Source organism: Dyadobacter sp. HNCC25DJ186 (assembly GCF_056895235.1).
In genome coordinates this window covers 230,686-450,965 of the sequence record NZ_JBXHAS010000005.1, presented here as the reverse complement: position 1 = coordinate 450,965, position 220,280 = coordinate 230,686, and the positions used below count along the sequence as shown (strand labels likewise).

At 40.7% G+C, this 220,280-nt stretch carries 191 protein-coding genes, 1 tRNA gene, 2 pseudogenes and 2 riboswitches (1 of these 196 running past the window's edge); of the genes and pseudogenes, 83 read left to right on the top strand and 111 right to left on the bottom strand.

From position 1 onward, the window contains the following. Positions 1-47 precede the first annotated feature (47 nt). Positions 48-254: a hypothetical protein gene (locus AC1XUO_RS17985; protein WP_090337142.1), complete on the bottom strand. Its 207-nt coding sequence runs from the start codon at positions 252-254 to the stop codon at positions 48-50. A gap of 103 nt (positions 255-357) precedes the next feature. Between AC1XUO_RS17985 and AC1XUO_RS17980 the strand changes: the two genes are divergently transcribed. From AC1XUO_RS17980 to AC1XUO_RS17970, 3 genes are all read left to right on the top strand, one after another. Further along, on the top strand, positions 358-1,749 hold the full coding sequence (locus tag AC1XUO_RS17980) for a BatD family protein (RefSeq protein ID WP_483331154.1): 1,392 nt from the start codon (positions 358-360) through the stop codon (positions 1,747-1,749). A gap of 7 nt (positions 1,750-1,756) precedes the next feature. Continuing rightward, positions 1,757-2,836 carry a chorismate synthase gene (gene aroC / locus AC1XUO_RS17975; protein ID WP_483331153.1) on the top strand — a complete coding sequence of 360 codons (1,080 nt, stop codon included), beginning with the start codon at positions 1,757-1,759 and terminating at the stop codon, positions 2,834-2,836. A gap of 330 nt (positions 2,837-3,166) precedes the next feature. After that, positions 3,167-4,051, top strand: coding sequence for an FAD:protein FMN transferase (locus tag AC1XUO_RS17970; RefSeq protein ID WP_483331152.1), 885 nt, complete (start codon positions 3,167-3,169; stop codon positions 4,049-4,051). A 63-nt stretch (positions 4,052-4,114) separates the two neighbouring features. Here AC1XUO_RS17970 and AC1XUO_RS17965 read toward each other — a convergent pair whose 3' ends face one another. Then, positions 4,115-5,458, bottom strand: a complete 1,344-nt coding sequence (locus AC1XUO_RS17965; RefSeq protein ID WP_483331151.1) for a Gfo/Idh/MocA family protein — start codon at positions 5,456-5,458, stop codon at positions 4,115-4,117. Positions 5,459-5,485: 27 nt separating this feature from the next. Further along, on the bottom strand, positions 5,486-6,472 hold the full coding sequence (locus AC1XUO_RS17960; RefSeq protein WP_483331150.1) for a formylglycine-generating enzyme family protein: 987 nt from the start codon (positions 6,470-6,472) through the stop codon (positions 5,486-5,488). Positions 6,473-6,614: 142 nt separating this feature from the next. On the opposite strand from AC1XUO_RS17960, the gene AC1XUO_RS17955 reads away from it, so the two are divergent. The 4 genes from AC1XUO_RS17955 to AC1XUO_RS17940 are packed head-to-tail and all read left to right on the top strand — an operon-like array spanning position 6,615 to position 9,664. Beyond that, a complete protein-coding gene (locus AC1XUO_RS17955; RefSeq protein ID WP_483331149.1) occupies positions 6,615-8,498 on the top strand; it encodes an ABC-F family ATP-binding cassette domain-containing protein in 1,884 nt (627 codons plus the stop codon). A gap of 26 nt (positions 8,499-8,524) precedes the next feature. Beyond that, positions 8,525-8,842, top strand: coding sequence for a nucleotidyltransferase domain-containing protein (locus tag AC1XUO_RS17950; protein WP_483331148.1), 318 nt, complete (start codon positions 8,525-8,527; stop codon positions 8,840-8,842). An 18-nt stretch (positions 8,843-8,860) separates the two neighbouring features. After that, a complete protein-coding gene (locus AC1XUO_RS17945) occupies positions 8,861-9,019 on the top strand; it encodes a hypothetical protein (RefSeq protein WP_483331147.1) in 159 nt (52 codons plus the stop codon). A 9-nt stretch (positions 9,020-9,028) separates the two neighbouring features. After that, on the top strand, positions 9,029-9,664 hold the full coding sequence (locus tag AC1XUO_RS17940) for a DedA family protein (protein ID WP_483331146.1): 636 nt from the start codon (positions 9,029-9,031) through the stop codon (positions 9,662-9,664). A 23-nt stretch (positions 9,665-9,687) separates the two neighbouring features. On the opposite strand, the gene AC1XUO_RS17935 is transcribed toward AC1XUO_RS17940, so the two are convergent. Beyond that, positions 9,688-10,206, bottom strand: coding sequence for a gamma carbonic anhydrase family protein (locus AC1XUO_RS17935; protein ID WP_483331145.1), 519 nt, complete (start codon positions 10,204-10,206; stop codon positions 9,688-9,690). Between the two features lie 133 nt (positions 10,207-10,339). Here AC1XUO_RS17935 and AC1XUO_RS17930 point away from each other — a divergent pair, with 133 nt between their 5' ends. Then, positions 10,340-10,900: a YqgE/AlgH family protein gene (locus tag AC1XUO_RS17930; protein ID WP_483331144.1), complete on the top strand. Its 561-nt coding sequence runs from the start codon at positions 10,340-10,342 to the stop codon at positions 10,898-10,900. A 12-nt stretch (positions 10,901-10,912) separates the two neighbouring features. Here the strand turns inward: AC1XUO_RS17930 and AC1XUO_RS17925 are convergent, their stop codons facing one another. Then, the gene (locus AC1XUO_RS17925; RefSeq protein WP_483331143.1) at positions 10,913-11,131 is read right to left on the bottom strand and encodes a hypothetical protein; all 219 of its coding nucleotides are present in this window, start codon (positions 11,129-11,131) and stop codon (positions 10,913-10,915) included. Between the two features lie 178 nt (positions 11,132-11,309). Between AC1XUO_RS17925 and AC1XUO_RS17920 the strand changes: the two genes are divergently transcribed. The 4 genes from AC1XUO_RS17920 to AC1XUO_RS17905 all read left to right on the top strand — a co-directional run bounded on the left by AC1XUO_RS17920 (position 11,310) and on the right by AC1XUO_RS17905 (position 17,435). Further along, positions 11,310-12,572 (top strand): metallophosphoesterase, encoded by a 1,263-nt coding sequence (locus AC1XUO_RS17920; RefSeq protein WP_483331142.1) that lies wholly within the window; start codon positions 11,310-11,312, stop codon positions 12,570-12,572. A 107-nt stretch (positions 12,573-12,679) separates the two neighbouring features. Continuing rightward, entirely contained in the window at positions 12,680-12,886 is a 207-nt protein-coding gene (locus tag AC1XUO_RS17915; protein WP_483331141.1) for a hypothetical protein, read from the top strand. A 129-nt stretch (positions 12,887-13,015) separates the two neighbouring features. Then, positions 13,016-15,904 carry an aminomethyl-transferring glycine dehydrogenase gene (gene gcvP, locus AC1XUO_RS17910; protein WP_483331140.1) on the top strand — a complete coding sequence of 963 codons (2,889 nt, stop codon included), beginning with the start codon at positions 13,016-13,018 and terminating at the stop codon, positions 15,902-15,904. 196 nt (positions 15,905-16,100) lie between these two features. Then, positions 16,101-17,435: a Fic family protein gene (locus AC1XUO_RS17905; protein WP_483331139.1), complete on the top strand. Its 1,335-nt coding sequence runs from the start codon at positions 16,101-16,103 to the stop codon at positions 17,433-17,435. A gap of 65 nt (positions 17,436-17,500) precedes the next feature. On the opposite strand, the gene AC1XUO_RS17900 is transcribed toward AC1XUO_RS17905, so the two are convergent. The 17 genes from AC1XUO_RS17900 to AC1XUO_RS17820 all read right to left on the bottom strand — a co-directional run bounded on the left by AC1XUO_RS17900 (position 17,501) and on the right by AC1XUO_RS17820 (position 37,292). Beyond that, positions 17,501-18,019 carry an NADH-quinone oxidoreductase subunit J family protein gene (locus tag AC1XUO_RS17900; protein WP_235152265.1) on the bottom strand — a complete coding sequence of 173 codons (519 nt, stop codon included), beginning with the start codon at positions 18,017-18,019 and terminating at the stop codon, positions 17,501-17,503. A gap of 31 nt (positions 18,020-18,050) precedes the next feature. After that, on the bottom strand, positions 18,051-18,644 hold the full coding sequence (locus AC1XUO_RS17895; protein WP_483331138.1) for a NuoI/complex I 23 kDa subunit family protein: 594 nt from the start codon (positions 18,642-18,644) through the stop codon (positions 18,051-18,053). Between the two features lie 22 nt (positions 18,645-18,666). Beyond that, positions 18,667-19,746 (bottom strand): NADH-quinone oxidoreductase subunit NuoH, encoded by a 1,080-nt coding sequence (gene nuoH / locus AC1XUO_RS17890; protein ID WP_483331137.1) that lies wholly within the window; start codon positions 19,744-19,746, stop codon positions 18,667-18,669. 35 nt (positions 19,747-19,781) lie between these two features. Beyond that, on the bottom strand, positions 19,782-20,900 hold the full coding sequence (locus AC1XUO_RS17885) for an NADH-quinone oxidoreductase subunit G (protein ID WP_483331136.1): 1,119 nt from the start codon (positions 20,898-20,900) through the stop codon (positions 19,782-19,784). Between the two features lie 26 nt (positions 20,901-20,926). After that, entirely contained in the window at positions 20,927-22,360 is a 1,434-nt protein-coding gene (locus AC1XUO_RS17880; protein ID WP_483331135.1) for a hypothetical protein, read from the bottom strand. Between the two features lie 196 nt (positions 22,361-22,556). Continuing rightward, positions 22,557-23,894 carry an NADH-quinone oxidoreductase subunit NuoF gene (gene nuoF, locus AC1XUO_RS17875; protein WP_483331134.1) on the bottom strand — a complete coding sequence of 446 codons (1,338 nt, stop codon included), beginning with the start codon at positions 23,892-23,894 and terminating at the stop codon, positions 22,557-22,559. A 24-nt stretch (positions 23,895-23,918) separates the two neighbouring features. Next, positions 23,919-24,416, bottom strand: a complete 498-nt coding sequence (locus tag AC1XUO_RS17870) for an NADH-quinone oxidoreductase subunit NuoE family protein (protein WP_483331133.1) — start codon at positions 24,414-24,416, stop codon at positions 23,919-23,921. Between the two features lie 44 nt (positions 24,417-24,460). Next, entirely contained in the window at positions 24,461-25,687 is a 1,227-nt protein-coding gene (gene nuoD, locus AC1XUO_RS17865; protein ID WP_235152271.1) for an NADH dehydrogenase (quinone) subunit D, read from the bottom strand. 23 nt (positions 25,688-25,710) lie between these two features. Continuing rightward, on the bottom strand, positions 25,711-26,211 hold the full coding sequence (locus tag AC1XUO_RS17860; RefSeq protein WP_235152272.1) for an NADH-quinone oxidoreductase subunit C: 501 nt from the start codon (positions 26,209-26,211) through the stop codon (positions 25,711-25,713). Positions 26,212-26,218: 7 nt separating this feature from the next. Then, entirely contained in the window at positions 26,219-26,761 is a 543-nt protein-coding gene (locus tag AC1XUO_RS17855) for an NADH-quinone oxidoreductase subunit B (RefSeq protein ID WP_235152273.1), read from the bottom strand. A gap of 28 nt (positions 26,762-26,789) precedes the next feature. Then, positions 26,790-27,164 (bottom strand): NADH-quinone oxidoreductase subunit A, encoded by a 375-nt coding sequence (locus AC1XUO_RS17850; protein ID WP_090337190.1) that lies wholly within the window; start codon positions 27,162-27,164, stop codon positions 26,790-26,792. 196 nt (positions 27,165-27,360) lie between these two features. Then, positions 27,361-29,487 carry a T9SS type A sorting domain-containing protein gene (locus AC1XUO_RS17845; RefSeq protein WP_483331132.1) on the bottom strand — a complete coding sequence of 709 codons (2,127 nt, stop codon included), beginning with the start codon at positions 29,485-29,487 and terminating at the stop codon, positions 27,361-27,363. A 170-nt stretch (positions 29,488-29,657) separates the two neighbouring features. After that, on the bottom strand, positions 29,658-31,292 hold the full coding sequence (locus AC1XUO_RS17840; protein WP_483331131.1) for a hypothetical protein: 1,635 nt from the start codon (positions 31,290-31,292) through the stop codon (positions 29,658-29,660). Between the two features lie 69 nt (positions 31,293-31,361). Further along, complete coding sequence (locus tag AC1XUO_RS17835) at positions 31,362-34,526, bottom strand: T9SS type A sorting domain-containing protein (protein WP_483331130.1); 3,165 nt, start codon at positions 34,524-34,526, stop codon at positions 31,362-31,364. 113 nt (positions 34,527-34,639) lie between these two features. Further along, complete coding sequence (obgE, locus tag AC1XUO_RS17830; protein ID WP_483331129.1) at positions 34,640-35,647, bottom strand: GTPase ObgE; 1,008 nt, start codon at positions 35,645-35,647, stop codon at positions 34,640-34,642. A 127-nt stretch (positions 35,648-35,774) separates the two neighbouring features. Continuing rightward, positions 35,775-36,347 carry an adenylate kinase gene (locus tag AC1XUO_RS17825; RefSeq protein WP_235152279.1) on the bottom strand — a complete coding sequence of 191 codons (573 nt, stop codon included), beginning with the start codon at positions 36,345-36,347 and terminating at the stop codon, positions 35,775-35,777. Between the two features lie 156 nt (positions 36,348-36,503). Further along, positions 36,504-37,292, bottom strand: a complete 789-nt coding sequence (locus AC1XUO_RS17820) for a T9SS type A sorting domain-containing protein (protein ID WP_483331128.1) — start codon at positions 37,290-37,292, stop codon at positions 36,504-36,506. A gap of 182 nt (positions 37,293-37,474) precedes the next feature. Between AC1XUO_RS17820 and AC1XUO_RS17815 the strand changes: the two genes are divergently transcribed. From AC1XUO_RS17815 to AC1XUO_RS17795, 5 genes are all read left to right on the top strand, one after another. Beyond that, the gene (locus tag AC1XUO_RS17815) at positions 37,475-39,301 is read left to right on the top strand and encodes a sensor histidine kinase (RefSeq protein ID WP_483331127.1); all 1,827 of its coding nucleotides are present in this window, start codon (positions 37,475-37,477) and stop codon (positions 39,299-39,301) included. A gap of 118 nt (positions 39,302-39,419) precedes the next feature. Next, positions 39,420-42,050, top strand: a complete 2,631-nt coding sequence (locus AC1XUO_RS17810; RefSeq protein WP_483331126.1) for a valine--tRNA ligase — start codon at positions 39,420-39,422, stop codon at positions 42,048-42,050. A 395-nt stretch (positions 42,051-42,445) separates the two neighbouring features. Further along, the gene (fbp, locus tag AC1XUO_RS17805) at positions 42,446-43,441 is read left to right on the top strand and encodes a class 1 fructose-bisphosphatase (RefSeq protein ID WP_483331125.1); all 996 of its coding nucleotides are present in this window, start codon (positions 42,446-42,448) and stop codon (positions 43,439-43,441) included. A gap of 38 nt (positions 43,442-43,479) precedes the next feature. Further along, positions 43,480-44,823, top strand: coding sequence for a DEAD/DEAH box helicase (locus tag AC1XUO_RS17800; RefSeq protein WP_483331124.1), 1,344 nt, complete (start codon positions 43,480-43,482; stop codon positions 44,821-44,823). A 69-nt stretch (positions 44,824-44,892) separates the two neighbouring features. After that, complete coding sequence (locus tag AC1XUO_RS17795; RefSeq protein WP_483331123.1) at positions 44,893-45,633, top strand: tetratricopeptide repeat protein; 741 nt, start codon at positions 44,893-44,895, stop codon at positions 45,631-45,633. Positions 45,634-45,722: 89 nt separating this feature from the next. Here the strand turns inward: AC1XUO_RS17795 and AC1XUO_RS17790 are convergent, their stop codons facing one another. Further along, positions 45,723-46,793: a DUF5074 domain-containing protein gene (locus AC1XUO_RS17790; RefSeq protein WP_483331122.1), complete on the bottom strand. Its 1,071-nt coding sequence runs from the start codon at positions 46,791-46,793 to the stop codon at positions 45,723-45,725. Positions 46,794-46,864: 71 nt separating this feature from the next. After that, positions 46,865-48,790, bottom strand: a complete 1,926-nt coding sequence (locus AC1XUO_RS17785) for a TonB-dependent receptor plug domain-containing protein (protein WP_483331121.1) — start codon at positions 48,788-48,790, stop codon at positions 46,865-46,867. Between the two features lie 58 nt (positions 48,791-48,848). Beyond that, positions 48,849-49,051: riboswitch (cobalamin riboswitch) on the bottom strand. Between the two features lie 93 nt (positions 49,052-49,144). Here AC1XUO_RS17785 and AC1XUO_RS17780 point away from each other — a divergent pair. After that, positions 49,145-50,107, top strand: coding sequence for a DMT family transporter (locus AC1XUO_RS17780; protein ID WP_483331120.1), 963 nt, complete (start codon positions 49,145-49,147; stop codon positions 50,105-50,107). A gap of 34 nt (positions 50,108-50,141) precedes the next feature. On the opposite strand, the gene AC1XUO_RS17775 is transcribed toward AC1XUO_RS17780, so the two are convergent. Then, a complete protein-coding gene (locus tag AC1XUO_RS17775) occupies positions 50,142-50,504 on the bottom strand; it encodes a glyoxalase superfamily protein (RefSeq protein ID WP_483331119.1) in 363 nt (120 codons plus the stop codon). 136 nt (positions 50,505-50,640) lie between these two features. Between AC1XUO_RS17775 and AC1XUO_RS17770 the strand changes: the two genes are divergently transcribed. Beyond that, a complete protein-coding gene (locus AC1XUO_RS17770; RefSeq protein WP_483331118.1) occupies positions 50,641-51,201 on the top strand; it encodes a thioredoxin family protein in 561 nt (186 codons plus the stop codon). A gap of 216 nt (positions 51,202-51,417) precedes the next feature. Here the strand turns inward: AC1XUO_RS17770 and prfA are convergent, their stop codons facing one another. Then, positions 51,418-52,491: a peptide chain release factor 1 gene (gene prfA / locus AC1XUO_RS17765; protein WP_235152291.1), complete on the bottom strand. Its 1,074-nt coding sequence runs from the start codon at positions 52,489-52,491 to the stop codon at positions 51,418-51,420. Between the two features lie 203 nt (positions 52,492-52,694). Here prfA and AC1XUO_RS17760 point away from each other — a divergent pair, with 203 nt between their 5' ends. Together AC1XUO_RS17760 and AC1XUO_RS17755 are read left to right on the top strand one after the other, a co-directional pair. Next, entirely contained in the window at positions 52,695-53,267 is a 573-nt protein-coding gene (locus tag AC1XUO_RS17760) for a hypothetical protein (RefSeq protein ID WP_483331117.1), read from the top strand. 48 nt (positions 53,268-53,315) lie between these two features. Next, entirely contained in the window at positions 53,316-53,921 is a 606-nt protein-coding gene (locus tag AC1XUO_RS17755; protein ID WP_483331116.1) for a hypothetical protein, read from the top strand. On the opposite strand, the gene AC1XUO_RS17750 is transcribed toward AC1XUO_RS17755, so the two are convergent. Then, positions 53,916-55,436 carry a GH3 family acyl-acid amido synthetase gene (locus AC1XUO_RS17750; protein ID WP_483331115.1) on the bottom strand — a complete coding sequence of 507 codons (1,521 nt, stop codon included), beginning with the start codon at positions 55,434-55,436 and terminating at the stop codon, positions 53,916-53,918. The two genes, AC1XUO_RS17755 and AC1XUO_RS17750, sit on opposite strands and share 6 nt — an antisense overlap. A gap of 137 nt (positions 55,437-55,573) precedes the next feature. Here AC1XUO_RS17750 and AC1XUO_RS17745 point away from each other — a divergent pair, with 137 nt between their 5' ends. Then, positions 55,574-56,506 carry an SAM hydrolase/SAM-dependent halogenase family protein gene (locus AC1XUO_RS17745; RefSeq protein WP_483331114.1) on the top strand — a complete coding sequence of 311 codons (933 nt, stop codon included), beginning with the start codon at positions 55,574-55,576 and terminating at the stop codon, positions 56,504-56,506. A 72-nt stretch (positions 56,507-56,578) separates the two neighbouring features. On the opposite strand, the gene AC1XUO_RS17740 is transcribed toward AC1XUO_RS17745, so the two are convergent. Beyond that, positions 56,579-56,860: a hypothetical protein gene (locus AC1XUO_RS17740; protein WP_483331113.1), complete on the bottom strand. Its 282-nt coding sequence runs from the start codon at positions 56,858-56,860 to the stop codon at positions 56,579-56,581. Positions 56,861-56,988: 128 nt separating this feature from the next. Here AC1XUO_RS17740 and AC1XUO_RS17735 point away from each other — a divergent pair, with 128 nt between their 5' ends. Next, the gene (locus tag AC1XUO_RS17735) at positions 56,989-57,402 is read left to right on the top strand and encodes a hypothetical protein (protein WP_483331112.1); all 414 of its coding nucleotides are present in this window, start codon (positions 56,989-56,991) and stop codon (positions 57,400-57,402) included. Between the two features lie 3 nt (positions 57,403-57,405). Here the strand turns inward: AC1XUO_RS17735 and AC1XUO_RS17730 are convergent, their stop codons facing one another. From AC1XUO_RS17730 to AC1XUO_RS17720, 3 genes are all read right to left on the bottom strand, one after another. After that, positions 57,406-58,293: an aldo/keto reductase gene (locus AC1XUO_RS17730; RefSeq protein WP_483331111.1), complete on the bottom strand. Its 888-nt coding sequence runs from the start codon at positions 58,291-58,293 to the stop codon at positions 57,406-57,408. A 180-nt stretch (positions 58,294-58,473) separates the two neighbouring features. Next, a complete protein-coding gene (locus AC1XUO_RS17725) occupies positions 58,474-59,616 on the bottom strand; it encodes a T9SS type A sorting domain-containing protein (protein WP_483331110.1) in 1,143 nt (380 codons plus the stop codon). 256 nt (positions 59,617-59,872) lie between these two features. Further along, entirely contained in the window at positions 59,873-61,354 is a 1,482-nt protein-coding gene (locus tag AC1XUO_RS17720; RefSeq protein ID WP_483331108.1) for a xylulokinase, read from the bottom strand. Between the two features lie 315 nt (positions 61,355-61,669). Here AC1XUO_RS17720 and AC1XUO_RS17715 point away from each other — a divergent pair, with 315 nt between their 5' ends. Continuing rightward, a complete protein-coding gene (locus AC1XUO_RS17715; RefSeq protein WP_483331107.1) occupies positions 61,670-63,139 on the top strand; it encodes a M20/M25/M40 family metallo-hydrolase in 1,470 nt (489 codons plus the stop codon). Between the two features lie 26 nt (positions 63,140-63,165). Here AC1XUO_RS17715 and AC1XUO_RS17710 read toward each other — a convergent pair whose 3' ends face one another. Both AC1XUO_RS17710 and AC1XUO_RS17705 read right to left on the bottom strand, forming a co-directional pair. Beyond that, complete coding sequence (locus AC1XUO_RS17710) at positions 63,166-63,483, bottom strand: DMT family transporter (RefSeq protein ID WP_483331156.1); 318 nt, start codon at positions 63,481-63,483, stop codon at positions 63,166-63,168. Between the two features lie 115 nt (positions 63,484-63,598). Beyond that, positions 63,599-64,162, bottom strand: coding sequence for a Crp/Fnr family transcriptional regulator (locus tag AC1XUO_RS17705; RefSeq protein WP_483331106.1), 564 nt, complete (start codon positions 64,160-64,162; stop codon positions 63,599-63,601). Positions 64,163-64,284: 122 nt separating this feature from the next. Here AC1XUO_RS17705 and ispE point away from each other — a divergent pair, with 122 nt between their 5' ends. Beyond that, the gene (gene ispE / locus AC1XUO_RS17700) at positions 64,285-65,094 is read left to right on the top strand and encodes a 4-(cytidine 5'-diphospho)-2-C-methyl-D-erythritol kinase (RefSeq protein WP_483331105.1); all 810 of its coding nucleotides are present in this window, start codon (positions 64,285-64,287) and stop codon (positions 65,092-65,094) included. 100 nt (positions 65,095-65,194) lie between these two features. Further along, positions 65,195-65,821, top strand: a complete 627-nt coding sequence (locus AC1XUO_RS17695) for a cytochrome c oxidase subunit 3 (RefSeq protein WP_483331104.1) — start codon at positions 65,195-65,197, stop codon at positions 65,819-65,821. Here AC1XUO_RS17695 and AC1XUO_RS17690 read toward each other — a convergent pair. The 7 genes from AC1XUO_RS17690 to ettA all read right to left on the bottom strand — a co-directional run bounded on the left by AC1XUO_RS17690 (position 65,818) and on the right by ettA (position 76,029). After that, entirely contained in the window at positions 65,818-67,029 is a 1,212-nt protein-coding gene (locus tag AC1XUO_RS17690; protein ID WP_483331103.1) for a TCR/Tet family MFS transporter, read from the bottom strand. The two genes, AC1XUO_RS17695 and AC1XUO_RS17690, sit on opposite strands and share 4 nt — an antisense overlap. Before the next feature lie 102 nt (positions 67,030-67,131). Next, the gene (locus AC1XUO_RS17685) at positions 67,132-67,926 is read right to left on the bottom strand and encodes a Fic family protein (RefSeq protein ID WP_483331102.1); all 795 of its coding nucleotides are present in this window, start codon (positions 67,924-67,926) and stop codon (positions 67,132-67,134) included. A gap of 36 nt (positions 67,927-67,962) precedes the next feature. Further along, positions 67,963-69,540, bottom strand: a complete 1,578-nt coding sequence (locus AC1XUO_RS17680; RefSeq protein WP_483331101.1) for an OmpA family protein — start codon at positions 69,538-69,540, stop codon at positions 67,963-67,965. 45 nt (positions 69,541-69,585) lie between these two features. Continuing rightward, complete coding sequence (locus tag AC1XUO_RS17675) at positions 69,586-70,188, bottom strand: LOG family protein (protein ID WP_483331100.1); 603 nt, start codon at positions 70,186-70,188, stop codon at positions 69,586-69,588. 39 nt (positions 70,189-70,227) lie between these two features. Further along, a complete protein-coding gene (locus tag AC1XUO_RS17670) occupies positions 70,228-71,610 on the bottom strand; it encodes a UDP-N-acetylmuramate--L-alanine ligase (protein ID WP_483331099.1) in 1,383 nt (460 codons plus the stop codon). Between the two features lie 132 nt (positions 71,611-71,742). Next, a complete protein-coding gene (locus AC1XUO_RS17665) occupies positions 71,743-74,004 on the bottom strand; it encodes a T9SS type A sorting domain-containing protein (RefSeq protein ID WP_483331098.1) in 2,262 nt (753 codons plus the stop codon). Between the two features lie 357 nt (positions 74,005-74,361). Beyond that, on the bottom strand, positions 74,362-76,029 hold the full coding sequence (gene ettA / locus AC1XUO_RS17660) for an energy-dependent translational throttle protein EttA (protein ID WP_483331097.1): 1,668 nt from the start codon (positions 76,027-76,029) through the stop codon (positions 74,362-74,364). Positions 76,030-76,100: 71 nt separating this feature from the next. Between ettA and AC1XUO_RS17655 the strand changes: the two genes are divergently transcribed. Next, the gene (locus tag AC1XUO_RS17655) at positions 76,101-77,381 is read left to right on the top strand and encodes a DUF349 domain-containing protein (protein ID WP_483331096.1); all 1,281 of its coding nucleotides are present in this window, start codon (positions 76,101-76,103) and stop codon (positions 77,379-77,381) included. Here AC1XUO_RS17655 and AC1XUO_RS17650 read toward each other — a convergent pair. Further along, a complete protein-coding gene (locus tag AC1XUO_RS17650; protein WP_483331095.1) occupies positions 77,367-78,401 on the bottom strand; it encodes a LacI family DNA-binding transcriptional regulator in 1,035 nt (344 codons plus the stop codon). The genes AC1XUO_RS17655 and AC1XUO_RS17650 overlap by 15 nt on opposite strands. A gap of 283 nt (positions 78,402-78,684) precedes the next feature. Between AC1XUO_RS17650 and AC1XUO_RS17645 the strand changes: the two genes are divergently transcribed. The 5 genes from AC1XUO_RS17645 (at position 78,685) to AC1XUO_RS17625 (ending at position 84,226) form a co-directional block, all read left to right on the top strand. Further along, positions 78,685-79,296: an RNA polymerase sigma-70 factor gene (locus tag AC1XUO_RS17645; protein WP_235152314.1), complete on the top strand. Its 612-nt coding sequence runs from the start codon at positions 78,685-78,687 to the stop codon at positions 79,294-79,296. A gap of 237 nt (positions 79,297-79,533) precedes the next feature. Next, positions 79,534-80,724 carry a mannonate dehydratase gene (gene uxuA, locus AC1XUO_RS17640; protein ID WP_483331094.1) on the top strand — a complete coding sequence of 397 codons (1,191 nt, stop codon included), beginning with the start codon at positions 79,534-79,536 and terminating at the stop codon, positions 80,722-80,724. Positions 80,725-80,778: 54 nt separating this feature from the next. Then, entirely contained in the window at positions 80,779-82,206 is a 1,428-nt protein-coding gene (gene uxaC, locus AC1XUO_RS17635) for a glucuronate isomerase (RefSeq protein WP_483331093.1), read from the top strand. Positions 82,207-82,368: 162 nt separating this feature from the next. Then, complete coding sequence (locus tag AC1XUO_RS17630; protein WP_483331092.1) at positions 82,369-83,364, top strand: PfkB family carbohydrate kinase; 996 nt, start codon at positions 82,369-82,371, stop codon at positions 83,362-83,364. Between the two features lie 187 nt (positions 83,365-83,551). Beyond that, positions 83,552-84,226 carry a bifunctional 4-hydroxy-2-oxoglutarate aldolase/2-dehydro-3-deoxy-phosphogluconate aldolase gene (locus AC1XUO_RS17625; protein ID WP_483331091.1) on the top strand — a complete coding sequence of 225 codons (675 nt, stop codon included), beginning with the start codon at positions 83,552-83,554 and terminating at the stop codon, positions 84,224-84,226. Between the two features lie 83 nt (positions 84,227-84,309). Here AC1XUO_RS17625 and AC1XUO_RS17620 read toward each other — a convergent pair whose 3' ends face one another. Together AC1XUO_RS17620 and AC1XUO_RS17615 are read right to left on the bottom strand one after the other, a co-directional pair. Then, positions 84,310-84,891, bottom strand: a complete 582-nt coding sequence (locus tag AC1XUO_RS17620; protein ID WP_483331090.1) for a Uma2 family endonuclease — start codon at positions 84,889-84,891, stop codon at positions 84,310-84,312. 57 nt (positions 84,892-84,948) lie between these two features. After that, positions 84,949-87,390, bottom strand: a complete 2,442-nt coding sequence (locus tag AC1XUO_RS17615; RefSeq protein ID WP_483331089.1) for a helix-turn-helix domain-containing protein — start codon at positions 87,388-87,390, stop codon at positions 84,949-84,951. 167 nt (positions 87,391-87,557) lie between these two features. Here AC1XUO_RS17615 and AC1XUO_RS17610 point away from each other — a divergent pair, with 167 nt between their 5' ends. The 3 genes from AC1XUO_RS17610 (at position 87,558) to AC1XUO_RS17600 (ending at position 89,997) form a co-directional block, all read left to right on the top strand. Next, positions 87,558-88,958 carry an alpha/beta hydrolase family protein gene (locus AC1XUO_RS17610; protein ID WP_483331087.1) on the top strand — a complete coding sequence of 467 codons (1,401 nt, stop codon included), beginning with the start codon at positions 87,558-87,560 and terminating at the stop codon, positions 88,956-88,958. Positions 88,959-89,069: 111 nt separating this feature from the next. After that, positions 89,070-89,789, top strand: coding sequence for a DUF3784 domain-containing protein (locus AC1XUO_RS17605; protein ID WP_483331086.1), 720 nt, complete (start codon positions 89,070-89,072; stop codon positions 89,787-89,789). A gap of 76 nt (positions 89,790-89,865) precedes the next feature. Beyond that, positions 89,866-89,997, top strand: coding sequence for a hypothetical protein (locus AC1XUO_RS17600; protein ID WP_483331085.1), 132 nt, complete (start codon positions 89,866-89,868; stop codon positions 89,995-89,997). Positions 89,998-90,232: 235 nt separating this feature from the next. Here the strand turns inward: AC1XUO_RS17600 and AC1XUO_RS17595 are convergent, their stop codons facing one another. From AC1XUO_RS17595 to AC1XUO_RS17560, 8 genes are all read right to left on the bottom strand, one after another. Next, a complete protein-coding gene (locus AC1XUO_RS17595) occupies positions 90,233-91,723 on the bottom strand; it encodes a tagaturonate reductase (RefSeq protein WP_483331084.1) in 1,491 nt (496 codons plus the stop codon). A gap of 127 nt (positions 91,724-91,850) precedes the next feature. Then, positions 91,851-94,328, bottom strand: a complete 2,478-nt coding sequence (lon, locus tag AC1XUO_RS17590) for an endopeptidase La (protein ID WP_483331083.1) — start codon at positions 94,326-94,328, stop codon at positions 91,851-91,853. Between the two features lie 169 nt (positions 94,329-94,497). Beyond that, positions 94,498-94,947 (bottom strand): DUF6702 family protein, encoded by a 450-nt coding sequence (locus AC1XUO_RS17585; RefSeq protein WP_483331082.1) that lies wholly within the window; start codon positions 94,945-94,947, stop codon positions 94,498-94,500. A gap of 115 nt (positions 94,948-95,062) precedes the next feature. After that, entirely contained in the window at positions 95,063-96,379 is a 1,317-nt protein-coding gene (gene rseP, locus AC1XUO_RS17580; protein ID WP_483331081.1) for an RIP metalloprotease RseP, read from the bottom strand. 203 nt (positions 96,380-96,582) lie between these two features. Continuing rightward, the gene (locus AC1XUO_RS17575; protein WP_483331080.1) at positions 96,583-98,388 is read right to left on the bottom strand and encodes a MutS-related protein; all 1,806 of its coding nucleotides are present in this window, start codon (positions 98,386-98,388) and stop codon (positions 96,583-96,585) included. Then, positions 98,388-100,205: an ABC transporter ATP-binding protein gene (locus AC1XUO_RS17570; protein WP_483331079.1), complete on the bottom strand. Its 1,818-nt coding sequence runs from the start codon at positions 100,203-100,205 to the stop codon at positions 98,388-98,390. The genes AC1XUO_RS17575 and AC1XUO_RS17570 overlap by 1 nt, the downstream gene beginning before the upstream one ends. 186 nt (positions 100,206-100,391) lie before the next feature. After that, a complete protein-coding gene (locus tag AC1XUO_RS17565; RefSeq protein ID WP_483331078.1) occupies positions 100,392-100,706 on the bottom strand; it encodes a nucleotidyltransferase domain-containing protein in 315 nt (104 codons plus the stop codon). A gap of 1 nt (position 100,707) precedes the next feature. Beyond that, positions 100,708-101,118, bottom strand: a complete 411-nt coding sequence (locus AC1XUO_RS17560; RefSeq protein ID WP_483331077.1) for a nucleotidyltransferase substrate binding protein — start codon at positions 101,116-101,118, stop codon at positions 100,708-100,710. A 217-nt stretch (positions 101,119-101,335) separates the two neighbouring features. Between AC1XUO_RS17560 and AC1XUO_RS17555 the strand changes: the two genes are divergently transcribed. From AC1XUO_RS17555 to AC1XUO_RS17535, 5 genes are all read left to right on the top strand, one after another. Continuing rightward, positions 101,336-101,905: an RNA polymerase sigma factor gene (locus AC1XUO_RS17555; RefSeq protein ID WP_483331076.1), complete on the top strand. Its 570-nt coding sequence runs from the start codon at positions 101,336-101,338 to the stop codon at positions 101,903-101,905. Then, complete coding sequence (locus tag AC1XUO_RS17550) at positions 101,886-103,415, top strand: porin family protein (protein WP_483331075.1); 1,530 nt, start codon at positions 101,886-101,888, stop codon at positions 103,413-103,415. The genes AC1XUO_RS17555 and AC1XUO_RS17550 overlap by 20 nt, the downstream gene beginning before the upstream one ends. Positions 103,416-103,506: 91 nt before the next feature. Beyond that, positions 103,507-104,025: a QcrA and Rieske domain-containing protein gene (locus AC1XUO_RS17545; RefSeq protein WP_483331074.1), complete on the top strand. Its 519-nt coding sequence runs from the start codon at positions 103,507-103,509 to the stop codon at positions 104,023-104,025. 11 nt (positions 104,026-104,036) lie between these two features. Then, positions 104,037-104,936 carry a DUF5777 family beta-barrel protein gene (locus AC1XUO_RS17540; RefSeq protein WP_483331073.1) on the top strand — a complete coding sequence of 300 codons (900 nt, stop codon included), beginning with the start codon at positions 104,037-104,039 and terminating at the stop codon, positions 104,934-104,936. Positions 104,937-104,951: 15 nt separating this feature from the next. After that, positions 104,952-105,518, top strand: coding sequence for a YceI family protein (locus tag AC1XUO_RS17535; protein ID WP_483331072.1), 567 nt, complete (start codon positions 104,952-104,954; stop codon positions 105,516-105,518). A gap of 19 nt (positions 105,519-105,537) precedes the next feature. Here AC1XUO_RS17535 and lacZ read toward each other — a convergent pair whose 3' ends face one another. Then, a complete protein-coding gene (lacZ, locus tag AC1XUO_RS17530) occupies positions 105,538-108,978 on the bottom strand; it encodes a beta-galactosidase, LacZ type (RefSeq protein WP_483331071.1) in 3,441 nt (1,146 codons plus the stop codon). Between the two features lie 183 nt (positions 108,979-109,161). Here lacZ and AC1XUO_RS17525 point away from each other — a divergent pair, with 183 nt between their 5' ends. Further along, positions 109,162-109,932 (top strand): type III pantothenate kinase, encoded by a 771-nt coding sequence (locus AC1XUO_RS17525; protein ID WP_483331070.1) that lies wholly within the window; start codon positions 109,162-109,164, stop codon positions 109,930-109,932. A 20-nt stretch (positions 109,933-109,952) separates the two neighbouring features. Here the strand turns inward: AC1XUO_RS17525 and AC1XUO_RS17520 are convergent, their stop codons facing one another. Beyond that, a complete protein-coding gene (locus AC1XUO_RS17520) occupies positions 109,953-110,360 on the bottom strand; it encodes a gamma-glutamylcyclotransferase family protein (RefSeq protein ID WP_483331069.1) in 408 nt (135 codons plus the stop codon). A 149-nt stretch (positions 110,361-110,509) separates the two neighbouring features. On the opposite strand from AC1XUO_RS17520, the gene AC1XUO_RS17515 reads away from it, so the two are divergent. Together AC1XUO_RS17515 and AC1XUO_RS17510 are read left to right on the top strand one after the other, a co-directional pair. Next, a complete protein-coding gene (locus AC1XUO_RS17515) occupies positions 110,510-111,970 on the top strand; it encodes a TonB-dependent receptor (protein ID WP_483331068.1) in 1,461 nt (486 codons plus the stop codon). Positions 111,971-112,255: 285 nt separating this feature from the next. After that, positions 112,256-113,566: a Gfo/Idh/MocA family protein gene (locus AC1XUO_RS17510; protein WP_483331067.1), complete on the top strand. Its 1,311-nt coding sequence runs from the start codon at positions 112,256-112,258 to the stop codon at positions 113,564-113,566. 107 nt (positions 113,567-113,673) lie between these two features. Here AC1XUO_RS17510 and AC1XUO_RS17505 read toward each other — a convergent pair whose 3' ends face one another. From AC1XUO_RS17505 to AC1XUO_RS17450, 12 genes are all read right to left on the bottom strand, one after another. Next, on the bottom strand, positions 113,674-114,345 hold the full coding sequence (locus tag AC1XUO_RS17505; RefSeq protein ID WP_483331066.1) for a hypothetical protein: 672 nt from the start codon (positions 114,343-114,345) through the stop codon (positions 113,674-113,676). A 24-nt stretch (positions 114,346-114,369) separates the two neighbouring features. Then, positions 114,370-114,966 carry a Uma2 family endonuclease gene (locus AC1XUO_RS17500; RefSeq protein ID WP_483331065.1) on the bottom strand — a complete coding sequence of 199 codons (597 nt, stop codon included), beginning with the start codon at positions 114,964-114,966 and terminating at the stop codon, positions 114,370-114,372. Positions 114,967-115,152: 186 nt separating this feature from the next. Further along, a complete protein-coding gene (locus AC1XUO_RS17495) occupies positions 115,153-115,749 on the bottom strand; it encodes a Uma2 family endonuclease (RefSeq protein WP_483331064.1) in 597 nt (198 codons plus the stop codon). 150 nt (positions 115,750-115,899) lie between these two features. After that, positions 115,900-117,243 carry an acetyl-CoA carboxylase biotin carboxylase subunit gene (gene accC / locus AC1XUO_RS17490; protein ID WP_483331063.1) on the bottom strand — a complete coding sequence of 448 codons (1,344 nt, stop codon included), beginning with the start codon at positions 117,241-117,243 and terminating at the stop codon, positions 115,900-115,902. A 37-nt stretch (positions 117,244-117,280) separates the two neighbouring features. Further along, the gene (gene accB, locus AC1XUO_RS17485; protein ID WP_483331062.1) at positions 117,281-117,766 is read right to left on the bottom strand and encodes an acetyl-CoA carboxylase biotin carboxyl carrier protein; all 486 of its coding nucleotides are present in this window, start codon (positions 117,764-117,766) and stop codon (positions 117,281-117,283) included. Positions 117,767-117,800: 34 nt separating this feature from the next. Continuing rightward, entirely contained in the window at positions 117,801-118,367 is a 567-nt protein-coding gene (gene efp / locus AC1XUO_RS17480) for an elongation factor P (protein ID WP_483331061.1), read from the bottom strand. Positions 118,368-118,451: 84 nt separating this feature from the next. Beyond that, positions 118,452-119,441, bottom strand: a complete 990-nt coding sequence (locus tag AC1XUO_RS17475; RefSeq protein ID WP_483331060.1) for a beta-ketoacyl-ACP synthase III — start codon at positions 119,439-119,441, stop codon at positions 118,452-118,454. Between the two features lie 87 nt (positions 119,442-119,528). After that, positions 119,529-120,467: a phosphate acyltransferase PlsX gene (gene plsX / locus AC1XUO_RS17470; RefSeq protein ID WP_483331058.1), complete on the bottom strand. Its 939-nt coding sequence runs from the start codon at positions 120,465-120,467 to the stop codon at positions 119,529-119,531. Between the two features lie 131 nt (positions 120,468-120,598). Continuing rightward, positions 120,599-120,793 carry a 50S ribosomal protein L32 gene (gene rpmF, locus AC1XUO_RS17465; RefSeq protein ID WP_090337350.1) on the bottom strand — a complete coding sequence of 65 codons (195 nt, stop codon included), beginning with the start codon at positions 120,791-120,793 and terminating at the stop codon, positions 120,599-120,601. Between the two features lie 61 nt (positions 120,794-120,854). Next, positions 120,855-121,418 carry a YceD family protein gene (locus AC1XUO_RS17460; protein ID WP_483331057.1) on the bottom strand — a complete coding sequence of 188 codons (564 nt, stop codon included), beginning with the start codon at positions 121,416-121,418 and terminating at the stop codon, positions 120,855-120,857. A 143-nt stretch (positions 121,419-121,561) separates the two neighbouring features. Next, positions 121,562-122,194, bottom strand: a complete 633-nt coding sequence (locus AC1XUO_RS17455; RefSeq protein ID WP_483331056.1) for an acetyltransferase — start codon at positions 122,192-122,194, stop codon at positions 121,562-121,564. Positions 122,195-122,348: 154 nt separating this feature from the next. Further along, positions 122,349-123,008 carry a porin family protein gene (locus tag AC1XUO_RS17450; protein WP_483331055.1) on the bottom strand — a complete coding sequence of 220 codons (660 nt, stop codon included), beginning with the start codon at positions 123,006-123,008 and terminating at the stop codon, positions 122,349-122,351. Positions 123,009-123,118: 110 nt separating this feature from the next. On the opposite strand from AC1XUO_RS17450, the gene AC1XUO_RS17445 reads away from it, so the two are divergent. Further along, on the top strand, positions 123,119-124,591 hold the full coding sequence (locus AC1XUO_RS17445; RefSeq protein WP_483331054.1) for a M61 family metallopeptidase: 1,473 nt from the start codon (positions 123,119-123,121) through the stop codon (positions 124,589-124,591). A 130-nt stretch (positions 124,592-124,721) separates the two neighbouring features. Here AC1XUO_RS17445 and AC1XUO_RS17440 read toward each other — a convergent pair whose 3' ends face one another. Further along, the gene (locus tag AC1XUO_RS17440) at positions 124,722-125,636 is read right to left on the bottom strand and encodes a TIGR01777 family oxidoreductase (protein WP_483331053.1); all 915 of its coding nucleotides are present in this window, start codon (positions 125,634-125,636) and stop codon (positions 124,722-124,724) included. Positions 125,637-125,694: 58 nt separating this feature from the next. Next, the gene (locus tag AC1XUO_RS17435; RefSeq protein WP_483331052.1) at positions 125,695-126,507 is read right to left on the bottom strand and encodes a lysophospholipid acyltransferase family protein; all 813 of its coding nucleotides are present in this window, start codon (positions 126,505-126,507) and stop codon (positions 125,695-125,697) included. Between the two features lie 262 nt (positions 126,508-126,769). Here AC1XUO_RS17435 and AC1XUO_RS17430 point away from each other — a divergent pair, with 262 nt between their 5' ends. The 3 genes from AC1XUO_RS17430 (at position 126,770) to AC1XUO_RS17420 (ending at position 129,575) form a co-directional block, all read left to right on the top strand. Then, positions 126,770-128,227, top strand: coding sequence for a M48 family metalloprotease (locus AC1XUO_RS17430; RefSeq protein ID WP_483331051.1), 1,458 nt, complete (start codon positions 126,770-126,772; stop codon positions 128,225-128,227). A gap of 111 nt (positions 128,228-128,338) precedes the next feature. Continuing rightward, complete coding sequence (locus AC1XUO_RS17425) at positions 128,339-129,316, top strand: RpnC/YadD family protein (RefSeq protein WP_483331050.1); 978 nt, start codon at positions 128,339-128,341, stop codon at positions 129,314-129,316. Between the two features lie 43 nt (positions 129,317-129,359). Continuing rightward, positions 129,360-129,575 (top strand): hypothetical protein, encoded by a 216-nt coding sequence (locus AC1XUO_RS17420; RefSeq protein WP_483331049.1) that lies wholly within the window; start codon positions 129,360-129,362, stop codon positions 129,573-129,575. A gap of 42 nt (positions 129,576-129,617) precedes the next feature. Here the strand turns inward: AC1XUO_RS17420 and AC1XUO_RS17415 are convergent, their stop codons facing one another. Continuing rightward, the gene (locus AC1XUO_RS17415; protein ID WP_483331048.1) at positions 129,618-132,101 is read right to left on the bottom strand and encodes a glutaminase family protein; all 2,484 of its coding nucleotides are present in this window, start codon (positions 132,099-132,101) and stop codon (positions 129,618-129,620) included. Positions 132,102-132,304: 203 nt separating this feature from the next. Then, entirely contained in the window at positions 132,305-134,398 is a 2,094-nt protein-coding gene (locus AC1XUO_RS17410) for a protein-disulfide reductase DsbD family protein (protein WP_483331047.1), read from the bottom strand. Between the two features lie 320 nt (positions 134,399-134,718). Between AC1XUO_RS17410 and argB the strand changes: the two genes are divergently transcribed. From argB to AC1XUO_RS17395, 3 genes are all read left to right on the top strand, one after another. Beyond that, entirely contained in the window at positions 134,719-135,507 is a 789-nt protein-coding gene (argB, locus tag AC1XUO_RS17405; RefSeq protein WP_483331046.1) for an acetylglutamate kinase, read from the top strand. 347 nt (positions 135,508-135,854) lie between these two features. Continuing rightward, positions 135,855-139,151 (top strand): SusC/RagA family TonB-linked outer membrane protein, encoded by a 3,297-nt coding sequence (locus tag AC1XUO_RS17400; protein ID WP_483331045.1) that lies wholly within the window; start codon positions 135,855-135,857, stop codon positions 139,149-139,151. A 20-nt stretch (positions 139,152-139,171) separates the two neighbouring features. Next, positions 139,172-140,767 (top strand): SusD/RagB family nutrient-binding outer membrane lipoprotein, encoded by a 1,596-nt coding sequence (locus tag AC1XUO_RS17395; protein ID WP_483331044.1) that lies wholly within the window; start codon positions 139,172-139,174, stop codon positions 140,765-140,767. Positions 140,768-140,885: 118 nt separating this feature from the next. Here the strand turns inward: AC1XUO_RS17395 and AC1XUO_RS17390 are convergent, their stop codons facing one another. The 4 genes from AC1XUO_RS17390 to AC1XUO_RS17375 all read right to left on the bottom strand — a co-directional run bounded on the left by AC1XUO_RS17390 (position 140,886) and on the right by AC1XUO_RS17375 (position 144,878). After that, entirely contained in the window at positions 140,886-141,008 is a 123-nt protein-coding gene (locus AC1XUO_RS17390) for a hypothetical protein (protein WP_483331043.1), read from the bottom strand. Positions 141,009-141,056: 48 nt separating this feature from the next. Continuing rightward, complete coding sequence (locus AC1XUO_RS17385) at positions 141,057-142,622, bottom strand: FG-GAP repeat domain-containing protein (protein ID WP_483331042.1); 1,566 nt, start codon at positions 142,620-142,622, stop codon at positions 141,057-141,059. Positions 142,623-142,721: 99 nt separating this feature from the next. Continuing rightward, complete coding sequence (gene argH / locus AC1XUO_RS17380; protein WP_483331041.1) at positions 142,722-144,059, bottom strand: argininosuccinate lyase; 1,338 nt, start codon at positions 144,057-144,059, stop codon at positions 142,722-142,724. A gap of 312 nt (positions 144,060-144,371) precedes the next feature. Next, on the bottom strand, positions 144,372-144,878 hold the full coding sequence (locus AC1XUO_RS17375; RefSeq protein WP_483331040.1) for a C40 family peptidase: 507 nt from the start codon (positions 144,876-144,878) through the stop codon (positions 144,372-144,374). 280 nt (positions 144,879-145,158) lie between these two features. Between AC1XUO_RS17375 and AC1XUO_RS17370 the strand changes: the two genes are divergently transcribed. Next, the gene (locus AC1XUO_RS17370) at positions 145,159-146,331 is read left to right on the top strand and encodes an AIR synthase related protein (RefSeq protein ID WP_483331039.1); all 1,173 of its coding nucleotides are present in this window, start codon (positions 145,159-145,161) and stop codon (positions 146,329-146,331) included. A gap of 312 nt (positions 146,332-146,643) precedes the next feature. After that, positions 146,644-147,084 carry a hypothetical protein gene (locus AC1XUO_RS17365; RefSeq protein ID WP_483331038.1) on the top strand — a complete coding sequence of 147 codons (441 nt, stop codon included), beginning with the start codon at positions 146,644-146,646 and terminating at the stop codon, positions 147,082-147,084. A 164-nt stretch (positions 147,085-147,248) separates the two neighbouring features. Here the strand turns inward: AC1XUO_RS17365 and AC1XUO_RS17360 are convergent, their stop codons facing one another. Both AC1XUO_RS17360 and AC1XUO_RS17355 read right to left on the bottom strand, forming a co-directional pair. Next, positions 147,249-148,214 (bottom strand): glycosyltransferase family 9 protein, encoded by a 966-nt coding sequence (locus AC1XUO_RS17360; protein WP_483331037.1) that lies wholly within the window; start codon positions 148,212-148,214, stop codon positions 147,249-147,251. 263 nt (positions 148,215-148,477) lie between these two features. Beyond that, on the bottom strand, positions 148,478-150,025 hold the full coding sequence (locus tag AC1XUO_RS17355; protein WP_483331036.1) for a M81 family metallopeptidase: 1,548 nt from the start codon (positions 150,023-150,025) through the stop codon (positions 148,478-148,480). A gap of 253 nt (positions 150,026-150,278) precedes the next feature. Between AC1XUO_RS17355 and AC1XUO_RS17350 the strand changes: the two genes are divergently transcribed. The 3 genes from AC1XUO_RS17350 (at position 150,279) to AC1XUO_RS17340 (ending at position 153,110) form a co-directional block, all read left to right on the top strand. Beyond that, a complete protein-coding gene (locus AC1XUO_RS17350; protein ID WP_483331035.1) occupies positions 150,279-150,998 on the top strand; it encodes an alpha/beta hydrolase in 720 nt (239 codons plus the stop codon). Positions 150,999-151,340: 342 nt separating this feature from the next. Beyond that, complete coding sequence (locus AC1XUO_RS17345) at positions 151,341-151,754, top strand: type II toxin-antitoxin system HicB family antitoxin (protein WP_483331034.1); 414 nt, start codon at positions 151,341-151,343, stop codon at positions 151,752-151,754. Between the two features lie 42 nt (positions 151,755-151,796). Beyond that, positions 151,797-153,110 carry a WG repeat-containing protein gene (locus AC1XUO_RS17340; protein ID WP_483331033.1) on the top strand — a complete coding sequence of 438 codons (1,314 nt, stop codon included), beginning with the start codon at positions 151,797-151,799 and terminating at the stop codon, positions 153,108-153,110. Between the two features lie 93 nt (positions 153,111-153,203). Here AC1XUO_RS17340 and AC1XUO_RS17335 read toward each other — a convergent pair whose 3' ends face one another. Continuing rightward, positions 153,204-153,587, bottom strand: a complete 384-nt coding sequence (locus AC1XUO_RS17335; RefSeq protein ID WP_483331032.1) for a winged helix-turn-helix transcriptional regulator — start codon at positions 153,585-153,587, stop codon at positions 153,204-153,206. Positions 153,588-153,720: 133 nt separating this feature from the next. Between AC1XUO_RS17335 and AC1XUO_RS17330 the strand changes: the two genes are divergently transcribed. Then, positions 153,721-154,602 carry an SDR family oxidoreductase gene (locus tag AC1XUO_RS17330; protein WP_483331031.1) on the top strand — a complete coding sequence of 294 codons (882 nt, stop codon included), beginning with the start codon at positions 153,721-153,723 and terminating at the stop codon, positions 154,600-154,602. Positions 154,603-154,645: 43 nt separating this feature from the next. Here AC1XUO_RS17330 and AC1XUO_RS17325 read toward each other — a convergent pair whose 3' ends face one another. Further along, complete coding sequence (locus AC1XUO_RS17325; protein ID WP_483331030.1) at positions 154,646-155,002, bottom strand: bleomycin resistance protein; 357 nt, start codon at positions 155,000-155,002, stop codon at positions 154,646-154,648. Positions 155,003-155,066: 64 nt separating this feature from the next. Here AC1XUO_RS17325 and tpx point away from each other — a divergent pair, with 64 nt between their 5' ends. Beyond that, complete coding sequence (gene tpx, locus AC1XUO_RS17320) at positions 155,067-155,660, top strand: thiol peroxidase (RefSeq protein WP_483331029.1); 594 nt, start codon at positions 155,067-155,069, stop codon at positions 155,658-155,660. Between the two features lie 86 nt (positions 155,661-155,746). Here the strand turns inward: tpx and AC1XUO_RS17315 are convergent, their stop codons facing one another. Then, complete coding sequence (locus AC1XUO_RS17315) at positions 155,747-156,568, bottom strand: alpha/beta fold hydrolase (RefSeq protein ID WP_483331028.1); 822 nt, start codon at positions 156,566-156,568, stop codon at positions 155,747-155,749. 132 nt (positions 156,569-156,700) lie between these two features. Between AC1XUO_RS17315 and AC1XUO_RS17310 the strand changes: the two genes are divergently transcribed. From AC1XUO_RS17310 to AC1XUO_RS17295, 4 genes and pseudogenes are all read left to right on the top strand, one after another. Then, on the top strand, positions 156,701-156,922 hold the full coding sequence (locus AC1XUO_RS17310) for a hypothetical protein (RefSeq protein ID WP_483331027.1): 222 nt from the start codon (positions 156,701-156,703) through the stop codon (positions 156,920-156,922). A gap of 15 nt (positions 156,923-156,937) precedes the next feature. Continuing rightward, positions 156,938-157,615 (top strand): annotated as a pseudogene (locus AC1XUO_RS17305) (phospholipase A); the annotation flags it as partial. A gap of 543 nt (positions 157,616-158,158) precedes the next feature. Further along, complete coding sequence (locus AC1XUO_RS17300; RefSeq protein ID WP_483331026.1) at positions 158,159-160,111, top strand: AAA family ATPase; 1,953 nt, start codon at positions 158,159-158,161, stop codon at positions 160,109-160,111. After that, on the top strand, positions 160,108-161,268 hold the full coding sequence (locus AC1XUO_RS17295) for an HNH endonuclease (protein ID WP_483331025.1): 1,161 nt from the start codon (positions 160,108-160,110) through the stop codon (positions 161,266-161,268). Before AC1XUO_RS17300 ends, AC1XUO_RS17295 begins: the two co-directional genes overlap by 4 nt. 36 nt (positions 161,269-161,304) lie before the next feature. On the opposite strand, the gene AC1XUO_RS17290 is transcribed toward AC1XUO_RS17295, so the two are convergent. The 6 genes from AC1XUO_RS17290 to AC1XUO_RS17265 all read right to left on the bottom strand — a co-directional run bounded on the left by AC1XUO_RS17290 (position 161,305) and on the right by AC1XUO_RS17265 (position 169,602). Then, positions 161,305-162,492, bottom strand: a complete 1,188-nt coding sequence (locus tag AC1XUO_RS17290; protein WP_483331024.1) for an AlbA family DNA-binding domain-containing protein — start codon at positions 162,490-162,492, stop codon at positions 161,305-161,307. A gap of 155 nt (positions 162,493-162,647) precedes the next feature. Beyond that, positions 162,648-162,721, bottom strand: a tRNA-Pro gene (locus AC1XUO_RS17285). A gap of 174 nt (positions 162,722-162,895) precedes the next feature. Then, positions 162,896-166,327, bottom strand: coding sequence for an efflux RND transporter permease subunit (locus AC1XUO_RS17280; RefSeq protein WP_483331023.1), 3,432 nt, complete (start codon positions 166,325-166,327; stop codon positions 162,896-162,898). 24 nt (positions 166,328-166,351) lie between these two features. Continuing rightward, the gene (locus AC1XUO_RS17275) at positions 166,352-167,485 is read right to left on the bottom strand and encodes an efflux RND transporter periplasmic adaptor subunit (protein WP_483331022.1); all 1,134 of its coding nucleotides are present in this window, start codon (positions 167,483-167,485) and stop codon (positions 166,352-166,354) included. Between the two features lie 136 nt (positions 167,486-167,621). Then, positions 167,622-168,986 carry a TolC family protein gene (locus AC1XUO_RS17270; RefSeq protein WP_483331021.1) on the bottom strand — a complete coding sequence of 455 codons (1,365 nt, stop codon included), beginning with the start codon at positions 168,984-168,986 and terminating at the stop codon, positions 167,622-167,624. Continuing rightward, complete coding sequence (locus tag AC1XUO_RS17265) at positions 168,976-169,602, bottom strand: TetR/AcrR family transcriptional regulator (RefSeq protein WP_483331020.1); 627 nt, start codon at positions 169,600-169,602, stop codon at positions 168,976-168,978. Before AC1XUO_RS17265 ends, AC1XUO_RS17270 begins: the two co-directional genes overlap by 11 nt. Positions 169,603-170,211: 609 nt before the next feature. Here AC1XUO_RS17265 and AC1XUO_RS17260 point away from each other — a divergent pair. After that, positions 170,212-171,684, top strand: coding sequence for a type III PLP-dependent enzyme domain-containing protein (locus tag AC1XUO_RS17260; RefSeq protein WP_483331019.1), 1,473 nt, complete (start codon positions 170,212-170,214; stop codon positions 171,682-171,684). Between the two features lie 103 nt (positions 171,685-171,787). Beyond that, positions 171,788-171,919 carry a hypothetical protein gene (locus AC1XUO_RS17255; protein ID WP_483331018.1) on the top strand — a complete coding sequence of 44 codons (132 nt, stop codon included), beginning with the start codon at positions 171,788-171,790 and terminating at the stop codon, positions 171,917-171,919. Here AC1XUO_RS17255 and AC1XUO_RS17250 read toward each other — a convergent pair. Together AC1XUO_RS17250 and hemE are read right to left on the bottom strand one after the other, a co-directional pair. Further along, positions 171,916-172,437 carry a D-glycero-alpha-D-manno-heptose-1,7-bisphosphate 7-phosphatase gene (locus AC1XUO_RS17250; RefSeq protein WP_483331017.1) on the bottom strand — a complete coding sequence of 174 codons (522 nt, stop codon included), beginning with the start codon at positions 172,435-172,437 and terminating at the stop codon, positions 171,916-171,918. The genes AC1XUO_RS17255 and AC1XUO_RS17250 overlap by 4 nt on opposite strands. A 140-nt stretch (positions 172,438-172,577) precedes the next feature. Further along, positions 172,578-173,606, bottom strand: coding sequence for a uroporphyrinogen decarboxylase (hemE, locus tag AC1XUO_RS17245; protein ID WP_483331016.1), 1,029 nt, complete (start codon positions 173,604-173,606; stop codon positions 172,578-172,580). Between the two features lie 164 nt (positions 173,607-173,770). Between hemE and AC1XUO_RS17240 the strand changes: the two genes are divergently transcribed. From AC1XUO_RS17240 to AC1XUO_RS17230, 3 genes are all read left to right on the top strand, one after another. Next, the gene (locus AC1XUO_RS17240; RefSeq protein ID WP_483331015.1) at positions 173,771-174,718 is read left to right on the top strand and encodes a YncE family protein; all 948 of its coding nucleotides are present in this window, start codon (positions 173,771-173,773) and stop codon (positions 174,716-174,718) included. Positions 174,719-174,888: 170 nt separating this feature from the next. Continuing rightward, positions 174,889-175,869 carry a hypothetical protein gene (locus AC1XUO_RS17235; RefSeq protein ID WP_483331014.1) on the top strand — a complete coding sequence of 327 codons (981 nt, stop codon included), beginning with the start codon at positions 174,889-174,891 and terminating at the stop codon, positions 175,867-175,869. Further along, complete coding sequence (locus AC1XUO_RS17230; RefSeq protein ID WP_483331013.1) at positions 175,866-176,150, top strand: hypothetical protein; 285 nt, start codon at positions 175,866-175,868, stop codon at positions 176,148-176,150. Before AC1XUO_RS17235 ends, AC1XUO_RS17230 begins: the two co-directional genes overlap by 4 nt. A 524-nt stretch (positions 176,151-176,674) precedes the next feature. Here the strand turns inward: AC1XUO_RS17230 and AC1XUO_RS17225 are convergent. The 7 genes from AC1XUO_RS17225 to AC1XUO_RS17195 form a co-directional block, all read right to left on the bottom strand. Further along, positions 176,675-179,134, bottom strand: coding sequence for a TonB-dependent receptor (locus tag AC1XUO_RS17225; RefSeq protein ID WP_483331012.1), 2,460 nt, complete (start codon positions 179,132-179,134; stop codon positions 176,675-176,677). A 115-nt stretch (positions 179,135-179,249) separates the two neighbouring features. Further along, a riboswitch (TPP riboswitch) is annotated at positions 179,250-179,345 on the bottom strand. 121 nt (positions 179,346-179,466) lie between these two features. Further along, positions 179,467-179,802, bottom strand: coding sequence for a DUF5615 family PIN-like protein (locus AC1XUO_RS17220; protein WP_483331011.1), 336 nt, complete (start codon positions 179,800-179,802; stop codon positions 179,467-179,469). Beyond that, entirely contained in the window at positions 179,786-180,025 is a 240-nt protein-coding gene (locus AC1XUO_RS17215; protein WP_483331010.1) for a DUF433 domain-containing protein, read from the bottom strand. The genes AC1XUO_RS17220 and AC1XUO_RS17215 overlap by 17 nt, the downstream gene beginning before the upstream one ends. 75 nt (positions 180,026-180,100) lie before the next feature. Continuing rightward, positions 180,101-180,892: a DUF1801 domain-containing protein gene (locus AC1XUO_RS17210; RefSeq protein ID WP_483331009.1), complete on the bottom strand. Its 792-nt coding sequence runs from the start codon at positions 180,890-180,892 to the stop codon at positions 180,101-180,103. Between the two features lie 126 nt (positions 180,893-181,018). After that, positions 181,019-181,723: a hypothetical protein gene (locus tag AC1XUO_RS17205; RefSeq protein WP_483331008.1), complete on the bottom strand. Its 705-nt coding sequence runs from the start codon at positions 181,721-181,723 to the stop codon at positions 181,019-181,021. Further along, positions 181,720-182,703, bottom strand: coding sequence for a glycosyl hydrolase family 18 protein (locus tag AC1XUO_RS17200; RefSeq protein ID WP_483331007.1), 984 nt, complete (start codon positions 182,701-182,703; stop codon positions 181,720-181,722). Before AC1XUO_RS17200 ends, AC1XUO_RS17205 begins: the two co-directional genes overlap by 4 nt. Positions 182,704-182,721: 18 nt before the next feature. Further along, entirely contained in the window at positions 182,722-183,213 is a 492-nt protein-coding gene (locus AC1XUO_RS17195) for a GNAT family N-acetyltransferase (protein WP_483331006.1), read from the bottom strand. 149 nt (positions 183,214-183,362) lie between these two features. Here AC1XUO_RS17195 and rocD point away from each other — a divergent pair, with 149 nt between their 5' ends. The 10 genes from rocD (at position 183,363) to AC1XUO_RS17145 (ending at position 195,807) form a co-directional block, all read left to right on the top strand. Continuing rightward, positions 183,363-184,616, top strand: coding sequence for an ornithine--oxo-acid transaminase (rocD, locus tag AC1XUO_RS17190; RefSeq protein WP_483331005.1), 1,254 nt, complete (start codon positions 183,363-183,365; stop codon positions 184,614-184,616). 9 nt (positions 184,617-184,625) lie between these two features. Beyond that, positions 184,626-186,017 carry a S41 family peptidase gene (locus AC1XUO_RS17185; protein WP_483331004.1) on the top strand — a complete coding sequence of 464 codons (1,392 nt, stop codon included), beginning with the start codon at positions 184,626-184,628 and terminating at the stop codon, positions 186,015-186,017. 169 nt (positions 186,018-186,186) lie between these two features. After that, complete coding sequence (locus AC1XUO_RS17180; protein WP_483331003.1) at positions 186,187-186,441, top strand: GlsB/YeaQ/YmgE family stress response membrane protein; 255 nt, start codon at positions 186,187-186,189, stop codon at positions 186,439-186,441. Positions 186,442-186,552: 111 nt separating this feature from the next. Continuing rightward, a complete protein-coding gene (locus AC1XUO_RS17175; RefSeq protein ID WP_483331001.1) occupies positions 186,553-188,109 on the top strand; it encodes a GH3 auxin-responsive promoter family protein in 1,557 nt (518 codons plus the stop codon). Positions 188,110-188,168: 59 nt separating this feature from the next. Next, positions 188,169-191,267 carry an SbcC/MukB-like Walker B domain-containing protein gene (locus AC1XUO_RS17170; protein ID WP_483331000.1) on the top strand — a complete coding sequence of 1,033 codons (3,099 nt, stop codon included), beginning with the start codon at positions 188,169-188,171 and terminating at the stop codon, positions 191,265-191,267. A 59-nt stretch (positions 191,268-191,326) separates the two neighbouring features. Beyond that, on the top strand, positions 191,327-192,526 hold the full coding sequence (locus AC1XUO_RS17165; protein WP_483330999.1) for a hypothetical protein: 1,200 nt from the start codon (positions 191,327-191,329) through the stop codon (positions 192,524-192,526). A gap of 138 nt (positions 192,527-192,664) precedes the next feature. Continuing rightward, entirely contained in the window at positions 192,665-193,054 is a 390-nt protein-coding gene (locus tag AC1XUO_RS17160) for a sugar 3,4-ketoisomerase (protein ID WP_483330998.1), read from the top strand. Beyond that, complete coding sequence (locus AC1XUO_RS17155; protein WP_483330997.1) at positions 193,051-194,142, top strand: DegT/DnrJ/EryC1/StrS family aminotransferase; 1,092 nt, start codon at positions 193,051-193,053, stop codon at positions 194,140-194,142. Before AC1XUO_RS17160 ends, AC1XUO_RS17155 begins: the two co-directional genes overlap by 4 nt. Beyond that, positions 194,139-195,056: a glycosyltransferase family 2 protein gene (locus tag AC1XUO_RS17150; RefSeq protein WP_483330996.1), complete on the top strand. Its 918-nt coding sequence runs from the start codon at positions 194,139-194,141 to the stop codon at positions 195,054-195,056. The genes AC1XUO_RS17155 and AC1XUO_RS17150 overlap by 4 nt, the downstream gene beginning before the upstream one ends. Further along, on the top strand, positions 195,049-195,807 hold the full coding sequence (locus AC1XUO_RS17145) for a class I SAM-dependent methyltransferase (protein WP_483330995.1): 759 nt from the start codon (positions 195,049-195,051) through the stop codon (positions 195,805-195,807). The genes AC1XUO_RS17150 and AC1XUO_RS17145 overlap by 8 nt, the downstream gene beginning before the upstream one ends. Here the strand turns inward: AC1XUO_RS17145 and AC1XUO_RS17140 are convergent. Further along, complete coding sequence (locus tag AC1XUO_RS17140; RefSeq protein WP_483330994.1) at positions 195,791-197,191, bottom strand: high affinity choline transporter 1; 1,401 nt, start codon at positions 197,189-197,191, stop codon at positions 195,791-195,793. The genes AC1XUO_RS17145 and AC1XUO_RS17140 overlap by 17 nt on opposite strands. 149 nt (positions 197,192-197,340) lie before the next feature. Here AC1XUO_RS17140 and AC1XUO_RS17135 point away from each other — a divergent pair, with 149 nt between their 5' ends. Then, positions 197,341-198,696 (top strand): alpha-L-fucosidase, encoded by a 1,356-nt coding sequence (locus AC1XUO_RS17135; RefSeq protein WP_483330993.1) that lies wholly within the window; start codon positions 197,341-197,343, stop codon positions 198,694-198,696. Positions 198,697-198,772: 76 nt separating this feature from the next. Here the strand turns inward: AC1XUO_RS17135 and AC1XUO_RS17130 are convergent, their stop codons facing one another. The 7 genes from AC1XUO_RS17130 to AC1XUO_RS17100 form a co-directional block, all read right to left on the bottom strand. Further along, on the bottom strand, positions 198,773-199,060 hold the full coding sequence (locus tag AC1XUO_RS17130) for a hypothetical protein (protein WP_483330992.1): 288 nt from the start codon (positions 199,058-199,060) through the stop codon (positions 198,773-198,775). 227 nt (positions 199,061-199,287) lie between these two features. After that, positions 199,288-199,587 carry a Dabb family protein gene (locus AC1XUO_RS17125; RefSeq protein WP_235152411.1) on the bottom strand — a complete coding sequence of 100 codons (300 nt, stop codon included), beginning with the start codon at positions 199,585-199,587 and terminating at the stop codon, positions 199,288-199,290. 27 nt (positions 199,588-199,614) lie between these two features. After that, a complete protein-coding gene (locus AC1XUO_RS17120) occupies positions 199,615-200,703 on the bottom strand; it encodes a sensor histidine kinase (protein WP_483330990.1) in 1,089 nt (362 codons plus the stop codon). Positions 200,704-200,911: 208 nt separating this feature from the next. Beyond that, a complete protein-coding gene (locus AC1XUO_RS17115) occupies positions 200,912-202,186 on the bottom strand; it encodes a Glu/Leu/Phe/Val family dehydrogenase (RefSeq protein ID WP_483330989.1) in 1,275 nt (424 codons plus the stop codon). A 304-nt stretch (positions 202,187-202,490) separates the two neighbouring features. Then, positions 202,491-204,305 carry a translational GTPase TypA gene (gene typA, locus AC1XUO_RS17110; protein WP_483330988.1) on the bottom strand — a complete coding sequence of 605 codons (1,815 nt, stop codon included), beginning with the start codon at positions 204,303-204,305 and terminating at the stop codon, positions 202,491-202,493. Positions 204,306-204,595: 290 nt separating this feature from the next. After that, complete coding sequence (locus AC1XUO_RS17105; RefSeq protein WP_483330987.1) at positions 204,596-205,069, bottom strand: hypothetical protein; 474 nt, start codon at positions 205,067-205,069, stop codon at positions 204,596-204,598. After that, on the bottom strand, positions 205,069-205,458 hold the full coding sequence (locus AC1XUO_RS17100) for a hypothetical protein (protein WP_483330986.1): 390 nt from the start codon (positions 205,456-205,458) through the stop codon (positions 205,069-205,071). Before AC1XUO_RS17100 ends, AC1XUO_RS17105 begins: the two co-directional genes overlap by 1 nt. A gap of 167 nt (positions 205,459-205,625) precedes the next feature. Here AC1XUO_RS17100 and AC1XUO_RS17095 point away from each other — a divergent pair, with 167 nt between their 5' ends. From AC1XUO_RS17095 to AC1XUO_RS17085, 3 genes and pseudogenes are all read left to right on the top strand, one after another. Continuing rightward, positions 205,626-207,218, top strand: coding sequence for a M28 family peptidase (locus tag AC1XUO_RS17095; RefSeq protein WP_483330985.1), 1,593 nt, complete (start codon positions 205,626-205,628; stop codon positions 207,216-207,218). Between the two features lie 98 nt (positions 207,219-207,316). Then, entirely contained in the window at positions 207,317-208,183 is an 867-nt protein-coding gene (locus AC1XUO_RS17090; protein WP_483330984.1) for a TraB/GumN family protein, read from the top strand. Positions 208,184-208,361: 178 nt separating this feature from the next. After that, a pseudogene (locus AC1XUO_RS17085) lies at positions 208,362-208,703 on the top strand (DUF6934 family protein); the annotation flags it as partial. Positions 208,704-208,893: 190 nt separating this feature from the next. Here AC1XUO_RS17085 and AC1XUO_RS17080 read toward each other — a convergent pair. Then, entirely contained in the window at positions 208,894-210,351 is a 1,458-nt protein-coding gene (locus tag AC1XUO_RS17080) for an NADH-quinone oxidoreductase subunit N (RefSeq protein WP_483330983.1), read from the bottom strand. 103 nt (positions 210,352-210,454) lie between these two features. On the opposite strand from AC1XUO_RS17080, the gene AC1XUO_RS17075 reads away from it, so the two are divergent. Further along, positions 210,455-211,090 (top strand): hypothetical protein, encoded by a 636-nt coding sequence (locus AC1XUO_RS17075; protein ID WP_483330982.1) that lies wholly within the window; start codon positions 210,455-210,457, stop codon positions 211,088-211,090. A gap of 70 nt (positions 211,091-211,160) precedes the next feature. On the opposite strand, the gene AC1XUO_RS17070 is transcribed toward AC1XUO_RS17075, so the two are convergent. The 6 genes from AC1XUO_RS17070 to AC1XUO_RS17045 all read right to left on the bottom strand — a co-directional run bounded on the left by AC1XUO_RS17070 (position 211,161) and on the right by AC1XUO_RS17045 (position 215,232). Continuing rightward, positions 211,161-211,649, bottom strand: coding sequence for a hypothetical protein (locus AC1XUO_RS17070; RefSeq protein WP_483330981.1), 489 nt, complete (start codon positions 211,647-211,649; stop codon positions 211,161-211,163). A gap of 47 nt (positions 211,650-211,696) precedes the next feature. Then, positions 211,697-213,019 (bottom strand): signal recognition particle protein, encoded by a 1,323-nt coding sequence (ffh, locus tag AC1XUO_RS17065; protein WP_483330980.1) that lies wholly within the window; start codon positions 213,017-213,019, stop codon positions 211,697-211,699. 132 nt (positions 213,020-213,151) lie between these two features. Next, the gene (locus AC1XUO_RS17060) at positions 213,152-213,433 is read right to left on the bottom strand and encodes a hypothetical protein (protein WP_483330979.1); all 282 of its coding nucleotides are present in this window, start codon (positions 213,431-213,433) and stop codon (positions 213,152-213,154) included. Then, positions 213,322-213,963, bottom strand: a complete 642-nt coding sequence (locus tag AC1XUO_RS17055) for a mechanosensitive ion channel family protein (protein ID WP_483330978.1) — start codon at positions 213,961-213,963, stop codon at positions 213,322-213,324. The genes AC1XUO_RS17060 and AC1XUO_RS17055 overlap by 112 nt, the downstream gene beginning before the upstream one ends. 139 nt (positions 213,964-214,102) lie before the next feature. Next, on the bottom strand, positions 214,103-214,753 hold the full coding sequence (locus AC1XUO_RS17050; RefSeq protein ID WP_483330977.1) for a hypothetical protein: 651 nt from the start codon (positions 214,751-214,753) through the stop codon (positions 214,103-214,105). Beyond that, positions 214,750-215,232 carry a hypothetical protein gene (locus tag AC1XUO_RS17045; protein WP_483330976.1) on the bottom strand — a complete coding sequence of 161 codons (483 nt, stop codon included), beginning with the start codon at positions 215,230-215,232 and terminating at the stop codon, positions 214,750-214,752. The genes AC1XUO_RS17050 and AC1XUO_RS17045 overlap by 4 nt, the downstream gene beginning before the upstream one ends. A gap of 413 nt (positions 215,233-215,645) precedes the next feature. On the opposite strand from AC1XUO_RS17045, the gene AC1XUO_RS17040 reads away from it, so the two are divergent. Continuing rightward, a complete protein-coding gene (locus tag AC1XUO_RS17040; RefSeq protein ID WP_483330975.1) occupies positions 215,646-216,326 on the top strand; it encodes a MotA/TolQ/ExbB proton channel family protein in 681 nt (226 codons plus the stop codon). 83 nt (positions 216,327-216,409) lie between these two features. Continuing rightward, the gene (locus AC1XUO_RS17035; RefSeq protein ID WP_235152428.1) at positions 216,410-216,802 is read left to right on the top strand and encodes an ExbD/TolR family protein; all 393 of its coding nucleotides are present in this window, start codon (positions 216,410-216,412) and stop codon (positions 216,800-216,802) included. Positions 216,803-216,873: 71 nt separating this feature from the next. On the opposite strand, the gene AC1XUO_RS17030 is transcribed toward AC1XUO_RS17035, so the two are convergent. From AC1XUO_RS17030 to AC1XUO_RS17020, 3 genes are all read right to left on the bottom strand, one after another. Continuing rightward, the gene (locus AC1XUO_RS17030) at positions 216,874-217,896 is read right to left on the bottom strand and encodes a Gfo/Idh/MocA family protein (RefSeq protein ID WP_483330974.1); all 1,023 of its coding nucleotides are present in this window, start codon (positions 217,894-217,896) and stop codon (positions 216,874-216,876) included. Positions 217,897-218,023: 127 nt separating this feature from the next. Then, complete coding sequence (locus AC1XUO_RS17025; RefSeq protein ID WP_483330973.1) at positions 218,024-219,883, bottom strand: TonB family protein; 1,860 nt, start codon at positions 219,881-219,883, stop codon at positions 218,024-218,026. A gap of 5 nt (positions 219,884-219,888) precedes the next feature. After that, positions 219,889-220,280, bottom strand: the final stretch of a protein-coding gene (locus tag AC1XUO_RS17020; RefSeq protein WP_483330972.1) for a TonB family protein. The gene runs 1,570 nt beyond the window's last position; the window shows 392 of its 1,962 coding nt (coding positions 1,571-1,962); its start codon lies beyond the right edge, outside the window — the gene reads right to left on this strand; its stop codon occupies positions 219,889-219,891.

The following is a 220,280-nucleotide window of genomic DNA, read 5'->3' as shown; positions in this document are numbered from 1 at the left end:
TTTTTCGTTTTATACTGGTAATAAATTAATTCTGTTATTCCAATAGATCAGCCAAGTGTAGATGGCAGCGGAAAGCAATTATTAAGTACAGTTAAATGTACGGCACCGTAATTCTCATAGCACCAATTCCTTAAACGTTTTACTTCAGCGGGCATTAACATGCGGATTGCTTTTCTCAATTCTTTTTCAAACAACCTGCGGTCGAAACTAACCTTTTGCAGAATAATTTTAATGTATTCAAGCATAGAGGCCATAGTATTATGTAGTTTTGTGGTTTAGGTAAAAACAGAACATTAGTAAAAGCCTGAGGGAATATTGTCCCACCACAGTCACCAATATGTGTAACGAATATTTCTCATGAAATTATATGTAATTTTAAGCATAATTTTGTGTTTTTCTTGCACTATTCTAGCGCAAAGTTTAAATAATGATCCAACAATTGAATTTGGGCCTAAAAACCTCAAAATGGACGAGCCATTTACAATTTCAGTGATCATTCCGGATGAAGAAAATCGTCCGTCCGTGACTTTCCCCGAAATTCCAGGACTAGAAAAGCGCAGTAAGTCTGCTACCAGTGCTATCAACACTGTGGGCGGTAAAAAGATTGTTGTGCAGACCATAAGCCAGCAATATTTTGCATTAAAAGTTGGCAAATACGATATTGAACCTTTTACAATAACAGTAAACGGGTCAAAAATAAAATCCGGGGAAACAACTGTTGAATACAGCGCTGGTACATTGGCCAATAATAATTTTATAGGTCCGGAAGAATTTGAATTGGTACCGGAATCTGAGAATAATGGAGAGGATATATTTCTCTCTGTAGGGACGAATAAAAAAAGTGTGTTCATCCGCGAAGGATTTGCCGTGGGAATTTCCCTATACGTTGCTGAAAATGCTCCGGTTCAAATGGATTTTTATCAGGTCGGCACTCAGTTACAAGCAATACTCAAAAAGTTACGTCCGGTTGGGTGTTGGGAGGAAAACGTAGGAATTGAAGAAATCATCAAGCGACGTGTTACGATTGGCGGGCGAAAATACACGGAATACATTTTATATCAGGCTCATTTTTTTCCTATGACCTTACAGGATATTGTATTTCCATCGGTAACTTTGGAGATGCTGGTTGCCGGAGCAGAAAAAGTCGAGAAGGGGTTAAAACAATTTCAATCGAAAGTCATTAAAATTAAAGTAAGACCTCTTCCTCCGCATCCGATGAAAGACCAGATCGCGGTTGGTGAGTACAAATTGGTAGAACGCCTGTCCAGTAAGCTGGTTTATCCGGGAGAGAGTATCAGATACCTTTTCCGAATTGAAGGTAAGGGGAATATTGCTGCAATACCTGCGCCGGAAATTACGAATAACTCAACTTTTGATTTCTATCCGCCCGACGTTAGCAGGGTAATTAAAAGAAGCAGTCAGCAAATTACAGGAGAAGAAAGTTTTGATTATTTTGTTGTACCAAGGCAGGACGGTACATTTCCGTTGGGCCGTTATTTTCAGTGGATTTATTTTAATCCTAAGACAGCTAAATACGATACTTTAATTTCTAAGCAGACATTGCAGGTCAAAGGGGAAGATTACAAGTTAGGTAATCTATCCTTATATGGATCTGCTGGTTTATATGATAATCTCGAACGGCTGGATAGCAGCAAGGAACATTTTGATTTTAAACAAATACTAAAAGAAATAACGAATGCGGTCGTAATCTTACTTTTGATCACGATGCTTTGGATATTTAGAAAATAATCTTACAATGGGTAGTACATACGGTAAAATATTTAAGATTTCCACGTTTGGAGAATCGCACGGAGTTGGGATAGGTGTTGTGATAGAAGGATGTCCAGCGGGAGTGAATTTCGATACGGATTTTATTCAAAGTGAATTAACACGTCGTAAACCTGGGCAGTCTCGGATAACAACACAGCGCAAGGAAGCGGACGAATTTGAAGTTTTGTCGGGCGTTTTTGAGGGAAAAACAACAGGAACACCCATCGCCCTGATTATCCGTAATGAGGATCAGCGAAGCAAAGATTATTCCCACATTTCAGCCCAATATCGCCCATCTCACGCTGATTATACCTATCAGGTGAAATACGGTGTTCGTGATTACCGTGGTGGTGGAAGGAGCTCTGCAAGAGAAACTGCCGCGCGCGTTGCTGCGGGAGCATTAGCGAAACTACTTTTGGCTAATTTTGGGGTGAACATTCAAGCGTATGTTTCTCAGGTTGGTGGAATGAAACTGGATAAATCTTATACTGAGCTTGATTTAACGCAAACAGAAAACAATGCAGTACGATGCCCGGATCCGGAAATGGCTGAACAGATGTTTGCCTACATTGACGATGTCCGTAAGAAAGGCGATTCCATTGGCGGGGTTGTGAATTGTGTCATAAAGGGAGCACCTGCTGGTTGGGGTGAACCCGTTTTTGACAAACTTCATGCAGAACTTGGCAAAGCCATGCTGAGCATCAATGCGGTTAAAGGTTTTGAATATGGAAGTGGTTTTGATGGGGTAGCCATGCTGGGCTCGGAACACAATGATGCTTTTTTTATTGATGAAAAGGGTGACGTCCATACAAGATCCAACCATTCAGGCGGTATTCAGGGTGGAATTTCAAACGGAGAAGATATTTATTTCCGAGTGGCTTTTAAGCCTGTCGCTACCATTATGCAGGATCAGGAAAGTGTAGATGAGAAAGGTGATATTGCCATTGTTCAAGGCAAGGGCCGTCATGATCCTTGTGTGGTTCCTCGTGCGGTTCCGATCGTTGAGGCAATGGCCGCGTTGGTTTTGGCAGACTTTTATTTAAGAAATAAAGCCAGTAAACTTTAACTTTTTTTACGTCTATGGTTCAGACTTAAGACGAGCCAGATGGTTCCTAAAAATTCAATAGCAAGACCGCTTAACATGGTGGGATTGCTATATTGAATATGGCTTGGCTTTATGAAGGCACCCGTAGCAATGACAAGCAGACCTGCCGATAAAATGATAATAGCGTTTAATAAATTTAGTTTCACCCGATTACATCGTTCGTTCCACAATATAAAAAACTCTTATTCAAAGCTTTACTGTATTTCGAATTTAACGATTCTATTTCTGTTTTGCTATTTTCCTTCTCAATTATTTGCTCAGGACAAGCGCTACACATTTGAAAAAGGTTTAATGGGATCACCTTTCCGGCTGATTATTTATGCTGATAATGATTCCTTGGCGAACAATTCTGCCAGGGCTGCTTTTAAGCGTATTGAGGATTTAAACGCGTCGTTAAGCGATTACCGTGATGATAGTGAAATTAATGCGGTTTCGGCGCAATCTGGTACCGAAAAATGGATTCCGGTAAGCCGGGATCTATTCGACATTCTTTTTGTCTCTGACGATATCAGTAAAAAAACAGGTGGCACTTTCGACGCGACACTTGGTCCGATTGTGCAGGAATGGCGCCGTGCTACGCGTAAAGGATATTTTCCTGACAAAAAATTAATAGCTGAGGCATTAAGCAGGACAGGATATAAGAAAGTCAAATTCGAAAGTTCCTCACAAAGTATCCAGCTCAGGGATAAAGGTATGCGACTTGATATTGGTGGGTTAGGGAAGGGTTATGCAGCAGACGAGGCCGTGAAAATTTTAAAATCTTTTGGGATAAAATCCGCTATGATCGATGCTGGCGGCAAGTTAGCTTTAATGGATCCGCCTCCGGGGGAAAAGGGCTGGAAAATTGTTATTTCTTCCGGAAGAGATTCGATAGAGACGATTGAATATTCCAATGTCGGAATCGCTACTTCCGGGCCAACCTACCGTTATCTCGAATATAATGGAAAAAAATATTCTCATATCGTAAACCCGAAAACCGGCATAGGGCTGGAACACCACGTCAGAACAACGGTCATTTCCCCAAATGCTACGGAGGCAGATGCATTGGCAACGGCTTTCAGTGTTTCGGGAATAAAGGAGGGGAAGAAATATTTAAAAAATTTTCCAAATAACAAGGTCTGGTTGGTAGAAACCAAAGGAGAAAAAATCAAAACCTGGAATACGATTTTGAAGTAGATCATAACGAATAAAAGCTGCGATTGATAGGTCGCAGCTTTTATTTTCTATACAAAACGTAATTTAAATAACGATTGTTTTACCTGGGACAGCCACCGGATATAGTCCGTCTGGTCCTGGCATAATCTTAGGATTTGCATCCCATGCTAATTTATCCGGGAACAAGTTGATATCAGAATTTAAAGCTTCATCCCACTTGATCATTTTACCTGAATAAGTTGCCATACGACCCATAATGGCCGTCATCGTACTCTTTGCACCATTTTCTGCATCTGCAAATTTATATTCACCTTTGGCAACGGCAGCAAATAAGTCGTCATGTTCAACCTGATACGGATTAATATCACCCTTATCATCGTGCTGATATATTACGCCTCCTTTATAGTCTTTCAGGATTGTTTTCTTTCCATCAAAACTATCAATGCGTCCCTTTGTACCTACGAATGCTTCGTCAACTTTATTCCAGGTACCTTCAAACTGACGGCACTGGCTTGAAATAGTTGTTCCGTCCGCATAAACAAGGTCAAGCGTATGGTGATCGAAAATTTCACCGTATTGCTTACCAGTACGGACCTCGCGTCCACCAGTTCCCTGAATCTGCACCGGATATGAATTCTTCACCCAGTTCGCTACGTCAATATTATGCACGTGTTGCTCATTGATGTGGTCACCGCAAAGCCAGTTAAAATAATACCAGTTTCTCATTTGGTATTCCATTTCCGTCTGGTTTGGCTGGCGTTCTTTCATCCATGGGCTGCTTCCGACCCAGTAAACTTGTCCGCCAACGATATCTCCCAAAGCACCATCATGAATTCTTTTGATTGCTTCAAGGTAATTGCGCTGGTAATGGCGCTGAAGTCCTACAACAACGTTCAGTTTTTTCTTCTTAGCTTCTTCTGCAAGAGCCAGAACTTTACGGATACCAGGTGCGTCGGTAGCAACCGGCTTTTCCATAAAGATATGCTTGTCATTTTTTACGGCCTCTTCAAAATGAGAAGGACGGAACCCCGGAGGCGTTGCAAGGATAACAACATCCACATCTTTTAAAGCAATAGCCTTTTTGAAAGCGTCGAATCCAACAAATTTACGATCGTCAGGAACGTCAACTTTTGTTTTGATATCTACAACAGTACCTGCCGCATTTTTGTATTTTTTGGCAGTAAGGTTTTTGTACGATTCATCAAGTCTGTCTTTGAAAGCGTCAGCCATTGCTACAATCTGAACATTCTGGCTTGTACTCAACGCCTGCGCAGCAGCACCCGTTCCGCGTCCACCGCAACCAATCAGAGCCACCTTGATGGTGTCGCCAACTGCGCTGTTGTATCCGTAACCCGCAAGAGGGCTAAGGATAACACCGCCGGCAATCAGACCAGAGGCTTTAAGGAATTCGCGTCTGTTGTTTTCCATTTAAGTTTTGTATTAAGAGTTTATATATCAGTAATCTTCTATTAATGCAGGACTGTAATATTTAGCAATTTCTTCAGCAGATGGAGTTTTTACTGGTCTTACCAGTCTAAAACCTACAAATGAAGCGCTGGTCATCCACCATTCACTTTTTGGTAATTGCGGATCCAGTACTTTCCATTCAGGCTTTGAAGGGGTACGTGCCGCACTTCTCAAATCTGTTGGTTCATCGTCCCATGATCCTCCGCGAACCGCTGTTGGATAAAGTTCTTTAACCGGAGCAAATTTTTCTCCGGCCGGTTGTTTTGCGTAATAATCAGGAATATACTGGTCAAGCGTCCATTCCATTACGTTGCCGTGCATGTCGTGTAATCCCCAGGCATTCGGCTTTTTTGTTCCAATTTTTTTATACGCTGAGTTGCTGTTTTTACGGTACCAGGCATACTCATCAATTTTTGAAGCGTCGTCTCCAAATGAGTAAGCAGTTTTAGATCCTGCACGGCATGCATATTCCCACTCCGCTTCTGTTGGCAAACGGTAGAATACACCGGTTTTCTCGTAAATCCATTTGCAAAAAAGAATCGCAGCATATTGGGTCATGTTAATTGCCGGATATCCGGCGCGGCCCATGCCAAACGACATATCCACATAAGGAGGACTTGGTCGGGTACTGGCATCTGTTTTGGCTACACTTTTCTCAGGATCAGGATTACGCAAAGCCATTTCCTTTTCCATATTTTTGAAGGCGTACAGATCATAAATATCCCATACTACTTCATGTTTTCCCATCCAGAATGGTTCAATTTTAACCTTATGCTGAGGGCCTTCATCTTCTCTTCTTCCTTTTTCAGAAGCTGGACTTCCCATTAGAAACTCGCCGCCAGGAATGGCGACCATGTCATAAACTTGTGCACTTCCGCCGATTTTTTGAGTGTAACTTTTGAAATTACTGTCTTGGGCTGAAGCATTTAAACAAAGAAAAATTACAGGGATTAGGTTTAAGATTTTTTTGTACATAATTTTTAAAAATGTGTTCGCATTGAACCATATAACAAAGAATAAGTAGCAATATTATGGTATTTACCCTATGAAAACGAATTTTTTCTTTCTTCTCTAATATCTATCCTACCTTTGTAGTTATAGAATCCAAATTTTACCTATGAATTACCTTTCAGCAGAGAATATTGCGAAGTCTTTTGGAGACCAATGGCTTTTTAAAAATATCAATTTCGGGATCAGTCGTGGTGATAAAGTGGCACTTATTGGCACTAACGGGACCGGAAAAACAACTTTCCTTAATATCCTGACAGGTAAAATTCCCCCTCAGGAAGGGTCTGTTAGTATCCGTAAAGATATCCGTGTTGGTTATCTGGATCAAAGCCCTTCCTTTGATGTAACATTGCCGGTTTTGGAAGTTATTTTCTCTTCAAATAATCCCGTTGCCATAGCTGTTAAAAAGTATGAACACGCGATCGAAACCGACAATCATGATGCCCTGGCTACCGCTATGGAGGATATGGATACCTACAAGGCCTGGGATTTTGAATATAAAGTGAAAGAAGTTTTGGGGCGTTTGGGAATTCACGATACAGAAAATCTATACGGTAATCTTTCGGGTGGACAGAAAAAACGCGTCGCTCTGGCCAAGATACTTTTGGAAGATCCGGAATTGCTGATCCTCGATGAACCGACCAACCATTTGGATCTTGATACGGTTGAATGGCTTGAAAAATACCTGAATACACAAAATACTACACTTCTGGTTGTAACCCACGATAGATATTTCCTTGACACGGTTTGTAATCAGGTACTGGAACTTGATCATGGTTCGGCTTATTCTTACAAAGGAAATTATTCCTATTTCCTTGAAAAGAAAGCGGAACGGGAAGAATCAGAAGCTGCCGGAATTGATAAGGCTAGAAACCTTATGCGTAAGGAACTTGACTGGATCAGAAAACAGCCGAAAGCGCGCGGTACCAAAGCAAAATACCGTGTAGATGCTTTTGAAGAATTAAAAGAAAGAGCCAGTCAGAAAAAATTCGATACCCAGATGGAGCTTAACGTCCGCACAGCGCGTTTGGGAAGCAAGATCATTGAAATGGAAAATGTAAGCAAAGGATTTGGTGATCGTCAGTTGATCAAAAACTTTGAATATACTTTCCGTAAAGGTGACCGGATCGGAATCGTAGGTCAGAATGGTATGGGGAAATCTACCTTGCTGAATATGATCACCGGCGAACTGGAACCGGATAGCGGGAAAATTGTAAAAGGAGAAACGGTTCAGTTTGGTTATTACAAACAAACAGATCTGGTTTTTGACGAAACGCAACGTGTTATTGACATCGTTAAGGATGTTGCCGAAGTCGTTCAGTTAGGAACGGGCGAAACGGTGACCGTTGGGCATTTGTTACAGGCATTTTTGTTCTCGCCATCGAAACAATATGATTTTATATCAAAATTGAGCGGAGGAGAAAAAAGAAGATTGCAGCTTCTTCTAATTCTGATTAAGCAGCCAAACTTCCTGATTCTCGATGAACCTACGAATGATCTGGATATTGCGAGCCTGAACGTTCTGGAAGATTTTTTGATGAATTTCCCGGGTTGTATCATGATCGTATCCCACGATAGATACTTTCTTGATCGTTTGGTTGAACATATTTTTGTGTTTGAAGGAGAAGGTAAGATCAGCGATTTTCCCGGAAACTATACTGAACTTCGTGATTATCAGGATGAGGTTGAAGCTGAGAAAAAAAATGTAGCTTCTGGAAAAAGTCCGCAGATTGCTGCACCAGCGCCCGTTAAGGAAGTTGTAGTACCGCCGGCAGCTCCAAAGAAAAAGTTAAGTTTTAAGGAACAACGCGAGTTCGAAATGCTTGAGGGTGAAATGGCGGCGTTGGAAAAGAAAAAAGCGCAGTTGCTTGAAAAACTTGAAAATGGTGGCTCCCATGTTGAGGTAACATCCTGGGCACTACAAATTGAAGAAATTACGCAGGCGCAGTCGGACAAAGAAATGCGGTGGTTGGAACTGTCAGAAAATGCTTAGTTTTGAAAAGATAATCGGCGATTGATATGAATATCAAAACGGTTTCAAAAGAATTTAAAGACGAAATGATAAGCTTGTATGGTGACGCACTTTACAAGGTAATTTTATTCGGTTCTTTTGCCCGTAATGATTTTCGTGATGATTCTGATGTAGACTTTTTAGTAGTATTAAATAAGGATGATATTCGTCCATTTACTGAGATTACAAGAATTTCCCCTGTTTTAGGAGACTTTTTAAGTCTCTATCACAAGGTGTTTAGCGTTGTTCCAACTAGTCGTAAGAAATATGAGGTTAGCACATTGCCACTTTATAGAAATATTCGAGCAGAGGGAATTGAGATATGAGTGATATCAACTCAATTTATGAATACCATTTTAGCAGCGACATTTAATCAACGACAAATGGGTGATTATGATATTGATTCTGAAATCGTTTATGAAGAAGCAGTAGAAACTCTTGAAAAAGCCCGCCTATTCGTTAATACCGTCATTCATTATTTAAAGAATAATGGATATTTATAGTAAATCAATATGAATTCTATTGTCGAGTTTTTTCAGTATTTGCTCAATTCCGAAGAACTAATCCGCACGGGTGGTTTACTGGTGATCACCTTTATCATTTTTGCAGAAAACGGACTTTTCTTTGCGTTTTTTCTCCCTGGTGATTATTTGGTGTTCCTGGCCGGTGTTTTCTGCGGGACAGGAATTTTACAGGTTCCGATAGGTATTTTATTGTTGTGCATGTTTGCTGCTGCGGTACTGGGTTCGTTAACGGGTTATATATTTGGGAAATATTTTGGTGATATGTTCGAGAACCGTCCGGACTCCTTCTTTTTTAAGAAAAAGCATTTGGCGACAACCCGCAAATATTTCGACAAATATGGTAGCAGGACATTGATTGTCAGCAGGTTCCTTCCTATTGTCCGCACTTTTGCACCGATACTCGCTGGCGTAGCAAAAATGCCTTTTCCTTCCTTTTTATTAAATAATGTTGTGGGAGGAGCTATATGGATCGGCGCACTGACGGGTGGTGGCTTCCTTTTCGGAGAAAGATTTCCCTGGATTGTAGATTACGTCCATTACATCATTTTATTTTTCCTGGCTATCACAACGTTTACGGTAATCAAAGGATACTTCAACGCAAGAAAAGGAATGGTCGAGGAATAGGCTTTGATAGCAGGAATATAATTTTATTCCTCATCCTTGAACCAGCCCGAATACGTGATATAATTATTTGCAGTCCTGTCTATTGCAGCATTGAGATCCGGTGAAACATCTTTCAGATATTTTGCCGGATTTCCTGCATATATGGTTCCTGGCGGTACTTTGGTATTTTGCGTTACGATTGCTCCTGCTGCTACAATAGCTCCTGTGCCAATAACCGCTCCATCCATTACAATCGAACCCATACCTATCAACACATGATCTTCAATGGTACAACCGTGGACGATGGCGTTGTGGGCAATGGAAACATAGTCGCCGATATAAGTACCGTTTTTTTGATAAGTACAATGTATCACAGCGCCATCCTGGACATTTGAATATTTTCCTATCCTGATACTGTTAACATCTCCGCGAACAACGGCGTTAAACCAGACTGTGCAATGCTCTCCCATTACAACGTCTCCTACAACAGTTGCGTTTTCTGCCAGCCAGCAATTTTCACCGAATTGAGGGTGGTTTCCCCGAACAGACCTGATAAGTGCCATATTTAATTGAGTATATCTTGTATTTCTAAAATAATTTTTACTTTTTTCGTTTAATAACGAAATGTATAAAATTCAGGTAATGTTACTGAAAAATAAATATATTTCGTTTCTTGAATATTAAATCTGCCTCGTTATGCCACTTTCCGGAAATTTGTCAAAAGGAGCTTTACTGATCGCTAAACCATTTTTGGGTGACCCGAATTTCGAGCGGGGCGTCATTCTGCTTTGTGAGTATACCGATCTGGGAAGTTTCGGTTTTGTACTTAATCAGGTAACTGACTTATTTTTAGGAGATGTTTTGGAAGACACAATTTATCAGGATATTCCTTTACATCTGGGCGGGCCGGTTGAGAAAAATACGTTACATTTCATTCACCGTCGTCCGGATATGATTGCCGGCGGAGCAGAAATTATGCCGAATGTTTTTTGGGGCGGAGATTTTGAACAGGTTCGTACACTTCTAAACATCAACAGCCTGACGGCCGATGATGTACGGTTTTTTATAGGATATTCAGGATGGGGCGGGGGACAATTAGAGAACGAAATGAAAGAAGGTTCCTGGATTATTTCACAAACGAAATCAAACTTCCTCTTTACTACGCCAGCAAAGGATTTTTGGAGAGAAATTCTGAAAAATATGGGTGGAGAATATCGCTCAATCGCCCATTATCCGACGGATCCAAGTTTAAACTAATTTTACTTGATATCAGTTTGGATTATTAAGTCCGCGAATAGAGTCGTAATCGGATTTTACCCGGGCTACCTCTTTTACTAAAAATTTTTGCAGCTGGGCATTAAAATCAGCTTTGTCTCCTTCCGGTAAAGCTGCATACATATCTTTCAACTCCTGATTAATGGCGGCCCGTTCTTCATCGGTGGCATTCATCGATCGGATATGGAATCGCTTAAAGTCAAATTCTGGCATTTTTGTATTATCTGGTTTTTAAGCAAAAATAGAGAAATAAACCTTTCATGAGAATAACTTGACCGTTCAGGTGGGAAATTTTCCCATTAAATCGTTTTTATACGCTTTTTGCCACGAGCTCACGAACGAGAAAAACAATCGCGATGTTAACCCCTGATATAAATACATTTTAACTGGAATGAACCGCACTCTGATTTTTATATTACTTACCGTCGTATTATTTGGTATTGACTGGTATGTCTGGCAGGCGTTACGATTTGTAATCAGAAATTTTTCCCAGCCAACTCAGAAATGGATAACCTTGGGATATTGGGGCTTCACTTCGCTGACATTGTTTGCCTACGTGATGATGCAGTTTCTTCCCGCCGACTTTTTTAACCGTATGACAAGGACATTTATTATCGCCGGAATAGCGATTCCTTATCTTTCGAAATTGCTGGTTGTCTTATTTTTGTTGATTGATGATGCTCGCCGTTTGCTGCAATGGATAATCAGCTATTTTGTCCCATCTGTTGCGCCGGCCATAGATCCCGCCAATCCGTCGGAAACTAAAATTCCAAGGTCAGAATTTTTGGAAACGACTGCTCTTATTGCCGGCTCAGCTTTGATGGGGACTTTTGCCTTCGGTATATTATCCGGTGCGCACGATTACCGTATCAGAAGAGTAAAGGTTGCGTTGAAAAATTTGCCAAAAGCCTTTCATGGAATGAAGATAGCCCAACTTTCGGATATTCATTCAGGTAGTTTTTTTAATAAAACGGCTGTTAAAGGAGGTGTGGAAATGTTGATGAAAGAAAAACCGGATATCGCATTTTTTACCGGTGATCTGGTAAACGACCGTGCGTTGGAGGTAAAGGATTACATCAATATTTTTGATAAAGTTAAGGCGCCGCTTGGTGTACACTCAACTTTGGGGAACCATGATTATGGAGATTATTTTCAGTGGGGATCTCAGCAGGAGAAAAACCAGAATTTGGCTGATCTGAAAAAAGCGCATCACTTACTTGGCTGGAATCTGATGCTGGACGAAAATCGTGCAATCCGAGTTGACAATGACGAGATCGGTTTAATTGGTATTCAGAATTGGGGTGCAGGAAATTTTGCGAAATATGGCAATCTGGAAAAGGCATATCAAGGAACGGACCAATATCCGGTGAAGATATTATTATCTCATGATCCCAGCCATTGGCGTGCTCAGGTGCTTCCAAAATATAATGATATCGATCTGGCTTTTGCAGGGCATACCCACGGAATGCAGTTCGGTGTAGAACTTGCAGGCATCAAATGGAGCCCGGTGCAATATCGGTATAAAGAATGGGGTGGATTATATAAGGAAAATGATCAATATCTTTATGTTAACCGTGGTTTTGGTTATCTGGGTTATCCGGGTCGTGTTGGTATTCTTCCGGAAATTACGATCATTGAATTGGTTAGCGCCTAGCGGATTTAATCATTGTAATTACGAGTTATTAAATTGTTTAAGATATACTTAGAGCCGGAGTCGGGACGTTTGATATTTATACTTCTGCGGTTTTAAACACAATAGTTATGAAAAAATTTGTTGCAACAATTCTTTTGTCAGGCATTGTGCTGGGCTTTTCCGGGATTCAGCCCGTGAGTGCTAATCCAAAGGATATTCAGTCGGAAATGTTATTGAATAAAAAGAAGAAAAATCGCGGATATCAAAAACCTAAATCCAAAAAAATCCTTGGAATATTCAAGCGAAAAACGGATTGTGGTTGTCCGAAACATTAAAACCAGAAAAATATTTAATTTGAACATATTCAAGAGTAAGCATTCCCGATTTTCTCGCAGAGATTTCCTCGGATTTGCTTACTTTTGTATTTTATAACCACCTATATAACGGTCTCGTTGGCCCAAATAATGAAAATCAATCTTCGAAGCCAGGATAAATTCGAAAACCGTCATCACGGTAAGAATGAGCAGGAATTACAGGAAATGTTACGCACAGTTGGAGCATCTTCTCTGGATGAATTGATAGAACAAACGCTTCCGGCGGCCATTCGCCTGCAAAAGCCTTTGGATTTACCTCGCCCAAAATCGGAGCAGGAGTTTTTGGACGGAATCAAGAAACTGGCTCGTAAGAATGCGATCTTGAAAACGTATATCGGAACAGGATATTACGATACTGTGACTCCTAACGTAATTTTAAGAAATATTCTTGAAAATCCGGCATGGTATACAGCCTACACGCCTTATCAGGCGGAGATCGCACAAGGAAGATTGGAAATGCTTTTGAATTTTCAAACCGTGATCACTGATCTTACGGGAATGGAAATTGCCAATGCTTCTCTTTTGGATGAAGCAACAGCAGCAGCAGAAGCGATGACGATGCTTCACAGCCTTCGTCCGGGAGCAAAGAAAAAAGCAGATACATTTTTTGTTTCTGAGCTTTGCCACCCACAGACCATGGATTTGATTTACACAAGAGCCAATCCGATCGGCATAAAGGTTATTGTTGGAAACCATGCGACCGTAGATTTGACAGACGAAAATCTTTACGGCGTTTTGGTACAATATCCCGCTACAAACGGTGAAGTGATTGACTATACTGATTTTATAGCTGCTGCGCATGATGTTAACATCACAGTGGCAGTTGCAGCTGATTTGTTGGCGCTTACTTTGTTAAAGGCTCCGGGTGAAATGGGCGCTGATGTTGTGGTTGGATCATCCCAGCGTTTCGGCGTTCCTATGGGTTACGGTGGGCCTCACGCTGCATTTTTTGCTACAAAGGAATCTTTCAAACGTAACATTCCTGGTCGTATCATCGGAGTTTCGGTGGATGCGGAAGGAAATCGCGCATTAAGAATGGCGTTGCAAACGCGTGAGCAGCATATCCGTCGCGAAAAAGCTACTTCAAATATCTGTACAGCACAGGTTTTGCTTGCGGTAATTGCGGGCGCATACAGCGTTTACCACGGACCGGAAGGAATCAAGAATATTGCTTCGCGCGTACATGGTTTGACACGCTTATTTGTTGATACCATCAAGAAATTTAATTACGATGTCGTTACGACAAATTTCTTCGATACGGTTACAATCAAAACGACGCTGGCCAGCAAGCTGAGAGAAAATGCACTGAAATGGGGTATCAACCTGCGTTACAACAAAGATGGAAGCGTTGGGGTATCATTTGACGAGGCTAAAACTTTTGATGATGTAATTGCGCTTTTAAATCTTTTTGCAGAGGTTTCCGGTTTCCAGGGTGAAATGGTGATTGACGAGGAAATGGATTTTACGATTGAAGAAAATCTTGTCCGTACATCTTCCTACCTGACGCATCCGGTTTTCAGTTCTTACCACACAGAACATGAAATGCTGCGTTACCTGAAAACGCTTGAAAGTAAAGATCTTTCGTTGGTGCATTCCATGATTTCTCTAGGCAGCTGTACCATGAAACTGAATGCAACTGCTGAAATGATCCCCTTGACCTGGCCGGAATTTGGGGCGATACATCCTTTTGTTCCTGCAAATCAGGCGTTAGGGTATGGACAATTGGTTGCTGAGTTGAGCGCGTGGTTATGTGAAATTACAGGTTTTGCTGCAATGTCGATGCAGCCAAATTCGGGAGCGCAGGGTGAGTATGCTGGTCTTATGGCAATTCGCGGTTACCACGAGAGCAGAGGTGATCATCACCGTAATGTGGCTTTGATTCCTTCATCAGCACATGGAACAAACCCTGCTTCCGCAGTGATGGCGGGTATGAAAGTGGTTGTTACAAAATGTGATGACCGCGGAAATATCGACGTTACTGATTTAAGAGCAAAAGCTGAACAATATAAAGACGAATTATCGTGCCTGTTGGTAACATATCCGTCGACGCACGGTGTGTATGAAGAAAGTATCATTGAAATTTGTTCGATGATCCATTCTTTTGGCGGACAGGTTTATATGGATGGCGCTAATATGAATGCCCAAGTTGGTTTGACCAGTCCTGCTTCTATCGGAGCGGATGTTTGTCACTTGAACTTGCATAAAACATTTTGTATTCCTCACGGTGGAGGTGGACCCGGTGTTGGACCGATTGGTGTTGGGGAACATTTGATCCCGTTCCTTCCAGGCCATGTTAATTTAGGAAAACAGTCTGAGCATTTGGAAGCCGGACAGGCAGGAGCGGTTTCAGCTGCGCCTTATGGTAGTGCCAGTATTCTTACGATTTCTTACGCATACATCGCGATGATGGGCGGAGAAGGGCTTACAAATGCTACAAAATTTGCGATCCTTAATGCAAACTATATCAAGGAACGCTTGAATGGACATTATGAGGTTCTTTATACCGGAACAAACGGTCGCTGTGCGCACGAAATGATTCTGGATTGCCGTCCATTTAAGGCAGCTGGTGTTGAAGCTGAGGACCTGGCAAAACGCCTGATGGATTATGGTTTCCATGCCCCGACGTTATCTTTCCCGGTAGCCGGAACGTTGATGATCGAACCAACAGAATCTGAGTCAAAAGCAGAACTTGATCGTTTCTGTGATACGATGATCGCGATCAGAAATGAAGTTCGCGAGGTTGAAGAAGGTATTGCTGATCGCGTGGATAACGTTCTTAAAAATGCTCCACACACTTCACGTGTAGTTCTTGCAGAAAACTGGACACATGCTTACGGCCGTGAAAAAGCAGCTTTCCCATTACCCCATTTACGTTTCAACAAGTTCTGGCCAAGTGTTAGTCGCGTTGATAGTGCTTACGGAGACAGAAATTTGATTTGCTCTTGTATACCAGTTGAGGCTTATGCTGAGGTGGAGTAGGAGATTGGAAAAATAGAATATTAGAATTGAGAGTGAGCCATTTCGAAAGAGATGGCTCTATTTTTTTTTATAAGCGGAATCGTAACTGTTAGCGTTGATAAAACATAGTATTCGGATTTTATTACAAACTATTACATTCTATTACTAGTTATTACTAATTTTAAAAGAATTAGTAATAACTAGTAATGCCTTACTTATGAAAAAGCCAGAGCCAACACCCGTTAGTGTAATAGATTTTAATAAAGATGCTAAGGAAATAGTAACACTTATGGCAGATGTTGCAGTTCAAGCTTCATTAAATCTAATAGAAAAGGATTATCCTTATTGGGAAGCCTTTAAATATAAAATAAAGGGAGACTCTAAACTTAAAGATTTTAATCCAGTTTCACTTTGGAAAATCGTAAAGTTAAGAAGAAGTCAATCCGCTTCAAGAGTAGTAATCAGTTATGTTACTGGATTTGAATTTAGATATACTTCAACGGAACGGTCATTAAGGCTACTTCATGAATTTGATATGAATCTTGGTGGAAATATGCAGGGGGGAATAATTCCGCAGGAGGATAAAAATAGGTATTTGATAAGCTCTATTATGGAAGAAGCGATAGCTTCTAGTTTATTGGAAGGGGCGGCCACTACAAGAGAAAAGGCCAAACAGATGCTTAGAAGTCAGCGCGAACCCAGAAATGAAGCGGAGAAAATGGTCTTAAATAACTACTTAACGATTCGCAAAGTATTAGAGTTAAAGAATGAGAAACTGAGTGTTGAATTAATTCGTGATATTCATGCGACAGTTACAAAAGGTACATTGAAGAATGAAGCAAACGAAGGATATTTTAGAAAAAACAACGAAGTGCAGGTAGTAGACTCTATTACGGGAGAAGTATTCTATACACCTCCTAATTTCGAGTTACTTGAAGACTTAATGCAGGCAGTTTGCAATTTTGCCAATGAAGATAATGATAACAAGTTTATTCATCCCATTATTCGAGGAGTTATTTTACATTTTTTGATTGGTTATATCCATCCTTTTGTTGATGGAAATGGCAGGACGGCCCGGGCACTATTTTATTGGTTCTTACTGTCAAGAAAATATTGGCTTATTGAATACTTATCAATTTCAAGAATACTGCTACAAGCCCCAAGTCAATATGCCAAGGCATATTTACATACAGAGTTTGACGACAATGATTTAACCTACTTTATTGATTTCAATTTAAAAACCTTGAAACAATCTTTAACCGAGCTCCACGCATACATAAAGAGGACAGTTGAAGATCGAAGAAAAGTTTTTTCTTTAATTGTGAATAAAGATTTTAATGAACGACAAGTTGATATTATCCAGGACTTCTTGCGAGATAAGGATCGGACGATCTCTATTAAGGAAGTTGAATCGAAATTTGGGGTTGCGTACCAAACAGCTAGAACAGATTTATTGAGTTTGGTAGACAAAGGATATGTAAATATGCGTACTATGGGGAAGAAAATGATCTTTTTCGCTGCTGATAATTTTGAAGATAAACTTAAAAAGTAAATAGCAAAACAAAAAAGCGGACCAGTTACGATCCGCTTTCTACAAAAATAATCTCTTGAAATTTCCTAAAAATGTCTTTCTCCAATTTCTCTCTTACCTAACATTACCGCACCCACCATCGCTACGAGAAGCAGAATTGAAGCTAATTCGAAAGGAAGCAAATATTCACGGAAAAGAAGTTTTCCCAGGCTTTCGATCATACCAACCTGCGAATCAAAATTATTCGGATCTGCCGGCGCTATGATCGTTTTACGGTAAGCACCGAAAAGAATTACAAAAACAGTTCCACCAACTATTGCCGCCGCAATTTTCGTAAGACTGTTCTTGGCTTCCTCATGCACATCCTTCACGTTAAGGAACATAATAACGAACAAAAACAACACCATAATTGCACCAGCGTAAACGATGATATTTACTGCTGCAAGAAATTGGGCATTCAATAAAATATAATGACCTGAAAGCGTAAAAAACGTCAGGATCAAATAAAGAACACTGTGGATAGGGTTTTTAGACAGAATAACCATCAGTGCACTAAGCACAGTCAAAAAAGACAAAAAATAAAAGAATGATAGCGTCGGATTCATAATGCTTGCGGATCAAAAATAAAGTTCAAAATCAGGGAATAGCTCTTGGTACAACGTTGGTTGCTTCGCCATTCGCTCTTTTCATGTCCAGTAAGTGCGCTTCTTCCTTAGTCCATGCTTCACGTGTGTAACGATTGTTCATGTCTTCAACCAATAAATCTTTCCCCCATATCACCTGGTTGCGATCATTGAAAACCGGAATGAATTCATCGTGACGCAAATATACTGCCTGTTTCGGACAAGCTTCTTCACACAATCCACAAAAGATGCAACGCAACATATTTACTTCGTAAACAGCAGCATATTTTTCTTCTCTGTAAAGTGTTTCCTCGCCTTTTTCACGTTCCGCTGCGATCATGGATATCGCCTCCGCAGGGCAGGCCACAGCACAAAGGCCGCAAGCTGTACAACGTTCACGTCCTTCTGCATCACGTTTTAATATATGTCGTCCACGAAATACCGGGCCAAGATATCTTTTTACCTCAGGATATTCAATGGTTACTTTCTTTTTGAAAAAGTGCTTCAGCGTAATTGCCATACCTGTCGCGATAGCGGGTAGGTAGGCGCGCTCCATCAGCGTCATTTCTTTATTGCTTACTTGCTTCGAGCGATTGGTCAATTGCATGGCAATACTTGTTTTTTGTTACTTAGTTCAACAGAGAAGTAATAAACGGCTTTAAGAAAAGCACACTTGCTCCGGTGATGATAATATTAATAATAGCCAATGGAATAAGTTTCTTCCAGCCCAGATTCATCAACTGGTCATAACGGAAACGTGGAAGCGTCCATCTTACCCACATGTAAAAGAAGATAAAGAATAAAGCTTTTCCAAAGAACACGCCGGTACCAATTAAGGTCGCAATATTATGGCCTGTTGTCGATCCAAGAGAGGCCGTCAGTTGATTGTAAACCCAATCCATTCCAGGGTAATTATAACCTCCGAAATAAAGTGTTGAAATAATCGCTGATGAAACGAACATGTTGATGTATTCTGCGAACAGATAGAAACCCAGTTTCATACTTCCGTACTCTGTATGGTATCCGCCAACAAGTTCGGTTTCGCATTCCGGAAGGTCGAAGGGAACACGGTTACATTCTGCGAAAGAGCAGGTCAGGAAAATGATGAAACCAAGCGGCTGATAAAAAATGTTCCAGTTTCCACCATGCTGTTGTGACACAATTTCACCAAGCGATAGAGAGCTGCTCATCATTAAAATTGCTATCAGCGAAAGCCCCATAGCTACTTCATAACTGATATTCTGAGATGCTGCACGGATGGCGCCAAGCAGGGAAAATTTATTATTTGATGCCCAGCCACCAATCATGATACCGTAAACACCAAGGGCAACTACACCAAAAACGTATAAAATACCAATATTTGACTCAACGCCCTGAAGTATAACTTCAACGCCATCATACCGGATAGTACTGCCAAATGGAATAACGGCACTAGCTAAAAGAGCCGTAAGCATAGCCAAGCTTGGTCCTGCTATAAAAAGCCATTTATTGGCAAGGGCAGGAATAAAATCCTCCTTAAAAAACATCTTTCCCGCATCTGCAAGAGGCTGCAATAATCCGCCCGGTCCCGCTCTGTTAGGCCCCATCCGATCCTGGATAAAACCGGCAACTTTGCGCTCGCCCCAGGTAGAGTACATCGCAATCACCAGCGTTAATACAAAAACAACCAGAATTGTTATTGTCTTGATAATAAACTCCGTTAATTCCATTTTTTTACTTCACAGTTAAATATTGATGGCAGAAATTAATTTCTGTTATCTGTTAATAGCGAACGATGATTTGCTTTATCGTTATTTTCTATGCTCTGATGACGAACTGTTTCAGCATCTGTTGTGTATTCGCGGTCGTCGTCGATTGGTTTAAACTGGGTTGCCGCTAATTTAAGTGCAAAGTCAGGTTTCGCAATAAGATCCTTCGGATATTTATTGGCAGAAATTACTGAACTGCGTTTCACTTTTGTTGGCCCTTCAATTGTCCAGTCGCTTGTTTTCTTTCTTTCAAAACGACATGTATTGCAGATAAACTCGTTGACTTCACCCCACATATTCTTGCGGGCTGTGACACGGATCACTTCATCACCGCGATACCAAAGGGTAACTTTTCCACTGCATTTATCACAGTCGCAATGTGCATCTACCGGTTTTGAGAACCAAACACGACTTTTGAAACGATATGTTTTGTCAGTCAACGCACCTACCGGGCAAACGTCAATTACGTTTCCTGAAAAATCATTATCAATGGCTTTTTCGATATACGTACTGATCTCAGAAGCATCGCCGCGATTCATTACGCCATGCACACGTTTGTTGGTAATCTGGTCAGCAGTATAAACGCAACGGTAGCAAAGAATGCAACGCGTCATGTGAAGCTGAACAAATGGACCAATATCTATTTTGTCGAAAGTTCTGCGGTCTTCCTCGTAACGCGTTTTTGCAGAGCCATGCTCAAAAGAAAAATCCTGTAAATGGCATTCTCCTGCCTGGTCACAAACCGGGCAATCAAGCGGATGGTTGATCAACAAAAATTCAACAATACTTTTACGTGTATCCAGAACGGCCGGATTCGTTGTGTTTTCAACAATCATACCTTCCTGTACCTGTGTAATACAGGATGGAACAAGCTTCGGCATAGGGCGCGGATCTTTTGCAGAACCAGCAGCGACACGGACCAGACATGCACGACACTTACCGCCCGAAGTCGGAAGTGGTTTGTAATAACACATGGCAGGCGGTACCAAATGCCCCTGGCTTTCGTCAGCTTCTGCGATTTTACGCGCAGCCTGCATGATCGTCGTTCCAGGTTCAACTTCAACTTCTATACCGTCGAAGGTTATTTTAATTAACTGAGGTTTTACTTCTTCCATATCAAGACTTCTCTAAATCGTCTTCGTTATTTTAATCTATATACCTTATACCCGTGAATGTCTTTTTCCAACATGTAATCGTTCAGATTAAATGTGTAGTCAAAGGCGTACAGATAAGGAGGACTGTTTTTATCCAGTACCAAATACCGTATTTTTTTCTCTTTTACTAAATCATAAAAGCCACTGAAATCAAATCTTTTGGCTTCATGCAAAAAGCGAACTTCCGTATCCTGATAAGCTAATAAATGCTTAAAAAGCATGTGTTGTAAAAGCCATCCACGAAAATCTTCACCTCCTGATATTACTACTTTCTCGTCTTTCCCGATATGAGCAAGGACATATTTTTTTACGTCGTTCTGCTGCATGTAATCAGATTGATATTTTTCCAGATTCGTATTGTAATACTTCTCCATTTGCTGGCTGGTGAAATATAACATCGTCATGCCCACCATGGCCGGGAATAAGTAATTTGCCAGCGACAATTTTGTTACAGCCAGGTTTTCATTATAAAAGTAATAAAATATCCCTAGCAACCCTACGTAGGCGTACTCGTGATAATATCCTACCGCCGCTCCATGTTTAAAGGCTGTTGCTGTTGCAAAGCCAAAAAATAAAAATGTCGAAAGTGACAGAAATATTCTTTTGGGATCTGCTGCATAAATCAGCCATTTCAGATTTATTACAAAACTGACTGCTATAAAAAGGCTCATCGCCGGAACTACATAGCGGAAAGTATAAGCGTAGAACCATCCCGGAACAATCGGAAGCTGCAAACTTCCAAATAAATTATCGTAAAAAACTCTAAACTGTAACTGGCTGAAAATTAATGTAAATACAGTGAACAGTAATGCCAATGTTCCTGCCATTTTAAGCAATGAGGCCCACTGGAATCTATAAAAGAAATATCCTAGCAATACGATGCTGTGGATTAGTGCACTCTGTTTTGTGAAAAAGGCAACGACCGCTAAAAATCCGGCCAGGACAAAATATTTATTCCATTCTTCCTTCTGTTCGAGTGCTTTTAATATTACATGAACATATAAAACAGTAAATAAGAACAGCAGACTATCAATCCTGGAATTGGTAAGATGCCATTCCTGAAGCTGGCCAAACAGCAGACAACAGAAGATGACACTCAGTAATTTTGAAACTTTTATAAATCTCCTGACCGTGAAATAAGCGACGATCATGGAAATTGAAACAAGAACAAAAGATATAAACCTGCTTAAAAATTGAATCCTGTAAATATCCGTAGGATCCCAGTTTAGCAGTTGATAGGTCTTTCCAACAAGGTAATAATATAAAGGCGCGTACTGTACAATCCAAAAAGGCGGAACCTCAGGATTTCTGTAAAGTGGCTGATTGTCCGCAACAATTTGAATTCCGAAAGTTGTACCTCGTTCGCTACCTGATATGTCCGGGTGATAACTTAATATAAATACTCCTTTGATATAGAGCATTATAACAGTACAAACAATACAAAATGCAAAAGTTAAGGGGTACGCGTTATTCCTTATAAAATTGTAAACCGGCCTTATAAATAATTGCATATTGGAAATTTTTACATCATCCGGTATTTTCCGGCCCGACTCGCCAAGAGATCAGAGAATCAGTTTATGGTGTATAAGAATTACTTTTAGGTTAATAACAACGCCGTCAGGCTAAAACTGCGCCCATAAATACAGCTCCTGGTTGGGTAGCTTCATGTGGGTTGGTGATATGCCATTCAAATTCATCACGGAAATGACGGATTGCGCTGGCAACAGGCCAGGCAGCTGCATCGCCCAACGGACAAATAGTATTTCCTTCTATTTTTTTAGCAACATCAACAAGCAGATCGATATCGTGCATGCTTCCGTGACCATGTTCAATGCGGTGAAGTACTTTTTCCATCCAGCCAGTTCCTTCTCGGCAAGGGCTGCACTGCCCGCAGGACTCGTGATGATAGAAACGAGAAAAATTCCACGTGTTTCGAACGATACAAGCAGTTTCGTCAAAAACAATAAAACCTCCTGAACCCAACATTGTACCCGTTGCGAAACCTCCGTCTGACAAGGATTCATAACTCATCAGTCGATCCTCCCCGGCAGCAGTTTTGGTAATTAAATGCGCTGGCAGGATAGGGACAGATGAACCACCTGCAACCAGCGCTTTCAAATAATGTCCCTTACGGACTCCGCCACAGTATTCGTCAGAATTAAGAAATTCGTCAACACTTACGCCCAGTTCAATTTCGTAAACACCAGGTTTCTGAATATGACCTGAGGCAGAAATAAGTTTTGTCCCCGTGCTACGCCCGATTCCGATCGCTGCATAGGCATCACCTCCATTGTTGATAACCCATGGCATATTGGAAATAGACTCCACGTTGTTCACAACAGTGGGGCTTTGATAAAGTCCTTTTACAGCAGGGAATGGCGGTTTATTACGAGGATTTCCTCTCTTTCCTTCCAAAGATTCCAGCAACGCGGTTTCTTCTCCACAAATGTAAGCACCGCCGCCTGGCTGCACCACAAGTTCAAGATCGTAACCGCTACCTAATATATTTTTACCCAGAAAACCATTTGCTTTTGCTTCCTCAATCGCTTTTTCCAAGATACGGATCACATACATAAGTTCACCGCGAACGTATATAAATGACTTGTTGGCGCCCAATGCAAAGCTGGAAACGATCATGCCTTCAATAAGCAGGTGAGGAATGCTTTTCATCAAATGGTGGTCTTTAAAAGTACCAGGCTCTGACTCATCTGCATTACATACCAAATAACGTGGAACGCCCTCTGGTTTTGCCAAAAAGCCCCATTTCATTCCCATGGGAAATCCGGCACCTCCACGTCCGCGGATTCCGGATTTTTTTGCTTCTTCCACAACTTCCTCAGGAGTCATGGTTTTGATCGCTTTTTCAACAGCTGAATAACCTCCCTGTTTGCGGTAAACCTCAAAGGTTTCAATACCTGGGACGTTAATGTGCTCTGTTAATATTTTTATAGCCATTTCGGGATACTATTTTTAAAAGGCTTATTTGCTTAATTCTTCGATGATCTCGTCAACACGCTCACGTGTCAGATTCATATAAAACTGCTCACGAATCTGGAAAACCGGCCCCCATCCACAAGCAGCAAGGCATTCAACTTCTTTCAATGTAAACAAACCGTCAGGCGTTGTTTGCCCGGCCTGAATACCAAGTTTTTGTTTCAGATAATCATATATTTCTTCACCGCCCATCAGGCAGCAAGGTCCTGTGCGACAATATTCGATCACATGTTTTCCAACCGCGTCAAGGTGGTACATGGTGTAGAACGTAGCTACCTCATATACTTCAACCGGTTCGATACTAAGCAATTCAGCAACATGATCCATCACTTCGCTGCTAACCCATCCCCATTGTTCCTGGGCAACGTGTAAAACGGGAAGAAGAGCCGACTTCTGACGGCCCTCAGGATAACGTGCAATAATCTCTTTTACTTTCGCCAGTCGTTCCGGAGTAAACGCAACGGGATTTGGTGTTTCAGTCATTTCTTTAATACGATCTTTTGAAAAATCAAACAATCAATCTGATTTTATGCGTCCAATTCTCCTGCAATAACGTTCAGGCTACTCATAGTCAGAATAGCATCTGAAAGCGTGCTTCCTTTGCACATTTCAGGAAAGGCCTGATAATATATAAAACTTGGGCGGCGGAAATGCAGACGATACGGCGCTCTTCCGCCGTCGCTGATCAGGTAAAAACCCAACTCTCCGTTACCGCCTTCAACCGCGTGATAAACTTCACCGATCGGAGCATCAATTTCTCCCATTACAATTTTGAAATGGTAAATAAGTGCCTCCATATTATTATAAACCTCTTTTTTTGGAGGAAGATAATATTCTGGGGTATCGGCATAATATGGTCCCTCCGGAAGATTTTCCAAAGCCTGCTCAACTATTTTCAGACTCTGCCACATTTCTTCCATACGAACGTTGTACCGGTCAAATGTATCGCCACTCTGTCCCACGGGTATACTGAAATCAAAATCTTCATACGAAGAATATGGCTCCATCACACGAACGTCATAATCCAGACCAGCCGCACGCAAGTTAGGACCTGTAAATCCATATGAAAGTGCGCGTTCCAGTGAAATTGGTCCCACGTTGATAACCCGATCCATAAAAATACGGTTTCGGCTCATCAGTTTTTCAAACTCACGAAGAACTGGCGGGAATGTCTTGATGAACTCACGGATTTTACGAAGTGCTGTTGACGACAAGTCACGCTCCATACCACCGATACGGCCCATGTTTGTTGTCAATCGTGCTCCGCAGACTTCTTCGTAGATTTCATATATATCCTCACGTTTTTGCATCACGTAAAGAAAACCTGAAAATGCGCCTGAATCCACACCCAAGATACTGTTACAAATCAGGTGATCAGAAATTCTTGCAAGTTCCATCATGATCACGCGGATATACTGTGCACGTTTTGGAACCTGAATCTGCAAAAACTTCTCCATCGTCATGTGCCAGCCAAAATTATTGATCGGTGAAGAGCAATAATTCATGCGATCAGTAAGCGTCGTAATCTGGTAAAATGGACGTCTTTCAGCAATTTTTTCGAAAGCTCTGTGTATATAACCAATGGTCTGCTCTCCGGAAACGATTTTTTCACCATCCATCTGTAGGATATTTTGAAAAATACCGTGGGTAGCCGGGTGGGTAGGGCCAAGGTTTAGGGTAGTAAGTTCCTCGATCAGCTCAGGTAACTCTGATTGGGAAGGAACATTATGAGGTAATAATTCGATATCTGCCATAACTTACTCTTTTCCTTAAAGGATCAACGACCAAAAAGCGCATCAATTTTATCTTCGCGCGTAGCATCTTCCAAAGCATATTCCTTACGCATTGGAAAGTAATCCATTTCCTCAATATTCAGAATACGGACAAGGTTCGGATGTCCGTCAAAAAGAATTCCGTAAAAGTCGTAAGTCTCACGCTCCATCCAGTTGGCACTTGCGTATAGCCCAGTCGCAGTCGGAATATGAATGTCTGCTTCGGAAATAAATACTTTTATACGGATTCTGAAATTGTGAATGAAGCTATGCAGGTGATAAACCACAGCAAATTCTTTTCCCTCATTATCAGGGTAGTGAACTCCTGTAATGTCTGTAAGGAAATTAATTTGGTATGTTTTATGCTGATTTAAAAATTCCAGCATGGAAATAATCTCTTCACGTGTTGTAGAGAGGGTTAAAAAACCATAAGGTTCTTCAAAATCAAATACCTGATCACCAAATTTCCCTAGTAGCTCCTCGGCTACTTCCTGATTGCTTAGCATAGGGTACTTATTGAATATTATAGGATGCTAGAAGTTCCTGGTATTCGTCGGTATTTCTGCGACGAAGTTTTTCGTTTTGCGCCAGTTTCTGGATTCCCATCAACCCGTCGATAATTTGTTCGGGGCGGGGAGGACATCCTGGTACGTAGATATCAACTGGAATAATCCGGTCTATACCTTGCAAAACGCTGTATGTATCGAAAATTCCGCCGCTTGATGCGCAGGCTCCAACGGCCAGAACCCAGCGAGGTTCCGCCATCTGAAGATAGACCTGTTTCACGACAGGCGCCATTTTCTTTGCAATTGTTCCCATCACCATCAGCAGATCAGCCTGGCGTGGTGAGAAACTTGGACGTTCCGATCCGAAACGTGATATATCATAATGAGCACCCATGGTTGCCATGAATTCAATACCACAGCAAGATGTTGCAAATGGTAAAGGCCAAAGTGAATAACTTCTTGCAAGACCAATGGCTTCATCAAATGAAGTTGCAAAAAATCCTGAACCGCTATGTCCTTCTGGTGCTTCCGCTATCGTTACTGCTTTCATAATCTATCGGATTATAATGTTTTATAATCTAGTCTTCCCAATTCAAAACCCCTTTACGGATGATATAGTAAAATCCGGAAAGTAGTAGCGCCATAAACAATAACATTTCTACAAACCCAAACATTCCCAATTCCTTAAAATTGACAGCCCAGGGATACATAAATATTACTTCGACATCGAAAAGAACAAAGAGAATAGCTACTAAGAAATATTTTACTGAAATCGGTGTTCTGGCGTCACCAACAGACTCAATCCCACATTCAAAAGGATCGTCCTTTAGTTTGCTTTTACGGCTTGGTCCAATTAAGTGGGTTACAATCATCGTGCCTCCGATAAAACCGGCAGCTAAAAGAAACTGAACGATAATTGGCAAATAGTCAGAAGGAAGATAGTTATTATTCATTGATTTTTGATTTCAATATATGTTCTGCTATTAGGATCCAAAGGATTTTACGCCAATGAAAACTTTATTACTGTCAAAATTAGCCTTTGCAAATTTATCAATCAAATTCTTTAAGTCTTCTTTTACCTAATTAGTATCATACTAAATAAGCCACGATTACTCATGGCTTATTTATTGATTTTTTAATGAAAAATATTTATCTAACCATAACTTGTTTGGTCAGATAAATATCCGCAGACTTGATTCTGATGACATATTTACCTGAGGGAAGATTTTTTGTGAGTATTTTTACACGGCTTGTAAGATCCTGGGTTTGGGTGATTACAACACGGCCAAACATATCGTAAACCGTAATTTCCGCATTACGCATGTTATCGCGCGACTCAATGTATAAATCATCAGCGGCTCCCGGATTTGGAAAGATTACCACATCATTTTCGGTATCAGTAATTACTTGCTCGGTTCCGGAGAATGGAGAATAACAGGTCAGCAGATTGTTGCCAAGTGTATAATTGACTTTCGTGCGTGCTGAATATTGTCCTGATGTATCCGTTTTTATAATATTTGAATGAAGCGAGAGTATTTTCTGATCTCTTTTCCAATCATATTGTTCATTCATGGTGCCTTCCGGAATACTGGCCATGATTGTGAACGGTCCGGATTTTGCAATGGTAGGCTGCGACACTTCTGGCCTGATAATCAGAGAAGCAGCAGCAGAGACGTCAGAAGTGCAACCAAAAACATTCTGACTTCTGACCTGATAAGTACCAGCTTCATCGACAGAAAACGTTGGCGTTGTTGCCAAAACATTGGTTGTTCCTTGTTTGAACCAACTGTAAGCGTCGTTACTCGAAGTCAATGAAAAAACAAAGGCTGAATCCGCACATGCCTGCTGAGACCCTGATTGTACAATCGTTGGTGTTTCCGGTTTTATCGATGAGGTAACAATGAGTTTTTGACTATGAACCGTGTTGCCAGAAGCATCTTTAACCCGCGCACTGTATTCTCCCGGAGAAGTCACCGTGATCGTCCGGCTGGTAGCACCACCTGGAAGCCAGGTATAGGATGCATAACCCTCAGGAAGAGTAAGCGTCAACGATGTATTGTTTGGTGCACAAATGCTGGTGATTTTTGGTACTGCCGTTGGTAGAAGCGGACTAACATTTGTGAAAAATGCAGTATTTAGAGTATTGTTCCACGCGTTAGCAAGGATGGTAAGTCCGGTGGTGCCAGAAAAGTGGGTGCCGTCAAATCTTTGCGGATAAAGCGGATCCGTTTCGGGTCCGGGATAAGCAGAGCTGAAAAGTCCATCAATTACAGCATTTTGTGCGCCTATAACTGCCGGACTTGTTACAGACTGAAGATTTGCATTTTGAATTCTTGAAGTACGGGCAATGACCCAGGTTACGCGGCCGTTGATATCAGAACCAAGTTTATCTAACAGAAACTGAAGCCTGCTTCTGTATGTTTCGTAACCCGTAGCTAATGGATAGGTATCCGTTTCTCCCTGCATCCACAGGATCGATCTTACACCAAACTCCTTTGCATAATGCTGCATGGATAACCGAAGATTGGCATAAGGCATTTGATCAGGGTAGAAGAAACCAAAAGAATTTTGTGTCCTTTTTCCTTCTGCACTTTCGCTCCAGTTGCCAATTGACGTTCCTTCCCATGCTGTGTTGATGAAAAGTACCGGAACGTTTAGTTTTTGTGTCAGCAAATCTCCTAAAATTCCCCAGCACCATGGTGTTTTTCCTCTCGGTCCCACAGTGATATTTACGGCATTCATACGCTCAAAAATGGGGTATGGCGGATCATTCAGTGAATTGACAGAATTATTGTAATTTATATAGTTAACACGATCGTCGGTAGCAACTGGTTTGTTTGCAAATTCATAATCAACACCCTGTGCATTCGACTGGCCGGCTATCATGAAAACTTCGCCCACACCCATACGTGATACCACTGACGTTTGTCCAACGATTGTACCATTCAGCGATCCCCGTGCTTCCAGTGTATACCAACCTTGAAAAAGTGTGATACTACCACTAAACAATCCGCCTGTCGGATTTGCCTGCAGCGTAGACCATGCAGTAGCGATTCCCTGGCCGTCAATCGCAGGAAGTGCCCGGATTTCGATTTTATCAACTGGTGCCGTATAATTTCCTGTCACGGAGACAGTTGCCTGTCCGGTTGAATTGCGTTGATAAACTGCCCGCTCAACGGGAGTCGTAATCCTGATTTGGGCACTTAATCCCAATGGAAGCAAAAAAAGAAGTAGCCAGATCTTTCGAAAACAAAGGGTAAAAATTTTATCAAGCATTAGAATGTGATTAAAAGAATATTTCTTGTGTAACAATCTTGCAATTAAAACAACTAAGAAGCTGTCAGGAAATTCTCACAAATTTAAAGATTAGTTCTGGTTTTGATATACTTCTTTTATTGGATGTTCTATTTTAGTATTATCCCCGACTAAGAACTTGGATAATTCGGTTATTTTTTAACGGAAAAGACGGTATTTATTTTATATCCAAGTGGTGCAATATTATATAATTCTTTGTCGAGGCTATCGCTGATATCCATATGTATCCCTTTGAGAAGATCGTGGTCAACAAATTTGTAATTGGTTATATAGTAGTCACTTTCTCTCAATGAAGATTTAAATACAATTCTATCACGGTCTTTGGCTGGCAGAATTCTCTTGTTCATTGTCATTGGCTGATTACCAATTCGAATGTAGGCGATCTTAATTGTGTCTTTATCAGAATTCTTGCAAAGCCATTCCAGCGATTGCTTATAGGATTGTCCCCAGTAGTCGAGCTCGTAAGCAGTTTGTGGATTTTTGTTGAACATGGTAAAATAGACCTGTTGCTGGGGATGCATCCTGATGATCAAACCGACATAAAACAACAGGCCTGCGGCCCAAGCTAATTTAGGATATAAAGAATATCTTTTTGGAACGGCCTTGATGATGAAATATCCACCCAAGGTTGCCAGGTAGGCAATGAAGGCGTGTAAATAAAAGAGGTGCCGCCAGCCATCGTAAATGATAGAATGTAAAAAGATGATCGAAGCAATAGGAAGAATCAAAGAGGCGATCGTATACAGATCAATGAAGTGAATCCTGGCCGTGTTTTTTTGAATAAACTTTTTTACAAAATTATAGACCACCACAACTCCTCCGACATAGCCGAGTACCAGATAAAAAGGTGGGATCGTAATCAGCAGCCAGACCGGAATATAATGCCAGGGAATTTGATCTCTGTTGATAAATTCACTGCGATAAAGCATAGGGCTATCTTGCCTGACAAAATGAGCCATGAGCTTTAATGCTTCGAAAAACCTTGAAAAAGGACTTTCCCACAAAAATGGCCATAACATATACATGAAAACACATGCTATTAGCAGGTAAGTGCAGATGATAAGTATATTTCTTTTTAGCACTGTTCTATCAGCCGCAAAAAGTACATAGGTGAGAATAAATACCAGTGAAAGTGCGACGGAAATAATACCCATTAACCGAATGGCTATTAATAATCCCGTGGATATTCCGTGAAATACGGCATTTTTGAAAGTAAACTTTGAGAAAAGAAGCGAGAGTGTGTAGGTATTGATTACGAAAAAAGCAAGGAAAATGGTGTCCTTGGAATTATAAAATGAGTCTGCAAAAATTCGGGGGGATAAAATATAAACCGAAGTTCCGAGCAGGCAAATGAAAACGCTTTTGATCCTTATTCGTACAAGTTTGTAAAAGAAGATACTTGAAAGCCAGTATACCATCCAGGTAATAACATGACGAAGATAGTAAGCCGAACTATCCATTTCGAGGTGGTTAAAAACAAATGGCTTGATGAAAGCGAACTCGGCACCTGCAAGGATGATTTCAAAAAGACTGCCGTATTCGTGATTGATGAAAGTGCTGAAGTCCTCGATTTGATTGCTGATCGGAATGACGAAGGGATTGCCAAATATCTCGTTTACATATTTCAACCCAACCAGCCCTAGTAATCTCATGATGGGCTCATCCCATGTGACCCCATAATCTTTGACGATAAAAATTCCTATAACAAACCAGACTGTAAAATAACCAGCTATAACGAGCCGGTTAATGCGTAATTGACTTTCCATAACGATGAGTACAGTTTTTGTTAAACGGATCTTTTCTACGTAAAAGGCATACTAAACCGGCACTATAATTTATTGAACAATAATTATTTTCTTGGTTTTCTTATAATCTCCGGCTTGCACAGACAATATATACATTCCGTTTGTAAGAAGAGACAGATCAATAAATCTTCTTTCATTAAAATTCAGCGACGAGTATGTACGTAAAAGTCTGCCGTTCAGATCAAAAATTTGTACTGTCGCATTTTCCAGGTCCGCAATTGTTTCCACGGTAAAAGCTCCGTCGTTACTCGGGTTTGGGTAAACACTTAATTCGCCGCCTGTCATATCCAGTGTAAAGATAAACGGATCAGAAAATTCTGAAAAGCAAGTCAATGTCTGGCTGTAAATAACGGTATTGTTTACGACGTAACTTCCGGATTGGATTGCCTTAAGGGTAACACCATTTTCACTGAGGTTGGCACCGTTAAGCTGCCAAACATGGTTCCCGTCATTGATATTGTTTTCTGCCATCAATGTAAAAGTCCCAACCTGGCGAATTTCAGGTTTTGATGGTAATGGTTTTACATCTACGATAATCTCCTTTGAATAAGGAGAAAAACATCCTTGTGTATCCTGCACGCGTGCCTTGTAACTTCCTGAATTACTTACAACAAGAAGATTTTTTTGCTCGCCTGTATTCCAGAAAAATGAATTTCCGTTCGAAGCCTGCAAAGTTACTTCATCGCCATCGCAGAAAGAAACTGGCCCCAAAGCCTGAACGGTAGGGGAAGGAGGAAGTGCAAGTACATTTACTCTGACCGCGTTTGAGGGATCTGAATAACAGGTAAATTCATTAATGGTTTTGACAAAATAATCTCCCGATGTATTAATGTTTACCGATTTGGTTTCAGCACCATTGCTCCACACGTATTTTGCTGCATCATTGGACTGCAGGTTAACGCTGGCATCGGCACAGAAAGTTGTAGGTCCGCCAGCGGTAATAACGGGTTTTGGAGGTAATGGATTTACGGTTACCCTGATACTTGCGGTCGGAACGGACAAACATCCATTGGCATCCTTCGCGGATACAAAATAATTTCCCGAACTCCTGATTTCAACTTCCCGGCTCGTTCCGCCATTGCTCCATTGATAAGCATACGTTTGGCTGCTTTGAAGGGTCGTATAGTCCCTTTCACAAAAAGTAGTTGGTCTTAAAGCAGCAAGAGTCGGCGTTGCCGGTAATGGATTTACCTTCGTCGTAACCGGATCAGATGTAGACTCACAGCCATTTCCGTCACGTTGTTTTAAGCTGAATGTTCCTGCTGTCGTGATCGTTATCGCTTTCGTAGTCGCATTTGTTGTCCAGATATTGCCGGTATCATAATTTGATGTCATCACTACATTTTCACCTTCACAAAACGTTGCTGGGCGACTAAGGCCGATGATCGGTTTGGCTGGTAATGCATTAACCTTCACCGTTACGGGATCCGAATCCGGTGAAAAACACCCAAAATTATCCACAGCTTTTACCCGAAAATCTCCTGAGACTTTTACAGCAATTGTTGCGTCAGTTGCCCCGTTTGACCATACACTTTTAACATTTGAACTGGATTTTAAACTAACAGTTCCTCCGTCACAAAAGGTTAGCGGGCCAGTAACTGCAATGCTTGGCTTGTCGGGTAGCGGAGAAGTCAGCACGGTAATCGCCGTTTTCGCAGATGCTGTTTCGCAGCCATATGCGTTTTTGGTCGTGACAAAATACTCACCGCCTGTTGTTATGGTTAGTCTGTCACTGGTTTGACCGGTATTCCACTTCAAATTTTCTGAGGTGTTTGAAATTAAAGTTGCGGTGTTGCCTTTACAAACCGGATTACTACCCTCCAAAGTCAAGATCGGCGCAGCAGGTTGGATAGGTTGGTTGATTTTTATTTCAGGAGAGAAAATAATATTTCCGTTTCCGTCTCTTCCCCTGGCCCGGAAGTTCCCGTTGCCAACCTGAATATTGGCAGATTGCTGTCCGTTATTCCAGCTAACAGAAGAAACGCCCGCACCGCTTACTGAAAGGTTTAAATTATTATTTCCTGCACATGAAGCAGCTATTTTCAAAGGACTAACTGCCTTATACGGTTCAGAACTTGCGAAAAAATTATCATTTAACTGCGTATTCCAGGCCTCGGCCAACTGTGTTAAACCTGCATTTTGGAAATGGACGCCGTCTACCCTTGGGATTTGGATAAGGTCTGTATTCGGTCCTGTATAAACATTCGGGACCCTTGCGATCACCTGTTTTTGTGCTTCAATAATTTTAGGATTTGCTCCCTTTTCAGATCCATAGGTCGTCAGACTGACCATCCAGGAAACATTTTTTCCGGATTCATTCCTTGAAGTTTGAATGACTTTGGTCAGGTCACTAATGTAAGACGCCATGGTGCTGCTTTGATCAGTCGACTCGGCTTCACCCTGAAACCATAAGACAGCTCTGATACCGGTCATGGGCACGTATGTCTGGAATACGGATCGTAAAAAATTGTAGGGTGCTCCATTGGGATAGAAAGCTTCACCATTGTAAACCGAGTGAGCCGTTCCATCGATACTTTCACGCCAGTTTTTTACTGCCGAACCATACCATCCCACATTGTAAAAAAGAACAGGAACACCGAAACGGCTTACCAGTAAATCACCCAGTTTTCCCCATGACCAGGCTGAGTTACCTCTCGGTGCGATGTAAGAATCGGAATCCAGATGTGAAAATTCCGGATAATCCAGGTCATTATTTGGTCTGTTGTTGTAGTATGAATTAATACAGTTTACGCGGTCGTCTCCCGCTCCGGGTCCGCCATAATTCTTGTATCCCTGAGCATTGGACTGTCCACTGATCAGAAATACTTCGCCAATTCCTACTTTTGATATTTGTGCTGAACCCACGAGCTGATCTCCATTCCAGCCTCTTACCTGAAGTTCATACCAGCCACCTGTGGCATCAATACTTCCGGAATAAACACCGCCCTGCAGATTTGACTGTATCGTCACCCAATTTGTCGACGATCCGCCGTTAACAGCGTTTAACCTGGCTTCAACACGATCAATGATTTTGGTATAACTGCCTGCAATATAGATCGTGGCGTTGTTGTTTTTGTCCCGCTGAAAAACAGCTCTATTGGATGGGTAATCAATGTTAACTTGTCCAAAGGCGGGAAATATTCCCAGGCATATAAATAGTGTGGTGCTGAAAAAATGCAATAAACTGTGTTTCATGAAATGGGAAGAACTCAATGGGACATTAACATCTTGGACACAAATAAGTAACAAAGGGTTGCTTTCTTAAATAAAATAATTCAAAAAATTTATCCAACGGAACAATATTTGAATTATCCAACGGGATTAGCCTCGCTCAACAGCGACCAGATATTATCTTTCAATTGATCAATCCCTTCCTGGGTCATGGATGAAATGAAGGTCGTAGAAATATCTTTAGGCAATTTTTTAGCCAATTCTTCACGTTCTTCGTCCATCAACATATCTACTTTTGAAATCGCAAGCAGACGATGTTTGTCCAGAAGTGACGGATTATATAATTGCAATTCATTAACCAGCGTATTATACTCTGCTTCAATATCTTCGCTGTCTGCCGGAACCATGAAAAGAAGAATTGAATTTCTTTCAATATGGCGAAGGAACCTTAATCCGAGGCCTTTGCCCTGAGATGCGCCTTCAATAATTCCCGGAATATCCGCCATTACAAAGGATCTGTAATCACGATAGGAAACAACACCAAGATTTGGAACGAGGGTTGTAAACGGATAATCGGCAATTTCAGGACGGGCCGCTGACACTACAGAAAGCAAGGTAGATTTTCCGGCATTGGGGAAACCAACCAAACCTACATCAGCCAGTACTTTTAATTCAAGGATAATCCATGATTCCAACGAAGGGTCGCCGGTTTGGGCGTGTTGGGGAGTCTGGTTTGTAGCGGATTTGAAATGATCATTTCCCAGGCCACCTCTTCCGCCTTTCATCAGAATTACTTCCTGGCCATCTTCCGTAATTTCAAGAATTTGTTCTCCGGTTTCTACGTCTCTGGCGATTGTTCCCAGCGGTACTTCGAGGATAATGTCCTTTCCGTCAGCACCTTTCCTTCTTCCGCCTTCTCCACCTTTACCGTCAAAAGCACGAATGTGTTTGGTATATTTCAAGTGTAAAAGTGTCCATACCTGTGTGGTGCCTTTTAAAATAACGTGACCGCCACGCCCGCCGTCTCCTCCGTCGGGACCACCTTTTTCAACGTGTTTTTCACGACGAAAGTGTAATGCCCCTGCGCCACCTGCGCCGGAACGAACATTTATTTTTACGTAATCTATAAAGTTGGAAGATGCCATACCCTGCTACCGATTTATGCTTAAATTAAAAATTGTGAAGTGTAATTTACGTTGTTGTTTTTACAGCAAAAAGGTGCAGAAATCAGGTTCGAAAAACCTCCCTATCCACACCTTTTTCAAAACGTTGTTATGCCTGTTCAATCGCACCTGTGATACCTTCGAAAATCGTTTCGATTTCGCCGATACCGTTGATCGCTATATATTTTCCCTGTGCCTGATAATAGTCAGCCACCGGTTTTGTTTTACTGTTGTATTCATGGATACGTTTGCTGATCAGTGCTTCGTTCTGATCGTCCGGTCTGCCGGAAGTTTTTCCACGGTTTAGCAGACGGGCAAGTAATTCATTGTCGTCAACAACAAGTGCCACCATGACTGAAATGCTCTCGTTATAACTTGCCAGCAATGCATCCAGCGCTTCTGATTGTGCAACCGTTCTTGGAAAACCATCAAAAATAAATCCCGGAGCTCCTTTGTGTTCTTTCAATTTGTTGTCGATCATTCCGATCACAACTTCATCGGGAACCAATAATCCCTGATCCATTAAGGTTTTTGCCCTAAGTCCTAATTCGGTGCCTCCCTGAATTTCTGAACGAAGCAAGTCGCCGGTAGAAAGGTGAATGAGTTTGTATTTTGCTATAATTTTCTCACTTTGAGTGCCTTTTCCAGCACCCGGAGGACCAAATAGTATAAGATTCAGCATAGTTGCTTAGTGAAACAAATTTTGGACAAATTGACGGTTTGGATGCAAATTTACAATTACTTAATACATGTCAGTGCTATTGTCACGATTTTTTCCAATAAAAAATCCTCTTAATCATTACTAATCAAGAGGACTAACATGAAAAAGGCCAAAAAGTTACTCTATAACAATGCGCTTTACTGCACCGTCTTCATTTTGTGTAACTGTCACAAAAAGAGTGCCTTTTGAATTTTTCTTAATATCAATTTGTCCGACAAAATTGCCGCTGAAATCTTTGATTTCTTTCCTGCCAACTTCCTTCCCTTTGGTATCAGAAATAATAATATTCACATCCCCTTTCTGCGGAACAAAGAATCGTAGGTTAAGTGTGCCATTGTCAGGATTGTTCGGATAGGCAGATAATTCCCTTACGGTTGAAGCTTTTGCAACCTCGCTGGTCCAAAAATCACCCATGCGTTCGCCGAAGCGATTTCCAAAGTTTTCCATGTCCCGCATCATGATTTTCGCCTTCGGCCTGAATTCTCTTTCGATACTCCGTGTCTTGTCCCTTAATTCATCAAAATTGAAATCATGATTGAAATTATATGCGAAGACATCAGCATCCTCAGATTTATGATGATCTTTCACGCGACGTCTCCGCTCACTTGTATTTCCTTTGCCATCGTCAACGCTTATTGTGACCTGGCTTTTTCCTTTTGAATCGATTTTTAATGAATCAAGTGCTTTGTCCACAAACTCTTCCCGGTCGGAGTTCGACATTTCGGGTACTTCATAGTTTTTTTCGATGGTTTTACTTTTGCCGTCCTTATCTTCCGTAACCTTGATACGGATGGATGTTTTATTCTGATCTCCCTTTTTCGACTGTGCGAAGGCTTCATTAGTCAGGGAAAGTGTACCGGCGACGAGTGCCGATAATGCGATTTTGGATAGGATGCCCGGTGTCATAGTGTTCTATTGGTTTGTTTTTTAGATGATTACAAAATTAATTATACCTTAAACGGAGCGCTGTTAAATTTTGTTAAAATCAGAAACGGCTACTCAGGATAAGTTAAATTTGTCTTGTGGTATAAAGTCGCAATAAAAAAAGCAACGTTGCATCGGTAAGTGAGCAAAAGATTCAGAAGTAAATGACGAAGCGGAAAATTCAGATTATTATTGGTTTAATGTGCCTGGCGCTTATTGGTCTGATCGGTTTTCAGTGGTACTGGATACGTGAAGCCATAGCGATCAAAAATGAACAATTCAACAATAAGGTTGCAGAGTCTGTGCAGGAAGTGGTGCACCGGTTGGAGAAACAGGAAATGATGTATCTGCTTCAGCAGCGTATTGAGACAGAACAGCAAAAAGATAAATTGAACCGGATTACGCAGTTAAGGGAAATGCCTGTAAAAAGAACGGCACCGAAAGCCAATTCGAAAAAACAGGCTACGGCAGTTTCTGTGCCACCAAGTATTCAGGTTTTTATTGCGCCTAATGGTGAAGAGATTCACTATCAGGTGCTTGCAGAAGCTGCGCCATCGGATGTTTTAAGCCCGAATTTCAGGATCATGATGGACCATCAGCAGCAAATTATCGAAGAGTTTTTCCAGGCGCAACGTTTCGGCGCAGAAGGCATGGATGAATTTATGCGCAGACGACTTGAAGATGAAAAGAAGTTGGGGACTGCTTTTCAGGAAGTTTTTCCGAACCAGAAAAGCGCTGTTAAAAATCAAAATCAGTATAACGGCGAATCTTTAAATAATCAGGTTGAATATTATAAATCAAATCCGGCAGTTAAAAAATCTTCCAGTCTGGCTGGAACAAAACCGCTGATCAACGGTAAGTCAAAAGATCTCGATCGTGCAGATTTGCTTCGTGAGGTAATGAAGGATCTGATGTATACCAAGCGGCCGATCCAGGAACGCGTCAACCGTTTTTTACTCGATACATTGTTGAGAAAAGAACTTACTGAAAAAGGTATAACCCTGCCATTTGAATTTGCTGTCCAGGCGAATGCGAACAATGGAATGATCTTCTCCACAGCAAGTTTAAAATCCAACGAATGGCAGCAGCGCTCCTATAAGGCTTCTCTTTTTCCGAACGAAACTTTACAGGGCAATAACCTATTATTCGTGTTTTTTCCTGATCAGCAGAAATATATTCTCAATGATATGGGCGTGATGTTCGGCGGCTCCGGTATTTTGATCGTAGTAATAATGGCTTGTTTTTACATGGCCGTTTCTACCATTCTTCACCAGAAAAAACTTTCGGATATCAAGAATGATTTTATCAACAACATGACCCACGAATTTAAAACGCCGATTTCGACGATCGCGCTGGCTGCTGATATGGCGCAGGAAAATTCAAGGTCGGCAGGAAATGAGGCTTCTCCCCGAATGACGCGTTATCTCGGGATTATCCGGGAAGAAAATAAACGGCTTGGCGCGCATGTTGAAAAAGTATTGCAAATGGCACTGCTTGACAAAGGGCATGTGAAACTGAAACGAAGTGACGCCAATATTCATGATCTGATCGAAAAAGTATTGAACAGCCTGAGTGTTCAGATCGAGCAGAAAGAAGGAGGACTGGAACTGGAATTTGAAGCAGTCGACGAGGTTATTTCCTGCGATGAACTTCACATTTCCAATATTCTGAATAACCTGTTGGATAATGCTATTAAATATTCCCCGGAAAAATTACACCTGACTGTCAGGACGGAAAATGAAAGTAACGGTGTCACCATTTCCATTACCGATCAAGGTCTCGGGATGAGCAAAGATCAGATACACCGGATTTTTGATACCTTTTATCGTGTTCCTACGGGTAATGTGCACGACGTGAAAGGTTTTGGTCTGGGGTTGAGTTATGTCAAAAAAATGGTGGAAGCACATGAGGGTACCGTTAGCGTTCAAAGTCGTCCGGGCCATGGCAGTACATTTATCTTGTGGCTTCCGGCAGCTCCTTCCGATCAATAAATATTTCCGGATCAGGTATTAATCTCCTAGCGTTCACGTGAAAATCTCGCTTTCAAGTGATAACTTGCCATCTTTTTAAGACTGCAATTGTTTACAACGCCCATATTTTACAAAAAGAATGATCTCGAAAACCTACGCGCCGCAAGAGATAGAAGATAAATGGTATAGCTACTGGATCGAAAATAAGTTTTTTAGTTCAAAGCCAAATCCCGATAAAGAGCCTTACACCATCGTAATTCCGCCGCCCAATGTGACGGGTGTTTTGCACATGGGACACATGCTAAACAATACGATTCAGGACATTCTGATCCGGAAGGCGCGGATGGAAGGTAAAGAAGCTTGCTGGGTTCCCGGTACTGACCATGCGTCAATTGCTACCGAAGCGAAAGTCGTTGCGATGCTTAAAGAACGCGGTATCGCTAAACGTGATCTTTCCCGCGATGAATTTTTAGAATATTGCTGGGAATGGACGCACAAATACGGAGGTATCATTTTGCAGCAATTGCGTAAACTGGGAGCTTCCTGCGACTGGGATCGTACGGCTTTCACCATGGATCCGGATCTTTATGATTCTGTGATCGATGTATTTATTGATTTATACAAAAAAGGAGATATTTACCGCGGTCACCGGATGGTTAACTGGGACCCGCAGGCACGTACGACCGTTTCTGATGAAGAGGTCATCACAAAAGAGGTTAATCAGAAACTGGTTTATATTCGGTATGATTTGGTTGGCGGAGCCGAAGGAGAAGGGATTATCATTGCAACGACGCGCCCGGAAACGATTATGGCGGATGCGGCAATCTGTGTTAATCCGAACGACGAGCGTTATCAAAGTCTGATAGGAAAACAGGTTACAATTCCGTTGATCAATCGTGCAATTAATGTAATTGCTGATGAATACGTTGAAATGGAATTCGGTACCGGTGCGCTGAAAGTTACGCCTGCGCATGACACCAATGACTACGAATTAGGGAAAAAACACAATCTGGCCATCATTGATCTTTTAAATGAAGATGGAACGCTGAATGAAAAAGCGCAGATTCTGGTTGACGAAGACCGTTTTGTAGCGCGGAAGAAAATCATAAAATTGCTTGAAGAATCAGGAAACCTGGTTAAAAGCGAGGAATATAAGTCGAATGTTGGCCATTCGGAGCGTACCAACGCGGTGATCGAGCCAAGGATTTCGGAGCAGTGGTTTTTGAAAATGAGCCGGTTGAGCCAGCCTGCTTTGGAAAACGTGATGAATGATACCATTCAGCTGATTCCGCCAAAATTCAAAAATACTTACCGTCACTGGATGGAAAACGTGCGCGACTGGAACATCAGTCGCCAGCTTTGGTGGGGCCACAGGATTCCTGCATTTTATTTGCAGGACGGTACCGTTATCGTTGCCAAAACAAAAAATGAAGCGCTTCATATTGCCCAGCACGAATACCAGCTTTTTGCTTTAACAGAAGAAGATCTGACGCAGGATGCGGACGTTTTGGATACCTGGTTTTCTTCCTGGTTATGGCCGATTTCTGTTTTTAACGGGATCAAAGAGCCGGAAAATGAGGAGGTAAATTATTACTATCCGACAAACGACCTGGTTACAGCGCCGGAAATTTTATTCTTCTGGGTAGCGCGTATGATCATCGCCGGTTATGAATACAGAGGAACTTTTCCATTCAAAAATGTATATCTGACCGGTATCGTTCGGGATAAGCAGGGACGGAAAATGTCAAAATCGCTGGGAAATTCTCCTGATCCGATTGATCTCATTGACCAGTATGGCGCAGACGGAATTCGGACAGGTATGCTTTTCAGCTCTCCCGCCGGAAACGATTTGCCCTACGATGAAAAACTGGTTGAGCAGGGAAGAAATTTCTGTAACAAAATATGGAATGCCTTCCGTCTGGTAAAAGGATGGACCGTAGATTCATCGCTTCCGACGCCGGAAGGATCTGCGTTGGCTGTCAAGTGGTTTGATAGTAAATTAAACCAGACACTGGCAGAAGTGCAGGATCATTTTGCAAAATTCCGTATCTCGGATTCGTTGAATTCGGTTTATAAATTAATCTGGGATGATTTCTGTGCACAGTATCTTGAAATGATCAAACCGGGTTTTGAACAGCCGATTGATGCAGAAACCTTCGAAGCAACGCTTGAATTTTTTGACAAACTGATGCGCCTTGCCCATCCGTATATGCCATTTATTTCCGAGGAAATCTGGCAGAACATTCGTGAGCGTCAGGAAAAAGAAAGTATCTGTGTGGCGGAATTCCCGGCAGCAGGTGCTGTTGACATTTCGCTCCTGGCTAATTTTGAAGTGCTTTTCGAACTGATCTCTGCTGTCAGAAATCTTAGAAATACAAAAAACATCAGCCCGAAAGTAGAACTTCCACTGGCAGTCAAAAGTGACCAGCCTGAGCTTTATAAAGGATTGGAAACATTGGTAAGAAAACTTGCGAACGTAGCTGAAATTAATTTTGTGACTGAGCAAGCACCCGGAATGTCATTCCTGATCCGTTCTGACGAATTTTTTATTAATCTGGAAGGAGAGATTGATGTGGAAGCTGAACGTGAGAATCTTACGAAAGAATTGGCTTATACCGAAGGCTTCCTGAGTTCTGTTGCTAAAAAACTGTCGAATGAGCGTTTTGTTCAAAATGCAAATGCTGATGTTGTTGAAAAAGAAAGACAAAAAATGGCAGATGCCGAGGCGAAAATTGTGACCTTGAAAGAAGCTTTGGTCCGATTGGGATAATTGTCGAACTTAATAATATTGAAAAAATGGCGCTGGAAACGATTTGTTTCAGCGCCATTTTTGTTGGTATCTGGTTTTGTAAAACAATATTATTACATCTAAAAATTATTTCCGTTAGATAAATTCATAGAGAAAATTCAATGATAGAAGGTCTGCTGATTTTGAAGAAACTTCTGATTTACGTCATGCGTTTCCTTGAAATAATTTTAAAATTTATCGTAAAAAAATCGCCGACGATCTAATAAATAATTCACCCTGAACGACGTATATTGGTAAATTTCTACTTGAAAAATATATCCATTTACTTGCTGATTTGTCCGAAAAGTATTTGAAATTTGATACAAAAGGGGTGGAATTCAGGTATCAAAAACTTGTTCGTATTAAATCGGGATGTCATGGAAACAAAAATTGAGCAGGAGCTAGCTTTGCCGGTAGGGGTGACGCTGGATCGGTATATTATGCACAGTCAGAGTGCTTTTCCTTATGCTACGGGGGAGCTTTCGCAACTGCTCAGGGATATTGCGCTGGCAGGAAAAATCATCAATCGGGAAGTAAATAAGGCTGGTCTGATAGACGTAACCGGTGCCAACGGAACAGAAAATATTCAGGGTGAAAATCAGCAAAAACTGGATATTATCGCCAACATCCGTTTTATACGAGCATTGAAAAATGGCGGAGAAGTCTGCGCAATCCTTTCCGAAGAAGACGAACATATTATCCATACAGGCAATGACCATGGAAAATATGTCGTAGCCATAGATCCCTTGGATGGTTCGTCTAATATTGACGTCAATGTATCAATCGGTACAATTTTTTCGATCTACCGGCGCATCACACCGATTAAATCTCCTGCAACAATGGATGATTTTTTGCAAGGCGGGCGCAAACAGATCGCGGCCGGTTATATTCTTTACGGCTCTTCCACGATGCTGGTTTATTCAACCGGAGATGGTGTAAATGGTTTTACCTATGATCACTCGCTCGGTGAGTTTATCCTTTCGCACAAAAATATTACCTCGCCTGCGAATGGTACGATTTATTCTGTAAACGAAGGAAACTATAACAGCTATTCTGCATCAACACAAAAATACATAACCGACTGTAAAAGAAATTGTTACAGCGCAAGATATATCGGATCGCTGGTTGGTGATTTCCACCGGAATCTTTTAAAAGGAGGAATTTATTTGTATCCAGCCACGGCAAAAGATCCAAAAGGAAAGCTGCGTCTGCTCTACGAATGTTACCCACTGGCCTTTATTGCTGAGAAATCAGGCGGTAAAGCAAGTGATGGTTTCAGAGATATTCTGGATATTGTCCCGTCCGATTTCCATCAGCGTTCTCCAATTTATGTGGGCTCCGTTACCATGGTCGATGAAGCTATAAAGGCGTAAGTTATGGAAGCTCATTTTTGTTTTCGTACCTTTGCGCGATGCAAACTACGCAAAATAAATTTGAGCTATTTAAGCTTAACCGTCAATTACTCAATGCCATTGAAGAAGCAGGTTACGCGGAGCCTACACCGATTCAAGAGCAGGCAATCCCGCTTGCACTAGCCGGACAGGATATTTTAGGCATAGCACAGACCGGGACAGGGAAGACTGCGGCTTACGCCTTGCCATTACTTATGCGCATAAAATATGCGCAGGGAGAGCACCCGCGTGCCCTGATTCTCGCACCAACACGTGAGCTGGCCATGCAGATCTCGGATGCCATTATTCAGCTCAGTAAATATACAGACATACGGACCGTCGTTCTCTTTGGAGGAATTGGCCCGAAAGCGCAGATCGATGCAATCCGTAAAGGTGTTGATATTATTGTGGCAACACCGGGAAGGTTTATGGACCTGTATCTGAAAGAAGAGATTGTTGTGAAACATATCAACTGCATGGTGCTGGATGAGGCGGATAAAATGATGGATATGGGTTTCATGCCACAGATCCGTCGTTTTCTGGAAATCCTCCCTCGCAAACGTCAGAATATGCTTTTTTCTGCCACTTTTTCTGATAAGGTTGAACGCCTTTCTTTCGAGTTTTTAGAGTATCCTACACGTATAGAAGTTACGCCACAAGCGACGACAGCGGAAATGGTAACGCAGGTACTTTACGAACTGCCGAATTTCCGGACTAAAATAAATCTGCTTACGCATTTATTGAAAGACGAGGAGAAATTTATCCGCGTTTTGATATTTACACGAAGCCGCGAGGTGGCTGGGCAGGTACACAGTTATTTGTTAAATACCGTTGTCCAAGAAAATGCACTTCGGGTAATTCATGCCAACAAGGGACAGAACACCAGAACAAATGCGATGGATGCTTTCCGTGAAGGTGCTGTTCGCGTAATGGTTGCCACAGATGTTGTTGCCCGCGGAATTGATATTACCGAAGTAAGTCACGTGATTAATTTCGACGTTCCTTTGATCTATGAAGACTATGTGCATAGAATTGGAAGAACCGGCCGCGCGAATACCGTTGGGCAGGCGATCACTTTTATGACTGCCGCCGATGAATACCATATAGCGAAGATCGAAAAAATGATCCGTATGGAAATTCCACGCGAAAAATTACCGGAAGATCTGGACATTATGAAAACGCCGGTTGATGAGCGTCAAATGATGCTGAGAGAAATTGATAATCAGAAGAGAAAAGAGGATCCGACGTTTCTGGGTGCATTCCATGAAAAAAAGAATGCGCATTTGTTTAAACCTAAACCTGTGTCGAAGGGTAAGGATACAGGTCGTCGAAGTACTGCTACGAAGCGAAGTAAACGTAAATAATACAATACGATATCCAATATTTCCGTTTAACTTGGACAATAGAAAAACCTGTTTCTCTATTTTTAATTTATGAAAGAATCCGTTGTTATTTGGTTTGCTCTTTTAATTCCTGCTCTTGGGTTCGCTCAGGAAAAACATTTGGCAAGTGCGTCACCAGTTTCTGATACGAATATTTCGCAAAAAAGGCCATTGGAATTAAAGGAGAGACGTGTAGTACCGTTGTTTGGAGAAGGAAGCAAAAGCTCCGAACAGATTGACGAAGAAATACGCTTTTTGAGTGATTGCGACAAATCATTTAGCAGCAGACCAGAAGCAAGTAGTTTCTTTTCTGCCCGCGCCTGGGAATATTTGCAGGAAGGTTCTCTTGACACTGCCTGTTATCGTTTCAATCTTGCCCATCTGTTAAATGACAAAAATGTCGAAGCGTATTGGGGATTGGGCGTGGTGTGTTATCAAAGAGAAAATTGGGTGGATGCAAAACGTATGCTCAGCCGTGGTGTAAATCTTCAGTCCAATAACGTGCCATTGTTAGTTGATCTTTCGACGGTTGACCTGAAACTTTATGCGATGAATAAGGGACAGGAAGAGTTGGATGAGGCTTATAGATTATTGGAAGACGCAGTTGCGCTGGATTCCACTTATGCCTTGGGTCAATATAATTTGGCCCTGGTGCATTTCAACCGGAATGAACCTGAAAAATCCTGGGAGCATCTTCACAAAGGAAGAAATCTGGATTTTAATCAGATCAATTTTGAATTCGTAGAATTATTAAAAGCAAAACTTCCTGATCCGCAGGGGTTTTTCAAATAAGATAGTAGATAGTCAAGTTAGCAAGTAGCCAAAGAGGTCAGGTTTTTAAAACCTGACCTCTTTTTTGCGTACAGAAATGAGAAACGAAACTATTTGAAATAGAAACCAGTTGGGGCGATACCCACTTTTACAGAATCAACCAGAGTTCCGTCTGTGCGGTAACGAAGCGCATATCCGGATTGTGTATAAGAAGGTGTTACACCAGCATAAATCAAACCTTGTCTTGGATCAACTGCTAAACCTGAAAACATTCTTCTGGCGAAAGGTGTAGCCAGATTAACGGCAGTGTCGGTGATTTGAAACTTGTAAGTATCTCCACGAGTAAAATCACCAAGGACGAAATAGATTGTTCTAAGATCAGGACTCATCGCAAAATTCATAGCCGATTTAGACATATCAGTACTGATTTTTATCGTAGCTTCTTTTTCATAAGTATCCGGATTTACACGAATCAGATCAAGTCCGGCCTGTACCCACAATTTGCCATTTGCATCCACTCCGATTGGATTTGGTTCGTCAGTGAAAGGGATAGCATTGATAACCTCATCAGAAGTTGTATTGATGACCGTAAGATTTTTACCCTCAGCGTAATCATAATTACCAACAAATACTTTGTTGGTATGCAAAACCATATTTTCAGGACCTTTATCCGTAGTGATTTTTTTAACCACTTTTTTCGTAGCAAGATCGATTACTGCAATATATCCTGCCGGATAAGTAGAATTTGAATTTAAAGTACCCCAGTTTGTCACATAAGCTTTTGTGCTTCCAATGGCAACAACTTCACGAGGATTTTCGATGTCAGGCGCACCAATTGAGCCTGTCGTTGTAAATTTATTTGCATCAACAATTTCTACCTTGTCAGATCCGGGATTAGAGTTGTCAACCAAAATTATCCCGTGATCGCCAGCAACGGCATATCCCTGCATACCGCCTTTCAGCGTGCTCCCGTTTACGATTGAAAATATATCAGAATCTGCAATATTTTTTTCTCGTGTAAGGAAAGATATATTGCCATTGTTTTGAGAAAAATTACCTTCATTGATTACAAAAACGCCTTGAACATAAGTCCCTTCAGGTGCCGGATCACTTTGGTTACAAGACCACGCAATGGCCGATATAAGTGTTACGGTTAAAATGCTGCTAAGTGGTTTTTTCATTGTTTTGGTATTAAAGTAGTCGTTAAAATGTTTTGTTAGCGTTAATTATTGGAATAAAAAGTCGTCCGATATCATCGGGTTGTTTTTGCAGAAAGTAATAAGCTGACAGCAAAATTACGGCCAGGCATAGGATTTCCGTTAATGGTTTGGTAAAAAGTATTATAAATGTTATTAATTCTTACTTGAAAAGAAGCTCCGAAATGCGGCCCGTCAAAGTTGGTTTCAAGGATAAAATTTTCAAGTAAATAAGCGGGCGCGGATTGGCTATGGTCAGCGGTTGTAAACCTTTTAGAGATGATTTGAAGCTGATTTGTCAGGCGAAGATTTTTGTATTGCATGAACATAGTAACGTTCCCACCATGCAAAGGAATATGTGGTAACTGCTTGCCGACGATATCAGAGGCATAAGCATCGTAAATTTTTTCCTGTGAAGTATTTGTCAGCATGTAGTTCACTGTACTTCCAAATTTCCAATACTCCCAAGTTCCTTTCCAGCCAAATTGCGCTTCAATACCACGGGCTATGACTAATTGTAAATTCTCGACACGAAAATTGCTTGTCGGATTCCAATAAAGCCAGTTGTCAATCCGGTTGTGATAAACACTTAAATTTGCGGAAAAGCTTTGATTTTTATTAAAAGCATAAACCGCTTCTGCACCGAGTTCTTTATTAAATCCGTTTTCAGGTTTGATATCCGGATTTCCCAAATCCTTCCAATAACGCTCGTTTAACGTTGGAACGCGATAACTTCTGCCAAGCGAACCTCTTAATTTTATGGTGTAAGGACGGTTTTGTGTAAGCCGATATTCCGCTCCCAGGGATGGCGTGAACGGTGGATTGTAACCGGTTACAAATGCCTGTCTCAGATTAGCGGAAATCAACAGTTGCGAAGTTGCCTGCCAACGTGTCAATACAAAAACATCACCGCGATTTTCTGTGATTACAGGCCGCTCGTAGTTTTCAACTTGTGTTTTATAATGCGTAAATTCTCCGCCTGTCTGTATTTGAAAGGTGTTGCCTGACTTTCCGATTTTCCAATCAAATGTGCGTTCCGCACGAACTCCATAGCGGTCCGTGACAGCATGATCCAGTTTTGAATAATCACCGACGGCATAATCAATAATATCCCGTATCCAGGAAGTTCGCACCGTCCACCCTTCAAATTGATAACGAAGCATCGATCTGGACGATTTGATTCTAGTCATTTGTCGCCCGGCAAGGTTTTCAGGATTTGTGGTCAGTTTATTATCCGTTACCCAGACGTGCCCAGACAATTCATGTTCGTTTTTTGTAAAAAATAAATCCTGAACCAAACCCTTTTGGAAAGTTGTAGCAGGACTTATTGCTTCACCGTTCCGCTCAGGATGGCGATAATCATTATTCATGCTTCCATCGTAGGCAGCCGTTTTTCCTGAAAAATTCCAGTTGTTATTAAGGCGTGTTCCATACTTAATCGTCGCCTGTGTCTGACTGTTGCGAAAACTTTCCTGTTGCCGTCCAATCATAACCTGTAAACCTGCCTGAGGTTTCAAACTTCCCAGCAGAATACTTCCACCAACAGCATCGGTTCCGACCACGCTTGCCGAAGCGCCATACTGAACGGATAATTGGTCAAATCCTGCGACTGGGATGGTTGAAAAATCAGTTTGTCCTAACGTTGGAAGATTGATATTTAGTCCATTCCAAAGTACAGCGGTATGGTTAGGTGATGTTCCCCGGAATGCAACCGTGGATAATTGTCCCGGGCCGTAATTTTTAAAAATGACTGCCGTATTTAAAGAAAGTAAGTCAGCGATATTCCTGAAACGAAATTGTTCAAGCGTGATCGAATCAATCTTTTGAATTTTTAATCCGCTCATAAACCTTTCCGGCGCGAAGCCATATACAGTCATTGGCGACAAAGAAATCGAGTCATTTTGGGCAACAGCATTCTCATTCACTGCCAAAAACGACAGCGTTGCAAGAAACAGACAACGAAAATTTTGTCTGTCAAACACCTGAAAAGTATAAATAAATCATAACAAACAGTTTTGTGATTTTTCCTCCGAAAATCAAAACGTTGAATTATTTCTGGCAGGTCTCCTGGCTCGTTTTATTGATCAAATACCTTCCCGTTTGAACAGTGGTAGTGCAGATTCAGATCAATTTTTTTTAAAAACTCACAGTTGCGGGGACAGCTCCCGTTTTTCGCGGGATTCCCTTTTAAGCCGTTCCGTAGCGGTTAACTAACTTCTGGCACCAAAAACTTTACAAAGGTAAGTAATTAATGCGGCGCGAACACACTCTTGGCATGAAGTAAAAGTCGCCTTACAAATTTGGATGTCTTATCTTTGTACAAAATTTTGATCATCTTGTTGACCCGCACCGCAAATCGTTTAGTAATTTCCGCACCACAAAAAGGGATTCTTTTGATGCTGGGTGCTTCCTTTTTCTTCGCGCTGATGTCAGCTATTTCAAAATGGCTGAGCAAAGATTTTCATATTGTTCAACTCGTATTTTTCAGAAATATAATCGGCGTATTATTCATTGGCGCCAGTATTTTGCAACGGCCAATGATCCAAAAAGGTGGAAAACTCCGCCTGCTGATATTCAGAGGCGTAGTCGGAACGCTTTCTCTGTACCTACTTTTTTATGCCATCAAAACACTTGGTCTGGGAAGGGCGTCGACTTACCAGTATACCTATCCGATTTTTCTCGCCTTTCTTTCGTGGCTCTTTCTTGGAGAAAAATTGAGGACAAAAGAGTGGATAGCGATCTTGCTTGGTTTTGGTGGGATATTATTTGTATTCCGGCCCGATTTATCGATGTCTTGGAGAAATCATATTATCGGTTTGGGAAACGCACTGCTGACCGCTGTTGCTTATCTGGCCATTCGCCAGCTCGGACAGGTCTATGATACGCGGGCAATTGTTTTATCATTTATGCTCAGCGGTATAGTACTACCTATTTTCTCCATGATTATCGGGACCTATTTTCCACACGAAGGCCTGGATTTTCTGATTGGTACTTTCCGATGGCCGTCTACATTGGCGCATTGGTTGGGATTTCTTGCTTTGGGAATCACAGCGATGATCGGACAAATTATGATGACACAATCATTCACTTTCGACAAAGCCGGCCGGATAGCGGCAGTAGGTTATTCCAATATTTTGTTCGCCTTGTTTTTTGGGCTTTGGCTGGGAGAAGCAATTCCTACCATTCCTATGATCATCGGTATGCTGTTAATTATTGGCGGAGGCTTGCTGGTTTCGCTTTCAAAGGATAAAACAAAAAATAAACCCGCCACGAATACACAAATTTTCACGAATGATTAGTGGAAATTCGTGCATTCGTGGCTTGAAAAATTTATCATTTCGATTCGTTGAAAAGCAATTTATTTCCAAACGGATCAATAACTTCCATCGTTTTTGCATTCCACGGTGCATCCTCCAATCCGGGACGATTGAACCGGTAGTTCATTTCCAGTAATTCCTGGTGAAATTCTGCCAGTCCGGTACATTCAATAAAAACTTTGCTGCCAGGTGTGCAATCACCATGATGTTCTGTCAAATGCAGGACTATTCCATCCCTTGATACCTGAAGATAGAGCGGAAAATTATCACCAAACCGATGCGTCCAGTCAATAGTAAAGCCGAGCCAATCCACGTAAAACTCCGAAGCTTTGGCTTCATCAAAAATTCGTATTAGTGGAATAACTTTACTTGCTTCCATAAATTTTCGGAATTAATTGGATTTAGGTATTGGCTTAAACGGGAACCGTAATTTATTTTAAATTCGCTCAAAAATGCGGACGAAAAAATTATTTATATAGAATATTCGTTTTATACCTGAACGCACCTGATCGATAATGAAACGACTGACTTACTCAATTATTTTTTTCTGTGTTTCAATAACAGGATTAACCGCCTTTCGCACCGAGCGGACCGCTGAAATGGCGAATGAAATTCAATGGCTGACGATTGAGCAGGCTTATGCCAGGAATCAAAAGGAACCCAGGAAAATATTGGTTGATATTTATACAGACTGGTGTGGCTGGTGTAAAGTGATGGATCGGGAAACTTACAAAAATGCAGAAGTGATCGAGTATATCAATAAAAAATTCTACGCCGTAAAATTAGACGCAGAACAAACCGAACCAATAACGATTGGCGATCAGAAGTTTGAATTTATGCCTCAGGGAAAAAAAGGTGTCCATCAGATTGCGCTGGCTTTGACAAATAATCAGCCAAGTTATCCGACGACTGTTTTTCTGGATGACAAGTTTCAAATGATCCAGCCATTGCCAGGGTATATGAAAGCGAAGGAATTCCATGAGGTGATAACTTTTTTTGGTGATAATTTTCACAAAAAAGAATCATTCGAAGATTATAAAGCAAAGACTTACAGGCAGATTTATACCGGTAAGTAAAATTAATTGAGAAAAGTAAATGGGCAGACGATCGAAATCATCTGCCCATTTTTATGTTTATCTGAAAAATCAAGTCGCGGACTCATCCCATCGGGATATCCTGTTTATAGAAAATAGTGGACACCACTCAGATCTTGACTTCTTCGGAGTCGCCTGATATGAGAGAAAAAATAATCAAAATCAACGTGCTCCAATGAGGTCTGAATAATTTTAAAATTAATACGAATCGCCTTCCTGCATTCTTTCTGCATTTTCAGCAATACGCAGACGCTCGATGAACTCAGCGATATCACCTTCCATTACTGCCGGCAAATTATACACGGTGTAACCGATACGGTGATCTGTGATACGGCTTTGCGGATAGTTATAGGTACGGATTTTGTCCGACCTGTCTCCGCTGCCGACCATGGATTTTCTTTGTGAACTTACCGCGTCATTATGCTCTTTTAATTTGATCTCATAAAGACGAGAGCGTAAAACACCCAAAGCTCTTTCTTTATTTTTTAATTGAGAACGTTCATCCTGGCAGCTAACAACCAATCCAGACGGAATGTGTGTTAGACGCACCGCCGAATATGTTGTGTTAACTGACTGTCCACCAGCACCGGACGACATGAAGGTATCAATCCGAACGTCGTTCATATTGATCTGAACATCGACTTCTTCCGCTTCCGGCAATACTGCAACCGATGCCGCAGAAGTATGAATTCTTCCCTGCGATTCTGTTTGCGGAACGCGCTGAACACGGTGAACGCCGGATTCAAATTTCATTTTTCCATATACATCATCGCCTTCAACTTTACAGATAATCTCCTTATATCCACCATTTGTTCCTTCTGTAAAATCCATAATGGACGCTCTCCATCCCATTTTTTCAAAGAAACGCTGATACATCCGGAACAAATCTCCTGCAAAAATAGAAGCTTCGTCACCGCCTGTTCCACCTCTTACTTCGAGAATAATGTTACGACTGTCGTTCGGATCTTTTGGAATCAGCAACTCTTTAATGATCAGATCCATTTCTTCCATTTTTGGAAGCAATTCATCCAACTCTTCTTTTGCCATCTGACGAAGTTCTTCGTCTTTTTCCGTAGCGATCATTTCTTTCGTGCCGGCGATGTCTTTTTGTAGTTTTTGGTAGATTTCGTATTGCTCTACGATCTTGCCCAAATCCTTATATTCCTTGCTTAACTTGGAATATTTATTTGAATCGGAAACGATTTCAGGTTGTATAATTTGTTGCGAAACTTCTTCGAAACGTTCTTTTATGGCTTCTAATTTATCTAGCATATCGCGTTAATGTCTTTTGGCATTGCATATTCGGGCGACAAAGATACGCATTTTAGGTTGAAGAATGTTTTTCGTACGTTCGTTGTCTGTTTTGAATTACAAAGTTGTAAATGATGTTGATTAAATATGCGGGAAAAAGCTATTAGCATTCTCAGATTTGAAGCCAAAGTTTTACTTGCCGCCATAACTTACTATAATAACTAATGAACCGAATTATATTCTGTATCGCTTTAAGTTTGTGCTTTTACAGCTGCAACAACAAACGCCTGGATAATACAAAAGAGCTGGCAACTGAAATTAAAGCTTCAAAAATCGTCCGTGTCACCAATACACAGCTAATTTATACTGTGGATGAATGGGGCAAAAAGATTTCCAAATTGTCTCAAAAATCTCTTCTGGAAGCGTTGGCTAAAAATCCGGAAAATGCTTCCGAACTCTGTGCAGACCCTTCCAAAGTAGCGATAATCGGTGCTTTGGAAAAAGAATATGGTGTAAAAATATCACTTTTAAGTGCCACGGACACCAGCAATATAAATCTCAACAAAAAAGAACAGGAGCTTTTGCAAGCTTATTTGTACAGTGCGAAGAGCAATGCGTCACTAAGTGATAACGTTCAGCCGCTGGACGATACCACGGTGGTTTACAATGTTCCGGCCGATCTTCAGATCTGCAAAACCTGTATGGGTGACAAGACTCCTTCATTTGCCTTATGGCGATTGTTTTTTGACAAAAAAGAAATTTTGAGAAAAGTGGATGTCAAAAAGCTGAAAGATTGAGTGGTGCAGTTTTTATATCTGAGTCTGTAACCTGTTGAAATAATATTTATGAATAACTCAGAGATGGAACTTCACGAAAGCCTGGATCGCTTCCGCGAAAATAAAAAGATACCGAAGGTCATAGAAAATGAAGTTTTAAAAGCACTGTCATTTTATCCTGAATTGCAGAGTGTTCCGATTGATTTTGTGTTTAAACAAAACATAAAAAAATCAGTAATGCAGGCCCAGCCCAAAATCGAAACAATGTTTTCCTCACGGAAAAACCGGGCTTATCAGATCAATATAAGTGCCTTATTTAAACTCACGCATACGGCGATTCCCATTCACCAGATCCCGGAAGACATTATGGTCGGTTGGATCGGCCACGAGCTGGGGCATATCATGGATTATCATAACCGATCTATTTTTGGTATGATCCGTTTTGGTTTTGGGTATCTTTTTTCTACAAAATACATCCGACAAGCAGAAAAAACAGCCGACACTTTCGCCGTTACACATGGTCTTGCTTTTTATATTATCGAAACCAAGAATTTTATCCTGAACCATGCCGAATTGCCGGAAAGATATAAACAGAAAATAGCCCGTTTATATCTTTCGCCGGACGACATCGTTGAGCAGGTTAGGCTGCTGGAAGCGCAAAAACCTGCGTTATGAATTTGAGTTAACAAAAGCCTCAAATTCTAGAAAATCTTCTTCTTTCATGACACGCGGAATTTTTACTTGTCCACCAAGTTTTTTGGTTGCCTCGCTCCATTTATGAAATGTCGATTCAGGAATCAGCACAACTTCAATTCCCTTCAACGCCTTTCCGCGTGCCACTTTGTAGTTTTTATTGCTGTTTTGTAAAGCATTATCCAGCGTTTCTGACACCTGTACACAATCCGGGAATTTATCCGAGCTGATATACCATTTCAGAATAAATTCGTTTTCCCTGTTTATGGCCGCCGCAATAAACTCTGTCATGACCACGTCGTAATCTTTCTCTAAAATCCTGATCGCATCGTTCATCTGGTTCACTGAAAGCTGCTCTCCTACAACATTGAGGTAATGTTTTGTTCTGCCGGTAATTTTAATTTCAGCTCTCGATTTATCCGTAATCATAACTGTATCACCGATCATATACCGCCAGGCACCGGAAACCGTAGAAATTAACAAAACATAATTTTCATTTTCCTGCGTCTCTTCAAATGGCAATATTTTGGCTCCTTCTTTCACCAAACCGTCGTCATCAATATTTTCTCCGTCCATCGGCACAAACTCGAAGAAAATTCCACTGTTTGTAAACAGCGCCATGGACGAAGTGTCAGGCCGTTTTTGAATCGCAATAAAACCTTCGGAAGCCAGATAGGTGTCGATATAGATCAGCGGATGAGCCAGCAATTTTTCCAGACTTTTCCGGTATGGTTCAAATGCAACACCGCCCGTGGTATATACCTGCAGATTTGGCCAGATCTGATGGATGTTGTCCAGTTTATGATACTTGATAATTTCTTTTAACATCAATTCAATCCAGGCTGGAATGCCCGACAAACATCCGATATCCCAGTCAGCAGCTTGTTCGGCTATTTTTTTTACACGTTCATCCCAGTCTTTAATATCTGCAATTTCGCGCCCCGGTTTGTAATATCCACCAAACCAACCAGGAATATTACTTGCGCTGATCCCACTGATTTCGCCTTCCAGATGGTCATCTTTTTCTATCAGATTGGTGCTGCTTCCCAGCATGAGAATCTGTTTTTCGAAAAAATCGGAGGTGAGATCAAATGCTTTCAGGTTCATTATTTCCTGAATCCCGCTTTTCCTGATCGCCTCGACCATATCATCAGTCACAGGTATATGTTTGCTATGGCTTGTGGTCCCGCTGCTCAGGGCAAAGTATTTTTGCCCGCCGGGCCAGGTAACATTTTGATGACCTTCCAGAAGATAATGCCACCAATCTGCATTCATTTTATCATAATCATGAACAGGGACGTTTTTCTGAAATGAAAAGATTATGTCATCGCTTTCCAGGATTTCTTTAAAACCGTATTTTTTACCGAATGCTGTAAATTTTGCTTTTTCAAGAAGCATCTTTAGAATATCCCGCTGCTCCTTGACCGGATCGGGATCGCTCATTATGAAACCAGAAAGATCAATTGCTTTTTTAATCAGCTCGCCGATAACTGCCATGAATTTTTTAGTTTATGAAGTGAGTAAAGTAATTGATCTCTATGGTTAAAATCATTGTGCCAGTGACTATTTTCGGGATGACTTTTATAACTTTACCATGCGCGCTTTTATGGATGTTTTTTCAAATTCTGCGATTTATGAAACTAGTTTTCAGTTTTTCTTTTATTAAATACACAAGGCTAAAAGGTCAGATTCTTGCGATGTTGATGCTGGCTTTCCTTAATGGATATGCACAAAATAATATTCTCGTTTTTCAATCTGATTTTGGTTTAAAAGACGGAGCCGTTTCTGCGATGAAAGGTGTGGCGATGGGCGTCTCACCAGACTTGAAGTTGTTTGACATAACACATGAAATCCCTGCTTATAACATTTGGGAGGCATCTTATCGGTTGGTACAGACTGCTCCGTACTGGCCGGCCGGAACTGTGTTCGTTTCCGTTTGTGATCCGGGCGTGGGTACTGACAGAAAATCTGTTGTTTTGTTGACCAAATCGGGACACTATTTTGTAACGCCTGACAACGGAACGTTAACACTCGTTGCGGAGCAATTGGGTATTCAGGAGGTTCGGGAAATTGATGAGGCGAAAAACCGGAGAAAAAATTCTGACGAATCCTACACATTTCATGGTCGGGACGTGTATGCTTTTACAGGCGCCAGACTCGCTTCAAAAAAGATAACCTACGGAGAGGTTGGCCCCAAACTGCCTAACGAAATTGTCGCAATTCCGTATCAGAAACCTTCATTTGATCAAGGAAAGGCGAAAGGGACAATACCAATCTTAGATATTCAGTACGGAAATGTCTGGACAGATATTGATAAAAAACTCTTTAATCAGTTAGGGATTAAAGTTGGGGATGACATTCACGTTCAGGTTTTCAACGACAAAACGAATGTTTATGATGGGAGCGTGAAATATGTAAATACTTTCGGTGAAGTGAATGAAGGCGTTGATGTTGGGTATTTCAACAGCCTGCTCAATTTCTCTCTGGGAATCAACATGGGCAGTTTTTCCGAAAAATATAAAGTCTTCAGTGGAAATACCTGGAGTATTGTACTAAGTAAAAAATAATGTTAATATGGATTACACTAAAAAAACCTGCTTCGTCGGACGCAGGTTTTTTGTTTCAGTTTATATCAGATCTTAAAGTTTTTTGGCTTCTTTTTTTACGCCATTTCCAACTTTTTTAGCCACTTTCTTCGTGCCATCGTAGGCCTTTTCAGCGCCTTCGCCAACTTTCTCTGCGCCTTTCTTAACTCCTTTTCCTACAATCTTGGCATCTTTTTTGATTTCTTTTCCAACTTTTTTAGCGGTAGACTTTGTGGCAGCGACTGCTTTTTGAGTTTTTGTCGAATCAGAATTCTGAGCAAAAGAAACGGTTGTTACCGTTAATAATAAAGCAGCAAAGACAAATAATTTTTTCATGTTGTTTTGTGTGTTTTCAGATTGTTATTTACTGCCTTGACAACGACGAACGCATGGGATAAGTTTATCAACTGAGATAATGTTTATTCCCATTTCGATTAGAATGAGCCATTTTTCCTTGTTTTTTTATGAAAGAAGAAAAAAAAGAATTCTGGGCCTGGATTCCCTTCCTTATCGGGCTGATCTTCGGTACTTGTTTATTTTATCAATCATATCAAACGGATAAAAAAATTAAGGCGACAAGTCAGTGTATCAAGGTAAAGGTGATAGACAAAAGAGTAGGGGTAGGAAAGGGGAAAAATAAAATCGGGATCAGACATGGCCTGGTCCCGATTTATGTATATGCCGGAAGAAAGTGGTTCCGTCAAGCCACTATTGATTCACTTACAACGGTTCGGTATAGTGCCAGGTATCATGCCTACATGGATCCATATCATAACTTCAATGCAGACAAAGCCTTTTTTGGCTTTCTGATTATTATGTCTTTGGTTATTATCTGGCGTTTTATCTGGCTTGGATTGTATATCTGGTATTGGAAATAATGCTTAAACCTGCTTTACTTTTCCCGTTGCCAAATAGATTTCATACCAATCCTGATGTGTTAATTGAATATCAGATGCACTGGCAGCATTTCTTATCCTGGATTCTGAAAGTGATCCAATGATTGGTAAGGTGCCTAGTTTCATAAGCCAGGCGACAGCTGTCTGCTCAACATTTGCGCTATATTTTCTACCAATCTCTTCCAGTTTTGCACGTGTTGCAACTGCTTTTTCATCGGTACCATCCAAAATTCTTCCACCTGCCAAAGGAGCCCAGGCCAGTGGCTTACTGAAACACTGTTTGATAAAGTCAATCCGGCCGTCTTCGATTGCCGTTGTGTTCATCAAGTTCAGCTCAATATGGTTGGTCACAATCGGAATACGAAGGAAAGACGCCAGAAGCTGGTGTTGAAAGACAGAGAAATTAGCGACACCGATGTGTTTGACTTTCCCGGATTTCACGACTTCTGCCAAAGCGCCTGCGGTTTCTTCAGGGTCAGCCAGAAAATCGGCTTGCTGTAAAAGGAAAATATCGAGGTAATCCGAATTCAGTCTTTTCAGAGATCCGTTGACACTGTTTATAATATGTCCCTTTGAAGTATCATAATAGCTGAAATCTCCGTTGTCAGACTTGCGTATTCCGCATTTGCTAAACAAAACGATATCTTCCCTTTTGAACGATTTACTTTTAATGACTTTTCCAAAATGCTCTTCTATGGTAAAGTCACCATAGGTATCGGCGTGGTCAAATGTATTTATTCCAAGTTCCAGACACAGATTTATGGTTTTTTCAATGGACGAAGTTGTCGCTGCACCTTCATCTTTCCATCTCCAGAAACCATATATTGCCTCAGATACTTTTGGGCCAGAATCACTTAAACTAACTTTTTTCATTCGGTGGCGTTGGTTGGATACAGGTGCAAAAATAGCCTAATTTTAAAAATTGCAATCCAAATTTTAAGAATGTGTGCTTATCGATTCAATGAGGTACTTTTTATATCATAAAAAATGAAGCTCCTGATTCTTCGCAGAACTTTGGAGCTTCAGATTAAGGGTAGTCGGTTAGTTGGTTTATTATTCAATTAAAACCTTGACAGATGTTTCTGTTCCCTTTATCCGCAGGTGATATAAACCAGGCTGAGGTGCATTTTTCGCTTTTATTTCGAAAGTGTCATCATCATACGTTTTGAAGAATTGCAAATCGATATCTTTCCCCGATTTATCATAAAGCCTTATATCGCCGGATGTTGTTTTTGGAGATGACAGGATAAAATTTCCGTTATTGGGATTCGGATAAACATAGTACTCGTTCTGTATAGAATGAATGGATTGCAGCGAAATAATCCTGGAATATTCGAAATGCCCGCCTACATCAATCTGCTTCAGACGGAAATAATTGATCTTTCCCGGGATCGGTTCATAATAACTAAATTCATATTTTGAACTGGTCTTCGTTGTTGCGTTTCCCTTTATAAACCCGACGTTTTTGAAAATTAAGGCATCCGTGCTTTGCTCTATTTCAAACCCTTCATTTTGTTCTTCCCAGGCAGTTTCCCATTTTAAAAGGATTGCATTCTGCTCATAACTTCCGCCAAATGATACGAGTTTGACAGGCATGGGGTTGATAACAGTTCCATTCAGGGTAATCCTATCCAATCTTATTGTGCCGCCCGCTGATGCACTGGTAGTACCGAGATCTGAACGTTGTGTACCGTAAGGATAAAAGCGAAAAGTTACAGTCTCGCCAGAAGTCGTTGAGAAATCATTAAAATCCCACACATTCGTAGCTCCCGGCGATGTCGTAGTATTGGGAGCCGCCCCCCAGCTTGTAGAAGTAGCAAAGCCATCTGTACTATAACGAACCTCCAGTTGATTGGGTGAGGTGATACTGCCCTGAATGAAAAAACTTAACGAAGTAACATTTAACTGATACCCAACGTCTGGTGTCACAGAAAATTCGATATAGGAATTATCATTAATGGTCGCCGTATTATTTAGGGTAGATGAATTAAAAACATTCGCCGCTGCCATACAAGTCATTGTACTTCTCGTAACAATGCTCCCAGAGGCATTTGCAGCGACGGACGGAACGTTGCCGGGAGTTGGACAGGCGGAGGTACCCATATAATCAATATAATAAATCTGGGCGGTGGTTCGAGCAGGGGAAATCTGGCATAGCATTAAAAGCAACAGCCCTTTCAGGTATATATTTTTCATAGTCAGTATGTGTTTGATGAAGTAACCTGACTAAAAATACTTAAAAGAAAATAACGGAAGCTATTAATAATGAATAATTTACGGGTATAATCAATATTCGATTATCATATTCTTAATGGTTAATTTTTATGCGAATTAGTCGTTGAAATAGAGTTAAAAAATTGACTTTTTATAAATATTAAAAAAACGAAGGAGCCAGTTCGTGTTAGCTGGCTCCTTCGTTTTCGGAATTAATCTATAATTTTAGGAACAAAATTTATCGGTTGATCAAAGCCTCCTTCCAATTACCATAAGCCTCTTTTGTCGCTTCTGTCAGTGAAGTATTTGGCTCAATCGTACGCACGGCGGATAAACCTACAAATGCTTCATCACGACTTTTATAATAACCAAGTCCAAGGCCTGCAGCACGCGCGGCACCTTGTGCTCCGTCGGTATTGAAAAGTTCAACAGTAGCACCTGAAACGTTGGCAAATGTCTCGCGGAAAACCGGACTTAAAAACATGTTTGCTTCACCAGCTCTGATATTTTTCAAAGAAACACCGAGCGTTTCCATTACTTCCATACCATAATACAAGGCAAAAACAATTCCTTCCTGAGCAGCGCGTGTCCAGTGATTGATTCCGTGGCGGCTGAATTGGAGTCCCTGGAAATTTGCGCCCGGATCCTGATTTTCCAACATTCTTTCGGCACCATTTCCAAATGGAAGGCAAATCAATCCATCGGACCCAACCGGTGCTTTGGCAGCCAGCTCGTTGATTGCCGGGTAAGAAATATTTCCCTGCAACAATGTATTGCGCAGCCAGCTATTCAAACTACCCGTTCCGTTAACACATAGTAAAACGCCGTATCGCGGAGCCTCAACAGTATGGTTTACGTGTAAAAAGGTATTAACTCTTGATTTTTCGTCAAACTTGATTTGCTCGCTTACGCCATATACAACACCCGAAGTACCTGCTGTCGCAGCAACTTCACCAGGTTCCAAAACATTCAGGGAAAAAGCGTTATTCGGCTGATCTCCTGCACGATACGTAATAGGAGTTCCGGCTTTAAGTCCAAGTGCAGCAGCAGCCTCGGCGGTCAGGCGGCCTTGTTCAGAAAATGTGGGCAAAACTTTTGCGATCAGATCTTTATCAAATCCGAAATAATCCAAAAGAAAATCAGCCGGTTTCTCATCCACAAAATCCCAGAAAATACCTTCTGATAATCCCGACGGTGTCGTAACGACTTCCTGAGTCATTTTAGCAGCCAGATAATCGCCTGGAAGCATAAATTTATGAACTTTCGCGAATACCTCAGGCTCATTTTGTTTTACCCAACCCAATTTGGATGCTGTGAAATTACCCGGAGAATTAAGTAAATGGGACAATACTTTATGATCCCCCATAGATTCCATCGCCTTATTTCCAATCTCAACTGCACGGCTGTCGCACCAGATAATGGAGGGACGTAATACATTCAAGTCTTTATCGACAACCACTAAACCATGCATTTGATAAGAGATACCAATTGCACCCACGGCATCAGCTGAAATACCTGATTTTTTCATGACAGCCTGGGAGGCGAGGCACGCATTCTCCCACCATTGCTCCGGCTGTTGTTCAGCGAAACCTGGTTTTGGAGCGGCTATTGCCATTTCTTTTTCAGGATAAAAAGCCGAGGCAACAACCTGCCCGGTATCTGCTTGTAAAAGACAAGCTTTTATAGATGAACTGCCTAAATCGAATCCCAGGAAATACATATTTATTATTTTGAGTTAGTCGGTTTGATAGAAAAATTATAATTATTAACAGACAAATATCCGAAATACAAAAATGTTGAATTTGTCTCAGATTACAACAAATTATTAAGTGTATATATTACACTTTTAATGAATTTTCAATTATTTTTATAGCTGCTATCAAATTTGATTTATGCACTTTTAAATGATTGGAGAAAGCATGTACTTTGTATAAGAATCCAAGAATAAGTGCGGGTTATTTCCCTGAGATAAGAAAAATGAAATTCTTTGCTAACTTAGATTCTGTAAATCTATATCGTCCTTTTTAAGGAAATTATGAAAAAAATAATATTAGTTGCATTAGCCGGCGGATTATTCTTTTTAGCCGCCGGATTCAATTCAGAGAATAAGAAATGGGAGAAAACTTTTACACGTTTTGACACTGAGGTAAGAAAGAACAGCAAAGCATACGAAACGCTTGGCGAAGCGACCAAAACGATCGGGCATCGTTTGACAGGAAGTGCCAATGGCGAAAAAGCTGAGGAATATGCTTACAATTTACTAAAAAGCTACGGATTTTCGGATGTGACTTACCAGCCATTCGAAGTTGAGGCCTGGATGCGGGACACGGTAACGTTAAATATCGTTCCGTCCAGCAGTGATAATTTCCGTGAAGTGCCGGTTGTTTCTCTGGCGCATTCGCCTGTGGAAGCAAACCTGAAAGGTGAAATTGTGGATGTGGGGAATGGACTGGAAGAGGATTTTGAAGCGCTTAAAGATAAGATCAAAGGCAAAATTGTGCTGGCTAATATTGGTCTTGTGGGTGTGACGGGTAAGAAAAACCTTCACCGTTCTGAGAAAACAGCGCTTGCGATCAAATATGGTGCGGACGGAATTGTGATGGTAAACCAGGCTCCGGGCAAAATCTTGCTTACGGGAACTGCTTCAGTAACCGGTGTTATTATTTCGATTCCTGCGGTTTGTGTTTCCAGCGACAGCGGAAAAGAAATCCGTAGCTGGCTGAAAGATGAAGGCCCGTTACAGGCACATATCGAAATGCATAACATTTCTAAAAAAATCAAAGCGAGGAATGTTATTGCGACGCTTAAAGGAAAATCGGACGAAAAGGTAATTATCGGCGGGCATTTGGATTCCTGGGATCTAGCGACTGGCGCTATTGATAATGGAATCGGGTCTTTTGCCGTGATGGATATTGCGAGGGCTTTTAAGGCGCTTAAAATAAAACCGGAACGTACGATTCAGTTTGTTTTATTCATGGGCGAGGAGCAGGGACTTTTGGGTTCAAAACATTTTGTAACTGAGCTGAAACGTACCGGAGGAATTGATAAAGTTGGTTACATGATGAATCTGGATATGACCAATAACCCGAAAGGTATCAATGCTTTCGGCAAGGCTGAAATGACTGATTTTTTCAAAGGCGTTGGTGACGCGATCCATAATATTGACCCCACTTATAAAAACGAACACGCCAACAGAGCTGGTTTACACAGCGATCATCAGCCTTTTATGCTGGAAGGAATTCCGGTTGCCGGTTTATCCGGAACTCTGGCACCTGACGTGATCCAGTGTTACCATGCAGACTGTGATAATTTTGATCTTGTAAATAAAGAGCAACTTGAAAATACTGTTAGGATCGCTTCCATGTGTCTGTTTGCGCTTTCCGATGCTAAAAAGCTGGAAGGACAGAAACTTTCAGATACGAAAATCCGGGACTATCTGATCTCACAAGGCCTGAAACAGGAACTCGTGATAGGCCAGGAGTGGAGATGGGGAGACGCCAAATAGGATATTGATAAAAATGGTATCGAAAGTTATTTCGATACCATTTTTAGTCCAACGATAGATCCGATCAATAAAAAGACAAAGAATAAGCGCCAGAAATCTGCTGGTTCTTTATAAAAAAATATTCCCATCAACACCGTTCCCACTGCCCCGATTCCCGTCCAGACTGCGTAGGCAGTACCTAATGGAATGGTTTGAATCGCTTTATTCAAAAGCAAAAAGCTGCAAATAATACATACGAAAAATGCTGCGCTCCATTTCAGATTTGTGAAATTATCTGAAAGTTTCAGGCTGGTTGTAAATCCTACTTCAAAGGCACCGGCTATAAAAAGAAGTATCCAGGAAATCATTTTTTTAATTTTATGGATGAATATTTTGGCTGATCAATAATTGACCGCCAATGTTATCACAAAGGTCGCCTGGATTATTAAGACAAAATTTTACAATTGTTAAAAAAGAAAACTATTTGATTTCAGCCCTTATGCGGCTTAGCGTCACCTGACTGATACCCAGATAAGAAGCGATATGGCCGAGCTGTACGCGCTGGAGAATGTCTGGACTGGACTTCATAAAATCTTCATAACACGTTTTTGCAGTTTTAAACTGCCGGGCAATGAAAAATTCTTCCAGTTTTATTAACTCAGATTCGGCCAGTTTTCTTCCCCAATTTGATAGTTCTAAATCAGTTTCATATAAATGTTGAAGTGCCGAATGTGGTAGTTTGTACAATACTGAATTTTCTAATAATTCTATATTTTCATATCCGGGTTTATTCAAAAACAGGCTGTTGTAGGAAAGCAAAATATCTGACTCCAAGCCAAACCAAAAAGTAATTTCCTTGTCATCTTTATGGCAAAAGGCGCGGGCGATTCCTTCCTCAATGAAATAGACAGAACGTTCTATTCGCTCAGCTTTGATCAGCATATACCCTTTCGGGAGCATAATTTTTTCAAGTAAGGGAAGTAATTTGGGAAGAGACTCCTCTCTCAATCCGAGCGCAAGAATTTTTTTGATCGTATTTTCCAAATGTTAAGCTTTAAATGAAAGGGGTATGACTTGCGGTTACTAATTTTTAGCAGATATTTCGCTCATGGACTTTCAAGTTAGCATGATTACTACGGATATTTGTGTATTAACTTTCAAATTTTATGCTAGTATTTCCAAACGCAAAAATTAATATCGGACTCAATATCGTTGAAAAACGGCAGGATGGTTTTCATAACATCGAATCCTGCTTTTATCCTGTGGACTGGTCTGATGCTTTGGAAATACTGCCTGCCGAGCAATTCAGTTTCCAGTCTGATGGTATTGATATTCCAGGCGATGTTTTAAATAATCTATGTGCAAAGGCCTATCAGATGCTCGCTGCAGATTACACATTTCCTACTGTAAATATCCATTTACTTAAAGCTGTTCCTATCGGTGCGGGACTCGGTGGAGGATCTTCCGATGCTGCTTTTACGATCAAAGCATTAAACGACTTGTTCTCACTGAATATATCTTTGGAAAAACAGTTGGATTATGCGCGTAGATTAGGCAGTGACTGTGCCTTTTTTATTGAAAATAAACCTTTGTATTGTTTTGAAAAAGGTGACCGGTTTGAGGAAATCAGTCTGTCACTAGCTGGCAAATGGATTGTTTTAGTAAATCCCGGATTGCATATATCAACCGTTGAGGCTTATTCGGGCGTGAAACCCCGCGAATCGGGAGCAGATCTCAGAGTATTATTAAAACAGCCATTACCAGAATGGAAGGCGACAGTTAAAAATGATTTTGAAGAATCACTATTTCCGAAGTATCCGGTCTTGAAAAAGATAAAAGAAAAACTTTATGAAAAGGGTGCTGTTTACGCCGCTATGAGCGGGTCAGGCTCCACATTGTATGGTATTTTTGAAGAAGAAAGAGATTTGTCGTCGATTTTTAAAGAGTACAAGATCTGGCAGGGAAATTTAAAATAATATTTATGGCTGTTTTTGTATAAAAAGATAAAAAAATCTCGTTGTAAAAACTTATAGTCTCGCTTAATCTTCCTACTTTGTTATTCAGAAAACAGAAATAATGAGTCCGAAACACTCTACCAAAGATAAAGAGAACCCTTTTACTAAGCGAAGAGAGCCTTTGGGCTTTATGCTCTGGCTTGGGGTTATCGGTAGTTCACTTCTGTTTGCCGTTATTTTTATTGAATATTTTCTTCGCATGGATGGCGCCAATTGGCGTTTTGTTACGCTTCCTGATATGTTCTGGCTAAGTACGCTGGTTATTCTTTTCAGTAGCATAACACTTCATGAAGCAAATCTGGCTTTTGTTCAGGAACGTTTTCTTCATTACAGGATTTTTCTGGCAGCCACCCTTACTTTGGGTATTGCCTTCATGTTACTGCAAGGTGGCGGCTGGATAGAGATGATTGAAAATGGTAGATTCAACAATATAAATTCTTCTTCCGGGTTCATCTACTTGCTGACCGGACTGCATATGCTGCATATTCTGATTGGTGTAATTTATTTGGGGGTTGTTTTTCGCAAGGCGTTGAAAAACAGGTCTTATGTTGATTCTTTTGTTTATAGTGTCAATCCTCCCAATCGGTTACAACTTAAACTTATTACTCGTTATTGGCATTTCGTCGATGTCCTTTGGTTGATCGTTTTCCTTTTTCTGCTTTCGCTAAGTTATCTTAATAGTTACTAAAAATTGCCTTTCAAGCTTCTTCTGGCAAGAAAAGCACTTAATAATGTCAGCGCCGCTGCCGTCAACATCGGCGCGCCCGGGAAATAAACTGGTGCTTCTGATTTGGTGAAAAAGTAAAATAAATTACTCATAAGCGGAGGGCCGATGATAGAGGTGAGGCTCATCAAACTTGTCAGCGCTCCCTGCAATTCACCCTGCTCATTTGATGGAACCTGTGTCGAAATAATTCCTTGCAAAGACGGCCCGGCGATTCCTCCCAGAATATAGGGTACCATAAAAGCAAACATCATCCAGGTTTCACGCGCAAAAGCGAAAAGAACGAATCCCAGAGAATACAAAAACAAGCCGATATAAACGCCGCGTTTTTGACCTAATTTTGGGATAATCAGTCTTATCAGTCCTCCCTGAACAATGGCGCCCAGCAAGCCCATTGCGCCAAGGGAATATCCAATAATTCTTTCATTCCACTGAAATTTTTCCATGGTGTAGTACGACCAGTTACTTTGCACGGCATGCATCGCAACATACAGCAGAGCCAGAGAAATGATCAAACCGGAAATGACCGGATATTTCTGCAAATGTTTTAAGGCGCCGATTGGACTTGCACGCTTCCAGCTGAATTTCCTGCGATTTTCCGGTTTAAGAGATTCAGGTAAAATAAATAATCCATACAGGAAGTTGAGCATCGATAATCCCGCCGCGGCCAAAAACGGAACCCGCGAGCCGTATTGTCCTAATAATCCGCCCAGTACAGGCCCGATTATAAATCCTAATCCGAAAGCTGCGCCGATTAACCCGAAGTTTTGCGCACGTTTTTCAGGCGTGCTAACGTCAGCAATGTAAGCAGCGCCGGTTGTAAAACTTGCTCCCATAACGCCGGCAATGATCCGGCCAACGAATAACCACAGGATACTTGGTGCATAAGCAACGAACATATAATCCAGAGCAAAGCCAAGTAATGAGGCCAATAATACCGGTCTGCGGCCATATTGGTCACTCAGTCCGCCTACTATGGGCGCACATATAAACTGTACAAAGGAATAGGAAAAGAGGATCCAGCCACCATATCGTGCAGCATCGCTCAAACTGCCGCCAACAAGTTCACTGATCAATTTTGGCATGACGGGAATGATAATGCCCAGGCCCATCACATCAATTAGCAGCGTAATAAATATAAATCCGATTGCCGGAGATTTTTTCGAAGTCATAAGGAGTAATTATTCACCAAATGTACAGTTAAAATTGAGGCAGTTGGATTAAAAAATGGTTAGTAAATTGGTTTTTCCTAAAAGGTCATGTCTCTGTTTTTGCTATTCTTTAGCAATCAGAGAATTTGGTAACATCATAAGAAAAGGCAGAGATTGGGTATAATCTAAAAGATCATACTCTGAACCCAGTAGGCGAATGTTGCGGTAATAGTTCTGATGTTGCGAATAATAATTTTTTTCAGATTCAATAAGCCAGGCTTTGGGGCCAAGTTTTTTTGCCAAAAACCATTTTTCAATAAGCCTTGATGACCTCCCATTCCCGTCGTCAAAAGGATGAATTTTTGCAAAAATTAAGTGAATAAATGAGGCAAAGTAAAATACTTCAATCATGTCGAGATCGCTTTTTAACAAGGATTCGATGTCGCTATAAAATTTATTCAATTCCTCTTTTACTACAAATGGACTTGCTGCCACATATTCTATTTTTCCGTCCGGCGTGGTAACATACATGTTCCCTTTTCTATATTGTCCCTGTCGATTGTTCGGAAGCAGATTTTTAGATAAAAGGCGGTGTGCAATCTGAATGTTTTCCTCGTTGAGATCCGATACCTGTGCAAATTGATAGGCAGTATATAGATCATCAATTTTGCGAGTGTAATCAGGCAAATATTCTATACCAAATTTTTTATGTTTGACAAAAGAGTCCAGCTCGATGTTCTCACCTTCAATCTTTGAAGAATAAACAGCCGCAACTGAGGTATAGAAACTGAAAGTTCCAGCCGAAAGCTCACTTTCGGTGAGGTTATTGAAATGGCTGTCTAACGCGCTGAGGTCGATGACGTCACAAAATTTTTCCAGCAAGTCTGAATTCAGAATATTGAATTTTAATTTCCTCATTGCTCAATTCCAAAATTTCTTCGACCAACCGATCTGTTACTTTTTCAAAATCTTGAACTCTACGCGCCTGTTAATTTGCTGACCTTCTGGCGTATCATTTTTTGCAACCGGCATTGTTTCTCCGTATCCCTTACTCTGAACCCGGTCAGGTTCGATTCCTTTGCCGATCAGATATTCCCGAACTGCATCTGCCCGGTCTTGTGAAAGTTTCAGGTTGGCTTCGTTACCGCCCACATTATCCGTATGTCCCCCGATTTCGATAAATAATTTCTTATTATCATTCATCGTAATACTGATCCTGTCAAGTTCCGGGGAGGATTCCTTACTTAAAGTTGCCTTTCCGAAAGCAAAGAAAATATTATTCAGACGAACAATCTGGCCTTCTTCAATGGGGATCAGTTTTAAGGATTTATTGGTAATCTCTTTATAATTTTTACCTTTCCCATCATCGGTCGAGTCAGTCAAGTCGATACTTTCTCCTTCTGCGATAAAATCAGGCGCAACAGCGCGCATACTATATTTCTGGCCATAAGGAAGAACGATTTTATATTCTCCCGTCGTAGGATTTGTGGTGGCCGTTCCGGCTTCCTCACCATCCGGCAACGTTTCATAGATTATTGTTGCCTCAATCGGTTTTCCGGTTTTTGAATCAATCACACGTCCGCTGATCATAACCACAGGATCGGATGTAGGTACAACAGGTTGCGTAGTAGCTGTATCTCCGGGTACTACTTTTGGTTGCAAATTATATCTGACTACATCACCTTTACCCTCCGTACCCTTGAAGGAAACCAGATAGGCATAATCGCCAGCAGCAGAAATTGTGTAATAGGCATCATATCCATCCGTATTGATTGCCGATCCCAGATTAACTGGCCGGCTCCACCTTTTCCAGGATTTATCAATGCGTTTGCTGTAATAAATGTCATTACTTCCTTGACCGCCCTTTCGATCTGTGGAGAAATATAATGTCACACCGTCCGGAGCCAGAAATGGGGTTGTTTCTGTAAATTCTTCTGTGTTAATTTCTTTCCCAAGGTTCATTGGCTTGGTCCAGCTACCATCTTTTTGTTTGAAACTCACATAAAGGTCGTCTACCTTACTATCTTTCTTTTCGCTAAAAGACATAACTAAAACCTTTCCGTCCGTGGATAAATAACCGCAGTCGAATTGTCCCTTACTTGTTTTTGCGTATCCTGGAATCTCAATTTTATTAGGAGCTGACCATCCTCTTGCTGTTTTTTTGCTTAGGGAAAAACCGCGGGTTTCATATACTCCGTTTTTATATGCCCCTTTAAGTAGGAGTGTATTTCCATCCGGCGTGATGCTGTATAAACTGTTGTATTGTTCCTTATTAAGTGGAGAAGGCAGTCTGCGGGCAACAGTCCATTGTTCATTTTTTAACTCCGAAAACCAGATATCCTGACTTCCTTTGGTGCCGTTTGTATTTTGCGGATGGCTGATTCTGGAAAAATATACCGTCTTTCCATCTGGTGAAATGATCGGAGCTATTTCGTTAAATTCGGTATTAACCGTTTTCCCAAGATTTTCAAGCTGCGCCCGGAGCGGAGAATTTAGTAAAAAACAAGATGCAAGTAACAGAACGAGACGCATTGTATATCAGAGGATAAGGTGTGTTATGACGATAGAAAACGAAATTTACTTTTCTATATTTTTCACATACAACGAAGTATCAAGCGGCTTATTTTCTTTTTCGCTCACGTGATAGGCCTGCATTTTTTCCAAAAGTTCCGTCACGTTATCTGAGACGATCAAAAGATCCTTTTTTTCAATATGTAAAAATCCTTCTTCAACGGTCTTATCTAAATGTGCGATCAGGTGATCATAAAAACCGTTGATATTCAACAGCCCGATTGGTCCGTGGAAAATTTTCAATTGCGACCAGGTGAGAATTTCAAATAATTCATCCAATGTTCCAAATCCACCGGGTAAAGCAACCACACCGTCAGAAAGAGAGACCATTTTGGCCTTTCTTTCATGCATGGTTTCTACAAAATGGAGCTCAGTAAGGTTCTTTTGTGCGACTTCCAGTTTAGCCAGGAAGTTAGTAATGATGCCAGTTGCAGAACCATTGTTTTCCATAGCACCGTCGGAGACCCGGCCCATAAGCCCCATATTGCCACCGCCATAGATGAGTTTGATATTGTTTTTCGCTAACGCAGCACCTAATTCATAAGCTGCTTCACTATAAACCGGCTTGAATCCAAAATTTGATCCGCAATAAACTACGATGGACTTCATTTAATATGTATTAATTATTTCGTCTGACTTTTGAATGTTTTATTTGATAATTTCATCGACCAATCCCTTCAAATTGAGATCTCCGAAAGTTCCTGAGCTCATTAACAGTAAGTTCGTCTGCTTCCAATCCTGATTTTTTAAGAAATTAAGCAATTCGTTGCTGTCGGTAAAAACATTTAAATCTTCACGTTTGAAAGCTTCACGAATATCCGCTTCCGAAATCGGCTCCAATCTTTTATGTTCTACTGTTAATGGATTGTAGTAAACCACCGCAACATCCGCTGCATTTAATTTCCGACGATATTGTTTCAGGAAAGTCTTGTTAAGGCTGCTGAACGTATGCAGTTCTGCTACGGCCACCAGCGTTCTGTCTGGGAATTGTGCTTTAACAGCGGACGTCGTTGCTTCCACTTTGGATGGAGCATGTGCGAAATCACGGTAAATATTAATTTCATCGTTGCTACCCAGCAATTCCATACGTTTTGAAGCTCCCTTAAACGTTTGAATGGCAGCGTAGAAATTTTCGTCAACGATCCCTAACCGCTCGCAAACCTCTTTGGCTCCGCTGATATTTTTCATGTTGTGCTCTCCAAAAACCAGAACCGGTACTTCGCCCTGATCTGCCGTTATGAGCAATGTTTTACCCTCTTCAATTTTATATGGATGTGCCTCGTAAGGAACGCTCACAACATCCGGACGTTCTTTTTGGCCAATCACATCCAGCATATCATCCGTCTGATCAAATATAATAGCGCCTGCTTTTGGAATAGAATCAGCCAGTAATTCAAATTGTTTTACATACGATTCCCAAGTTGGAAAGACATTAAAATGATCCCAGGCAATACCGCTGATCAGCGCAATATGTGGCTGATAATGCATGAATTTTGGTGTTTTGTCCAAGGGAGATGTAAAATATTCATCACCTTCGATGACGATCACCGGAGCCTCATCAGACAGTTTTACCATGTTTTCAAATCCTTCAATCTGCGCGCCCACAAGATAGTTGAAAACACGTTTGTTGAAATTAAGAACATGCAAAACCATAGAAGTGATCGTAGTTTTGCCATGACTTCCGGCAATAACCACACGTTGTTTGTCTACGCTTTGTTCAAAAATATATTCCGGATAAGAATAAACCTTGATACCAAGATCCTGCGCTTTTTTCAGTTCCGGATTATCTTCCCTGGCATGCATACCTAAAATAACCGCTTCCAGATCCGCTGTAACTTTTTCAGGAAACCAGCCCATTTCGTCAGGAAGTAAACCATGTTTTTTTAAACGACTTACCGATGGTTCGTAGATTTCGTCGTCAGATCCCGTTATTATGAAACCTTTTTGTTGTAATTCGATGGCGAGGTTGTGCATGACACTGCCGCCTATGGATATAAAATGTATTTTTCGGGATTGGGGATTTTTACTCATTATGCTAATCGGAATGACTGATTCGAAGCGAAGTTAACAAGAATTGATCTTTGGGCAAATGTGGAGTACATCGCTTTTTACAAAAGTAGTCAATCGGGCGAGATAAAGACTGTCTGTTTATTTCTGACTGCTTTATCCTTTCTTCACAAATTTCAGCATTTCGGAGGAGCCGTTTGAAGAGATAAGTCGAATCAAATAAAAGCCCTGGTTGAACGAAGTGACATCAATTTCCGGCTTCGGTTTATTTCCGGAATCATATAACAAATTACCTGTGGTCTCCAAAATCTGTACTTTTTTTATATCCGGCCAGTTTTCAGAGGTTATTATCAATTTATTACTCACGGGATTTGGGTATACCGCAATGGCCGTTTCATTTTTAAAGGTCACACTGCGAATAGCACTGAAAGCAAAAGTTTCGTCTCTGTCAATCATTTTTAACCTGTAAAGATTTTCTCCGTTAACGGGGTTGTTGTCTGAAAAGGAATAATTGGAAACAGATTGGTAGGTATCTCCATTTGATTTTACGAAACCAATTTTGTTCCATATTTTCCCATCGAGGCTACGTTCGATTTCAAATCGGTCACTGTTTGTTTCAGAGGTTGTTTGCCACGTTAGTTGCGTTACTTTATTTTCTTTCGTTGCTGCAAAATTAACCAATGTGACTGGTAACGGGTTTTCGCTTAGTAAAGTAGCAGTAGCAGTTTTTGGCATACAGCCACTTCGGCTGGACTTCACCGTATAAACATAATTGCCAGGAGTGGCCGGTGCGGTAACTTCAATTGAATTGCCTGTCGCGTTCGCCAGGCCTTGTCCATTCCAGACGAATCTTGCTCCATCACATTCTCTTCCCTCACATGAAACGGACAAGGTGGTTTTTGATCCCGGTTTTGGTTTATTATTTGAAGTGTTTGCGTTGATCGTAAATGTACAAGGCAGTAAATTATACGAATCCCAAAGATTATCCCAGTAACCGTCATCAGACATTTTTATTGATTTCGGCCTAACATCCGTCGTTCCCCAATCCAGTCCGCCATTTCGCCATTCTTCAAATAAATAGGCCTCTGTGAAAACATTCGGATAAATATTAACGGGCGTCGTCGTAGTTCGGATTGGGGCTATGTATGCATTATTTACAAATTCCGCACGGCATTTCGCAAGCGCTGGTTTAAGCTGGGCAATTTCCAGATCTGTAAAATGCATCGCAATATGCACATAGTTCGTACCGTGTTTGTATGCTCGGGGTAACCACTCCATCGGAATGTTCCCTTCTATACCATTTCCGCCACGAGGCTCTCCCAAATCTTCCGGATCAAATTCAACCGCGGCTATTTTATTCGGGTCGGTTCCTTTTATGATATCCGGTACAGAGATTTTTCTCCAAAGGTCCCAGGGATTTGTTCCGTCTGAGCTGTAAATACCATCTGCAAGTTGGAGCGCGAGCGGAATAGTACTGTTGTGAAGATGTCTGAGGTTTCCTTGCTGAGAGCCGAAATCAGAAATAAAATATAAAACTTTAATGGATTGGCTATGATTTTTCACAATCCGGTAGAATCCTTCAAATTTTTTTAATAGCCCCCAACCTGCAAACCGGTGCAAGTCTTTTCCCATATCCGAGTTCCAGTTTCCATCCATCGGTTGAGGTGCATTTTGTATAACATACTCCTGGTTTCCCCATTTAGCAGTCGTTTTGTTTGGAAAACGTAACGGAAGGAACTTCTCCCGCCAGGCTTTTACAGCAGCTTGTTCATATAAACCCGGCTCAGGATTTCCGTTGTTGAATGGCATTGCAAATTCCTCAGCCGGACTGTTGCCCATTTGCACATATAACAATTGTGGGTAGTATGCCGAAATCTGAGTCAGCACGTCATCGACGAAGGCATAAAACCTGGTGTTGGCATAATCGGAATACATAGACGGACAGGCGTAGGCAATCTCATTCCTTACAAAAGCACCAAACCGGGTCTGGGCAATATCATTGGTTGAAAAATAACTGTCATTCCAATATCCAGGACGTTGATAAGGGAAATGCAGGGCAAATTTCATACCGGGTTTTAGTGCTATAATGGCTTTTACGGCTTCAACAATTTGTTTTCGTTGATAATTTCCGGGAGTCGGTTCGTATTGGTGCCATTCTATATGCAGGCGAACGGCGGTGACGCTTGCGTCTTGCCCGTTGTGGGAAATATTGACAAACTTTTTAATGTAATCCCATTGCTCTGTATTAATTCCATTGGCTTCGCTTTTATTAAAACCATAACCGGTTGTATTGATAATAAGCTCGGTTTGCGCAATGAGACTTGTTTTGGCAAAAAGGAGCACAAAAAAAATGAGAAAAGACTTTTTTAATAATATGAACGAAGAAATTCGGTTAGTCAAGTAATTTTTTCTCTTCATACAGCAAAGGTTTAGGCTTGATTTTTCTATTTTCAAATCTAAACATACTATATAATGGTAGAATAAATACTATGACATTGTAGGGAATATTGCTAATTGCGAGCGTTTTTACTTAAAATTTGCTGGTTATACGTTGGATTAAACTTTATTCTGTGGAATTCTTATTGATATAATTATACGTAATATTGAATAAATAATTTCTATTGAGGCAAATAGAGCTTGATAGCGTAAATGTTATTAAACGGTAAATTTTTTAATAGAATTTTTATTGTGGAGTATTATTTAATTTTCGGCAAAAAAAATAGGCAGCTTCACATACCGTGAGCTGCCTATTTTCCATTATTTAATTAAGACTTCCTATGCCAGTTTTTTATATTTAATACGGGTAGGGGTTGCTTCGTTACCAAGTCTCTTTTTACGGTTTTCTTCGTATTCAGAGAAATTCCCTTCAAACCAGTAGACCTGGGAATCACCTTCGAAAGCAAGGATATGTGTTGCAACACGGTCAAGGAACCACCGGTCGTGGGAAATAATAACGGCACAACCCGCAAAATTTTCCAGACCTTCTTCCAAAGCACGAAGTGTATTAATGTCAAGATCGTTGGTTGGCTCATCTAATAAAAGTAGGTTTCCGCCTTCTTTCAAAGTCATTGCCAAATGGACACGGTTACGTTCTCCACCTGAAAGTGTGCCAACTTTTTTCTCCTGATCACCTCCGCCAAAGTTAAACCGACTAACGTATGCCCGGGCGTTCGACTGTTTTCCAGCCATCATGATCCAGTCATTTCCGTCCGCGATACTTTGATATACCGTTTTATTAGCGTCAAGATTATCGTGTTCCTGATCCACATAAGCCAGCTGAACCGTATCTCCAACATCGAAATGCCCATTCAACGGTTTCAGTTCTCCTGTGATCAGTTTGAAAAGTGTTGTTTTACCGGCACCGTTTGGTCCGATAATACCAACAATTCCATTTGGCGGCAAGGCAAAATTCAGGTTTTCATAAAGCAAACGATCGCCAAATCCCATTGATACGTTATGCGCCTCAATCACTTTATTTCCTAATCTCGGACCAGCCGGGATGAAGATTTCCAATTTATCCTCTTTCTCTTTTCCTTCTTGTCCTAATAATTTTTCATAAGCACCCAAACGTGCTTTGGATTTAGCCTGACGGCCTTTTGCGCCCATACGAACCCATTCAAGTTCGCGCTGTAAAGTTTTCTGACGTTTAGATTCAGTTTTTTCTTCCTTCTGCAGACGTTCTTGTTTTTGTTCCAGCCACGATGAATAATTCCCTTTAAACGGAATTCCCTCGCCGCGATCAAGTTCAAGAATCCAGCCAGCTACGTTATCCAGGAAGTACCTGTCGTGGGTAACTGCGATTACAGTTCCTTTATATTGTCGTAAATGTTCTTCCAGCCAAAGTACCGATTCAGCGTCCAAATGGTTGGTTGGTTCATCCAGTAACAATACGTCCGGCTGACGAAGCAATAACCTGCACAAAGCAACACGACGTTTTTCACCACCTGATAAAGTGGAAACCAATGTATCCGAAGGTGCACAGCGCAGTGCATCCATAGCAATTTCCAGACGATTGTCGAGATTCCAGGCATCGGTTGCGTCCAGTCTTTCCTGAACTTCCCCTTGTCTTGCTAATAATTTGTCAAAATCTGCGTCTTCATCGCCGAAGGCTTCGTTAATTTTGTCGTATTCTTTTAAAAGATCTACAATTTCCTGAACACCTTCTTCAACAACTTCGCGAACGGTTTTGGTTGGATCAAGCTTTGGTTCCTGTTCCAGCATGCCCACAGAATAGCCAGGAGAAAACACAACGTCCCCCTGAATGTCTTTATCTATACCTGCAATGACGCGTAAAAGTGTAGATTTACCAGAGCCATTTAACCCTAGTACACCAATTTTAGCTCCATAAAAAAAGGATAAATAAATATTTTTTATGATATGTCGGTTAGGGGGAATGATTTTGTTAACTCCCGACATTGAGAAAATAATGGTTTCGTTACTCATTTTTTAGTTAATTTGTGCTTAGCAAATATCGTTATATATCCCTACACTTAGCAGATAAAAAATTTGAAAGAATGGAAAATGCCACATTGAATGACGAATACGGCTATGTTAAAGACAGCAAAGTATTTTTAAAAGGGTATCTGGAGTACCCGGATCGGCAAATTGGAGAAGTAAAAAGGACAGAGCAAGAAGCAATCGATTATTTTAAAAACCGGTTTTCTATCGTACTTAACAAGGTAGAACAGCTGGAAACTGAAATTGACGAAGCACTTAATAAGGGCTCTTACTTGACAAAACTTATACAGTTGCAACGAAAACTGATAAGTTTTGACGCACTTGGGGATTTTGTCCCCTTGTTGGAAAGACTTCAGGAAAAGGAAGAGTATCTGAGAGGCTTAATTGAGGTGAACCAATTAAAAAATCTTGAGATCAAACGCGCACTGATTGAAGATGTGAAAGAAGCAGCAGCAATTGAGGATTATGCTGTGGCCACAGATCAAATTCAGGAAATTAAAGCAAAATGGATCCGCACAGGTCCGGTTGAAAAAGAATTCCAGGATGAAGTTGAAATTACTTTCCAGGAAATTCTTGATAATTTCTTCCAGAGACGCCGTGATTATTTTGACGAACAAAACAAAATTAATCAGGAACGTATCGATGAATATGAACGTCTGATTAAAATTACAAAAACATTGAGTTACTCACGGGATCTTGATGACGCTTACAACAAAGCGCGTGAGGTGCGTGTGGCATGGAATAATGTGGGAGAAGTTCCTCCAAAAAGATTTTTTAAGGTTAACAAGGCATACCGCCACTTCCTTAAATTATTTTATGACAAGTATAATCTCGCTAAGGGGATTGAACCAAAAGTGCGCGTTGACCCAAGAATTGTTGAACAACAGGCATTGTTGGCCCGCGCTGAAACTTTGTTGAGACAAAAGGATATTGTGGAAGCGTCGCAGGAAGCGAAAGTGTTGTTGAGCAAATGGAAAGAAATCAAAATTCCTTTCAAACTTGCAGACAAAGAACTTGCTGAACGTTTCCGTTCTGTTTGTGACAAGATTTTTGAGTTAAGTTATCTGGCTCGTGTGATCAGCCGTAAATACCCTGCTTTTGAAATGAAAAGCGAGGAAGAACAGCTTCGCACAAAACTGAGAGAACTGGAGTGGCTTGCTAAACGTGAGAAAAGCGATCTTGAATTCGCTATCATCGAGTTTGACAGAACAGCCACCGGCGACCCTGAGCAAGATAAACAAGCACAGGGACGGATCAATATCCAGAAGCGTAAAGTGGCAATGAAAGAAAGAATTTTATCTGAGTTTGAAAGAAAGTTGAAATCAATTACCAACTAGTGCTTTCATCGAAGATTGTCTTATAATTAGGTTTGACGTAAGCACCCTGGTCTCGAAAGCAACCGGGGTGCTTTTACTTTCAATAAGATCCAGCAATAGGGTTGCAGCCAATTGTCCCATTTCAAAAGACGGCTGAGCAACGGAACTCAACGGCGGGTCCAGAAGTGATGAAATGGAAAGATCCGAAAAACCGACGAGCGCAATGTCGTCAGGCATACGGTATCCCAATTGTCGCAAAGCCCAGTGTACGCCAATCGCAATCCTGTCACTTGCTGCAAAAATGGCATCGGGCCTGTTTTTTAAAGCCATTAATTGATAAGCGCGTTCTGTACCGCCAGCTTGATTATATTCACTGCTGACTACCCATTCATCGTGAAATTCAATTCCATGTTTTGTTAATGCGTCCTGATAACCTTTCAATCTGTTGCGACTTATCGAAAGATTCGCAGGCCCGGCAATGTGTGCAATACACTTACACCCGCGGCTAATTAAATGTTCCGTTGCCTCAAAAGCGCCCTTATAATCGTCTACACGAACTTTATGGCTGGGTGTGGATTCACTGACTCGGTCAAAAAACACAACCGGAATTCCTTGTTCCTGCAATGCTATAAAATGATCATGATTCTCGGTTTGGCTGGAAATTGAAACAATTAAACCATCCACGCGACGCATGGCAATGTGCCTGGTATCGGCCAGTTCTCTTTCATAGGATTCATGACTTTGATAGATCATGGTGTGGTAACCGCGACTGTATGCAATATCTTCAACTCCTCCGATAGCAGTCGAAAAAAATGGGTTCGCAATATCGGGAACGATGATACCTAATGTTTGCGTACGATTTCTGAGTAAACTTAATGCAATAGGATTAGGCGAATAATTTAAAGATTCTGCCAGTTCGATCACTCTTTTTTTAGTCTCTTCACTAATTTCGGAACTGTCACGCAGCGCCCGGGACACTGTGGATTTCGAAACGTCAAGTTGACGTGCAATTTCTTTAATCGTAATCGAAGCTTTTCTCATAAACCGGGTCTATATTAAAATAATGCAATCGTGATACTAATTCATCGAAATAAACTAATGCCAAATTATAGAGGTAAGTAACCAAATTTAAATCTGTTCCGGGAAAAAATCGCTATTCGGGAACGGTTTCGGGAACGGTTGCGTAAATATATTGATTTTTTTCAAGATTAATTTTTGTATATCAACGAACCAATCATTAAACTAGACGAATGATTGCATGAGTTGCACTGACTGGTGCGGATGATAATCAAGGAATTTTTCTATATTAACCTATCCAAGTTTGATGGAAACGAAATCACTTACTAATACACTGCCGGCTGCGTATTCTCAGAAAAGTATTTTGGAGAATCTTTTTGGTAAAGTTGTCGCTAATGGAGATTATTATGCTTTTCGTGAATTGTTTACACATCATTACAGGTCCCTTTGTAATTATGCAATGCGTGTGGTCGTGACCCGGGAAATTGCTGAGGAAGTGGTTTCAGATGTTTTTGTAAAACTTTGGAAGAACCGGGAACAAATAGAAGTGCATACTTCTTTCCAGGCTTACATATACAGAGCGGTGAGGAATCAGGCACTTGATTATTTAAAATTACGTATCCACCGCCAGTATGAGCGTGAGTCACTTGACTCGGTTCAATGGAATCTAACCCATGCCGATCATTACACGCCGGTTGAAGAAATGGCTTTTAATGAATTTTATGAGCGTGTGGAAGGTTGCATACAGGATTTACCAAGACAATGCCAGATTATTTTCAGACTTAGCCGTGAAGAAGGCTTGCGTTATCGTGACATTGCGGAGCGACTACAGATCTCTGTGAAAACAGTCGAAACGCAAATGAGCCGCGCACTTAAAGTTTTACGTGAAAGAGTTCCGGAACATCGGTTGGTAGCTTAGTTTGACTTCGGCTGTCAGCTATCGGCTTTCAGTTGGTCGATTTTTGAAATTCCTACACGAAAACAAGGTTTTACAAATAAGAAAATTATAGAATATAGTGGTGTTGGGGCTATATTGGCATACCGAAAGTGAGACACTAAGGTATATGTAGTTCAATTAATTGTTATAACTAAATCTGTTAAAGCGGAAAGCCTCGGCGTCGATTGCCGAAAGCCGACTGCCGACAGCCATTAATATATGTCATTAGAACAAACTTGGCGCTGGTTTGGCCCAAATGATCCTGTTTCGTTACAGGATATTCGTCAGGCGGGAGCCACGGGTATCGTATCCGCATTGCACCATATTCCAAACGGAGTTGTTTGGGAAATCGACGAGATTTTAAATCGAAAAAATATTATAGAAGAGGCTGGCTTGACCTGGTCTGTTGTAGAAAGTGTGCCCGTACATGAAGCAATAAAAACGCGAACGGGTGATTTTGAAAAATACATCCGGAATTATCAACAATCATTGATCAATTTAGGCAAATGTGGAATTGATACGGTTTGTTACAATTTCATGCCGATTCTGGACTGGACAAGAACCGACCTTGATGCTCCTATGCACGACGGTTCGACAGGTTTAAGATTTGATGCGACCCAATTCGCTGCTTTCGATTTATATATTTTAAGAAGAGAAGAGGCAGGAAGTCAATATAGTGAAGAGCAAAAATCTGCTGCGTTAAGCTGGCTGGAAAAGGCAAGCGGCGATGATGTAAATAAACTCACCAGAAACATTATTGCTGGTTTGCCAGGTTCTGAAGAAAGTTTTACGATTGAAGAATTTCGTAAGGTTCTGGATACTTACAAGCATGTCGGTGATCTGGAATTACGGACGCACCTGTATCAATTTATTCAGGCCATCGCACCAGTTGCAGAGCAAGCAGGTATAAATCTGGCTATTCATCCCGACGATCCTCCTTATCCGATTTTAGGTTTACCGCGGGTTGTCAGCACCGAAAATGATGCCACTCTTTTGCTGGATGCTTATGACAACAAATCAAACGGATTGTGTTTTTGCACCGGTTCTTATGGCGTTCGAGCTGATAATGACCTTTCGGGAATGGTGAGCCGTTTGGGACACAAAATTAATTTTATCCATTTGAGAGCAACCAGACGTGAACCGGACGGAAGTTTTTACGAAGCGGATCATTTGAATGGCGATGTAGATATGTACAGCGTTATGCATGCGCTGATCATTGAGCAAAAAAGAAGAATCTCGGAAGGAAGAAATGATTTAAGAATGCCTTTCCGTCCGGATCATGGTCATAGGATGCTGGATGATCTGACCGCAACCAAGCGGATGAATCCGGGATATACTGCCATTGGCCGGTTACGCGGACTTGCAGAATTGCGTGGTTTGGAAATGGGAATCAAAAGAAGTTTGGAATAACATATCAAAAAAGACTGAAAGCTGAAAGCCGACAGCCGACGTAAAAATTCAGCAATGATCAATACAAACACGACCGCCCAGAAGACGTTTATTGACGAGGATTTTCTATTACGCTCTGAAACAGCACGCATATTATACCATGACTATGCGAAGGAAATGCCGATTATCGATTATCACTGCCACCTTCCGCCAGATCAGATCGCGGAGGATAAACAGTTCGAAAACCTGACGCAGATCTGGTTATATGGCGACCACTACAAATGGCGGGCGATGCGTGCGAATGGGATTGATGAAAAATATTGCACCGGAAATGCGGGCGACTGGGAAAAGTTTGAACAATGGGCAGTTACGGTTCCATATACGATGCGTAATCCGTTATATCACTGGACGCATCTGGAATTGCTCAGGTATTTTGATATTGATATTATCCTGAATAAAGATACAGCACGAGAGATTTACGATGAATGCTCTGCAAAATTGAAGCAGAAAGATTTCAGCGTGCGCGGTTTGTTGAAACGTATGAATGTAAAAGTAATCTGTACAACAGATGACCCTACGGATTCACTACAATATCATAAGCAAATCAGGGACAGCAGTTTTGATATTAAGGTGCTGCCAACTTTCCGTCCGGATAAGGCGATGTTATTAATCGATTCTCCTGCTGATTTTCAAGAATATCTGAATAAATTATTTCAGGTTGCAGGTGTATCGAATGGCAGTACTTACGAAGATTTGCTGGCTGCGCTAAAAAATCGGCATGACTTTTTTGCAGAAATGGGAGGGCGCTTGTCTGACCATGGCCTGGAACATATTTATGCATCATTCGACGAATCTGCTGCACGCACTGCATTAGTAGAAACGCTGTCGGGCAAGACAAGTTCGGCTGAATTACGTACCGCTTTTAAGTCAGTTCTGCTTTATGATCTTGCCAAAATGGATCATAGCAAGGAGTGGGCGCAACAGTTTCACCTTGGTGCACTGAGAAACAATAATTCCCGGATGCTTAACAATCTTGGGCCGGATACGGGTTGGGACTCTATCGGAGATTATAGCCAGGCGCAGGCCTTGTCGAAATTCCTTAATAAACTTGATTCAACGGATCAGCTGGCGAAAACAGTTTTGTATAACCTGAATCCAGGTGATAACGAAGTTTTGGCAACAATGACCGGGAATTTCAACGACGGAACGATACCGGGAAAAATGCAATTTGGCTCCGGCTGGTGGTTCCTTGACCAGAAAGACGGAATGGAAAAGCAGATGAATGCCCTTTCTAATATGGGTCTGTTGAGCCGTTTTGTAGGTATGCTTACTGATTCGCGAAGTTTTCTTTCTTATCCACGTCACGAATATTTCCGCAGAATTCTTTGCAACCTGATTGGTAATGACGTTGAAAATGGAGAGCTGCCAAAAGATATTCCGTGGTTAGGGAAAATGGTAGCGGATATTTCTTACCATAATGCTAAAAATTATTTTGGGTTTTGATCGCAGCGAATCGTTTTTGAAAACCTTCTTGCAGAAAGCCGGTCTGATTTTGCAAATCGGCCGGCTTTTGGTATAACTTAGCGGTCAGTACTTTAAACCTATTCCGGCATTTAGAAACTGATGCCAACTTAACCATTTCAGATTAAAATTGAATAAGTAATTATGTCTAAAATAGTAACATTCGGAGAAGTTTTAATGCGTTTGTCGACGCCGGGTTTTTCACGTTTCGAACAGGCGCGACAGCTTGACGTTACCTATGCCGGCGGAGAGGCTAATGTTGCTTCAGCACTGGCATATTGGGGGCATCATACCGCTCACGTTACCCGCTTTCCAGATTCTCCGATTGGACGAGCAGCGGCTCAGTATCTTCATTTTCATGGTGTTGATATTTCAAATATTTTATATGGAGGGCCTAGAATGGCCGTTTATTTTTTGGAAACAGGTGCAGCCTTGCGTGCCAGCCAGATCGTCTACGACCGGGTAAATTCATCGCTTGCGACCATTGATCCGAATGAATTAAACTGGGACGAAATATTGAAAGATGCCACCTGGTTCCACTGGGCTGGTATTACTCCGGCACTCTCCCAGGGAGCTGCGGACGCCTGTCTTGCCGGGATTGAGGCTGCGCGCAGAAAAGGAATAACAGTTTCAGGTGATATATTTTACCGTGCCAATTTATGGAAATATGGTAAAAAACCTTCTGACATACTTCCGGCGCTGACTGCCGGAACGGATATTGTGATCGCGAATCGTGAAAACATCAAGGAAATATTTGGTATTGAGGGAAACGATTTTATTGAATCCTGTGTCAATTTAAAGAAGGCTTTTCCGCAGGTTAGTAGAGTTGTAGATACCAAACGGACTTCCCTGAGTGCAACGCATAATCTGCTTAGAGCATATCTTTGGAATGGAACAAGTGTTTTGGAGACGCCGGACATTGATATAAATCCGATCATCGACCGGGTTGGGGGAGGAGATGCCTTCATCGCGGGGCTGATTCACGGTTTAATCTCCTTCAATGACGAACAAAAAGCACTAGAATTCGGCGTTGCAGCATCTGCACTGAAACATACAATCGAAGGTGATGCGCTGATTTCAACGGTTGCGGAAGTGGAAGCAATCCGTCAGGGCGAAACATCCGGAAGAATCAGGAGATAAATAACTGAATGTCCAGATTAACAAAATAATTACGGTTTGCAGCACGGTCTAGACTAGATCTGGAAATTTTTGGGAAAAAGGTGCATCGCACCAAAATAATTGTAGCACCCGTGGTCCACGAATTATGGTAACTAAGGTGCAGCGCACCGTAATAAAACACGAATGTCCAAAATTTGAAATATAAAATATGGCAACAATAGATAAAGATACCACGATCATTTTATTGAATGAAACCGGAATATTACCTCTTTTTTACCATGCTGATGTTGAAGTCGCTAAAAAGGTTTTAATCGCAAGTTATAATGGCGGCGCCAGAGCATTTGAGTTCACCAATCGCGGTGCAAACGCTTATGAGGTTTTTGTTGATCTTATAGCCTATGCGCTTGAAAACTTACCTGGTCTTGCATTGGGAATTGGTACTGTTTACGATGCAGAAACGGCTCAGAAATATATTGATGCAGGTGCAGATTTCGTAGTGGCCCCATTCACCAATCCGGAAGTTGGAGAAGTTTGTAAAAAGGCAAATATTCCCTGGATACCAGGAATTGCGACGCTAACTGAAATTTTCCACGCACTAAAAGGTGGTGCAGAAGTAGTAAAACTATTCCCGGGTGAAGTGGTTGGTTCTGCTTTTGTAAAAGCTGTAAAGGGACCGATGCCCCATGTGAAAATCGTGGTAACCGGCGGCGTTTCTCCAACAAAAGAAAGCATCGAAGAATGGTTTGGTGCCGGTGCTTATGGCGTCGGAATGGGGTCAAATCTTTTCCCGAAAAATGTAATAAGCGAAGGAAATTATGCCTGGATCGAAGCAAAAGTTGCTGAAAGTATTGCTTTGATTAAGGAGTTTAGAGCAAAAGTTTAATACTTTATATCATCATAAAAAGCTCAATAGGCCATATCGTCTGTTGAGCTTTTGTTTTTCGGGCAAGCAAGGAAATGGTCAGCTTAATATTCAAGGATATCGCTCAACCTTACCGAAAAATCGACCAGTACATCATCACCAGTTAAAACATCATCAAAAGCGTATGTCCTGATCTCCTTACCGGGCTGATAAACGTATGTGATTTGCTTTTCCGTGGAAACAAGCCAGGCAAGTCTGACACCATTATCGATCCATTTTTGCATCTTCGCTTTCAGATCCATCAAACTATCCGTTTCCGATTTTAATTCAATAATGAAGTCGGGAACGAGATACGGGAAAGATTTTTTCTCCGACATGGAAAGTGCATTCCAGCGTTCAATTCTGATCCAGGCAGCGTCAGGAACACGCATCGAGGAATCTGACAAAAAGAAACCACCATTCGATTCCAAGACTTTTCCAAGTTTTTTTCTTCTATTCCAAAGTCCTAATTCGGTGATAAGCTCACTATTGTTAGAGCTGCTTAGCGCAAAAGTTGGTGTCATATTTATGAATAATTGACCTTGTTCATCACGTTCTACAAACAGATCGGGATTGGCGACGCTAAAAGCTACCAGTTCATCATCTGTAAAAGATCCAAGGGCCGGAATATTCAATGGAATGATCATAACCGTCTTTTTTTTGTTTTATCAAATATAATCAATGTGCCTCACTATCACCAAATCCTAGGCTCCCAAGAATTCCAGATGTTTCAATGCCGCGCGTAGTTCTGCATAGGTGACATCATCCGGTAAGGCCGCTTTTGCTTCATTCAGGGTTACTTGTTTATTTTCCATAAAATAGTCGATGACCTTATTTATTTTCTCTTTCGGGAAAATATCAAAAATTTCCAGCTCTCCTGTTCCGATGTAATGTGCGAGGTGTGTCTCAATCGTGGAAACTCCAAAACCTCTCTCTTCCGCAATTTCTTCGATATTCTTCCCGGAGTGAAATAGGTCAAAACTGACTTTCTTCGTATCCACTTTTTCCTTTTTTAGCGGAATTTCTATAGTACCCTTATCAATCTGGTTTTGTTCACAGTAATCAATAACCATTTTGACCAGTTCTTTTCCGAATTGTTTCACTTTCGCTTTACCAATACCTTTTACACTTTCAAGCTCCGGCAAAGAGGTTGGCAGTTTTTTAACCAATTCCTCCATCGCTTTTTGAGGTAAAATCATGTATACAAAAACATCATGCTCCGTAGCAACGTTGTTCCGCCAATTTTTTATTGTTTTATAAAGCTCAGGATTTGGAATGTCTTTTGAAACCGATGCCGTAGTTTTGGTAATAGCAGGGCTTTTCGTACTTACCTTGAAATCAATTTCAGCATTTGACTTGGCTCTCAGGTAATGAGAAGTGCTGAATGCCTCCTTGCTAGCCAGCATCACGGCACGTTTAATGAAAATAGCTTTCTGGAAGTTTTCCAGCGCCTGATCAGCCATCTTTTTTACGGCGGTGTTATCAGTTTCAATATCAATAGATCTGCTTTCCTGGTATATAGACTGATCAATTTTATCAAAAAAGTAGACAGCCCCTTTTTGTACACGATCGCTTAAAACTTCATTGTTTTCCGGCAACCCTGGTTCTGCAAAAAACTGGTTCAACTGGTTTCTGAATTTGTCTGCGACATTGAAGATTTCCTGATCTGCCGCAGCCTTAATCAGTTTCATCGTCGTGTTGGCCGATTTATTGATAATGTTCTCATGCTCATCCAACACCCGATTGAGCCGGAAAGCAGCATTTTTTACCTCACTGAAATCAAATAATTCCCATAAAAGCGATCGTTGGAAAACAATTTTTGAGTCGGTTAGTTGATCCGTATCCGGTTCGTTTGCGCTCGCTTCTTTAACATAGGCAGCAACAGTTCCGTCGGTTTTTACACTGTTTAATGAAATTGGCGTGCGTAAAACCATACCTTCAAAACTTTTGCAGCGGCTCAGCGCCACGTAAACCTGGCCGTGAGCAAATGAATTATTTGCGTCGATAATCGCTTTTTCAAAAGTTAATCCCTGACTTTTATGAATGGTGATCGCCCAGGCCAGTTTAAGCGGATATTGGGTAAAACTGCCGATAACCTGCTCATCAATTTCTTTTGTCTGAGGATTCAATGCGTATTTAATATTCTGCCATTCAGCCTTGTGGACGTCAATCTCGGTATAATCTCCTTTGCATTTTACATAAATTGTATCATCTTCAAAACGTGTAACCGTTCCGATCTTCCCATTGTAATACAACTTATCCCGCGAAGAATCATTTTTTACAAACATAACCTGAGCTCCGATTTTCAGCTCCAGGCTTTGTTCGGTTGGAAATGTTTCTTTGACAAAGTTATCAACAACCCTGGCCTCAAAAAATCTGGATTTTCCTTTCAGATCTGCAAGTTTACCGATGTTAATTTCTTGCGCAGACTGGTTATGGGAAGTAAGCGTAATATACCCCTCGTCATCAGCAGGTTTGAAGTTCGGAATATAACGCTGGTTTAAAGCTTCCAAAGTTGCCTTATCCAGATTATTTTCTCGGATTCGGTTTAAGATATCAATAAAAAAAGTATCGGATTGGCGGTAAATATGTTTCAACTCAATGCGTACCGGCGCAGTTTGTTTTAAAGCATTACTGCTAAAAAAATAAAAGGTATCGTAGTAAGGTTTAAGCATACTCCATTCCTGATCTCTCACAACCGGAGAAAGCTGATGTAAATCACCAATCATTAGTAATTGTGTACCGCCAAAGGGTTTTCCTCTTTCTTTATATCTTCTTAAAACCGCATCGATCCCATCCAAAGTATCAGCACGGACCATACTTATTTCATCAATTACCAGCAGATCAAGTCCTTTGATGAGGTTGATTTTCTCAGTATTGAAGCGGCTGTAACGCTGTTCGTTTGTATTACTTTCAGGAATATACGGACCAAAGGGAAGTTGGAAAAAGGAGTGGATGGTTACTCCGCCAGCGTTGATGGCTGCCACGCCGGTCGGTGCCACAATCGCCATTCTTTTACTCAAAGTTTTTTTGAGATTATGTAAAAAAGTGGTTTTACCGGTGCCGGCTTTTCCGGTAAGGAAGATATTTTTGTTGGTATAATGAACGAATTGAGCCGCTAATTCCAGTTGTGTGTTTTGCTCCATGACAGTGGGTTAATTACCGCAGAATTTTGCTTTCGGTTGATAAAGTAAATGTTGGAAACAGACTTTCCGCTTATCCTTTTTTTATTTGTTTTTCGCGATCTTTTCGGTTTTTTGCATGCCGTAGTATCCCGGTGACAAATCATTTTACACTTCACAAATATATCACAATGAAAAACACATTACTATTTACATTCCTTTTACTCATATCTTTTGTCGCACGTGCTCAGGATATCTCCGGGCAGTGGTATGGAATCCTGAAACTTCCAGGTGCTCAATTGAGACTGGTCCTTAATTTATCCAAGAACAACAACGCCTACACAGCAACTTTAGACAGCCCTGATCAGAGTGCAAAGGGGATTCCGGCCAGCAGCGTGGAATATTCCAATATGACTCTGACAACTGCTTTCTCAAATATTAATGCGGAATATCAGGGAACACTGGATGCCGGAAATAGAATTAAAGGTACGTTCAAACAAAATGGCATGTCCTACCCATTAGAATTCGGCCGCGAAGTTCTGGAAGGTCCCAAAGTTCTGCGTCCGCAGGAGCCATCCAAACCTTATGCATATTATACTGAGGACGTTAAATTTGAAAATCAAAAGGAGAAAATTAGACTGGCCGGTACGCTTAGTTTGCCTTCAAAAACGGGAAATTTTCCGGTTGTCATTCTAATTTCTGGCAGCGGTCCGCAAAACCGGGACGAAGAAATCGCCGGACATAAACCATTTCTGGTCATCGCAGATCATTTGACGAAAAACGGGATAGCTGTTTTAAGGTATGATGACCGTGGATCCGGGCAGTCGACGGGAGATTTTAATGCGGCGACTTCCGAAAACTTTGCGACTGACGTAAAATCTGCGATAGCTTATTTGAAAACAAGAAAAGAAATTAATCTAAAAAAGATTGGCTTAATCGGCCACAGCGAGGGTGGGCTGATCGCTCCGATGGTCGCTGCGGATTCTAAGGATGTAGCTTTTATCGTTTTGCTTGCAGGGCCAGGAATTCCCGGGGATCAGATTATGACGAAACAAAATCGTCTGCTTGGAAAGGCTGGTGGTATGCCGGATCAAGCCCTGGATAAATCAGAGCAGATGAACAAAAAGATTTATGCAGTTTTGAAACAAAAATTAGATCTGGCTGAGACAAAGAAGCAGATTAAAGTACTTCTGGAAGATGATCATAACAATGCGCCATCGGACCAGAAACTTTCAGATCGTGACAGGGAGGCAGTAATTTCCAGAATGGTCAATTCAATAGTATCGCCATGGACCCAGTTTTTCATGACTTATGACCCGGCAAAGGCGCTGGAAAATGTAAAATGTCCGGTGCTGGCTTTAAATGGTGAGAAGGACTTACAGGTACCGCCCAAAGAAAATCTTGAAGCCATCAAAATTGCGCTTGAAAAAGGGGGAAACAAAAGTTTTACAACAAAGGAATTACCAAACCTGAACCATCTTTTTCAGGAAAGTAAGACTGGCGCACCCAGTGAGTATGGGACAATAGAGCAAACTTTTTCGCCAGCCGCTTTGACTGAAATAACAATCTGGATTGGTCAAACGGTTAGATAATCATACGCGATCATCCATTTTATCCCGGATTTTATTTTGTGTAAAATCCGGGATCTTTGTATCTTTTTGTTGGTAAAATGCTCTGGTAATTTTAATTGATCTATTAAGAAAATGCTGATTCCCGCCCTTCTCCTTTCGGTAGTATTTAGCTCGATGGCTTTTATTGTTACAAAAAGCAATGCCAAATTCATTCTGTCCGGTTACAATACCATGTCAGAAGCGCAGAGAGATTCCGTTGATATTGACGCATATCTGAAATTTTATAAGCAATTCCATTTGTTTTTAGGTTTGTCTGTTTTAGCAGGTATGTTGCTGTTAGAGATGGTTGATAAAAACCTGGCTGGGGTTTTTCTTGGGATGTATCCGTTGCTGGCCTACCTTTATTTCATTTTAAAAAGTCGAAAGTATTTTTCAGAAGTTAAAAATCAAAAAGTTGGAAATTTGATCGTTGTTGCGGTTTTGATTTGTGCAGTCGGCGGTGTGGGATACTTGTTTTTCAATGGGTTGAGGAATGGCGAAATTCAGTTAAATGCTGATAATTTGGAAATTACGGGAATGTATGGTGAGAAAATTGATCGGGATAAAATCATTGGGACTAAGCTGGTATCTGAATTGCCAGAAATAAAAATCAGGTCAAACGGCTTTTCTGCGGGTGATTTCAGGAAAGGATATTTCAGGACGGAAGAGGGGAAAACAGTGAAACTGATTGTCAATAATAATGAAAAGCCTATCCTTTTGCTTAATACCCGGGAAGGAGAAATATATTTTAGTTCAACTATTCAGTCTTCCGAGGATTTAATTGGCAGGATTGAGAAATGGCGGAAGCCTTAATTGATTATTATTTTGCAAAATATATTGTGTATAAACTAACACAGTTGTTATGTTTTCTAAACACACACTGAACCATATGAGCACTAATCGAAAGGAACTGTCATTAACGGAACTCGATGAACGTTTTGACAAAGTTGAAAAAATGATGACGGAGATTACTAAAAGTAAAGTCGTTATCGCAGATAAAGAATATCATTTATCTGAATAGATCACGACTTCAGATTACGCAAAAAATAATGGCCTGGCAATCGACAGAGTACACAACTGGATCACACGCGGCGTAATTCCATCCGACTGTGTGATTGTGGTTCCTGAGCTAAACCATCTAAAATTAATTAAAGATCAGGTCTATCAGACAAGAGCTACAACGTGATATTCTCGCAACAAAAAACGACCCCTTCAGAATAATTGACGGGATCGTTTTTATCTCAGAAACAGAAAATTTAATTTATAATTGTCTCTTTTTTTGAAAGTAATTTTAAGTTTTCGGTAACAGCATGATTAAATCCGGAGAGTGCAGAAAGATCAGCTCCCCATAAATTCTGATCAGTTAATACTGCGTTAACGAGTTCGGTTGAAGACGGTGAATTTTCCCATTTTTCTGCGAAATATGATGCGGAATCGCAGCGGATTGGATATAATTCACCATTTCTATCACCGGAATAAATTCCTTCAACCAGTTGCACAGGCTTCATGAATAGTAGAAATGCAGCGAATCCTTTGGCAAAAAGGGCCGGAACTTCACTGGATTGTTGATAATGATTTAACAGCGTAGGAATATTACGCATTTTCATTTTAGCGGTATACTGAACGGTGATATCAATCAATTGATGACGAATGAATGGATTTCTGAAACGGTCCAGAACCTGATTCCCAAATTCCTGCGCACGTACCTGATCAACGTCATAAGGAATTGCAGGCGCTAATTCTTTCAACATCACCCCCGCAATGAAATCAGCAGTTTCCGGGTTTTCCATACTTTCCCTGACCGTATTAAGTCCGCTTAAAAAACACAAGCCGGAAGCCAAGGTATGCGTACCATTTAATAGGCGCAATTTTAATTCACGGAAAAGATCAATGTTGGGCTCAATCACCACACCTTTGTCTGCCTGTGCAAAAGTTAAAACCGATTTTACGTGATCACCACCTTCTATCGCCCATAAACTATAAACCTCTGAAACGATCAATAAATCATCTTTATAGCCGGATTTTTCACTTAATTCCGCAACCGTTTCCGCGTCCGGTTTTCCCGGAACAATACGGTCAACCAGAGAATTGCAGAAATGGTTATGTTGTTCCAGCCAGCTAGTAAAATCAGCACCCAAAGTATGCTGTTCAGCTTGTTTCAGAACGATTTCACGAAGTTTAGTGCCATTGCCAACAATCAGTTCAGTCGGAACTATGACCATACCAGATTCTGCTGAGCCTGAAAATGCTTTGAAACGTTCGAATAAAAATGCGGTAAGTTTGCCTGGAAAAGAAACGGGTGGAGAAGCTTCTAAATTATCATCCGCAAACTGAATACCGACTTCGGTTGTATTCGAAATCACAATCTGCATTTCAGGATTATGTGCGCATTCCAGAATCTCAGCCCAGTGATTGCTCGCTGAAAGTGTTCTGCTGATCGCGCTGTTTATAACTGTTTCATCAATCTGCTTTCCGTTTTCGATGCCACGAATACTATGGGAAAATATATTTTTCTGAGTTCCAAAAGCGTCAACGCCACCTTGGGATGTAGATTTTACTACAACAATCCGGCCATTAAAAATGCCTTGCTGGTTAGCCTTATTGACAAAAAAGTCGGGGAGGCCGCGTAATAGAACGCCGGTACCAAACTGGATGATCTTTTCAGGTAAAGCGAGCAGTTTTTTATGGTCTGGATATAATTCAGGTCTTAGTTCAATCAGTTCGGGAGAAAGCTGTGGTGCAGTCATTTTTTTTAGTTTCTTGTACATAACTATGACGGCGATTCCTGAATCAAACCCCTAAAAAAAGAGGCACCGTTTGATGCCTCTTTTACTATATTAATTTGAGATCCGAAGATCTTAAAAATCTCATGTTCTAAGCATTCAGTGTTACAAAACCGCTTTCTTCTTTTTCTTTCTTTTCATCAGGGAAAACGAAAGTTGTCGCTTTGTTTACTTTTTCCGGTAGAAGCGCGATAGCCAGCACTTCGTCAACTTTATCCACATAATGGAATTTCAAATCCTGGATATAGTTTGCAGGTACTTCTTCAACATCTTTACGGTTTTTCACGCACATGATAATTTCTTTCACACCAGCTCTTCTTGCAGCCAAGATTTTTTCTTTAATCCCGCCAACAGGAAGTACTTTTCCACGGAGTGTAATTTCACCTGTCATCGCCAGAAACGGACGGATACGACGTTGCGTAAAAATAGAAGCCATCGAAGTTATCATCGTGATACCAGCCGAAGGACCGTCTTTCGGAACCGCTCCGGCAGGAACATGCACGTGCAAATCGTAATGGTTGAATATGCGGTAATCAATATCTAATTCGTCAGAATGCGCTTTAAGATAAGAAAGTGCAGTGATCGCAGATTCCTTCATTACATCGCCAAGCTGACCAGACAGCGTCAAACCACCTTTTCCGCGACTTAAACTTGTTTCAATGAACAGAATCTCGCCACCAACAGACGTCCATGCAAGGCCAGTAACGACACCCGCAAAATCATTGTCCTGATATAGATCTTTGTCAAAAATCTCTGCTCCCAGGAATTTTTCTACATGTTCAATCTTGATCGTTTTAGGGTAATCCTGATCCATTGCAACCGATTTTGCAATTTTCCGGACAAGTGTTCCCACTTTTTGTTCAAGATTACGTACACCTGATTCCCGGGTATATCCTTCGATTACCCGAAGAAGTGCCGCATCGTCAAATTTTATGTCGGTTGCTTTCAAACCGTGATCCTTACGCTGTTTAGGCACCAGATAACGTTTCGCGATCTGCAATTTTTCTTCAATGGTATAACCCGTCATCTCAATAATTTCCATCCGGTCGCGAAGTGCCGGATGGATAGTATCCAAAGCATTGGCTGTCGCAACAAAAAGTACGCGGGAAAGATCGTATTCTACTTCAAGATAATTATCTGTGAAGGAAGAATTTTGTTCCGGGTCTAAAACTTCCAGCAGCGCCGAAGCAGGATCGCCCCGGTAATCGGAGCTTACCTTATCAATTTCATCAAGAATAAAAACCGGATTTGCAGAACCCGCTTTTTTGATATTCTGGACTATTTTTCCAGGCATTGCGCCGATATAGGTTTTACGATGTCCGCGTATTTCTGCTTCATCATGCACACCACCGAGCGCCATGCGGATATATTCACGGTTCAAAGACTTTGCAATGGATTTCCCCAAAGAAGTTTTACCTACGCCGGGAGGGCCATACAAACAAAGAATTGGCGCTTTCAAATTGCCTTTCAGTTTCAAAACCGCCAGGTATTCAATAATTCTTTCTTTTACTTTTTCTAAACCGAAGTGATCAGCATCCAGCACTTTTTGCGCACGGACAAGATCAAAATTGTCTTTTGTATATTCACCCCATGGCAAGTCAACCAGCGTTTCCAGGTAATTTAAGGTTACCGGATATTCTGGTGCCATCGGGTTAATGCGTTGCAATTTTGCAAGTTCTTTATCAAAATGTAAACGGACCGTATCCGACCATTTTTTCTGGCTTGCTTTCGCACGGATATCATCCATATCGCGCTCCGGACTATCGATTCCCAGCTCATCATGCAAAACTTTTATTTGCTGACGCAGGTAATAATCACGTTGCTGCTGATCGATATCAGAACTTGCTTTCGACTGGATTTCACGTTTCAATTCAAGCATTTCGATCTCCCGCATCATATACTGAAGCAAAAGTGTAGCTTGCTTGTGTCCGTTTTTCTCTTCCAGCAATCTTTGCTTGTCTGCAACTTCAACGTTAATATTTGAAGACAGAAAATGAATCAGAAAAACCGGGCTTTCAATATTATCGAGTGCAATTCTTGCTTCCTGAGGAATTTCCGGATTCAGGCGCATGATCTTGTGCGCACCGTCCCGAAGCGATTGTAACAGCGCTTTCGATTCTTTTTTAGTAGGAGCAATAAAGGTATCTTCAATCGCTTCAACCTCGGCAGTCAGGTATGGGTCTTCGCTTAAAATCTTTTTAATCTCAAAACGCTGACGCCCCTGAACGATGATCGTAACATTACCATCCGGTAAAGTTATCATTTTAAGAATGTGTGCAACCGTTCCGATCTTATGCAGATCTTCCGCCGTAGGATCTTCTTTATTGGGTTTTGCCTGCGTGACAGCACCCAGAATCCGCATGTTGATATCCGAATTCCGATATATTTTTTTTACTAAACGAATAGCTTTCTGGCGCACTACGGTAACCGGAATTACCATACCAGGAAAAAGTACAGTTTGCCTGATTGGCAAAATAGCAAGCTCATTAGGTACTTCAAATGGTTCATCGGATCCCTCAGGACCACCAAGGGGGACAATTTCCAGGCTATCTAAATCCGAATCGGACATAAGTAGCCGACTATAGAGGTCAGATGGTTCAAATTTCATAGGCATTCTGCCATAATGACAGATAATCTTTTCCTAATTTATAAATAATGACTTTCAAAAGAAAGGGAATATAAAAACAAAATAGCCGTGCCAAAGTAATTATTGTCAGGCCATTCTCTATATAACTCGTTTAAAGTGACTGTACTGTTTGTCCTTTTTTAAATAAAAAAGTTTTTTGGCCCGCCAGGGATTTTACATTGGTCATATTGACTTGATCGTCAAATACTTCCATTAGAATACTGTTCTGTAGTTTCCACCCCTGGGTAGTTTCGGAAAATGGTATTTCGAGATAAACCCAGGTTGCGTCGGCCTCTTCTTCTTTGCCAAGATACTGGACTTCTGCTTTTTTCTGCGCGTTGGTCAGAATAAAATGTTTGCGGATATACCGCTCAACGAATGGATTATTCTGATCGTTATTCTTGATCGTAAAGATCTTTTTGTTGTTGTCTTCAGAAATTCCCTTTTCAAGATCGTCTGTAAAAATACGGATGCTGATTTGAAAAGATTTTCCTGGTTTGTCATATTGCATTTGCGTTACGCTTACATGATATTCATGTTTTGGAGCAAGTGCGCTTGACAAACAAAAGATAATAATCAGAAATGGCAGAAAAAATATCTTCAATGCAAACGTATAAGAAGATGTAAAATTTGTTTAAATAACCGGCCTCTGTTTCAGAGACCGGTTAAAAATATTTTTAGAAAACAGCTTTCCAAACATCATTGAAAATTGCGAAAGCCATCAGGCCAAGCAACAATACCATTCCCACTTTTTGGGCATTTTCAAGAAAAACATCTGACGGTTTACGGCCTGAAATAATTTCATAGGAAAGAATTACAGCGTGACCACCATCCAGTGCCGGAATTGGTAAGGCATTCATAAATGCCAAAACCATGGAAAGAAGCCCGGTTAAATACCAGAAACGGCTCCAATCCCAGACTCCGCCAAACATCCGTGCAATACCAATCGGACCGCTTAATGCTTTTGAAGCTGAAACCTCACCACGGAATATTTTACCAAAACCTTTAACATTATTGAAAACTACGGCGAAAGCATTTTCCGTACCTTTAGCCATTGCCTGGCCCAATGTATAATTTACGGTTGTAAACGAAAGAAGACTTTCAATGCCTATACCAATAGTACCTTCCGCCGAAACTTTGACGTTTACATCTTCCTGTTTGCCATCCCGTAAAACAACAAATTTTGCAGTCTGGTTTTTCAGGGTTGGGAGCTGAGCTTGTAATTCGTGATAGAAATTAATTGGAGCGCCATTGATAGCAACGATCTTGTCGCCTACTTCCAGTCCGGCTTTTTCCGCAGGCTCGCCTGGGGCTAATTCTGCAATTTTAAAAGGTCTTGCAGGTCCAATGAAATTTCCTTTTTCTTCCGGATCTGATAGTTTTTCGATAAAGTTGTTGGGTATATCGATATCAATTTCCTGTCCGTTACGGTTCACGGTGTACGAACTATTACTTCCTAAAAATACATCTGAGCCAATAACATCATTGAAATCTGTAAAAGATTTTCCGTTGACTTTAACAATTTTATCTCCCGTTTTCAGACCGATCTGTTTCGCAAGATCACCCGCTACAATACCGTATTTATTAACTTCTTCTTTCGAAAGAACCTTTTCGCCGTCCTTATAAGCAATAACGATAAAGATAAATACACCGACAATAACATTTACGATAATACCGCCAAGCATTACTATTAGTCGCTGCCATGCTGGTTTCGAACGAAATTCCCATGGCTGAGGCTCTTTGTTCATAGCTTCGGTATCCATTGACTCGTCAATCATACCTGATATTTTCACAAATCCACCCAGTGGAATAGCGCCGATTCCGTATTCTGTTTCACCTTTTTGTATACTCCATATCTTCGGAGGAAATCCGATAAAGTACTTTTCCACACGCATACCAAACATTTTAGCGGCAAACATATGCCCCCACTCATGCAATCCCACCAAAATAGACAAACCCAAAATGAGTTGTCCGGCCATAATTAAGATTTCCATTCAGGTCTTTGAAATAATTGAAAATAGATAATGGAAAATTGAAAAAATAAACTGCTTACCTTATGTGATCTACAACTTACGATTTCAAATATTAAACTTTTACTTTTCTTGCTAATACAAATAAACGTAATCTCAAACAGTAAAGTTACGTAAATAGGATAATTTCATTTAAAAACCTTTTACAAACGGTACTTGGGCCTATATTATACTTCGATGTTTATACCCATCATACGCATTAATTCGGAAGCGTTGAACGATTTACAAATGCCATGGTGCAGTTGGTAATCAAATTTGAGCTGGCCGTTTTCGACATCTGAACGGAAATGGAAATTTTGGACGTAATTTTCATTAGCTCCCCATTCCCCCAATTCCAGATCATGCGTCGAAACGAGCCCGGCAGCATTTTTCTGGTGCAATTGGCGAATTAACGCTTCTGCGCCTTTGTGGCGGTCCGCAGAATTTGTTCCTTTTAAAATTTCGTCCAAAAGATAAAAAACCGGTGGTTCAGTTTTTTCGTCCGCCAGTTCCAATAGTTGACGTAAACGTTTAAGTTCTGCATAAAAAGAGGACGTGCTTTCTTCCAGAGAGTCTTGGGTACGCATGCTGCTGAACACGCGAACAGGCGCACAGGAAAACTTAGCAGCAGAAACCACAGCTCCCATTTGTGCCAGAACCAGATTAAGACCGATGGTTCTTAAAAATGTACTTTTTCCAGACATATTGGAGCCTGTTACCAAAGTGGTATGGCCCAATCCGTTCATATTAAAATTATTGCTTACCCGTTTTTCTCTCGGAATAAGCGGATGTCCCATTTGGGTTGTTTCGATATACACATCCTTTTGCCATGTCACCTGTGGCATGGTATGTTCCGGATAAGCAAAGGCATTTCCAGCCAGACTATTCATTGCTTCCGTGTCTGCAAGCACATCCAGCCAGCTGTTTAAATGATCTTTATTTTCAGCTTTCCATTTTTCAAGACCGGCAAGACAATGCATGTCCCACATGGTGGTAATCCCGATAAAAAGGGCAAAAAACGGATGATTTCGATAATCAAGTCTTTCAAATAAAACACCTGCTTTTCTCAAAGAATGCGCAGAACCGCGAATCATCGTCTGGCGTTGTTTCCACCATCTTGAACGGTAAGGTGCGGCGTCGGCGATATCCAGTAAGTCGGCATAGGCAGCCAATGTGAAACCCAGCGCAGTGGTCCGATTTACCAGACCTTGTAAAACTTCCTGGTAACGTTTAAGAATCACCAGATGCCACACAAGGCTCAGAATCAATAGCCATGCAGGAATTAATCCCGCATAAACCAGGCCTCCGATAGCCAAAGTAACCAATGGGAAAAAGCGCCAATTAAGCGATGACCGTAAAGAATCAGGCAATATTTCTGTGGACCAGTCGCGAAAAGCAGTGACCTGTTGGGCAGCGTGTTCGTGTAAAAGAGCCGTCGCTTCCCAGGATTGCCGGAGCTCCGGATTTATTTTAAATTCCTCAACGGCTTCCTGGCGCATCAGGATTTCTTCCAGTGGTGCGTGATTTTTCAGCCAGTTTGCCAGTCTTCGGGCTCCCTCAGAAGTACGTGTTCGGTTTAATAAACGGTATAAGGAGTAGTCTCCGAAAATATCCAGATCCGTGGCAAACGAATGATTTTTTTCCTGGAAATGAATTCCGGTATCTTTTCTTTTGAAACGGAAAGTTAACCGTTCAATTTCATCTTCGTTGATCGTCTGAAGATTCCGTTGGAAGTTACGTTTTGTTTTGGCAGCTTGCTGAAGGCGCATCAAAGCCAGAAATAGTATCGTAGCAATCGCCGTTCCAATTCCCCAACTGGATTGTCCGGTATTGTTCCAAAGCCATGCTGTCCCAAAGATGCTGATGAAGGCAGTAATTCGTCCAATGGCGAGCAAGTTGAAACGCTTCTGCGCAATCGTTTCTGCTAATTTTGCTTTTTGAAGTTCAGTTTCAAAAAAAGTGTGTGGGTTCTTGATTTCCTTTTGATTATCCATCAATGGCTTTCAGCGGTTTCAAACTGTAATTTAATCAGGCTCGCATACAAGCCATTGTTCAATAATGATAATTCCTGATGGGTACCGGATTCTGCAATCTGGCCTTCTTTGATCACGTATATTGAATCGACCATTCTGATGGTTGCTAACCTGTGTGCAATCACAATCGTAGTACGGTTTTTCATCAGATCATTCAATGCTATCTGGACAAGTTTTTCTGATTCTGCATCCAGAGAACTTGTCGCTTCATCCAGTATCAAAATTTTCGGGTCTTTCAGAATTGCTCTGGCGATGGCTATTCTTTGACGCTGTCCGCCCGATAATTTAATACCACGCTCACCAACCACCGTTTCAAATTTTTCAGGGAATGTGTCGATAAATTCCGTGGCATAAGCCTTTTTGGCGGCCTCTAAAATTTCCTCTCTTGTCGCTGATGGTTTTCCGTAAGCTATATTTTCATAAATCGTTCCTCCAAAAAGCATAACTTCCTGCGGAACGATCGCGATATTTTTACGTAATTCAGAAATCCCATAAGCATTTAGAGGTTTTCCGTCAATCAGAATATCTCCCGACTGATGATCATAAAACCGCATAAGCAACTGAATGATCGTCGACTTTCCAGCGCCGCTATAACCAACCAAAGCGATTTTTTCTCCCGCTTTAACATGGAAAGAAATACCTTTCAAAACGGGCAGATCTGCCCTTGACGGATACGAAAACTGTACGTTCTGATAGGAAATATCTCCGGCCATATGCACTGCAGAAGTTTTTGCAGATTCTTCAACCGAGACCTCCGAAGTTTCCTGAAGCAGCTCAAAAATTCTTTCGGATGCACCAACGGTTTTATTGATCTGGGCATACAAGTCGCCCATACCGCCGATGGAAGCACCAATAAATGTTGTATATAAAATAAATGTAAACAAGTCAGAGAGCGACATATCGCCTGATTGAACCAATCCGGCCCCAAACCAGATCACACCCACGATACCACCGAAAATGGCGAAGATAATGAACGATACAAATCCACCGCGAAACGTTGCCGCGTGCAGTGCCAGTTTTACAACACGTCCCAAAGCCGTTTCATAACGGTTAACTTCCAGATGTTCGTTCGTAAATGCTTTTACAACATTAACAGATTGAAGCGTTTCTTCAACGATTACGTTTGCCGCCGCTAATTCATCCTGCGCTTTTTTGGAAAGACGACGAATGTATCTTCCAAAAAACATGGCAGCAATAACCAAAATAGGGAAAGTCCCCATCATGAATAATGTCAGCTTCCAGGAAGTATAAGATATAATCGCGATCCCAACGACCAGCGTAGCAACCTGACGGAAAAACTCAGCAATAGTAAATGACAAAACTCCTTCAAGTTGCGAAACATCGGAAGTTACGCGGCTGGTTAGCTCACCAACGCGGCGTTGTTCCAGAAATCCTAGTGGTAGTGTGATGATTTTGCTATACGTATCACGGCGTAAATCAGCCATTGCCCTTTCGCTTACGCGGGTAAAGAGAAATATTCGCAGGAAAGAAAATATGGACTGAAAGACCAGAACAAAGATCAGAAAGCCTGTAATCTGATTGATCGTGTAGTTGGATTTGCCTTCAATAACTTCAACAATGCTTCCGACAAGTTTTGGAAAAGCAAGGGAAGTAAAAGTTGAAAGTGTCAGGAATACCATCCCGACGATGAAAATCCATTTATATGGAAGTATATAACGAAAAAGGGCGAATGTTTTTTTGAGTCCTTCCCAACTTATTTTTCTTACCGCAAAAGGAGATTCTCCTTCTGCTTCATCACTATTTCTTCTTTTGGCCATTACAAAAAGGTATTCGACACGCGTTTACTTGATTTATTCCTGAATATTTTTCCACATGAGATTTTAACCTCAAACAACTGATTACCATTTACCTATATTCAGAATGGCAAAAGTACGGAATAATTGATAATTAAGTGGCAAGAATAAGAAGTCTGACAATTGAGATTTGTCATGGTTCGGGAAAAATTAGTTGTCAGTTTTTTTACTGAAAAATAACTTGCCGACTCTGTTCATGTGGTCGAGCAACTCCGGGCTGGTTATTTGGTGGTAAACAGATAGGTCAAAAGTGTAGGGTAGTAACAGATCGTCGAGCTGTTCATCTACTTTTCCTAAAATTAACAATGTAAGATTTTTACCTTTCAATGTTAGATCAATGTCAGAACCATTTTTGAAGTTTCCTTTTGCTCTTGATCCATAAAGAGTAGCTTCCTCAATTTCAGGAAAATTTGATAAAACAGATTGAATGCGTTGGATAATATTTTCTTTTAAACCGTATTCCATATTAAATTAGAAACTGTGTCATTTTAATTTGAAAATCTTTAAAGGCGGGATAATATGAAGCAATTATTTTCTTCGTTATTTCATCAACAACTTCTTCATTGTAGGTATGCGTTGTCAAATTCCGGCTATTGATCATATCCATCCAGTTTTCTCCGTCAATAACCAGCCCTTTTTTGAAAGCTTCGCGGGTTGCGCTTCGGGATCCCATGATCGTGGAATTCCCTTCCATTTCAAAAAAATCCTTCATGACGTTCCAGGCCAGTTCGTGGGTATATTCAAATCTTTGTATGAGTCCCTCTCTTTCAAGTTCGGACAAGCCTTCTTTTTGCAGGACTTGAATTGCATTTTCAAGTTTTGAAAACGCTTTATTAAAATTTTGGAATCTTTGAACCCACCGAATATCCTGCTCCATAATTTAAAATCAGATACTTAGCTTATTTTCATTCACTTATTTTTGTTTAAAATTAGTTAAAATTTTGTTAAACCAGTCAGGCGAATTCCTTATCAGGGAAAACGGAACGGCCGGGACTGTTCGCCGAAAATTACATAATCAAAAAATAATAAAAAAAGATTTGATAGCCACGCAACCACTTTGCCGATAACCTCGTAATAGTAAGAAAAAGAAAGACATGCCCGAGTATAACTCCGCCGTTCTTCATGAACTACTCGACGGCTGTTTGAAAAAGAACCGCCGAAGTCAGGAGCTGTTGTATAAACAGTTTTATGGCTACGCTATGAGCATCTGTTTGCGCTATACACGAAGCCGGGAAGAGGCAAAAGAGATACTGAATGATGGCTTTCTGAAAATTTTCACAAAGCTGGATAGTTTCGATCAAAGCCGTTCTTTTAAAAACTGGTTGAGCAGGATAATGATCAACACCGCACTGGATCATTACCGGCATGAAATTCGTCATGAAGTTTTGGATGATGTGGAAGCTGCGGATCAGGTATTTGTGGATGAAACGGTTATCAACAAAATGGCGCATGAAGAAATAATCAGCCTTATCCAGGATCTGACACCCGCATATCGGTTGGTGTTTAGTCTGGCTGTGATTGATGGATACACACACGAAGAAATTGCTGAACAATTGAATATTTCCGTAGGCGCTTCTAAGTCAAACTTGTCGCGGGCACGGGAGAAATTGAGAATTATGCTATCCAAGATAAATATAGACAACTATGAAAGAGTTTCCAGATGACGAACTGGACAAGCTCTTCAGAAAGTCTTCCGAAGAGCTTGATTCCACTTTCGACCCCGACGACTGGAATGCGTTGAAGAGAAAGTTAGATGAACAGGATGGAAAAACCCCGGGCGCATTATTCAAAAAATGGTGGCCGATTGGTCTGCTGGCTTTGCTGTTTATTGCAGGGTTAACGACCTATTTGTTGACAAAAGACGAAGAAACCGGAAAAGTGAGTACCAGCCTTATTCCTGTTGAAAAAATGGTGACAGAAAAATCGGGTCAGGTTGATAATGAGAAGGTTGCCCAAAATTCGAATGAAGCTGTTTTAAATGAATCAGGCTCTGAAACGAAGTTAGAGGTAGAAAATGAGGAAATTGATAGCAATGATCAGGTACTTAAAAATAACCGGGAACAGCAGCGGGAGGAAATTTTACCCAATAAACCTGCTGATAAAAAATTATTTAGTAAAACTGAAAGCAAAAAGATACTGCCCCGTCGCTGGTCTAAGGCAGGCGGAGTGTACTTAGAACCTGACCGTTCTATTGGGAGAAGGGTTGACGGGGCATTTTATTCTAAAAATAAGTCTTCGGGACCTGCCCGAAGTCAGAAAGAAAGTTCTTTGAATGAGGAAAATATGATATTGGGGAAGGGTGAACTAAATACTGAAACCAATTCAGGTAATCTGAGAAACCGGAAAGAAGAAGAGAATAAATTACCGGTCTCTCCGGTTGCCAGCGGTGAGAATAAATCTGTTGTATCAACTAACTTCAACTCAGAAGCTTTGCAAAATAGATTGCAGATAAATGCGAATCTGCTAAAATCGAGAGCGTTGGTAACTAAGAAATCAAACAAATTACCGGAAATTGAAAAAGTTGAAACGCCGAAATTTACGGAACCAACCAAAGCCGCTGAGGAAGAAAGAGAACTGACACCAAAATTTGCAGTTCGGTTTGGTTTTTCTCCGGATCTGAGTTCAGTTGGTCTGAAAAACTTTACAAAACCCGGAACGGCGGTTTCGCTATTAATTGAGTATTCATTTCTACCTAAATTATATTTTCAAACAGGTTTGATGAGAAGCTCGAAAGGATATAATGCGAAGCCGGGAGAATATGAATGGCCAAGTAACTGGAACGATCAGAAAGCCCGGCCGACAAGTGTCGATGCGATTTGTAAGGTTATCGAAGTTCCTTTGAATTTACGATATGATATATCGCAAAAGGATCGGTCTCGATGGTTTGTAGGAGCGGGTGCGTCTTCTTACTACATGCAAGATGAAAAGTATGAATACAATTATGCTCCACATACTTACAATGTAAAATGGTACGAGAAAGAAGCAGCAACGGGCTGGTACTGGCTCAGCCACCTGAATGCTTCGGCGGGATATGAATACCGGTTTTCTAAAAGACTCTCACTTTTGGCAGAACCTTATGTCAGGGTTCCGATCAAGAAAGTGGGTTATGGAAAAGTTAATTTGTTCACAACCGGTGTCTGGTTTTCAATACGGTATACCCCTCATTTTAAATAAGTAATACAATTTTTATCATCATGGCCATTCTCTGGAAATCCGGGGACAGAAAGTCTTTGTGTCAATTTTTTTCATTCCTAATTAATTTATCATGAACGTTACGCAAAAAGAAACAATGAAAAGGGGAGAATTTCTTAGAAGTCTCAGCCTTGGAACATCCACCCTTATGGCCGTTTATTGCCTTGGCTCGCTGACTTCATGCAGCACAGGAGAAATGGATCCGGTTTCTACCCCGACCACGCCGACCACACCAGGCACTTCTTCGGGCGTGACCGGAAATGCTACGACTTCTGCGGGTGCCATCAGCTTTACTGTTGACCTTACAAACGCCACTTATGCCAAGTTAAAAACAGCGGGTTCATTCGCCATTATTGGTGATCTGATCGTGGCCTATTCGACAGCATCGGCCTATGTAGCACTTTCGAAAATTTGTACTCATGAGGGAACGACTGTTCAGTACCGTTCAGGGGAAAATGATATCTATTGTGCAAACCACGGATCAGAATTCAGTTTGACAGGAACAGTGGATAAAGGCCCGGCAGTTGCGGCGCTCAAAGCATACAAGGCTGTAATTTCGGCAGACGGAAATACATTAACAGTAACAGCGTAATCCCGAAAACAATGAAAGCACTCCGCCTCGCAATCATTTTAATTTTTGCCGCAACGACACTTCATGCACAGGATGATTTGCTCAGTGAGCTGAGCAAACTGGATAGTAACAGCACTTCGCCGGTACAAGCAACCTTTAAATCCACCAGGATTATTAACGGGCATTCGGTAGAAACGGTGAAGAAGAATCATATGGATTTTAGAATATCTCACCGTTTTGGAAGATTAAATTCCGGTTCTTATGAACTATACGGATTGGATCAGGCTACCTTACGCTTGGGCTTTGAATATGGCTTGACAGACGACCTGATGATCGGTGTGGGACGAAGTTCAGAACAGAAAGCGTTTGATTTTTTTGGAAAATACCGGCTGATCAAACAATCTACCGGAGCGAGGGAAATCCCGGTTTCTGTAACACTTTTCGGAAGTGCCGCTATCCGGACGGTGCGCCCGGTGACGGAAGAAGAACTGACCCGCAGTTTTCAAAACAAGCTTACCTATGTTTATCAGGCACTTATTGCCCGTAAGTTCAGCGAAAAACTTTCTCTGCAAATTACACCAACCTATCTATATCGAAATCTGCCCGAATTGCAGGGAGATAAGCGAGGGCTTTTCTCTCTGGGTTTAGGCGGACGGCTTAAACTGAGCAAACGTTTCTCCGTCAATGCGGAATATTTCTGGGCAGCACGGGATAAAAACTCAACGCTTCCATATTATGATTCCATGGCCCTTGGCGTTGACATCGATACCGGCGGCCACGTATTTCAGCTTCATTTCACCAATTCTCTGGGTATGATTGAGAAGCAGTTTATCGGAGAAACAACCGGAAGCTGGGGGAAAGGGGATGTTCATTATGGATTTAACATTTCAAGGACTTTCAGTTTTGACAAGAAAAGCAAGCGAGCCAGATAACTAAACAGATCATTTATGAAACATCATATAACCCTGAGCGTGATTTTCCTTGTTATGCTTTCAGGAATATCAGGAATAACTTTTGCTCAGGGCGGCATGTTTGCAACCGCGGCAGGAAATACAAAATTTTCATCCGAAACACCGATGGAAAATATCAACGCGGAGAACAAAAAAACGCAGATTTTGCTGAACACGGCGACGAATGAAATTGCCATTAGAATGAATATGCGGGATTTTGTTTTTCCAAATAAACTGATGCAGGAACATTTTAATGAAAACTACATCGAGTCTGATAAATATCCGACCGGAACATTCAGCGGAAAGCTGGATCAGGTTATCGATTTTTCCAAAAACGGTTCCTATGAAGCGTCGGCAACCGGAAATTTTACAATACACGGGGTCAGTAAAAACAGAACTTTAAAAGGAAAACTAAAAATCGAAGGTGGGAAAATAAACCTTACTTCCGATTTTGAAGTGGCTTTGGTGGACCATAAAATCGATGTGCCACAGATCGTTTTTGTGAAAATTGCACAATCCATAAAAGTGAAAGTAGAATATACCCTCTCGCCTTATAAAAAGTAGGAGAGGGCATATCCGGAAATTACCTTCTTCTCCTTCTTTTCTTTTTGGAAGCAGATTTCTTTTTAGATTTTTTTCTGGAAACCGATCTCTTTTTACGGGTCGGTTTCTTCTTTTTTATTTTGGAATATGATGAAGAGTATTTTCTTACTGTTGGTTTTACGACTTCTTCTTCATCCGCAGCATCGCCCTCACCTTCTTCCACCTGATCATCATTTTCTGATGCAACGGGTTCAATAATTTTTGGAGAAACAGCAGGTAATTTTGAATGGGTGATCTGATCGATATTCGAAGCATTATCAATCCCTTTCAGTCTGAAAGAATAGGAGTAAGGTTTTGCCGGCAGGCGGTACTGCTCTTGAACCCGAGGTGACCAGCTATCATCACCGCCTAATCCCATTTGTGCAAGATCGATATTAACGGTTGTCGAATTACCTCTGACGAAAACCGAAGCACGTTCTTTGGCAGCCAGTAATTCTTTGTCCGTATAATCATGCACATTAAAATTAAACACAGAATCACTGATCGCGATCAGTCCAAGACCATCTTCATTGGTAACGCTTGCCCAGCGAACGTCGGTTTTATTGCCGTTTTCCTGCGGACTGATGTATGGAAAATGCTGGTCAGCGACGATTCCTGCATATAATCCAATCTGTCCGCTGGTCTTCCGGTCTGCATAAGTTTCGAAAGGGCCATTTCCATACCATTCCACTTGATTGTAGCTCACCGGCATTTGAAACTGCATACCAACTTTTGCCAAATAAGGCCATTCGCCGGTTGGGGTGAATGTATTTTGTACATGAATATCACCGGATGCATAAACGGTATAAACTGAACTGACCAGCATGGCACCCGCTCTGCTTCTCAGACTTTTCTTCAACGTAACTTTATAAACATGCGGATTAAGTTTTTCCACACGTAGGTCGGTTCCGGTTAGTTTCAAGGAATCCAGATTCGCCTTTCTCCACTGCGCAGCGAAACTCTGTTTTCCACCTCCTTCGTCATTATCGGTCGGCACACGCCAGAAATTGGCATTTAATCCGGATTCCAGCATTTCTTCTTTTTTGTACGTAAATGAAGAAATTGTTCCGCTTTTTTTGTTGAAACTGACTGAGAAATTCTGGCCGCTGACAGTCACTCCTTTTCCCCGGACAAGGGATAATCTCAAGGCCGGGCTTCGTGTATAGGCAACATCTTTCGGTTCATCTGTCTCAACTTGTACGGGCACTTGATATGAAGCAATTTCATGCCCCGCGGCCGCCCAGGAATTCTGCTTTTTAAGACGTAGGCTGAGGTTTAAAAAATATTCATAACCACCATTAGAAACTGATTTTTTACTAAGAGGGATTTTGTAAGGTATGGTCAACTGCTCCGATTGTTTTGGCAGAACATAAAGACCTTCCAACTTTCCGTCGTCAACAGATTTGCCATTTTGCTGCAAAGACCAGACCAGTTCATAATCTTTCAGGGATATGAAATCGTAGTTATTTTTGATCGTAATTTGCTGCTGACCGGCACGAAGCGTATCAGGCGTTTCAAATTTTACATACTGATAAACCTTTTTGACTTCATTGATCTCGGGCTGCGGAACACGGTCCGGATTTACCAGCCCGTCACCCGCATTCGCTCCGTCGATGTAATTAAAATAATCCCAGTAAAGTGTCCCGTCAGAAGTTTTAAGCTGTAAGCCCTGATCAACCCAATCCCAGATAAAGCCGCCCTGCATGGTGGGATATTTCTCAATGACTTCCCAATATTCTTTAAAATTTCCGATGCTGTTTCCCATTCCATGTGCATATTCGCAGACGATCAATGGCCGGTTTTTATCTTTTTTTACTAATTCGATCATATCACTGACCGACGGATACATCACCGAAATAATATCAAAACTGCTTAATGTCGTAGGTTTGTAATTGCTTCTTCCCTCGTAATGAATCGGACGTGTAGGATCTGACAAACGGATATAATCAGCCATCGCCGTGAAATTTGCGCCCATTCCCGATTCATTTCCCAAAGACCAGATGATGATTGAAGGATGGTTTTTGTCACGTTCCAGCATGGCCGTTCCCCTTGCCAAAAATGCAGCTTTCCATTGCGGTTTGTCAGCCAGAATGATATTTTTCTGCCATAATTCATGGCTTTCAATATTGGCTTCATCCATGACATACAAACCGTATTCATCGCAGAGATCATACCACTCCGGAACATTCGGGTAGTGCGAAGTTCTGACGGTATTGATGTTATGCTGTTTCATCAGCGTGATATCCTTGATCATCGACTCCCGGCTTATTACACGACCAGTTTCAGGATCAAATTCGTGGCGGTTAACGCCTTTGATCGTAATTGCCTTTCCATTCACCAACAATTGTCCACCAGCTATTTTAATATCCCTGAACCCAACCCGCTGGCTTACAGCCTCGATGGTCTGTCCGTTTGAATTCAGGATTTGGATTGTAAGCGTGTAGAGATTAGGATCTTCTGCGCTCCATTTTTTGGGATTACTAACAGGAATGTCAATACGGACCGGAACTTCACCGCCTGATTCCAGATTGCCAATCAGATGATTCATTGGAGAAACAATGACTGATTTTTTGTCATCATATAAAGTCAATACCAGCTGATTTCCGGCGGCTGCCTGTTTGGAAAAATTCTTTACAAACGTGCTGACCTTCAATGTGGCATTTTGAAAACTGGCATCCAGATCTGTGCGTACAGAAAAATCGTTGATGTGAATATCCGGAACCATAATCAGGTTGACATCACGATAAATTCCGGATAACCGCCAGAAATCCTGATCTTCAAGGTAACTTCCATCCGACCAATTGACGACTTCAACAGCCAGATCATTTATTCCGGATTTAATATCTTCTGTAACGTTAAATTCAAAAGGCGTCATGCTATCTTCATGGTAGCCAATTGCCACGCCGTTCAACCATACATAACAAGCCGACTGAACACCCTGGAACTGAAGGAAAAATGTTTTTCCCTTGTCGCTTTCGGAGACATTAAACGTTGTCCGGTAAAGTCCTGTTGCATTTGTATCTGCATCAATGCCTGGCGGATTTGCTTTGAACGGATGTTTGATGTTGGTAAAAACCGGTTTGTCGTATGCTCTTCCTTCTCTTGCGCCCACTACCTGCCAGTTGGAAGGGACAGGAATATCATCCCAATTACTGGTTGAAACACTGGGCTTGAAAAAATCAGAAGGAGCTTGGGAAGGATGTGAGGCCCATTTGAACTTCCAGCTGCCATTTAATGAACGGACAAAAGGAGATTTTTTATCAAGTTGAAGTGCACTTTTTTCATTGGCATAAGGCACAAAATCAGCACGTCCTTTTTCCGTATTGACGCTGATGATTTCAGGATCTTTCCATTCCGGAACAGTTTGTGCAGAGGTTGATAAGGTATTTAAAAAGAGAAGTATAGAGAATGTTAGAAAACGGCAGTCATTCAGGTGATACATGTTTTTACTAAATCGGGATGAAGTTTTCTTATTACAAAAGTAACTTGAAAGCGAAGTTTTGGCTGTTTGTAAAAGTATTAAATGTAGTATCAAACAAAAAAGAAACTAAGCTTAAAAATAGCCTTCATTGCGGTTTTATTTCGATAATGCTTTTATTTGTTCTCTTAATATAAAAATCTGAATATGCTGCTTGCTGTCGATGTTGGTAATACGGATACTGTTTTTGGGCTATATCAAACGGGTGCCTGGTCGCATATCTGGCGTGAGCGTTCCCTTAGTCAGGAAAGCGAATCCCATTATGCATCGAAGTTGATGCTTCATTTTCTGGAAGCAGGCATATCGTTTGATGCGGTCAATACGGTAGTTTTAAGCAGTGTAGTTCCGGATCTTACGCCGGTTATTCAAAAAATGTTAGGATCGCTTTTTCAGGTTGAAACCATCACTGTGGGGCCGAATACATATCCCGGGTTAAGTATTGCTATTGACCATCCTCACGAATTAGGAGCTGATCTGATCGCCAACGCCGTGGCGGTGATGAGCCGTTATCAGCAAAACTGCGTGGTTGTTGATTTCGGTACAGCACTGACTTTTACAACTGTTTCGAAAAAAGGTGAGCTGTTAGGCGTGGCAATTTTGCCAGGTTTAGTAACAGCCGTAAAAGCATTATTTGCAAATACAGCCCAACTTCCCGAAGTACCCCTAAAGCTCCCGGAATCAGCGATTGGGAAAAATACAGTTCAGTCCATACAAGCCGGGATTTTACTTGGGTATGAAGGTTTGGTGAAATCCTTGATTCAACGGATCCGTTCCGAAATGGGTGGGGAATGTATTGCTGTGGCGACAGGCGGTTTGTCTTCCATTATTGATACGCTCCGGGACGAGTTTGTTGAAATCGACAGAAAGCTTACGCTCGACGGATTACGGATTATTGGAGAGAAAGTAAATGAGCATTGATATTATATTTATTTTAAATCTCAATTGCTGACATCCCTGAAATTTCCACTTTCAATTTTTTGCAGACTACTTAAATCCTGATTGTAAAGATAAACCCAGCAGGAAAGTAGCGATCCGTTTTGTATCCGGACGGGGATTATTTTTCTTAGATACAGACTTTGTATCTCGTCTTCAAGGACATCTTCATATGCGTCCAGTTCTTTTAATAAAATTTCTTTTTCTTCAAGTCTGTAAATTTCTCCATATACCTGGCTGTCAGCATTTTCATCGTATATAGCACCGGGATACCAGCTGATTTTATATAGCGATCCGGGGAATGTTCCTGCGCCTTCCCATGTTGATAGGCTATGCAGACGCTGAGCGAAAGGATTTGAAAATCCATGCATCAAAGTGCCGTAGGTAAACAAGAATTCGGTATCAGCTGCCATATAAATAAATAATTTAAATCTATCTGGTAAAAATAATATTAGATAGAATTTTTCGGTTCTAATATAGATTCCATAATTCTTAATAACTATTCAGAATGGGATTTTTCTTATATTTACGAGTAGAGCTCTTCATCTAACCCAGAATTGATATGTACGAAAAGAATCTCGGTACGAAACAAAAGGCGTTACGAATTAATCTTGACCGCCGGATTTATGGCTCATTTGCTGAAATCGGTGCAGGACAGGAAACGGCGGCGTTCTTTTTCAAATCAGGCGGTGCATCAGGTACAGTAGCCAAGACGATGTCGGCTTACGATATGACTTTTAGCGACGCAATCTACGGGACGGAAGAAGGCGGCCGGTATGTCGTAGAATCAAGATTGATGAAGATGCTTAACCGGGAATATAATCTGGTTGAAAAACGTCTTCAGGAGAAAAGAGGCGAGGAGAGTCAATTTTTTGCTTTTGCCAATACCGTTGTTGCGCTTAATTTTCAAAAAACCAACGAATCTCATGGATGGATCGGTTTACAATTTCAATTAACCCCACTTGGGCCTACAAATTATGTGGTTATTCACGTACGTATGCGTGATGACGAGAACCTTCTTCAGCAGCAGGCACTTGGGATTATCGGTGTAAATTTGATGTACGGATGTTTCTTTTACCACAAATCGCCTGAAATACTTCTATTATCGCTGATGGACGATCTTACGCCCGACAGGATAGAAATTGATATGGTTCGTTTCAGCGGCCCGGATTTCGTGAAAGTTGACAACCGATTGATGAGCCTTCGTCTGGTAAAAAACGGTTTTACAGATGCTGCTTTATTTGGCTCTGACGGCGGTGTTTTACAGCCTTCGGAAGCCTTATACAAAAAACATATTCTAATGATGCGCGGGCGGTTGCGTCCAATCACCAACGTGCATATTGACCTGATCAGTAACGGACAAAAGCAGTTTCTGGCTGAACCGGATGTGGATGAATCGAAAGTGGTTCTGGTTTCTGAGCTTACTCTGCACAACCTGAAGGGATCCGATAAAGATATTGACGAAAAAGATTTCCTTGACCGGGTCGATATTTTGTGTTCTCTGGGACATATGGTAATGATCTCGAATCACCATGAATATTTCCGCCTTGTGGCTTATCTTTCAAGACTGTCAAAATTGAAAGCGGGATTGTTGCTCGGGAGCCCAAGTTTGCAGGACATTTTTGAAGAAAAACATTATGAATTTCTTCCAGGCGGTATCCTTGAATCCTTCGCGACTTTATTCAGCAGAAAGGTAAAATTGTTTATTTATCCGACTTTACAACCCGACGGATCAGTTTACAGCTGTGAGAATTTTGTTGTTCCTGATCACCTTCGTCCTTTGTTCCAGTATCTTATCATCAATAACAAGATCGAAGATATTATTAATTACAACAAAGAACACATGCACATTACAACCGACAGTGTGCTCGATAAAATTAAACGTGGTGAGCCGGGATGGGAAAAACTTGTTCCTGAAAATGTGGCTAATATTATTAAAGAGAAATCATTATTTGGCTTGCCTAGTGAAGATGCGAGCATCAATGCAGTAAAATCTATTCACCAGGTTGTTGGTAATTTATAGGCTAAGATTAAGGTTCAATCTACTCAAAAAAAGAGCGCTTTCCGGCGCTCTTTTTTTGTTGACATACCAGCAAGAGCCGTATTTTAAAATTGAGGAAATAATTCAAATAATTGATGAGTAGAAAGTTTTCATTTTAGTATTAAATAATAAAATAATTGTATTTTAAAGTCAATTCGTTTCGGGGTTTCTATTTGAATAATTCGTCTAAAACATTATTTGTCAATATCATACCGAAAATTTCTCTTTCGACCTGACAAAAAGCCAAAATTCCTAAATCAAAGATTCATGAAAAAAGAAAACGAAGTTTCCCGCCGCGATTTCATCAGGAATTCTGCGGGTGTTGCCGTTGCCTTTTCTATTCCTTCGATTATTCCGGCCAGTGCCTTTGGTGCAAATGACAAAGTTCGGGTTGCCGTGATTGGTGTGAATGGCCGTGGACAGGATCATATCAAAGGTTATTCTAGACTGGCAAATGTTGAAGTTGCTACGTTATGTGATCCGGACGATGTGGTTTTGCAGACCCGTGCAAAAGAATTTTCTGAAAAAAATCCCGGGAAAAAGGTCAAGACGGAAATTGATCTTCGAAAAGTTTATGATGATAAGTCGATTGATGCAGTGAGTATTGCAACGCCAAATCACTGGCATTCGCTGGCTGCGATCTGGGCTTGTCAGGCTGGAAAGGATGTTTATGTTGAAAAACCCGGATCGCATAATCTTCACGAAGGACGGAAAATGGTGGAAGCAGCGCATAAGTATAAGCGGATTGTCCAGCATGGCGTGCAGCTGAGAAGTTCGGAAGCATTACAGGAAGCAGTAAAACACATGCGGGACGGTCTCATTGGCAATGTCTATATGGCACGCGGCCTGGTGTATAAATGGAGGCCGGATTTTGGAAATAAAGGAACAGAATCCATTCCTGCGGGATTGAATTATGATCTTTGGACCGGGCCGGCAGAAATGAAACCGTTTTCAAAAAATTATGTACACTATAACTGGCACTGGCATTGGAATAATGGAAATGGGGACATAGGAAACCAGGGAATCCACGAAACCGATATGTGTATGTGGGGACTTGGCGTGGATACCTTTCCGGAAAAAATAACGTCTGCCGGAGGGAAGTTTCTTTGGGATGATGCCAAAGAAACACCTGAACTGTTGACGTCATCTTTTATTTATCCGAAAGAAAAGAAGATCATTGAATTTGAGGTACGCCCCTGGATAACAAATGACGAGGGTGGCGTTGGTATTGGTAATATATTTTATGGCAGCGAGGGATATCTGGTCGTAAAAGGATACGACTCTTATGAGATTTTCCTGGGCAAAGACAAAAAACCGGGACCGACGAGAAAGGCTGGGGGAGATCATTACAAAAACTTTATTGATGCCGTGGTAGCACGAGATTCGAAAATTTTGAACGGGCCAGTCGAAACTGCTCACTTATCGTCGGGACTGGCACATTTAGGAAACATCGCTTACCGGACAGGCCGTGCATTGACTTTTGATCCCAAGACAGAAAAATTTGTGGGTGATGACGATGCAAATACTTATTTGACAAGAAATTATCGCGCTCCTTATACGGTGCCTGAAACAGTTTAATAAAAAAGTTAGCGTGTGTTTATAAATAGAAAAGCCCGGATCGGTTTGATTCGGGTATTTTTGATACAGTTAATGTTGTTTTTTTACGTTAAATATGGGTAGTCATATTATCTCTTTCTGAAAGAATAAAAATATTCTTGAATGGCAAGCGTGTCATATTTTCCGACTGAATTTATATAGGATTCATTAAACTCATTGAATATGGTTCCTGATGAGGATGATTTATCCCATATATCAGGCGATGAATCATCACTCCAATTCCATTGTATATACCAGCCTATCCTATTGTATTCAAAAACGGACAGATTTAATGCGGAATAGTTTCCATAACCAACCAGCATGTTATAAACGCTAAATTTACCGTCCCAAACAGGCTTGATCTCACTTTGATATTTTGTCATCTTATAGCTCGAAGACAGCTGGGCATCCGATATAATATTCCTATTTGTCGACTTAAAAATAAGCTGATTTTCTTTTTTTACAACAGTCAATGAATTGAATAAATTTGGTATTCCAGCGGAATCTGCAGAGAAGAAGATTAGCGTTTCGTCGGAGATAAATGATGTGTCTTTTCTGGTAAAACCTTTTGTGCCTTTAATGAATTTATCAATCACCGACTGATCTGTTATTTCTCCTTTATTTGTAAATAAGCGGATTGTAGACTTTTTGGTAATACCGTTCAAATAAAGTGTAGATGGAAACTGTGGTGCGGGATCGATTTTTGTTTTTTTACAAGCTAAAATTATAATAGCTAGAAGAAAGATATATAAATATTTCATCAGATACGGTTGTGTCGAGACTTTCTACCCAAAAATCTCTTCCAAATTTATTTCCAAATCAGGGAAAATACTGGATTTGAGAATATTTGTTACAGGTTTTAAACCAATATATTTTCCTTCTTCATTCAGGACGTAGATATATACTGCATTTTCCGAAGGTTCAACGAGCCAATATTCTCTTACACCACTTTCTTCATAAAGATCAAATTTCTCATTCATTTCCTTCTTTGAATTTCCAGGAGAAAGAATTTCAATAATCAGATCGGGAGCACCCAAACAACCTTTTTCATCCAGTTTATTTTGATCACAAATGACGCAGAGATCTGGCTGAACAACGCTATAAATTTCCCTGAAAGCTACTTTTGACTTTTTATCATTATATAGTCTTACATCAAATGGAGCGCTAAAAAGATCGCATGAACTACCTTTCAAATAATTAAATAGTGCACCTTGCAGTTGGGTGGAAATTCTTTGGTGTACTAAGGATGGCGCCGGCGACATTTTGAAAATTTTGCCCTTGATTAATTCCAGGCGTTCTTCAATTCGCCATAACAAATAATCTGCATAGGTATAAGTCCCATCCAAATCCAGCTGATTGATATCCGTTATAATCGTTGACATAGTATGTAAATTAGTAAGGTAAAGCTACTTAATTCTAAGATAAACCTCAAAAACCAGAAAAGGTGCCGGTCAAAACCAAACACCTTTTCAAAATAGTATATCAAATAAAACTCCCCGCTACTCTGCGAGAATCTCCGATTACTCTGCGTTTAAACCAAAATGTAGAGCGTTTAGAAATCAAAAGATTTATTGTTGAAAAATCTCTTCTAAATTAATTTCCAAATCAGGGAAAATACTGGATTTAAGCGTGGAAGTAACAGGTTTCAACCCAATATATTTTCCATCCTCATTCAAAATATAAATATAGACTGCATTTTCAGCGGGCTCAACCATCCAGTATTCTCTTACACCTGTTTCCTCATATAAATCGAATTTTTCGTTCATTTCTTTTTTCGAATTTCCAGGAGAGAGTATCTCAATTACTAAATCTGGTGCTCCAAGACAGCCTTTTTCATCCAATTTATTTTCATCACAAATCACACAAAGATCTGGCTGAACAACTGTAAAAATTTTACCATCACTTGCCAACGAATCTTTTCTGGGAAGCCTTACGTCAAACGGAGCATAAAAAATCTGACAATAATGATTCTTAAAAAACTGGCCCATTTCTAAATGCAATCTTCCAGATACTTTTTGATGTCGCAAAGAAGGCGCCGGCGACATTTTAAAAATTTTGCCCTTGATTAATTCCAGGCGTTCTTCAATTCGCCATAACAAATAATCTGCATAGGTGTAAGTCCCATTCAGATCCAATTGATTAATATCCGTTACGATCGTTGGCATAGTATGTAAGTTAGTAAGGTAAAGCTACTTAATTTTAAGATAAACCTCAAAAACCAGAAAAGGTGTCCGGTCAAAACCAAACACCTTTTCAAAATAGTATATCAAATAAAACTCCCTGAACACAGCGGAAAAACTCCGGTCACTCTGCGTTTAAAGCGTTGAGAAATCAAATGATTCCAAAAACTTAGTTGTGAAATTGCCGGATTTAAATCCAGGATCATCCATCAACTTGATATGGAAAGGAATGGTCGTTTTGATTCCTTCAATCACAAATTCCTGTAAAGCACGTTTCATTCTTGTGATAACTTCCTCGCGCGACTGACCGCTAACGATCAGTTTCGCTATCATTGAGTCATAGTTTGGCGGGATTGTATACCCGCTGTAAACATGTGAGTCAATACGAATACCGTGACCGCCCGGGAAATGCAAATTTGTGATTTTTCCAGGAGATGGACGGAAGCCATTTGCAGGATCTTCCGCATTGATACGGCATTCCATTGCAAATAATTTTGGCGTATAATTAACACCCTTAATCGGCTCACCTGCAGCTACTTTAATTTGTTCTTTGATCAAATCAAAATCAGTTACCTCTTCCGTGATCGGGTGCTCAACCTGAATACGGGTGTTCATTTCCATGAAGAAAAATTCACCGTATTTGTCAACAAGAAACTCTATCGTCCCTGCGCCTTCATATCCGATTGCCTGCGCACCTTTGATGGCGGCGGCACCCATTCTTTCGCGGAGTTCAGGCGTTACGACAGGAGAAGGCGTTTCTTCAACCAATTTTTGGTGACGCCGCTGGATAGAACAATCACGTTCTGATAAGTGGCAAACTTTGCCATACTGATCACCGATGATCTGGATTTCAATATGACGAGGCTCCTCAACAAATTTTTCAAGGTATAAGCCGTCATTTCCAAAAGCCGCAGCAGATTCTGTACGGGCATCGTTCCATGCCTTTTCAAATTCTTCCGGTTTGTTGATGATACGCATACCACGTCCACCACCACCGGCAGTTGCTTTCACAATAACAGGATATCCAATACCGATCGCTAATTCCTTGCCTTGCTCAACCGATTCAAGCAAACCTTCCGAGCCTGGAACAACCGGAACGCCCGCTTTGATCATGGTCGCTTTGGCAGTTGCCTTGTCGCCCATTCCGTTGATCTGAGCGGCTGTTGCTCCAATAAATTTGATGCCGTAATCAGCACAGATTTGAGAGAATTCAGCGTTTTCAGATAAAAAACCGTATCCCGGATGTATTGCATCTGCACCTGTAACTTCGGCGGCAGAAATAATATTTTGTATACTTAGATAAGACTGACGGCTTGGCGGAGGTCCGATACATACAGCTTCGTCAGCAAAACGTACGTGAAGGCTGTCGCGGTCGGCAGTTGAATAAACTGCAACCGTTTTAATACCCATTTCACGGCAGGTCCTGATCACACGTAGTGCAATTTCACCTCTGTTGGCAATGAGAATCTTTTTAAACATGTAATTTAATTAAGTTTTTGAAGACCGGTCATTACCGTTATATAGGTTCAACAAGAAACAAAGGCTGGTCAAATTCTACCGGAGTAGCGTTTTCAACCAAAACTTTTACAATTCTTCCTGAAATTTCAGATTCAATTTCATTGAACAACTTCATTGCTTCAATCACACAAACCGTTTTTCCAGGCGTGATTTCATCTCCGATGCTTGCAAATGCAGGCGTTTCAGGATTTGAGGCACGGTAGAAAGTACCGATCATTGGTGATTTAATTGTAATAAGATTCGAAGATACTGCTGGTTCAATAGGAGCAGTCGGAGCCGATGGCGCAGCGGCAACTGCCTGAGCGGCGGATGCTGAGAGCGTGTTGGCTACCGGAGCAGAGAATTGTGACGGAGCAGAAGATACAACCGGAGCTGATCCGTATCTTTTTACTTTAATTTTAAGATCCGTTGTTTCAATGTTTACTTCATCAAGACCAGACTGGGCGATGAAGTCAATTAGTTTCTGAATTTCTTTAGTTTCCATTTAGTCAAGTTTAAACAGTTGTAGGAATTGTAACCTATGATTTTACTCTTTCAACGTAGTCGTAAGTGCGGGTATCTACTTTGATTTTCTGACCTTCTTCGATAAATAAAGGTACCATGATACGTGCACCTGTTTCTACCTCAATCGCTTTTTTCGGAGAGTTTGCGGTATCTCCCTTCAAGCCTGGTTCAGCATAGGTCACTTCTAATTCTACAAATGGGGGCAATTCACAAAGTAAAGCAGCGTCCGTTTCCGTGTTGATCAGGATTTCTACTTCCTGTCCATCCTTCATCAAATCAGCAGCAGTTACAAGTTTTTCGTCGATCAATACCTGATCGAACGTTTCAGAGTTCATGAAGTTATATCCAACTTCATCTTTGTATAAAAACTGGAATTTATGTCTTTCTACGCGAACCGGAATAATCGTAGCACCTGATGAAAAAGTATTATCCAATACTTTCCCGGTGGTAAGGCTTTTAATTTTAGTACGAACAAAAGCGTTTCCTTTACCTGGTTTTACATGTTGAAACTCAATAACCTGAAACAGGTCATGGTTAAAATGTATAACTAGTCCGTTACGTAAATCTGCGGTCGTTGCCATGTTTGATTAATAAGTAAAGCAAAAATTTTGTAAAATCTTAAACACAAAATGAATAATGAAGCACGTCCATTATTCATTTTTTTCTTATAAAGCCCATTTTAAATATATAGCTCCCCAGGTAAACCCTCCACCAAAGGCAGCCAACACCAAATTATCTCCTTTTTTCAATTGTGATTCATAATCCCATAAACATAGTGGAATCGTGGCCGAAGTTGTATTGCCGTATTTATGGATATTCACCATCACTTTATCCATACCCACACCCATTCGGTTGGCTGTTGCTTCTATAATCCGCCTGTTCGCCTGATGCGGAACAAGCCATGCAACATTTTCGCTGGAAAGGTTATTTTTTTCCATGATCTCAGCTGAAATATCTGCCATATTCTTCACGGCAAATTTAAAAACCTGTGCGCCATCCTGAAAAACAGAATGCCATTTATTGTCAATCGTTTCATGTGTAGGCGGATACCGGCTTCCTCCCGCTTTCTGATGCAGATAAGGATACCCAACTCCGTCAGAACGAATAATGGAATCGATAATTCCGTAACCATCAGTATCAGGTTCAAGAAGCACAGCGCCCGCACCGTCACCAAACAAGATACAGGTTTTTCTATCAGTATAATCCACGATCGCTGACATTTTATCAGCACCGACGACAATTACTTTTTTATATTTCCCGGTCTCAATAAATTGAGAGCCGATTGTAAGTGCATAAACAAATCCGGAGCATGCAGCCTGAATATCAAAACTTCCGACATTTCTGATGCCTGTCATATCACAGATCAGATTGGCAGTACCAGGAAAAATAAAATCGGGAGTTGTCGTGGCGCAAATTAATAAATCAATGTCTTCCGGAGACGTATTGGTTTTGGCAAGTAACCCTTTTACAGCCTCAGCGCCCATATGTGAGCTTCCTAAACCTTCTCCTTTGAGTATGCGACGTTCTTTAATGCCGGTGCGGCTAACGATCCATTCATCGTTTGTCGCCACCATCGTTTCCAATTCAGCATTTGTCAGAATATAGTCAGGCACATACCCGTGTATTCCTGTTATAGAGGCTCTTGCGTGGGTCATGGTTAATTTCTAGCATTCAAAATTCAAGTGAATTTTGGTAAAAAATAGTATCAGAGTTTTCGCAAATATAGCTGTATCGATCATAAATCAATTCAAGGCATTTGCAATATGCAGATAAGCTTTTGATTTGACTTGTTTATATGCCCAACCGAGCATGTTTTTAATTGCCAGCGGCGAAGAGATACCATGGGCAATCATTACATTACCATTGACTCCGATAATTGAACTTCCGCCGATGGATTCATAATTCGTCTGATCTATAAAATCATCCTGAATCCCTTTTTGTTTGGCAATTTCGTAAAAAGATTCTCCTAACTTAAATAATACATTCCCAGTGAAACCGTCGGTGACGATCACATCTGCTTTGTTAGTGAAGAGGTCTTTCCCTTCAATATTCCCGATAAAATTGATTTTTTTGTTATCCTTGAGCAACGGATAAGTCGCCTGAGCAGTCAATGAACCCTTCTGTTCTTCTTCACCGATATTCATTAATGCCACGCGCGGTCGCTCAATCTGGAACGTATGTTGAACAAACAAAGAACCAATTTCTCCAAACTGCGCCAAAACTTCGGGCTTGCAGTCTGCATTGGCACCAATATCTACCATGATAGCATATCCGCCTCCAACCTGAGGTACATAACCTGCAATGGCTGGTCTTAAAACTCCTTCGATAGCTTTTATGCTAAAAAGAGCACCCACATGCATTGCCCCGGTGTTACCTGCGCTGCAAAAGATGTCAATTTCTTTTTCTTTCAGAAGCTTGAATCCAATCCCTATGCTTGAATTGGGCTTTTGAGAAAGAGCTTTTGTAGGGTGCTCACCCATCTCAATAACATCTTCAGCATGAATAATGTCAACAGCTGATGGAGAAAAGTTATTCTGGTGAAATATCTCCAAAATAGCACTTTCCCGACCAATTAACACGATTCGAGCATCCGATGGCAGTTCGGAAGTGGCTTGCATAACCCCTTCAACTATTGCTTGTGGAGCTAAATCTCCCCCCATAGCATCTACCGCAATTTTCATTTACACGCTGTTATTTTGTACTAAAAGTTAGAAATCGAAGGTGTAAATTTAGCAGTTGTGCCTTAGTAAAAAAGAATTTCGCAACAACTTTTATACGGCTGTTGCGAAATTGGCATTCTCATTATCAAAAATTAAACCGTTTTGGCATAATTTTCAACAACAACTTTGCCTCTATAAACTAGATTTCCTTCGTGTACGTGCGCACGGTGGAACTGATGGATTTCCCCTGTTGACGAATCAACTGACAATTGCTTGCCTGTAAGGAAGTCATGTGCTCTGCGTGTATCGCGACGGGTCTTGGAAATTTTCCGCTTAGGATGTGCCATGATGCTTTATGTTCTGTATGTTAATATTCGGTTTGAAAAACTTTTATATCGCAGTTCAGAATTACTCCTGATTGCCCTTTAATTTTTTTAATGCTTCCCAACGTGGGTCAATTTTTTCTTCTGAATCACCGTCTTCTTCGCTTACTTCTTTATCTTCTGAGGAGTAAACCAGAATCACTTCATCCTCCTCAGAATCTTCGTCCTCAGAAACTTCCTCACGAAGGCTCGGATGTAATTTTTTTACGGGAATAGAAAGTGCGATAAATTCGAAAATATATTTTGCAACATTAATACGGTTCGTATTTCTGTTTATAATCTCAATTTCGTCGGTAAGCTCTTCATTCCGATCTCCAAATTTCAGAATGATCCGGTTATCCAGATCGATCAGCTCTTCAAACGGTTCCAAAGTACGGTCACAAAGTAATTCAACCGAACCTTCAGTATGGAAATGAAGTTGGATCATCGTAGCAGATTTTACCAAAACCACATGGGTTTTAAACTGTCCGTGTTCGATGAGATCTTGCTCTAATTCTTCAAAAAAAGCGTCTCCCGACTCCATATCATAGTCATACTGTTTGTCTTCCAAACCGTAAATGTCTATGTTGTATTTACTTAGCTCTTTCACTATTTCTGTCAAAAGGACTGCAAAGGTAGTGTCTTTTCGTGTTAATAAAAAAACTATCTACAATTTTTATTGATTTGAACTGAGGGATTTAACATTGAACATGCTGTTTCCCAATATGTATTGACTTTTTCCTGCAACAAGACCTAGATCTTACGTGCAGGATTTCCAAAAAATGTACTGTTTGCCGGTACATTTTCCACAACCACTGACCCTGCGCCAATTCTTGCGTTTTTACCGATTTCTATACCGGCAACAATGATTGCTCCTGATCCTATAAACACACCATCGCCAATAGTCACGCGGTCATTGATTACGGCGCCTGCGCCAACGGTAACATAATCACCAATTTTGACAGAGGTTTCTATTACGGAAGAAGTCTGAAATAATGAATGATTTCCCAAAGTAGATAATGGCCCTACGACAACGCGTGCTCCAAATAAATTGCCATGACCAACGGCAGCCATGTCCGAAATAATTGCGCTTTCGTGGATCGCATTAACAGGCATACTTTTAAAACGATCATTAATCCCTTCCGTTAATTGTTTCCGAACTGTACGTTCGCCAACAGCAACAAAAGTTTCACATTTTTCGCCGATGATATTAATAAAAGCTTCGTCGTCAGTTGCGCCTAAAACACTTACATCGCCGAATTCTTTTCCATGCAATTCTTTGTTATCGTCCAGGATGCCGTAGACAAGCACATTATTTCTTCTGAAAATATCAAGTGCCTGCATTCCTAATGAGCCTGCACCAAAAATTAAAACCGGATTTTCCATAATTAAATAAAATCCATCAAGACAAAGTTGGTCCGATGAAAGAGGTATTGTGTTGTGAATGAATCTGGGTGGAATTTATTTGTCAGTAGAGAAAATTGATTTTCAAACCGACAAGTCAAAACGTGCAGAATGCTTTTTTACAAAAGTACGGATTTTAAAGGAACGTTACACGAAATACAAACGGGCTTCCGTAAGGTGAAATATTATTTCCATAATCATCTATCTGATTATTGTAATTTAGGTTATACAACGCGGTAAAATGTACCGCTCTTATAAGGCGACCTCCGGTAGGCTGAGAGTAAGATGCGCCTAGCATAGGGGAACCTATCCATTTTCTGGCATCGTACTTGATAAATGTATCAGCTACAACATTCATTGATTCATATTCTGCAATAATATTTATCATTGGAGCTACTTGATACATCAGAAATCCCTTTCCTCCATAGTAGACAGAGTTCACTCCATAGTATTTCGATTTGAACCACATTAGAGTAGCGCCGACACCGCCAACCAATTTATCTGTGATCTGGTATCCCACCATAGGGGATACATTTATATTTGTATATGTCCCAAAACTCAAACCAAAACTTCCGCCAAGTCTTATTCTTTCTTTAAACGCAAGATTTTTTAAATCACTTTCAAGCTTTTGTTTTTCAATCGGCGCTTTTTCTTCTACCGGTGGTACTTCGTTTCTGATCGGTCTTTCTTTCTTCACAGTATCCGGGCGGTAATATTCGTCGGTTTGGGCAAATACTACTGATTTAGATGATAGTGTGATGATAAATAAGCAGGATAGGAGGATTTTCCTTTTCATTTCTAAATGGTTTATTTTAATATTGTTAATAGTAACGCAAATTTCTTAACTTTTGGTTTATTGTTGATTAAGCCCTCATCAATTCTGCCTCATTCACTGCCTGACTACCTATGCATTATCATATTTCGGTAACTGACCCAACTTCTCATTTCTTAGTCATCACCTACACAATTCCTGAAATTACAACGGATCGCATCGAAATTCAGTTGCCGGCATGGCGGCCGGGACGATATGAAATTCAAAATTTTGCCAAAAATATTCAATTTATTGAAGCAATTTCAATTCGTGGTGATAAACTGCCCTTACGCAAAATCACGAAGGATCGTTGGGAGGTTACGACAAACAATGAAAAAGAAGTTCAGATTCGTTATTCTTATTACGCCGCCATTCAAAATGCAGGGAGCAGTTATGTCGACGAGGAGCTCTGGTATCTGAATTTTATCAATTTTTGTTTTTATACAGAGGGCAGGATCAATGATGAGTATCGGTTAACACTTGCATTACCCGAAACTTTCGAAATTGCCTGTGGGTTACCATCCGACGGGCGTCATCAATTGGTGGCGAAGGATTTTTATCAATTGGTAGACAGTCCGTTGCTTGCCTCAGAAACTTTACAAAAATCAGATTATACTGTGCGCGGTGTGCAGTTTCATATATGGATGCACGGCCGTTTGAAACCAAACTGGAAACGTATTCAGCGTGATTTCAGAAGATTTTCCAGGGAACAGATTGCGACCATAGGAGAATTTCCGGAGGAAGATTATCATTTTCTGAACCTGATTTTACCAAACGCTTTTTACCACGGCGTGGAACATCACAATTCTACCATGATTGTGTTGGGGCCGGATGATGAAGGAGAAGGATTATATACCGATTTGCTGGGAGTCAGTTCACATGAGCTTTTTCACGCCTGGAATATCATCAGAATTCGTCCTGTCGAACTTTTGCCATACGACTTTACCAAAGAAAATTATTTTGAAACCTGTTTTGTAGCCGAGGGTTGTACCACCTATTATGGTGATTTATTTTTGAAACGTGCCGGCGTTTTCAACGATGAAGCCTACGTAAAAGAACTGCAGGTATACATGAAGCGGCATTTTGAAAATAACGGGTCGGCGGCGCAATCCCTGGCGCAGTCCTCTTTTGATCTTTGGCTGGATGGTTATGAAAAAGGAATTCCGGATCGCAAAGTTTCGGTTTATCATAAAGGTGCTTTGGTTGCGATGATTCTGGACTTATATCTAAGAAAAAAATCCGACCATACCGTTTCGCTTGATACGGTCATGCAAATTCTTTGGCAGCGTTTTGGTAAGCCTTTCATTGGATATACCATTCAGGATTATCAGGATATTGTGGAAGAAGTGGCCGGTGAAAAACTGGATTGGTATTGGAGGGATTGTATTTTTACCAATGAACCATTAGAAAGCAGATTAAATGAAGCACTCAGTTTCGTCGGTTTGCAAATGACAACGTTCAGCAATGGAAATATCCAGCTCAACGTCCAGGACGATTTTAAGGCAAAAATACAGCGTGATAAATGGCTTGAAACCCGGCAGGTATTGTCGGATGAAGAAGAGGAATAGCGTTGGCAATCGGCTTTCAGCAGTCGGCTTTCAATTTTTTTGAATATAAACACTTATCATTTTTAAACGTGAATTTGAGTTTATATTGAACCTGCTCTTAAAGTACACTGCTGAAAGCTGACAGCCGAAGTCAATTTTTTAACACATCTTTCAAAGCCTCCAATAAAACCGGAAACTGGTATTGAAAATCAGTTTCGTCCTGAATGCGTTGGTTGATAACATAGTTACTACCCAAAACCACATTTGCCATTTCACCAAAAGTCAGCCTGAGCGCGAATGCAGGAACGTTTGGAAGCCATTGAGGTTTATCAAGTGCTTTGCAGAGAAGTTTTGTAAAATATTCGTTCGTTGCGGGCGGCGTCGCGACAGCATTATAAGCACCAACCCAGGATTCATTTTCCAAACAGTGGATATAAAGCGCACAGATATCATCGATATGTATCCAGGAAAGCCATTGTTTTCCTGAACCTAATGGAGCACCGAATCCAAGTTTTGCTGGCTGTGCCATTTTTGGTACGGCACCGCCATCATTGCTCAACACAATTCCAGTCCTCAGTTTAACGGTCCGCACACCTAACGCAGCAATTTGATCCGCAGCCTTTTCCCATTCAATCGTTACCTCCGACAAAAAATCCTTTCCGGGCGGCGAATGTTCGGTATGCTGAATATCCCCTGTGTCTTCACCATAATAACTACTTCCGGATGCTGAGACAAAGGATTTTGGCCTAATATTTAATTCTTTGAATTTTCTGGCGATCAGCTCGATACTATCGGTTCGGCTGCTGAATATTTCTTTTTTTCGTTCTTCTGTCCAGCGTTCATCCGCAACACCCGCGCCAGCCAGGTGTATCAGATAATCTGTATTTTCCAGTGCGCCATCTTCAATGTAATTCTTTCTCACATCCCATTCATAAACTCTTACCGAAGGAATATTTACTTTTTTCCGGGTAAGATAAGCGATTTCGTACCCCTTTTGAAGTAACAAAGCCGTAAGTCTTTTTCCAATTAAACCTGTTCCTCCGGTGATCAATACTTTTTGTGCCATAAAATGCTGGAATGAGATGCTGTTATAAAAGCGGAGATACAAAAATAATGCCGACGTATTATTCTATGATCGTATTGATTTCTTTTGGTGGCTCCTGCTCAATTGCTTTGGTAACCCTTTCAATCATACTGTCTATGGATTCATCAGGCAAAAAGTGCATAGGAGCTTTAAAATGAACAGTCAGGGTAGTATTTCGCTTTTTAAAACGTAATCCTTTTTTATCAAATGCTCTTCTAAAACCGTTGATAACGACAGGTATCACGATAGGCTGATGTTCTTTGATCAAATGGGCCGTTCCCTTTCTTACCGGAGCAAAAGGTTTCGTAGTGCCTTGCGGAAAACTCACGACCCATCCGTGTTTTAAACCCATCCCAATTTTATCCTGAGCAGAATTGTCCAGCTCTCGTTTTACATTTTCTCCGTTTGCACGCCAGGATCTGTCTATGGTGATCGCGCCTCCGATACTGAATAATTTTGGCAGTATTCCTTCTTTCATTGTCTCAGAAGCGGCTACATAATAACAGCGCGCCCGGGGTGAAAAAAGATAAAAAGGCGGAGAAATGGTATCCTTGTAGCCCCATTTGGTGGCGCAGAAAATGTGGTAGAAAGCAATTACGTCAGCGAAATAGGTTTGATGATTTGATAAGAAAATTACGCCATGATCAGGCAGGTCAACCAATTGTTCGCTGCCCGTGATTTTTATGTTATTCACTGCCGTATAGCGGTAATAGGTAAACCAACCAATTACAAAAATGAAAAAGCGTTTAATACTCAGGAAATTTCCGAAGGGGTCTTTTTCAAACAGTCCCAGAAAATCAAAACGCGCAAGCCACGGCGGAAGTGCACTGAATATACTTTTTTTTGCATTCATGTAGAAAGTATGGTCAATTATGCGGCTCAAAGTTAGTTTGCCAGTTGATATTTAAATCAATATGATCTGCAAAAATTGTTAACGAAGGTAAGATATAAAGAGATTTCTAGATTAAATAAAATAACCAGGCCTGACACCTGTAACCAAATCCATGTTTTCGAGTCAAAAACATATAAAAGCAACAATTGGCATGATTCTTTGATTACCGTTCAATACTTACCTAATTTTGATCAGCTTACTAACAAAAAATACCAAAATTAATATGACTATTAAGTATCAATCGCACATACTTGCATGCGTACTGGCTGCCGGGGTTTTTTCTGGATGCTCAAAAAACCCTGTTACCGGAAAAAATGAGATTATTTTCATGTCTCCGGAAAAGGAAAAAGCATTAGGTGCAGAGTCACATCCATCGGTAGTCGCTTCCATGGGATTGTATGACGATAAAAATCTGACTGCTTTTATTAACGATAAGGGAAAGGCGATGGGTAAAATTTCGCACCGTCCCGATGTAAACTATCAGTTTTTTATTGTCGATTCACCGGTTGTAAATGCGTTTGCTGTTCCGGGTGGTTACGTCTATTTCACGCGCGGTATCATGGCGCATTTCAACAATGAAGCAGAATTTGCAGGTGTTTTAGGGCACGAGATCGGACACATAGCGGCGCGTCATTCCGCAAGTCAGCAAACCAAACAAGTATTTACTCAAGGTGTTCTGTTAGCCGGATCCGTGCTTTCACCAACTTTCAGAAGTATGTCAGAACAGGCTTCGCAAGGTTTGGGGTTGCTGTTATTAAAATACGGTCGTGATCACGAAACGCAGTCTGATGAGTTAGGTGTTGACTATTCAAGTAAAATTGGATATGACGCTAACGAGATGGCAGATTTCTTTGGAACATTAAAGAGAATTAGTGAAAAATCCGGACAAACGATTCCTACTTTTCAGTCTACTCACCCGGATCCGGGAAATCGGCAGGTGAAGGTTAAACAACTTGCAGCTTCCTACCAATCAGCGCACCAGGCGAAATATGATGTGAACCGTGATGTTTATCTTCGTAGAATTGATGGTTTAATTTACGGTGTTGACCCAAAACAAGGATTTGTTGAGGGCGGTCAATTTTATCACCCGGAATTAAAATTCCAGTTCCCGGTGCCATCGGGCTGGCAGACAGAAAACACGCCGGCACAATTTCAAATGGCATCAAAGGATGGCAAAGCCATGATGCTTTTCACAATAGCTGAGGGGAAAACCCTGGATGAAGCGGCTCAAACGATTATCAAGAATTACGGTCTGCAGGTTTCTGAAAATAATAAAACAACGATCAATGGTAATCCTGCAATCGCGATGATCGCAAAACAGGTTGCACAAGGACAAACTGCAGCCGCTGCCAACGCTGCACAAATTGCAAGCTGGTTGATTCAATATAACGGTTCTATTTATGTTATTCATGGAGTTGCTGCAAGTACGGATTTTGGAGCAAACCTGAATCAATTTAAATCAGTTGCACAAGGTTTTAAATCCCTGACAGACGCTTCAAAACTGAACAGGGAGCCAGAGCGTGTTCGTATCAAAACAGTTCAAAACGATGGAACGCTTAGGGATGCACTGAAAAGTGCCAATATGCCAGACAACAAGCTGGAAGACCTGGCTATCCTTAACGGCATGGCGCTGACGGATAAAGTTACCAAAGGTATGTTATTCAAAACTTTGGGTAAATAATTTTCGAGACATATTGTCTGGGGTTACGTCCTAAGACTGATACAAAAGACCACTTGTATTACTGAATTTTCAGTTTTGCAAGCGGTCTTTTTGTCATTAATCAGCCCGGACATGCGAAGGAAAAATGACATTTTACTAAAAAGTGCTTTCGAAGAGGCATTCTCAGATTTGCTTCTTTTCTTTTTTGAAAACGCTGATGAGCTCTTTGATCTCGAACGCGGCTTCGAATTTATGGACAAGGAGCTTGCAGAACTTTTTCCTGATTTACTAAAAAAAGGCGGGAGCAGGTTTGTCGATATGCTGGTAAAAACATATCTTAAAACCGGTGCCGAAGAATATATTTTAGTTCATATTGAAATTCAGGATGGAGCGATCAAAAATTTTCCGAAACGCATGTTTCAATATTATTACAGGATATTGGACAGGTTTGAGGTTGAAGTAGCGGCATTGGCTGTATTTACCGGGAAACAGAATCAAAAGCAGCCATCGGAATACAGAAGGAATTTTTTAGGCACAGAAATCACTTACAAATACAATGCTTATCAAATATTTGACCATAATGAGGAGCAATTGGTAGAAATGGATAATCTTTTTGCTCTGGTAATTCTGGCTGCCCAAAAAGCTACGTTGGCCGATAAAACTCCGGAAGCTGAACTGAGCGAACAAAGATTACAAATAGTAAGGGCATTGATAAATAGTAAGCGATATGATACTGAAAAAATCAGGCGTTTTCTCTTTTTTCTTAAGACTTTTATCCACGTTGAAAATCCTGAAATAAATAGTAAATTTGATAATGAGGTAAATATGTTAACTGGAAATGAGACAGCTATGGGAATTATAGAAGCCATTAAGATGATCACCATGGAGGAGGGGATTGAAAAAGGGATGGAAAAGGGGATGGAAAAAGGAATCCAAAAAGGGATTGTGCAAGGTATAGAGCGAGGTGAGCGAAGCAAAACTTACGAGATTGTAAAAAACATGTTGCTTAATACGGATTTCGATAATTCCAAAATCGCAGCTCTTGCCAATTGTTCTGAATCACTGGTTGAGGAAATCAAGGAAGATTTAAGAAGGAAAAGTAATTCTTGAACGTAATTCGATATTTACGGTATATCAGGTAAAATCAGAAGTTATGGGAATTATAGAAGCCATTAAGATGATCACCATGGAGGAGGGGATTGAAAAAGGAATTGTGCAAGGTATAGAGCGAGGTGAGCGAAGCAAAACTTACGAGATTGTAAAAAATATGTTGCTTAATACGGACTGTGATATTTCCAAAATTGCAGCCCTAACTAATTCTTCTGAATCATTTGTTGAAAAAGTTAGGGAAGACATTCGTAAAAAATAGTGCAAGATGAATAAACCCAATACTCATCTTGCACTGATTTGATTATTTCAACTTCGCTTCCAACACCTTCATATAGTATCCGCCAACTACGGAACGAGCGCGGAAGCCAACGGATTTTCCATCTATTGTTTCATGCCAGTCCGAGAGCGGAATACGGTCAGGAGTTTTAGTCGCATAATGGTATACCGGCTGGATAAATGCCTCGAAATCTTTTTGGTTATCCGCCAAAGTTGCTGTCCAGATAATCCAGTCTGATTTTGTGTAAGTTTTTCGGCTGTCGAGCGGTAAGCCAAATGCCAATTGTTTTTTCAGATAATAATTGACTTCCTTTTTGGCAGCTTCTTTTGGAAACACATTCAGATACAGAAGTTCATCCCAAACCAGATTGTATTTTTGGCTCCATGTTCCTTTTTTATCAAAAGTCAATGCATAGTGATCACCATCGTTGGCCATTTTCATCCAGTTTTCAGCAAATTCTTTGACCAGAACATTGACTTCAGCTGCTTCTTTCGTTTCGCCAAGCTGTTCGGCCAATTTCGCATAAGAGGCCAGGCCCATAATGGCTTTAATCGACAAGTTGGTATTTCGCGCCAGATGTCCTGCAAAATCGTCGGTACAAAGCTGGTTAGCAGGATCAAAGCCTTCTTTTTTTAGATAGTTAGCCCAAGTAGACAAAGTTTTCCAGTGCTTTTTTGCGAACTCAGTACTTTTTTCTGTCTTACAAATGGCATAAGTTAAAATCAGCATATTGCCAGATTCTTCCACCGGCATATCTTCGCCATAAGTTTGTCCATTTCCAAGTGGATATGTACCGATATCGTGCGCCGCAAAAGGTTTGGTCCATTTTCCGCTTTCCGAATAGTAGAAAATCGGTTCCATCATTCCTTTTAACAATGTCGGATTGTAGACAAGAAAAAGCGGAGCAGACGGATACGTAACGTCGACTGTTCCGATCGAACCGTTGCTGAAATTTTCTTTTGATAAAAACAGCGGAATTTCGTTAGGTCCGGCTACGAGTTTATGTGCGGAAATTGCCTGGCGATATGCCATTACACACAGATCAGCATACATCCTTCCACCCGCTTTAAATGCGTCATTATAAATTTTTACATCCACCGCATTACACGCCGCAAAAATTGAATTGAAATTTGTCTCTGCGTCTTTCAGTTCTCCCTGAATGGTTTTGTCACCATTTTTATTCCACCACGGCAGCAAGTTTTCCCCAAAATACTGAACAGAAAATTCATCGTCGTACCCAATCATGACATGTTCAGAACTACCCGTATTGACTTTTCCAAGTGTCGTGACAATGGCCATTGCCCGATCGCCACCTGTGCCGATTACAGCCATATTCATCTGGTCCAGTTCGCCTTTTTCGGAGAATTTTTTCATCATACTTGCAGGTGTTCCAAGTCCGGCGCTGTGAACCGATTTCTCATTTGCAGCCAGGTAAGCATATCCCCAGTCAATCCGTACGTCATCGCCTTTGCGCTGCAAAATTTTCTGATCCACACTACCGATAGCAAGCGTCACCAGATCTCCGTCTTTACCTTTCCTTTCAGTAACTTCCTGGCTTCCTTCATGCACAGCAAGTAATCCGGATACAGATGTAAGTACCTGAACGTCGTGGGCTTTACCATCATTCGATCTTACATCATACACAATATAGTTTACGGGACGGGACAATAAAGCAAGATTATCCATCAAAAGCGGAGCCACGAAACGTGTTGTCAGGTGAACCGGGCCAGCATCAAATTCATAAATACTTTGCGTGGCTTTCAGCGTAAAATTTACTTGCTTCGCGTTCAAAATAACATCCGGACCTTTTGGTGCCAGCTCATCTGTCAGGCCGATGTCGATATAACCCGGTCCGGCTCCATTTTTACAGTGAGCAGCTATGATATTTTTACCTTTTCTTAGTGCCTTCTTTGCAGCAGCACTCATTTTTCGAGTTTCATAATCACCGGTGAAACAGTTTGAACATTCATAAGCTAAAACACCATTGACGTAAACAGAAGCATCATCATCATGAAAAATATTTAAGGCAATATTTTCAAAATTGACGTTGTCCAGCGTAAACTCCCGCCGATACCATACTTCTTTTGGAAAAACAGTGCCGGTTTTCAACATGGCGTCATTTCTGTCTTTCGTACCAAAAGGAGCATCTCCTGTTTTCCAGCCCGTTGCCTTGAAGCTTTCCTTATACCAATCCGCTGCTGGTTTTTCTGTTACATAAACTGCTTCGTAGGGTTCTGTTTTGGCTGTCGGAACAATCGTTTTCATAACTGGTGTAGGTGCGCCCATGAAGCGATAGGTTCTCCCATCCACACGAATCAGTCCATCGATTGGATTGGGTTTGCCGGTCCAGTGTCTGGTTGGAGAACCAGTCAATTCGCTTCCAAATGACCAGACGCTTGTGTACGGATCGATGGTGATAAGCGGAACAGCAGGAGGTTGGAAAGTCTGCGCGAAACAAACATTCAGTCCGAAGATTAAAAGGTAGTGTATTGACCAGCGTTTAGGCATCAGCGTTATAATTAATTTGTTAAATCGTTTTAGCATTAAATTTCGGCAGAAATATAGCAACATCTATTTTGTATGAAGACAGCCAGGTAATAAATCTCATCACTTTTTTCATTTTTGTATAATAAAAAGCGGTTCTATCGTCGCTAAACAATAGAACCACTGAGAATTTTACTAAAAAACTTGACGCCAGGCCGAATTTTTAATTATAATTTCTTGTAGGCAGCCTTTGCACTTTCAAGAAAATCGACAAAATGCGCCGGATTCAGGTCGTAATTTTTTGGAGCAACTAATAAATTTCCTTCCTGATCAACAATACAATAATGAGGCTGCGCATTGTTATTATATTTTACAATCTGCAAATCAGCATTTTGGGCTCCGATGGTCTTCTTAACCTTATTGTCATATTTCGATGTATACCAGTCTGCTTCGGGCAATTCTGTTTTGTCATCCACATAAAGGGCGGCGATCACAAAATCATTTTGAAGTCGTTTCAGCACTTCCGGATCCGACCAAACCCGCGCTTCCATTTCACGGCAATTCACACAGCCATGTCCTGTAAAGTCTATAAATACAGGCTTGTTAACTTTTTTTGCATAAGCCTGCGCTTCCTTGATTTCAAAAAAACCGTCCAGGTCATGCGGGAGATGAAACAAATCAGCATACTTTTTAGAAACTTCCGATGAACCGGCAGCGGCTGTGGTGTTTACTCGTTTGCTTAAATCAAAATCAATGGTTGACTGCGGAGGTAGATATCCTGCGAGTGCTTTCAGAGGTGCGCCCCACATACCGGGAAGCATATATATGACAAAAGTAAATGTCATAATCGATAACAAAATTCGTGGCACGCTTACGCGCTCAATCGGTGAATCGTGCGGTGTAAGAATTTTCCCCAGAAGATAAAATCCTAACATCGAGAAAATAACGATCCAGAAAGCAAGATATACTTCACGGTCCAGTAGATGCCAGTGGTATACCTGGTCTGCGATGCTCAGGAATTTCAGGGCCAGGGCAAGTTCCAGAAAGCCTAAAACCACTTTAACAGTATTCAACCAGCCGCCAGATTTTGGAAGCGATTTAAGCCATTGCGGAAACAGGGCAAAGAGCGTAAAAGGAATCGCAAAGGCAGAGGAAAATGCTGCCATGCCAATAATGGGTTTCACAACAGCGCCGCCCGCCGAAGCCACCAAAAGACTTCCTACGATGGGGCCGGTGCATGAGAATGATACCAAAACGAGCGTAAATGCCATAAAGAAAATCCCGGCATATCCGCCCTGATCCGATTTTGCATCCATTTTATTGACAAACGCACTTGGCAGAACAATCTCAAATAGGCCTAAAAATGATAATCCAAAGACAAAAAAGATGGCGAAGAAAAGAACATTCGGTATCCAGTGCGTGCTCAGGAAATTGGCAAATGCGGGTCCGTTTAACCTGGATACCACCGTGCCAATCAGCGTATAAATCAGTACAATAGAAATACCGTAAAGAAGTGCTTTCACTTTTCCGTTCGTCTGATTTGTAAAATAACTAACCGTCATCGGGATAATTGGAAACACGCAAGGCGTTAACAAAGCTACCAGCCCAGAGAGAAACGCAGCCAGCGCAAATCCCCATAAAGATTTGTCAGCGCCCTGATCTTCCCTGCTCAAATCGATTTTCGGAGCAATTTTTTCAGTAACCGCATCCGAAGAATCACCTGCTGTGATTGTGATATTAGCTGTTTCCTGATTTGTAGAATCTGTCGTTTCAGCCGTAGCTACCGTGCCTGCTTCCGCTGGAGTGCTTCCGGTTAGAGGTTGCGTAGAAGCCCCTGCATCGGCAACTACTTTTAGACCTTTAAATTCAAAATCATCATTTCCTGGAACGCAAAGTCCGGATGTATGGCTGCATGTCTGATATTCAGAACTTCCTTTGATAACCGGATTCGCAGTCAGAATTTTTACGGATTGTTTGAAAACCGCTTTGTCATCGAAAAATTTGACATTCCCTCCCCAGATTTCCTCATATTTCGTTTTCGGGTTTTGGGGTTTCAATTTGCCAACCAAGGCAAATGATTTATTGGGCGTAAAAGCAAAGGAAGTAAGCATCGGACCCAAATCCGGATCGAAGTCTGAGGAATACAAGTACCAGTCTTTATCAAGTGTTGCGGTAAAGATCAGATCAATGGTTTCACCCGCTTTTACATCGGTTTTAGAAAATGTATAAGTCCAGTGCGCATGTTTCTGAATTTGCGCAAATGCCGTAGTTTTTGCAAAAAAAGCGCAAACAATAATGAATAGAAAAAGACTTCGTTTCATTGGATATTTTGATAGTAGGAGCCGAATTCATTAAGATTCAGACTGACTTATATTGAATTAATTATCTAGTAAACCGGTGGGGCTTACAACGATTTATATATTGAACGTTTTTTGATCGAAAAAATTCACCGAAAGCATATCCCGTATGCGAATACAAATGTGCAAATTGTCTGGCAGAATAATTTTTTATCCTGCTAAAAGTCCAAAAAAGATTTACAATAAAGAGAATAACTTTTTGATTTAAGTCGAATTATAGAATGTGCTAAACGTTTTCTGCTAACTTTGCGACCTCAAAAAAAGCATAGTAAAACAGCAGATCGATGTCGCAACCACTTTACGTAGTCAAAATCGGAGGAAATGTAATTGATAACCCGGAGGCGTGCTCCCGTTTTTTGGAAGCCTTTTCTAAATTATCAGGAACGAAAATTCTGGTTCATGGCGGAGGAAAAGTGGCAACGCAAATAGCCGCCAGTCTTCAGATCGAGACACAAATGGTGGATGGCCGGAGAATTACGGATAAGCCGATGCTGGACGTGGTTACGATGGTATATGGCGGCCTCGTAAATAAAAATCTTGTGGCGATGCTGCAGGCAATCGGATGTAATGCAATAGGGCTTACTGGTGCGGACGGCGGAATTATCCGTTCTGTGAAAAGACCCGTAAAAATGATCGACTATGGTTTTGTAGGAGACATTGAGGAAGTAAATGATATCCAGGTAAACGCTTTGTTACATAGCGGCCTGGTTCCGGTGATAGCACCGTTGACGTATAGTAACGATGGGTTATTGCTAAATACCAATGCCGATACCATGGCTTCGGCAATGGCAGTTGCTATGGCCGGACATTATGATGTCAATCTTATTTATTGCTTCGAAAAAAGAGGCGTTCTTTCTGACCCTGAGAATGATGATTCCGTAATTTCTTCACTAACACCAGCTCAATATGCGGGTTATAAGGAATCTGGTGCTATTAACAAAGGTATGATTCCCAAAATGGACAATGCGTTTGCCGCATTGCATAGTGGTGTATCAAAGGTTACAATTTGCCACGCAGATGAACTAGGGAAAGCTTCGATTGGAGAGGCTGGAAGTGTTATTTATTTGGGTTAGCGTAGTATTGAAGGAAATATTTTCCATTCTGTGTCTTGCTGAATATTTAAGGCCATGTTCATTATTGAGCTGAAAAACGCGTATCTATCTGTAACATTCTGTTAACAGTATAGCTAATTCGGTTCATCCCCCAAACCTCGAAATTTTCTTCGCTCATCAAACTCTATTCGATAGATATATTACTAATATTCTCGAATAACATAATTTATTTTTAATTTGGTTAGCTAATTATTAAAATAACTTATTAAGTTTGTGTTAAGCTTTTTAGGAATTAAAAAATTAGCGAACATCCAACAATCATTTAACTCTCTATGGGAAAAAATTTACTTAGGCTTATTGTCATTTTCATGATAATAAGTAGTCCGGTATTCGCACAGACGATATCGGGAAAAGTTACCAGCAGTTCTGACGGCTCATCACTGCCGGGCGTATCGGTACTGGTGAAAGGTACTACCGCGGGAACTACCTCAGATGCCGATGGGGCATTCAGCATTTCAGCTAAGGCAAACAACACATTGGTTTTCTCTTTTATCGGTTACAAATCGAAAGAGGTAATCGTTGGAACGCAATCCATTGTTGATGTAATAATGGAAGAAGATGCCTCTCAATTGAATGAGGTTGTTGTAACCGCTTTGGGCATTCCTAAGGAGCAACGCGCTTTAGGTTATGCAACGGCTACAATCAACAATGAATCCCTCGTAAAAACGGCTTCTCCTAACTTTGCAGCCGCATTGTATGGAAAAGCTCCTGGTGTTACCATTAACGCTACACCGGGTGGTGCAACCAGTGGGATAAGTGTTAGTATCCGTGGTTTCAGTTCGATTTCCGGAAATACGCAGCCTCTTCTTGTGTTGGATGGGGTGCCAATTCGTAACGGTGAATCAAGAAATACAGATTTTTGGGGTGACCAACGTATACGTGGAAACGGTCTTTTGGACTTGAACCCTGCTGATATCGAAAGTATCTCTGTTTTGAAAGGTGCATCGGCTGCGGCTCTGTATGGTTCCGAAGCGGTGAATGGTGTGATGTTGGTAACAACAAAAAGTGGAAAAGGTAAAAAAGGATTTGGGGTTGATTTCAGCGCAAGTTATAACGTAGATAAAATCGCATACCTTCCAAGATACCAGAATGTAAGAGGTCCTGGATATCCCTTAAATTATAACAATGGCGGACAGGACGCGGCTGGTTTTATTTATTATGATACCGACGGAGATGGTACGAAGGAGACAAGAGGTTTACTAGGTGCCACTGTTAACTTTGGCCCTAAATTTGATGGTCAGCCGGTGATGGCATTTGATGGTGTAATCAGACCTTATTCTCCTTCAAATAACAGCTATGCAAATTTGTTCCAGGATGCAAGCAGTTCAAATATCAACCTTGCAGTTTCAAAAGTAACTGACAATGCGAATGTTCGTTTTTCTTTCACGCGTCAGGATAATGGAATGATCAGCTATGAGTCAAGGAACAGCAAAAATATCGCAAACCTTAATACGAGCTTTAACACGGGTAAAAAGTTGAAGACAGACATTACGGTAAACTTTGTTAATCAGCATACGCACAACAGACCTTTCAAAGTAGACCGTATGATCAACAACTTTACAGGTATGATGAACCGTTTTGAAAATGCTGACTGGTATTTTAATAAGTATCAGACAAGCCAGGGTTATAAATACGTAACAGCTGCTTCAGGTAACCCAAGCTTGACACCTGACGAGAATATTAAATACAACGGTTTCAAAAGTGATATTGCCGACTACGTGTGGAGCACAAGAAAAAATACATACGACGAATACAGCAACCGTATCATTGCAAGTTTGACGCAGCACTGGGATATTACTCCGGAGTTGAAAATGAGAGGCAGAATTGCAACGGATTTTACATCTGAAAGAATCGAGGACAAACAGGCTTCTGAAAAACCGCTTGCGTTTGGTTACACGGGCTCGTTTGGTATGAGTAACAATCTTTATAACAATGTCTTTGGTGAAGCATTGTTAACCTATACCAAAGAGTTAAACGAAGATATGACCGTTCAGCTTACTGGTGGATATAATGCCCGCAAAGAGCTTACCACAATGTTTGGTGTGGCAACAGATGGCGGATTAAGTACAGAAAGTTTTTATGATTTGTCCGCCTCAGTAAACAATCTTAGGACGCTTGGAACGAATACCCGTAGCAGATTCACAAGGGATGCCTACATTGGAACGGCAAACTTCGATTACAAAAACTTGTTTTTTATTGAAGGAACGATCAGAAGAGACCGTACTTCAACCTTGGCTAAGGGAAGCAATTCATTTGTATATCCTTCTGTTAATACAAGTTTTGTTTTCTCGGATGCATTTAACATGCCGTCATTCCTGAGTTACGGTAAAATCAGAGGTTCTTTCGGAGTTGTGGGTAATTATCCTCAGACTTATCAGGCAAACGTGGCTTATCAGCAGGGAAGTTTGCAAGTTCAGCAAACAGGAGGCCAGTCGGTATTGTATACGTATATGAATTCAAGTTACGGTAATGATAAAATCCGCCCTGAACAAAAACGTGAATTTGAATTTGGTTTAGAGGCTAAATTTTTAAATAACCGTATCGGTTTAGATGTCTCTTATTACAATGCACAGATCGTTGATCAGATTTTACCTTTATCCATTGCTGCAACTTCTGGTGCGAGATCAATACTTGCAAACGTTGGTACATTAAGAAATAAGGGTCTGGAAGTTGGGATAAACTTTTCTCCAATCCAGGGAACAGGAGCTAATGATTTCAACTGGGATATGGTAATCAACCTGGCTCAAAACGCTAACAAGGTTGAAAAACTTGCCAATAACTCAACAGAATTATTACATGCTGATTACGATGGTAACGCCGCACAGTTAAGATCTGTTGTTGGTCGTCCGATGGGTGATATTTATGTACATGGCATTCTCAAAAATGCGCAGGGACAGCAGGTTGTTGGACCAAACGGCTTATATCAGCTTGATCCTGAATTCAAACGAGTGGGTAATGCAATGCCTAAGCTAACGGGTGGTTTTATCAACAATCTGAGCTACAAAAATTTCAGTCTTGATGTGGTAACAGATTTCAGATGGGGCGGATCGATTATGCCAACCGGGATTAACTGGATGACTTCAAGAGGTTTGACCGAGGAAAGTTTGACTGCGATGGATGCAGAGCATGGCGGTTTATCTTACTATGTTGACGCAAATGGCAAAGGTGTTCCGACAAATGCGGCAACGGGACCTGGTGGACAGACCGTATATCACGATGGTATGTTGATGGATGGTGTTACTACAACCGGAGAAGCCAATACGAATATCATTTCTCAGGCTGTTTATTATAACAGTACTTACAACTGGGGTGGACCGCAGTACAGCAGCGCCCGTTATGAATTGTATGTGAAGAAGAACAACTTTATCAAAATGAGAGAAATTTCTCTTGCTTACAGATTGCCAGCTTTCATAGCAAACAAAATCGGAACGCAGAATATAACAGTATCTGTATTCGGTCGTAACCTGTTCTTCATTTACAGATCGATCAAGGATCTTGATGCAGAACAAACCAACGCAAGTACAAGATGGTATGAAAACGTGAATAACGCGGGTAACAACCCTTCATTCCGTACCATGGGTGTTATGTTAAGAGCAAGCTTCTAATTTCTAATTCGATTATGAAAATGAAAAAAATATCATCATTAATATTAGCTGGGCTTTTGCTTAGTGCAGTGTCCTGCAAAGAATCGGATTTTACAGATTCTTATGCCGATCCGTCGAAGATTGCTGAAACTACGGTTGAAAAGCAGTTTACAGGATTTTTACAATCCACTAAGGATTATATTCTTCCAGGGTATACCAATTATTTCGTTGCACTCCGCACTTCGATCAATCATTACAATCAGGTGACGGGATGGATCAATGACGCAGGGCAATACATTCCAGGGTCATCCGGAACAGAGGCGGTTTGGTTTAACTACTATAACATGCTTGCCCAGTATCGCGAGCTTCAAAAAGTATATAATTCTAAAACAGCAACTGAACAAGCTGACCGCAAGTTTTTCATGACTGTTGCTACCATTTATTTGTATGATCAGACGGAAAGAATGATCGACCTTTTTGGTGCTATTCCTTTCACTGAGGCCGGAATGCTAGGTACCAAAGGTGGTGACTATGCCGGCTCTTTGGCAAAGTTTGACGATCCTCAGGCACTTTACACCCTGATGCTTGACGATTTGAAAAGCATTTCGGCAGAATTGAATTCTACGACAATTAATGCAGGATACCTTAAATCTTTCCAGACTCAGGATTTTGTGAATAAGGGTGACCTAACCGCATGGAAACGTTATAACAATTCACTTCGATTGAGAATGTTGAACCGTGTTTCCGCAGTTGAAGCTTTCAAATCAAGATCAGCTACTGAAATGGCAGAAATTTTGGGAAATGCTACAACGTATCCGATTGTTACAAGCAATGAGGAGAATATTCAGATCAATGTGTTCAGTATAAATTCTGACATTAATTCGAAAGGTTTTCAGGGTGGGATAGCTTCTGACGGAAACTGGTATGGCAACACGGCTGGTAAAAAAATGATGGATTTCATGAACACCAACGCTGATCCACGTTTGCCTATCCTTTTTGAACCCGGTGCAAATGCAGCCGGAAAATATATTGGTATTGATCCAACAGCAACTTCTGCTGTACAAACCGCACTTTCTAACGCTGGACAGGTGGCGATTTACAACCGTTACGTAACAAGTCACAACCAGTTTTTTCCTGGTGTGATCATTAACGCAGCTGAGGTTAATCTGATCAAAGCGGAATATTATTTAAGAGTTGGAAACGATGCTTCTGCTAAGTTGGCTTATGAAACAGCGATCTCTCAATCGACAAAATTCTATAATGGAATTTCGGCGGTAAGTAATGCGACAGGTGTTAATGCTGCGCCGGTTCCTGCAACCGATGCTTCCATCGCAGCGTACATTGCGGCAGATGGAGTAAACTGGGATAAAGCAACTACAAGCACAGCAAAACTTTCTTTGATCGCTACGCAAAAATGGCTTCATTTCAACCTTGTTCAGCCTTACGAAAACTGGGCAGAAACACGCAGACTGGATCTTCCAACGTTCTCTTTCCAAATTGATAATGCAAATAACCAGACATTGCCTCCGGTGAAATGGACAATCCCAAGTAATGAGATTTCTTATAATGCCAACAATTACTCATCAGTAAGAGATCAGGATAAGCTTACAACTAAACTTTTCTGGGACGTAAAATAGTTTTGATTTTAAGTTCCTAGTTAAATAATCAAAAAGGGTCGACTTTAAAGTTGACCCTTTTTGATATCAATGAATTTAATTCAGAAAGAATAATACTTTTGCCTAAACATAAAACACACTAACCAATGATCTGTTTCTCATTTGAAAAAGCTGAATTTGTCGGAATTGGCGCTAATCTTATATTTCTCGGAGTCGTTGCGTACGTATTGATACTATTGATCATCGCCTTGAATCTATCCATAAAAGTCCTCAGAAAAAAACTGAAAGAATAAACGAGAAATTACGGGAGTCACTTCGTCTTATTCTCCAAAACCAACAGCTGAGGATAAACGGTAATACCCTGGAACATCAGGACTGTCAATTCCGAAATATTATGAAAATAGGAGCCGAGAATAATATCTTCATCGCCATCCTTATCATAATCCGCGGACTCCATAATCATCCATTTTCCCGAAACTCCTTCGGGCGTAGAATAGGGCTTGAAATTTAAATTGCCTTCATTGGAAAGATATATAAAACCCTGCTCGGGATTATCAAGATCAGTGTAAAAGGATGTAGCAGCGATGTCAATATCACCGTCGCCGTCGAAATCCCTGGCCATGGCTTTGCTGGCGCCATATAACGGATAAAACCAGGCCCGTTTGAAATTGTCCTTACCGTCATTTAAATAAATACGGATACCATGGTAGTTTTTCTTGATTCCTGAATAATCCCAGTTGTCTCCATTGGTCAGAATAATATCCTGAAAACCATCTTTGTTGAAATCGGCCAGCTCGAAATAAATAGAGCCGAAAACAGGCGGGAATTGTAGAACCACTTTTTCCTTGAATTCGCCGTTCCCCAAATTGTAAAATATCGAAATTTCCTCCCTGGCCTGTGTCATCAATGCCATGATATCCGGTTTTTTATCATGATTAAAATCGGCAATTTCGACTTTTCTGGCTCCGGGTAATTCTTTAAGGACATGTTCCTTTTTTGATTCAAAATTGTCGAGCCATAACAATCTCCCCGTATGATTTCCAAACTCGGAAATAACAACATCCTCTTTTCCGTCCATATTGAGGTCAGTCGCCACGAAATTTACCGGTCTGTGCAATAAATGGATATTAACCTCAGGCTGATCTTCCTGACCAGTTTTTGCTAAGGATTCAAGGCTTCCGAATTTTTGCTGAGACGGTTTCAGCGAGCCAACAGACAATAATCTCGGTGAGGCATCATCAGGAAAATCAATATCAGAAGCAGGTGTGCTGATCCAGATGGAATCCTTTTGCTGAAATTTTTCGTCAAGAACATACAGCGTGTTTTGTGCGTCGCCCACATACAGCTGTGAGGTTTTTTTATCAAACTTCAGAAGCGTTGTTTGCGGAAACATTTTTTTGCCAACGAAAACTGATTTTGGTTGAAAAAAGGGTAGGTGGTTGGTAACCACCGGTCCGGGCTTCTGAGGAATGGGTTTTTCAGGCGCTTCTTTTTCGTAATACTCGACAATTTTTTTCCAGTCCTTTCGCGAAATAGAAGCTGTGCGGGGATAAATATTCAATTCCCGAACCAGCTTTTCTTCCTCTGGAAACATGTCTTCATAAACATTCTTGCCTGACGGATTTATTCCCATGCGATAACCCATATTGGGCAATACCGAAGATGTCCAGGTTTTTTTATCCAACAGGGAAGGACTTGGAAAAAGGTGGCAGGTGGTGCAGTATTGTCCTGCCAATTGCTCGCCAGTCAATAGTGAATCGGATAAGGATACTGATTTTAGCGGAGGTGAAACTTCATTATTTTTTGTATCGATAAAAGCGAAAGCTGTTATCCAAAGGGAAAGGAGTGTAATAAATATGTATTTGTAAACAGGCATTCCTGAAACTTATTTGGTTAGTTTATAACCCTAAAACACAGAGAAGTCAACACGAAACTACTTGTTGACTTCTCATATCACTGCTGATTATTTTCTAATTTAAGAAACGATCAGATCGCTTAAAGCCTTTTCAACCTTTTCAAAACCGAACCGGGCCAGTTCCTGATCCATCCGGGCTTTTATCAAATCATTCTGCAAATTTCCGATACTGCCTTCATGCGTATGTTTCAAATCACGCGGAGCGGTATAACTTCCGTCACCTATTTCCGCGCCAACCTGGCGATAGGCATCACGGAACGGAACACCATTGATGACCAGTTCATTCACACGTTCAACACTAAAAAGAAGATCGTATTTGGCATCTTCCAGGAGATTTTCTTTCACTTTTATGTTTTCCAGCATAAAGGTCGCAACATCCAGGCAGTCCAGAATTTCGTCAAAAGCCGGCATCAGGATTTCTTTCAGCAGCTGCATATCGCGGTGATATCCGGAAGGAAGATTGCTCAAAACCATGGTAACTTCCATCGGAAGTGCTTTCATCCGGTTTGTTTTTGCACGAAGTAATTCAGCTACATCCGGGTTTTTCTTATGCGGCATAATGCTGCTTCCCGTGGTCAGGTCATCCGGTAAAACGATAAAACTGAAATTCTGGCTGTTATATAAACAAACGTCCATCGCAAGCCTTGAAACCGTCGCTGCCAGTGAAGCAATGGCGGTCAGCGCGGCCTGTTCCGTACGACCGCGGCTCATTTGCGCATAAACCACGTTGTGATGCATCCCTTCAAAACCCAACAACGCTGTTGTTAATGTTCTGTTTAATGGAAATGAAGAGCCATAACCAGCGCCAGACCCTAGTGGGTTTCTGTTTGCCAGACGGTAAGCTGCATTTAATTGAATGACGTCGTCAATCAAAGCTTCTGCATAAGCACCAAACCATAATCCGAAAGAAGAAGGCATGGCAATCTGCAAATGTGTATAACCGGGAAGCAAGTCATTTTTATGTTTTTCAGACTGGCTGATCAACACACCGAAAAGTTTTTCTGTTGCCTGAACAACCTGAAAAAGTCGGTCGCGGGTGTATAGTTTCATGTCAACCAAAACCTGGTCATTACGCGAGCGTCCGCTATGAATTTTCTTCCCGACATCACCCAGCTTGCGCGTCAGCATCAATTCCACCTGTGAATGAACATCTTCAACGCCTTCTTCGATGATGAAATTTCCTAACTGAATTTCTTTATAAATCGAAAACAGCTCAATTTTTAATGCAGAAAGGTCGTCAGCAGTTAATAAGCCGATCGTTTCAAGCATCGTCGCATGTGCCAGATTTCCCAGCACATCGAATTCAGCAAGGAAAAGATCCATTTCACGATCACGGCCAACGGTGAAGCGTTCTATTTTTTCAGAAGTTACAGTATTTTCTTTTTGCCAGAGTTTCAAAATCGGTAGACGAATTATGGTTACACAGAGGTGCGCAGTGTAGGAAAGAGAAACACAGATGTATTAATCCCAGTCAATCTTGCGCTTAATGCTACAAATTTACAATCAATTGAGGAAACTCGGAGGAAATTGTTTTGCTAATGTGTCAGGTTACACAGAGCGGACGCCGCGTTGGTGCACAGCGTTAGGGTGAGGTACACAGAGTTTTGATTTATGTTAAGGGGACAAGCACAGCGTTGTTATTTAGGAAAGAAAACTCTGTGTCCCTCTTTTTTTCTCTATGGTTCTCTATATAACCTAAAAATAAAAAAATCAGTTAATCATTCGACGGATCGCTACGAAACGTTTTTGGTAATAATCAGCACTCAGCAGATCGTAGCGTACGCCACCGTTAAAAGCAGAATGGATAAAACGGATATAACCAGGTGCAGTTTCGGTAATGATCCCCACATGACCAATTCTGGAATCTTTTGAACTCTGTCCTTTAAAGAAAATAAGATCGCCTTTACGTGCTTTGGAAAGATCAATTTCTTCGCCTTTTTCCGATTGTGCCGCGCTGGAATGAGGCAGGGATACATCCCATTTGCTGAAACAATAACGGACAAATCCGGAACAGTCAAAACCTTTTTTAGAAGAACCGCCCGAACGGTAAGGAATATGTAAATGCTTGTTTGCAAAAGAAACCAGTGACTCGATCGCATTTAGCGTATCTGCCTCAACTTGCTGTGGATTTTTTGATTGGGCAGTGGCAGGATTGCCGGAAATAACAGCGCAAAAAAGTAAGCCTAGGAAAACGGTACGTTGAATCGTAATAAACATTCAGCTTGGTTTAGGTTCTGGGTAATAAACTCCTAATCAGTAGAATATATTGTCTTTTCAAATTTGACCTTCGAAGTGTAAAGCTAGCGAGGATTTTTGGTTTAAAAAATTTTAACTTTTATCAATTTGTTAATTTTTTCTGTTTTGTCTGTTAAGTCACTTAGGACCAGTACTTACGGGAATCTCTGACGTTATCCGCAAACGAAGCTTCGTTCCACCCATCTTTTTTGCTATTTTTGTGCCCTTCAAAGATTATTCAAGAATTAACCATACCTATTGCATGGAAACCACCGACCGTTATTTGCAACGCGGCGTATCTGCATCGAAAGAGGACGTACATAAGGCAATTGAGAAAATTGACAAAGGATTATACCCCAAGGCATTTTGTAAAATTGTTCCTGATACGCTGGCCGGTGATCCTGAGTATTGTACAATCATGCATGCAGACGGCGCGGGTACAAAAACTTCGCTGGCTTATTTATACTGGAAAGAAACCGGCGATCTTTCGGTTTGGAAAGGTATCGCGCAGGATGCGATTGTGATGAATACCGACGATTTGTTATGCGTAGGCGCAACAGGTCCGATGTTGTATTCATCAACGATTGATAGAAATAAAAACAGGATTCCGGGTGAGGTAATTGCGGAAGTGATCAATGGCGCGGAGGAAATCCTGGAAATGCTGCGCAGTTATGGCGTGGAAATATACAGTACGGGTGGTGAGACGGCTGACGTGGGTGATCTGGTAAGAACCGTGACGGTTAATAGCACAGTCATTGCCAGAATGAAAAGATCGGAAGTGGTTGACAACGCCAATATCAAAGCAGGTGACGTCATTGTCGGACTTGCATCTTATGGCCAGTCAACGTATGAAACTTCATATAACGGCGGAATGGGAAGTAACGGATTGACATCAGCCCGTCATGATGTTTTAGGTAAATATCTGGCTGAGAAGTATGGTGAAAGTTTTGATCCGGAAGTTAACAGCGATCTGATCTACAGTGGTTCAAAAAAATTAACAGATCCGGTTGAAGGAACGCCATTGAACGTCGGACAGCTAATTCTTTCTCCGACGCGTACCTATGCGCCTGTTGCCAAAGCGTTGCTGGACGAACTTCGTCCGCATATTCATGGCATGGTTCATTGCAGCGGCGGAGCGCAGACCAAGATTTTACATTTTGTCGACAACCTGCATATCATCAAAGATAACCTGCTGCCGGTTCCTCCATTGTTTAAATTAATTCAGGAAGAAAGCGGTACCTCATGGCAGGAAATGTATAAGGTTTTCAATATGGGGCATCGTCTGGAAATTTATTTAGCTGAGGAACATGCAGCGCGCGTGATTGCGTTATCACAGTCATTTGGCATAGAGGCGCAAATTGTCGGTCGTGTAGAAGCCTCACCGGTTAAAAAACTTACGATTTCAAGCGAAGCGGGGACGTTTTTGTATGAATAGCATTTAACGATTTTTTGGAAAAAAAAACTAATGAGTGGGCTGATAGAGATCAAAATTTTTTTGAGCTTTATCAGCCCTCTTGATTTTTCCTGAATTATGAAAATGCCTTCTCTTTGTATTTCGCTTGTTAGTTCTTAGGGAAACTGAGAAGAAGAATAGAGCCCTGGGAACGAAATACATATTTCTTAAAGATCAAAATAAAGGCGAAAAATAGTTGGAAAAGTTAGCCGATCATACACGTTCGTAAATAAAAATTTTTGCGCACAATCGTTTATTTATTGCGTATATACTCATCTCTTAAATAAACTTGACATGAAAAGATTTATCTCCCTGGCAATCTTACTATTTATTTACACTCAGTCCTTTTCCCAGTTCAAAGGTTCTGATTTGTCACTTAATTTAGGTTATCCTGTTCCGGTTGGAAATAATTTTGTCAACAAGGGTGCAGGAGATGGTTATGCTGGCATAATTGATATTGGCCTTGACTATACGATGCTCAAGGTTAACAATTTCAATGTCGGTATTCTGATGAACACATCTTTTCTTAATATGGGACTTACTGGTGTTTCGTTAAATATTCTTAGCCCAAAAGTTAAGGTAGGATATACTATCGAGTTAAATAAAATCAGTGTTCAGCCCCAATTGGCAATCGGATATACACGTTTTAGTTTTAACGGATCGGAATATCATTATGAAGAAAAATCTGGTGGGCTTTCTGCTAAGGCGTCAACAAAATTATTTCTGAAAAGTTAGAGAAAAATTAGTTACTATTTATCCCTGGCATACGAATTTAACAAAATAGGCGAGTTAACACCTGGTGCACCAAGTATAGGCTTTAATCGAAATATTCAGTTTATCACTCCGGGCGTAGGTATTTTATGGAAGTTCAGCCGAATTTGATTGACTATACTTATTATCTAACTTTTCCCCCAAACCTTAATCTTATCAAAAACCTCCTTTGCAGAAATACTGTCCAGACTTTCTGTTTGTGTTTCAATATAATCTGCTTTCGGCCCGATTGGGCCCCATCTTCCGCCGTGTTTTGGTCTGAAATTGGGATATAGCCCCAAGGTATTTATTCCTAATGCAGCGGCAAGGTGTAACGGGCCGGTGCTGGCGGCGAGCAGGCCATCTGTATGTTTTATGAAAGTGATCAGCTGATCGAGTGGTAATTGGCCGGTTAGGTCGATCACATGCCGTGGTAATGTATCAATCCAGGGTTTCAGTTCTTCTTGTTCCTTTTTAGAACCGGTTATAAAAATTCGATACCTGTTTTTATCCAATAAATCAATCAGTTCCGAAAACCGTTGCAGATCCCATTCTAAGGCATTTTTATTGGATTTAGGATGCAGAATAATGGTGAATTTATCCGTATTAATCAGTTCAGAAAATTCAGCGGGCAGCGTGGCGAGCTTATTCATCTGATAATAACGCCACAATTCAGCAGGCACTTCTTTTATTCCCAAAGGTTTCAGTAAACGAAAATGAAGAACGGCCTCATGTTCATCCGAAACTTTCCGGCGCAGCCAGATCAGCCGGTTGCAGTCGCGCCAGTGGTATGGACGGCTTATCGTTCCAATCCTGATCGGGATTCCTGCCTTGCGAGCCAGGTTACTTATATCCTTTTGCGTGATTAAATGGAGAATTGCGTCAAATTTGTGTTGTTTGATTTGTGCTATTTGTTCCTTTTCCGGTAATGCAAAAATTGCGTCATAGTCAATAAAGCCATCAACAGAATCACTGGCATCAATTACTGCTTTTGTATAGTTTCTTGCTAAAATAGTGATACGAGTCTCCGGCCTGATCTGTTTTAAATAACCGCATAAAGGAAGGGTTAAGACAACATCGCCGATGGCATCTACTCTTGTGATTAAAATATGCATGCTTCGCAAGTCAATCTGTTTTTGATGAGCAGTAATAAAGATCCGGGTTTACCTTTCGCTTTTTTTGCAAAAGTACTATACCATTAACGGTATTCCAGAAAAAAAATTCGAAGATGTATATGAGAATAGTATAATTTTTTGAGTTGAAGTTGGGGTATAAGCGCGTTTAAATAAATCTAAATTCAGGGTCTTGCAAAAAAAACGGAGGATAGATTTATACAAAAATTGCATAAACCTATCCTCCATCAATCTCTGTGCTACTCCTATTTATCCGACAATGGCACAAGTTGTGCTTTCAGATCAGGATCTTTCATGTCTTTGTCCAGCGGGAACATCGGGTGTTTAATTCTCTTGTAACCCAGTCTTTCTAAATCCTGATCGACGCCGCCTGGTGTTAAAGCCAATAGCCAGTCAGCACGCATGTTGTACAGTTCAGGTTCGAGGTAACCGATTTTTACAACCACGATATCAGATTTGCGGGGGTTAAGACCAAGTCTGGTAAAATCAGCTTCTTTATGGTATGGTTTGCGTTTTTGCGTAACGATCACACGCACGCTGCCAACTTTTACCACAACTTCCGTTTCCGCATTTCTATCTCCATATTCTATCGATTCCACAATTCCCGCCAAGCGAACCGGCGGCGCGAAACGTGCGTCAACCGCAGCACCGGCCAAGGCATCTACCTTTCCACCAATACCAGCCGTGATGGCAGCTTTTACAAATTCAGGTCCGGGAATGGAAGCATAAATCAGCGAAGGTCCATCTTCTGATTTGAATTCTGGCCGAGCCAGTATCTCGGTTAATGTCCACGTAACATCACCCGCACCGCCCGCTGTCGGGTTGTCGCCTGAATCGCTGATAAAAAATGGATGTTTTTGGCTTTTTACTGCTTTGTCCAAAGCCTCTTTCAGAGAAGCAGTTGGCGCTACAAATTCAAATTCCTCACGCACTTTCCAGAACTTGGCGGCCAGGTCTTCCGCAGTTTTTGTGACCAGGTTTTTATCGTCACCGGTCACCATCACAACCGCGTGGTTCCGTGGTTCATCCGCCCAGGCATACCCGATCCAAATTGCCGCATCAACAATTCCTTTTTGTAAGGAAGCCGGAGAAACTGCGGCATATAAAGTTTTTCCCGGCTCAATTCTCGTACTTGTTTTTTCACCAGGCAACAGGATCGGAACAGGTATCCAGGCTTTGTATGCAGGTTTTCCTTTCCCGGTTTCCAGTCGGGTCAGTAAATTATTTACGGCGCGTCTTTTTGTTGCCATCGCGTCTTCGTGCGGTGCCATTCGGTAACACGTAATGATATCCGTATTTTTCGCCAGTCGCCACGACACATTTCCATGTAAATCCATGGATGTGGAAATCAATGTTTTTTTGCCAACGACTTCACGAATTCGAATCAGAAAATCACCTTCCGGGTCATCCATACCAACCACACTCATGGCACCATGGATATCATAAAACAAACCGTCATAAGGCAAATTCTTTTTCAACAAATCCAAAGCCTGTTTCACCATCGATTCGTAAGCTTCTTTGGTAACCGTTCCACCCGGAAGTGAGCGGCCAACCATGGCCGGAAGCCAGTTTGCGCGTTTTGGAATGGTTGAATCCGGCGAGAAAAACGGGTAGGAAGTGAAAATCTCAGCGCCATATTTGGCATGAAAAGCTTCTTCGTGCGTACGTGCCGGAGAAAATGTACTGGACTCAATGGCCAATCCGGTTATTCCGATACGCGGAAGTGGTTTTTGAGCAAAAACCTGCGTCAATAGCAGTGACAGTGATGCTGTTATTAAGAATTTAATCTTCATGTATAAAATTTGGTCCAGGAAACATTTTAAATTATTTTATTAAATATAATCAACTTTTCGTATCCTGTTAAATCTGATATCTAAAACTTTGGAAGTATATTCTTAAACTAATATTAATTGGTTGTTATGTCTAATTATTAAAAAATCCATTCATTCCAATTTTTAAATGGTCAGACTGATTTGCTTACCGTCTGTTATATTTACGAAATTCCAATGTTGCTGCCCGATTTTAATTATATTTCAATTTCACCTGATGACTAAATTATTTTCTGTATTTGCCATCTGTCTCTTTTCACTTCCGGTATTTGCACAGTTTACACTACAAAAAGATTTACCGCTGTTTTATCTGGTCAGTCAGCCGAAAACAAAAACCGCTAAACCAGGATTAGTTATCTTGCTGCACGGATATGGCAGCAACGAAGCGGATTTGTTTGAATTGCGGGATATGCTCCCTGATAATTTTCTGATAACTTCCGTGAGAGCGCCCATGACGCTCGCGCCGAATGCATATCAGTGGTTTAGAAGTGAGACGATAAAAGGAGTGAAAGGAGGTAATCTGAAAGATCTTAAAACAAATTCAGATCTGATTAAGTCTTTCATCAAAGGGGCATTGAAAAAATATAATGCCGATCCTTCGCGTGTTTACCTGATCGGTTTTAGCCAGGGCGCGATGATGAGTTTTGAAGTAGGACTTACATCGCCTGAACTGTTAAGAGGAATTGCGCCTTTAAGTGGCCGAATATTCGAATCGCTGAGACCGAATATAAAAACATCAAGTGCTTTCAAAAATTTTAAAATATTCATCGGCCACGGAACAGCTGACGAAAAAGTGCTTTATCATTATGCCACCGAGGCTGTTTCCATTTTAAAAGAAAAGCAAATTCCAGCCGTTTTACATACTTACCAGGGTATGCAGCATTCAATCAATGAGCAGGAAATCAATGATCTGGTAAAGTGGTTGAAAGAAAAATAAGAGCTGTTTGGTACCAGAAAAATAATCTATACATCCGAAGGAAATAATTAATTTTTTATATTTGTAACTAAATATCAGTTACAGATACGTCACACACTTGGGAAAAATTGAAAAATTAATTGCTCGTTTTTTTACCAGGCCAAAAGACCTGACCTGGGACGAGCTGACCTTGGTTTTAAGCTACTATGGTTTTACGGCAGTAGCTTCTTCCGGAAAAACCTCTGGGTCCCGGAGAAGATTTATAGATGCAAATAAGCTGGTTATCTCTTTACATAAAGCCACATACAAAGCCGATTGTGAAAACTTATATGATTGAGAAGATCATCGTTTTTCTAAATCAAAATGGCAAGATCAAACATGATTAATTCTCTGACATACAACGGCTACACGGCATCAATAAGTTACAGTTCAGAGGATGAGGTGTTCTTTGGCAAGATTATTGGACTGAATGACCTTATCACTTTTGAGGGAACATCGGTAGCTGAACTTAAACAGGCTTTTCAGGAAGCGGTAGACGATTATCTGGAAACGTGTAAGGAGCTGAATAAGTCTCCGGAAAAGACATACAAGGGAGTTTTTAATGTTCGTGTTCCCTCAACTTTACATAAAAAAGTGGCTACATTGGCAGCACAACATGATATTACCTTAAATGATTTTGTAAAATCCGTACTGGTATATGCGGTAACCCACGACAATGTAAGTGCTGAATTGTTCAACAAAAATGCCAGTGAAGACAACTACGCAATGGGAGCCTGATGTTCCAGTATGTATTCACCAAAACTCACAAAAACGGACGTTATGATTTTTTATAATAAATCATTCAATATAATTTTTACTATTCTTTCAATTTGTTCAGGGTTAAACCTGGCGATGGCTCAGAAGCCGGGCTGGCTTGAAAAATACAATGAACATCAGGCTTACAAAGACGTTTACGTTGTTAAAAGTATTGACAAAAAAAACAATACTTACAGCAGTTTTCTGGTTGATAAGAATGGCAAAAAACTCACGCCGGCTTATCGTGATATAGGTAAATTTTCTAATGGGCTGGCCGAATTTGTCACCTTTGAGAACCATAAGGGTGCATTGGGTATGCACGGATATCTGGATAAAAACGGCAAGATTGTTATTCCGCCTGTTTATCGCGGAGCAGGCGAGTTTCAGAATGGTATTACTTATGTGATCTATCCAAAAGGAAAACAAATGGGTCTTTCCTATCTGGATACCCTTGGTAAGGAAATATATAAAGTCCCGGTTGAATTATTTCCTAATGATTTTTTGATCGATAAAGCAAAAGCAGCTTACGTTGCCTACCACGACTGCCAGGAAGATTTTATCTGGTATGTCAATGACAATCTGACAACGCTTAACTGGAATTTCGGGAAATATACCGAGGCCGATATCAAAAAGGCCAAAGAGCCGTTCCGCTTTTACTACAAAGGAAAATATGGTGTTGTTGATAAAAATCTGATCCTGCGCGTCCCGGTCGCGCTGGATGATATTGACCTGATTTATAAACATTCAGGAAGAGGTTTGGCACGTGTCCGCTATGGAGATAAATTTGGATATATCAGTTCAAAAACCGGCGAAGTTGTGATTCCGTTTCTTTATGAAGATACGCAAAAGCCGTCTCTGGGGCGTTATTGGGTAAAAAAGAACGGTAAATGGGGCTGTATTAATAAAAAAGGCGAAACCGTTATTCCCTTTTTATATGAATATGCCGGTCGTTTCATGGACGAAAACCGCGCGTCGGTTTCTCTCAATGGCAAATTCGGGCATATCGATACAACCGGAAAAGTGACAACGCCGATTATTTATCAGTCAGCTTCGTACTTTAAACATGGTCTGGCGATGATTCAGCTGGATGATAAATATGCCTACATTGACACAAGCGGAAAGGTGATCACCAAAGAATGGTTCAGCGAAGCTCAGCCCTTCCGTGAGGATATGGTGGAAACACAGCGATTTGGGCTTTATTACAAAGTTCTGCCAGACGGAAGCGTGAAGTTTGAAAGGATTTCAGGGTATTGGAAGGGCATATTAATTTTGCTTGGACTGGTGCTTTTAGCCATTGCACCATGGCGGTTTTTCAAGGCGCGGAAGAGGAGCGTCTGATTATTGTCAATTCCAAGGGACAGATCTGTGCCGAAATGCCGCACGGTCCAGCAATTTTTCTAGCTTTTGAGACTATTAACCCATCCATCGTATTTAAACCAGCACTTTCCGCTGAGAATATTCTTCACGTGATGCTTTGATGGCGGGCATATTTTTAAAGGCCCAATCTACAAGAAGTGACATGGCCGGCAGCAAACTTTCACCAAGCGGGGTTAAAGAGTATTCAACGCGCGGAGGCACTTGCGGGTAAATTTTTCGGGAAATTAATCCGTCAGCTTCCAGCGTTTTTAATGTTACCGTCAGCATTTTTTGTGATATCGTATCAATGACAGCGTTAAGTTCGTTGAAACGTAACGTTCCGGATTCACCCAAAATCGTGATCACAAGGATCGACCACTTATCGCCCAGACGATCGAGTACGTTTCTCACGGGACAATCGTCTATCACCTGAAATTTTTTTAAACTTTCTTTTATCATAACCTTTTAACGCTCAGCATTAGTTACTTGAAGGTAAGTAATTGGTTTATGCGTGCCTTCTTGTTTGACGCTAAGTTACTATTTACCTTTAACTATACAAAAGTAACTATTGGCAAAAATACAAAAAAATACTATGAGCAAGATTTTGGTAACGGGGGCAACAGGCCACCTTGGAGCAAGCGTGACGGAATTCCTTTTGGAAAAAACAGACGTTTCAAATATCAGTATCCTGGTCCGTGATCCTGCAAAGGCTGACAGATTTAAGGAAAAAGGTGTAAAAGTGGAAGTAGGTGATTATGAAGATACTGCGGCACTAGCGAAAGCGCTGACAGGTATAGACAAATTGTATCTGGTTTCCGGATTGGACGCTAATCGTGGTGCTCAGCATGAAAATGTGATAAATACGGCGAAAAAGGCAGGGGTGAAGCATATCATTTACACCAGTTTTCAGCATAAAACTGAGACAGGACATCCGGCACTTTCTTTTATTGCAGAGGGACATTTGTATACAGAGAAAGTACTAAAAGCGTCGGGTGTAACTTACACGATCTTACAGCATGGTTTGTATGCTGATGTTATTCCAATGTTTGCCGGAGAAAATTTACTTCAAAGTAAAACCATTTTTCTACCTGCCGGCGAAGGGAAAACGGCTTTTGCGACAAGAGAAAACATGGCCGAAGCAGGTGCATTAATTTTGCTGGATGAAACCGGAAAATTTGATAATCAGACGATTGAACTGGCAGGTTCCGAAACAGTTTCGTGGTCTGACATTGCTGCCGTGATTTCTTCAAATGTCGGCGAAACCATTACGTATGTCAGCCCATCGGTAGCTGATTTTACTTCGGCTTTAACCAATGCGGGTGTTCCTGCTGAAATTATTGGCATGTCAGCTGGTTTTAGTCAGGCGATCAACGATGGAGAATTTGATGCAGTAAACGGAAAACTGGAGGCAATACTGGGCCGTAAATTAACTTCCGTGGGAGATTACCTGGCCGGAATTTACGTGAAGGCGTAATACTCTGAGATTGATTTATAGAGGCTGCTTTAATAAGCGGCCTCTATAAACTTTGTCCGAATGTCAGCGAATTATTGTCCGGATCAAGTATTGCAAATTCTTTTTGTCCCCAGGGTTTTGTTTGTAAATGTCCTGCTTCCGGGATATTCACGTTCTGGTCCAAAGCCAACTTATACCATTCGTCTATATTATCCGTCCGGATATAGACCTGTCCGTAATTTTCTTTCGGATCAACTGTTTTGAATTCAAAAAAGTGAATTTGAATGTCGTCTTTACTGACCATCAGATATCCGTCATAATCAGCCTCGCCGAACACATCGAAACCAAGCTTATTCACATAAAAGTCCTTCGTAACTGCTTTGTCACGCATCGGAAGTTTCGGGTTGATATCAGTTAGCATCGTGAGCTGATTTAATGTTTTTATTTGTACATTCGAAGATTCACTTTTTACTTGATTAATCAGCATGACAAACTTCAAAAAAACATTATTGATTGCTAAAATTTCCTTGTTAGCACTTACCGCGATCTTTAGTACCAACAGCAGTTTCGCACAAACAACCGGCACTGCGATCACATTGGGCGGCAATACCGTGCACACTGTCGGGAAATTACCAGCGGTTGGCACCGAGGTGAAAAATTTCACATTAACCGGCGTTGATCTCAAAGATAAAACTATGGCAGATTATAAGGGGAAATATGTGATCATGAATATTTTTCCGAGCGTAAACACAGGCGTATGTTCTAAATCGGTAAGGAAATTTAATGAAGACGCAGCCGGCCTGAAAAACACAACCGTACTCTGTATTTCCAAAGATCTGCCATTTGCACAAAAAGCATTTTGTGGCGCAGAGGGAATCAACAACGTGGTGATGCTCTCTGATTTCAGGACTGATTTTGGAACCTCTTATGGCGTTCAGATTGCTGACGGTCCGATGAAAGGTTTGTTGAGCCGCGCGGTGATCGTCGTGAACCCGGAAGGAAAAATTGTATACGAACAGCAAGTGCCGGAAATAGGTACCGAGCCGGATTATAGTGCGGCTATTGCAGCGATCAAATAAAACGGCTGTCAGCAGTCAGCTGTCGGCTATCAGGTTAATGCCGGGAACGACATTTTTAACGATAGCCGATTGCTGAAAGCCAATGATTACGCTTTGAAGAATTCTAAAAGGTCTTTATTGATCGTAGCAGCCTCCGTTGTCGGCATGCCATGCGGAAAGCCCGGATACGTGATAAGTTTTCCATTTTTTACCAGCTTGGCACCTTTTAATGCAGTAAGTTCAAACGGCACAATCTGGTCATCTTCTCCATGCAAGATCAATACGGGTACCTCTACACTTTTCAAGTCCTCCGTAAAATCGGTTTCTGAAAAAGCCTTGATACAATCATAATGTGCTTTTATTCCGCCCATCATGCCCTGACGCCACCAGTTATCACGGATTCCTTGCGATACTTGCGCACCTTCACGGTTAAATCCGTAAAATGCCATGGTAAAATCCTGGAAATACTGAGGTCTTTTGGTGGCAGTACCTTCACGGATTTCATCAAAAACGGACATTGGAATACCATCCGGGCTACTGTCAGTTTTAGCCATGATCGGAGTCACCGCACTGATCAAAACAGCCTTCGCCACCCGGTCCTTTCCGTATTTCGCAACATAACGGATCACCTCACCACCGCCTGTCGAATGACCTACGTGAATTGCATCTTTTAAATCCAGTGCTTCTGTAAGTTCAGCAACGTCCGCTGCATAAGTGTCCATGTCATTGCCTTCCGCAGTTTGGGTAGAACGACCGTGTCCTCTGCGATCGTGTGCAATAACCCGATATCCCTCGCTCAGGAAAAACATCATTTGGGCATCCCAGTCGTCACCTGACAACGGCCAGCCATGATGAAATACAATAGGCTGTCCCGTTCCCCAATCTTTGTAATAAATTTCTGTTCCGTCCTTTAATGTGATTTTAGGCATGTTTTGTCTAGTTTTTGTTGGAGTAAAAATTTCGTGAAGTTAGGATTTTTGTGGGGAAACAGGTGGCGTAATTGTTTAAATTTTCGTTAAAAAGTGTCTTCCCAGCAACATGTTAAAATACTTAAATGTGTTATGTTTGTTAAACAAAAACTAACCGGAGCACGCATGCTGAGAATTTACTTTTTAGTAGTACTGGTTTTTTATTATTATCAAAGCAAAGCGCAGACGATCGCTGACCAGTCGGTTCGCATTAAGAGTATATCCGAACGGTGGGAACTTGCGGACTCGACGCGCAAAGGCACATTTCTGCTTACTTCCTATAAACCCTTTTATTTTTCTCTGGGCCGTTGGTAGAGCAATCCCAACCGGGAGCCGTATAGTGAAAATCTTGCGTATAGTGTTCCTACGGCAACGGATTACAACAAATATGAAGCGCGGTTTCACATTAGTTTCAAAGTGAAATTGCTGCAAAAGATTTTCTGGGGAAAAGGAGATTTGTGGGCGGGTTACACGCAAAAAGCCCATTGGCAAATTTACAATACCGGCGTTTCCAGACCGTTCCGCGAGCTGAACTATGAGCCCGAACTGATTCTGAATTTCCCGATCAGTTACAAATTTCTGGGTTTTGAAGGCCGGACGCTCGGTGTTGCTTTCAATCACCAGTCCAACGGCCGGGAACTTCCGCACTCACGGAGCTGGAACCGCGTGATGTTTCATACCAGCATGGAGCGGAAAAACTGGCAGATCACACTGCGCCCATGGATAAGGTTAAAAGATGCGGATGACGAAAATCCTCAGATCATGAATTATATCGGAAGAGGAGAAGTGACAGTAGTTTACGGCCGCCCCAGACACCAGATCTATCTCGTAGCCACGCATCCTTTCAACCGCCTCAACCGTGGCAGCACGCAACTAAACTGGATATTCCAGATCCGCAACCACCTAAAAGGCCACGTACAAATGTCCGCCAGATACGGCGAAACGCTGATCGATTACAATCATGCGCAGAATACGATTGGGTTGGGGATTTGTTTTGTTGATTGGTAGGGGGAATCTTTGTCTCAATATAAATCTTTGTAAAATTCAGTCTCTTGTTAGGCGTAGTCTTCGACTACATCTTAATGTCATGCGGTCTCCGACCGCAGTAGACCTTGAAGTAAAGTACTTTTTGACTTTAACTAGAAACTCCGCAATTTTCATTGAACTGGTTTGCATTTTAAATATGGGTCAGAGACCGATAACGCTCGGACATAGTCTGGAGACTATGCCCAAATGGGGTATTCTCACGTTAACGAAATTATATTTTTTTAAATATTCCTTGAATAAGTTTAAGAAATTATGATTTCATTATCAGTTGATTAACTGATGTTCACGACATTCATGTCGTGAACATCATCCAGCTAGGCGTAGTCTCCTGACTACGCCTAGCTGGAGAACAAATATCTTATTATTTTAATAATACTATTACCATAAACAGATTAGGTTTTACTTGGCAACTGCTTTTTATCTTTACTATGCTATTTCCTAGTTTATTTTCTTGAAAGGAAAGATTTTATTGCATTGAACAATTAAAGTAGAAGGATAATAACTATGGAAATTAAATTTATTTGGATTAAAGATTATTATGTTCTTAAAAATATCGGTGTAAATTTTAACCATTCAGACAATCATACTTTTGAATACGAAAACGGGATCCTCGGTTTAAAAGAAAATATAAAGTCTGTTCTTGACTTCGGCGAAAATGTGACAGGTGTTACGGCAATAGCAGGTGAAAATGGAAGTGGAAAAAGCAGTCTTTGTGAAATTGTCTTGCGGACAACTGCAACTCTACAAAAACATCAATTTGGATATGATCTTACTTTTGATGGAATCGTATGTTATGGGGATCATATTTTTTATCATGAAGGACTAGAATTAAGTAATAGCGACCAACTTTCCAAGGCAGGTTTCACACTGATTAGTTTTGAAAAATCCCCATTTGAAAAAATGAAGACGCAATGGAGAGAATTATTTTCAAAAGGTGGATTTATCTATTATTCAAATGTTTTAGATAAAAAAAGTCTCGTTGATGAAATAAATTTAACAAATATTTCTAGCCAAGCTTTTCTTGAAGAAGAGTATAGATTTGACACTGGCCATCCTGGTTATAATCCCACTGATTATACAAGTAGTTATTCTCAGAAAGTATTAAGTTCTCAAACTGTAATTTATGAGCGAGGGCAAGATTTTCGTTTTGTTAAATTCTACGTTGAATATTATAGTATCGTACCGTTTAATGGACCAAAGAATTTTATTATTAAATCAACTTATTCGGAAAATAACCGATGGCTGAATTTAGATAATAAAGAAAATAGTCCTTCATATTATCATTATCAGGAAATTGAGAGGACCCTTTTTTATGGAATTTTCCCCAATAGAAATAGTACTGACGAAACAAAAGTTATTCTAGATAAGGATAAGTTAAAAGAAAAAATTCATTTGCTTTATAAGTTAAATTTGATTCTGGCAGTTGGAATCATGGAAAAAAATGCAGCCGATTCAGAGAAGGTTTTTAACTTCATTTTTAAGGGTGAAAGTGCAAGCGAGATATATAAATTTGGAAATTATATTGATGGTTTAATAAGTTACCATAAGTTTATTACACTTAATTCCAATATATATATCAGCGAGTTTGTTCCGTCAGAGATGTCTTCTAGGTTTGATAGATCGGATTGGAGATACCTAATTTCGCAAAAACTATATTTACCTAACACTGAGGAAAATCGTGATTTGTTGAAATTATTTATTGAAGCAGAAAGATTTGTGTTGACACAGGACAGTCCTAATCATAGACGTATTTCTAATTACTCTTTTGATCGAGATCTTAGTGTTGGAGAAAATTCATTTATGACATTCTTTTCTAGATTGAGTGACGTAATTCAACGTTATAATTCTGGATTAGATGAAAAAGATAAATTAATACTTTTTATTGATGAAGCTGAAACGGGATTTCACCCAGCTTGGAAAAAACAATTTTTTAGCTGGTTGCTTACTTTTTTAAATAAGAATGTAAAAGGATATAAGTTTCAAATTATTCTTACAACTCACAGTCCTTATCTTCTGTCAGATCTTGAACCTAAAAATATAGTTTTATTAAAAAAAGGGGAAAAGGGGAATACTGAGGTTGTAATTTCTAATTTTACTAGCACTTTCGGCGCTAATATTCACGAGCTTTTAGCAAACAATTTTTTTTTACAGGATGGTACAATTGGGGCTTTCGCAAAAGAAAAAATTGAATGGGTTATTGAAAAGTTAAATGAATGGAGAAATCAAAGTAAAATTGAGCAAACGATTTCTGATGTAGACGATATAGATTTGTTTAAAAGCAAAACGCAGTATAGTGATAAGGAAAAGGTATTCCAAATAATACAATTAATTGGCGATTATGTCGTCCGTAACAAACTTCTTGAAATGTATTGGGAAATATTCGATGACAAATTTTCAATAGATAAGGAAATAAAAATATTGGAAGAAAGAATATCTAACCTTCGGAAAAGACAATGATAGGAATTACAGATAGTGTATTGAATATAGACTCAATTTGTAAAAATCATGTTGATTTTGTTGAGCAAAAAATCAGAAATATATTAAAATTTTATATTTCAATATATAATTTTTTAGAACAAATTGAAGGAAAGCGGTATAGCAAAACTGCTATTAATGAAGTGATAAAGAAAATAAAAAATGCAACTAATCAAGATGATTATAAGTTACTATTAAATGCTATTTTAAAGACGAGTAGTATAAAAAAAATAGACGATGCATATCTCATTAAGTATTCGGATAAAAGGAAAAAACAGGCTAACGATTTATCAAAAGTTACATCGAGTTTAAATTTCCTGTTAAAAGAATTCGAGTTCCTTTTAGCAGTTGATTTCGCAAAAGATACTCAGCTAGCAGTTAGTAAGTATAATGTTGCAGTACAAGAATGCAAGCCAATTGATTTTTTATTATCTCAAATTTTCAATTACGATTGGTTTCGCGACTTAGATTCCACGTCAATATGGAGTGCTTACAATTTAACATCAGCTTTGGGGCTTAATAGTTGTCCCTATTGCAATAGATCATATATTTTTACTATTGTAACAATAAACGGGAAAAGAGTATCCAGGCCACAACTAGATCATTTTTTACCAAAAAGTCAACACCCTCTATTAAGTCTTTCTTTCTATAATTTGATTCCCTCTTGCAGTGTTTGTAATGCAAGTGTAAAGGGAGCAGCAATCATAAGCTATGATACTCATCTTAGCCCCTATCAAATTATTCGTTCAATGATTAAATTTACATATTACCCAAAATCATATGAGGCATCAATTGGAATGTCGAAGGATCTTACAATTTCCGCAGAATATAATGGGGATCCTCATGATATCGAGTTAAAAACAAAAGTCGAAGCTAATATAAAAACGTTTTGTATTAATGATTTATATGCTAATCATAATGATATAGTACAAGAGGTAATTCAAAAACGTGAGTACACCAATGATACATATATACAAATGACTCAAAATACTTTTCGAAATCTTAATTTAAGTTATGAGGACGCATACCGATTGGCTTTTGGTCATTATTATAAAGAAGAGGAATTCCATAACCGACCATTGTCAAAACTTACTAAAGATATTGCCATTGAATTAGGAACACTGATCAGTTTTCCATAGAGACAATAACCATTTTTTACTTTTGATCTCTAACAGTTAGGAAACTAATATTCTAAGGTCCTTAGTAATGCTTGATTTTAGGTTCTTGCCATATATTTTACAACGTAACAGTATTTCAGTTTCTTGGAGTTCAGTAAGGCAAATTCTTAACGGAACTTTGAATACAGGCTGACGCATTTCATGTTTGAGATCACCTATTTCCTCAGAAATTGTATAACCTTCATTGTCTTTGAACACAGAGGGATAATTTTGTTCATCATATGAGGGAATCCTAGGTCGATATACTCCTAACGGATTTGAATCATTATCGCTTACAAAAAAAATCTCACTAGCTATATGTAAGCCATTAGTTTGCTCAATTTTAACTTGAATGGTAACATCTTCTAAATATGTATTTGCAGAATTATATAAGTTAAGGTTTATTTTATAAGCTTTTTTTTCGAATATATAAAAAAGGTCATGTTCTTTATAAGTCTCTGCTACTTCTTCCAAATTACTCAATAAAGTTTCTAGACTTCTTTCCTCATAGCTAGTTCGTCTAAAAGGATCAAAATTATATGAAGCTGCAATTTTAAATAGGGTTGGATTTTTTTCGACTTGATTCTTTTTTTTCGCAATAATTTTTTCAATTTTCTTTCTGTTTTTTTCAGAAGGGAGTTCAAAATCTGTAATTACTTTTAAATGAAGAATATCACTGTTGTTTTCTGAGAAGGTTATACTTATTTTATCTTGAAAAACATCCTTTTGGGATGCCTTAAAATACATTCTATCAAAATCATTTCTTGCGGCCGTTAATTGATAACTTCCTTTGCGTATCCAACATTCGTTTACTTTAAGAAACACATTATTACTTTTAGGGAAAGAAATGGGCTTAGAGGTTAAGTAAGGTTGAGAAATTGGATTCTTTATTATTAAGACCATTAAATTATAAACTTTGTATTTATATGGAATATATTCTATAACTATTTCAGGGGTTATATTACTATGAATTAGCTGTTGAATACTTGCTGAATCTATTTTACTTTCAATATTGAAAAGCAAGGTTTCTCCATCCTTTTTCTTCACTCCAATGATTATAAACCGATCACCTTCATAATTGGCATTAGAAAAAGCAAGAACGTCTTTAATTAAATTATGTTTATTATTTTCATTGTATTCTTCTTGTTTAAAATCCAAGAATTCACATTCATTATAATAATCTATTAGGTCGTCAATTTCATGCATGGAATGAATTGCTAAATTTGAAAATAAACATCTAGGTGATATTTTATATATGAATGAATTAAGACTCGATCAAATAAGTTTCACTAATTTAGTTAAATTTATAACAAAAAAGCCACCCACATCCCTGTAAGTGACTTCCATAATTTTTCCATTTGTCGGGATGACAGGATTTGAACCTGCGACCTCTTGCACCCCATGCAAGCACGCTACCGAGCTGCGCCACATCCCGTGATTTTCCAAGGTTGCAAAACTAATTAAAAAAAACACAGAGTGAAAAGAGATTTTTGAAGAGTTTCACAAAGTTTTTATTTTTAAATAATCTCTGCGAAACTCTTTGTAAATCCGCGCGGCGGCCGCTCCTCTTAACTCTGTGTTTAAATAACTCTGCGTTTAAACCAGCAAATTAAATACTCTCGTTCTGCCAGTTTGGATTGACAACTTCCTGTTTGCCTTTACGGAACCATTTGTCGCGTACTCTTTCGTTGACGTAATACATACACGGCACGAGCAGAAGCGTCAGGATGGTTGAGAAGGTAAGTCCCATGATGATCGTCCAGGCGAGGATATTCCAGAATACGGAACTCGCTCCGCCCGTCGTAATATTAGGGGCAAAATCTCTGAACAGCGCCACAAAATCCAGCGTAATACCGAATGCAAGCGGAATCAGACCCAGTACCGCCGCCGAAGCTGTTAGCAATACAGGCGTCAGACGAATCGCACCTCCTTCGATAATTGCATTGCGCAGCGGATAACCGCGTTCGCGAAGTTCATCGATAAATTCAATAAGCAGAATCCCGTTTTTCACTACGATACCGGCCAGTGCAATGATACCTACACCGGACATGATCACGGAGAATGTTTTGTCAAAAATCACAAAACCAAGCAATACCCCGATCAGCGAAAGCACGATGGTAAAGAAGATGATCAGCGGTTTCACGACTGAGTTAAACTGCGTAGCCAGGATCAGGTAGATCAGTAAAATCGCTGCACCAAATGCGCCGGTCAGGAAGTTCATAGATTCGGCCTGGTCTTCCTGCTCACCACCCATTTTCACGGTATATCCGCTGGGCACTTTCACGTCATTCACCAGTTCCTGAATCTGGGCCACGACCTCGTTTGCATTATAGCCCGGTAATACATCAGAGCTCAGCGTCACAATGCGTTGCTGATCTTTCCGGTTGATCTGGCTGAATGTTGTCGAGTAAGAAATGTTGGCAACGGACGTGATCGGAACCTGACGAAGCGCGCCGCCGGAATTCATATCACGGTATACAATGTTCAGACTCAACAGTTTTTCAATCTGCTGACGGTCGTCTTTTTTCAAACGGACCATGATCGGATATTCGTCTTTTGCATCTCGGAATTTGGAAACTTCCAGACCGAAAAGTGCGGTACGAATCGATAGCGCGATCTGGGAAGAACTGATCCCTTCACGCTGTGCTTTTTCGCGGTCAATATCAATCGTGATTTCCGGCTTGTTTGTTACCAGGTCAGATTTCAACTGGTCAATTCCAGCGATACCGGAGTTTTGTACACGTTTCAAAAGATCTTTTTCCAATAGCTGCAACTTATCAAAGTCATCACCGGAAATTTCAATCGAAATAGGTTTTCCGGTAGGAGGGCCGGTACTTTCACGTTCTACTGAAATTTCAGTTCCGGGAATTCCGGCTACTGCATCACGCACTTTCGTCAGCAATTCCTGCGTTGACCGACCGTCACGGGATTCACTTTTCACGAAAGCCACCGTCACTTTGGACTTATGCGGGGTAGCGGCACGGTCCGGGTTGTTCGGGTCACCGGCATTTTTACCAACGTTGGAAATGACCGAGTTTACGATTCCCATGGCTTTCTCCGTTTTCAAAACTGAGAACACGCGTTTTTCAATCACTTTGGTAATAGAATCCGTCGTAAGTGCATCCGTTCCCGAAGGCAGTTTGTTATACACATAAATATAATCCGGGTCGCCACTCGGGAAGAATTGCACTTCCGGTTTGGCAATACCAACAATGATAAACGTTGCGATCAAAAGTACGACCATCGAAAGGATCGCGAATACCGGGCGGTATCCTTTGATCAGCCAGGTGATCAGTTTTTTGTAATTATTTTTAAGCGCCGGCAGTAGTTTGTCCTGGAATGGAACAAGAATTTTTGGCGTCAGAATGTAATGGTTGAAAACGAAAAGTACGAGGATAATAACAAAAAAGTTACCCACACCACGATCCACAAAATAACCAACCAAAGCCATCGCTGCCAAAATCAACATTGGGCGCATGATCGCTTTGATGCTCGTATCGTGTTTTTCTTTTTCATCTTCATGACGGCCCATGAACGTTACCGCAAAAACCGGGTTGATCACATAAGCCACAAAAAGTGATGACATCAGCGTCAAAATCAGCGTCAGCGGCAGGAATTTCATAAAATCCCCGACAATGCCCGGCCAGAAAAGAAGCGGGAAAAACGGCGCGATCGTTGTTAAGGTACCGGAAAGTACAGGCACGAAAACTTCTCCCGCGGCAGCTTTTACAGCCTGCTGAATGGTCCAGTCTTTATGGTTGTTGAACAAACGGTGGGTATTTTCAATTACCACAATCGCATCATCGACCACAAGGCCAATCCCGAGCAGGAAGGCAAAAAGCACGATCGTGTTCAAGGTAAAAGAAGTACCGATCACCGGGCCTAAAACCGGCATCAGTACAAAGGCAACGAGCGCAGAAAGCGGAACGGAAAGTCCGATAAAAATCGCGTCACGGATACCCATGAAAAACATCAGTACCAAAACCACAAAGATGAAACCGATAATAACGGTATTGATCAGTTCATGCAAATCCGCCCGTGTACGTTCCGACTGATCGGCTGTGATGCGGATATCCAGTCCTTGCGGCAATTCGGATTCCTTCATTTTATCAATGATCACTTCAATATCATCAGCCGCTTTTACCAGGTTTGAGCCCGCTCTTTTGATGACGTTCAGCGTAATTACAGATTTGTTATCCAGACGGGCAAAATCAAGCTGTTCTTCAAAACTGTCGGTTACTTCGGCGATATCGCCCAGACGTACCACCGCACCTGTTCCAGTACGGATACGCAGGTTGGCAAGTTCTGTCATATTCTGGAATTCACCCTTCACACGCAGCGTCCGGCGCATATTTCCAACTTTCAGATCCCCACCGGAAACGTTGATATTTTCACTTTGAACGGCAGTTTGAATATCTGTGAAAGTCAAACCGGTGGATTGCATACGCGGCAGATCCAGGTTAATCTGGATTTCACGGTTCAGCGCACCGACGATATCCACACGGCTGATTTCCGGCATGGCTTCAATAGCATCCTGCAAATCTTCTGCGTATTCTTTTAATTGTTTCAGTGAATAATTGCCGGCCAGGTTGATGTTCATGATCGGAAACTCCGAAAAGTTTACATCCTGTGCCGTCGGGCCAGAATCCAGTTCCTGCGGCAAATCCTGTTTGGCCTTATCAATCGCGTCTCGTACACGTTGCAAGGCATCGGCTACTTCAACATCCGGCGTAAATTCCACCAGAATGACCGAAACATCCTGCAAGGCGTTTGATTTGATATGTTTTACACCATTGATGGATTTCAACTGTTTTTCAATGGGTTTGTTAATCGTGTTCTCCACATCGGCGGGAGCGGTACCAAAATAAACCGTGTTGATATAAATCTGCGGTATTTTGATATCCGGAAACTGCTCTTTGGGCAGGTTGTTGTATACCACGAAGCCCGCCAGCGTGATGATAACCGTAAAGATGTAAATAGTAGTCCTATTCTCTACGCACCAGTTGGTAAAACTCAGGGTTTTATGATCTTCAAATTTCATGGGTATGCTAGCTGAAAGTGAATGTTAGTACGAAATTGTTTGTCCGTCCGAAACCTCCTGGTATCCGGTCGTGATAATTTCGTCTCCTGCCTGTAAGCCTTCCGTTATTTCAATTTTTCCGTTGTAAATCAAACCTGTTTTCACAATTTTCGATTTAGCCATTTTCTTGCCGTTTTCATTTACAGCTACATAAACAACCTGTCCTTTTTCAGTTCCCTGAATAATATTCTGGTCAACGATCAGCGCATTTTTCTTTGTCGCATCATTGATCTGGACTTTCGCTGTCATGTTTGGTTTTAAAACAGGGCTTGAAGGCAGATTTGCTTCAATGTTAAAAGTACGGGTAAGCGGGTCAACAGTAGTTCCAACGAAAGAAACCTTTGCCTTATAGTCCTTATTCAGATCCGGAAAACTGATCAGAATTTCATCTCCGCGTTTTACGCTCGCGGCATAAGTATCCGAAACTTTGGCAGTTACTTTCAGATTCCCCAGGTTAACAACCCTGAAAAGTCCCAGACCCGGAGCCGCAGTTTCACCAACTCGTACATTAACCTGATCCACAACGCCGGAAATCGGAGCTGAAACCCTGGATTGAGAAAGCTGCGTATTTAGTGTAGAAAGTTTTCTTTCCAAACCTTGTTTGTTATTTTCAGCTTGTAAAAACTGTACTTCAGTACCGATTTTCTGGTCCCAAAGATTTTTCTGTTTGGTGTAAATGGTGTTCGCCAAAGCCAGCTGCGTTTTCACTTCCTCAATACTTTCGCGCAAAATGCTGTCATCCACTTTCGCCATTGCAGTGCCAGCTTTCACCTGATCGCCTTCGCGTACATAAACCGCTGTGATCACCCCACCGGATTTTGGCGTTACCATCACACTGTTTTTGGCATCGATAGATCCTTGCAATTCCACATAATGACTTAACGTGCCCACTTCAAGCGGTTTGACTGTAACCACTTTTATATTTGTTTCCTCTCTTTTCGTCGTATCAAGTTTTGCTATCTCCGATTCAAGTGCTTTAATTTTTTTGTCAGTTTCGCTTTGTTCTGTTTTAAGCTTGGTCAGCTCTTCCTTTTTTCCAGCCAATCCGTCCTTTTTCTCTCCTGAGCAAGAAGCCAGCAAAGCAGCAGCGATTGCGATTGATAAAATATTCTTTTTCATAATTCTTTTTAATTGTTAATGGCCTTTTTAATGGTTAATGATTAGTTATTAATGGTTAATTATAGATGGTTAATTGTTAGTAAGCCTGGGCTCGGGAAGGAGCCATCATTAACAATTAACCCTTAATCCTTAACCCTTAATCATTATAAAGCTCTCCCTTTGCTTTGCTCAGGTCTACTTTGGCAATCAGTACATCGTAAAGTGCCGAGAAATAATTTGTCTGCGCTTCCTTGAAAGAGGATTCAGCATTGATTACCTCAATATTAGATCCTACACCTTCCTTGTATTTAATTTTGGAAACACGCACAATTTCCTGGGCCAGGTCAACATTTCTGCGCTGGGTTTCGAGAGTCGCGAAAGCATTTTTGATGTTAATCGCAGCTTGTCTTGATTCAAGATCGATGGATTGTTCCAGGAGCGTTTGATTGAGTTTTACTTTATCCAGCGCCACTTTCTTTTGCTGAACCTGGTATTTTTTTGTAAAACCATCAAAAATCGGAATGTTGACATTTAATGCCAAAACGGAGTTGTTAAACCACTGCGTCCCGAATAAATCAGGAAGTGTGTTCCTGCCATTATTGTGTCCATAACCGAAAGAGGCCGAAACGGTGGGCAAATAACCGCTGCGAATATTTTTCAAATCCAGCCCGGCGAGTTTCAGCTGCGTATCAAGTAAGGAGTATTCGATCCGGTTGTTATAATTGATTGCGCTTTCTGAAAACTCAGACTTCATCGTTTCAATATCCAGGTCTTCCACTTTATCTTCGAGCGCAATCGTTTCAGAAAGCGGCATACCCATTTGATATTTTAACAGCGTATAACTAAGTTCGATCAGGTTCTGAACTTTTTGCCGTTCTGTAACCAGATTATTGATCTGCACTTCAAGCCGGTTCACATCCAATAATTCCACAAATCCGCTTTTGTTCATAATCTCGGTTTCGCGTTTAAGCGAATCAACCCGGCCGATATTAAAATCCAGGACTTTTGCGCGCTCCACAGCAACCTGAGTCGAATAATAAGCTTTGGTAACTGCCTCTGCCACATTCACTTTCGATTGTGTGACTGTTTTACTGGCAAGTTCACGGTAAGTATTGGCAGCCCTTAGGCCAATAAAATAGGAACCGCTGAAAATTAATTGATTCAGTGTTGCAGCAGCGCTTCCTGAATATTTTACCCCAAACTGTACGGCTACCGGGGGTGCATCCGCAGAAGCATTCGGGTCCGCAAAGTTGGCGGGAAGGAACACACGCTGAATGATTACGTTGTCGCTCAAATTCAGGTTAACGGCTACCTGGGGCAGGCCGGCGGCTCTGATCTCACCAATTCTCGCTTCGGCAGAAACCGCGTCGAGCTGTGAAGTTTTAATGTTAACGTTGTGTTTTATCGCATAATCGACAGCTTCCTTTAACGTAAAACTGCCCTCCTGTGCCTGAACAGAAAGCATGCTTAAAAATATCGCGAGCGCTATTAAACCGCTGCGAATAGATTGGTCATTTTTCATGGGTGTTTGCTTGTGTTGCTGATTCTTCGGTATATTTAGTATAAAATTCGAACCCAAGGTCCGTCAATATGCCACGTAAAAAATGGTGTACGAATTCCACCTGAACGTTCATCATATTGAAACGGTCCGCAGGGAAAATGGTCGGGTCGAAGGCCATTTCCACCTGTTCAATCCTGAGAAGTGAGAGCATGTCGATGTTTATGTTTTTTCGATATAATCCCAGGTTAATTCCTTCAGTCAGATTTTCGCGGATACTCTTTAATAGATATTGGTGTTTATACTGATGGAAAAGATCCCAGGCCATCGGATGGTATTTTTTCAAGTCATGGAAAAGCACCGGGTTCATGTGAGCCAAAGAAATTCGCATATAATCGGCCGCCTGGATCAACTGTTCAATAGGATCAAGCTTGTCTTCATCCATCTTGTCCATCTGGCATTTCTGTACTTCCAGTTCCTGCTGAACGGCCAGGATCACGATCGCATCTTTGTCCGGATAATGTTGATAAATGGTCCTTTTAGATATGCCAAGATCCCTCGCGATGTCATCCATCGTCACACTTTTGATGCCAAAGCGCCAAAAGAGATTAAATGCTTCTTTTATAATTCTTTCTTTCACAGGGTAAAGTTGGAATTTTCCAATGATAAAAACTATGAAAACTTTAATAATGTTTAAAGTTTTCTCTGTCTTTTTTTCAAGGGCACCTCAAATGGGACAAGGTACGATTTAATGATTTCTTAATTTGTTGGATACTAATTAATTTGGTTAAGGTTTTACATTTGATATGCCTGTCTTTTGGAAGAAAATTTCGGCATCGATTCGCTTCCTGTTTTCTATGGTAAATCTTTTAAATTGTATTATACGCAGATTTATTTTCTGTAAATTGTAAGATATCGTTTTCTCACAACTTTTTAAAAATGAAAACTGCGATGATCCTGAATTTAAAGTAAGTGCCGGAAAATAAAATAACCTATCGAAAAAGTACCAAACAAAGGTTTTGAGGTATGAACAGCTAAATATTGGTGATAAAGTGATAGGCCGGAATGTTTTAAACTAAAATGATGTTTGGAAATAATACATATTCTGACCAATTTTCGGGTCTTTTCTTTTACCCGTTTTTTGCCGCTAAATAATTCAATAAGAGGAGATAGATAGAGGCCGAAGGAAGTAAAGATAAAATTCAATTATTTATTCAAATCCACTAATAGCTACCGCGAAAAAAAATAAATGAAAAGCTACATTGACCTGATTCAGCAAACGTTCGAGTTCCCTACGATGGAGTTTAACGTTGACAAAGATGAATTGCTGTTCAACAATGTACCACTGATGGACATCATCAAGGAACATGGTACGCCTTTGAAACTTAATTATTTGCCCAAAATCGGTGAACATATTGCAAATGCTAATATGTTTTTCAAAAATGCCTTCAAAAGGCATAACTATAAGGGGACTTACACTTATTGTTATTGTACCAAATCTTCTCATTTCAGCTTTGTGCTGGAAGAGGCGCTGAAACATAACATACATCTTGAAACATCGTCGTCGTTCGATATCCCGATTATCAGGGAATTGTATCGCCGCGGAAAAATAAGCAAGTCTACTTACATTCTTGCAAATGGTTACAAAAGACCGCTTTATACCCAATATCTAAGCGAGTTGATCAATGAGGGGTTTAACGTTGTTCCGATCTTGGATAACCTTAAAGAAATTGAATTTTACGAGCAGCAGGCCACAGCTGATACGGTGAATTTCGGTATGCGTATTGCGACTGATGAAGAGCCTAACTTTGCCTTTTATACTTCTCGTTTAGGCATTCGCTATAATGATGTCCAGCAGTTGTACAAGGATAAAATAGAGCCAAATCCTCGTTTTAAACTTAAAATGCTTCACTTTTTCATTAATACGGGCATTAAAGACAGCGCGTATTACTGGAGCGAGTTGACACGGTTTATGTTTAAATACTGCGAAATGCAGAAAATCTGTCCTGAACTTGATTCAATTGATATTGGAGGTGGTCTGCCAATCCAGACTTCTTTGCAGGCGGGATATGATTACCAGCAGATGATCGATGAGATCATTGAAAATATTCAGTGGATTTGCAACAAGAATAATGTTCCTGTTCCGCATATTTTTACAGAATTCGGAAGTTACACTGTTGGTGAAAGCGGCGCGGTGATTTATGAAATCATTGACAAGAAATTACAAAATGATAAGGAGCTTTGGTATATGATCAACGGATCTTTTATTACCCAGCTTCCGGATTCTTGGGGTATGAACCAGAAATATATCATGCTTCCGATCAACAACTGGGATAATCCTTATCAGAAAGTGAATCTTGGCGGTTTGACCTGCGATTCGCAGGATTTTTATAATAGCGAGATGCACAGTGCCGATTTGTATATGCCGATTTTTGAGGAAGATGCTGAAAAACAGTATATTGGTTTTTTCCATACCGGTGCTTATCAGGAGTCCCTGGGTGGATACGGGGGAATTCAGCATTGCCTGATTCCAGCTCCGAAACACGTTTTGATCGACCGTGATGATGAGGGGAAAATTGTTACCCGAGTTTTTGCCGAAGAACAGGACAGTGAATCGATGTTACGGATTCTTGGTTTCAAAGACGAATCTTTTGTGGCCCCGATCAACAAGGAAGAAGCTTCGGTTGAGGCGGAAGAGGAATTGGCAGAAACAAAAAATTGATATAATATATAACGTTCTTGGAATGAATTCGTTAATCTTACGAATTCATTCCAAAAATGGAAGTTCAAAAACTAACGTTCTTATACTACTCTAAAAATAATCTATGAAAAAGGTATTCTTTCTTTTGGCTGTCTGCGGAACAATTGGCTTTGCATCTTCCTGCACAAAGCATCAGTGTCCTGCTTATGGTTCGACTCTGAAAGTTGAAAAGCAAGCGGTTAAGGTACGCGCTTAATTTGGCAGATTTAATATAATTTTAGCCGCTTCAAATAAACTGACGGCTGTAAAATCTCCTGCTGAAACTTCGGTTTCGGGAATAATATGGATCGTTTTGAGGCCCACTTTATGTCCGGCCTGCATATCCCGTGCGCGGTCACCAATCATCCACGACTGGTTTGTATCAATATTATATTTTGCAATCGCTTTCTCCAACATCAAAGAGTCCGGCTTTCGCGATAGCGATTCTCCCGTAAAAGCTGGATGCGAAGGAGCAAAATACAGATCATCCAAAACATTTCCGGAAACTTCCTGCATTTTTTCATGGATGGCATATACGGCTTCCGCGCCATACATTCCCTTTGCAATTCCAGCCTGATTGGTGATAACGATCAACAAATAGCCAGCCTCTTTTAGTAATTTCAATGCTTCCGGCATTCCTTCTGGAATTACCAATTCTTCCAGTTTATGTAAATAATCGCTGAGGTCTTCGTTAAGAACACCATCACGATCTAAGAAAACGCACTTTTTTGACATGGAGATTTTTTTAGGTTACACAGAGCACCAAGGAGGACAGGGGAGAGCCACAGAGAAAATTTGACAAGGGCACAGAGTTGTATTACTAAAATTAAAACTCTGTGTACCTCTCCCTGGCTCTGTGGCCCTCTGTGTCCCTACTAAATAGCCGAGTATTCTTTTACGGCTTCGATGAAACATCTTACTTTATCCGGCTGCATATCCGGATATACACCGTGGCCCAGATTGGCGATATAACGTTGCGTTCCGAATTGGTTTACCATCTTCTTCACTTCTGCACGAATTTGATCGAAAGAAGAATAAAGCACGCAAGGGTCAAGATTTCCCTGTAATGTTTTATCAGGAATTAACTGACGCGATTCGGTAATGTCCATGTTCCAGTCTAGTCCTACAACTGCACAATTCAGTTTTCCAATTTCTTCTCTCGCAAAAAACGCTCCTTTTGCAAAAACAGTAACCGGAACTTCCGTGATAGCGTCACAGATTTGTTTGATATACGGAAGCGAGAAAGTTTTATATTGTTCAGGAGACAGAATTCCTGCCCATGAATCGAAAATCTGTACAAGGTCAGCACCGGCCACAACCTGAGCTTTCAGATAGGCTATAGTACTGTCGGTAATTTTCTGTAACAATAAATGAGAGAATTCAGGGTCAGCGTAAAGATGTTTTTTCGCAACGGAAAATGTCTTGGAGCCCTTTCCTTCGGTCATATAACAAAAAATGGTAAACGGCGCGCCTGCAAATCCGATTAACGGAACACGTCCTGCCAGTCCGGTTTTGGTAAGTCGAATTGCTTCCAGAACATAACCAAGGTCATTTTCAGGATCAGCAACTCTGAGTTTTTCCAGATCAGCAATTGTATTCACCGTCGCAGGAAAAACCGGTCCTTTTTGCTCAGCCATTTCATACGGTAAACCCATGCCTTCGGGTACTACGAGAATGTCCGAAAATATAATGGCGGCATCAACACCTAATAAATCAACAGGTTGTAATGTTACTTCCGCCGCAAGTTCAGGCGTTGTAGCAAGCTGGATAAAACTTCCGGCTTTTTCACGAACCGCACGGTATTCCGGCAAAATCCTTCCGGCCTGACGCATCATCCAAACAGGGGTACGCTCCACTTTCTCACCACGCGCAGCCCGAAGCAAAAGATCATTTTTCAATTCCATGCCGCAAAGGTAGGAATAAGTATTTAAAGTGGATGCCGAAAGGAGGAGGTAAGAGAAAGAAGTTTGCTGATTTCATAAATTGTCATTTCCTATGGAATGTGTTCATGAAAATCAATGTTGTGGAATGGTTTTAGGGTCTTAATATAAAATCAATAACCCAGCGTATGAAATTCGTTAAAATTATATTTTCCCTGATTATAACCGTGGCTTTCTATTCCTGCGCGAAGGAAGAGAAGGAAAAAGAAATGTCTTCGGATGAGATTGTTAAAATTGGAATGTCACCATGCAGATCCTCGGCACTCTTCATCAAAGACATTGGGTTTGACCCGACCCGGTCTGACTTGTCAACCACGGAGCCAGGTATGGTCGGGGTTGTGTTGGTGGAACATCCAAGAAAAGCCGCAGATTCGTTGAGCAAAAGGACTTACCAGGATGTTTCCTGGACTCAAAGTGGCTGGATGGGAAATACAACGGTCGATATAGACGGGAACATTTATACTGCGCCGTTCCCGAAGGAAAATGAAACCAATATTCCTTTAAAGCAGAGGAACAAGGTATTCAAAATAGATGCGAAAACCGGGAAAATGGATGTTCTAACAGAATTACCTAAACCCGATAGCACAGCGGACACAGTTCCTTTTGCTGTTTTAGGTATCTACTATGACTGTCACGGGAAAAAGTTATATGTCAGCAGCGTCTCCGGGAGCACAAAAACAGAGGAGAATGGAATCATTTATGTAATTGATCCTTCGACCGGAAAAGTAGTGGATCAGATAAAAGGCCACGATGCCGATGCTGTATTTGTTGGTGGGTTTACGGGTGAGAAAAGATTATATTTTGGAGGATTGCGTACATCTGATATCTATTCTATTCAACTTACCGGCGATGGGAAATTTAAAGGCAAAGCGCGTTCAGAAGGAACACTTTTGCATCCGGGGAATTCCAGAAAGGACCGGGCAAGGAGTATTCGTTTCGATGGAAACGGGAATATGCTGGTATCAGCTTCGCAATTCGATTTTACGCTGGCTGGTGCCCGGTCAGAAAAGGAAACATCTTACAAATTTTCTTATTCGAAAGACCGTAAAAAATGGAAATTGGTTGATGGAGGTTAATACGGAGGCTGGTAGATAAAAATACCATGAACGGCTATTATTTTTAGCCAATAGCTTTCTTTTTAATCGTTCTTCGAGCGAAAAGTTCAAAATATTTTCAGGTTCACAGTCATTTTTTTCTTAGATACAATGATATTTGCACTTACCTATCTATTAAAGAATGTTTTATAATGCTGGAAGAATTAAGGAAAATTGCATTCAGGTTTCAGATTGACCCTCAACAAACTGCCGGACATACGGCGAGATTATCCTCTGTTATCACTGTTTTGAACAATATCAATACATCGTTTTTGAATTTTCTTGAAATAGAATTTTTGAAAAACGATAAGTTTAGGGCAGCGTACGAAAAATCACCCAAAGTCCTGGAAGGGTTAAAAAAAGAACTGGAATTACTGGTTGTAGATCTTAAATTCAGCAGTTTTGAAGCAGCTGTCGCCTCGAATATTGTTGAGCCGCCGAGTCTTTTTACAACGGAAATTGACGATTGGAAAAGAAATGCGTTCTCGGATTACAAGAAGAATATTCTTTTTGGAAATTTTGAGGAGCCGCAGTACATGACCCGGATTATTGAGAAATATACACCGGAAGAAAGAGGCAAAATTTATAAACCGCTTTTCACAGCATCAACCTCTGACAGGCCATTTAAACTTTTTCTAATTGATGCGAAAGGCAAGAAATTAAGTCTCAGACAGCCGGATAAGAGTTTTACGGATCGTTATTTTCCAAAAAAGGAAAAAGTTAAAAAGGAAAAAACGGTTTATCGGTTTGCAAAAATTTATGCGAAAATAGGTGGGAAAGATGCGTCGACGGATTTGAGCAAAAAGGATATCAAGAAGGTGCTTTTGATTGAAGAGATGGAGCACGGGACATATCCGTTTAGCCCCGATATTCTTAAATATGATGAGAAATTATATGTGCTGCATGAAAAGCTGAATTGTGAAGTAAATTTTGAAAACCAGGCTTATGTGATATCCTTCCAGCCATTAAATCTTTGTGTTTGGGGAACAACGAGAGAGGAAGCGGAGGCTGCATTTTGTTTCAGTTTCCATGCTTTATATCAAAATTTTGCGCTGGAATCGGACAGTGCGCTTTCTGAACAGGCGGTTGTGCTGAAAAATAAATTGTTGACCATTGTTAAGGCGATTAAATGAAAGCGAGGAAAAGTAAGGATATACAAAGAGCATTGCAAAAACAAGGTTTTGAATCTTTTACAGAAAAAGATCATCACCAGTTGCATTATCTTGTCTTGGATGGAAAGAAACAGGCTGTGTTTACCTACCTGGGAAAAGCACCCCTGAGTAGTGATCTGATGGATACATTATCAGGACAATTACAATTATCAGAGGAAAAAATGGCAGAAAGCTTTTTCTCAGGCAGGTTAAATCCTGAAAAATATGTGGGGATGTTGAAGGAGAAAGAGATGATTGAATGAGATATTTTGGCATTGTCAATATTACGGTGCTCTGCACCTTTCTCTGGATCTAGAATGCTGTTTTCTACAAATATTCTGGTGCTCTGCACCAAAAGCTCGAATTAATATCAGGCAAGAAACAATATCCCAGTTATAGGTGCACCGCAATATTTGTAGAAAAGCCACAAATTATCAATTATCGATAAAGGTACATCGCACAGCAATACTTGTAGGAAAGCCAGAAATTTTAAATTATCGATAAAGGTACATCGCACAGCAATATTTGTAGAAAAGCCACAAATTATCAATTATCGATAAAGGTACATCGCACAGCAATATTTGTAGAAAAGCCAGAAGTTTTCAATTATCGATAAAGGTACATCGCACCGCGATATTTGTAGAATAGCCACAAATTATCAATTATTGATAAAGGTGCGTCGCACCGTAATATTTGTAGAAACGCATTATTTATTTTTGTTAAAACGTTTCCACAAAAAAGAGAACGCCATATCCGACGTTCTCTTTTTTGTGAATCATGATTCTGCTTAAAAATGAAAATTTAGCCCAACCAAAAAATTACGTCCTGCCTGCGGAAAATAAAAATTTTCCTGCGTCAAGGCACCTCCGGCGATATAACCATAGGTATAACCATTGGATTCGTACTTTTCGCTGAACACATTATTCAACAAGAAATTAAGCGTAATTTCTTTTGCCCAGCTTGGTTTTATCGTCCAGGTCATACGGATATCGTTGGTGAAATAGGCATCCAGTTTCCGCGTTTCGTCAGACGTATTATCCAGATATTGTTTTCCAACATATTTTGTAAGCAGTGCAAATTCCAGATTTTTTTGTGGACTGTATGTAAACTGGCTTCCTGCGATCACGTTCGGAGAAAAGGAAATGTCAGATTTTCCATGATTGACCAAGTCATAATCACCGCTGTCGTAGTTGACAATATATTCCGTAAAATCAGAAATTTTATTCTGGCTGAATGTTGCGTTGGCATTCCATTTGAATCTGGAATTGAAGGCAATCGCGCCTTCAAGCTCAATGCCGGTTCGATAGCTTTTTGGCACATTGACACGAATCGGATTACCAACGTCATTGATCTGCCCTGTCAGCACCAGCTGGTTTTTATAATGCATCAGGTAATAATTGGCGGAAATTCCATAAATCCCTTTTTGCATACGGAAACCTGCTTCAACATTATTCAGTCGCTCGCTTTTCGGGAAAAGCCGGGTGGTTGAGGCGGTGAAATCATCACGGTTTGGCTCTTTGTTACCGACACTATACGATGCATAAACAGAACTTTGCGGAGCAATTTGGTAGGTTATTCCGGCTTTCGGATTGACAAACGAAAATGATTGGTCAAAGGCAAAGGTAATCAGATCATTATCCATTCCATCTATCTTATGACTTAGTCTGCGATATTGAAGATCCCCGAATGCATTCAGTTTTTCTGTAAACTGGTAGTATAGTTTTCCATAAATATTAAAATCCTGCTTGATCCCTTTGTTAAAATAGTAACGCTGCTCATTTTCAGTATTTCCCGCATTTCTTGCCCAGATAATTTCTCCGTAATGATCGCCGTCGTAATAGTTATATCCCCCGCCCACACTGGCTGTCAATTTTTTGAAGCTGTTGTAATCCAGGGAAAATGTTGATCCGTAGAAATAATTATCCAGCCATCTGCGGCGGATAAGGTCAGTTCCTGAAATCGTATCATTTCCGGAAATTAGATTAGGCAGATTGTAACTGCTGAATTGGTCATTCTTGCGATACTGCTCATAATAGCCCAAACCACGAACAAGAAATCCGTTCAGGTTTAATGTCAGATTATTGTTCAACGTATGCGAGGTAACAACCTGATAATGATCCTGACGATAATTGTCAACCTCATTTTTATAAGTGTAAGAATTGAAAGTCCGGTCGTTAGCATTCAGCAAATTTTGGGCATCTTTTTCATCGAGTCCGTTGCGGTCAATGTAAGCTAAAATTCCTTCACGGTCGCCGCGCAGTTTAGCTTCGGGAACTCCGTTCCATGATTGATAAGTTTTTTCTTTTCCTGAAAATACATTGACACGAACAAAGCTTTTTTTACCAAAATATGCACCTGATAAGTAATAGGAATGAAGTTCTGAAGATGCGCGGTCAACATATCCATCAGATGAAACACGCGACAAACGGGCATCAAAAGTGAATTTATCTTTTACCAGACCACTCCCGATTTTAAACGTATTTTTGAAGGTATTAAAAGAACCGTAAGAATTGTTGAGCTCGGCATAAGCCTCTTTGCGAAACTGGTTTGTGCTGATGTTCACGGTCGCGCCGAAAGCCCCGGCACCATTGGTGGAAGTTCCAACACCGCGCTGAATCTGAATACTACTAACCGAAGAAGCAAAATCCGGCATATTGACCCAGAAAACACCCTGACTTTCAGCATCGTTATAAGGAATTCCATTGACAGTCACATTGATCCTGGTGGCATCCGTGCCACGAATTCGGATTCCTGTGTAACCCACACCGCCGCCGGCGTCACTTGTGCTTACAAGCGAAGGCGTAAAATTCAGGAGTACGGGAAGGTCTTGTCCGAGATTCTGCTTGTTAAGTGCTTCGGCGCTGACATTGGTATATGCCATGCCCGTTTTGTCATTAACCCGGGTTGCGTTCACAATGACTTCATCTGCCTGAAAAGTATTTTTTTGCAGTTTTATTTCAAGCGATTTTTCTGTGGGTGCGTTGGTTGCGTCAAGTTTGACTGACTGATATCCAACATAGGATATTTCCAGTGAAGTAATGTTGTCCGAGATATTCCGGAGCGTAAATCTACCGTTGGCATCCGTTGTAGTTCCCCTGATATCACCAGCCTTAACGGTTGCTCCGGGTAATGGTTTTCCATCTTCCTGATCGGTGATCTGACCAGTTAATGTTTTTTGAGCATAAACAGATAGGCTCAGTAAAGTGCTGATAACGAGTGTTAAAAGACAGGTCGTAACTTTTCGCATTGCGATCAATAATTGTTACGAACAGGCAGGGGCCACCTATCCTTTGGTTCAATAAATATGGTTATTCGATACAGCTTATCAGGTAGTTTTGAAAATTATGAAATTTCCGCTGGTCCTGAGTTTAGCTTTCTCTTCCTACGCCGGCATTATCCGGATCAGGTAATATGGGTATGATCTCAGCCCGTTAGGTAGGGCACCCCTATGAGATTATGCTGCAAAGATATGGATAATGGTGTGTGGAAGCAAGAGTAACCGTATTATCCAAAACAATTACCGAGTTATTTTTTTAGTCACAACCGAGTATTGGATTAGAAAATACCCTCCAATATTTTCTAATCCTGATTCATGGAAATCACAATTGGTCCGGCAGACAGCGTATTCATATGAAACAGTTTTCTAATTCTGGGAGAGAGTTTCGTCAATTCAGCATAGGTATTTATTTCTGCGTTTAAGACAATTACCGAAATTGTGTATTTACTGAAATCTTGCTGGTGTTGTAAGTTTTTATCAAAAGTGAGGAGAATATTAATATTATTTTTGAGCATTAGCTTTAATAACTCCCCATTTTTTACACCACTCCATCCCATATCTCTTACGGTGAAAACTTCATATTCAGAAAAGTCAAGCTTTAATCGCTTAGGCAAATTTTTATCAAGCAACAGTCGCATAAAGTTGCTCTATATTTTTCGATGTTAACAATTTATTCGCAGCTTCCAGAACAGAAACAGCCTGTTGTCTCGTGACTGTCGGAAAATCATCCAGAAAATCGTCAAGGGAAATACCTGCCTCTAAATGATCGAACAGAGTTTCGACAGGCACACGAGTTCCTTTGAAGACGGGCTGCCCACCCAAGATTTCCTGATTCGTAGTAATAAGTGTTTTAATATCCATAACTAAATTTACTTATTATTTTACAATGTGCAAGCTATTGTTTATCAACGAATTACAATGTACGGCTAATTCTTGTCATTTCTCAACTAACGCCAACCACGATATCAAAACGTCCTGCAATATTTTCTCCTTGACTCTGACATCTTCCAGATCTATAAATACAACCGTCCTTCTGCCGTCCTTATAATCACCTTCCAAAAATCCTTCCGTATCATTAACCTTGGCGCCACTTGGAAAGACCAGCATAACTCTTCCCTTATGAAGGTTCATCACGACGATATCGCGTTTATATTCTTTAGCATCAAACGGCTTCATTTCTCCGGAATAGTAAAAACTCGGATTATTCCATTTGATTTGTTCGGCGATTTCTTTGTCAGTACTCAAAATAATTTCCCTGATCGTTTCTACGACACCGCGTAGTTCAGGATCAAGCTTTTTTATATGCTCACTTACTTGTTCAGAATCAGAAAGTTTAATCGCTTTTGCAGTTGATGCTTTTTTCGGTTTGACGGTAGGCTTTTCAAGATTTTTCTCGATCCTGTATTTTGTGATTTTAGCGATCAAATCAATTGGAAGCGGTTTGTCCAAAGGAAATTGAACACCGCCTTTCGAGCCTTTGTAGCCGGATAGTGCTTCTTTAAATTCTTCCAATCCTTGTGGTGCGGGATAAAAGCCGATATGATTTTTATAGGCAGCATAATGAACCAGATTGCCGTTTAAGGTCAGAGTCGGCATACCGTAACCTATTTTCTCTTCTGCATCCGGCGCCGCTTCACGGATCGCCTTCCGCATTTGTTTCAGCAATTTTTGGGTTTCCGGAGGAAAACCGGCAATGTATTGATCGACTTCGGGATTATTTTTTTTCATGATTACCAGAATGTCTAAAATCCAAAACCTTGATATTGATGTATAATCTTAAAAATAATCTTAATATTTTGATTTATAGGACAATATAAAAGTTGGTGTGCACTTTTTTAGTTATTAAAAATTCAATTATTGCACTTTATTCAAAACTTTCGCCGGTTGCCTCTCCGCAATTTTTTTGTTTTTCTCTTTTAAATAAATATACGTTTTGTGACCAGCAACTGTGTTATCCAGTTTTTCAAACAGACCTTTATCCTGAAAAGCATACCAGTTTATTTTCAATAGATAGAGGCTGACGTAGGAAGCCGGATTTTCCGTTATAAACGCACCGGTTTTTTGAATCAGGTCTTCTTTTTCCAATGCCTGTTTATCAACCCAATAATTCAGGCTATCCGCATTCTTGTCTTTTCGGGCCAGTTTTTCCCCCTGCGCGTAACTTTTGATACGATCATCAGAAGGTTTTTGAATATCGATTACAAACCTTTGCCATTCCATTGTGCTTTTTGAATTCGATACCACAGATCTTGATACGTCGTTCGTATCGAGCTGAATGCGTACTCCTTGTTCCAGAAAGAAAAACAGCGATCCCTTTATCTGTGAAATGTGAAGCTGGTATAAGTCCGGAACCAGATCATTGTCGATATCAAGATTAAAAATATCTGAATGTAATTTTATAGAATGCACAATGGCGGCAAATCCTTTCTCTCTTGTTAAAAGTACGGCTTTGCGGCCTTTTAATTCCTTAGGTGCGAGTATCTGGAATTTTACTTTTTGAGAGAATGAAAAGTTCGCAGTGAAGAGGAACAGTAGGAGCAGGATTGAAAATTTAATCATTTTGCATGGATTACAGCATGAATATTTCCTAATAATGACCGTTCACCGGCAGTATCCTGCAATAGCTGCCAGATCATAATGCCACCTGATTTTTCCAGTGCCAGCGATGTTTTTTTTCTGATGGTCGGTATGCCGTTATAATACAAATTCCCGCCGTTTAAACTAAATTCATCAACGTTGATTTTATCAGGATATTGGAGAATCAGGTTTTTCCAGGAAATACTTTCAGGCGCACTTCCGCCAAAGCCATATCCATAAAACGGAACACCGAGGCTTAGTTTTTCTTTGGGAATACCACGTGTCTTCGTCCAGTATTCCAGATCTTCAACTGCCATTTCATAAGGCGCATGCGGACCGGGTCTTGAAAGGTTCCACGGCCCGGTTTTGTCATAAGACATAATATTTACAAAGTCAAACTGGGCAAGCGCCTTATCCGTAAACTGATCTTTATAAACCGTCGCGATAGCTGCCGTGATCATTTTGTTTTTTGCCCGTAGTTGTGTTGCCAGATCGATCACAAAATTCTCATAATTTCCATCAATCAGAGCACCTTCAAGGTCTACATCAATTCCATCCAGATTACTTTCAATGGCAAGATTGACAAGGTCGGCAATCAACTTGATCTTTTTTTCTCCACTTAAAAAAGCAGGATAATAAGCCGGTGCTCCACCTCCGCCGATGGAAGCCATGATTTTAACATTTTTGGCATGAGCAATCGAAGCAACTTCTTTCAGATTTTTGGGTCCTTTTAAATTTCCCAGCGAATCGGGGTTGATGAAAGCGATATAAAGATGAGTGATTTTACTATAATCGATTGTCATTGCAGACGCAAGCAAATTTTCCGGGCCCGGCAAATAACCGATGACCCTAAAATTCGACTTATTATTATCGGCTGAAATTGTCTTTTTACTGCAACTAAAATGCAGCAAAGAAAGACTGATCAGAATAAGTTGGAGTATTAGATTACTTTGTCTTTTCACCAGATTAATTCTTAAAAGTTACAACTCCTTCACATAAAGCCAATACATTTTTCCCAGCCTCATTTCCAGTTCCTTTATTTGTATGAAACCCATTGACTCGTAAATATGTCTTGCGGCGTTCATGAATTCGGAGGTGTGCAGTGCGATGAATTTTTCACCGGTTTGTCTTGCATGGTCAACGCAAAGCTGCGTAAGTATTTTGCCGATACCTTTTCCGGAATGTTTCGTATTAACGCCAACCATTCGCAAATATGACCAGTCTTCATGAAAAATGTCCGTGGGATTGCCTTTCGAAATGAAAAAAGCCATACCGATAATCTCGTTATTTTCTTCGTATACAAAACAAACGGATTTGGATAGCAGCTCCTGATACATTTTTTCATTTATCAGATTCGCATTTAACTTTTTCCAATTGTCTTCCGATAAAACTGTTTGAAACTGACCAAAAGCATTTAAACCTAGTTTTTGTAACTGTGGGATATCTTTTTCTGTGGCGGTTCTGATATTCATGAAGTTGGCTGATGTATTTCTCGATTTGAGGGACGGAGAGAATTTCATAAATATATAAAATTAAACTTTTCAGCTAATCATATCTACACGTACAATTTCCGTAATTTTACTCTATATAAATCGAAAGAATCTGCTTAAACGTAAATACAATGGCAAACTATACTGAAATGACGATGCTTGAAGCAACGCAACATGCGATGGAACTGGAGGGGAAATACGGAGCGCATAATTATAAACCGATGCCCGTTGTGCTTGCGAAAGGTTCAGGTGTGTATGTATGGGATGTTGAAGGTAAACAATATCTGGACTTTTTATCCGCTTATAGTGCTGTGAGCCAGGGTCATTGTCATCCAAAAATAATTAACGCAATGATTGAACAGGCACAAAAACTTACGCTGACTTCCCGCGCTTTTTACAGCGACAAACTGGGGGAATGTGAAAAGTTTCTTTGTGAATATTTCGGTTATGATAAAGTGTTAATGATGAATTCCGGCGTCGAAGGCGGAGAAACAGCTTTAAAACTGACACGTAAATGGGCCTACAAAGTAAAAGGAATAGCGCCCAACAAAGCGAAAACTGTATATGCCTCAGGAAATTTTTGGGGCCGGACTTTGGCTGCGATTTCTTCATCAACGGATCCTTCAAGTACCGATGATTACGGTCCTTTTTTGCCAGGCTTTGAAATAATCCCTTACGATGATCTGGAAGCTTTGGAGAATATTCTCAAAAGCGATCCGAACATTGCAGGATTTATGGTAGAACCGATTCAGGGGGAAGCTGGCGTTGTTGTGCCGAAAGAAGGTTATTTGAAAGGTGTGCGGGATTTGTGCACAAAATATAATGTTTTATTTATCGCTGATGAAGTTCAGACCGGGATCGGGCGTACGGGGAAGAGGCTTGCCTGTGACTGGGAAAATGTAAAACCGGATATTCTGGTGCTTGGAAAAGCATTATCCGGTGGAACGATGCCGGTTTCGGCTGCTTTTGCTGACGATGAAATTATGCTGACGATTGCTCCTGGCGAACATGGCTCCACGTATGGCGGAAACCCGCTGGCCTGTGCGGTTACCATGGCGGCTTTACAGGTGGTCGATGATGAAAAACTGGCTGACAATGCGGAAGTTATGGGGAAACTTTTCCGTAAAAGAATTTCCGATCTGCAACAGAAATGTAATCTTATATCGTTAGTAAGAGGCAAAGGGCTTTTGAATGCCATTGTCATTAATGATACCGAGGACAGCGCCACGGCAATGAACCTTTGTTATCAAATGATGGATAAAGGATTGTTATGCAAGCCAACCCATGGAAATAAAATCCGCTTTGCGCCTCCGTTGGTTATCACAGAAGATCAGATGAATGCTGCCTGTGATATCATTGAAGAGGTATTTTTGACAACAAACTAAGTCGACTTTATGAGAAAGGTGTTACCGATTGTGCTGGTTTTGGTAGGTTTGTTAAGTGCTTGCCGCGAAAAAAACGTTGACCCGGCGACAGATGTCGAAACCAGTAAGTGGATTGTTGAACAGATGAAAACCTGGTATTACTGGAATGATAAAATGCCGGCAAATCCTGACTTGACACTGGCACCCGAAGCACTTTTTAACTCATTGTTATACAAATTTGATGCATCGGCCCGCCCTGATGGCGATCGTTTTTCCTGGATTGAAAGTGATGCCGATGCTTTGAAAGCGGGGTTGAGCGGTTCTACAAAAACTACGGGTTTGGAACTACGGTTGTTTTATTATCCGACTGGTGGTACCAACATTATGGGTTTGGTTACCTATGCGTTGCCCGGCTCTCCGGCAGCGATTGCTGGTTTCAAGAGAGGCGATATTATTACCAGAATTGATGATAAACAGTTAACTGTTTCAAATTATTATGATCTGGTTTATTCAGATGCAGCCAAAAAATATACGTTGGGAGCGCTGAATGCACAAGATGCCATTGTTGAAACATCAGAAACTAAAAATGTTACTCCTGTAAGCTTTCAGGAAGATCCGGTATTTTTTGATACCACATTTCAGTTCGGAAGTAATACGGTTGGTTACTTGGTTTATCACCAATTCATCGCCAGTAAAAGTGGCAGCGAGAAAAAGGAATACGATCAAAAGGTTGATAATGTTTTTGCTGATTTTAAATCCAAAAACGTAAATTCTTTAATTCTTGATCTGCGTTATAACCCGGGAGGTTATGTAAGTTCAGCAACGAATCTGGCGAGTTTGATTGGGAAGGGAATTACAAACAATGATATTTTTTATTATAAAGAATATAACAAGACGCTGACGCCAGCTCTCGAAAAGAGATACGGGAAAGATTATTTCCTTGAAAAGTTTAGTTCAAAAAGCCAGAATATCGGTTCAGGGCTGAAAAATCTGATTATTCTTACTTCCAACAGAACTGCTTCTGCCAGTGAATTATTGATTAACGGTTTAAAACCTTTCATGACAGTAACCGTTATCGGAGATCAGACTGTCGGCAAGAACGTGGGGTCAATCACAATAAGCGATGATTCTAAAAAAGTGAAATGGGGGCTTCAGCCGATAGTGACTAAATCTTTTAACAGCCTGAAACAGTCAGATTACAGCAAAGGTTTTACACCTGATGTTACCGTGAGAGAAGGGTTGAGATTATATCCTTATGGCGATATAAAGGATCCGTTGCTTGCAGAGGCACTTTCAAAGATAACAGGCTCTCCGATTGTTCGCCAAAAGGCTGAGCAATTGCGTACAGCAGGATTTGTTGAGGATTTTGGTTCAACCATTCAAAATAAAGCAGGAGGAAGTAACATGTTTTTTGATAAATAATTTTCATTTGTATTATTACACATTCACAGTGGGTTACCCATTTTTCTAAGTTTTCATCTGGTAATAAATAACTCTTTTTAAGATATATGGTCCGGAAGTTTCGTCAAGCGGTATACTTTTTATAATATTAGAACGGTATCTTTTTCTAACACTATAAACGAAGTACACTATGGGCATTTTAACTTGGATTATCGTAGGGTTAGTAGCCGGAGCCATTGCTAAGGCATTGCATCCTGGCAAAGATCCGGGAGGTTTTATTGTAACTATTTTGATAGGTATAGCAGGTGCCGTGGTGGGTGGCTGGATTTCCTCGCTGGCAGGATTTGGATCCGTTGACGGATTTAACATCGGGAGTTTATTTATCGCTATTTTAGGTGCAGTGCTTCTTCTGTTTTTATACAGGAAGTTTAGTACAAAAGCCTAGAATTATTTAATAAAATGGAGAGGGAATAAGGTTGCAATCTTATTCCCTCTCCATTTTATTTGCTATTTTTGGCAAATTCCGGGAAGAATTTATATCAATAACCTGAGTACTATGAAGCTGGTTAATAATATGACTGTTTGGTTTCTGAAGCGACGCTTTGAGAGAATTGAACAGTTTATGCAAAACCCCATTGAAACCCAGCAGCGTATATTTTCCGAACTTATTGAAACGGCGCGGTATACAGAATGGGGAACAAAATATAATTATGGTCAGATAAAATCCATTAAAGAATTTCAGGAGCAGGTTCCTGTATCTTCTTATGAGGAATTGTATCCCTATATAGAGCGCGTTCTGAAAGGTGAACCGAACGTATTGTGGCCTTCCCAGATTGAATGGTTTTCAAAATCTTCGGGCACAACAAATGCCAGGAGTAAATTTTTACCGGTTTCTCCTGAGGCGTTGGAAGAATGTCACTACGAGGGAGGAAAAGATATGATGACCTTACTGATTCATAATCGTCCGGAAACCCGGGTTTTTGATGGAAAAGGGCTTTCTATTGGTGGAACTTTGCATGCAAATCCATTTGATGACTACACGCAGGTTGGCGATGTTTCCGCTGTGATCATGCAAAATCTTCCGGCCTGGGGAGAATTTATGCGGACGCCGCCACTTGAAGTGGCACTTATGGATCATTGGGAAAGCAAGCTGGAAAAAATGGCATCCATTTGTTCCCAGGAAAATGTGACCAGTATTCTTGGTGTTCCCACCTGGACCATTGTTCTACTGGATCAGATTCTGGAACTGACAGGCAAAAGTAATATGCTGGAAGTCTGGCCGGATTTTGAAGTATTTGTCCATGGAGCTGTTTCATTTGAGCCTTACCGTGATTTATTTACACAAAAATATTTTCCTTCGGAGCAGGTAACGTATCTGGAAACATACAGTGCTTCGGAAGGTTTTTTTGCCATTCAGGACGATCTGTCAAAGGTGGGTGAAATGCTGCTGATGCTGGATTATGGGATTTTTTATGAATTTCTTCCTGTGGAGGAAGTGGGGAAACCACATCCAAAAGCTCTGTTGCTTGATGAGGTTGAAGTTGGTAAAAACTATGCGCTTGTGATTTCCACAAATGCGGGTTTGTGGCGTTACCTGATCGGAGATACGGTTAAATTCACTTCGAAATATCCGTTCCGTTTGAAAGTGAGCGGAAGGACCAAACATTTTATTAATGCTTTTGGAGAAGAGGTAATTGTCGAAAATGCGGATCATGCCATAAAAGTGGCTTCCCAGAAAACAGAGTCGCTGGTTTCAAATTACACTGCCGGACCGGTTTATATGGGCGACGGCTCCCGCGGCCGGCATGAATGGGTAATTGAATTTACTAAAGAGCCGCAAAACCATGAGGAATTTATTCGGATACTCGATGAAACTTTGCGTGAAGTTAATTCGGATTATGATGCCAAAAGATATAAAGATATGGCGCTCTTATCTCCATTGGTTCATTTTGCACCTGTCAATACTTTCTATAACTGGATGTCGAAACGCAAGAAACTGGGTGGTCAGAACAAGGTGCCAAGGTTAAGCAATGATCGGGTTTATCTGGAAGACTTATTGGGGCAGTCGGCTTTCGGCAGTCAGCAATCGACTTCTGACCTGAGTCATTCATAAATTTAAATAATCCTCCATAACAAGCCGATAGCCGACCGCTGACGGCCGAAAGCTACATCATGATTCCCAAGTATCTCAAAATTAAAGGATTATACTCTTATCAGTCTGAACAGGAAATTCAATTTGATGCGTTAACCGATGCGTCGCTGTTTGGGATTTTTGGGGCAGTGGGGAGCGGGAAATCTTCAATTTTAGAAGCAATAACTTTTGCACTGTATGGCGACACGGAAAGATTGAACCGCTCAGGTGACGATCGAACCTATAACATGATGAATCTGAGATCTGATGATCTGCTGATTGATTTTGAGTGTATTGCAGGAAAAACCGCAGCGCTATACCGGTTTACAGTAAAGGGGAAAAGAAACAGTAAGAACTTCAAGGAAGTAAAAACTTTTGAAAGAAAAGCATATAAATGGGTGGAGGAGGCTTGGGTGCCGCTTCCTGATGAAGAAAATGCAGAACGGATTATCGGATTAAGTTATGATAATTTTCGGCGCACCATCATCATTCCGCAAGGGCGTTTTCAGGAATTTATTGAGTTGAAAGATGCAGAGCGGACCCGGATGATGAAAGAACTTTTTCAGCTCGAAAAGTATGATCTGAGCCGGAAAGTTGGAACGCTCAGTAAACAAAATGACCTGGAACTTTCCAATCTGGATGGGCAGCTGATGAGCCTGGGAGAGGTTACACCTGAAATGATTGCTGCTGAGGAAATCAAGAGAGAAGAAATCAGAGCAGAAATAAAGTCTGTTGCCGATGAACTTGCTATACAAACAGAACTAGAAAATCACTATCAGAAAATAAAAGAGATTGCTGAAAAGTTAAATCTGCTCCTCAGTCAGATTTCTCTGTTAGAATCCCGGAAGCCAGAAATGGAACAGAGAGAAGAAATGCTTCGGGTTTTTGAAATTTGTTCTTTGCATTTTAAAACACTTCTTGAAAGGAAAAAATCACTAATTATTGGAATCGAGAGAGACAAACTGACTTTTGAGAAAAATTTCCGTAGAACCAACGAACTTGATTCTGCTCTGGTGACGCAGAAAGAGGTGATAGCCCGAATTCAGCCGGAATATGAGAAACGTCAGGAATTGTTGGATGCTGCCGAAGAACTGGAGAAAGTAATTCAAATTCTTGACAACAAAACGGCGCTTGAAAAAAATAAGAGTTCACTTGTCAGAGTTGAAGCAAAACTGCTGGAAAAGGAAAATGCAATTGAGCTACTGAAAAAGCAAAAGCAGCAGAGGGAAGAAGAGAATGAGAAAAAGAAGGCGCTGCAATCTGATGTTCAGGAACTTAGTCAGGTAAATGTCTGGTATACCAATCTCGATAGTCTTACCGAAAGTCGCTCAATTATCAAAAAAGAAGCAGACGATTTACTGGCTGAAATTGTAAAACAAAAAAGCATTTTACAAACCAGGACAGCAGAAGCAAATGAGACTTTTTCATTGAATATCCTGCCGGAATTTAATTTGGAGACGATTCAAAATATTGTTTCTGAATTTTTATTAAAAAATGAAAAAGAAAGTGAATCATTAAACAAACAACTGGTTTCTGCGAATACAAAACTGGCATTGCAGCAATATGCCAGCAGCCTGGAAGATGGACAACCTTGTCCGCTTTGCGGAGCAGAACATCATCCCGCGGTGCTTCATGCGGATAACTCTGTTTTGGAAGACATTAAAAAAATCGAAGCTCAGCGTCTAGTTTTAAACAGGTCCGAACAATTAATCCGACAGTTTCTATCGCCGGTTGAACGTATTTTTAACCAGATCGATAATCTTGAAACACAAAAAAGCGCGATCAAACAGCGTTGGATCGAAAATAAGGAACGTCTTGAAAAACATGACAAAACATTTGTCTGGGCAAAATTTGATAAAAACGACCGCGAAGCTTTCGACAAACATTTCGAGCAGGTCATTAGAATTCAGGCTGAAATAAAAGATACAGAGGCTACGGTAAAGCAGATTTCTCAGCAGATTGAGGCGGAGACGAAAGAAAAATCTGAGAAGATCGAGTTGCCGCTCCAGAATTTGCGAAACGATATTCTGAGAATTGAAAACACAATAGATACTTTATCCAGCCAGCTTGAAAAGGTTGATTTGAATGAATTTGCTGATCAGGAAAAGGATTCGATTTTAGAAAAAATTGAGCTTCTTGAAAAACAGTATAAGGAATTAAGTCTCTTATTTGAACAAACAGAAAAACAACTGGATGTTCTTGAAAAGGAAAAAGATACCATCGGCGGTAGTCAGAGTATTTTACAGGAAACACTTGACCGAAGCCGTCAGGAGTTATCGTTTACACAAGCCGAGCTTGTAAATCAATTAACATTATATCGATTTGAATCAGAAGATTGGGTAAATGAAATACTTCAAAGACCAATCTCAATTGACCTGGAACGGAGAGCTATTGATGATTTCAAAAATACTTTGAGTAATGCGCTGAGAGATCTTGAATTGTTACAAAAGGAACATTCGGCGGAAATATATGACCCGGAAAAACATGCTGTTGTAACAATTAAAAAGGAAGAATTAACAGCAGTTCTAAATAGTAAAAGAAAAGAAGAGGGGCGTCTGGATGGCCTGATTGCAAAGATGGTTCAGGATCTTGCCAAAAAGGGAGGACTTCTGAAAGAAAAAAGCCGCCTGCAACTTCGTAAGGAACATTTGGACGATCTGGCCAAACTGTTCCGTTCAAGTGGATTTGTGGATTACGCTTCAAGTATTTATCTGCAAAATCTGATTCATGCGGCGAACGAACGTTTTCATCAGATGACGCGTCAGCAGTTACATCTGGAGCTCGGCGAAGGAAATAGTTTCTGGGTAAGAGATTTGCTGAATGGCGGCCACATGCGCTTATTAAAAACGCTTTCCGGCGGACAGAAATTTCAGGCCGCGCTTTCGCTCGCACTCGCTTTGGCTGATCATATTCACGTCAGAAATGAATCAAAACATAATTTCTTTTTCCTGGATGAAGGTTTCGGTTCGCTGGACAAAAATGCGTTGCAAACAGTTTTTGAAACCTTGAAATCACTGCGGAAGGAAAACCGTATTGTCGGAATTATCAGCCACGTCGAAGATTTACAACAGGAAATTCAAACTTACCTGCGTATTGTTGAAAGCGAAGAAGGAAGTAAAATTGTGAAGAGCTGGGGTTAGGAATTGTCAAAAGTTACAAGTTATCTTTATAGCAGATTTACTTCCACATCCCTAACACCATGCTATTTGAGAATTTTTATCATTCTCTTGAACAAAGAATTGAGTTTTTACTTTCGTCTGAAAAGTGGTTGTGGAAACTTGTTATTTTTTCTGTTTTCGTTTCTCTGTTTCTCGCCTTTCCTCCCTATTCTTTATTGGTTGACCATCTGAGTGTGCATGGGATGAAGCTCGATGCCTGGGTTTTTGTGCAAAACCAAAGTCAGGACCTTTTTCATCCCAAAGACATGGATTATGATGTCCGGCGTGAAAATATGATTTTTCGCTGGGTTTTGCCGGCTTTGTCCCTGATCACAGGGCACAACATTGTGCTCATTGTGTTACTCCAGTCTGTTCTCGGCGTTTTATTTATTCATAAGATCGGGCAGTGGGTTTATCGTATATCACAAGATAAAATCACAACCAGCCTGTTCGTATTGGCCATTGCCAACATTTTTGTATGTGTCTGGACGTTCGCAGATATTTACGGTTATGGCGATGGTTTTGCGTATTTCTTTCTATTGATCGCACTTTTTAGCCGGCATGCACTTATCACGTTTTTTGCCTTGCAGATTGCTTTTTTTACTGACGAACGCGCAGTGATCGCAGGAGGATATTTATTGCTTTTTCATATCGTAAAGAATGCATTTGATAAAAAGCACTTCGGTTTTCCCGCGATAATTAAAAATGCATTTTTAGGAAACAATTTAATCGTCTGGGTGGCCTGGGTTGTCTATTTTACGATCAGGTTTTATGTGCAAAAGAAATATTTTCCGAACCACAGTTACTCCACATTGGGGACTCCGGTATTATTTGCTGACGCGCACAGGCATGGTCTGGGGAGTAGTATGTGGACCGCTTTTGAGGGAATGTGGATATTGATGGGAGCGGCTATTTTATCGTTGTCGCTTCAAAAACATTATTTCTTAGTATTGACATTAACTTTTGGCTTCGTAATTTTAGTTGCGTCAGGAATCTATGTACATGATATTGACCGGGCATTGTCATACGGATTTCCGTTCTTGCTTATATCGTTGTATATACTTTTTCAGACTGCATCATTAAGGTCCATCAGGGTTATATTATTTTTTACAGCGATAGTCTGTGTAGGTCATCCCATGATTTATTATATGGGTTACAACAGAGTATTATGGCTGGAACCGTTTCCATTAAAAATATTTATGCTTCTCGACCATTGGATGCACTGGAATCTGTTTAATTAATTATAAATTACATCTGAGAAATAATTTACCGAGTCAAAAATTTGTATGTAGAAATTGATACAATTCATTTATGACTTTGTTAAACACTGATCTCAATTCAGAACACACTAGCTCACATCAAAAATCTAACCCGCCCCTATGCCTAAATTATTACAATTAGACACTTTCCAATCTGATGCCGGAAATCTGACTGTTTTTGAAAAACTTATTCCGGGAACAATCAAAAGAGTTTTTTATATCTACGGAGCGACGGATTCGAGCCGTGGAGGCCATAGGCACCATAAATCTTGGAATGCTTTAATCTGTCTGCATGGAAGTTGCCATATCTACAATAACGATGGTTTCAGTGAAGAAAACTTCACACTGGACAGTCCCAGAACCTGCCTGATTCTTGAACCAAAAGACTGGCATATAATGGACTCATTTTCAGAAGACTGTATACTTTTGGTATTGTCAAATGAGTATTATGACAGAGCTGATTACATCGATCAGCCTTATCTATTGCAATCGCAACAAGTAACGGTATGATTTCATTTTTGGATTTAAATCAAGTCAATAGGCCCTATTTACAGGCTATTGAGGAGGCTTCACTGCGCGTTTTGCGTTCTGGTTGGTATATCTTAGGTAACGAATTGAAATCATTTGAAACAGCATTCGCCAATTACTGTAGGGCAAGATATTGTATAGGTGTAGCAAATGGCCTTGATGCCATAGGACTTATTTTGCGCGCTTATGAATTCCCGGAGAATAGTGAAATAATCGTACCGGGAAATACGTATATAGCATCAGTGTTACCGGTTAGTTACTTAAATTTAGTGCCTGTTTTTGTTGAGCCGGACCCATATTCAATGCTCATTGATCCTTCAAAAATAGAAGAGAAAATAACTGCCAAAACCAGAGCAATTCTATGCGTTGATCTTTATGGGCGAAGCTGCGAAATGAATGAAATTTTTGTTCTGGCTAAAAAGTATAATTTAAAAGTAATAACCGACGCTGCGCAAGCACACGGAGCCTTATATGACGGACAAATAGTTGGAAGTATAGCGGATGCAACGGCTTTCAGTTTTTATCCTACAAAAAATCTTGGCGCACTTGGCGACGCGGGAGCTGTTACGACAAACGATCCTGTTTTAGCTGAGCGAATTACTTATTTACGGAATTATGGTTCAAAGGAGAGGTATAAAAATGAATTTCAGGGCGTTAACAGCCGATTGGATGAAATTCAGGCAGCTATTCTGAATGTGAAATTGCCCTTTTTAGAAACCGAGAATACAAGGCGGAGAGACATTGCGAGACGTTATCTGGCGGAAATTAAATTACAGGATTTGGCCTTGCCTCCTGACGACCGGATTGATCAGGACGCCTGGCATTTGTTTGTGGTCAGACACCCGGATCGTGCAGCTTTTATAAGGTATCTGGACAAGATGGGCGTACAAACTAATGTCCATTATCCGTTACCGATTCATAAGCAAAAGGCTTATGCTACAATAAATCATTATAGCTTGCCAATTACGGAAGAAATTCATCAAAGGGTAATAAGTTTGCCATTGAATCCGGTATTGTCAGAAGAGGAAGTGTCGTACATTATTGAGACGGTCAATAGATACCAGCAATGAAATTATCAGTTGTTATTCCGGTTTACAACAGCGAAGCGAATATTGCTTCACTGATAGAAAAATTGCAGCTTGCCTTAGATAAAATATCTTTCGAAATTGTTTTGGTCAATGACGGAAGCAGGGATAACTCCGAACGCATTTGCAAACGTCTGGCGAAAGATTTTGATAATGTCCGGTTTATTTCACTACGCAGGAATTATGGCGAATTCAACGCCGTCATGTGCGGATTGAACTGGACAAAGGGAGAGTTTTGCGTGATGGTCGATGACGATTTTCAGAACCCGCCGGAGGAAATTTTAAAGCTTGTCGAAGTTGCTGAAAAAGGTGATTTTGATGTAGTTTACACATACTATTCAAAAAAGGAACATGCAGTTTACCGGAATCTCGGCAGTCGGCTTGTGAACTGGGTTACTACATATTCGATCAAAAAACCTAAGGATTTATATTTATCGAGTTTTAAATTAATTCGGAAAGAGGTTGTTGACGAAATTATCAAGTATCAGGGGCCGTATCCGTACATCGATGGGTTAATTTTTCGTATAACAAAAAATATTGGCACGGTTCAGGTTTTGCATAAAAAGCGTGAGGAAGGCGTATCCAACTATACCTGGCGAAAATTAATCTCTTTGTTTTTAAATATCCTTTTTTGTTATTCTTCCCTGCCTATCCGCGTTTTTATGCCAATCGGCGTGGGTTTATTCGGACTTGGTTTTGTGCTTCTCGCCTTTTTATTCTGTCAATGGCTGATCGGCCCGGATCCAAAAGGCTGGCAGGTTGTCACGGCAGCCATGATTTTCATCGGTGGAATTCAATGCACTTTGTTAAGCGTTCTGGGAGAATATATCGGCAAAAGTTTCATGGCGCAGAGTGGTCAGCCTCAATATGTTATAAAATATAATAGCGGCAATGATTGATAACCGGGAGGAATACAAAAGTATGTTTGAGGTAGAGCAAAAGCTCTGGTGGTACCAAATCCTGCACGAACGGGTTCTTTATCAAATCAAAAAACAATCTGGCAAGAAAAAGGAAATATCTATTCTTGATGCTGCATGTGGTACGGGCGGACTTTTATCTTATTTAAAACAAAACGGCTATCAGAATTTAACCGGTTTTGATTATTCACAGTATGCGATCGAATTTTCGAAAGAAAGGAAGCTTGACGTAAGTTTTGGCGATCTCAAAAATGTAGATGATTTCCGAAAAACTTATCGGTATGACGTGATATGCTGTAATGACGCTTTGTATTTCCTTGATGATCAGCAGATTATTAATGCATTACAGGTTTTCAAAAAACGCCTGAACCCGAATGGAATAATTTTGATCAATATTCATGCGCATGAAGCCTTTGCAGGCACGCATGATGTGGCTGTCGGAAGTTCGAGAAGGTTTGTTTTGAAGGATTTTAAAACTTATGCACATGCGGCAGGCCTGGCGATTTCCTACAATACCTATTGGCCATTTTTCCTTTCAATACCAATCTGGGCAGTACGCAAATGGCAGCGATATCAAATGCGGTCTGGAAAGATAAATCCTGCGGAGCTGCATTCAGACGTAAGTTATCCGGGTGATTTTGTTAACGGAGTTTTGAAGACCGTCACGACAATGGAAGGAACATTTCTGCCATCAGCTCCTTTCGGAAGCTCATTATTTATGGTTTTGAAATAAAATTATATTTCACTTCTCCACTTTTATCAGCCAGTATCCCAACGATCATAGCCAAAGCACTGGCTAGCAATCCATAAATCATGGGTGGATATTCGGTTTTCATCCAGACTGCCAGAAGCCATACCAGAAGACCTGAGATCATCGATAAAATGCATCCCAATTGATTTGCCCGCTTTGCATATAAACCTGAGGCGAGCGGAACAAATAGACATACCAGACTGAAAGCGGAAGATTCTGCTACCAATTCAAAAATACTTTCTCTGGTGGAAGCCATGAAAATACAGATGGCAGTAATGAAGATGATACCAATCCGTATAATTTTGAGCAGTTGTTTGTCTGTCAGTTCCGGTCTGAAAAATTTAATTACATTTTCTCCTAAAACAGCTGCTGGTGCCATGATCGCACTGCTGGTCGTGCTAAGAATGGCTGATACCAATGCGCCGAAAAATAATATCTGTAATGGCAATCCGGTATGTAGTAGAATCATGTTAGGAATAATCATCTGCGGATCATCTTTCCCGAGTTCCGGATAAAGCTGATGGCCGCAAAGGCCGATGAACAACGGCAGCAGGGCGATTGTCAGGTACATAAAGGACGATAACAAAGTTGCCTTAACAGAAACATCTGCTGATTTGGCTGACATCACACGTTGAAACACATCCTGCTGAGGAATAGAACCAAGCCCGATTGTTATCCAGGCAGCAAAATATTCAATCGAATCCTTGAAAGTAAACTGTGGATATGCTCGGAAAAAGTCTTTCGGAGCAGCCTCAATTAAAGGAGAAAAACCACCGACTTCCTGATAAAGAACGACTGCAACGATCAGGAGGCCCAGAATGATCATGATGGTCTGAATAAAATCCGTAATAGAAATAGACCACATGCCGCCCCAGATTGTATAGAGAATAACAACGAACGAACTCAGCAATATGCATTCGGTGAGCGACCAGCCGAGGACAACTTTCAGGACAATGCCCATAGCCAGCAATTGCGCGGCGATCCAGCTAAAATAAGAGGGGATGATCAGTATCGCTGATAATAACTCAGCTGGACGGCCATACCGTATTCGGAAAAAATCACAAAAAGTGATGATGTTCATTTTATAAAATCTGCGGGCAAAAAATACTCCTACCAAAGACAGGCAAAGAGCCGCTCCAAAAGGATCTTCAATAACACCCAGGAGTCCATGTTCTATAAATTCTGTTGGCGCGCCCATGATCGTTTCAGAACCGAACCAGGTTGCAAAAGTGGCAGAGGCAGCAAGAAATAATGGAAGCCTCCTGCCCGCGAGAACAAAGTCTGTTGTTGTTTTTATTTTTCTGGATGCCCAAAGACCTATGCCGAGGTTCAATAACAAATAAGCAACGATAGAGAAAGCGAGCATAAGTTTGCCAGGATTTAGAAAATGCAATTTTACAAACAAAAATAGGGAGCGCCGTGTTCTTGCAGACGTTTGTTAATAAAAACTTAGATGGAAGGGTATATTATACTGTCTTTTGCATCATTTACTTACATCTTGACTTATGAACCTTTATGATCCGGCGATTTATTCTATCTATTATTCTTTTCAGTTTTTCGTTTTTTTGTGAGGCGCAACAGCAAGTATCAAATAATCCCGAGCGAATCAAGTGGTTTCAGGATCTCGGTTTTGGTATGTTCATTCACTGGAATGTGGATGTTTCCCTGGGTGCGGTGATCAGCCACTCGCTGGCAGGTGCATCCGATGAATATGTTGACAGGTATATCAAAGAACTTCCTGCTTTTTTCAACCCAAAGAAATTTGACCCGGACGAGTGGGCTACGCTGGCACGATTGGCAGGGATGAAGTATGTAGTTTTTACAACCAAACATCATTCCGGTTTCTGTATGTTCGATACTAAATCGACGCCTTTCAATGTGATGAACACTTCTTTTAAACGTGATGTGACAAAGGAAATAATTGAAGCTTTCCGCAAGCAGGGTATCGCGATCGGGATTTATTTTTCTCCCGAAGATTTTCTGTTTTTTCATCAAAACAATATTCCGCTGGGAAGGCTGCAAAATGAAAAGCAGTTTCCGATGAATAATCCAAAGCTAATGGATTATGACAAGCAGCAGGTAAAAGAATTACTGACTAACTACGGAAAAATAGATATTATGTTCTTCGACGGTCCTGGTGACGGATTGCGTGAATATGCATGGAGTATCAATCCTGACCTCGTTATTACGCGGGACGCTATGAATACCCCGGAGCAAAATATCCCTGATCAAGCGTCACCGCGTCCCTGGGAAGCATGTTATACGATGGGAACGGACTGGCAGTATAAGCCGACGAATGATCCACATAAATCCGGAACAGAAATCATCAATATGCTGATTGAGATCCGTGCAAAAGGAGGAAATTTTCTTCTGAACGTCGGACCAAAACCTAACGGAGAAATACAGATCGAACAGGAAAGCTTGCTGAGAGAAATTGCGCTATGGAATTTTGCTAACCGCGAATCGATCTATGCTGTGAAGCCTCTTCCGGTGATCAGGGATAAAAATATCTGGTTTACACAATCCAACGACGAGAAGTTTATTTATGCTTTTGTTACAAAAGATAAACCGGGTGATTGGAAATATGGTGAAAGGAGAGATTTTTTGATGCCGATGATCGAAGGAAATGCAAAAACGAAAGTAAGTGTTCTGGGGTATAAAAGCGAACTTGTCGAATATGTGAATAACTTTGATGCCTCTGTGAAAGTTTCTTCAACGCCAATAGGATTAGCAGTGAGTGCTGTCAATGGACAACGATTTTATACAAACAGACAATGGCCCAATACCGTTGTACTTAAAATAGAAAATGCTAAATTCAAAGTGCCGATTGAAGCAAAAACTTCCAAGTCCGGAATCGACGGAGCTAAATAGGATGGGGGATTTAAAGCGAGCAAATGAAAAAGCCGAACGAATAATCGTCCGGCTTTTTCATTTGCTCATTTTTTAATCAACGTGGACCACGAGTACGTTCGTTGTGTCCATATCTGCTATTTCTTTGTTTGTTATAATATTTACGAGAATACCTGTCGTGGCGATACTGGCGAGGACTGTTGCGGTAAACGACTCTCGGAGGAGGTGTTGGCCTTACAACGATGGTCCGCGGAGGATGATTATATCCGTAACCATATCCATAATTGTCGCGATAGGGTGCTCTTGAATGGTATACGCAAGATGACACACTCAGTGCTGCCACCAGTAATACAATATATAAACTCACAATTCTTGCTTTCTTCATGGTTCGTTTGTTTTTATTGTTACTCTATAACGACAAAATGACAAAATATTACCTAGGTGCGTGAAGAAGTGAATTGCTAATTCCAGACTTTTAAAAGTTATCCACACCTGTTAATAACACAAAAAATGCGTTCCAGGTTGCATAGATACGCTTTTAAACACGATATCCACAAGTTATCCACATTGTAAATGTGGATAACTTGTGGATATCTTTTTTGTGAATATTTGTTAAGCTTCTACATCGTAGATTACAACCTTTTCCCAAAGGTGTGCGCACTCTTCAACAAATTTTTTGTGAAGTGGGTGAACCTGGTAAACATCATGACCTGCTTCGTCGTCAAAAATAAGAATCTCAGCGAAGTCATAACTTGCATCAATGACAGGTCTGCGGGTTGAAGCGGGAGGTCCAATGTAAACCGACTTTATCGATTCGATAGCCTCCAACGACTTTATACCAGCCAGAAGTGCACTTTTTGCTTCTTCATTCTCTTTATCTTTAAGCCAAAAAAATACGTTGTGTACAAACATGTTTTCTTATTTATGGTTATTTGTTATTTATAAACTCACCTGGGAGGTTAATGATTCCTCATTTTCGGAATGTGTGCCCTGAAAAACTTTTTCAAGTTTGAACGTAAACGTGGTTCCCTTATCCGGTTTGGACATGACAGCGATTTTTGTTCCATGGGCATTGATGATATGCTTCACAATTGCCAGTCCTAAACCTGTGCCGCCACGTTCCTTAGACCGGCTTTTATCTACGCGGTAAAAGCGTTCAAAAATACGGGTTAAATGTTCCGGAGGTATTCCCGGACCATTGTCGCGCACCGAAATTTCAACATATTTTTTGCCAGAATTAAAATGAACAATGACCTTTCCGCCGTCATTGCCATATTTAATTGCATTTTCAATCAGGTTTAACATCACCTGCTGGATACGGTCCTGGTCTGCTTTTACCCAAACTTCTTTGAGGTCGTCTGGTTTTACTTTCAGCGTAACATTGCGGTCTTCTGCAATGTTTTCGAGCCTGCCAAAAATATTAAGGCTCAGTTGTAAAATGTCTACTGGTTCAATATTCATTTTAATGTCCCCGGTTTCCATTTGTGAAAGTACGAGCAGATCTTTCACGAGGACATCAAGGCTGTCAAGATTTCTGGCAGCCTTTCTCAAAAACCTTTCACGAACATTTTCATCCTCCATAGCACCATCAAGCAAGGTGTGGATAAAGCCCTGCGCAGCGAAAATCGGTGTTTTAAATTCGTGGGATACGTCAGCCAGAAATTCTCTTCGGAACAATTCCAGCTTTTTCAACTCATCTATTTCCTTTTGTTTTTTAGTAACATAAACAAAGATCTCATCATTAAGCGTTTTTAAGGGATTTGATTCACGGATCAGCCGCTTGCGCGGAACCATGTTGAAATCCTTCATTTTAAGCTTGTGAATCGTACGGTACATTTTATTCACTTCCCGGAAAACGATGATATCGATTGTATAAAGCACCAAAAAGAAGCTGGAAACGAAACATGCGATGGCTGCTACGAAAAGCATACTGCGGTCAACCCCTTCTACAAAAGCCAGAAAGGTTGCGGTGATCAGAGAAATAAGAAATGCCAGTATCAGGGCAATGAAACGGGGACTTAGCGACATACAAAAAAATAGACATTCCGCAACAGAACACGTAAGTTCTGCTGTGCGACAAGGATGTTTTAATTAAAAGGTAAAGTTAACATTATCAAAGGAATGAATATAGATTTGCTGACAGGATCATACTGAATTAATATTGGGGTAATATGGATTTAAAACAAAAAACGGAGAAAGGCCAACTTTCTCCGTTTTTTGTTTCTTTAAAATAACCTCAGAATCCTCCACGGAACTTATAGGTACTGGAAACTTTATCGATGGCAACAATATAAGCCGCAATCCGAAGTGATACTTTGTATTTTAGTGAAACTTCATAGACATGGTCAAATGCATCTTTCATGATACGGTCCGTTCTGCGGTTCACGCGTTCCAGCGTCCATTTGTAGCCGATACGGTTTTGCACCCATTCAAAATACGAAACAGTTACGCCGCCGGCGTTGGCCAGAATATCCGGGACAACCATAATTCCTTTATCGTTGATTATATCATCGGCCTTGAATGAAGTCGGGCCATTTGCACCCTCCACAATCATTTTGGCCTGGATACTTTCAACATTTCTGCGGGTAATCACATCTTCTTTCGCAGCCGGAACCAGAACGTCCACTGCAATTGAAAACAGATCATCACCCGAAATTAATTCAGCACCGGCAAAGCCGTCCAGAGAACCGTTGTTCTGATCCCGGTAGGCGATGGCGGCCGTAATGTCAATACCTTTATCATTATAATAGGCTCCTGAAATATCGCTGATCGCATGAATACTCACACCACGTTCGCGAAGGAGGGAAGCGGCATGTGAGCCAACATTTCCAAATCCCTGCACAACAGCAGTTGCCCGGTAGGGATTAATTCTCAATTTTTCCATACCAGCTAACGCCGAAACCATCACGCCACGACCCGTCGCTTCAGTACGTCCCAAAGATCCTCCTAAGACCAAAGGTTTTCCAGTTACTACGGCAGGTATGGTCATTCCTTTTGCTTTGGAATATTCATCCATCAGCCATGCCATTTCACGTTGTCCCGTTCCCATATCCGGTGCCGGAATATCCTGGTCCGGACCAAAAACATCAAGCAAAGCCATCGTGTAACCTCGCATCAAACGCTCCATTTCGCCGGCAGACATTTCTCGTGGATTACAAGCGACACCGCCTTTTGCACCACCATAAGGAATATCAACAACGGCACATTTCCAGGTCATCCAGGCAGCAAGTGCTCTAACTTCATCAAGATTCACATCCGGATCAAAACGAATTCCGCCTTTACTTGGGCCAAGTATTGTAGAATGTATTACTCGATAACCTTCAAAGACTTTTATTTTGCCGGAATCCATAGTGACAGGAATTCCTACGGTGACTTGTTTACGCGGCACTTTTAGAATGTGGTACATCTCGTCAGAAATTCCCAGAAGTTCTACCGCCTTGTCAAATCTATGCATCATGGACTCCAATGGATTTTCTTTATCCTTGATCGGAGCAGGTTCTATGTACGCCATTTTGATTGCTAATTAAATATCTGATATCAAGTATGTTAATGAATATATATTTTTTGTATATGCAAACATACGTCTTTTCAACATATTAAATTAATTGGACGTTCTTTCTTGAAATTGTATAAAATTTTTAAGAAAAAATATTGTTTTATAATATTTCTGATTGTTGAAAGGAAGCCGCTGTATAACAGCTCTCGCCCAAATATTTTATATGATTTTCAGGAAAAATAAGAATCAAAAAAATACAAAAAAAAGGAGCACAATTTGTGCTCCTTTTCTTACCAAAAATTTTGATCCAACGATCTGACTAAACCATTTCGATTTTTGCACCGAAACGTTTACGATCGTTTTCTTCAAGGTATATTTTCCGCATACGCATGCTTTGCGGAGTAACTTCAAGATATTCGTCTTTCTGGATATATTCCATTGATTCCTCCAGAGAGAAATTAATTTTAGGAACGATACGAAGTCCGTCATCCGTACCAGAAGCACGCATGTTGGTCAATTTCTTCGCTTCTTGCAAGTTTACTACGATATCATTTGGACGAGTATGTTCTCCAATTACCTGGCCAGTGTAAATTTCTTCACCTGGTTCAACGAAGAAACGACCGCGATCCTGTAATTTATCAATAGTGTAACCTGTTGCAGCACCCGTGTTTTTAGAGATAATCGATCCACTGTTACGGCCTGGAATTGGTCCGCGGAATGGTTCGAAGCTCTTGAAACGGTGTGTCATTACAGCTTCTCCCTGTGTTGCAGTCAATACGTTAGAACGCAGACCGATCAAACCACGAGAAGGAATTTCGAATTCCAAATGCTGCAAATCACCTTTTGGTTCCATAATCAAAAGCTCACCCTTACGTTGTGTAGCCAATTCGATTACTTTACCAGCAGATGATTCAGGGACGTCTACAACCAATGTTTCGATTGGTTCAAGACGTTGTCCGTTATCGTCAGTTTTGAAAAGAACCTGAGGCTGTCCAACTTGTAGTTCATAACCTTCACGACGCATCGTTTCGATCAAAACTGACAAGTGAAGAATACCACGGCCAAATACAAGGAATTTATCTTCAGTATCTGTTGATTCAACACGAAGTGCAAGGTTTTTCTCAGTTTCTTTCATCAAACGATCACGTAAGTGACGAGATGTTACAAACTTACCTTCCTTACCGTAGAAAGGAGAGTTGTTGATTGTGAACAACATGTTCAGCGTTGGTTCATCAACAGAAATACGTGGAAGTGCTTCCGGGTTTTCAGCATCAGCCAAAGTATCTCCGATTTCGAAATCTTCAATACCTGTAACTGCGCAAATATCACCAGCTTCAACTTCGGTTACTTTCACTCTTCCAAGACCTTCAAAAACCTGAAGTTCTTTAATTTTCACTTTTTTGAAAACGCCGTCAGCTTTACAAAGCGTCATCGGAGCACCTTCTTTCAAAGTTCCGCGCAAAACACGTCCAATCGCGATACGACCAACGAATGCATTATAGTCAAGAGACGTAATTTGCATTTGCGGAGTACCCGGGTGGATAATGGCAGCAGGAATTTGTTCAATAATAGTATCCAGCAAGAAAGTGATGTTGTCCGTAGGAGTTCTCCAGTCCGGGCCCATCCAGCCTTGTTTTGACGAACCGTAAACGGTTGTAAAGTCAAGTTGGTCTTCAGTTGCACCCAAGTTGAACATCAAATCAAAAACGTTTTCCTGAACTTCTTCAGGGCGGCAGTTTTCTTTATCAACTTTGTTAACAACAACAATAGGTTTCAAACCAAGCTGAATCGCTTTTGATAAAACGAAACGCGTTTGAGGCATAGGACCTTCAAATGCATCCACGAGTAACAAAACACCGTCAGCCATTTTAAGTACACGTTCCACTTCACCACCAAAATCGGCGTGACCTGGTGTGTCAATAACATTGATTTTGTAGTCTTTGTAACGAACCGAAACGTTTTTCGAAACGATAGTAATTCCACGTTCGCGTTCAAGATCATTATTATCAAGAATCAGATCGCCGAATTCCTGGTTTTCACGAAAAAGCTTTGAAGCATGAATGATTTTGTCGACCAATGTTGTTTTGCCGTGGTCAACGTGCGCAATGATTGCGATGTTACGAATGGATTGCATTGTTTTATGAGTCAATTGTTTACGGTTAACAGCAGGCACAGTAATAGGTGCCCCCTGGCTCGCCGCTATGCTGTGTTCTTGCTGAACTTTCTGAAATAAGGTGCAAAGATACGTAGTTTTTTGGCTGAATAACAGTAATTTACAATTATTTTATTGTTATCAATTCAAAAACGGCGTTTAGACTGAGAGAAGTGCAAAAAGTGTAAGTAAATATTAATTGGATACTATTTTGGAGTTTCGATGAAGAAAAATCCATCGTCATAATATTTTAAACGACCAAACTTGTTCATTCAATACATTTTTATCTCAGGGCCATTCCATGTTTGTGATTCTGGAATTATATCTTCGTACAAAATGGACCTTCTGGCTAACTCATCAATTTTAAACTTGTATTCTGATGGCAAAGGCTCTCCTTTTATGGGAGTATAGCCAATTTTTATATCTGCGTGAGCAGGATTTTTTCTTTTTGGCGTGCTAATTATGTTTGCCGAAGCATTTTTAATCTGTTCTGCACTAATCGTTGCAATTCCGAAATACTTTCGCTTGTCTTGCGGCTTTTGGTTTTGAAAACCGTGATTTTTACAAAACTCAACATTTGAATAATTCAAGCGTATAACCGATACTTCATCTAAACCAGCCGGTGATTTGAAAGCATTTGGAAGAACATATTTTTTGTTGTCCTTGGAGAACCGAACATTGATCGGAGAAAAAATGATTCTTACAATTGTCTCATTATTGTCAATTAAATTTGGTATTTGCGCCATCAGCGACTTAAATTGGATTGAACACGTTTTGCAAATTCGTCGAGTTCTAATTCTCCAAATTTTATATTATTAAAGAACGAGGGCTGACTTGATTCAATTTTGATATAATATGAAAAAGATGTGTTTCCTACTTCCAGAGATATGATTTCGCCCGAATTATTTTCCCAATCGATGGTGATGGTTCCATGCGGGTTTGGATACAAAGCAAATATTTTCGATAGTGCTGAATCTGAAAGATGATTAGTAATTAAAATTGCGTTCGCAGCACTTTCAACCTCAAGAGGTAAGGCACTATATCCATCCCAATCCAGATTAAGACTAACAAATGAAATGATTTCTTTAACGATTTGATTACGTTTAAAACCAATGTCTGTGATATAGCTTTCCATTGCAATGTTCAATTAAATGCTACTTATTAGATGAGGTCGTTAATATTGAAAACCTAAGGTAAGTTACACAATAAAATAATTAAAAATTCATAAGCATAACAAGAATTTGGCTTTCGCAGGCGTCTTTGTTTTCTTTGCAGATATTATTTTTCATTTTTAGTTTTACCATGAATAAAAACATACTCGCAGGAATGTTCCTGACGCTCACAACATTGAGTTATGCGCAGGATGATGCGACAAAATATGCAGGAAGTATAACGCCTGAGGACCTTAAAAAACATCTGGTAATCATCGCATCGGATAGTTTGGAAGGGCGCGATACCGGATCGCCCGGGCAGAAGAAAGCTGCTGAATATGTTTCAAAATATTTCAAATCGTATGGTTTACAACCCATCGCTGACAATGGCGACGGAACAAAATCATATCTTCAGAAATACAAACTTTACAAACGCAGCTTTGGAGATGTTTATGTGAAAATTGAAGGTAAGAAATATGAGTTTAACAAAGATTTTTATCTGAACGGATTGTTGAATGTCCCTGATGAAATGGAAACTTCCGTTGTTTTAGCGGGATATGGAATTGAGGAGTCTTCTTATAACGATTATGCAAATCTTGACGTAAAGGGTAAGTCGGTGCTTATTTTTGAAGGAGAGCCAAAATCCGGAGACGGTAAATATTTGTTAAGCGGGACTTCGGAAAAGACGAAATGGAGTGGTCCGGTTTCCTGGCAGCAGAAAGCAAAACTTGCATTGGCGAAAGGAGCAAAATATGTTTTTATCATAACCGATAAAAGCGGTGAAGATCTGGATAAAGAAATTCGCCAGCGTGCAGTCATGTCAAGACGTTTCAGTGCTCCGACTTTGAAACCGGTTCAGGAATCTCCTAATGGTGTAGCGTCATTTGTTTTGACAAATGAGATGGCGGCATCTTTACTTAAGACTTCGACGCAGAAATTGACTAAAATCAAGGCTGATCTTGACAAAACCGGCAAGCCTTTAACCAAAACTTCTACCGGTTCTGTTGCTTTTCGTGTTGAACGCGTAAGTGAAATTATAGAAACGGAAAATGTTGCCGGTTTCATGGAAGGTTCTGATAAAAAGGACGAGGTTCTGGTAATATCAGCTCACTTGGATCATATTGGCATATCTGCAAACGGTGAGATTAACAATGGTGCTGATGATGATGGTTCCGGCACGGTTTCGATCATTGAAATTGCAGAGGCGTTCAGTAAAGCAAAAGCAGATGGAAAAGGTCCGCGCAGAAGCATACTGTTCCTGAATGTGACCGGTGAAGAGAAAGGACTTTTTGGTTCGGAATATTATTCTGAAAATCCACTGCTTCCTTTGGCGAACACAATCGCAAATCTAAATATTGACATGATTGGTCGTGTGGATGATGCACACAAAAATGATCCGAAATATGTTTATGTAATCGGTGCTGATAAATTGTCGTCTGAACTGCACGCGATCAGTGAAGAGGCGAACAAAAAATATATCAGCTATAAACTTGATTATACTTTTAACGATCCCAAAGATCCAAACCGGTTCTATTATCGTTCTGATCATTACAATTTTGCAAAGAAAAATATTCCTGTGATTTTCTATTTTACAGGGGTTCACGAAGATTATCACCGCCCTGGCGATGATGTTGAAAAAATCCTTTTTGAAAAGCAGGCACCGATCGTAAAATTGGTATTTTATACTGCATGGGAACTTGTTAATCGCGAAGAGCGCATCAAGGTCGACAGCCACAAGGAATAATTTACCAAAATCATAAAACCAAGAGACGCAAGGAATAACCAAAACTTTGCGTCTCTTCGTTTATAGCTGTAATTGAAATGATAAATATGAGATATGCTATGAAAATTGTTTCCTTAATTCTTTGCCTGTTCGCGCTGACAAATACTGTTTTTGCCCAGAGAGCGCCGAAAGAAAAATCATTGTTGTGGGAAATTTCCGGCAACAGGCTCACAAAGCCGTCTTACCTTTTTGGTACCATACATCTTATTTGTCCCACTGATTTTAGTTTAAGTCAGCAATTGAAAAATTCGATTGCAAAAACCGAGCAATTAGCCCTCGAAATCGATATGGATGATCCCGGACTGATGGCAGCCATGACGAAAACAATGTTTATGGCTGGGGATAAAAAACTGACGGATATTCTTTCTGAAAAAGAATATGACCATTTGAAACAGTTTTATAATGACTCGCTAAAAATGGATATTTCAATGCTCAGTCGTGCAAAACCCTTCATGATAATGGGGCCTATGTTTAACAAAATCCTCGGCTGCGAGCCTCAGTCTTATGAAATCTCTTTGATGGGATTAGCGAATAGTCAAAAATCAGAGATCATAGGACTGGAAAGTATTGAGGAGCAAATGGCTATTTTTGACACAATTCCTTACGACCGGCAGGCCGAAATGCTTGTAAATATGATTGACAAATTACCTGAAACCAAAAAAGAGTTTCGTGAGCTGGTGGGGTTATATAAACAAGAGGATCTACAAGGACTATACAATCTTACCTTAAAAAGCGAATTTGGAATGGACGGACAGGATGAAGTGATGCTTTTTCAGCGCAATCAAAACTGGATTAACCGCATCGATAAAATGACGCATGAAAAGCCAACATTTATTGCCGTTGGTGCTGCGCATCTGGGTGGGGAGAAAGGTGTTATTGCTTTGTTGAGGAAAGATGGGTTTAAGGTGAGGGCGGTTGATAAGTAAAATTGCATTATTTTTCCTCAAAATTTATTACACACACACACACGAAATGAATGCAAAAGGTTACTTTTTATTAAAGGATCATGATCCGTTTGTTTATCAATTTATTAGTGATGGGCCAAAAGGAAAAATATAAAAGATTATTCATTTTCAAGCAATTGATCTTTAAAACAATTTATACAATCTTGCTTTTGGTGATTGGAATGAATTGACGGAACAAATGGATGACTTAGTTGTTTCAAATAACCAGGATAAACAAAAGGTGTTAGCTACGGTTGCACTTGCTGTAAAGGACTTTATTGAAGATTACCCAAATGCTATAATCTTTGCCAAAGGAAGTACCAACGTTCGAACGCGCGTTTATCAAATTGGTATTTCTCTTATTTTGGAAGAAATATCGTATACTTATCAAATATTAGGGTATGTTGATAATCGATGGGGATTTTTTGAAAAGGGGATAAATTATGAATCTTTTTTGTTATCAAAAATGATTAATTTAGTGAATCAAAGAAATTTATTATGAAATCTATAGCTAGTAAAACTACGATCACTCCACCTAAAATTAAGGTAAGTAGAGAAATTCCTGATATTTATAACGATCCATTTTTTTGCAAAAAAAGCAAAATGCGATTGAATTCCTGAAACAACATCCTATCCCGGAAAATTTGCTCAATAAGCAGAAAGCAGATTAATTGTTACTAGGATTATTAGCGTCAAAAAGCTGAAATCCAACCCATTATCCACTCCGGATTGAAGAATAATAATAGCACCGCTGCAAGTAAAATTCCTGCGACCACTTTTCCTGTCATACCATTGTTTGTTTCGCTGGCCGCTTCGTTGACATTTTTGAAAAACAATAGATAGGGAAGTCTCAGATAATAGGCGAGTGCAACAGCAGCATTTAAAATCCCGCCAATTAACAACCAAAGCATCCATGGGAAACCCTGATCGTGATAGCTGTCCCAAAGTGCCGAAAAGACCAGCCATTTTGCAGTAAATCCAACCGTTGGGGGAAGGCCGGCCAGTGCTATCATGATCACAGTCAACACGCCTGAAACCCAGATGTTTTTTTTGCCTAATCCTTCAAAAGCAGACAATTCTGTTGTGGCTTTTGGTTGTAAAAGATCTATCAAAAAGAATGATGCCATATTGATTACAACATAGGATGCGGTATAAAAAGTGGCTGTTTCAAAGCCAAAACGGCTGTATGCAGCAACACCTATTACAAGGTAACCAGCTTGCGCGATGGAAGAATATGCCAATAATCGACGAGCATTTGTCTGCCATAAAGCTGCGGCATTTCCCATGGTTATACTGATTAAAGCGATTCCCCCCAAAATCGGAAAATATTGGGCAGGCAGCACAGAAGCGAGTCGCATCAAAACAAGAATTACCGCTGCCTTGGGGGCAACGGACAAAAATGAAACCAGTGGCGTAGGAGAGCCTTCGTAGACATCCGGCGTCCAAACGTGGAATGGGACCAACGATAATTTAAAAAGTGCTCCTGCAAGTGTCAATACAATTGTGGTGGTAATTATCAGGTTTGAATTATTCAACAATCCAGCCGTCATCGCGTTATTCGTGATATCCATGGTACCTGTCAGGCCATAAATCAGCGAAATTCCATACAGCATAATCGCAGAGCTGGCCGTGCCAAAAAGTAGATACTTCAAGCTCCCTTCGGCTGCTTTTCTGTATGGCGAAATCGATACGAGCAGGTAACTGCTAATAGATATCAATTCAAGTGATAAATAAATGGTCAGCAAATGCGTGGACATCGTCAGCAGATTCAGACCTGCTACGGTAGCAATGAGTATTGCATTAAATTCAGGAGGAAAATCGTATTTTAAAACTCTGACGTGGATCAGGGTGAAAATCCAGGCTATGATGACTAAAAGTTTAAAGAAGACTGCCTGATGATCAAGAAATAATAAGGGATAAAACCTAAACGCGGCTTTTTCATTCCATTGTCCTAACACCATTACCAGTGCCACCAGACTTCCCGCCAACGCCAGGTTTTGAAGCCAGAATGACGCTTTCTTCTTTTCGAATTGTTTAAATAAAATCAATTCTGAAAATAGAAAAAAACAAAAAAACGCGGCCAAAAAAATCTCAGGAGCAATTCCTCCCAGGCTTTGGCGTATATGGATGAGTTGTTCGTTCAGGTTCAAAAGCGCAGGTACAATTTTTTTGGCAAAAGTACACAAAGATGGTAGGGAATCTATAACATCAAAAGGATTAAACCAAAAATTACTTTATAAACTAAATCACATCATGAAAAATTTTCACAAGCTTCTGTTTGTCGCATGTTTGCTTTTTGGGATCAACGCAGCAGCTCAGGACTCAACCGGCCTAACTGGCACTCCTTTAAAAATATCTGAAGACACAAGTTCGAACTCGCCCTATCTAACAAAGGAATGGTATCGCGGTTTGGTTAGAGATAAGGCAGGAAAGCCGTATGATGGCGTTCTGTTAAATTATGACCTCGTGAAAGATGAGATTATTTATAAAAACGATTCAAGTGCTTTTGTACTCGGACCAGAAATTACGGAATTCAACATTCCAACCGGCACCGCGCTATATACCTTCAAACGAGGTTTCCCGGCAGCGGCCGGTTTAACAGATCAGAGTTTTTATGAGGTACTTTACGATGGAAATACGAAACTTTTAAAACATTATAAAAAATCAGGAAGCGCGAAGGCTGATGAATCTTTATTTATTCTGAAAGGAAACAAATTGTCGCCGATTCAACTGAAAGATCGAAGCAGTTTCCTGAAAGTGCTTTCGGACGAAAAAAATAAGATGAATTATGTAATCAAAGAAGAAAATCTTGAATTTGACGGCGCGGATGATGTTGCCAAACTTCTTGCCGAGTATGACGCATACAAGGCGGGTAGGGGCGGTAATTAATTTGCCATTATTCATAAAAGCGAAAAGCCGGAATGAAGTGATCCATTCCGGCTTTTCGCTTTATCTATCCTTACTGAGCTATATCCTCAGTATTCTTCTTCTTTTTTGTGAAAACGTAAATTACACCAAAATGACTTTTCAAAACACCGCTGTCAAACTTATCTTTGACGTATGGATTTAATTCAAGTGCAAGCTGAATATTTCGGTTTTGGGGTAGAGGTTTAATCCTGACTCCAACATTCAAAGAATAGCCGTCTACAGTCACCAGGTCTGCTTTTGAATCTGCAATGCGATACAATGGATTTAAGCGAACGCCGCCGCCAACATACCATTGCGTGATTTCGCCCCTTTTTAAATTAATCATGGGAAGCACATCAACACTCAAACTGCTGAAAAGTGAGTTTGTTTGAAAACGCCCGTCAACCCAGAATATCTTTCTGGGATTTGTGCTTATGCTCAGAAGATTACTCCAGGGATAATAACCAACGGAACCTTGCGCCTTTAATCCTTCACGGCCGCAGATCAAAAAAAATACGAGCAGTATTAAAAATCGTTTCATGAATAAGTTAATGTTGAAAAGTATACTGCACTCAGGTTTCAAGAAAATTAGCGGCGAAGTGCTTTACTCATTTTTCCTGCTGCCTGCATCGTATTCATTTTCTTCATCATCTTACGCATTTCATCAAATTGTTTCAATAGGTTATTCACCTGCAAAATTGAAGTTCCGCTACCTGTTGCAATACGTTTTTTACGGCTCCCGTCAATCATATCCGGATTTTCACGCTCCTTTTTCGTCATCGACTGAATGATGGCTTCGATCGGTTTGAACGATTCATTGTCAATGTTGACATCTTTCATGGCCGTTCCCATACCAGGAATCATACCGATCAGATCTTTCACATTACCCATTTTCTTGATCTGCTGAAGCTGGCCCAAAAAGTCGTCAAAATCAAATTTATTCTGGCGCATTTTTGCGTTGATGCGTTTCGCTTCATCTTCGTCAAACGCCTGCTGCGCACGTTCAACCAAAGAAATAACGTCACCCATACCCAGGATCCTGCTCGCCATACGATCAGGATAGAAGGAATCAAGGGCTTCCATTTTTTCTCCTGTACTGATGTATTTGATCGGCTTGTCAACAATCTGACGAATCGAAAGTGCAGCTCCACCACGTGCATCACCATCTAATTTCGTAAGTACTACCCCATCAAAATTCAGACGTTCGTTGAAAGTTTTGGCAGTATTCACTGCATCCTGACCTGTCATGGAATCCACAACAAACAGAATTTCAGAAGGTTTTACGGCAGATTTGATATCCTCAACCTCCTGCATCATCACCTCATCCACAGCCAAACGACCGGCGGTATCGACGATGACAATTTTCTTGCCAATTTTCCGTGCGTGTGCAACGGCATTGGTTGCAATTTGAACCGCACTTTTATTATCAGGCTCTGAATAAACTTCAACACCAACCTGCTCACCAAGTACTTTCAGCTGATCAATCGCAGCAGGACGGTACACGTCACAAGCTACCAGAAGCACTTGTCTTCCTTGTTTTTTCAGTAATGCAGATAGTTTTCCGGAGAAAGTCGTTTTACCGGAACCTTGCAGACCTGCGATCAGGATAACAGCAGGATCTCCTTTGATGTTAATCCCTTCTGCCTGTCCGCCCATAAGTTCAGTCAATTCTTCCTGAACAATTTTGACGAACATCTGGCCCGGTTCTACGGATATTAATATTTTACGGTCCAGCGCTTTTTCGCGGATCCGGTCTGTAATATCTTTTGCAATCTTAAAGTTTACGTCGGCATCTACCAACGCTTTGCGAACCTCTTTTGTAGTAGCGGCAACGTTTATATCGGAAATGCGATCCTTCCCTTTTAAAGTACGAAAGGCATTGTTTAGCTTATCCTGTAAGTTTTCAAACATAAATTGGTATGGATGAGATCGGAACTTGAATTGAAATAATTCACAAAGGTATAAATAAAAAGAGGAGTACAGGAAAGTTGCCCCCTATACTCCTTATTTTTATTCGATTTTTATGAAGTGTTTGTTGAAATATTATTGTTTTAGTGCAACACTAAGCTCTGCTGGTTTTGGCGCCCCAATGCCGTCAACTGCATATTGTTTGCTAATTCCTTCGTTTACATAATAATAGGTATCCCAATAATTTTCACTCAAAGTCCAGACACGCACGTCGAAGAAAATTGCATTTTCAGTTAGTTTTGTAACTAAAATATCATGTTCAACGTCTTGTAGAGCAGTTGGGCAAGCGTTTGTAACTTTTCTGATTGAAGCTCTGATCGCATCAACACCGTTTTGGCTGCCTGCTGCAAAAACCATATCCACTCTAATTTTTCCTTTACCTGAAATATTGGTGATCGGTGCAGTAGATAAAGCTCCGTTTGGAAGAATGATTGTTTGTTATCGACGGTAACTAAAATGGTATTGAAAATTTGAATGGCTTCCACTACGCCTGTAAAGCCTTGCGCATTGATCAGGTCGCCTACCCGGTATGGCTTAAAAATCAGGATTAAAACGCCACCCGCGAAGTTTGCAAGACTGCCTTGCAGGGCAAACCCAACAGCCAAACTGGCCGCACCAAGCACTGCAACGAACGACGTAGTCTGGATTCCTAAAATCCCGGCAATACTAAGAAGAAGCATTACGTTCAGCATCACACTGATCAGGGAATTAAGAAATGGCTGAACATCCCGGTCCACATGCCTTCGATCCATAAGTGCGCTGACCATCGAAGTAATTTTTCCAATGACAATTCTCCCGATGATAAGGACAAGGATTGCGAGTAAAATTTTGCCGCCATACTCTGATGCCGTGGCAATGATCTGAGCCTTGATTAGGTCGTAGTTCATAATTTTGAGAGAGAAAGGGAATGAATGATGTTTGTTTTGGAAGTTTAGACAAGTACACTACCAAAAAGTCACTCCTGTTGTCAAAATTATCTCTACCAGTATCTTAACTCCTTTAAATAAAAAACTCCATTTAAGTTTATTATTTACATCTGAAAAATAGCTGGGTCGAAAAGCCGCCTGAAAGCATATACATCGACATATCCTTTGTATAACCTATGCCGGGAAAATAGTCAGGCGAAAAATCTGCTCCCGTGCGTATGGCGATCGTATTTCTAATGAGAAAACGAAGTGACAATTTTTTGTTAAGTGTCAGATCATAAGCCACATATCCTTCCGCCCCATAAGCCAGAATATCTTTTATATGTAAACTGCCATGATAATCTCCGAAGGTTGGGCCTTTTATTTGATAGTTACCCTTGAAACCAGCGATAGAGAGCATGGGGCCAACACCAACACCAAGCGGTCTTCGGCGGTTAGTTGCCTCGAAAGCCATTTTAAAATAAACTCCCTGAAATTGATGAGAATGTATTTGCAGAGATGTATCAACTTTGGAGCTGCCATTGGCAAAACCAGCACTTAAAAGTATACTTCTTCGGGGCTTCTGTCTGTTGAACCGAACGTATGGCTCGATAATAACCGTTTTTCTAATAAAATATTTGTCAGGAAATACATAGGACGGTAACCCTTTCACAACATCAAGACCAACATAAAACGGAGTAGAATAAATCTTCTGAGCATTGGCATTAATCCAAACCAGGCATAGTATAAGGAAGGACAGTATAGTTTTCATAAAGTTATATTCAGGCTAATTCCACCTCCTCCCTCCGCACTGGTTAAAGTAATATTTTTTTTCAGGTAAGAATCATAAAATACCTCTACCTCGCTGAAAGTGGATTTGCTCTCTTCTGGCCTGGTAGGTCGTTTCGTGTCGACCACAAACCCACAATTTTCTTTGTAATAGAAATCCCGCTGGTAGAAAAGAGTCAGCGTGTCGGTTCGGTTATTGAACTCGAATACGTAAGTCGTACTATCGGCAAGTAACGAAATGGGTAGGCCTGCAAATGAAAATTCCTGATACTTGTTGAAGTATTCCGTTTGTTCTTTAAATGCTTTTTGATCCAGCGCGCCTATGGCATGGATCTGGTTTAGATATAGAGAGTCTTTGGTTCTATCGAACCTGATACTCACAGATAATTCCTGCTGAGGACCGCAATCTGTGCATCCATACAAGACTAAAATGATAAACAGGAGGGGTAAAAGTTTTTTCATTGTTGAGTTGGAAAATGTTTCATATCAAAGGACAATAATAAATATGGAATGGTTGTGCTTGTCTTTCATAATTCCTGGTTTTTCGAACGTTAAAGGCTATGAATTTTTGGATTTGCTATCTTGTTAAAGGTATATTCCTTAGAATGTTAGTTGCCGAATAATTTACTTATCCGGAAATTTATATAGGCTGGCTGCATGGATGCCAGCAAATCCAACCTGGCGACTTTATAATTATTCGATTAATTTGAATATAGCAATAATGTAAAAGACGGATGACTATTCCCCATAGAGTAATTTTTCTATCTTTGCCCTTTAAACAATAAGGTGCAATTTGCTCCGTTTATTGTCAAGGTTGTTTTTTACTGGCCTGACCTCAGTTACAAAAGCTTAAACATTCACTTTTTACCATTAATATGATGCTTCTACAAGCACTTGCTGACTCTACTTTGGCTGCACCCGCCGCTACTCAAGGGCTCTCTGTTATTGACCTTCTTGCAAAAGGAGGCTGGGTAATGTTCCCGCTTGGGATATTGTTCATAGCAACATTATTTATTATTATCGAGCGTTGGATGGGTATTGGATCAAACGGAAAAATCGAAAGCCAGTTTGTGGGTAACGTAAAAGATTTTATTCAACAAGGCAATTTAAAGTCTGCCGAGTCGCTGTGCCGCAACCAGCAAAACGCTGCCGGCCGAATATTTGAGCGTGCGATCGGTCGTATTGGCTATCCGATCAAAGATATTGAGACGAGCATTGAAAATGCCAGTCAGATCGAAATACAGCGCATGGAAGGAAACCTGCCATATCTTGGGGTAATCGCCGGTATTGCCCCTATGCTTGGTTTCGTGGGTACGATTTCGGGTATTATCAAAATTTTCTACGATATCTCGATGTCAAATGATTTTAACATCAGTACCATTGCTGGTGGGATGTACGAAAAAATGATCACATCAGGCTCAGGTCTGATCATCGGTTTGATCGCTTACGCTGGTTATCACATCCTGAATATGAAAATTGACCGTTTTGCTTTGAGACTTCAGATGGCTGCTTCGGATTTTCTGGATGTATTGCAAAAGCCGGTTTCGTCTAAATAAGATACTTAAATGGATGAACTGCGGAAGCATACACTCATCGCACCGGCGACCCGGTCTATTACTCACTCATTGAAAATTAGTATATGAAAATACGTCGAAAGAGTCGGTTTGCCCCCGAGGTTTTTACGAGCTCGCTCAACGATATTATGTTTTTTCTTCTGCTGTTCTTTTTGATTATCTCAACGATGTCAAATCCGAACGTGATCAAGCTGATGTTACCGAAAGCGTCAGCAACCCAGCAGATGTACAAAAAACAAATTACATTGTCGATCGATGACAAAAAGGTTTATTATATTGATAAAGAGCCTTATGCATTTGAGCAGCTGGAAATGAAACTCCAGGAGCTTTTTACAGGTGTTGAAGACCGGACGATCGTACTTCGTGTCGATAAAAATCTGGCTGTTCAGGATCTTGTGGATGTGCTTGAACTTGGAGCAAAACAAGATATAAAAATGGTTATGGCAACTGCCAAATAATCGCTTATTACAAAAAAAGAAAGCACTGATATCCAGTTGATGTCAGTGCTTTCTTTTTTGTAACATAAATATTACTGCCTTGCGCTCAGGTAAATATTTTCAATAATCTCCTGTAAAATCGCACCTTCTTCCGCCGTTGCTATATTGCTTTCTTTTCCCAAAACAGCATTGATGAAAGCTTCTGTATTTTTAAGTTGTGTATCGACGTCTTCCAAATGCGGAAAGTTAATGTCGGCAAGTTCGCCTGCAGCTTCTGTATGGATGGAAAACGGTTTTAACATAATACCAGCTTTGCTCCCAAAAACTTCCAGATTTATTATTTCTTCCTCTTTTTGATTCAAGGCAAAAGAACAGGAAAGCGCAATGCTTTTGTTACCGGAAAAGGTCAGGTATGCAAAACAAGCATCTTCCACGTCAAATTTTTCAGGATCCCATTGTCCCTTTAAACCTTTACCTCCCGTTCTGCCAATAAAACTGTGGATATTGGCGACAATCTTTTCCGGTTTTTCATAATCCATCAAGCCGAGTGCCAGGTCCAGGATATGAACGCCAAGATCAATCAGCGCGCCACCGCCCTGAATGGTTTTATTCGTGAAATTTCCCCAGCCCGGAATACCGCGTCTGCGCAGATAATTGGCTTTTATATGATAGACCTCACCAAGTTGTCCTTGCTCAAAATATTTTTTCAAAAGCAAATATTCGGAAGTCTGCCGTCGCTGAAAATTATATGCCAGAATTTTCCCGTTTTCTTTTGCCAGGTCAGCCATTTCCCTCGCTTCCGCAGCTGTCATTGCCGGCGGTTTTTCACAAAATACGTGACAGCCGTTTTCCAGTGCCTGCATGGTGTATTCATAATGCAGATTGTTCGGTGTGCAATTAATGATCAGATCCGGATCTCCGTTTTTATATAACTCTTCCGGGTTGTCAAAGGCATGCGGTATGTTATGTTTTTCAGCCAATGCCCATGCTTTAGCAATATCCCGCCCACAAACCGCTATAATCTGAATCTGATCTGCTAATTTTTTTAAAGCAGGAATATGATTTTGATCTGCAATATGGCCGCCGCCAATGATCGCGGCTTTAAGGAGTGACATAGTTATCAGTTTAAGAATGCTGACAAAAATATTGAAATGAAAAGGATTTGAGCAGAAAGCAAATAAAAATACCCCGAGAAATTTTTCTCAGGGCACGTAATTCAACATTTCATCAGATTAAAATGATCTACTTTCCTTCAACAAAGTGATAAAGTTTTGTTTGTTTTTTGCTTAACGAATAACGGTATTTTCCCAGGTTAGAATCCGGTGTTTGAAGTTTGGGTTTATCATTTTCTGCGAAGTCCGTTTTATTGGAAAAGAATTTATTGACATCCTGCATACCAGCCAAAACTGATTTTTTGTCCAACTGACTATTTTTTTCAATATCAGCTTTATTGTAGTTCATAAAACCTTGACGTGTTTCTTGTTTATCATCTCTTTCAAGTTTAAAGTGAATCGATAAAGTGTATTCCATCGACACCGGTTTCCCATTTTGCCGCGCTGGTTCCCATTTTGGCATATTTAATACCACACGAATGGCTTCTTCATCAATTCCGTAACCTATTTCTTTGACCAATTTTGGCTGGCGTATTTCTCCGTATCGGTTCACGACGAATGAGACCAAAGCAACGCCATCGACACTTATGCCCATCGCTTCCTCAGGATATTTGATATTATTTTGAATATAGGCCAGCATGGCTTCATGCCCACCTGGAAATTCTGGCTGACGCTCTGTAATTGAGGAAAGTGCTGTTGAAGTTTCTCTTCGTTTATTTTCTTGTTCATGAAGTTTTTCAAGATTTTGACGGCCGATAAAAGTTGGCCCGCTCAGCTCATTTATTCCTTTTTCCAGCGTAACGACATAATTGCTTTCCGATTTTTTAACTACAAAAGAATGTGCAGTGTAGCCTACATACCTGACAGTCATGACACTTCCCACAGGAATTTCTGAAAGTTTGAAATGGCCGAGTGGATCAGTTGTAGTTGAAAGTTTAGATTCCTGAATAAAGATATTTGCACCGGCAATTCCTGCGCCGGATTTTCGGATCACGTCGCCCTCTATGGTAACAGTTGCTTCATTCTTTTCAGGTTTAATCCTCCCAGATGTGAAAATTGAATCCGTATCTGTTTTCGTATCGATGATACTTGGCGAAGTGAAATCCATCTTCTGCTTCATTTCCTGAAAAACTTCTTGTCGCGCCGCTGTAAGGCTGACCGCCAGAAGCAAGACCGGAACGGCCATCAAATATTTGCCCAATAACCACCTTGAATTACGATATTTATAAATCATCCGGATTCGGGATTTAAGAATAGAGGAATTGAAAAAGTGGTTGGTCAGAGAAGCAACCGGAACTGATAAGGAATAGGAAACCAGAAATCTGGCATATTGATCGCGGTTTGGCGCTTCTTCGTCCGCCAGGAATTCATGAATTTCCTGTAAGGCATTTTTATAAAACCAAATTACCGGGTTGAACCAAAAGGCAATTTTTAAAAGCTCAATGAGCAGGATATCAAGCGAATGCCATTGCTTGATATGAACAAGCTCATGTCTGATCACTTCATCCGGATTATTTTCATAATCGAATTTATTGATGACCAGCCACTTCAAAAATGAGAAGGAACCGATATTTTTGGAAGGCGATAATATCAAGGTATAATCATCAAGAAATATCGGTTCTCCCTGATTTATAATTCTGAATAAATCCCGAAAACTTTTCCCCAGGCGGTTCAGCATAAATGCAGAACCTAGTAAGGGAATGATCCACATAAAGGTCATCCAGTCCATTGTTGGCTGGGTAATATTTGGTTTTAATATGATAACCGGAAAATTGGTTACGACATTAACAGAGTTTAAAACAGCAGCCGGAACCGACTCGTTGGTTTCTGGAAATTGAATAAGTGGTAAAATGAATGATAATAGCAGCGTTAGAATAAGGTACGCACGATTCCAGCGAAAGAAGGTGTTCTTACGAAATAACAGCCAGTAACAAGCATAAAACAAGATCCAGCAAACATTGATTTTCCCCAGATACAGTAGCGTTTCCATAACTGTTAATTTTTCTTTGACTTGATAAAAATAACTCCGTTTTCAGCTTTTGAACCATAAATTGAAGTCGCAGAAGAGCCTTTCAATACACTAATGGATTCGATCCTATCGGGCGTCATTGTCTTGTTATATTCTTCAAGGTCGATTAATTTTCCGTCAAGTACGTAAAGTGGCTTTTTTGTTGGATCAAGAGGAGGACTCTTATCAATTGAAATTTTAATTCCGGGTGATGGAATCCCGCCATTGTATTGGCCGACACCGGGTTCCCATGTGTTGTAGGAACTTTGGTAAGCTGGGTCCATACTTTTTGCACTGAAATTAATTGCATTGCTGCCTCCGGATATCGTTTCATTTTTGTCAAGAGCTCCTATACTTTTTGCTGTAAACTCGCGTGTTT

Excerpts from the sequence above, each read along its gene's own strand:
- AC1XUO_RS17630 (WP_483331092.1), top strand. The coding sequence starts at position 82,369 with ATGTCTAAAATAGTAACATTCGGAGAAGTTTTAATGCGTTTGTCGACG.
- AC1XUO_RS17920 (WP_483331142.1), top strand. The coding sequence starts at position 11,310 with ATGAACCGCACTCTGATTTTTATATTACTTACCGTCGTATTATTTGGT.
- AC1XUO_RS17075 (WP_483330982.1), top strand. The coding sequence starts at position 210,455 with ATGAAAAATTTTCACAAGCTTCTGTTTGTCGCATGTTTGCTTTTTGGG.
- AC1XUO_RS17290 (WP_483331024.1), bottom strand. The coding sequence starts at position 162,492 with ATGCATGAAATTGACGACCTAATAGATTATTATAATGAATGTGAATTC.
- AC1XUO_RS17850 (WP_090337190.1), bottom strand. The coding sequence starts at position 27,164 with ATGAATAATAACTATCTTCCTTCTGACTATTTGCCAATTATCGTTCAG.
- AC1XUO_RS17735 (WP_483331112.1), top strand. The coding sequence starts at position 56,989 with ATGAAAGAAGAAAAAAAAGAATTCTGGGCCTGGATTCCCTTCCTTATC.
- AC1XUO_RS17675 (WP_483331100.1), bottom strand. The coding sequence starts at position 70,188 with ATGAAGTCCATCGTAGTTTATTGCGGATCAAATTTTGGATTCAAGCCG.
- AC1XUO_RS17935 (WP_483331145.1), bottom strand. The coding sequence starts at position 10,206 with ATGGCACTTATCAGGTCTGTTCGGGGAAACCACCCTCAATTCGGTGAA.
- rpmF (WP_090337350.1), bottom strand. The coding sequence starts at position 120,793 with ATGGCACATCCTAAGCGGAAAATTTCCAAGACCCGTCGCGATACACGC.
- AC1XUO_RS17130 (WP_483330992.1), bottom strand. The coding sequence starts at position 199,060 with ATGAAGAAAGCAAGAATTGTGAGTTTATATATTGTATTACTGGTGGCA.
- AC1XUO_RS17090 (WP_483330984.1), top strand. The coding sequence starts at position 207,317 with ATGAAAATTGTTTCCTTAATTCTTTGCCTGTTCGCGCTGACAAATACT.
- AC1XUO_RS17925 (WP_483331143.1), bottom strand. The coding sequence starts at position 11,131 with ATGCCAGAATTTGACTTTAAGCGATTCCATATCCGATCGATGAATGCC.
- AC1XUO_RS17220 (WP_483331011.1), bottom strand. The coding sequence starts at position 179,802 with ATGCGACTGTTGCTTGATAAAAATTTGCCTAAGCGATTAAAGCTTGAC.
- AC1XUO_RS17770 (WP_483331118.1), top strand. The coding sequence starts at position 50,641 with ATGAAACGACTGACTTACTCAATTATTTTTTTCTGTGTTTCAATAACA.
- AC1XUO_RS17070 (WP_483330981.1), bottom strand. The coding sequence starts at position 211,649 with ATGAAACGATTTTTAATACTGCTCGTATTTTTTTTGATCTGCGGCCGT.
- nuoD (WP_235152271.1), bottom strand. The coding sequence starts at position 25,687 with ATGGCAGATATCGAATTATTACCTCATAATGTTCCTTCCCAATCAGAG.
- AC1XUO_RS17105 (WP_483330987.1), bottom strand. The coding sequence starts at position 205,069 with ATGGCGCAAATACCAAATTTAATTGACAATAATGAGACAATTGTAAGA.
- AC1XUO_RS17040 (WP_483330975.1), top strand. The coding sequence starts at position 215,646 with ATGATGCTTCTACAAGCACTTGCTGACTCTACTTTGGCTGCACCCGCC.
- AC1XUO_RS17520 (WP_483331069.1), bottom strand. The coding sequence starts at position 110,360 with ATGGCAGCTGATACCGAATTCTTGTTTACCTACGGCACTTTGATGCAT.
- AC1XUO_RS17930 (WP_483331144.1), top strand. The coding sequence starts at position 10,340 with ATGCCACTTTCCGGAAATTTGTCAAAAGGAGCTTTACTGATCGCTAAA.
- AC1XUO_RS17310 (WP_483331027.1), top strand. The coding sequence starts at position 156,701 with ATGTTTGTTAAACAAAAACTAACCGGAGCACGCATGCTGAGAATTTAC.
- obgE (WP_483331129.1), bottom strand. The coding sequence starts at position 35,647 with ATGGCATCTTCCAACTTTATAGATTACGTAAAAATAAATGTTCGTTCC.
- AC1XUO_RS17540 (WP_483331073.1), top strand. The coding sequence starts at position 104,037 with ATGAAAGCACTCCGCCTCGCAATCATTTTAATTTTTGCCGCAACGACA.
- AC1XUO_RS17625 (WP_483331091.1), top strand. The coding sequence starts at position 83,552 with ATGGCAACAATAGATAAAGATACCACGATCATTTTATTGAATGAAACC.
- AC1XUO_RS17335 (WP_483331032.1), bottom strand. The coding sequence starts at position 153,587 with ATGATAAAAGAAAGTTTAAAAAAATTTCAGGTGATAGACGATTGTCCC.
- ffh (WP_483330980.1), bottom strand. The coding sequence starts at position 213,019 with ATGTTTGAAAACTTACAGGATAAGCTAAACAATGCCTTTCGTACTTTA.
- AC1XUO_RS17545 (WP_483331074.1), top strand. The coding sequence starts at position 103,507 with ATGAACGTTACGCAAAAAGAAACAATGAAAAGGGGAGAATTTCTTAGA.
- AC1XUO_RS17280 (WP_483331023.1), bottom strand. The coding sequence starts at position 166,327 with ATGAAATTTGAAGATCATAAAACCCTGAGTTTTACCAACTGGTGCGTA.
- ettA (WP_483331097.1), bottom strand. The coding sequence starts at position 76,029 with ATGAGTAACGAAACCATTATTTTCTCAATGTCGGGAGTTAACAAAATC.
- AC1XUO_RS17420 (WP_483331049.1), top strand. The coding sequence starts at position 129,360 with ATGGGAATTATAGAAGCCATTAAGATGATCACCATGGAGGAGGGGATT.
- AC1XUO_RS17450 (WP_483331055.1), bottom strand. The coding sequence starts at position 123,008 with ATGAAAAGGAAAATCCTCCTATCCTGCTTATTTATCATCACACTATCA.
- AC1XUO_RS17250 (WP_483331017.1), bottom strand. The coding sequence starts at position 172,437 with ATGTCAAAAAAGTGCGTTTTCTTAGATCGTGATGGTGTTCTTAACGAA.
- AC1XUO_RS17655 (WP_483331096.1), top strand. The coding sequence starts at position 76,101 with ATGGAAAATGCCACATTGAATGACGAATACGGCTATGTTAAAGACAGC.
- AC1XUO_RS17355 (WP_483331036.1), bottom strand. The coding sequence starts at position 150,025 with ATGAAGATTAAATTCTTAATAACAGCATCACTGTCACTGCTATTGACG.
- AC1XUO_RS17125 (WP_235152411.1), bottom strand. The coding sequence starts at position 199,587 with ATGTTTGTACACAACGTATTTTTTTGGCTTAAAGATAAAGAGAATGAA.
- AC1XUO_RS17210 (WP_483331009.1), bottom strand. The coding sequence starts at position 180,892 with ATGAAAAAAAATAATCCCGAAGTCGATCAATACATTGCCGGTTTTCCT.
- AC1XUO_RS17885 (WP_483331136.1), bottom strand. The coding sequence starts at position 20,900 with ATGGAAGAAGTAAAACCTCAGTTAATTAAAATAACCTTCGACGGTATA.
- AC1XUO_RS17840 (WP_483331131.1), bottom strand. The coding sequence starts at position 31,292 with ATGGAAAGTCAATTACGCATTAACCGGCTCGTTATAGCTGGTTATTTT.
- AC1XUO_RS17820 (WP_483331128.1), bottom strand. The coding sequence starts at position 37,292 with ATGACACCGGGCATCCTATCCAAAATCGCATTATCGGCACTCGTCGCC.
- AC1XUO_RS17160 (WP_483330998.1), top strand. The coding sequence starts at position 192,665 with ATGCCTAAATTATTACAATTAGACACTTTCCAATCTGATGCCGGAAAT.
- AC1XUO_RS17800 (WP_483331124.1), top strand. The coding sequence starts at position 43,480 with ATGCAAACTACGCAAAATAAATTTGAGCTATTTAAGCTTAACCGTCAA.
- AC1XUO_RS17725 (WP_483331110.1), bottom strand. The coding sequence starts at position 59,616 with ATGAAAAATATATACCTGAAAGGGCTGTTGCTTTTAATGCTATGCCAG.
- AC1XUO_RS17185 (WP_483331004.1), top strand. The coding sequence starts at position 184,626 with ATGAGAAAGGTGTTACCGATTGTGCTGGTTTTGGTAGGTTTGTTAAGT.
- AC1XUO_RS17570 (WP_483331079.1), bottom strand. The coding sequence starts at position 100,205 with ATGGCCAAAAGAAGAAATAGTGATGAAGCAGAAGGAGAATCTCCTTTT.
- AC1XUO_RS17550 (WP_483331075.1), top strand. The coding sequence starts at position 101,886 with ATGAAAGAGTTTCCAGATGACGAACTGGACAAGCTCTTCAGAAAGTCT.
- AC1XUO_RS17325 (WP_483331030.1), bottom strand. The coding sequence starts at position 155,002 with ATGCTAACTGATATCAACCCGAAACTTCCGATGCGTGACAAAGCAGTT.
- AC1XUO_RS17940 (WP_483331146.1), top strand. The coding sequence starts at position 9,029 with ATGAATTCTATTGTCGAGTTTTTTCAGTATTTGCTCAATTCCGAAGAA.
- AC1XUO_RS17255 (WP_483331018.1), top strand. The coding sequence starts at position 171,788 with ATGAAAAAGGTATTCTTTCTTTTGGCTGTCTGCGGAACAATTGGCTTT.
- AC1XUO_RS17685 (WP_483331102.1), bottom strand. The coding sequence starts at position 67,926 with ATGAGGAAATTAAAATTCAATATTCTGAATTCAGACTTGCTGGAAAAA.
- AC1XUO_RS17620 (WP_483331090.1), bottom strand. The coding sequence starts at position 84,891 with ATGATCATTCCATTGAATATTCCGGCCCTTGGATCTTTTACAGATGAT.
- AC1XUO_RS17100 (WP_483330986.1), bottom strand. The coding sequence starts at position 205,458 with ATGGAAAGCTATATCACAGACATTGGTTTTAAACGTAATCAAATCGTT.
- AC1XUO_RS17115 (WP_483330989.1), bottom strand. The coding sequence starts at position 202,186 with ATGGCGTACATAGAACCTGCTCCGATCAAGGATAAAGAAAATCCATTG.
- AC1XUO_RS17880 (WP_483331135.1), bottom strand. The coding sequence starts at position 22,360 with ATGCTCTATATCAAAGGAGTATTTATATTAAGTTATCACCCGGACATA.
- AC1XUO_RS17595 (WP_483331084.1), bottom strand. The coding sequence starts at position 91,723 with ATGACTGCACCACAGCTTTCTCCCGAACTGATTGAACTAAGACCTGAA.
- nuoF (WP_483331134.1), bottom strand. The coding sequence starts at position 23,894 with ATGGCTATAAAAATATTAACAGAGCACATTAACGTCCCAGGTATTGAA.
- AC1XUO_RS17915 (WP_483331141.1), top strand. The coding sequence starts at position 12,680 with ATGAAAAAATTTGTTGCAACAATTCTTTTGTCAGGCATTGTGCTGGGC.
- AC1XUO_RS17140 (WP_483330994.1), bottom strand. The coding sequence starts at position 197,191 with ATGCTCGCTTTCTCTATCGTTGCTTATTTGTTATTGAACCTCGGCATA.
- AC1XUO_RS17985 (WP_090337142.1), bottom strand. The coding sequence starts at position 254 with ATGGCCTCTATGCTTGAATACATTAAAATTATTCTGCAAAAGGTTAGT.
- AC1XUO_RS17955 (WP_483331149.1), top strand. The coding sequence starts at position 6,615 with ATGAATTACCTTTCAGCAGAGAATATTGCGAAGTCTTTTGGAGACCAA.
- uxaC (WP_483331093.1), top strand. The coding sequence starts at position 80,779 with ATGATCAATACAAACACGACCGCCCAGAAGACGTTTATTGACGAGGAT.
- AC1XUO_RS17350 (WP_483331035.1), top strand. The coding sequence starts at position 150,279 with ATGACTAAATTATTTTCTGTATTTGCCATCTGTCTCTTTTCACTTCCG.
- AC1XUO_RS17295 (WP_483331025.1), top strand. The coding sequence starts at position 160,108 with ATGATAGGAATTACAGATAGTGTATTGAATATAGACTCAATTTGTAAA.
- rocD (WP_483331005.1), top strand. The coding sequence starts at position 183,363 with ATGGCAAACTATACTGAAATGACGATGCTTGAAGCAACGCAACATGCG.
- AC1XUO_RS17315 (WP_483331028.1), bottom strand. The coding sequence starts at position 156,568 with ATGCCTAAAATCACATTAAAGGACGGAACAGAAATTTATTACAAAGAT.
- AC1XUO_RS17730 (WP_483331111.1), bottom strand. The coding sequence starts at position 58,293 with ATGAAAAAAGTTAGTTTAAGTGATTCTGGCCCAAAAGTATCTGAGGCA.
- AC1XUO_RS17230 (WP_483331013.1), top strand. The coding sequence starts at position 175,866 with ATGAAAGCGAGGAAAAGTAAGGATATACAAAGAGCATTGCAAAAACAA.
- AC1XUO_RS17475 (WP_483331060.1), bottom strand. The coding sequence starts at position 119,441 with ATGACCCACGCAAGAGCCTCTATAACAGGAATACACGGGTATGTGCCT.
- AC1XUO_RS17195 (WP_483331006.1), bottom strand. The coding sequence starts at position 183,213 with ATGAATATCAGAACCGCCACAGAAAAAGATATCCCACAGTTACAAAAA.
- AC1XUO_RS17330 (WP_483331031.1), top strand. The coding sequence starts at position 153,721 with ATGAGCAAGATTTTGGTAACGGGGGCAACAGGCCACCTTGGAGCAAGC.
- accC (WP_483331063.1), bottom strand. The coding sequence starts at position 117,243 with ATGTTTAAAAAGATTCTCATTGCCAACAGAGGTGAAATTGCACTACGT.
- AC1XUO_RS17515 (WP_483331068.1), top strand. The coding sequence starts at position 110,510 with ATGTACGAAAAGAATCTCGGTACGAAACAAAAGGCGTTACGAATTAAT.
- AC1XUO_RS17415 (WP_483331048.1), bottom strand. The coding sequence starts at position 132,101 with ATGCCTAAACGCTGGTCAATACACTACCTTTTAATCTTCGGACTGAAT.
- AC1XUO_RS17375 (WP_483331040.1), bottom strand. The coding sequence starts at position 144,878 with ATGTTTATTACGATTCAACGTACCGTTTTCCTAGGCTTACTTTTTTGC.
- AC1XUO_RS17600 (WP_483331085.1), top strand. The coding sequence starts at position 89,866 with ATGAGCACTAATCGAAAGGAACTGTCATTAACGGAACTCGATGAACGT.
- AC1XUO_RS17340 (WP_483331033.1), top strand. The coding sequence starts at position 151,797 with ATGATTTTTTATAATAAATCATTCAATATAATTTTTACTATTCTTTCA.
- AC1XUO_RS17030 (WP_483330974.1), bottom strand. The coding sequence starts at position 217,896 with ATGTCACTCCTTAAAGCCGCGATCATTGGCGGCGGCCATATTGCAGAT.
- AC1XUO_RS17575 (WP_483331080.1), bottom strand. The coding sequence starts at position 98,388 with ATGGATAATCAAAAGGAAATCAAGAACCCACACACTTTTTTTGAAACT.
- AC1XUO_RS17960 (WP_483331150.1), bottom strand. The coding sequence starts at position 6,472 with ATGTACAAAAAAATCTTAAACCTAATCCCTGTAATTTTTCTTTGTTTA.
- lacZ (WP_483331071.1), bottom strand. The coding sequence starts at position 108,978 with ATGTATCACCTGAATGACTGCCGTTTTCTAACATTCTCTATACTTCTC.
- AC1XUO_RS17750 (WP_483331115.1), bottom strand. The coding sequence starts at position 55,436 with ATGGCAGTTATCGGCGAGCTGATTAAAAAAGCAATTGATCTTTCTGGT.
- AC1XUO_RS17610 (WP_483331087.1), top strand. The coding sequence starts at position 87,558 with ATGAAAAACACATTACTATTTACATTCCTTTTACTCATATCTTTTGTC.
- AC1XUO_RS17150 (WP_483330996.1), top strand. The coding sequence starts at position 194,139 with ATGAAATTATCAGTTGTTATTCCGGTTTACAACAGCGAAGCGAATATT.
- AC1XUO_RS17755 (WP_483331116.1), top strand. The coding sequence starts at position 53,316 with ATGAATAACTCAGAGATGGAACTTCACGAAAGCCTGGATCGCTTCCGC.
- AC1XUO_RS17815 (WP_483331127.1), top strand. The coding sequence starts at position 37,475 with ATGACGAAGCGGAAAATTCAGATTATTATTGGTTTAATGTGCCTGGCG.
- AC1XUO_RS17395 (WP_483331044.1), top strand. The coding sequence starts at position 139,172 with ATGAAAAAAATATCATCATTAATATTAGCTGGGCTTTTGCTTAGTGCA.
- AC1XUO_RS17360 (WP_483331037.1), bottom strand. The coding sequence starts at position 148,214 with ATGCATATTTTAATCACAAGAGTAGATGCCATCGGCGATGTTGTCTTA.
- AC1XUO_RS17505 (WP_483331066.1), bottom strand. The coding sequence starts at position 114,345 with ATGAAATATTTATATATCTTTCTTCTAGCTATTATAATTTTAGCTTGT.
- AC1XUO_RS17045 (WP_483330976.1), bottom strand. The coding sequence starts at position 215,232 with ATGAAAAAACTTTTACCCCTCCTGTTTATCATTTTAGTCTTGTATGGA.
- AC1XUO_RS17215 (WP_483331010.1), bottom strand. The coding sequence starts at position 180,025 with ATGGATATTAAAACACTTATTACTACGAATCAGGAAATCTTGGGTGGG.
- typA (WP_483330988.1), bottom strand. The coding sequence starts at position 204,305 with ATGCAATCCATTCGTAACATCGCAATCATTGCGCACGTTGACCACGGC.
- AC1XUO_RS17760 (WP_483331117.1), top strand. The coding sequence starts at position 52,695 with ATGAACCGAATTATATTCTGTATCGCTTTAAGTTTGTGCTTTTACAGC.
- AC1XUO_RS17605 (WP_483331086.1), top strand. The coding sequence starts at position 89,070 with ATGCTGATTCCCGCCCTTCTCCTTTCGGTAGTATTTAGCTCGATGGCT.
- AC1XUO_RS17035 (WP_235152428.1), top strand. The coding sequence starts at position 216,410 with ATGAAAATACGTCGAAAGAGTCGGTTTGCCCCCGAGGTTTTTACGAGC.
- AC1XUO_RS17555 (WP_483331076.1), top strand. The coding sequence starts at position 101,336 with ATGCCCGAGTATAACTCCGCCGTTCTTCATGAACTACTCGACGGCTGT.
- accB (WP_483331062.1), bottom strand. The coding sequence starts at position 117,766 with ATGGAAACTAAAGAAATTCAGAAACTAATTGACTTCATCGCCCAGTCT.
- AC1XUO_RS17855 (WP_235152273.1), bottom strand. The coding sequence starts at position 26,761 with ATGAAAGCAGTAACGATAGCGGAAGCACCAGAAGGACATAGCGGTTCA.
- AC1XUO_RS17365 (WP_483331038.1), top strand. The coding sequence starts at position 146,644 with ATGAAAAGATTTATCTCCCTGGCAATCTTACTATTTATTTACACTCAG.
- AC1XUO_RS17055 (WP_483330978.1), bottom strand. The coding sequence starts at position 213,963 with ATGAACTACGACCTAATCAAGGCTCAGATCATTGCCACGGCATCAGAG.
- AC1XUO_RS17510 (WP_483331067.1), top strand. The coding sequence starts at position 112,256 with ATGAAAAAAGAAAACGAAGTTTCCCGCCGCGATTTCATCAGGAATTCT.
- AC1XUO_RS17455 (WP_483331056.1), bottom strand. The coding sequence starts at position 122,194 with ATGGAAAATCCGGTTTTAATTTTTGGTGCAGGCTCATTAGGAATGCAG.
- AC1XUO_RS17670 (WP_483331099.1), bottom strand. The coding sequence starts at position 71,610 with ATGAGTAAAAATCCCCAATCCCGAAAAATACATTTTATATCCATAGGC.
- AC1XUO_RS17845 (WP_483331132.1), bottom strand. The coding sequence starts at position 29,487 with ATGCTTGATAAAATTTTTACCCTTTGTTTTCGAAAGATCTGGCTACTT.
- AC1XUO_RS17690 (WP_483331103.1), bottom strand. The coding sequence starts at position 67,029 with ATGACTTCGAAAAAATCTCCGGCAATCGGATTTATATTTATTACGCTG.
- AC1XUO_RS17680 (WP_483331101.1), bottom strand. The coding sequence starts at position 69,540 with ATGCGTCTCGTTCTGTTACTTGCATCTTGTTTTTTACTAAATTCTCCG.
- AC1XUO_RS17525 (WP_483331070.1), top strand. The coding sequence starts at position 109,162 with ATGCTGCTTGCTGTCGATGTTGGTAATACGGATACTGTTTTTGGGCTA.
- AC1XUO_RS17645 (WP_235152314.1), top strand. The coding sequence starts at position 78,685 with ATGGAAACGAAATCACTTACTAATACACTGCCGGCTGCGTATTCTCAG.
- AC1XUO_RS17400 (WP_483331045.1), top strand. The coding sequence starts at position 135,855 with ATGATAATAAGTAGTCCGGTATTCGCACAGACGATATCGGGAAAAGTT.
- AC1XUO_RS17535 (WP_483331072.1), top strand. The coding sequence starts at position 104,952 with ATGAAACATCATATAACCCTGAGCGTGATTTTCCTTGTTATGCTTTCA.
- AC1XUO_RS17440 (WP_483331053.1), bottom strand. The coding sequence starts at position 125,636 with ATGGCACAAAAAGTATTGATCACCGGAGGAACAGGTTTAATTGGAAAA.
- AC1XUO_RS17720 (WP_483331108.1), bottom strand. The coding sequence starts at position 61,354 with ATGTATTTCCTGGGATTCGATTTAGGCAGTTCATCTATAAAAGCTTGT.
- AC1XUO_RS17345 (WP_483331034.1), top strand. The coding sequence starts at position 151,341 with ATGGCAAGATCAAACATGATTAATTCTCTGACATACAACGGCTACACG.
- AC1XUO_RS17745 (WP_483331114.1), top strand. The coding sequence starts at position 55,574 with ATGAAACTAGTTTTCAGTTTTTCTTTTATTAAATACACAAGGCTAAAA.
- AC1XUO_RS17980 (WP_483331154.1), top strand. The coding sequence starts at position 358 with ATGAAATTATATGTAATTTTAAGCATAATTTTGTGTTTTTCTTGCACT.
- tpx (WP_483331029.1), top strand. The coding sequence starts at position 155,067 with ATGACAAACTTCAAAAAAACATTATTGATTGCTAAAATTTCCTTGTTA.
- AC1XUO_RS17900 (WP_235152265.1), bottom strand. The coding sequence starts at position 18,019 with ATGAATCCGACGCTATCATTCTTTTATTTTTTGTCTTTTTTGACTGTG.
- argB (WP_483331046.1), top strand. The coding sequence starts at position 134,719 with ATGTCGCAACCACTTTACGTAGTCAAAATCGGAGGAAATGTAATTGAT.
- AC1XUO_RS17435 (WP_483331052.1), bottom strand. The coding sequence starts at position 126,507 with ATGAATGCAAAAAAAAGTATATTCAGTGCACTTCCGCCGTGGCTTGCG.
- AC1XUO_RS17445 (WP_483331054.1), top strand. The coding sequence starts at position 123,119 with ATGCATTATCATATTTCGGTAACTGACCCAACTTCTCATTTCTTAGTC.
- AC1XUO_RS17895 (WP_483331138.1), bottom strand. The coding sequence starts at position 18,644 with ATGCAATTGACCAATCGCTCGAAGCAAGTAAGCAATAAAGAAATGACG.
- AC1XUO_RS17650 (WP_483331095.1), bottom strand. The coding sequence starts at position 78,401 with ATGAGAAAAGCTTCGATTACGATTAAAGAAATTGCACGTCAACTTGAC.
- AC1XUO_RS17870 (WP_483331133.1), bottom strand. The coding sequence starts at position 24,416 with ATGACTGAAACACCAAATCCCGTTGCGTTTACTCCGGAACGACTGGCG.
- aroC (WP_483331153.1), top strand. The coding sequence starts at position 1,757 with ATGGGTAGTACATACGGTAAAATATTTAAGATTTCCACGTTTGGAGAA.
- AC1XUO_RS17385 (WP_483331042.1), bottom strand. The coding sequence starts at position 142,622 with ATGCCTGTTTACAAATACATATTTATTACACTCCTTTCCCTTTGGATA.
- AC1XUO_RS17390 (WP_483331043.1), bottom strand. The coding sequence starts at position 141,008 with ATGGATAGATTCAAGGCGATGATCAATAGTATCAATACGTACGCAACG.
- AC1XUO_RS17095 (WP_483330985.1), top strand. The coding sequence starts at position 205,626 with ATGAATAAAAACATACTCGCAGGAATGTTCCTGACGCTCACAACATTG.
- AC1XUO_RS17225 (WP_483331012.1), bottom strand. The coding sequence starts at position 179,134 with ATGCGAAAAGTTACGACCTGTCTTTTAACACTCGTTATCAGCACTTTA.
- AC1XUO_RS17370 (WP_483331039.1), top strand. The coding sequence starts at position 145,159 with ATGGAAACCACCGACCGTTATTTGCAACGCGGCGTATCTGCATCGAAA.
- uxuA (WP_483331094.1), top strand. The coding sequence starts at position 79,534 with ATGTCATTAGAACAAACTTGGCGCTGGTTTGGCCCAAATGATCCTGTT.
- ispE (WP_483331105.1), top strand. The coding sequence starts at position 64,285 with ATGCTAGTATTTCCAAACGCAAAAATTAATATCGGACTCAATATCGTT.
- rseP (WP_483331081.1), bottom strand. The coding sequence starts at position 96,379 with ATGGAAATCTTAATTATGGCCGGACAACTCATTTTGGGTTTGTCTATT.
- AC1XUO_RS17945 (WP_483331147.1), top strand. The coding sequence starts at position 8,861 with ATGAATACCATTTTAGCAGCGACATTTAATCAACGACAAATGGGTGAT.
- AC1XUO_RS17810 (WP_483331126.1), top strand. The coding sequence starts at position 39,420 with ATGATCTCGAAAACCTACGCGCCGCAAGAGATAGAAGATAAATGGTAT.
- AC1XUO_RS17205 (WP_483331008.1), bottom strand. The coding sequence starts at position 181,723 with ATGATTAAATTTTCAATCCTGCTCCTACTGTTCCTCTTCACTGCGAAC.
- AC1XUO_RS17120 (WP_483330990.1), bottom strand. The coding sequence starts at position 200,703 with ATGTCGCTAAGTCCCCGTTTCATTGCCCTGATACTGGCATTTCTTATT.
- AC1XUO_RS17425 (WP_483331050.1), top strand. The coding sequence starts at position 128,339 with ATGCGAAGGAAAAATGACATTTTACTAAAAAGTGCTTTCGAAGAGGCA.
- AC1XUO_RS17145 (WP_483330995.1), top strand. The coding sequence starts at position 195,049 with ATGATTGATAACCGGGAGGAATACAAAAGTATGTTTGAGGTAGAGCAA.
- AC1XUO_RS17025 (WP_483330973.1), bottom strand. The coding sequence starts at position 219,883 with ATGGAAACGCTACTGTATCTGGGGAAAATCAATGTTTGCTGGATCTTG.
- AC1XUO_RS17235 (WP_483331014.1), top strand. The coding sequence starts at position 174,889 with ATGCTGGAAGAATTAAGGAAAATTGCATTCAGGTTTCAGATTGACCCT.
- AC1XUO_RS17060 (WP_483330979.1), bottom strand. The coding sequence starts at position 213,433 with ATGGTTTTTGCAGCAGGCAGCCAAAACGGTGTTGATGCGATCAGAGCT.
- AC1XUO_RS17135 (WP_483330993.1), top strand. The coding sequence starts at position 197,341 with ATGATCCGGCGATTTATTCTATCTATTATTCTTTTCAGTTTTTCGTTT.
- AC1XUO_RS17300 (WP_483331026.1), top strand. The coding sequence starts at position 158,159 with ATGGAAATTAAATTTATTTGGATTAAAGATTATTATGTTCTTAAAAAT.
- lon (WP_483331083.1), bottom strand. The coding sequence starts at position 94,328 with ATGTCCGATTCGGATTTAGATAGCCTGGAAATTGTCCCCCTTGGTGGT.
- AC1XUO_RS17165 (WP_483330999.1), top strand. The coding sequence starts at position 191,327 with ATGCTATTTGAGAATTTTTATCATTCTCTTGAACAAAGAATTGAGTTT.
- AC1XUO_RS17950 (WP_483331148.1), top strand. The coding sequence starts at position 8,525 with ATGAATATCAAAACGGTTTCAAAAGAATTTAAAGACGAAATGATAAGC.
- gcvP (WP_483331140.1), top strand. The coding sequence starts at position 13,016 with ATGAAAATCAATCTTCGAAGCCAGGATAAATTCGAAAACCGTCATCAC.
- AC1XUO_RS17835 (WP_483331130.1), bottom strand. The coding sequence starts at position 34,526 with ATGAAACACAGTTTATTGCATTTTTTCAGCACCACACTATTTATATGC.
- AC1XUO_RS17500 (WP_483331065.1), bottom strand. The coding sequence starts at position 114,966 with ATGTCAACGATTATAACGGATATCAATCAGCTGGATTTGGATGGGACT.
- AC1XUO_RS17860 (WP_235152272.1), bottom strand. The coding sequence starts at position 26,211 with ATGCTAAGCAATCAGGAAGTAGCCGAGGAGCTACTAGGGAAATTTGGT.
- AC1XUO_RS17965 (WP_483331151.1), bottom strand. The coding sequence starts at position 5,458 with ATGGAAAACAACAGACGCGAATTCCTTAAAGCCTCTGGTCTGATTGCC.
- AC1XUO_RS17740 (WP_483331113.1), bottom strand. The coding sequence starts at position 56,860 with ATGAAAAAATTATTTGTCTTTGCTGCTTTATTATTAACGGTAACAACC.
- AC1XUO_RS17775 (WP_483331119.1), bottom strand. The coding sequence starts at position 50,504 with ATGGAAGCAAGTAAAGTTATTCCACTAATACGAATTTTTGATGAAGCC.
- AC1XUO_RS17825 (WP_235152279.1), bottom strand. The coding sequence starts at position 36,347 with ATGCTGAATCTTATACTATTTGGTCCTCCGGGTGCTGGAAAAGGCACT.
- AC1XUO_RS17665 (WP_483331098.1), bottom strand. The coding sequence starts at position 74,004 with ATGAAGAGAAAAAATTACTTGACTAACCGAATTTCTTCGTTCATATTA.
- nuoH (WP_483331137.1), bottom strand. The coding sequence starts at position 19,746 with ATGGAATTAACGGAGTTTATTATCAAGACAATAACAATTCTGGTTGTT.
- AC1XUO_RS17905 (WP_483331139.1), top strand. The coding sequence starts at position 16,101 with ATGAAAAAGCCAGAGCCAACACCCGTTAGTGTAATAGATTTTAATAAA.
- AC1XUO_RS17050 (WP_483330977.1), bottom strand. The coding sequence starts at position 214,753 with ATGAAAACTATACTGTCCTTCCTTATACTATGCCTGGTTTGGATTAAT.
- AC1XUO_RS17410 (WP_483331047.1), bottom strand. The coding sequence starts at position 134,398 with ATGAAACGAAGTCTTTTTCTATTCATTATTGTTTGCGCTTTTTTTGCA.
- AC1XUO_RS17565 (WP_483331078.1), bottom strand. The coding sequence starts at position 100,706 with ATGGAATACGGTTTAAAAGAAAATATTATCCAACGCATTCAATCTGTT.
- AC1XUO_RS17155 (WP_483330997.1), top strand. The coding sequence starts at position 193,051 with ATGATTTCATTTTTGGATTTAAATCAAGTCAATAGGCCCTATTTACAG.
- plsX (WP_483331058.1), bottom strand. The coding sequence starts at position 120,467 with ATGAAAATTGCGGTAGATGCTATGGGGGGAGATTTAGCTCCACAAGCA.
- AC1XUO_RS17615 (WP_483331089.1), bottom strand. The coding sequence starts at position 87,390 with ATGGAGCAAAACACACAACTGGAATTAGCGGCTCAATTCGTTCATTAT.
- AC1XUO_RS17795 (WP_483331123.1), top strand. The coding sequence starts at position 44,893 with ATGAAAGAATCCGTTGTTATTTGGTTTGCTCTTTTAATTCCTGCTCTT.
- AC1XUO_RS17275 (WP_483331022.1), bottom strand. The coding sequence starts at position 167,485 with ATGAAAAAGAATATTTTATCAATCGCAATCGCTGCTGCTTTGCTGGCT.
- fbp (WP_483331125.1), top strand. The coding sequence starts at position 42,446 with ATGGAAACAAAAATTGAGCAGGAGCTAGCTTTGCCGGTAGGGGTGACG.
- AC1XUO_RS17175 (WP_483331001.1), top strand. The coding sequence starts at position 186,553 with ATGAAGCTGGTTAATAATATGACTGTTTGGTTTCTGAAGCGACGCTTT.
- AC1XUO_RS17970 (WP_483331152.1), top strand. The coding sequence starts at position 3,167 with ATGGGATCACCTTTCCGGCTGATTATTTATGCTGATAATGATTCCTTG.
- AC1XUO_RS17180 (WP_483331003.1), top strand. The coding sequence starts at position 186,187 with ATGGGCATTTTAACTTGGATTATCGTAGGGTTAGTAGCCGGAGCCATT.
- prfA (WP_235152291.1), bottom strand. The coding sequence starts at position 52,491 with ATGCTAGATAAATTAGAAGCCATAAAAGAACGTTTCGAAGAAGTTTCG.
- hemE (WP_483331016.1), bottom strand. The coding sequence starts at position 173,606 with ATGGAATTGAAAAATGATCTTTTGCTTCGGGCTGCGCGTGGTGAGAAA.
- AC1XUO_RS17790 (WP_483331122.1), bottom strand. The coding sequence starts at position 46,793 with ATGAAAAAACCACTTAGCAGCATTTTAACCGTAACACTTATATCGGCC.
- AC1XUO_RS17560 (WP_483331077.1), bottom strand. The coding sequence starts at position 101,118 with ATGGAGCAGGATATTCGGTGGGTTCAAAGATTCCAAAATTTTAATAAA.
- AC1XUO_RS17260 (WP_483331019.1), top strand. The coding sequence starts at position 170,212 with ATGAAAAGCTACATTGACCTGATTCAGCAAACGTTCGAGTTCCCTACG.
- AC1XUO_RS17170 (WP_483331000.1), top strand. The coding sequence starts at position 188,169 with ATGATTCCCAAGTATCTCAAAATTAAAGGATTATACTCTTATCAGTCT.
- AC1XUO_RS17495 (WP_483331064.1), bottom strand. The coding sequence starts at position 115,749 with ATGCCAACGATCGTAACGGATATTAATCAATTGGATCTGAATGGGACT.
- AC1XUO_RS17270 (WP_483331021.1), bottom strand. The coding sequence starts at position 168,986 with ATGAAAAATGACCAATCTATTCGCAGCGGTTTAATAGCGCTCGCGATA.
- efp (WP_483331061.1), bottom strand. The coding sequence starts at position 118,367 with ATGGCAACGACCGCAGATTTACGTAACGGACTAGTTATACATTTTAAC.
- AC1XUO_RS17715 (WP_483331107.1), top strand. The coding sequence starts at position 61,670 with ATGAAAAAAATAATATTAGTTGCATTAGCCGGCGGATTATTCTTTTTA.
- AC1XUO_RS17240 (WP_483331015.1), top strand. The coding sequence starts at position 173,771 with ATGAAATTCGTTAAAATTATATTTTCCCTGATTATAACCGTGGCTTTC.
- AC1XUO_RS17695 (WP_483331104.1), top strand. The coding sequence starts at position 65,195 with ATGAGTCCGAAACACTCTACCAAAGATAAAGAGAACCCTTTTACTAAG.
- AC1XUO_RS17430 (WP_483331051.1), top strand. The coding sequence starts at position 126,770 with ATGACTATTAAGTATCAATCGCACATACTTGCATGCGTACTGGCTGCC.